212 protein-coding genes, 8 tRNA genes, 3 rRNA genes and 1 pseudogene (2 of these 224 cut by a window edge) are annotated in these 225940 nt (G+C 60.8%); 139 read left to right on the top strand and 85 right to left on the bottom strand.

Going from position 1 to position 225940, the window contains the following annotated elements; all coding sequences use genetic code 11:
- The 6 genes from LOY54_RS25255 to LOY54_RS25230 form a co-directional block, all read right to left on the bottom strand.
- Positions 1-1057, bottom strand: partial view of a PepSY domain-containing protein gene (locus tag LOY54_RS25255; RefSeq protein ID WP_045199179.1) — the 5' portion only. It extends 77 nt beyond the left edge of the window; the window shows 1057 of its 1134 coding nt (coding positions 1-1057); the start codon lies at positions 1055-1057; its stop codon lies beyond the left edge, outside the window.
- Between the two features lie 8 nt (positions 1058-1065).
- A complete protein-coding gene (locus tag LOY54_RS25250) occupies positions 1066-3510 on the bottom strand; it encodes a TonB-dependent siderophore receptor (RefSeq protein WP_258608359.1) in 2445 nt (814 codons plus the stop codon).
- A 93-nt stretch (positions 3511-3603) separates the two neighbouring features.
- Positions 3604-4584 carry a FecR family protein gene (locus LOY54_RS25245; RefSeq protein ID WP_258608358.1) on the bottom strand — a complete coding sequence of 327 codons (981 nt, stop codon included), beginning with the start codon at positions 4582-4584 and terminating at the stop codon, positions 3604-3606.
- The gene (locus LOY54_RS25240) at positions 4581-5099 is read right to left on the bottom strand and encodes an RNA polymerase sigma factor (RefSeq protein WP_093378835.1); all 519 of its coding nucleotides are present in this window, start codon (positions 5097-5099) and stop codon (positions 4581-4583) included. Before LOY54_RS25240 ends, LOY54_RS25245 begins: the two co-directional genes overlap by 4 nt.
- A gap of 95 nt (positions 5100-5194) precedes the next feature.
- A complete protein-coding gene (locus tag LOY54_RS25235) occupies positions 5195-5905 on the bottom strand; it encodes a PolC-type DNA polymerase III (RefSeq protein ID WP_258608356.1) in 711 nt (236 codons plus the stop codon).
- Positions 5902-7839 (bottom strand): DUF294 nucleotidyltransferase-like domain-containing protein, encoded by a 1938-nt coding sequence (locus tag LOY54_RS25230; RefSeq protein ID WP_258610749.1) that lies wholly within the window; start codon positions 7837-7839, stop codon positions 5902-5904. The genes LOY54_RS25235 and LOY54_RS25230 overlap by 4 nt, the downstream gene beginning before the upstream one ends.
- A 235-nt stretch (positions 7840-8074) precedes the next feature.
- Between LOY54_RS25230 and LOY54_RS25225 the strand changes: the two genes are divergently transcribed.
- Positions 8075-8518 carry a response regulator gene (locus tag LOY54_RS25225; RefSeq protein ID WP_258608355.1) on the top strand — a complete coding sequence of 148 codons (444 nt, stop codon included), beginning with the start codon at positions 8075-8077 and terminating at the stop codon, positions 8516-8518.
- Positions 8519-8586: 68 nt separating this feature from the next.
- Here the strand turns inward: LOY54_RS25225 and LOY54_RS25220 are convergent.
- A pseudogene (locus LOY54_RS25220) lies at positions 8587-10763 on the bottom strand (malate synthase G).
- Positions 10764-11197: 434 nt separating this feature from the next.
- On the opposite strand from LOY54_RS25220, the gene LOY54_RS25215 reads away from it, so the two are divergent.
- Positions 11198-11716 carry a glycine cleavage system protein R gene (locus tag LOY54_RS25215; RefSeq protein ID WP_045199194.1) on the top strand — a complete coding sequence of 173 codons (519 nt, stop codon included), beginning with the start codon at positions 11198-11200 and terminating at the stop codon, positions 11714-11716.
- A 98-nt stretch (positions 11717-11814) separates the two neighbouring features.
- On the opposite strand, the gene rarD is transcribed toward LOY54_RS25215, so the two are convergent.
- The 5 genes from rarD to LOY54_RS25190 all read right to left on the bottom strand — a co-directional run bounded on the left by rarD (position 11815) and on the right by LOY54_RS25190 (position 17436).
- Positions 11815-12702, bottom strand: a complete 888-nt coding sequence (rarD, locus tag LOY54_RS25210) for an EamA family transporter RarD (RefSeq protein WP_045199195.1) — start codon at positions 12700-12702, stop codon at positions 11815-11817.
- 65 nt (positions 12703-12767) lie between these two features.
- Complete coding sequence (locus tag LOY54_RS25205; RefSeq protein ID WP_258608353.1) at positions 12768-13742, bottom strand: serine/threonine protein kinase; 975 nt, start codon at positions 13740-13742, stop codon at positions 12768-12770.
- Between the two features lie 161 nt (positions 13743-13903).
- The gene (locus tag LOY54_RS25200) at positions 13904-15811 is read right to left on the bottom strand and encodes a PhoX family phosphatase (RefSeq protein ID WP_258608351.1); all 1908 of its coding nucleotides are present in this window, start codon (positions 15809-15811) and stop codon (positions 13904-13906) included.
- A 63-nt stretch (positions 15812-15874) separates the two neighbouring features.
- A complete protein-coding gene (locus tag LOY54_RS25195; RefSeq protein WP_258608349.1) occupies positions 15875-16639 on the bottom strand; it encodes a TOBE domain-containing protein in 765 nt (254 codons plus the stop codon).
- Positions 16640-16698: 59 nt separating this feature from the next.
- A complete protein-coding gene (locus tag LOY54_RS25190) occupies positions 16699-17436 on the bottom strand; it encodes a ComF family protein (RefSeq protein WP_093378871.1) in 738 nt (245 codons plus the stop codon).
- Positions 17437-17525: 89 nt separating this feature from the next.
- Between LOY54_RS25190 and bioB the strand changes: the two genes are divergently transcribed.
- The 9 genes from bioB to LOY54_RS25145 all read left to right on the top strand — a co-directional run bounded on the left by bioB (position 17526) and on the right by LOY54_RS25145 (position 27890).
- Positions 17526-18584, top strand: a complete 1059-nt coding sequence (gene bioB, locus LOY54_RS25185) for a biotin synthase BioB (RefSeq protein ID WP_045199206.1) — start codon at positions 17526-17528, stop codon at positions 18582-18584.
- 7 nt (positions 18585-18591) lie between these two features.
- Positions 18592-19764 carry an 8-amino-7-oxononanoate synthase gene (bioF, locus tag LOY54_RS25180; protein WP_093378874.1) on the top strand — a complete coding sequence of 391 codons (1173 nt, stop codon included), beginning with the start codon at positions 18592-18594 and terminating at the stop codon, positions 19762-19764.
- Positions 19757-20488, top strand: a complete 732-nt coding sequence (locus tag LOY54_RS25175; protein WP_258608347.1) for an alpha/beta fold hydrolase — start codon at positions 19757-19759, stop codon at positions 20486-20488. Before bioF ends, LOY54_RS25175 begins: the two co-directional genes overlap by 8 nt.
- Complete coding sequence (gene bioC, locus LOY54_RS25170; RefSeq protein WP_258608345.1) at positions 20481-21305, top strand: malonyl-ACP O-methyltransferase BioC; 825 nt, start codon at positions 20481-20483, stop codon at positions 21303-21305. The genes LOY54_RS25175 and bioC overlap by 8 nt, the downstream gene beginning before the upstream one ends.
- 1 nt (position 21306) lies before the next feature.
- Positions 21307-21987, top strand: a complete 681-nt coding sequence (gene bioD, locus LOY54_RS25165) for a dethiobiotin synthase (RefSeq protein WP_258608342.1) — start codon at positions 21307-21309, stop codon at positions 21985-21987.
- A gap of 107 nt (positions 21988-22094) precedes the next feature.
- Entirely contained in the window at positions 22095-22391 is a 297-nt protein-coding gene (locus tag LOY54_RS25160; protein WP_045199215.1) for a hypothetical protein, read from the top strand.
- A gap of 268 nt (positions 22392-22659) precedes the next feature.
- Entirely contained in the window at positions 22660-24465 is a 1806-nt protein-coding gene (locus tag LOY54_RS25155) for a phenylacyl-CoA dehydrogenase (protein ID WP_010221411.1), read from the top strand.
- 241 nt (positions 24466-24706) lie between these two features.
- Complete coding sequence (locus LOY54_RS25150; RefSeq protein ID WP_045199217.1) at positions 24707-25990, top strand: diguanylate cyclase; 1284 nt, start codon at positions 24707-24709, stop codon at positions 25988-25990.
- Positions 25991-26111: 121 nt separating this feature from the next.
- Positions 26112-27890 carry an acyl-CoA dehydrogenase C-terminal domain-containing protein gene (locus LOY54_RS25145; RefSeq protein WP_045199219.1) on the top strand — a complete coding sequence of 593 codons (1779 nt, stop codon included), beginning with the start codon at positions 26112-26114 and terminating at the stop codon, positions 27888-27890.
- 229 nt (positions 27891-28119) lie between these two features.
- On the opposite strand, the gene LOY54_RS25140 is transcribed toward LOY54_RS25145, so the two are convergent.
- Positions 28120-29043: a LysR family transcriptional regulator gene (locus tag LOY54_RS25140; RefSeq protein WP_045199221.1), complete on the bottom strand. Its 924-nt coding sequence runs from the start codon at positions 29041-29043 to the stop codon at positions 28120-28122.
- Positions 29044-29145: 102 nt separating this feature from the next.
- On the opposite strand from LOY54_RS25140, the gene LOY54_RS25135 reads away from it, so the two are divergent.
- The 3 genes from LOY54_RS25135 to LOY54_RS25125 all read left to right on the top strand — a co-directional run bounded on the left by LOY54_RS25135 (position 29146) and on the right by LOY54_RS25125 (position 31435).
- Complete coding sequence (locus LOY54_RS25135) at positions 29146-29844, top strand: MOSC domain-containing protein (protein WP_093378892.1); 699 nt, start codon at positions 29146-29148, stop codon at positions 29842-29844.
- Positions 29841-31112, top strand: coding sequence for an aspartate aminotransferase family protein (locus tag LOY54_RS25130; protein ID WP_258608339.1), 1272 nt, complete (start codon positions 29841-29843; stop codon positions 31110-31112). The genes LOY54_RS25135 and LOY54_RS25130 overlap by 4 nt, the downstream gene beginning before the upstream one ends.
- A 164-nt stretch (positions 31113-31276) precedes the next feature.
- A complete protein-coding gene (locus tag LOY54_RS25125) occupies positions 31277-31435 on the top strand; it encodes a YqaE/Pmp3 family membrane protein (protein WP_003177654.1) in 159 nt (52 codons plus the stop codon).
- A 36-nt stretch (positions 31436-31471) separates the two neighbouring features.
- On the opposite strand, the gene LOY54_RS25120 is transcribed toward LOY54_RS25125, so the two are convergent.
- From LOY54_RS25120 to panB, 13 genes are all read right to left on the bottom strand, one after another.
- The gene (locus tag LOY54_RS25120) at positions 31472-33310 is read right to left on the bottom strand and encodes a S9 family peptidase (RefSeq protein WP_258608337.1); all 1839 of its coding nucleotides are present in this window, start codon (positions 33308-33310) and stop codon (positions 31472-31474) included.
- Positions 33276-34436 carry a pyrroloquinoline quinone biosynthesis protein PqqE gene (gene pqqE, locus LOY54_RS25115; protein ID WP_258595143.1) on the bottom strand — a complete coding sequence of 387 codons (1161 nt, stop codon included), beginning with the start codon at positions 34434-34436 and terminating at the stop codon, positions 33276-33278. The genes LOY54_RS25120 and pqqE overlap by 35 nt, the downstream gene beginning before the upstream one ends.
- On the bottom strand, positions 34408-34683 hold the full coding sequence (gene pqqD, locus LOY54_RS25110; RefSeq protein ID WP_045199234.1) for a pyrroloquinoline quinone biosynthesis peptide chaperone PqqD: 276 nt from the start codon (positions 34681-34683) through the stop codon (positions 34408-34410). Before pqqD ends, pqqE begins: the two co-directional genes overlap by 29 nt.
- Positions 34680-35435, bottom strand: coding sequence for a pyrroloquinoline-quinone synthase PqqC (gene pqqC, locus LOY54_RS25105; RefSeq protein ID WP_038998413.1), 756 nt, complete (start codon positions 35433-35435; stop codon positions 34680-34682). Before pqqC ends, pqqD begins: the two co-directional genes overlap by 4 nt.
- An 8-nt stretch (positions 35436-35443) precedes the next feature.
- The gene (gene pqqB / locus LOY54_RS25100) at positions 35444-36355 is read right to left on the bottom strand and encodes a pyrroloquinoline quinone biosynthesis protein PqqB (RefSeq protein ID WP_045199237.1); all 912 of its coding nucleotides are present in this window, start codon (positions 36353-36355) and stop codon (positions 35444-35446) included.
- Between the two features lie 67 nt (positions 36356-36422).
- Positions 36423-36494 carry a pyrroloquinoline quinone precursor peptide PqqA gene (pqqA, locus tag LOY54_RS25095; RefSeq protein ID WP_008365141.1) on the bottom strand — a complete coding sequence of 24 codons (72 nt, stop codon included), beginning with the start codon at positions 36492-36494 and terminating at the stop codon, positions 36423-36425.
- A 167-nt stretch (positions 36495-36661) separates the two neighbouring features.
- Complete coding sequence (gene pqqF / locus LOY54_RS25090; RefSeq protein WP_258608335.1) at positions 36662-38998, bottom strand: pyrroloquinoline quinone biosynthesis protein PqqF; 2337 nt, start codon at positions 38996-38998, stop codon at positions 36662-36664.
- Between the two features lie 38 nt (positions 38999-39036).
- A complete protein-coding gene (locus LOY54_RS25085; protein WP_093378922.1) occupies positions 39037-39834 on the bottom strand; it encodes a carbon-nitrogen hydrolase family protein in 798 nt (265 codons plus the stop codon).
- Between the two features lie 13 nt (positions 39835-39847).
- On the bottom strand, positions 39848-41530 hold the full coding sequence (locus LOY54_RS25080; RefSeq protein ID WP_258608333.1) for an NAD(P)/FAD-dependent oxidoreductase: 1683 nt from the start codon (positions 41528-41530) through the stop codon (positions 39848-39850).
- Positions 41531-41690: 160 nt separating this feature from the next.
- Entirely contained in the window at positions 41691-42005 is a 315-nt protein-coding gene (locus LOY54_RS25075) for a DNA-binding transcriptional regulator (RefSeq protein ID WP_258608324.1), read from the bottom strand.
- 1 nt (position 42006) lies between these two features.
- The gene (locus LOY54_RS25070) at positions 42007-42345 is read right to left on the bottom strand and encodes a toxin (protein WP_258608322.1); all 339 of its coding nucleotides are present in this window, start codon (positions 42343-42345) and stop codon (positions 42007-42009) included.
- 117 nt (positions 42346-42462) lie between these two features.
- Complete coding sequence (locus LOY54_RS25065) at positions 42463-42924, bottom strand: Lrp/AsnC family transcriptional regulator (protein WP_038998420.1); 462 nt, start codon at positions 42922-42924, stop codon at positions 42463-42465.
- A 92-nt stretch (positions 42925-43016) separates the two neighbouring features.
- Positions 43017-43835 carry a 3-methyl-2-oxobutanoate hydroxymethyltransferase gene (gene panB / locus LOY54_RS25060; RefSeq protein ID WP_258608320.1) on the bottom strand — a complete coding sequence of 273 codons (819 nt, stop codon included), beginning with the start codon at positions 43833-43835 and terminating at the stop codon, positions 43017-43019.
- Positions 43836-43928: 93 nt separating this feature from the next.
- On the opposite strand from panB, the gene LOY54_RS25055 reads away from it, so the two are divergent.
- Entirely contained in the window at positions 43929-44717 is a 789-nt protein-coding gene (locus tag LOY54_RS25055) for a helix-turn-helix domain-containing protein (protein WP_258608318.1), read from the top strand.
- Between the two features lie 41 nt (positions 44718-44758).
- Here the strand turns inward: LOY54_RS25055 and LOY54_RS25050 are convergent.
- From LOY54_RS25050 to rpsU, 5 genes are all read right to left on the bottom strand, one after another.
- A tRNA-Ile gene (locus tag LOY54_RS25050) sits at positions 44759-44835 on the bottom strand.
- A gap of 13 nt (positions 44836-44848) precedes the next feature.
- Complete coding sequence (locus LOY54_RS25045; RefSeq protein WP_258608316.1) at positions 44849-48592, bottom strand: EAL domain-containing protein; 3744 nt, start codon at positions 48590-48592, stop codon at positions 44849-44851.
- Between the two features lie 128 nt (positions 48593-48720).
- On the bottom strand, positions 48721-50571 hold the full coding sequence (rpoD, locus tag LOY54_RS25040; protein WP_045199259.1) for an RNA polymerase sigma factor RpoD: 1851 nt from the start codon (positions 50569-50571) through the stop codon (positions 48721-48723).
- 67 nt (positions 50572-50638) lie between these two features.
- Positions 50639-52609 carry a DNA primase gene (gene dnaG / locus LOY54_RS25035; protein WP_258608314.1) on the bottom strand — a complete coding sequence of 657 codons (1971 nt, stop codon included), beginning with the start codon at positions 52607-52609 and terminating at the stop codon, positions 50639-50641.
- Between the two features lie 304 nt (positions 52610-52913).
- Positions 52914-53129, bottom strand: coding sequence for a 30S ribosomal protein S21 (rpsU, locus tag LOY54_RS25030; protein ID WP_002551877.1), 216 nt, complete (start codon positions 53127-53129; stop codon positions 52914-52916).
- Between the two features lie 201 nt (positions 53130-53330).
- Here rpsU and tsaD point away from each other — a divergent pair, with 201 nt between their 5' ends.
- Positions 53331-54356 (top strand): tRNA (adenosine(37)-N6)-threonylcarbamoyltransferase complex transferase subunit TsaD, encoded by a 1026-nt coding sequence (gene tsaD, locus LOY54_RS25025; protein ID WP_038998431.1) that lies wholly within the window; start codon positions 53331-53333, stop codon positions 54354-54356.
- A 26-nt stretch (positions 54357-54382) separates the two neighbouring features.
- Here tsaD and plsY read toward each other — a convergent pair whose 3' ends face one another.
- Positions 54383-54952 carry a glycerol-3-phosphate 1-O-acyltransferase PlsY gene (gene plsY / locus LOY54_RS25020; RefSeq protein WP_045199269.1) on the bottom strand — a complete coding sequence of 190 codons (570 nt, stop codon included), beginning with the start codon at positions 54950-54952 and terminating at the stop codon, positions 54383-54385.
- Between the two features lie 74 nt (positions 54953-55026).
- Here plsY and folB point away from each other — a divergent pair, with 74 nt between their 5' ends.
- Together folB and folK are read left to right on the top strand one after the other, a co-directional pair.
- Positions 55027-55380 (top strand): dihydroneopterin aldolase, encoded by a 354-nt coding sequence (gene folB / locus LOY54_RS25015; protein ID WP_258608312.1) that lies wholly within the window; start codon positions 55027-55029, stop codon positions 55378-55380.
- Positions 55371-55880 (top strand): 2-amino-4-hydroxy-6-hydroxymethyldihydropteridine diphosphokinase, encoded by a 510-nt coding sequence (gene folK / locus LOY54_RS25010; protein WP_213603086.1) that lies wholly within the window; start codon positions 55371-55373, stop codon positions 55878-55880. The genes folB and folK overlap by 10 nt, the downstream gene beginning before the upstream one ends.
- 63 nt (positions 55881-55943) lie before the next feature.
- Here the strand turns inward: folK and LOY54_RS25005 are convergent, their stop codons facing one another.
- The 11 genes from LOY54_RS25005 to LOY54_RS24955 all read right to left on the bottom strand — a co-directional run bounded on the left by LOY54_RS25005 (position 55944) and on the right by LOY54_RS24955 (position 70001).
- A complete protein-coding gene (locus LOY54_RS25005) occupies positions 55944-57173 on the bottom strand; it encodes a multifunctional CCA addition/repair protein (RefSeq protein WP_258608309.1) in 1230 nt (409 codons plus the stop codon).
- 55 nt (positions 57174-57228) lie between these two features.
- Positions 57229-58791, bottom strand: a complete 1563-nt coding sequence (locus LOY54_RS25000; protein ID WP_045199277.1) for a SpoVR family protein — start codon at positions 58789-58791, stop codon at positions 57229-57231.
- Positions 58788-60059, bottom strand: a complete 1272-nt coding sequence (locus tag LOY54_RS24995; RefSeq protein ID WP_045199279.1) for a YeaH/YhbH family protein — start codon at positions 60057-60059, stop codon at positions 58788-58790. The genes LOY54_RS25000 and LOY54_RS24995 overlap by 4 nt, the downstream gene beginning before the upstream one ends.
- Before the next feature lie 134 nt (positions 60060-60193).
- Positions 60194-62116, bottom strand: coding sequence for a PrkA family serine protein kinase (locus LOY54_RS24990; RefSeq protein WP_010221441.1), 1923 nt, complete (start codon positions 62114-62116; stop codon positions 60194-60196).
- A gap of 281 nt (positions 62117-62397) precedes the next feature.
- Entirely contained in the window at positions 62398-62727 is a 330-nt protein-coding gene (glpE, locus tag LOY54_RS24985; protein ID WP_045199281.1) for a thiosulfate sulfurtransferase GlpE, read from the bottom strand.
- 14 nt (positions 62728-62741) lie between these two features.
- Positions 62742-63617, bottom strand: a complete 876-nt coding sequence (locus tag LOY54_RS24980) for a symmetrical bis(5'-nucleosyl)-tetraphosphatase (RefSeq protein ID WP_123565368.1) — start codon at positions 63615-63617, stop codon at positions 62742-62744.
- Positions 63617-63997, bottom strand: a complete 381-nt coding sequence (apaG, locus tag LOY54_RS24975; protein WP_045199285.1) for a Co2+/Mg2+ efflux protein ApaG — start codon at positions 63995-63997, stop codon at positions 63617-63619. The genes LOY54_RS24980 and apaG overlap by 1 nt, the downstream gene beginning before the upstream one ends.
- Positions 63998-64101: 104 nt before the next feature.
- Positions 64102-64908: a 16S rRNA (adenine(1518)-N(6)/adenine(1519)-N(6))-dimethyltransferase RsmA gene (rsmA, locus tag LOY54_RS24970; protein ID WP_258608308.1), complete on the bottom strand. Its 807-nt coding sequence runs from the start codon at positions 64906-64908 to the stop codon at positions 64102-64104.
- Entirely contained in the window at positions 64905-65894 is a 990-nt protein-coding gene (pdxA, locus tag LOY54_RS24965) for a 4-hydroxythreonine-4-phosphate dehydrogenase PdxA (RefSeq protein WP_045199289.1), read from the bottom strand. The genes rsmA and pdxA overlap by 4 nt, the downstream gene beginning before the upstream one ends.
- Positions 65891-67210 carry a peptidylprolyl isomerase gene (locus tag LOY54_RS24960; RefSeq protein WP_045199291.1) on the bottom strand — a complete coding sequence of 440 codons (1320 nt, stop codon included), beginning with the start codon at positions 67208-67210 and terminating at the stop codon, positions 65891-65893. Before LOY54_RS24960 ends, pdxA begins: the two co-directional genes overlap by 4 nt.
- On the bottom strand, positions 67191-70001 hold the full coding sequence (locus tag LOY54_RS24955) for an LPS-assembly protein LptD (protein ID WP_093378953.1): 2811 nt from the start codon (positions 69999-70001) through the stop codon (positions 67191-67193). Before LOY54_RS24955 ends, LOY54_RS24960 begins: the two co-directional genes overlap by 20 nt.
- A gap of 130 nt (positions 70002-70131) precedes the next feature.
- Here LOY54_RS24955 and LOY54_RS24950 point away from each other — a divergent pair, with 130 nt between their 5' ends.
- The 3 genes from LOY54_RS24950 to LOY54_RS24940 are packed head-to-tail and all read left to right on the top strand — an operon-like array spanning position 70132 to position 72591.
- A complete protein-coding gene (locus LOY54_RS24950) occupies positions 70132-71157 on the top strand; it encodes an aminoglycoside phosphotransferase family protein (protein WP_258608298.1) in 1026 nt (341 codons plus the stop codon).
- Complete coding sequence (gene murU, locus LOY54_RS24945; protein WP_258608296.1) at positions 71154-71825, top strand: N-acetylmuramate alpha-1-phosphate uridylyltransferase MurU; 672 nt, start codon at positions 71154-71156, stop codon at positions 71823-71825. The genes LOY54_RS24950 and murU overlap by 4 nt, the downstream gene beginning before the upstream one ends.
- Before the next feature lies 1 nt (position 71826).
- Entirely contained in the window at positions 71827-72591 is a 765-nt protein-coding gene (locus tag LOY54_RS24940) for a DnaJ domain-containing protein (protein WP_045199299.1), read from the top strand.
- Here LOY54_RS24940 and LOY54_RS24935 read toward each other — a convergent pair.
- Positions 72588-73592: an alpha/beta hydrolase family protein gene (locus LOY54_RS24935; protein ID WP_258608295.1), complete on the bottom strand. Its 1005-nt coding sequence runs from the start codon at positions 73590-73592 to the stop codon at positions 72588-72590. The two genes, LOY54_RS24940 and LOY54_RS24935, sit on opposite strands and share 4 nt — an antisense overlap.
- Before the next feature lie 94 nt (positions 73593-73686).
- Between LOY54_RS24935 and LOY54_RS24930 the strand changes: the two genes are divergently transcribed.
- The 9 genes from LOY54_RS24930 (at position 73687) to trpE (ending at position 84495) form a co-directional block, all read left to right on the top strand.
- Positions 73687-76077 (top strand): PAS domain S-box protein, encoded by a 2391-nt coding sequence (locus LOY54_RS24930; protein ID WP_258608294.1) that lies wholly within the window; start codon positions 73687-73689, stop codon positions 76075-76077.
- A gap of 9 nt (positions 76078-76086) precedes the next feature.
- Positions 76087-76716 (top strand): response regulator transcription factor, encoded by a 630-nt coding sequence (locus tag LOY54_RS24925; RefSeq protein ID WP_093378971.1) that lies wholly within the window; start codon positions 76087-76089, stop codon positions 76714-76716.
- Positions 76717-76974: 258 nt separating this feature from the next.
- A complete protein-coding gene (locus tag LOY54_RS24920; RefSeq protein WP_038998451.1) occupies positions 76975-78099 on the top strand; it encodes an ABC transporter ATP-binding protein in 1125 nt (374 codons plus the stop codon).
- A 40-nt stretch (positions 78100-78139) separates the two neighbouring features.
- The gene (locus tag LOY54_RS24915) at positions 78140-79171 is read left to right on the top strand and encodes an ABC transporter substrate-binding protein (RefSeq protein WP_123565379.1); all 1032 of its coding nucleotides are present in this window, start codon (positions 78140-78142) and stop codon (positions 79169-79171) included.
- Between the two features lie 64 nt (positions 79172-79235).
- Positions 79236-80483, top strand: coding sequence for an ABC transporter permease (locus tag LOY54_RS24910; protein ID WP_045199309.1), 1248 nt, complete (start codon positions 79236-79238; stop codon positions 80481-80483).
- A gap of 11 nt (positions 80484-80494) precedes the next feature.
- Positions 80495-81322 (top strand): ABC transporter permease, encoded by an 828-nt coding sequence (locus LOY54_RS24905; protein WP_045199311.1) that lies wholly within the window; start codon positions 80495-80497, stop codon positions 81320-81322.
- A 132-nt stretch (positions 81323-81454) separates the two neighbouring features.
- Entirely contained in the window at positions 81455-82129 is a 675-nt protein-coding gene (rpe, locus tag LOY54_RS24900; protein WP_045199313.1) for a ribulose-phosphate 3-epimerase, read from the top strand.
- Entirely contained in the window at positions 82126-82944 is an 819-nt protein-coding gene (locus tag LOY54_RS24895) for a phosphoglycolate phosphatase (RefSeq protein ID WP_258608293.1), read from the top strand. The genes rpe and LOY54_RS24895 overlap by 4 nt, the downstream gene beginning before the upstream one ends.
- A gap of 69 nt (positions 82945-83013) precedes the next feature.
- The gene (gene trpE, locus LOY54_RS24890; protein ID WP_093378977.1) at positions 83014-84495 is read left to right on the top strand and encodes an anthranilate synthase component I; all 1482 of its coding nucleotides are present in this window, start codon (positions 83014-83016) and stop codon (positions 84493-84495) included.
- 44 nt (positions 84496-84539) lie between these two features.
- On the opposite strand, the gene estP is transcribed toward trpE, so the two are convergent.
- Positions 84540-86459 carry an esterase EstP gene (gene estP, locus LOY54_RS24885; RefSeq protein WP_408980608.1) on the bottom strand — a complete coding sequence of 640 codons (1920 nt, stop codon included), beginning with the start codon at positions 86457-86459 and terminating at the stop codon, positions 84540-84542.
- Between the two features lie 407 nt (positions 86460-86866).
- Between estP and LOY54_RS24880 the strand changes: the two genes are divergently transcribed.
- From LOY54_RS24880 to LOY54_RS24865, 4 genes are read left to right on the top strand one after another with little or no spacing between them, the layout of a single operon-like run.
- The gene (locus LOY54_RS24880; protein ID WP_045199321.1) at positions 86867-87460 is read left to right on the top strand and encodes an aminodeoxychorismate/anthranilate synthase component II; all 594 of its coding nucleotides are present in this window, start codon (positions 86867-86869) and stop codon (positions 87458-87460) included.
- A 9-nt stretch (positions 87461-87469) separates the two neighbouring features.
- Positions 87470-88519: an anthranilate phosphoribosyltransferase gene (gene trpD, locus LOY54_RS24875; protein ID WP_045199323.1), complete on the top strand. Its 1050-nt coding sequence runs from the start codon at positions 87470-87472 to the stop codon at positions 88517-88519.
- Entirely contained in the window at positions 88516-89352 is an 837-nt protein-coding gene (trpC, locus tag LOY54_RS24870) for an indole-3-glycerol phosphate synthase TrpC (protein WP_258608291.1), read from the top strand. The genes trpD and trpC overlap by 4 nt, the downstream gene beginning before the upstream one ends.
- Positions 89353-89405: 53 nt before the next feature.
- Positions 89406-90110, top strand: a complete 705-nt coding sequence (locus LOY54_RS24865; protein WP_258608290.1) for a lipoyl protein ligase domain-containing protein — start codon at positions 89406-89408, stop codon at positions 90108-90110.
- Here LOY54_RS24865 and crp read toward each other — a convergent pair.
- Positions 90107-90751, bottom strand: coding sequence for a cAMP-activated global transcriptional regulator CRP (gene crp, locus LOY54_RS24860; protein ID WP_045199329.1), 645 nt, complete (start codon positions 90749-90751; stop codon positions 90107-90109). The two genes, LOY54_RS24865 and crp, sit on opposite strands and share 4 nt — an antisense overlap.
- 192 nt (positions 90752-90943) lie before the next feature.
- Here crp and LOY54_RS24855 point away from each other — a divergent pair, with 192 nt between their 5' ends.
- Positions 90944-91366, top strand: coding sequence for an OsmC family protein (locus tag LOY54_RS24855; RefSeq protein ID WP_010221469.1), 423 nt, complete (start codon positions 90944-90946; stop codon positions 91364-91366).
- A 31-nt stretch (positions 91367-91397) separates the two neighbouring features.
- Here LOY54_RS24855 and LOY54_RS24850 read toward each other — a convergent pair whose 3' ends face one another.
- The 8 genes from LOY54_RS24850 to hemJ all read right to left on the bottom strand — a co-directional run bounded on the left by LOY54_RS24850 (position 91398) and on the right by hemJ (position 96748).
- Positions 91398-91817 carry a hypothetical protein gene (locus LOY54_RS24850; RefSeq protein WP_052676536.1) on the bottom strand — a complete coding sequence of 140 codons (420 nt, stop codon included), beginning with the start codon at positions 91815-91817 and terminating at the stop codon, positions 91398-91400.
- On the bottom strand, positions 91817-92857 hold the full coding sequence (locus tag LOY54_RS24845) for a hypothetical protein (RefSeq protein WP_045199331.1): 1041 nt from the start codon (positions 92855-92857) through the stop codon (positions 91817-91819). Before LOY54_RS24845 ends, LOY54_RS24850 begins: the two co-directional genes overlap by 1 nt.
- An 8-nt stretch (positions 92858-92865) precedes the next feature.
- Positions 92866-93513: a 2-polyprenyl-3-methyl-6-methoxy-1,4-benzoquinone monooxygenase gene (coq7, locus tag LOY54_RS24840; protein WP_045199333.1), complete on the bottom strand. Its 648-nt coding sequence runs from the start codon at positions 93511-93513 to the stop codon at positions 92866-92868.
- Positions 93514-93578: 65 nt separating this feature from the next.
- Entirely contained in the window at positions 93579-93917 is a 339-nt protein-coding gene (locus LOY54_RS24835; protein ID WP_045199336.1) for a histidine triad nucleotide-binding protein, read from the bottom strand.
- 71 nt (positions 93918-93988) lie between these two features.
- Complete coding sequence (locus LOY54_RS24830) at positions 93989-94762, bottom strand: SDR family oxidoreductase (RefSeq protein WP_258608289.1); 774 nt, start codon at positions 94760-94762, stop codon at positions 93989-93991.
- Between the two features lie 80 nt (positions 94763-94842).
- Positions 94843-95301, bottom strand: coding sequence for a DUF805 domain-containing protein (locus LOY54_RS24825; protein ID WP_258608288.1), 459 nt, complete (start codon positions 95299-95301; stop codon positions 94843-94845).
- Positions 95302-95332: 31 nt separating this feature from the next.
- Complete coding sequence (locus LOY54_RS24820; RefSeq protein ID WP_258608287.1) at positions 95333-96289, bottom strand: nitronate monooxygenase family protein; 957 nt, start codon at positions 96287-96289, stop codon at positions 95333-95335.
- A gap of 33 nt (positions 96290-96322) precedes the next feature.
- Positions 96323-96748 (bottom strand): protoporphyrinogen oxidase HemJ, encoded by a 426-nt coding sequence (hemJ, locus tag LOY54_RS24815; RefSeq protein ID WP_258608285.1) that lies wholly within the window; start codon positions 96746-96748, stop codon positions 96323-96325.
- A gap of 142 nt (positions 96749-96890) precedes the next feature.
- Here hemJ and argC point away from each other — a divergent pair, with 142 nt between their 5' ends.
- Together argC and erpA are read left to right on the top strand one after the other, a co-directional pair.
- Positions 96891-97925 carry an N-acetyl-gamma-glutamyl-phosphate reductase gene (argC, locus tag LOY54_RS24810; protein ID WP_213603112.1) on the top strand — a complete coding sequence of 345 codons (1035 nt, stop codon included), beginning with the start codon at positions 96891-96893 and terminating at the stop codon, positions 97923-97925.
- Between the two features lie 158 nt (positions 97926-98083).
- Complete coding sequence (erpA, locus tag LOY54_RS24805) at positions 98084-98434, top strand: iron-sulfur cluster insertion protein ErpA (RefSeq protein ID WP_010221479.1); 351 nt, start codon at positions 98084-98086, stop codon at positions 98432-98434.
- A gap of 57 nt (positions 98435-98491) precedes the next feature.
- On the opposite strand, the gene LOY54_RS24800 is transcribed toward erpA, so the two are convergent.
- Complete coding sequence (locus tag LOY54_RS24800) at positions 98492-99583, bottom strand: anhydro-N-acetylmuramic acid kinase (protein ID WP_258608283.1); 1092 nt, start codon at positions 99581-99583, stop codon at positions 98492-98494.
- Positions 99584-99586: 3 nt separating this feature from the next.
- The gene (locus LOY54_RS24795) at positions 99587-101008 is read right to left on the bottom strand and encodes a peptidoglycan DD-metalloendopeptidase family protein (protein WP_258608274.1); all 1422 of its coding nucleotides are present in this window, start codon (positions 101006-101008) and stop codon (positions 99587-99589) included.
- 210 nt (positions 101009-101218) lie between these two features.
- Between LOY54_RS24795 and tyrS the strand changes: the two genes are divergently transcribed.
- The 56 genes from tyrS (at position 101219) to bfr (ending at position 144878) form a co-directional block, all read left to right on the top strand.
- Positions 101219-102418 (top strand): tyrosine--tRNA ligase, encoded by a 1200-nt coding sequence (tyrS, locus tag LOY54_RS24790; RefSeq protein WP_045199348.1) that lies wholly within the window; start codon positions 101219-101221, stop codon positions 102416-102418.
- A gap of 615 nt (positions 102419-103033) precedes the next feature.
- Positions 103034-104570 (top strand): 16S ribosomal RNA (locus LOY54_RS24785).
- Between the two features lie 66 nt (positions 104571-104636).
- Positions 104637-104713 (top strand) — tRNA-Ile (locus tag LOY54_RS24780).
- A 29-nt stretch (positions 104714-104742) separates the two neighbouring features.
- Positions 104743-104818, top strand: a tRNA-Ala gene (locus tag LOY54_RS24775).
- A 214-nt stretch (positions 104819-105032) separates the two neighbouring features.
- Positions 105033-107923, top strand: a 23S ribosomal RNA gene (locus LOY54_RS24770).
- Between the two features lie 134 nt (positions 107924-108057).
- Positions 108058-108173: ribosomal RNA gene (gene rrf, locus LOY54_RS24765) — 5S ribosomal RNA — on the top strand.
- The 16S, 23S and 5S rRNA genes sit together here with 2 tRNA genes alongside, the layout of an rRNA operon.
- A gap of 164 nt (positions 108174-108337) precedes the next feature.
- On the top strand, positions 108338-109297 hold the full coding sequence (gene birA, locus LOY54_RS24760) for a bifunctional biotin--[acetyl-CoA-carboxylase] ligase/biotin operon repressor BirA (RefSeq protein WP_258595105.1): 960 nt from the start codon (positions 108338-108340) through the stop codon (positions 109295-109297).
- On the top strand, positions 109287-110033 hold the full coding sequence (locus LOY54_RS24755; protein WP_258608272.1) for a pantothenate kinase: 747 nt from the start codon (positions 109287-109289) through the stop codon (positions 110031-110033). Before birA ends, LOY54_RS24755 begins: the two co-directional genes overlap by 11 nt.
- A gap of 7 nt (positions 110034-110040) precedes the next feature.
- Positions 110041-110469 (top strand): hypothetical protein, encoded by a 429-nt coding sequence (locus tag LOY54_RS24750; protein ID WP_045202405.1) that lies wholly within the window; start codon positions 110041-110043, stop codon positions 110467-110469.
- A 152-nt stretch (positions 110470-110621) separates the two neighbouring features.
- A tRNA-Tyr gene (locus LOY54_RS24745) sits at positions 110622-110705 on the top strand.
- A gap of 24 nt (positions 110706-110729) precedes the next feature.
- Positions 110730-110803, top strand: a tRNA-Gly gene (locus tag LOY54_RS24740).
- A 26-nt stretch (positions 110804-110829) separates the two neighbouring features.
- A tRNA-Thr gene (locus tag LOY54_RS24735) sits at positions 110830-110905 on the top strand.
- A gap of 85 nt (positions 110906-110990) precedes the next feature.
- Positions 110991-112184, top strand: coding sequence for an elongation factor Tu (gene tuf / locus LOY54_RS24730; RefSeq protein WP_010220303.1), 1194 nt, complete (start codon positions 110991-110993; stop codon positions 112182-112184).
- Positions 112185-112237: 53 nt separating this feature from the next.
- Positions 112238-112313 (top strand) — tRNA-Trp (locus tag LOY54_RS24725).
- Between the two features lie 45 nt (positions 112314-112358).
- Positions 112359-112727: a preprotein translocase subunit SecE gene (gene secE / locus LOY54_RS24720; RefSeq protein ID WP_045202238.1), complete on the top strand. Its 369-nt coding sequence runs from the start codon at positions 112359-112361 to the stop codon at positions 112725-112727.
- 9 nt (positions 112728-112736) lie between these two features.
- Entirely contained in the window at positions 112737-113270 is a 534-nt protein-coding gene (gene nusG / locus LOY54_RS24715) for a transcription termination/antitermination protein NusG (protein ID WP_010220294.1), read from the top strand.
- 119 nt (positions 113271-113389) lie between these two features.
- The gene (gene rplK, locus LOY54_RS24710) at positions 113390-113821 is read left to right on the top strand and encodes a 50S ribosomal protein L11 (protein WP_010220295.1); all 432 of its coding nucleotides are present in this window, start codon (positions 113390-113392) and stop codon (positions 113819-113821) included.
- Entirely contained in the window at positions 113821-114516 is a 696-nt protein-coding gene (rplA, locus tag LOY54_RS24705; protein ID WP_045202241.1) for a 50S ribosomal protein L1, read from the top strand. The genes rplK and rplA overlap by 1 nt, the downstream gene beginning before the upstream one ends.
- A gap of 199 nt (positions 114517-114715) precedes the next feature.
- Positions 114716-115216, top strand: coding sequence for a 50S ribosomal protein L10 (gene rplJ / locus LOY54_RS24700; RefSeq protein ID WP_045190247.1), 501 nt, complete (start codon positions 114716-114718; stop codon positions 115214-115216).
- Positions 115217-115294: 78 nt separating this feature from the next.
- On the top strand, positions 115295-115660 hold the full coding sequence (gene rplL, locus LOY54_RS24695; RefSeq protein WP_043861936.1) for a 50S ribosomal protein L7/L12: 366 nt from the start codon (positions 115295-115297) through the stop codon (positions 115658-115660).
- Positions 115661-115879: 219 nt separating this feature from the next.
- Positions 115880-119953, top strand: a complete 4074-nt coding sequence (gene rpoB, locus LOY54_RS24690) for a DNA-directed RNA polymerase subunit beta (protein WP_045202245.1) — start codon at positions 115880-115882, stop codon at positions 119951-119953.
- A gap of 64 nt (positions 119954-120017) precedes the next feature.
- Positions 120018-124217 carry a DNA-directed RNA polymerase subunit beta' gene (gene rpoC / locus LOY54_RS24685; RefSeq protein WP_045202248.1) on the top strand — a complete coding sequence of 1400 codons (4200 nt, stop codon included), beginning with the start codon at positions 120018-120020 and terminating at the stop codon, positions 124215-124217.
- A gap of 210 nt (positions 124218-124427) precedes the next feature.
- The gene (gene rpsL, locus LOY54_RS24680; RefSeq protein WP_003186084.1) at positions 124428-124799 is read left to right on the top strand and encodes a 30S ribosomal protein S12; all 372 of its coding nucleotides are present in this window, start codon (positions 124428-124430) and stop codon (positions 124797-124799) included.
- 120 nt (positions 124800-124919) lie between these two features.
- Positions 124920-125390 (top strand): 30S ribosomal protein S7, encoded by a 471-nt coding sequence (gene rpsG, locus LOY54_RS24675; RefSeq protein WP_008089143.1) that lies wholly within the window; start codon positions 124920-124922, stop codon positions 125388-125390.
- 30 nt (positions 125391-125420) lie between these two features.
- On the top strand, positions 125421-127568 hold the full coding sequence (gene fusA / locus LOY54_RS24670; protein ID WP_045202252.1) for an elongation factor G: 2148 nt from the start codon (positions 125421-125423) through the stop codon (positions 127566-127568).
- 30 nt (positions 127569-127598) lie between these two features.
- Positions 127599-128792 (top strand): elongation factor Tu, encoded by a 1194-nt coding sequence (gene tuf, locus LOY54_RS24665; protein ID WP_010220303.1) that lies wholly within the window; start codon positions 127599-127601, stop codon positions 128790-128792.
- A gap of 142 nt (positions 128793-128934) precedes the next feature.
- Positions 128935-129246: a 30S ribosomal protein S10 gene (gene rpsJ / locus LOY54_RS24660; RefSeq protein ID WP_003186070.1), complete on the top strand. Its 312-nt coding sequence runs from the start codon at positions 128935-128937 to the stop codon at positions 129244-129246.
- Positions 129247-129326: 80 nt separating this feature from the next.
- Positions 129327-129962 carry a 50S ribosomal protein L3 gene (rplC, locus tag LOY54_RS24655; RefSeq protein ID WP_010220304.1) on the top strand — a complete coding sequence of 212 codons (636 nt, stop codon included), beginning with the start codon at positions 129327-129329 and terminating at the stop codon, positions 129960-129962.
- 12 nt (positions 129963-129974) lie between these two features.
- Entirely contained in the window at positions 129975-130577 is a 603-nt protein-coding gene (gene rplD, locus LOY54_RS24650) for a 50S ribosomal protein L4 (RefSeq protein WP_010220305.1), read from the top strand.
- Positions 130574-130873, top strand: a complete 300-nt coding sequence (rplW, locus tag LOY54_RS24645) for a 50S ribosomal protein L23 (RefSeq protein WP_010220306.1) — start codon at positions 130574-130576, stop codon at positions 130871-130873. The genes rplD and rplW overlap by 4 nt, the downstream gene beginning before the upstream one ends.
- A gap of 14 nt (positions 130874-130887) precedes the next feature.
- Positions 130888-131712 carry a 50S ribosomal protein L2 gene (gene rplB, locus LOY54_RS24640; RefSeq protein ID WP_038606161.1) on the top strand — a complete coding sequence of 275 codons (825 nt, stop codon included), beginning with the start codon at positions 130888-130890 and terminating at the stop codon, positions 131710-131712.
- Positions 131713-131728: 16 nt separating this feature from the next.
- Positions 131729-132004 (top strand): 30S ribosomal protein S19, encoded by a 276-nt coding sequence (rpsS, locus tag LOY54_RS24635; protein ID WP_002555486.1) that lies wholly within the window; start codon positions 131729-131731, stop codon positions 132002-132004.
- Positions 132005-132015: 11 nt separating this feature from the next.
- Positions 132016-132348, top strand: a complete 333-nt coding sequence (gene rplV / locus LOY54_RS24630; RefSeq protein ID WP_003103908.1) for a 50S ribosomal protein L22 — start codon at positions 132016-132018, stop codon at positions 132346-132348.
- A gap of 13 nt (positions 132349-132361) precedes the next feature.
- Positions 132362-133048, top strand: coding sequence for a 30S ribosomal protein S3 (gene rpsC, locus LOY54_RS24625; RefSeq protein WP_010220308.1), 687 nt, complete (start codon positions 132362-132364; stop codon positions 133046-133048).
- A 12-nt stretch (positions 133049-133060) separates the two neighbouring features.
- Positions 133061-133474 carry a 50S ribosomal protein L16 gene (rplP, locus tag LOY54_RS24620; protein WP_003255479.1) on the top strand — a complete coding sequence of 138 codons (414 nt, stop codon included), beginning with the start codon at positions 133061-133063 and terminating at the stop codon, positions 133472-133474.
- The gene (rpmC, locus tag LOY54_RS24615) at positions 133474-133665 is read left to right on the top strand and encodes a 50S ribosomal protein L29 (protein ID WP_002555481.1); all 192 of its coding nucleotides are present in this window, start codon (positions 133474-133476) and stop codon (positions 133663-133665) included. The genes rplP and rpmC overlap by 1 nt, the downstream gene beginning before the upstream one ends.
- Before the next feature lie 2 nt (positions 133666-133667).
- Positions 133668-133934, top strand: coding sequence for a 30S ribosomal protein S17 (gene rpsQ / locus LOY54_RS24610; RefSeq protein ID WP_008374160.1), 267 nt, complete (start codon positions 133668-133670; stop codon positions 133932-133934).
- 23 nt (positions 133935-133957) lie between these two features.
- Positions 133958-134326 (top strand): 50S ribosomal protein L14, encoded by a 369-nt coding sequence (rplN, locus tag LOY54_RS24605; RefSeq protein ID WP_002555479.1) that lies wholly within the window; start codon positions 133958-133960, stop codon positions 134324-134326.
- 11 nt (positions 134327-134337) lie between these two features.
- Positions 134338-134652, top strand: a complete 315-nt coding sequence (rplX, locus tag LOY54_RS24600; protein WP_009397501.1) for a 50S ribosomal protein L24 — start codon at positions 134338-134340, stop codon at positions 134650-134652.
- A gap of 20 nt (positions 134653-134672) precedes the next feature.
- Entirely contained in the window at positions 134673-135212 is a 540-nt protein-coding gene (gene rplE / locus LOY54_RS24595) for a 50S ribosomal protein L5 (RefSeq protein WP_010220311.1), read from the top strand.
- A gap of 13 nt (positions 135213-135225) precedes the next feature.
- Positions 135226-135531, top strand: coding sequence for a 30S ribosomal protein S14 (rpsN, locus tag LOY54_RS24590; RefSeq protein WP_010220312.1), 306 nt, complete (start codon positions 135226-135228; stop codon positions 135529-135531).
- Positions 135532-135740: 209 nt separating this feature from the next.
- The gene (rpsH, locus tag LOY54_RS24585; RefSeq protein ID WP_010220313.1) at positions 135741-136133 is read left to right on the top strand and encodes a 30S ribosomal protein S8; all 393 of its coding nucleotides are present in this window, start codon (positions 135741-135743) and stop codon (positions 136131-136133) included.
- Between the two features lie 12 nt (positions 136134-136145).
- The gene (rplF, locus tag LOY54_RS24580; RefSeq protein WP_010220314.1) at positions 136146-136679 is read left to right on the top strand and encodes a 50S ribosomal protein L6; all 534 of its coding nucleotides are present in this window, start codon (positions 136146-136148) and stop codon (positions 136677-136679) included.
- A gap of 10 nt (positions 136680-136689) precedes the next feature.
- The gene (gene rplR, locus LOY54_RS24575; RefSeq protein ID WP_009397496.1) at positions 136690-137040 is read left to right on the top strand and encodes a 50S ribosomal protein L18; all 351 of its coding nucleotides are present in this window, start codon (positions 136690-136692) and stop codon (positions 137038-137040) included.
- Positions 137041-137043: 3 nt separating this feature from the next.
- Positions 137044-137544: a 30S ribosomal protein S5 gene (rpsE, locus tag LOY54_RS24570; protein WP_010220316.1), complete on the top strand. Its 501-nt coding sequence runs from the start codon at positions 137044-137046 to the stop codon at positions 137542-137544.
- 2 nt (positions 137545-137546) lie between these two features.
- Positions 137547-137723 carry a 50S ribosomal protein L30 gene (rpmD, locus tag LOY54_RS24565; RefSeq protein WP_010220317.1) on the top strand — a complete coding sequence of 59 codons (177 nt, stop codon included), beginning with the start codon at positions 137547-137549 and terminating at the stop codon, positions 137721-137723.
- Between the two features lie 3 nt (positions 137724-137726).
- The gene (gene rplO / locus LOY54_RS24560) at positions 137727-138161 is read left to right on the top strand and encodes a 50S ribosomal protein L15 (protein WP_010220318.1); all 435 of its coding nucleotides are present in this window, start codon (positions 137727-137729) and stop codon (positions 138159-138161) included.
- The gene (secY, locus tag LOY54_RS24555) at positions 138162-139493 is read left to right on the top strand and encodes a preprotein translocase subunit SecY (protein ID WP_010220319.1); all 1332 of its coding nucleotides are present in this window, start codon (positions 138162-138164) and stop codon (positions 139491-139493) included. It begins immediately after the preceding gene.
- A 28-nt stretch (positions 139494-139521) separates the two neighbouring features.
- A complete protein-coding gene (rpmJ, locus tag LOY54_RS24550; protein WP_002555468.1) occupies positions 139522-139638 on the top strand; it encodes a 50S ribosomal protein L36 in 117 nt (38 codons plus the stop codon).
- A 131-nt stretch (positions 139639-139769) separates the two neighbouring features.
- Positions 139770-140126: a 30S ribosomal protein S13 gene (rpsM, locus tag LOY54_RS24545; RefSeq protein WP_010220320.1), complete on the top strand. Its 357-nt coding sequence runs from the start codon at positions 139770-139772 to the stop codon at positions 140124-140126.
- A 30-nt stretch (positions 140127-140156) separates the two neighbouring features.
- Entirely contained in the window at positions 140157-140546 is a 390-nt protein-coding gene (gene rpsK / locus LOY54_RS24540) for a 30S ribosomal protein S11 (protein ID WP_002555466.1), read from the top strand.
- A 15-nt stretch (positions 140547-140561) separates the two neighbouring features.
- Entirely contained in the window at positions 140562-141182 is a 621-nt protein-coding gene (gene rpsD / locus LOY54_RS24535) for a 30S ribosomal protein S4 (protein ID WP_010220321.1), read from the top strand.
- Between the two features lie 22 nt (positions 141183-141204).
- A complete protein-coding gene (locus tag LOY54_RS24530) occupies positions 141205-142206 on the top strand; it encodes a DNA-directed RNA polymerase subunit alpha (RefSeq protein WP_003186012.1) in 1002 nt (333 codons plus the stop codon).
- A gap of 43 nt (positions 142207-142249) precedes the next feature.
- Entirely contained in the window at positions 142250-142636 is a 387-nt protein-coding gene (rplQ, locus tag LOY54_RS24525) for a 50S ribosomal protein L17 (protein WP_002555463.1), read from the top strand.
- A gap of 173 nt (positions 142637-142809) precedes the next feature.
- Positions 142810-144258, top strand: coding sequence for a catalase (locus tag LOY54_RS24520; protein ID WP_045200029.1), 1449 nt, complete (start codon positions 142810-142812; stop codon positions 144256-144258).
- Positions 144259-144413: 155 nt separating this feature from the next.
- Positions 144414-144878, top strand: coding sequence for a bacterioferritin (gene bfr / locus LOY54_RS24515; protein WP_045200027.1), 465 nt, complete (start codon positions 144414-144416; stop codon positions 144876-144878).
- Between the two features lie 60 nt (positions 144879-144938).
- On the opposite strand, the gene uvrA is transcribed toward bfr, so the two are convergent.
- Positions 144939-147773 carry an excinuclease ABC subunit UvrA gene (uvrA, locus tag LOY54_RS24510; protein ID WP_045200024.1) on the bottom strand — a complete coding sequence of 945 codons (2835 nt, stop codon included), beginning with the start codon at positions 147771-147773 and terminating at the stop codon, positions 144939-144941.
- A 129-nt stretch (positions 147774-147902) separates the two neighbouring features.
- Here uvrA and LOY54_RS24505 point away from each other — a divergent pair, with 129 nt between their 5' ends.
- The 9 genes from LOY54_RS24505 to LOY54_RS24465 all read left to right on the top strand — a co-directional run bounded on the left by LOY54_RS24505 (position 147903) and on the right by LOY54_RS24465 (position 159119).
- Complete coding sequence (locus LOY54_RS24505) at positions 147903-149297, top strand: MFS transporter (protein ID WP_258608270.1); 1395 nt, start codon at positions 147903-147905, stop codon at positions 149295-149297.
- A gap of 9 nt (positions 149298-149306) precedes the next feature.
- Entirely contained in the window at positions 149307-149819 is a 513-nt protein-coding gene (locus LOY54_RS24500) for a single-stranded DNA-binding protein (RefSeq protein ID WP_258608268.1), read from the top strand.
- A 207-nt stretch (positions 149820-150026) separates the two neighbouring features.
- The gene (gene fdnG / locus LOY54_RS24495; RefSeq protein WP_258608267.1) at positions 150027-153092 is read left to right on the top strand and encodes a formate dehydrogenase-N subunit alpha; all 3066 of its coding nucleotides are present in this window, start codon (positions 150027-150029) and stop codon (positions 153090-153092) included.
- Entirely contained in the window at positions 153092-154042 is a 951-nt protein-coding gene (gene fdxH, locus LOY54_RS24490) for a formate dehydrogenase subunit beta (protein ID WP_045200013.1), read from the top strand. Before fdnG ends, fdxH begins: the two co-directional genes overlap by 1 nt.
- Positions 154039-154692, top strand: a complete 654-nt coding sequence (locus LOY54_RS24485) for a formate dehydrogenase subunit gamma (RefSeq protein ID WP_045200010.1) — start codon at positions 154039-154041, stop codon at positions 154690-154692. Before fdxH ends, LOY54_RS24485 begins: the two co-directional genes overlap by 4 nt.
- 4 nt (positions 154693-154696) lie before the next feature.
- Complete coding sequence (gene fdhE, locus LOY54_RS24480; protein ID WP_258608265.1) at positions 154697-155620, top strand: formate dehydrogenase accessory protein FdhE; 924 nt, start codon at positions 154697-154699, stop codon at positions 155618-155620.
- Between the two features lie 62 nt (positions 155621-155682).
- A complete protein-coding gene (gene selA / locus LOY54_RS24475) occupies positions 155683-157098 on the top strand; it encodes an L-seryl-tRNA(Sec) selenium transferase (RefSeq protein WP_258608264.1) in 1416 nt (471 codons plus the stop codon).
- Positions 157095-159014 (top strand): selenocysteine-specific translation elongation factor, encoded by a 1920-nt coding sequence (selB, locus tag LOY54_RS24470; RefSeq protein WP_258608262.1) that lies wholly within the window; start codon positions 157095-157097, stop codon positions 159012-159014. Before selA ends, selB begins: the two co-directional genes overlap by 4 nt.
- Before the next feature lie 9 nt (positions 159015-159023).
- A tRNA-Sec gene (locus tag LOY54_RS24465) sits at positions 159024-159119 on the top strand.
- A gap of 3 nt (positions 159120-159122) precedes the next feature.
- Here LOY54_RS24465 and LOY54_RS24460 read toward each other — a convergent pair.
- Together LOY54_RS24460 and LOY54_RS24455 are read right to left on the bottom strand one after the other, a co-directional pair.
- Positions 159123-160115: an asparaginase gene (locus LOY54_RS24460; protein WP_093379017.1), complete on the bottom strand. Its 993-nt coding sequence runs from the start codon at positions 160113-160115 to the stop codon at positions 159123-159125.
- Between the two features lies 1 nt (position 160116).
- The gene (locus LOY54_RS24455) at positions 160117-161559 is read right to left on the bottom strand and encodes a sodium:alanine symporter family protein (protein WP_045200000.1); all 1443 of its coding nucleotides are present in this window, start codon (positions 161557-161559) and stop codon (positions 160117-160119) included.
- Between the two features lie 175 nt (positions 161560-161734).
- On the opposite strand from LOY54_RS24455, the gene LOY54_RS24450 reads away from it, so the two are divergent.
- Positions 161735-162553: a helix-turn-helix transcriptional regulator gene (locus LOY54_RS24450; RefSeq protein WP_045199998.1), complete on the top strand. Its 819-nt coding sequence runs from the start codon at positions 161735-161737 to the stop codon at positions 162551-162553.
- A 5-nt stretch (positions 162554-162558) separates the two neighbouring features.
- Here LOY54_RS24450 and LOY54_RS24445 read toward each other — a convergent pair whose 3' ends face one another.
- The 3 genes from LOY54_RS24445 to LOY54_RS24435 are packed head-to-tail and all read right to left on the bottom strand — an operon-like array spanning position 162559 to position 165262.
- Positions 162559-163398, bottom strand: coding sequence for an alpha/beta hydrolase (locus LOY54_RS24445; protein WP_258608260.1), 840 nt, complete (start codon positions 163396-163398; stop codon positions 162559-162561).
- A gap of 9 nt (positions 163399-163407) precedes the next feature.
- Positions 163408-164202 (bottom strand): TSUP family transporter, encoded by a 795-nt coding sequence (locus LOY54_RS24440; protein ID WP_045199995.1) that lies wholly within the window; start codon positions 164200-164202, stop codon positions 163408-163410.
- A 16-nt stretch (positions 164203-164218) separates the two neighbouring features.
- On the bottom strand, positions 164219-165262 hold the full coding sequence (locus LOY54_RS24435) for a TauD/TfdA family dioxygenase (RefSeq protein ID WP_195885136.1): 1044 nt from the start codon (positions 165260-165262) through the stop codon (positions 164219-164221).
- 295 nt (positions 165263-165557) lie between these two features.
- On the opposite strand from LOY54_RS24435, the gene LOY54_RS24430 reads away from it, so the two are divergent.
- Together LOY54_RS24430 and LOY54_RS24425 are read left to right on the top strand one after the other, a co-directional pair.
- Positions 165558-166442, top strand: coding sequence for a sugar nucleotide-binding protein (locus LOY54_RS24430; protein WP_045199991.1), 885 nt, complete (start codon positions 165558-165560; stop codon positions 166440-166442).
- A complete protein-coding gene (locus LOY54_RS24425) occupies positions 166435-167364 on the top strand; it encodes an NAD-dependent epimerase/dehydratase family protein (protein WP_045199989.1) in 930 nt (309 codons plus the stop codon). Before LOY54_RS24430 ends, LOY54_RS24425 begins: the two co-directional genes overlap by 8 nt.
- A 77-nt stretch (positions 167365-167441) precedes the next feature.
- On the opposite strand, the gene LOY54_RS24420 is transcribed toward LOY54_RS24425, so the two are convergent.
- The 5 genes from LOY54_RS24420 to LOY54_RS24400 all read right to left on the bottom strand — a co-directional run bounded on the left by LOY54_RS24420 (position 167442) and on the right by LOY54_RS24400 (position 171369).
- Positions 167442-168125: an OmpW family protein gene (locus LOY54_RS24420; protein ID WP_038998518.1), complete on the bottom strand. Its 684-nt coding sequence runs from the start codon at positions 168123-168125 to the stop codon at positions 167442-167444.
- A 110-nt stretch (positions 168126-168235) separates the two neighbouring features.
- Positions 168236-168751, bottom strand: coding sequence for a DUF3299 domain-containing protein (locus LOY54_RS24415; protein WP_258608259.1), 516 nt, complete (start codon positions 168749-168751; stop codon positions 168236-168238).
- An 8-nt stretch (positions 168752-168759) separates the two neighbouring features.
- Positions 168760-170025, bottom strand: coding sequence for an ABC transporter permease (locus tag LOY54_RS24410; protein WP_258608258.1), 1266 nt, complete (start codon positions 170023-170025; stop codon positions 168760-168762).
- Entirely contained in the window at positions 170025-170744 is a 720-nt protein-coding gene (locus LOY54_RS24405) for an ABC transporter ATP-binding protein (RefSeq protein ID WP_045199985.1), read from the bottom strand. Before LOY54_RS24405 ends, LOY54_RS24410 begins: the two co-directional genes overlap by 1 nt.
- Positions 170745-170790: 46 nt before the next feature.
- The gene (locus LOY54_RS24400) at positions 170791-171369 is read right to left on the bottom strand and encodes a DUF2796 domain-containing protein (RefSeq protein ID WP_045199983.1); all 579 of its coding nucleotides are present in this window, start codon (positions 171367-171369) and stop codon (positions 170791-170793) included.
- A gap of 132 nt (positions 171370-171501) precedes the next feature.
- On the opposite strand from LOY54_RS24400, the gene LOY54_RS24395 reads away from it, so the two are divergent.
- Positions 171502-171846, top strand: a complete 345-nt coding sequence (locus LOY54_RS24395) for a hypothetical protein (protein ID WP_045199981.1) — start codon at positions 171502-171504, stop codon at positions 171844-171846.
- A gap of 66 nt (positions 171847-171912) precedes the next feature.
- Here LOY54_RS24395 and trxA read toward each other — a convergent pair whose 3' ends face one another.
- Genes trxA through LOY54_RS24380 form a run of 3 tightly spaced genes read right to left on the bottom strand, consistent with a single transcriptional unit; the run spans position 171913 to position 173922 of the window.
- A complete protein-coding gene (trxA, locus tag LOY54_RS24390) occupies positions 171913-172785 on the bottom strand; it encodes a thioredoxin (protein ID WP_258608257.1) in 873 nt (290 codons plus the stop codon).
- A gap of 31 nt (positions 172786-172816) precedes the next feature.
- The gene (locus tag LOY54_RS24385; protein WP_093379039.1) at positions 172817-173476 is read right to left on the bottom strand and encodes a methyltransferase; all 660 of its coding nucleotides are present in this window, start codon (positions 173474-173476) and stop codon (positions 172817-172819) included.
- Positions 173476-173922, bottom strand: a complete 447-nt coding sequence (locus tag LOY54_RS24380; protein WP_093379042.1) for a YbaY family lipoprotein — start codon at positions 173920-173922, stop codon at positions 173476-173478. Before LOY54_RS24380 ends, LOY54_RS24385 begins: the two co-directional genes overlap by 1 nt.
- A gap of 107 nt (positions 173923-174029) precedes the next feature.
- Here LOY54_RS24380 and nrdR point away from each other — a divergent pair, with 107 nt between their 5' ends.
- The 12 genes from nrdR (at position 174030) to LOY54_RS24320 (ending at position 182718) form a co-directional block, all read left to right on the top strand.
- Positions 174030-174494, top strand: a complete 465-nt coding sequence (nrdR, locus tag LOY54_RS24375) for a transcriptional regulator NrdR (protein WP_010222838.1) — start codon at positions 174030-174032, stop codon at positions 174492-174494.
- A gap of 2 nt (positions 174495-174496) precedes the next feature.
- Positions 174497-175627 (top strand): bifunctional diaminohydroxyphosphoribosylaminopyrimidine deaminase/5-amino-6-(5-phosphoribosylamino)uracil reductase RibD, encoded by a 1131-nt coding sequence (ribD, locus tag LOY54_RS24370; RefSeq protein ID WP_258608254.1) that lies wholly within the window; start codon positions 174497-174499, stop codon positions 175625-175627.
- A gap of 45 nt (positions 175628-175672) precedes the next feature.
- Complete coding sequence (locus LOY54_RS24365; protein ID WP_010222840.1) at positions 175673-176338, top strand: riboflavin synthase; 666 nt, start codon at positions 175673-175675, stop codon at positions 176336-176338.
- 18 nt (positions 176339-176356) lie between these two features.
- Positions 176357-177451, top strand: a complete 1095-nt coding sequence (gene ribBA, locus LOY54_RS24360) for a bifunctional 3,4-dihydroxy-2-butanone-4-phosphate synthase/GTP cyclohydrolase II (RefSeq protein WP_038998529.1) — start codon at positions 176357-176359, stop codon at positions 177449-177451.
- A gap of 89 nt (positions 177452-177540) precedes the next feature.
- Positions 177541-178017, top strand: coding sequence for a 6,7-dimethyl-8-ribityllumazine synthase (ribE, locus tag LOY54_RS24355; protein ID WP_010222842.1), 477 nt, complete (start codon positions 177541-177543; stop codon positions 178015-178017).
- On the top strand, positions 178014-178514 hold the full coding sequence (gene nusB / locus LOY54_RS24350) for a transcription antitermination factor NusB (protein WP_258608253.1): 501 nt from the start codon (positions 178014-178016) through the stop codon (positions 178512-178514). Before ribE ends, nusB begins: the two co-directional genes overlap by 4 nt.
- Before the next feature lie 18 nt (positions 178515-178532).
- Positions 178533-179498, top strand: a complete 966-nt coding sequence (thiL, locus tag LOY54_RS24345) for a thiamine-phosphate kinase (RefSeq protein ID WP_258608252.1) — start codon at positions 178533-178535, stop codon at positions 179496-179498.
- On the top strand, positions 179495-179998 hold the full coding sequence (locus tag LOY54_RS24340) for a phosphatidylglycerophosphatase A (protein ID WP_045199966.1): 504 nt from the start codon (positions 179495-179497) through the stop codon (positions 179996-179998). Before thiL ends, LOY54_RS24340 begins: the two co-directional genes overlap by 4 nt.
- A gap of 11 nt (positions 179999-180009) precedes the next feature.
- On the top strand, positions 180010-180762 hold the full coding sequence (locus tag LOY54_RS24335; RefSeq protein ID WP_258608245.1) for an ABC transporter substrate-binding protein: 753 nt from the start codon (positions 180010-180012) through the stop codon (positions 180760-180762).
- Between the two features lie 113 nt (positions 180763-180875).
- Positions 180876-181493, top strand: coding sequence for a GTP cyclohydrolase II (gene ribA / locus LOY54_RS24330; RefSeq protein ID WP_010222848.1), 618 nt, complete (start codon positions 180876-180878; stop codon positions 181491-181493).
- Positions 181490-181909, top strand: coding sequence for a hypothetical protein (locus LOY54_RS24325; RefSeq protein WP_045199962.1), 420 nt, complete (start codon positions 181490-181492; stop codon positions 181907-181909). Before ribA ends, LOY54_RS24325 begins: the two co-directional genes overlap by 4 nt.
- Positions 181909-182718, top strand: a complete 810-nt coding sequence (locus LOY54_RS24320) for a cobalamin-binding protein (protein WP_258608238.1) — start codon at positions 181909-181911, stop codon at positions 182716-182718. The genes LOY54_RS24325 and LOY54_RS24320 overlap by 1 nt, the downstream gene beginning before the upstream one ends.
- Here LOY54_RS24320 and LOY54_RS24315 read toward each other — a convergent pair.
- The 4 genes from LOY54_RS24315 to LOY54_RS24300 all read right to left on the bottom strand — a co-directional run bounded on the left by LOY54_RS24315 (position 182696) and on the right by LOY54_RS24300 (position 187788).
- Complete coding sequence (locus LOY54_RS24315) at positions 182696-184546, bottom strand: TonB-dependent receptor domain-containing protein (RefSeq protein ID WP_258608236.1); 1851 nt, start codon at positions 184544-184546, stop codon at positions 182696-182698. The two genes, LOY54_RS24320 and LOY54_RS24315, sit on opposite strands and share 23 nt — an antisense overlap.
- A gap of 77 nt (positions 184547-184623) precedes the next feature.
- Positions 184624-186522 (bottom strand): 1-deoxy-D-xylulose-5-phosphate synthase, encoded by a 1899-nt coding sequence (dxs, locus tag LOY54_RS24310; RefSeq protein ID WP_045199956.1) that lies wholly within the window; start codon positions 186520-186522, stop codon positions 184624-184626.
- 139 nt (positions 186523-186661) lie between these two features.
- Positions 186662-187549 carry a (2E,6E)-farnesyl diphosphate synthase gene (gene ispA / locus LOY54_RS24305; protein ID WP_045199955.1) on the bottom strand — a complete coding sequence of 296 codons (888 nt, stop codon included), beginning with the start codon at positions 187547-187549 and terminating at the stop codon, positions 186662-186664.
- Positions 187546-187788, bottom strand: coding sequence for an exodeoxyribonuclease VII small subunit (locus tag LOY54_RS24300; protein WP_045199952.1), 243 nt, complete (start codon positions 187786-187788; stop codon positions 187546-187548). The genes ispA and LOY54_RS24300 overlap by 4 nt, the downstream gene beginning before the upstream one ends.
- A 243-nt stretch (positions 187789-188031) precedes the next feature.
- Between LOY54_RS24300 and LOY54_RS24295 the strand changes: the two genes are divergently transcribed.
- Genes LOY54_RS24295 through LOY54_RS24285 form a run of 3 tightly spaced genes read left to right on the top strand, consistent with a single transcriptional unit; the run spans position 188032 to position 191760 of the window.
- Positions 188032-189435, top strand: coding sequence for an MBOAT family protein (locus LOY54_RS24295; protein WP_258608233.1), 1404 nt, complete (start codon positions 188032-188034; stop codon positions 189433-189435).
- On the top strand, positions 189422-190555 hold the full coding sequence (locus tag LOY54_RS24290; RefSeq protein ID WP_258608231.1) for a DUF459 domain-containing protein: 1134 nt from the start codon (positions 189422-189424) through the stop codon (positions 190553-190555). Before LOY54_RS24295 ends, LOY54_RS24290 begins: the two co-directional genes overlap by 14 nt.
- Positions 190555-191760 carry an SGNH/GDSL hydrolase family protein gene (locus LOY54_RS24285; RefSeq protein ID WP_258608229.1) on the top strand — a complete coding sequence of 402 codons (1206 nt, stop codon included), beginning with the start codon at positions 190555-190557 and terminating at the stop codon, positions 191758-191760. Before LOY54_RS24290 ends, LOY54_RS24285 begins: the two co-directional genes overlap by 1 nt.
- 244 nt (positions 191761-192004) lie before the next feature.
- On the opposite strand, the gene LOY54_RS24280 is transcribed toward LOY54_RS24285, so the two are convergent.
- The 3 genes from LOY54_RS24280 to LOY54_RS24270 all read right to left on the bottom strand — a co-directional run bounded on the left by LOY54_RS24280 (position 192005) and on the right by LOY54_RS24270 (position 195018).
- Complete coding sequence (locus LOY54_RS24280) at positions 192005-193093, bottom strand: alpha/beta hydrolase (RefSeq protein WP_045199943.1); 1089 nt, start codon at positions 193091-193093, stop codon at positions 192005-192007.
- Between the two features lie 70 nt (positions 193094-193163).
- Positions 193164-194756, bottom strand: a complete 1593-nt coding sequence (gene rtcR / locus LOY54_RS24275) for an RNA repair transcriptional activator RtcR (protein ID WP_213603153.1) — start codon at positions 194754-194756, stop codon at positions 193164-193166.
- A gap of 73 nt (positions 194757-194829) precedes the next feature.
- The gene (locus tag LOY54_RS24270; RefSeq protein WP_258608227.1) at positions 194830-195018 is read right to left on the bottom strand and encodes a hypothetical protein; all 189 of its coding nucleotides are present in this window, start codon (positions 195016-195018) and stop codon (positions 194830-194832) included.
- A 334-nt stretch (positions 195019-195352) separates the two neighbouring features.
- Between LOY54_RS24270 and LOY54_RS24265 the strand changes: the two genes are divergently transcribed.
- From LOY54_RS24265 to LOY54_RS24245, 5 genes are read left to right on the top strand one after another with little or no spacing between them, the layout of a single operon-like run.
- Entirely contained in the window at positions 195353-196498 is a 1146-nt protein-coding gene (locus tag LOY54_RS24265; protein WP_258608225.1) for a slipin family protein, read from the top strand.
- Between the two features lie 54 nt (positions 196499-196552).
- Entirely contained in the window at positions 196553-197758 is a 1206-nt protein-coding gene (locus LOY54_RS24260) for an RtcB family protein (RefSeq protein ID WP_093379082.1), read from the top strand.
- Between the two features lie 13 nt (positions 197759-197771).
- On the top strand, positions 197772-198569 hold the full coding sequence (locus tag LOY54_RS24255; protein WP_258608223.1) for a nucleotidyltransferase domain-containing protein: 798 nt from the start codon (positions 197772-197774) through the stop codon (positions 198567-198569).
- A gap of 50 nt (positions 198570-198619) precedes the next feature.
- The gene (locus tag LOY54_RS24250) at positions 198620-199651 is read left to right on the top strand and encodes a hypothetical protein (protein WP_093379088.1); all 1032 of its coding nucleotides are present in this window, start codon (positions 198620-198622) and stop codon (positions 199649-199651) included.
- 57 nt (positions 199652-199708) lie between these two features.
- Positions 199709-200017 (top strand): hypothetical protein, encoded by a 309-nt coding sequence (locus LOY54_RS24245; protein ID WP_258608221.1) that lies wholly within the window; start codon positions 199709-199711, stop codon positions 200015-200017.
- On the opposite strand, the gene LOY54_RS24240 is transcribed toward LOY54_RS24245, so the two are convergent.
- Positions 199976-200878 (bottom strand): DMT family transporter, encoded by a 903-nt coding sequence (locus tag LOY54_RS24240; RefSeq protein ID WP_195885123.1) that lies wholly within the window; start codon positions 200876-200878, stop codon positions 199976-199978. The two genes, LOY54_RS24245 and LOY54_RS24240, sit on opposite strands and share 42 nt — an antisense overlap.
- A 98-nt stretch (positions 200879-200976) precedes the next feature.
- Here LOY54_RS24240 and LOY54_RS24235 point away from each other — a divergent pair, with 98 nt between their 5' ends.
- Positions 200977-201864, top strand: a complete 888-nt coding sequence (locus LOY54_RS24235; RefSeq protein ID WP_258608219.1) for a LysR family transcriptional regulator — start codon at positions 200977-200979, stop codon at positions 201862-201864.
- Here the strand turns inward: LOY54_RS24235 and LOY54_RS24230 are convergent.
- Positions 201845-202459, bottom strand: a complete 615-nt coding sequence (locus LOY54_RS24230) for a glutathione S-transferase family protein (protein WP_093379102.1) — start codon at positions 202457-202459, stop codon at positions 201845-201847. The two genes, LOY54_RS24235 and LOY54_RS24230, sit on opposite strands and share 20 nt — an antisense overlap.
- A 650-nt stretch (positions 202460-203109) precedes the next feature.
- Between LOY54_RS24230 and hsdR the strand changes: the two genes are divergently transcribed.
- The 10 genes from hsdR to LOY54_RS24180 all read left to right on the top strand — a co-directional run bounded on the left by hsdR (position 203110) and on the right by LOY54_RS24180 (position 218667).
- The gene (gene hsdR / locus LOY54_RS24225; RefSeq protein ID WP_258608216.1) at positions 203110-205536 is read left to right on the top strand and encodes an EcoAI/FtnUII family type I restriction enzme subunit R; all 2427 of its coding nucleotides are present in this window, start codon (positions 203110-203112) and stop codon (positions 205534-205536) included.
- Between the two features lie 35 nt (positions 205537-205571).
- Positions 205572-207350, top strand: coding sequence for a type I restriction-modification system subunit M (locus LOY54_RS24220; RefSeq protein ID WP_258610748.1), 1779 nt, complete (start codon positions 205572-205574; stop codon positions 207348-207350).
- A complete protein-coding gene (locus tag LOY54_RS24215) occupies positions 207350-209356 on the top strand; it encodes a restriction endonuclease subunit S (protein ID WP_258608214.1) in 2007 nt (668 codons plus the stop codon). Before LOY54_RS24220 ends, LOY54_RS24215 begins: the two co-directional genes overlap by 1 nt.
- A 1-nt stretch (position 209357) precedes the next feature.
- On the top strand, positions 209358-211109 hold the full coding sequence (locus LOY54_RS24210; protein WP_258608212.1) for an AAA family ATPase: 1752 nt from the start codon (positions 209358-209360) through the stop codon (positions 211107-211109).
- The gene (locus LOY54_RS24205; protein WP_258608210.1) at positions 211106-211984 is read left to right on the top strand and encodes a hypothetical protein; all 879 of its coding nucleotides are present in this window, start codon (positions 211106-211108) and stop codon (positions 211982-211984) included. Before LOY54_RS24210 ends, LOY54_RS24205 begins: the two co-directional genes overlap by 4 nt.
- A 299-nt stretch (positions 211985-212283) precedes the next feature.
- On the top strand, positions 212284-212604 hold the full coding sequence (gene tnpA, locus LOY54_RS24200; protein ID WP_258608021.1) for an IS66-like element accessory protein TnpA: 321 nt from the start codon (positions 212284-212286) through the stop codon (positions 212602-212604).
- A complete protein-coding gene (gene tnpB / locus LOY54_RS24195; protein WP_232893846.1) occupies positions 212601-212936 on the top strand; it encodes an IS66 family insertion sequence element accessory protein TnpB in 336 nt (111 codons plus the stop codon). Before tnpA ends, tnpB begins: the two co-directional genes overlap by 4 nt.
- Positions 212937-212999: 63 nt before the next feature.
- The gene (tnpC, locus tag LOY54_RS24190; RefSeq protein ID WP_258608024.1) at positions 213000-214535 is read left to right on the top strand and encodes an IS66 family transposase; all 1536 of its coding nucleotides are present in this window, start codon (positions 213000-213002) and stop codon (positions 214533-214535) included.
- A gap of 33 nt (positions 214536-214568) precedes the next feature.
- Positions 214569-216134, top strand: a complete 1566-nt coding sequence (locus tag LOY54_RS24185) for a hypothetical protein (protein ID WP_258608208.1) — start codon at positions 214569-214571, stop codon at positions 216132-216134.
- Positions 216127-218667, top strand: coding sequence for a hypothetical protein (locus LOY54_RS24180; protein ID WP_258608207.1), 2541 nt, complete (start codon positions 216127-216129; stop codon positions 218665-218667). Before LOY54_RS24185 ends, LOY54_RS24180 begins: the two co-directional genes overlap by 8 nt.
- A 172-nt stretch (positions 218668-218839) precedes the next feature.
- Here LOY54_RS24180 and LOY54_RS24175 read toward each other — a convergent pair whose 3' ends face one another.
- The 3 genes from LOY54_RS24175 to LOY54_RS24165 form a co-directional block, all read right to left on the bottom strand.
- Positions 218840-219325 (bottom strand): JAB domain-containing protein, encoded by a 486-nt coding sequence (locus LOY54_RS24175; RefSeq protein WP_258608205.1) that lies wholly within the window; start codon positions 219323-219325, stop codon positions 218840-218842.
- A gap of 134 nt (positions 219326-219459) precedes the next feature.
- Positions 219460-220428, bottom strand: a complete 969-nt coding sequence (locus tag LOY54_RS24170; RefSeq protein ID WP_258608203.1) for a DUF932 domain-containing protein — start codon at positions 220426-220428, stop codon at positions 219460-219462.
- A 141-nt stretch (positions 220429-220569) separates the two neighbouring features.
- Positions 220570-220905 (bottom strand): complement resistance protein TraT, encoded by a 336-nt coding sequence (locus tag LOY54_RS24165; protein WP_258608202.1) that lies wholly within the window; start codon positions 220903-220905, stop codon positions 220570-220572.
- Positions 220906-221541: 636 nt separating this feature from the next.
- Here LOY54_RS24165 and LOY54_RS24160 point away from each other — a divergent pair.
- Positions 221542-221772, top strand: coding sequence for an AlpA family transcriptional regulator (locus tag LOY54_RS24160; RefSeq protein ID WP_258608200.1), 231 nt, complete (start codon positions 221542-221544; stop codon positions 221770-221772).
- Positions 221773-222095: 323 nt separating this feature from the next.
- On the top strand, positions 222096-223193 hold the full coding sequence (locus LOY54_RS24155) for an inovirus Gp2 family protein (RefSeq protein ID WP_258608198.1): 1098 nt from the start codon (positions 222096-222098) through the stop codon (positions 223191-223193).
- A gap of 2 nt (positions 223194-223195) precedes the next feature.
- Here the strand turns inward: LOY54_RS24155 and LOY54_RS24150 are convergent, their stop codons facing one another.
- The 3 genes from LOY54_RS24150 to LOY54_RS24140 form a co-directional block, all read right to left on the bottom strand.
- On the bottom strand, positions 223196-224011 hold the full coding sequence (locus tag LOY54_RS24150; protein WP_258608196.1) for a hypothetical protein: 816 nt from the start codon (positions 224009-224011) through the stop codon (positions 223196-223198).
- A 110-nt stretch (positions 224012-224121) separates the two neighbouring features.
- A complete protein-coding gene (locus LOY54_RS24145; RefSeq protein WP_258608194.1) occupies positions 224122-225351 on the bottom strand; it encodes a phage integrase central domain-containing protein in 1230 nt (409 codons plus the stop codon).
- Positions 225352-225740: 389 nt separating this feature from the next.
- A protein-coding gene (locus tag LOY54_RS24140; protein ID WP_093379139.1) for an XRE family transcriptional regulator crosses the window boundary here: on the bottom strand, positions 225741-225940 show its final stretch. 511 nt of this gene lie beyond the right edge of the window; only the last 200 of its 711 coding nucleotides appear in the window; its start codon lies off the right edge, out of view; it ends in the stop codon at positions 225741-225743.

The raw sequence follows: 225940 nt of genomic DNA, 5'->3' as shown, positions 1-225940 counted from the left end.
TACCCAGGACGATGATGGTCAGCACATCCAGCACTGCCCAGAGGATCTGCATTGGCCGGCCGCCGTAGTCACCAAAGTGCAGCGGCTGCGACAGGCCCATGGCGTCCATGTACCAGGGGCGGTCGCCGATGGCGGTGACTTGCAGGTTGCTGGCGTCGATCAGCACCGGCGTCAGCAGGTGCGCGGTCAGGTGGGTGCTGCCTTTCATGAACACCGCATAGTGGTGCTCGCTGGAGAAACGCGTACCGGGGAAGGCGATGAAGTCCGGCTGCATGCCCGGTGCGGCGTCGGCGGCGATATCCAGCACACGACTGACCGGTGCCAGTTCGGTGAGCGGTGGTGCATCGCGGTAGGGCGCAACCATTGCCGTCAGGCTGTCGTTGCGCCAGGCGGCGATGACCAGGTCCGACAGCGCGCTGATCACCCCGGTGACGCCCACCACCAGCGCCCAGGTCAGGGTGACGATGCCGATCAGGTTGTGCAGGTCGAGCCAGCGCAGACGCGTGGATTTGTCGTTGCGCACCGTAGCGAACTTCAGCCGGCGCATGAACGGCGCATAGAGCACCACGCCAGAGATGATCGCCACCACGAACAACAGCCCCATGAACGCCAGCAGCAGTTTGCCGGGCAGGCCGGCAAACATGTCCACGTGCAGGCGCAGCATGGTCATCATGAAACCGCCGTTGGCCGAAGGCATTTCCACCGCTTCGCCGCTGCGTGCATCGAGCATGAAGGTGTGCGACGAGTTCGGCTCGGTACCTGCGGTAGCGGCCATGATCGCGACCACGCCGTTGCGGTCGTCTTCATCCCAGCCGAAGTATTGCATCACTTCACCGGGGCGATGGGCCTGGGCCTTGAGCACCAGTTCCTGCAAGTCGAGCCTGGGCGTGTCGGCCGGCATCTCCTTGAGCTCGGGGGCATCGCCCAGCAGGTGGTCGATCTCGTGATGAAAGATCAGCGGCAAGCCAGTAACTGCCAGCATCAGCAGGAACAGGGTGCAGATCAGGCTGGTCCAGGTATGCACGAAGGACCAGCGGCGGATGGTTCGGCTGTTCATCCGCGGCCTTAGAACTTGTAGTTGACGCTGGCAACCACGTTGCGCTCGTCACCGTAGTAGCACCAGTAACCGTCGCAGTTGGCCAGGTAGTCCTTGTTGAACAGGTTCTTGGCCTCGACGGCGACGGTCATGCCTTTGAGCGTGCTGACCTTGCGGCCCAGGTCGTAGTGCACCGAGGCGTCGTAGACGGTGTAGGAGCCGACATAGCCCAGATCGGTGTTGGTGGTGTTGCCGTAGTTGTCACCCACATAGCGCACGCCACCGCCGACGCCGAAGCCGTCGAGCAGGCCGTTGTGCCAGGTGTAGTCGGCCCACAGGGTCGCCTGGTTGCGCGGGATCAGGGCCATGCGGTTGCCTTGCTCGTTGGCCGCACCCTTGAGGATCTCGGTATCGGTGTAGCTGTAGGAACCGATCACCTTGAGGTTCTCTGTCACCTGGGTGGTGGCTTCCAGTTCCAGGCCGCGGACCTGCAACTGGCCAACCTGCTGGGTAATGTTGCCTTCGGTGACTTTCACGTTGTCCTGGCGCAAGTCATACACGGCAGCGGTGTAGAGGTTCTTGCTGCCCACCGGCTGGTACTTGATGCCGACTTCGTACTGGCGGCCTTCGGTGGGTTTGAACGAGTCAGTGGAGGCGACGGCGGCGCCGGTGGTCGGCTGGAACGACTCGGTGTAGGAGATGTACGGGGTTACGCCATTGTCGAACACGTAGCTCAGGCCGATGTTGCCGGTGAAGGCCTTGTCGCGCTCGGTGCTGGTGGCATCGTTCTGGTTGTGGAAGGTGGTGCCGGTGTGCACCCAGTCTTCACGCCCGCCCAGGGTCAGGCGCCAGTTGTCGAGGGCGATCTGGTCCTGAATGTAGAAGCCGGTCTGGCGGGTTTTCTGGCCGTAGTCGTACATGGTGAAGTACGACACCTTGGAGAAGTCCTGGCCGTACGGCGGGTTGATCACGTTGCCTGGCGGCACGCTGAAGGCCAGGCCGTAGTCCCAGCGGTAATTGGTGTTCGAGCGCTGGTGATCGAGGCCGATCAGCAGGGTGTGGCTCAGGGCGCCGGTCTGGAAGTCGGCCTGGAAATTGTTGTCGACGGCGAACTGGCTGATGTCCTCGTCGACGATGCCGGTTTCCCGTGGAACGCTGCCGTCAGCTTCGACGCTGCCGCCTGGGGTGGAGGTATCGTTGTTCATGGTCGCGACGTTGATGCCCTGGAACGACAGGTCGCTCTTGGTATAGCGCAGGTTCTGACGGAACTGCCAGACATCGTTCAGACGGCGCTCGAAGGCATAGCCCAGGGCGTAGTAGGTGCGATCGTAGAACTCCCAGTCCGGGTCACCGAGGTTCTTGTGGTGGGAGATGTCGCCAGCCGGCGAGCCCAGCTTGGTGCCCTGCAGCGGCAGGAACTGGCCGCTGATACCGGTGTCGTCACGGGTGAACTGGGTGATGAAGGTCAGGCTGGTGTCTTCATCCATGTTCCAGGTCAGGCTGGGCGCGAGGTTGTAGCGCTTGTCTGGAACGTGGTCGGTCGGTGCGCCGCTGTCGCGTACCACGCCGCTGACGCGATACAGGAACTGGCCGTCGTCATCGATCTTGCCGGTGCTGTCGAAGTTGATCTGGCGGTGGTTGTTGCTGCCAACCTGGGCTTCGACCTGGTGGGCGCTTTCAGCCTGGGGGCGACGGCTGACCATGTCGAGCATGCCGCCGGGCGGGGTCTGGCCATACACCGACGAGGCCGGGCCGCGCAGCACGGCAATGCGCTCAAGGTTCCACGGCTCGACCTTCGGGTTGGCGAACGAGCCTTTGGGCAAAGGCAGGCCGTCGAGGAACTGGGTCGGGTCGAAACCGCGTACCCGCAGCCAGTCGGCGCGGGTGTCGGAGCCATAGCCGCTGCTTTGTACGCCAGCGGTGTAGCGCAGCGCGTCGTTGAGGTTGAGAACCTGGCGGTCGTCCAGTTGTTCACGGGTGATCACGCTCATCGAGCGGGGTGCTTCAACGATCGGGGTGTCGGTTTTGGTTCCAGCGGCGGTGCGCGTGGCGGTAAAACCGGTGGCCGGGCCCCAGGCGCTTTCATAGTCGCTGCGTGCATTGACGCTGGTTTCCGGCAGGGCCAGGGTGCCCTCGGGTGCCGCAACCAGGCTATAGGTGCCGGCGCTGCTCTGTTGCAGTTGCAGGCCGGTGCCGCGCAGGGCCGCTTGCAGGGCGCCGACGCCATCGTACTGGCCGTTGACCGGCGCCGAGGTGCGGCCGCTGGCCAGCCTCGGGTCCAGGGCCAGAGCGATGCCAGCCTGGCTGGCGATCTGGTTGAGCGTGGTCGACAGCGGCGCGGCAGGCAGGTTGTAGCTGCGCAGGGTGGCCGATTGCTCGGCAGCGATCAGCGGGCTGCTCGCCAGAGGTGCTGTCAGGGCAATGGCCACGGCCAGCAGACCGGGACGCAGGAAGTTCTCAAAAGCGCGGGACATACAGCGGCTCCTCGACGGAAGTAAGTGCTAACTAGCTTCCTTGCCGAGTGAGTTGGAAAAAGTGTCAGGGGTTAGTGAAAATAATTTTGATTTTTATTTCACGCTGCTCGCCGGCGTATCGCTTTTAGCCACCACCGTCACCCACCACGGCGTGCGCTGCTCGATCTGCACCGGCAAGGTCGGTAGCAACGAGGTCAGTGCCAGGTCGATATCATTGAGCGGGAAGCTGCCGGTAATGCGCAGGTCGGCCACATCCGTAGCAACCCCCAGGTGCCCGCTGCGGTAACGCCCCAGCTCCTCGACCAGATCGGCCAGGCGCACGTTGTCGACCACCAGCATGCCGCGGGTCCAGGCATCGGCTCCGGCGGCCAGGCCGTCGGCGCGGCCCAGGCGGTCGTGGTTCATCAGCACCTGCTGGCCTTCCTTGAAAATCTGCTCGTCGCCGCTGTCTTGCGGGCGCGCCGCTACTGCCGACTGCAGCACGCTCAGGCGTGTGCCCTGATCTTCGAGCTTGACCAGGAAGCGCGTTCCCAGGGCACGCAGGCGACCGTCTTCGGTGGTGACTACAAACGGACGATCGTCCTTGTGGCCGGTCTCGATGGAGATTTCGCCTTCGTGCAGGACGATCAGGCGCTGTTTCTCGTCGAAGCGGATATCCACCGCCGAATGGGTGTTGAGGCTGATCAGGGTGCCGTCGGTGAGGCGCAAGGTACGCTGCTCGCCGGTGCCGGTGCGCTGGTCGGCCAACCAATAGCCCAGCGATTGATGGGCACTGACCCAGCTCAGCAGGCCGACCACCAGCACCAGGCTGGCCAGGCCGCTGCCCAGCTTGCGCACCCGCTGGCGCAGGCCGGTGCGTGATTGCAGCAGGGCCTGGCGCGCAGGGCCGGCAGCGGCGCTGAAGCGCTGGTCGAGCATGCCCAGTTGCAGCCAGGCACGGGCGTGCTCTTCGCTGGCGGCGTGCCAGCGGGCGAACTCGGCGCGCTCATCGGCGCTGCCGCTGCCCGAGTCCAGGCACAGCTGCCAGGCGATCGCGGCATCCAGTACCCGCGCCGAAACCGGCTTGCTGTTCATGTCGGCTCACCGTACAGCGCCACGTAGCACTGGCGCATGCCCTGGGCCAGGTACTGGCGCACCCGCGACACGGAAACCCCCAGACGCTCGGCGATCTCGCCATGGCCCAGGCCGTCCAGGCGGTTGTACAGGAACGCCGCCCGGGCTTTGCTCGACAGCTTGCCGAGCAGGCGGTCGATGGCCTTGAGGTCTTCGAGGATCAGGTGCTGTTCTTCCGCAGAGGGCTGTTCGGCTTCGGGGATGAGCATCAGTTCGGCCAGGTACGCCTGTTCCAGTGCCGCGCGGCGAAAGTGGTCGAACAGCAGGCCCTTGGCAATGGCCAGGAGGAACGCCCGGGGTTCGCGTGGCGCCGGCAATTGCTCGCGCCCGAGCAGGCGCACGAAGGTGTCCTGGCTCAGGTCTTCGGCGCGCTCGGCGCAGGCGATGTTGCGCCGCAGCCAGGCGAGCAGCCAACTGCGATGGTCGCGGTAAAGCGTACCGACCAGCTCAGTGTGTGGGCTTTGCACAGACGACAAGGCGTTCCCCGAAAAGATGCGTTAACTAACGAGAATTATTCGCGATTGTCGCAGAAGCTCCCCATCAGACGCAATTCACGCTCATCGGATGATGCTTAAAAGCCATGACTTTGTTGCCGCCGCCTGCGCAGGCGGTGCAACTGCTGGTCGAGCAAGGCCGGGCTGTCCAGTTGCTGGCGCCGGGCCTGGCTGAACAGAATCAGCGCCAGCTCGGCGGTGACCATGGCATCGGCGCTGGCGTTGTGCCGTTCGGCGGCCTCAAGGCCAAAGTAGGCGGTCCAGTCATCCAGCCCGGCTTCACGCAGGGTGATCTGCGGGTTGAGCAGCGGCGCCAGCTCGGCGACATCGAAGAACGGATGCTGCAGGCGATAACCCAGGTGGTCCTTCAGCGCTCGGCTAAGCATGCGTTGATCGAACGGTGCATGAAACGCCAGCAGCGGGCTGTCGCCGATAAAATCCATCAGCTCCAGCAGCGCCTGGGCTGGATCACTGCCAGCGGCGATGGCACTGGGGCCCAGGCCGTGGATCAGCACACTGGAGGTGAGCTTGTGGTCGCGCTGGTGCAGGGTGCGTTCGAACTGCTGGCTGAAGTCGATGGCGCCGTCTTCGATCACCACCGCGCCAATCGACAGCACCTGGTCGCGGTTGAGGTTCAGGCCGCTGGTTTCCAGGTCGAGCACCACCCAGCGCTGCTGGCGCAGGCTGTGTTCGGCCAGCGGCGCGGGGGCTGTCAGTTGCTCCATACGCTGGCGCAGGTGCTCGTCGAGCCGCGGTTGGTTGGGGCGCAGCCAGGCAAACAGGCTCATAGCTGGTACCGCAGGGCCAGGCTGCTTTGCAGGCGCTGGGCCTGGCGCAGGGACTCGCGCAGGATGCGCCGGTCCAGATGGTTGAGGCTGTCGGGGTCGACCCGGTTGGAGTAGGGCAGGTTCTGCCGGCTCTGCAATTGATGTTGCTGCATGCGGGTTTGCTGAATGAAGTGGTAGGCCTCTTCATAGGCGGCGCCGTCGAGCGGGTCGATCACTTGCCTGGCCACCAGTTGGCGCAGGCGCTCCAGGGTGTTGTTGGCGCCGATGCCGTTGGCCAGGGCCAGCAACCGTGCGCCATCGACGAACGGCGTCAGGCCCTGGACCTTGAGGTCGAGAGTGGCGGCCTTGTCGTTACCCTGGCGGGTCAGCACGAACTCCCGGAAACGTCCCACCGGCGGGCGCTGGCGCAGGGCATTATCGGCCATCATGCGCTGGAACAGGCGGTTGTCGGCTACCTGCTCGAGGATGCTCTGGCGCAGTTGCTCACAGGCCTGTTCGTCGCCCCAGACCACCCGCAGGTCGAAGTAAATGCTCGACGCCAGCAGGTTTTGGGGCGTGGCTTCGCGAATGAAAGCGGCAAAGCGCCGTGCCCATTCGGCGCGGGACAGGCACAGCTCGGGGTTGCCGGCCATGATGTTGCCCTTGCACAGGCTGAAGCCGCATTGCGCCAGGCCCTGATTGATGTGCTGGGCCAGCGGTAACAGGCGCCCGCGTAGTTCGGCGGCATGGGCGGCATCGCGGGCTTCGAAGAGGATGCCGTTGTCCTGATCGGTGTGCAGGGTCTGTTCGCGGCGGCCTTCGCTGCCGAAGCACAGCCAGCTGAAGGGCACGCCCGGGTCGCCCTTGTCTTCGATGGCCAGCTCGATCACCCGGCACACGGTGTGGTCGTTGAGCAGGGTGATGATCTGGGTGATCTGCGTCGAAGACGCGCCATGGGCGAGCATGCGTTCAACCAGCTGGCTGATTTCGCCGCGTAGCGATACCAGGTTTTCGACCCGGCTGGCGTGGCGGATGGTGCGCGCCAGGTGCACCAGGTCGACCCGTTGCAGGGAGAACAGGTCCCGCTCGGACACCACGCCGCACAAGCGCCGCTCTTCGACCAGGCAGACGTGGGCAATATGCCGCTCGGTCATGGCGATGGCGGCGTCGAAGGCGCTGGCTTGCGGGTTCAGGTAGAACGGCGCGGCGGTCATGTGCCGGCTGATTGGCTGAGCGAAGTCGGCGCTGGCATCGGCCACCACCTGGCGCAGGTCGCGCAGGGTGAAGATACCGATGGGAAAGCGCTGCTCGTCGACGATGACAATGCTGCCGACCTGTTGCTCGTGCATCAGCCGCACCGCTTCACGCAACGGCGTGGCCGGGTCGCAGACTACTGGGTGACGCATGGCCAGCTCGCCCAGGCGGGTGTTCAGTGAATACTGGTTGCCGAGGGTTTCCACCGCGCGGCGCTGGACCTGCTGGTTGACCTGGTCGAGCAGGCTGCTGACCCCGCGTAGGGCGAAGTCGCGGAAGGCTTCGGACAGGGTGAACAGGCGGATGAACGCGGCCTTGTTCAATTGCAGGCAAAAGGTATCTTCGCCGGCCAGGTGTTCGGTACGGGTCGCCCGTTCGCCGAGCAGGGCGGCGAGCGGGAAGCACTCGCCGCTGGTGATCTCGAAGGTGGTTTCGGTGCCCGGGCGGGTTACGTGCTGACGCTCACCGACCACCCGGCCCTGCTTGACGATGTAGAAGTGCTCGACCGGGCCGTCGCTGGGCTTGATGATGCTGTCATTGGCCGCATAGAAGCGCAGTTGGCACTGTTCGACGAGAAACGCCAGGTGGGCGTTCTCCATCTGATTGAAGGGTGGAAAGCGTTGCAGAAACTGCATGGTCCCCTGGATGTTCTGCATGACTGCAGTCTTTCCTGCCTGGGCGAAGGCGTCCTTTTTGCTCATGAGCATTACCGCGTCTTTGTGTCGAGCTGTGACCATCGACCTTGTTGTTTTCGTTGTTCATGGTCGGCCGCGGGCTGCTCAGTGCCCATTGGACGTAAGTCTATAAACTGCGTCAGGCTGTTGAGGCGTTGCGTCATGTGTCAATTTGCCGACGAAAGGCAGTTTGCAAGTAATCTCAATGCGGTCTGAACTTGATTCACAGGACATTTTGCAGGTCATTGATGATGAGACAGCCATGTCCGACCACGAAGACATACTGAGCGAAGCCGAGCGCAAAGCCCTGGCATCGGTGATTGCGCCTGAGGCTGCGCCGCCCAAGGTTTTGATCGTCGACGACAACCGTGTGGCCCGCGATGCCCTGGCCAGGTACCTGAGTTCAAAACGCATCAAATGCCTGACCGCCAACAGCGGCAAGCAGGCGCTGGAGTGCCTGGCCAAGGAGCGCGGTATCGGTCTGGTGATCACCGACCTGCGCATGGGCTCGTTCGGTGGGCTTGAGCTGATACGTCAGATTCGCGAATCGGAGCGCGCGGCGATGCCGATCATCATCGTCTCAGGGGCTGCGGATGTGAAAGACGCCATCGAGGCGATGCACTTGAGCGTCGTCGACTTTCTGCTCAAGCCGATCGATCTGGACAAGTTGGTGCGGTTGGTGCGCAGGGAACTGGGGATAGGCTGAAGCCATCGCGGGTCAAGTCGGATCGGCGCACCGCCGCTCCGACTTGACCCGCGATGAAGACTACGCGATTACAGGCCGTTCCGGGCCTTGAACTCGCGACGACGACGATGCAGCACCGGCTCGGTGTAACCATTCGGTTGCTTGCTGCCTTCGACGACCAGCTCAACCGCCGCCTGGAAGGCGATGTTGTTGTCGAAGTCCGGAGCCAGCGGGCGGTACAGCGGGTCGTTGGCGTTCTGCTTGTCGACCACCGGCGCCATGCGCTTGAGGCTCTCCAGAACCTGCGCTTCGCTGACCACGCCATGGCGCAGCCAGTTGGCCAGCAACTGTGCGGAAATCCGCAGGGTGGCGCGGTCTTCCATCAGGCCGACATCGTTGATGTCCGGCACCTTCGAACAACCGACACCCTGGTCGATCCAGCGCACCACGTAACCGAGGATGCCCTGAGCGTTGTTGTCCAGTTCGTTGCGCTTTTCTTCGTCCGACCAGTTGGTATCGGTCGCCAGCGGGATGGTCAGGATGTCATCGACCGAAGCCGGTGTACGCTTGGCCAGTTCCGCCTGACGGGCGAACACATCAACCTTGTGGTAGTGCAGGGCGTGCAGGGCCGCAGCAGTCGGCGACGGTACCCAGGCGGTGTTGGCACCGGCCAGCGGGTGGGCGATCTTCTGCTCGAGCATGTCGGCCATCAGGTCCGGCATGGCCCACATGCCTTTACCGATCTGGGCGCGGCCTTGCAGGCCGGTGGCCAGGCCGATATCGACGTTGGAGTTTTCGTAGGCGCCGATCCACTTCTGGGTCTTCATGGCGCCTTTGCGCACCACGGCGCCGGCTTCCATGGAGGTGTGGATTTCGTCACCGGTACGGTCGAGGAAGCCGGTGTTGATGAACACCACGCGCTCGCTGGCCGCCTGGATACAGGCCTTGAGGTTGACCGTGGTGCGGCGCTCCTCGTCCATGATCCCGACTTTCAGGGTGTTGCGCTTGAGGCCCAGGGCATCTTCGATGCGGCCGAACAGCTCGTTGGTGAACGCAGCTTCTTCCGGGCCATGCATCTTCGGTTTGACGATGTACATGGAGCCGGTGCGGCTGTTCTTGCGGCTGGTGTTGCCATTGAGGTTGTGCATCGAGGCGAGGCTGGTGACCAGGCCATCGAGGATGCCTTCCGGCACTTCGTTGCCGTCCTTGTCGAGGATGGCGTCGATGGTCATCAGGTGCCCGACGTTACGCACGAACAGCAGCGAACGGCCGTGCAGGCTGACCGAACCACCGTTAGGCGCGGTGTATTCGCGGTCCGGGTTCATGGTCCGGGTGAAGGTCTGGCCAGCTTTGCTGACGCTTTCGGCCAGGTCGCCTTTCATCAGGCCCAGCCAGTTGCGGTAGATCACCACTTTATCGTCGGCATCGACGGCGGCAACCGAGTCTTCGCAGTCCATGATGGTGGTCAGGGCGGCTTCCATCAGCACGTCCTTGACCCCGGCGGCGTCGGTCTGGCCGACCGGGGTGCTGGCGTCGATCTGGATTTCGAAGTGCAGGCCGTTGTGCTTGAGCAGGATCGCAGTCGGCGCCGAAGCGTCGCCCTGATAGCCGATCAGCTGGGCATCGTCGCGCAGGCCGCTGTTGCTGCCACCCTTGAGGGCGACCACCAGCTTGCCGCCTTCAATGCGGTAGGCAGTGGAGTCGACATGGGAGCCGGCAGCCAGTGGCGCCGATTCGTCGAGGAAGGCGCGGGCGAAGGCAATCACCTTGTCGCCGCGAACCTTGTTGTAGCCTTTGCCTTTTTCTGCGCCGCCGGCTTCGCTGATGGCATCAGTGCCATACAGCGCGTCGTACAGCGAACCCCAACGGGCGTTGGAGGCGTTCAGGGCAAAGCGGGCATTCATGACCGGCACGACCAGCTGAGGGCCGGCCATGCGGGCGATTTCGTCGTCGACGTTCTGGGTCGAGGCCTGGAAGTCTGCAGCTTCTGGCAGCAGGTAACCGATGTCCTGAAGGAAGGCCTTGTAAGCCACGGCATCATGAGCCTGGCCTTTGCGCGCCTGGTGCCAGGCGTCAATCTGCGCCTGCAGTGCGTCACGTTTGGCCAGCAGTGCTTTGTTCTTTGGAGCGAGGTCGTTGATGATCTTTTCCGCACCCACCCAGAATTGTTCGGCGTTGACGCCGGTTCCGGAATGGCTTCGTTGTTCACGAAGTCGAACAGGACTTTGGCGACCTGAAGGCCACCGACTTGAACGTGTTCAGTCATTGCTTGCCTCACTCTGCTCAGCTATTCAGCTCTTCTATTTAAGCCTTGCGCGCTTCTCTAAACACGGCACCAGAACATGCCCTTGTGGGCGGCTGGGTGCGGCCTGCCAGACAGGCTGGCAGGCGTTGGCGTATTTTCACAGGCGCCTTGGCAGACATCGATCCAACGTTTTGTAGTCCACGCTGCGGCATACTACATGATGCGCTGCGGTTGTGAAAATCAGACTAAATACGTCGTTCTGCGACCAATTGGTCGCATAGGGTCACGCTGGGAGTGCGTATGTTCTCAAAAAGCGGCAGATTGTTCCAGATAAATCTTGAAACAGTACACGATTAGTCAAACGCTGCTCCTGCGGCAGGTTGCCGCGCCTTGCCTATACTTTCTGCGCGCCCTTTGATTTCGGGGGCTGAACGTCAAAAGCAGAGGGTTAGCGCGTGGATCATCTCGTATTGACAGTGATCGCCCCCGATAAGGCCGGGCAGGTCGAGCGGATCGCTCAATGCATTGCCGAGCATAACGGTAACTGGTTGGAGAGCCGCATGTCGCGTATGGCCGGGCAATTTGCCGGCATTCTCAAGGTAGCGGTGCCGGCCGAGTCCTACGATGAACTGGTCGAGGCGCTGAAGGCCCTGATCAAGCACGACATTCGTGTGCTGATTGCCGAGAGCGGCATTGAGCCGTCCTGCACCTGGAAGCCAATCGCAATGGAGCTGGTGGGCAATGACCGCCCGGGTATCGTCCGAGACATTACCCGGCTGCTGGCCGAGCAGGGCGTCAACGTCGAGCGCCTGACCACCGAGGTGCGACCGGCGCCGATGAGCAGCGAACCGCTGTTCCATGCCGATGCCTTGCTGGCGGTGCCGCTGACGCTGTCGCTGGAGGTGTTGCAGGGCAAGCTGGAGGCATTGGCCGACGACCTGATGGTCGAATTGAACCTGCGCCCCGAGGATTAGTTATCCCGGTTTATCGGGGATGCGCCTGTGGATAAGCTTGGGAGATGTCGCTGCAGGCCACGATTGGCGTGGCCTGCAGGTGGTTGTGTGTTTTTTGATCAGCTGCGCCGGCGCAGGCTCAGCCAGGCGTCGACGCTGTACAGCGCCAGGCCCGCCCAGATGAACATGAAGGCCACCAAGGTGCTGCTCGACAGGTGCTCGCCGAACAGCCACACCGCCTGCAGCAGGACCAGGGTTGGCGCCAGGTACTGCAAGAAGCCCAGGGTGGTGTAGGGCAGGTGCCGGGCGGCGGCGTTGAAGCACACCAGCGGCACCAGGGTGACCGGACCTGCGGCTATCAGCCACAAGGCTTCGCTACTGGTATAGAAACTGGCCTGGGCGCTGTGAGCCATGGGGTTGAGCAGCATCCAGCCGATGGCCAGCGGCACCAGCATCCAGGTTTCCACCACCAGCCCGGGCAGGGCGGCGACCGGCGCCTGTTTGCGGATCAAGCCATAGAAACCAAAGCTCAGCGCCAGTACCAGGGATACCCAAGGCAGGCTACCGACCTGCCAAACTTGTTGCGCTACCCCAAGCGCGGCCAGCCCTACTGCGACCCACTGCAAACGGCGCAGGCGTTCACCGAGTAAAAGCATGCCCAGCAGCACGTTGACCAGCGGGTTGATGTAGTAGCCCAGGCTGGCTTCAAGCATGCGGCCATTGTTTACCGACCACACGTAAGTCAGCCAGTTGCCGGCGATCAGCGAGCCGCTCAGGGCCAGGATTGCCAGGCGCTTGGGGTTTTCGCGCAGTTCGCGCAACCAGCCCGGATGTTTCCAGACCAGCAGCAGCAACGAGCCGAACAGCGCCGACCAGAGCACCCGGTGGACGATGATTTCTACCGCGGGGACGCTTTGCAGCGCTTTGAAGTAGAGCGGGAACAAACCCCAGATGATGTAGGCGCTCAGGCCCAGGATGTACCCGCGGCGCGGGTTGGCGGCGTGCATGCAGATTCCTTGCTTAGGCAGCTATCTAAAAGCAGGGGGCTATTGTAGACAGACTCGCACGCGCTTCAGAACAATTTCAGCGGTTCTTCATCCAGCGCCGCCATTTGCTCGCGTAGGGCGAGGATCTGGTCGCCCCAGTAGCGCTCCTGGCCGAACCAGGGGAAGCTGCGCGGGAACGCCGGGTCGTCCCAGCGCCGGGCCAGCCAGGCACTGTAATGCAACAGGCGCAGGGCGCGCAGAGGCTCGATCAGCGCCAGCTCGCGCGGGTCGAAATCGTGGAACTCGTTGTAGCCATCCATCAGCTCGGCGAGTTGGCCAAGACGCTCGTGGCGTTCGCCGGCAAGCATCATCCACAGGTCCTGCACGGCCGGGCCGGTGCGGCAGTCGTCGAGATCGACGATGTGGAACACTTCGTCGCGGCACATCATGTTGCCCGGGTGGCAGTCGCCGTGCAGGCGGATGACCTGGTGCGGGGTGCTGGCGTAGATCGCTTCGACCCGCTTGAGCAGGTCGCGGGCTACCGATTCGAAAGCCGGCAGCAGGCTTTTAGGGATGAAGTTGCCTTCGAGCAGGGTGTTCAGCGAGGCGTGGCCGAAGTTATCCACCGCCAGCGCTTCGCGGTGCTCGAACGGGCGGGTAGCGCCAACCCCGTGCAGGCGGCCGAGCAATTGCCCGAGGCGATACAGCTGATCAAGATTGCCTGGCTCCGGCGCGCGACCACCGCGGCGCGGGAACAGGGTGAAGCGAAAGCCGCTGTGCTCGAACAGGGTCTCGCCGTTGTGCACCAGTGGCGCCACCACCGGCACTTCGCATTCGGCGAGTTCCGCGGTAAAGCTGTGTTCTTCGAGGATCGCCGCGTCGCTCCAGCGGTCCGGGCGGTAGAACTTGGCGATCAGTGGATCAGCCCCTTCGATGCCCACCTGGTAGACCCGGTTCTCGTAGCTGTTGAGTGCCAGCACCCGGGCGTCGCTGAGAAAGCCAATGCTTTCCACGGCGTCCAGGACCAGGTCGGGGGTGAGTGTTTCAAAGGGGTGGGACATGCTCGCTCCTGCTATGCGGCAGGTGGCCGCAAGGTTCCTGCATGGTATCGCACATCGCCGGCTCGTGTGGGAGCGGGCTTGCCCCGCGATGCAGACACCAACTGATGTGCCGTCTGCACTGGCGTCATCGCGGGTCAAGTCGAGTCGTCGCACCGCCGCTCCTACAGATGGGCGCCAACGATCCCACCATCCTCCCTGCTGATTGCCATCACCGACGAGCGCGGCTTGCCATTGGGCAGGTGCTCGGGGAAGGTCGAACCGCCGGTTTCGCCCGGATGCTGGATACCGACGAACAGCGTGCGCTGGTCCGGGGCAAAGGCGATGCCGGTCACTTCGCAGGCCACCGGGCCGACCATGAAGCGGCGGATCTCGCCACTGGCAGGATCTGCACAGAGCATCTGGTTGTTGCCCATGCCGGCAAAGTCACCGCTGTTGCTGTAGTCGCCGTCAGTCAGTATCCACAAGCGGCCATCGGCATCGAAGCCCAGGCCATCGGGGCTATTGAACATGTTCTGCGGGGTGATGTTGGCGGAACCTGCCTTGGCATCACCGGCATGCACGGATGGATTGCCGGCCACCACGAACAGGTCCCAGTCGAAGCTCATGGCGCCATGGTCATCGGCGCTTTCGCGCCAGCGCAGGATCTGCCCGTAGACATTCTTCTCGCGCGGGTTGGGGCCGCCGACCGGCTGGCCGTCTTCACCGCGTTTGACGTTATTGGTCAGGGTGCAATAGACCTGGCCGTCCTTGGGGCTGACCACGATCCACTCCGGGCGGTCCATGCGCGTGGCCTGCAGGTGGCTGGCGGCCAGGCGTGCATGGATCAACACCTGGGCCTGGCTGGCAAAACCGTTGGCGGCGTTGAGGCCGTGCTTGCCGTGGGTCAGCTCCAGCCATTGGCCTTTGCCGCGCGGATGGTCAGGGGTACGGTCGCCATCGTCGAAGCGCGCCACATACAAGGTGCCGTGGTCCAGCAGGTTGCGGTTGGCGCTGGCGTTCTTGTGGTCGATGCGCTCGCGGCTGATGAACTTGTAGATGAACTCGCCTCGCTCGTCGTCGCCCATGTACACCACGGCGCGGCCGTCGGCGGTCTCGGCGAGGGCGGCATTTTCGTGCTTGAAGCGGCCCAGGGCGGTGCGCTTGAGCGGTGTTGATTGCGGATCGAACGGGTCGATCTCGACCACCCAGCCATGGCGGTTGAGTTCGTTGGGGTTTTTCGCCAGGTCAAAGCGCGGGTCGTGCGGGTGCCAGTCGACGTCCTTGCCGCTGACCGAAGCGCCATAACGCTTCTGCGCGGTATCGAAGGCCTGGGCCGGATCGCTGCTGCCGAAACAGTCGGTGAAGTTCTCTTCGCAGGTCAGGTAGGTGCCCCACGGGGTTTTGCCGTTGGCGCAGTTCTGGAAGGTACCCAGCACCTTGCGCCCGCTGTTGTCGGCCGCGGTTCTGAGCAGGGCATCGCCGGCGGCGGGGCCGCTGAGGCTGATGGGCGTGTTGCCATGGATGCGTCGGTTGTAGGGCGAATCCTGGATGAATTGCCACTGGCCGTCGGCGCGCCGCACTTCGATTACCGACACCCCTTCAGCGGCCTGGGCCTTGTGCACCTCTTCGGCAGAGGCCGGTTTGCCGCCGTGACTGAACAGGTAGCGGTAGTTGGTGTACTCGTTGTTGATCGCCATCAGCGCGCGGTTGTCGTCGCCGGGGAAGGGGAACAGGCTCATGCCGTCGTTGTGGTCACCGAACTGCAGTTCCTGGGCCTGGGCACTGCCATTGCCGGAAGGGTCAAAGGCTGGCGCGTTGGCGTGCAGCGGCTGGCCCCAGCTGATCAGCACCCGGGCCTTGTAGCCTGGCGGCAGGCTGATGCTGTCGGCGCTGGCGGCGGGAATGCTGGCAAAGCCCAGCAGGCTGCTGTTGCCGGCGCTGACGCTGGCGGCCAGAACGCTGCGGCTGAGCAGATTGCCACCGAGAAACAACGCTGCGCCGCACAGGGCGCCGGCACCGATAAAGCGCCGGCGGCTGAGACGGGTGAGCTGTTCGAGGTCGGTTGGCTGGTGTTCTTCTAATAGGTGCATGACAGGCTTCCTGCGGGTTTGGCAGTCACCTTAGTCAGGGCGCATGACGGTTTTGTGGCAGTTTTACAGCGGCGTTCCGAGAAGTACGTAGGAAGGCTGGAACTGCACTTGCAGGTCGCTACCTACAACGACCCGGTGATCCTTGAGCCAGTGAGCTTCGGCAAAGGCACACAGGGTTTGCCCGCTGGCCAGGGCCAGGCGCACTTCGGTGGGGCCCTCGGCGTCGTCAAGCAAGGCATCGACCTTGACCGGCAAGCAGTTGTAGCCCTGCGCAGGTTCTTCATCGAGGCCGAGCAACTCCAGCCAGCCGGCCTTGATCAGGGCGACGACGGCGGTACCGGGGCTCAGTTCCAGGCGAGCGGTGCTGTCGTGGGTGATCTCGGCGTCGATGCGCAGATCACCCGCCAGGGTCAGGCTGATGCGGTCATAGCGGCCCTGGGTCTCGATCGAACTGATACGCCCGTGCAGTTGGTTGCGCGCGCTGGTGCGCAGCATCAGGCGGCCGAGCAGGTCGAGATCGCTGGCGTCTTCGGCGGCTTCGAGGATCTGCGCCTGCAGCGCCTGCAAGCGCTGGTACAGGCGCAGCACCCGTTGGCCTTCGGTGGACAGTTTGGCCCCACCGCCGCCACGGCCGCCGACACTGCGCTCGACCAGCGGGCTGGCCGCCAGGTTGTTGAGCTCGTCGATGGCATCCCAGGCGGCCTTGTAACTCATGCCGGCGCTTTTCGCCGCACGGGTGATCGAGCCTTGTTCGGCAATGTGTTGCAGCAAGGCAATACGCTGCGGACGGCGGACGATGTGCTGGGTGAGCAGGGCAGGCAGAGACATAAGCGGTAACGGGCACCTGAAAGGAAACAGCCCGAAAGTGCCCGCACCCCGCGTGCAAGTCAAGCGCTGCCGGGCTTGGCGGTGCGTGCCAGGCAGTAGACATCGACCCGCCGGGCGCCCGCCTTGAGCAGCAGGCTGGCCAAGGCCTGGGCAGTAGCGCCAGTGGTCAGCACGTCATCCACCAGCGCCACATGACGCCCGGCAATCAGCTTGCTGTCGTGGATGGCGAAGGCCTGGCGCAGGTTGCGTTTGCGCGCCTGCGCCTTGAGACCTTGCTGGGCCGGGGTATCGAGGGTGCGGATAAGCACCTGTTCGCTGCAGCTTATGCCCAGTTGCTGCGCCAGCCAGTGACCGAGCATGCCCGCCTGGTTGTAGCCACGTTGGCGCAAACGCCGCTTTGCCAACGGCACCGGCAGCAACAAGGCCGGGCGCGGCAGCCCTTCTTCAAAGCGATGGATCAACCAGCGCCCGAGCAGTTGCGCCAGCAGGCGGCCCAGCGGCCACTGGCTGTTGTGCTTGAAGCGGGTGACCAGCGCATCGACCGGAAAGCCGTAGTGCCAGGGCGCCTCGACCCGATAGAAAGCCGGCGGGCGCCGGCTGCACTGGCCGCAAACCAGACCGTGCATGGGCAGCGGCAGGGCACAGACCTGGCAATGCTCATCGAGCCAGGGCAGTTCGCTTTCGCAGGCGACACACAAAGGGTAGGGCTGCTCGGCCGCTTCATTGCAGAGCAGACAGGTGTGGTTATTAAATAGCCAGTTGTAAACCTTGTTTTTGACTTGTGGTTGACAGTGCATCAGCCTTCCTTAACTATGCGAGCTATCCGTGATGCGCTGGCGGGGTTTCCTGTGCCGGCGCTTGTACAAGCCTAAACAAGGAACCGCCGATGAGCGCCAGCACAACTGCAACAACACGTCACGACTGGTCCCTGGCCGAGGTCAAAGCCCTGTTCCAGCAGCCGTTCAATGACTTGCTGTTCCAGGCGCAAACCGTGCACCGCGCGCATTTCGACGCCAACCGCGTGCAGGTCTCGACCCTGTTGTCGATCAAGACCGGCGCCTGCCCGGAAGATTGCAAATATTGTCCGCAGTCCGGCCACTACAACACCGGGCTGGAAAAACAGAAGCTGATGGAAGTGCAGAAGGTTCTCGAAGAGGCTGCCCGCGCCAAAGCCATTGGTTCGACCCGCTTCTGCATGGGCGCGGCCTGGAAGCATCCGTCGGCCAAGGACATGCCCTACGTGCTGCAGATGGTCAAAGGGGTCAAGGCCATGGGCCTGGAAACCTGCATGACCCTCGGCAAGCTCGACCTTGAGCAAACCCAAGCGCTGGCCGAGGCCGGGCTGGACTACTACAACCACAACCTCGACACCTCGCCGGAGTTTTACGCCAGCATCATCACCACCCGCACCTACAGCGATCGCCTGCAGACCCTGGCCTATGTGCGCGACGCCGGGATGAAAATCTGCTCGGGTGGCATCCTCGGCATGGGCGAGTCGCTGGACGACCGCGCCGGGTTGCTGATCCAGCTGGCCAACCTGCCGGAGCACCCGGAGTCGGTCCCGATCAACATGTTGGTAAAGGTCGCCGGCACTCCGCTGGAAAACGCCGAAGACGTCGACCCGTTCGATTTCATCCGCATGCTCGCCGTGGCCCGCATCCTCATGCCCAAATCCCACGTGCGGCTGTCCGCCGGCCGCGAAGCGATGAACGAGCAGATGCAGGCCCTGGCCTTCTTTGCCGGTGCCAACTCGATCTTCTACGGCGAGAAACTGCTGACCACCGCCAACCCGCAAGCCGACAAGGACATGCAACTGTTCGCGCGCCTGGGCATCCAGCCCGAAGCCGGTGAAGAACACGCCGACGAAGTCCATCAAGCGGCCATCGAGCAGGCCTTGGTCGAGCACAAGAGCAGCGAGCTGTTCTACAACGCTGCCTCGGCCTGAGGCGCGCATGGCTTTTGATCTTCGCGCGCGGCTCGAGCAACGCCGCGCGGCTGACCTGTACCGTCAGCGCCCGCTGCTGCAAAGCCCGCAGGGCCCTGAAGTGGTGGTCGACGGCCAGCCGTTGCTGGCGTTCTGCAGCAACGACTACCTGGGCCTGGCCAATCACCCGGAAGTAATCGCCGCCTGGCGCGCCGGTGCCGAGCGCTGGGGTGTCGGCGGCGGCGCTTCGCACTTGGTGATCGGCCATAGCAGCCCGCATCACGCGGTCGAAGAAGCCCTGGCCGAACTTACCGGGCGGCCGCGGGCACTGCTGTTTACCACCGGCTACATGGCCAACCTCGGTGCTCTGACCGCGTTGGTCGGGCAGGGCGATACGGTGCTGCAAGACCGCCTCAATCACGCCTCGCTGCTCGATGCCGGGCTGCTCAGCGGCGCGCGCTTCAACCGCTACCTGCACAACGATGCCCAGAGCCTGGCCAGCCGCCTGGACAAGGCCGTCGGCAACACCCTGGTGGTGACTGACGGGGTGTTCAGCATGGACGGCGACCTGGCCGATCTACCCGCCCTGGCTGCAGCGGCCAATGCCCGCGACGCCTGGCTGATGGTCGACGACGCCCATGGTCTGGGTACCTTGGGACGCAACGGCGGCGGCATCGTCGAGCATTTCGGCCTGACACTGGCGCAGGTGCCGGTGCTGATCGGTACGCTGGGCAAGGCTTGCGGTACCGCAGGTGCTTTCGTGGCGGGCAGCGAAGAGCTGATCGAATGCCTTATCCAGTTCGCCCGGCCCTACATCTATACCACCAGCCAGCCACCGGCGCTGGCCTGCGCCACCCTGCGCAGCCTGGAACTGCTGCGCAGCGAACACTGGCGACGTGAGCACCTGGCGGCGTTGATCCAGCAGTTTCGCCGCGGCGCCGAGCAGATTGGCCTGCAGTTGATGGACAGCTTCACGCCAATCCAGCCGATCCTGATCGGCGACAGCGCGCGCGCTTTGCGCCTGTCGCAGCTGCTGCGCGAGCGCGGCTTGCTGGTGACCGCGATCCGCCCACCCACGGTGCCTACCGGCAGTGCGCGGCTGCGCGTGACCCTGAGTGCGGCGCACAGCGCGGCGCAGGTGCAGCTATTGTTGAATGCATTGGCTGACTGTTATCCGCTGCTGGAGCCTGCTGATGCGTAACCATCTGATCCTGTTGCCGGGCTGGGGCCTGGGCAGCTCCGCCTTGCAACCGCTAGTGGCGACCCTACGAGCCATCGACCCCGGTTTGCGGGTCGAGATCCAGGCCTTGCCCAGCCTGGTGTCGAGCAACCCCGAAGACTGGCTCGACAAGCTCGACCGGCAACTGCCACGCCATGCCTGGCTGGGTGGCTGGTCGCTGGGCGGCATGCTCGCCGCAGAGCTCGCTGCTCGCCGAGGCGATGACTGCCATGGCTTGATCACCCTGGGCAGCAACCTCAGTTTTGTTTCGCGCCCAGGCTGGCCGCACGGTATGGCGGTGGATACCTTCCAGACCTTCCTCGAGGGCTGCCGTTATCACACCCAGGTCACCCTCAAGCGCTTTGTTTCGCTGTGCAGCCAGGGCGCGCAAGAGCCGCGCAGCCTGGCCCGGTTGCTCAGCGCCTGCATGCCCGCGCCGGCCCCCGAGGAACTGGTGGCGGGGTTGCAGGTGCTCGGCCAGCTCGATACCCGGAAGGCTGTGCAAGCTTATGGCGGTCCGCAGTTGCACCTGTTTGCCGGGCGTGACGAGCTGGTGCCGGCGGAGGTCGCCGGCGAGTTGCTGGAGATTCTGCCCGACGTGGAAGTCGGGCTGCTGGAAGACAGTGCTCATGGTTTTGTGATGGAAACACCTCATGAGTTGGCGGCAGCAATCAAGGCCTTTGTACATGAGAGTGGCGATGACTGATCTTTCCCTGCCGGGCCTGCCCGGCGCCTTGCCCGATAAACGTCAGGTTGCTGCGTCGTTCTCCCGCGCCGCCGCCAGCTACGACAGCGTCGCCGAACTGCAGCGCGCGGTAGGTACTGCGCTGCTTGAGCAGTTGCCGGGTGCACTTGAACCGCAACGCTGGCTGGACCTGGGCAGTGGCACCGGCTACTTCAGTCGCGCCCTGAACAGCCGTTTTCCCCAAGCCGCCGGTATCGCCGTGGACATCGCCGAAGGCATGCTCGAGCACGCCCGCGAGCAGGGCGGGGCGCATCATTATGTAGCTGGCGATGCCGAGCGCTTGCCGCTGCGCGACGCCAGTATCGAGTTGATTTTCACCAGCCTGGCGGTGCAATGGTGCGGCGATTTTCGTGCCGTGCTCAGCGAAGCCCGGCGGGTACTGCAGCCCGGCGGTGTACTGGCGTTCGCCAGCCTCTGCGTCGGCACCCTGCATGAACTGCGTGAAAGCTGGCAGGCGGTCGACGGCCTGGTGCACGTCAATCGCTTCCGGCGCCTGGAGGACTATCAACGCCTGTGCGGCGAAAGTGCCTTGCAGGTGCTGAGCCTGGAGGCTCGCCCGCACGTACTGCACTACCCCGATGTGCGCAGCCTGACTCACGAACTCAAGGCTCTCGGCGCCCACAACCTCAACCCCGGGCGCCCGGCAGGGCTGACCGGTCGGGCGCGTATGCAAGGGCTATTGCAGGCCTATGAGCGCTTCCGCCAGCCGCAAGGACTACCGGCGACCTACCAGGTGGTCTACGGTGTACTGCAAAAGCCGCCGGTAGAAGGGGATTGAGATGAACCCGGCCTATTTCATTGCAGGGACCGACACCGACGTCGGCAAGACCGCCATCGCCGCCGGCCTGCTGCACGCCGCGCACCTGGCTGGCCTGAGCACCCTCGGTGCCAAGCCGGTGGCGTCCGGTTGCGAGGCCAGCAGCAAGGGCCTGCGCAACGCCGATGCCATGGCGCTGATCGCCGAAAGTTCGCTCAAGCTGCCCTACGAGCAGGTCAACCCGTTCGCCTTCGCGCCGGCCATTGCCCCGCACCTGGCGGCGCGTGAGGCCGGTATCGCCCTGAGCGTGCAGGCCTTGTTGACGCCGATGCGCGAGGTGCTGGCCCAAGGCGCTGATTTCACCCTGATCGAAGGTGCTGGCGGCTGGCGCGTGCCGCTGTCCGACCAGGCCAATCTGTCGGACCTGGCCGTGGCCCTGAAGCTGCCGGTGATCCTTGTGGTCGGCGTACGTCTGGGCTGCATCAACCACGCCTTGCTGACGGCTGAAGCCATTGCCCGCGACGGCCTGCAACTGGCTGGCTGGGTGGCCAACATTGTCGACCCGCGCACCTCGCGCCTGGAGGAAAACCTCGCCAGCCTCGCCGAACGTTTACCGGCGCCGTGCCTCGGGCGGGTGCCGAAGCTCAAGCAGGTCAGCGCTGAAGCGGTGGCCGCGCACTTGCAACTGGACCTGTTGGACTGATGCTCGTCTATCGTAAGGCACAGTGCCATTAGTGTTTTCAACGGGCCTTTTGTTGGCAAGTCTGCTTCAATAGAGGCTGTTCGCCTTCAGCGTCATGGAGTTTCGACATGGAAATCTCGGGCAACTCAGTCTACTACGCAGGGCTCGGCGCCATTCAGGCCGGGCAGAATCGCGTCGATCAGGCCGCCAGCCAGATCGCCAACACCACCGTCGAGCGTGCCGCCACCAGCCAGTCCAGCGACTATCAGGCCGAGCGCCTGCGTGCGGTCGATCGCAGCCAGCAGATGGACCTGGCCACCAGTAGCGTCGAGATGGCGCTGGGCAAGCACCAGGTCGAACTTGGTGTCAAAGTGGCCAAAGCATCGGACGAAATGCTCGGCACCCTGATCGATACCTACGCCTGACCCCTGCGGCTCGCCCTCTGCGCGCCTTCAACTAGTCTTTATGTATCAGCGCCTTGGCCTTGCAGGCCGGCGCTCGGCTGCGCGTTTGCGGGGTATTTTGCCAGGGCAATCGCGCAGTGTGGCATGGCCGAACTGCCCTCTGCTTGATGCTTGACAAGTTTTCGGCGTAAACGTATGTTTCAAACAACTGTTTGACCGAAAGCCGCCTAGAGCTGGTCGGTATATCGCGGTCTCCCTATCCAGGATTCATCAGCAGAGGTTCATCGCTATGCCTGATTACAAAGCCCCCTTGCGTGATATTCGCTTCGTTCGTGACGAGCTGCTCGGCTACGAAGCGCATTATCAGAGCCTGCCGGCTTGCCAGGACGCCACCCCGGACATGGTTGACGCCATCCTCGAGGAAGGCGCCAAGTTTTGTGAACAGGTACTGGCCCCGCTGAACCGTGTCGGTGACCTTGAAGGCTGCACCTGGAGCGAGTCGGGCGTAAAAACCCCATCCGGCTTCAAGGAAGCCTACAAGCAGTTCGTCGAAGGTGGCTGGCCGAGCCTGGCCCATGACGTCGAGCACGGCGGTCAGGGCCTGCCTGAGTCGCTGGGCCTGGCGGTCAGCGAAATGGTTGGCGAGTCGAACTGGTCGTGGGGCATGTACCCTGGCCTGTCCCACGGCGCGATGAACACCATCTCCGAGCACGGCACCGCCGAGCAGCAGGAGACCTACCTGACCAAGCTGGTATCCGGCGAATGGACCGGCACCATGTGCCTGACCGAGCCACACTGCGGTACCGACCTGGGCATGCTGCGCACCAAGGCCGAACCTCAGGCTGATGGTTCCTACAAAGTTACCGGCACCAAGATCTTCATCTCGGCCGGTGAGCACGACATGGCCGACAACATCGTCCACATCGTCCTGGCCCGCCTGCCCGATGCACCGGCTGGCACCAAAGGCATTTCGCTGTTCATCGTGCCGAAGTTCCTGCCGACCGCCGAAGGCACTGTCGGTGAGCGCAATGCCGTTTCCTGTGGCTCGATCGAACACAAGATGGGCATCCACGGCAACGCCACCTGCGTGATGAACTTCGACGCCGCTACCGGCTACCTGATCGGCCCGGCCAACAAAGGCCTGAACTGCATGTTCACCTTCATGAACACTGCTCGCCTGGGTACAGCGCTGCAAGGCCTGGCCCACGCTGAAGTGGCGTTCCAGGGCGGCCTGAAATACGCTCGCGACCGCCTGCAAATGCGCTCGCTGACTGGCCCGAAAGCGCCGGACAAAGCCGCTGACCCGATCATCGTCCACCCGGACGTACGTCGCATGCTGCTGACCATGAAGGCGTTCGCCGAAGGCAACCGCGCCATGGTCTACTTCACCGCCAAGCAGGTGGACATCGTCAAGTACAGCCAGGACGAAGAAGAGAAGAAGAAAGCCGACGCACTGCTGGCCTTCATGACGCCGATCGCCAAGGCGTTCATGACTGAAGTCGGCTTCGAAGCAGCCAACCACGGCGTACAGATCTACGGCGGCCACGGCTTCATCGCCGAGTGGGGCATGGAGCAGAACGTTCGCGACAGCCGCATCTCGATGCTGTACGAAGGCACCACCGGCATCCAGGCGCTGGACCTGCTCGGCCGTAAAGTACTGATGACCCAGGGCGAAGCGCTCAAGGGCTTCACCAAGATCGTGCACAAGTTCTGCCAGGGCAACGAAGGCAACGAAGCGATCAGCGAGTTCGTCGCACCGCTGGCCCAGCTGAACAAAGAGTGGGGCGAGTTGACCATGAAGGTCGGTATGGCTGCAATGAAAGACCGCGAAGAAGTCGGCGCCGCTTCGGTGGACTACCTGATGTACTCCGGTTACGCCTGCCTTGCCTACTTCTGGGCCGACATGGCGCGCCTGGCTGCCGAGAAGCTGGCTGCCGGCACCACTGAAGAAGCCTTCTACACCGCCAAGCTGCAGACCGCGCGTTTCTACTTCCAGCGCATCCTGCCGCGTACCCGCACCCATGTCGCAACCATGCTGTCGGGCGCCAACAACCTGATGGACATGAACGAAGAGCACTTCGGTCTCTCGTACTGATTCAAAGGCTGTAAGGAAAAACGCCTGCCCTCACCGGCAGGCGTTTTTTTTTTGCTTTTGCTTCCTGTGGGAGCGGGCTTGCCCCGCGATAGCTTTCTGTCAGCCACATCGCATCGCGGGGCAAGCCCGCTCCCACCCACCCCATCCAGCCATCCCGATCAAGCGCATTCATCTATTCATGTGCGCTGCCGATACATTAAGGCACAATGCCATTATTGATCTGCCGGGTCGGAGATTACCCTTGTTTCGTTTATCCGCTGTACGCCTGAGCCACTTCCTGCCATCAGTCTGTTTGCTGGTGTCGGGGCTCGCGGCCGCTTATGTGAGAGACCTCAGCGTCTTTTTCACCTCACTGTTCAATGTCCTGCCTACTCTGGTCTTGTTGCTCGGCGGCGCCTATTGCGCCGTGTACCGTCGTCAGCGCGAACTGTTTCTGATGCTCACGGTGTACATCGCCTACTTTCTCCTCGACACCCAGACCGACTTCTACCGCGACAACGGTCGCGTGCGCGAAGACGCAGCGGTGGTGTTCCACCTGGTTTGCCTGCTGTTGCCGCTGATGTTTGCCCTGTATGGCGCCTGGCAGGAGCGTACCCACCTGTTCCAGGACATGGTCGCGCGCTTCGCCGTACTGCTGGCCGTGGGCAGCGTCGCCCTGGGCCTGGAGCAGAGTTTCCCGCAGGCACTGCTGAGCTGGTTGGCGGAGATCCGCTGGCCATCGCTGCACGGCCAGTGGATGAGCCTGATCCAGCTGGCCTACCCGGTGTTCTTCTGCGCCTTCATCCTGCTGGTGGTGCAGTACCTGCGCCAGCCACGGCCGTTGCATGCCGCGCAGTTGATCGGCCTGATCGGTATCTTCTGGATGCTGCCCAAGACTTTCATCCTGCCGTTCACCCTGAACATCATGTGCAGCCAGGTGATGCTGATGATTGCCGCAGCGGTGTCCCACGAGGCTTATCAGATGGCCTTCCGCGATGAGCTGACCGGCTTGCCCGGCCGCCGCGCGCTCAACGAACGCATGCAGCGCCTGGGGCGCAACTATGTGCTGGCGATGACCGACGTCGACCACTTCAAGAAATTCAACGACACCCATGGCCACGACGTCGGTGACCAGGTTTTGCGCCTGGTGGCCAGCAAGCTGTCCAAAGTTACCGGCGGTGGTCGGGCCTATCGCTATGGCGGTGAGGAATTCGCCGTGGTGTTCGCCGGCAAGAGCATCGAGGAGTGCATGCCGCACCTTGAGGCCGTGCGCGAGGTGATCGCCAACTACAACATCCAGTTGCGCAATCAGGACAGCCGCCCCCAGGACGACCAGCAAGGGCGCCAGCGCCGCGGTGCGTCGGCGGCCTCAAGCGTTTCGGTGACCATCAGTATCGGCGTCAGCGAGCGTCTGGCCGATCATCGCTCACCCGACGAAGTGCTCAAGTCCGCCGACCAGGCCTTGTACAGCGCCAAAGGTGCCGGGCGTAACTGTGTCGTCGCCTACGGTGTACAGGCCAAGCGTGGTGCCGTACGCATGGCGTGACCGAAATAGACTATACAGTCGCCAGATGACCCTATGTGTCACAAAAGTTGTTCGGTTACACTGCTTGCATAACAGTGATGCGGCCTGCGGGCCGTCCCCGACTCTAGTGTGAGAGGTAGCCATGGCTGACTATAAAGCGCCCCTGCGCGATATGCGCTTCGTCCTCAATGAAGTCTTCGAGGTGTCCAGGCTTTGGGCGCAGTTGCCGGGCCTGGCCGAAGTGGTCGACGAAGAAACCGCGCTGGCGGTGCTCGAAGAAGCCGGCAAGGTCACCAGCAAGAGCATCGCGCCGCTGAGCCGCAGCGCCGATGAAGAAGGCTGCCACTGGGACAACGGTGCGGTGAGCACCCCGGCCGGTTTCATCGAGGCCTACCAGACCTACGCCGAAGGCGGCTGGGTGGGCGTCGGTGGCGACCCGGCCTACGGCGGCATGGGCATGCCCAAGGTGATCTCGGCCCAGGTCGAGGAGATGGTCAACTCGTCCAGCCTGGCGTTCGGCCTGTACCCGATGCTGACTGCCGGTGCCTGCCTGTCGATCAACGCCCACGCCAGTGAAGAGCTCAAGGAAAAGTACCTGCCGAACATGTACGCCGGTATCTGGGCCGGCTCCATGTGCCTGACCGAGCCGCACGCCGGCACCGACCTGGGCATCATCCGCACCAAGGCCGAGCCTCAGGCGGACGGCAGCTACAAGGTCAGCGGCACGAAGATCTTCATCACCGGTGGCGAGCACGACCTCACCGAGAACATCATCCACCTGGTGCTGGCCAAGTTGCCGGACGCCCCTGCCGGGCCGAAGGGCATTTCCCTGTTCCTGGTACCGAAGGTCCTGGTCAATGCCGATGGCAGCCTGGGCGCGCGCAACCCGGCCACTTGCGGCTCGATCGAGCACAAGATGGGCATCCAGGCCTCGGCCACCTGTGTGATGAACTTCGATGAAGCGGTCGGTTACCTGGTCGGCGAGCCGAACAAGGGCCTGGCGGCGATGTTCACCATGATGAACTACGAGCGCCTGGGCGTTGGTATCCAGGGCCTGGCCTCGGCCGAGCGCTCCTACCAGAACGCCATCGAATATGCCCGCGACCGCCTGCAGAGCCGCTCGCCAACCGGCCCGCAAGCCAAGGACAAGGTCGCCGACCCGATCATCGTCCACCCTGATGTGCGGCGCATGCTGCTGACCATGAAGGCCCTCAACGAAGGGGGGCGTGCGTTCTCCACCTATGTGGCGATGCAGCTCGATACCGCCAAGTTCAGCGAAGACGCCCAGACCCGCAAGCGCGGTGAAGACCTGGTGGCCTTGCTGACGCCGGTGGCCAAGGCATTTCTCACCGACCTCGGCCTGGAGTCGGCGGTGCATGGCCAGCAAGTGTTCGGTGGCCACGGTTACATTCGTGAATGGGGCCAGGAGCAACTGGTGCGCGATGTGCGCATCACCCAGATCTACGAAGGCACCAACGGCATCCAGGCCCTCGACCTGATGGGGCGCAAGGTGGTTGGTAGCGGCGGCGCGCTGTACAAGTTGTTCGCCGACGAGATCCGCCACTTCACCGCCAGTGCTGGCAGCGAGCTGGGCGAGTTCGTCAAACCGCTGAATGCCGCCCTCGACAACCTCGACGACCTGACCGCCTGGGTGCTCGACCGGGCCAAGAGCAACCCGAATGAAATCGGCGCGGCGTCTGTTGAATACCTGCAGGCGTTTGGCTATACCGCTTATGCCTACATGTGGGCGTTGATGGCCCGTACCGCCCTGGCCAAGCAAGGCGAGGACGATTTCTACGCCAGCAAGCTGGGCACCGCACGCTTCTATTTCGCCCGTCTGCTGCCGCGGATTCACTCGCTGAGCGCTTCGGTCAAAGCCGGTAGCGAGTCGCTGTACCTGCTGGATGCGGCGCAGTTTTAAGCGTAATAGTTGTTTGTAAGCATTCTCTTACATGACGTGGTGACTTTTCGCCTCTATCGGAAGATTGGATCCACAGTTAATCTTCTCACATGGACGTAGCGCAGGAAGCGCAAAGTACAGAACACGGACACGAAGGATTCCTGCCAGGATGGCGGGGCGAAAAGGATGTCAGGGAAACAGTCTGCAAAGCCCCGCTTCGGCGGGGTTTTCTTTTGCCTGCGATTTGACCTCAGCCCAGTACATCCAGCGGCGACACGCCGATCTGGCGCGGGTCGGCTTCTTCTTCCAGCAGGTTGCGCAGCAACTCCACCGAGGCTTGCTGGCGCTGCGCATCGCGAAACACCAGGCCGATCTTCAGCGGCACCCGTGGTTCGCTCAATGGCTTCCACAGCAAGTCCTGGTCATCTTCGACCACTTCCTTGGCGCGCCCGGGCAGTACCGTTGCCAGCGAGGTGTGCGCGAGGCTGTCGAGAATCCCGCCCATGTTGTTCATTTCCGCCTGCACTTGCGGGCGCCGGCCGAGGTTGGCCAGTTGCGACTGCCAGATCTGCCGCACCTGAAATTCTTCGCCGAGCAGCAGCATCGGCAATTCGGCGGCCTGCTTGAGCGATACCTTCTTGAATTCGCGCAAGGGGTGGGTGTTGGGGATGACCAGTTGCAGCTCGTCTTCGTACAGTAACAGCCCATGCAGGCCGGGCTGGCGCGGCGGCAGGTAGCTGATGCCGATGTCCAGGCTGCCATTGAGCAGGCGCCGCTCGATCTCCAGCCCCGACAGCTCATAGATCTGCACCACCAGATGCGGCTGCGCCTTGCGCACCCGGTCTAGCAGTTGCGGCACCAGGCTTGGCCGCACGGTTTGCAGCACGCCGATGGCCAAGGTGCGCAACGACTGGCCCTTGAAATTGCGCAGGGCCTCACGGGCCCGCTGCAGGCCATCGAGCAAGGGCAGGGCGTGGTTGTACAAGGTGTGCGCGGCGAGGGTCGGCAGCAGGCGCTTGTTGCCGCGCTCGAACAGGCTGACATCGAGGTTCTGTTCAAGCTGGCGGATCTGCTGTGACAGCGCCGGTTGCGACAGCGACAGGCGCTCGGCGGCCCGGCCGACGTGGCCCTCTTCATACACCGCGACGAAATAACGCAGTTGGCGAAAATCCATAAGTAATACTTATCAAAAATGCTCGAAAAACCAAATGGCCGTTAGCCGCCAAGAAGCCTAGTCTATCCCGTATTCACAAGGTTTACAGGGCCAGAAGGCGCGATGAATACCGTGTATGTGGATGGCGTTTACATAGGCAAGGCAAAAAACCTCGGGCATGGCTTGTTGACTGATATCGATAAGCAGGAGGTTGCAAGACGCTTGTGGTTATGGCCGCAAGGGTTGGGTAACGACGAACACGGCGACCCACGCTTCCATACCGGCCCCGAACGGGCCTTGCACCACTACCCGGCCGAGCATTACGCCTGGTGGCGGCAACGTTATCCACAGATCGACTGGCGCGCCCCGGGTTTTGGCGAAAACCTCTCGACCCACGGCCTGGATGAACATCAGGTCTGCCTGGGCGACATGTTCCGCTGGGGCGGGGCGCTGCTGCAGATCAGCCAGCCGCGTTCACCGTGCTATCGCCTGAGCCATCGCTGGGGTTTGCCGAACCTGCCGCAACAGGCCCAGGACAGTGGCCGCTGTGGCTGGTTCTACCGGGTGCTCAGGCCTGGTTTCGTCAGCGCCGACGAGCCTTTTGAACTGATTCAACGCAGTTATCCGGGCCTGACCGTGGCCTGGGCGCTACGCACTTTTTACCGTGAACCTCTGGAGCATGCAGGTTTGAAAAAGCTGGTGGATTGTCCGGCCCTCTCGTCTCGCTGGCGCGATATCGCCATCAAGCGCATGCGCACCGGTCAGGTCGAAGACTGGAGCGCGCGTTTGCTTGGTCTGCCGCTCGAGGGGCTGCGCGCATGAACCTGTTCAACCTGCGCCGCCCGGCTCCGGCCGTGGCCGAGCGCAAGATCACTGCGCAACCGGTAGAAGATCTGTCGCGGGAATGCCTGATGCCGGCGGTAGCGCGAGCGCCCCAGGTGTTCGTTCGCGGCCAGGGTTCGTGGTTATGGGACAGTGAAGGCCACGCTTACCTGGACTTCACCCAGGGCTGTGCAGTCAACAGCCTCGGCCACAGCCCCAACGTGCTGGTCAAAGCCTTGGGCAGCCAGGCCCAGGCGCTGATCAATCCGGGTGCCGGTTTTCATAACCGCGGCCTGTTGAATCTGGTCAACCAACTGTGCGAAAGCACCGGCAGCGATCAGGCCTATCTGCTCAACAGCGGCGCCGAAGCCTGTGAAGGGGCGATCAAGCTGGCGCGCAAATGGGGCCAGCTGCATCGCAACGGCGCCTTCCACATCATCACCGCCAGCCAGAGCTGCCATGGCCGCAGCCTGGGCGCGCTGTCGGCTTCCGACCCGTCGCCGTGCAATCGCTGCGAGCCGGGGTTGCCGGGCTTCAGCAAGGTGCCGTTCAACGACCTTGAAGCGCTGCACGCGGCGGTCGACTCGCGCACCGTGGCGATCATGCTCGAACCGATCCAGGGCGAAGCCGGGGTGATTCCGGCGACCCAGGCGTACCTGCAGGGCGTCGAGCGGCTGTGCCGCGAGCTGGGCATCCTGCTGATTCTCGATGAAGTGCAGACCGGCGTCGGCCGCTGCGGGGCGATGCTCGCCGAACAGCTGTACGGCGTGCGTGCCGATATTCTCACCCTCGGCAAGGGCCTGGGTGGCGGCGTGCCCTTGGCGGCCCTGCTGGCCCGTGGCAGCGCCTGCTGCGCCGCGCCCGGCGAGCTGGAAGGCAGTCACCATGGCAATGCACTGATGACTGCGGCAGGCCTGGCGGTATTGCAGACCGTGCTGGAGGCGGGCTTCTTCGAGCATGTGCAAGATTCCGGGCGGCACCTGCGCGATGGCCTGAGCCGGTTGGCCGGCCGCTATGGCCAGGTCGAGGTGCGTGGCCAGGGGCTGCTCTGGGCGCTGCAACTGAGCGAAGACAATGCGGGCGAGCTGGTCCAGGCTGCCTTGCACGAAGGCCTGCTGCTCAATGCCCCGCAAGCCGACGTGTTGCGCTTTTCGCCGGCACTGACGGTGAGCAAGGGCAACATCGACGAAATGCTGTTGCGCCTGGCCCGGGCCTTTGCCCGCGTGCATGCCGCGCAGCAGAACCAGCGACGCGAGGCCACGGCCTGATCAATACATCGCGTTAACGAATTTTCCGAACCGTCTCGCGTTCCTGCGCATCGCCCCGGGCCTGTTGTTTTTGGCTTGGGGCGTTTTTTTGTCTGCTGCCAACGAGTGGAACCCTGGTGCCGCGCTAGAGTCAGTTCTAGTACATCTTTGAAGGGAGCTGCCCAATGGATTTTATTCGCATCATCATCGCCATTCTCCTGCCGCCGCTGGGTGTGTTCCTGCAGGTCGGCTTCGGCGGCGCCTTCTGGCTGAACATCCTGCTGACGTTGCTGGGGTACATTCCGGGCATCGTGCATGCGGTGTATATCATCGCTAAGCGGTGAGGCCAATCGCGGGTCAAGTCGGGTCGCGATAGCGATCTAACTGCCCTCCAGCACCCGCCGATAGAACTTCCATTCCTCTTCCAGCGCATGCGCCAGGTTGCTCGCGGTACGAAAACCGTGACGCTCCGATGGGTAGAAATGCCCTTCGGCGCGAATGCCGTTGGCTTTCAATGCATCCAGCATCGAACGGGTCTGTTCCGGCACCACCACGGCATCCAGCTCACCCTGGAAGAAGATCACCGGCACCTTGATGTTGGCGGCGTGCAGCAACGGCGTGCGCTGCTGGTAACGTTCGGCGTCGACTACCGGGTCGCCGATCAGCCAGTCCAGGTAATCGCCTTCGAATTTGTGCGTGGCGCGGGCCAGCGCCTGGGGGTCGCTGACGCCGTAGAGGCTGGCACCGGCGCGGAATACATCATGGAACGCCAGGGCACAGAGGGTGGTGTAGCCGCCAGCGCTGCCGCCACGGATGAACGCGCGTTGCGGGTCGATCAGCTTGCGTTCGGCCAGGTGCCTGACCACGGCGCAGGCATCTTCGACGTCAATCTCGCCCCAGCGCAGGTGCAGGGCCTGGCGATAGTCGCGGCCATAACTGCTGCTGCCTCGGTAATTGAGGTCGGCCACGGCAAAGCCACGCTGGGCCCAGTACTGGATGCGCGCGTCGAGCACCGGGTAGCAGGCCGAGGTCGGCCCGCCATGGATGAACACCAGCAGTGGCGGCTGCGCCTCACCGTTCATGGCCGGGTAGAAGAAACCATGAGCGAAACCATCGCCACTGGGGTAGCGCAGGGCCTGCGGGCGGCTGATGCGTTCGGCCGGCAGCGGCAAGGCACCGCCTGCCAACACCTGCACCTGATGACTCTGGCGGTTGATGGCGATAACCGCAGGTGGGCTGATGGCCGACGCGGCAATGGCATAGATGTGCTGCTCGTCGAGGTCTAGGCAGCGGAAGCGGTTGTAGTTCGCGCTGTAGTCTTCTACCGAACCGTCGGCATGACAGATGCCTAAACGACTGAAGCCGTTTTCGAACCAGCTGGCCAGGTAGTGTTGCTGATCCAGCGCCAGCCAGGTGCTGGCGCCCAGTTGCCAGGGCGCGCCGGCGTGGTCGGCAGCGGCGGCCGGCAATGCGCTCCAGCCTGCGACGGTTTCGCCCCAGGGTTGCCAATAACCGTTGCGGTCGGACAGGCAATACAAGCGGCCGCCGGCATCAAAATGTGGTTGCTGCAGGGACTGTTGCGGGCCTTGTTCACCAGCGATACAGCGCGGTGTGCTCCAGCGGCCATTGGCCTGGCGCTGGCAACACAGCAACCGGGTTGCGGTCCATGGTTGCTCGGGGCGGCTCCATTCTATCCAGGCCAGGCGCGAGCCATCGGCGCTGAGGGTGGGCGCGGCGTAGAAGTCGGCGCCTTCGGCCAGTACTTCACGGCTGCCCTTGGCGATGGCCACCAGGCGATGCTCCACCGCCCCCGGGCCATGGCTTTCTTCCACTGCCAGTACCTGGCCATTGGCCCAGCGCAGGTCGCCGTAACGTTTCAGACCCTCGGTCAGTGGTTGCGGCAACCCGCCGTCAAGGTCCTGGCAATAGAGCTGCTGGTCGGCCTCGTTGACGAACACCAGGCCATCGTCGCTCAGGCAGAAGCTGCCGCCACCGTATTCATACACCCGGCTGCGCACGCTGAAGCCATTGGGTGTCAGGCAGCGGGCCTGGCCATCGCGCCAGTGCCAGATCCGGCAGGCGCCGTCGCTGGGGCGAAACTCGTTCCAGAACAGGCCTTGGGCGGCAACCCGCAGCTCGGCAAAGTCGGTACCGGCGGCGACCGCCTGTTCGGCGCTGAAGCGCTCAGCCGCGGACAATGACACGGGAGTTTCGCTCATTACGGAAGGTCAGCTCGTCGATGGTCTGATGGGCATGCTCGGCGTCTTCACGCGCCTTGAGGATGATGCCGTGCTCGGCCGACTTGGCGCAAACCGGGTCGGCATTGCTGGCGTCGCCGGTGAGCATGAAGGCCTGGCAGCGGCAGCCGCCGAAGTCTTTCTCCTTTTCGTCGCAGGAGCGGCACGGCTCGGGCATCCAGTCATAACCGCGAAAGCGATTGAACCCGAACGAGTCGTACCAGATGTGCTGCATGCTGTGGTCGCGCACATTGGGAAACTGCACCGGTAACTGCCGGGCGCCATGGCAGGGCAGGGCAGTGCCGTCCGGGGTGACGGTGAGGAACACGCTGCCCCAGCCGTTCATGCAGGCCTTGGGGCGCTCTTCGTAATAGTCCGGGGTGACGAAGATCAGCTTGCACGGGTTGCCGGCGGCTTGCAGTTTGGCCCGGTACTCGTTGGTGATGCGCTCGGCGCGTTCGAGCTGGGCGCGGGTCGGCAGCAGGCCGACGCGGTTCAGGTGCGCCCAGCCATAGAACTGACAAGTGGCCAGTTCAACGAAGTCGGCTTCCAGGGCCACGCACAGCTCGATGATGCGGTCGATCTTGTCGATATTGTGCCGATGGGTGACGAAGTTCAGCACCATCGGGTAGCCATGGGCTTTTACCGCGCGGGCCATTTCCAGCTTTTGCGCGAAGGCCTTCTTCGAGCCGGCCAGCAGGTTGTTCACTTGCTCGTCGCTGGCCTGGAAGCTGATCTGGATATGGTCCAGCCCGGCCTCTTTGAAGGCGGCGATCTTCTGCTCGGTGAGGCCGATGCCGGAGGTGATCAGGTTGGTGTAGTAACCCAGGCGCCGGCCCTCGCCGATCAGTTCGGCCAGGTCCTGGCGCACCAGCGGCTCACCGCCGGAAAAGCCCAGTTGCGCGGCGCCCATCTCCCGCGCTTCGGCCATCACCTTGAACCACTGCGCGGTGCTCAGCTCCTGGCCCTGGGCGGCGAAGTCCAGGGGGTTGGAGCAGTACGGGCACTGCAGCGGGCAACGGTAGGTCAGCTCGGCGAGCAGCCACAGCGGCAGGCCGACGTCAGGTTTTGCCGGCAATTCAGGCAAGGCTGATCCAGTGTTCGGCACGGGCCACCTCCATGAACTGCTCGATGTCGTCACCAAGTTCAGGTACGCCAGGGAACTGCTTGTCCAGCTCGGCGATGATCGCAGCGACATCGCGCTGGCCGTCGATCAGCCCGCCGATCAGCGCAGCGCTGTCGTTGAGCTTGATCATCCCTTCCGGATACAACAGCACATGGCCCTTTTGCGCCGGCTCGTACTGGAAGCGATAGCCCGGGCGCCAGGCCGGAACTTGCGCGCGATTAAAACTCATAGGGCGATTCCTTTGTGCCAGACCCTTTCGCTGGTGACACTGTGATAGGGCGGGCGGTTCAGTTCGTAAGCCATGCTCATGGCATCGAGCATGCTCCAGAGGATGTCCAGCTTGAACTGCAGGATCTCCAGCATGCGCTGCTGGCCTTCAACTGTAGTGTAGTGCTGCAGGGTAATTGCCAGCCCATGCTCGACGTCACGCCGGGCCTGGCCCAGGCGAGTGCGGAAGTACTCGTAGCCGGCCGGGTCGATCCATGGGTAGTGCTGCGGCCAGCTGTCGAGCCGCGACTGATGGATCTGCGGGGCGAACAGCTCGGTCAGCGAACTGCTGGCCGCCTCTTGCCAACTGGCGCGGCGGGCGAAGTTGACGTAGGCATCCACGGCAAAACGCACGCCAGGCAGCACCAGCTCCTGGGAACGCAGCTGGTCCGGGTCGAGACCAACCGCCTGGCCCAGGCGCAGCCAGGCTTCGATGCCGCCGTCTTCGCCAGGGGCGCCGTCATGGTCGAGCAGGCGCTGAATCCACTCGCGGCGGATTTCGCGGTCCGGGCAGTTGGCCAGGATCGCGGCGTCCTTCATCGGGATGTTGACCTGGTAATAGAAACGGTTGGCCACCCAGCCCTGGATCTGCTCGCGGCTCGCGCGGCCTTCATACATCGCCACATGGTAGGGGTGATGAATGTGGTAATAGGCGCCCTTGGCGCGCAGGGCCTGTTCGAATTCGGCGGGGGACAGCGGTTTGGCGTCGCTCATGTCGGCTCCTAGAGGGTGATGCTCATGCCGTCGAAGGCCACTTCGACGCCGCGGCGTACGCATTCGGCGCGTTCGGCCGAATCCTCATCGAGAATCGGGTTGGTGTTGTTGATGTGGATAAGCACCTTGCGCTGGCGCGGGAAGCCTTCCAGCACCTCGAGCATGCCGCCCGGGCCGTTTTGCGCCAGGTGGCCCATCTCGCGGCCGGTGCGGGTGCCGACACCGCGGCGCTGCATTTCATCATCCTCCCAGAGGGTGCCGTCGACCAGCAGGCAGTCGGCGTCGCTCATCATCTGCAACAATTTGCCGTCGACTTGGCCCAGGCCCGGGGCGTAGAACAGCTTGCCGCCGGTGCGCAGGTCTTCGACCATCAGCCCGAGGTTGTCACCCGGGTGTGGGTCGAAGCGGTGCGGTGAGTAGGGCGGTGCGGCGCTACGCAGCGGGAAGGGGGTGAAGCGCAGGTTCGGGCAGGCATCGATGACGAAGCTGCCTTCGAGCTCGATGCGCTGCCATTGCAAGCCGCCGTTCCAGTGGCTGAGCATGGTGAACAGCGGGAAACCAGTGCTCAGGTCCTGATGGACCATGTCGGTGCACCAGACCTGGTGCGGGCAGCCTTCGCGCAGGCTGAGCAGGCCGGTGGTGTGGTCGATCTGGCTGTCGAGCAGGACGATGGCATTGATGCCGGTGTCGCGCAGGGCGCGGGCCGGCTGCATCGGGGCAAAGCTTTGCAGCTGTGCGCGGATGTCCGGCGAGGCGTTGCACAGCACCCAGTGGATGCCGTCGTCAGACAGGGCAATCGATGACTGGGTGCGCGCCGTGGCGCGCAGGCTGCCGTCGCGAAAGCCTTTGCAGTTGGCGCAGTTGCAGTTCCACTGGGGAAAACCGCCACCGGCGGCGGAACCTAGAATCTGGATGTACATGGCCACTCCTGCCGCGTCCTGAAATAAAAACGCCCCGGCGGGCCGAGGCGTTGTACCGCAAGCAGGTTCAGCGGCTTGCGAAATACATGGTCACTTCAAAGCCGATACGCAGGTCAGTGTAAGCAGGTTTGGTCCACATGGGATTACTCCTTCCGGATAGGTCTGGGGGTTGTCAGCTACTTATTTAGTCCACCCTCCAGGTGAGGGGTTCCATAGCCAAGATTGCGCTATCTTACTAAAAAAATACGAACCGAATGGTTAAATCTAAGATAAACGCCGTTACCGGGACGGTAAGAATCGCCTGCATCAGTGCCAGTTTTCGCTGGGCACCGGGCCGTTGGCCAGGCACAGCCAGCCGTGTTCGGCCTGGCTTACCTGGCGGGCCAGGTGCTGCAGTTGGGGCGTTTCGACCGCCAGGATCGCCGCTTGCAGATCGCTCAACTGCGGCTGGCGATGGCCGGCCAGATGCGCCTGCCAGGCCCATTCGGCCACCTCGTTGTTGGTCATCGCCGCTTCGTCGAACTGGGCGGCGAGGGCCTGTTTATCTGCAGGGTTGCAGCTCAGTGTGGCGGGCAGGTTATCGAGCAATGCCTGGATGTGCCCGATGATCTCGGTATGGCTGGCCGATGGCGACTGCACGCCAAGCAGCAGGCCGTTGCAGCCCTCGATCTGTCGGAAGGCGCTGAATACCGCGTAGCCCAGGTTCAGTTCGACCCGCAGGCGCTGATAGAAAGGCCCTTGTAGCTGCTGGGCAAACAGCCGGCCTGCGGCTTGGTCCTCGATCGGGCAGAACAGCAGCAAGGCCTGTTCACTGGCCGCTGGCGGTAGCGTTTGCCAGCGCCGCACAGGTTCGATTGTGGTCGGCAGATGCTTGCCTGCGCATCCTGGCATTGCGCTTAGGGCCTGGTTCAGCAGCGATTGCTGGCTGGCACTGAAGCCGGTCGAAAGTCCAGTCCAGGTTGAATGCTCCCACAACGCATCCAGATCGCTCTGGCTGATTATGCAGGCCGGCAAGGGCTCGTCGACGCGGCGGCCTAGTAGTTGCTCCGGCAACTGCCTGAGCAGCGCGCGGATCGGCATGGTATCGGGCTGCTCGGCAGCGCCAGGTGTCCAGCTCTGGCTGGTCGGCTGCCGCAGGATGGCCAATGCCTGTTCAATCACTGCGCCCACCACGGTGCCATTGCCGGCGCAGCGCAACTGCCAGTATTTGTCGCAGGCGCTCAATTGCACTTGCACCCCAGCCTGCGCAGCCTGTTCACTCAGGGCCTGCAGCGCCCGATCAAGTACCTGCCACAGGCGCCCACGCAAGGCTGAGGTGAGCTGCCAGCGCAGGTAGACCACACCATGCTCGTGCGACGGCGGTAGCAGGGGAGAGATAGTCAGGCCTTCGGGAACGGTGCTGACCGAGAGGGTCTGCGCCTTCACGCTCAGCAACGGATTTGCAGCGGGCAACTGCCAGGCGTGGGTAGGCGTTTTAACCTGGCCGGCGAGCATTGTTTCGAGCAACTGTTCAAGCGCAGCCAAGCCTTGCGCGTCCAGCGCTTCGAAGCGTTGCCCGGTGCTGTCCCGGCGTGCCAGCTCCAGCGCGCTGGCGGCAAGTTCGCGACAACGCTGCAAGCGGGCGTATTCCTGATTGATGCTGCTCAGGTCCGCCGTGCGGAAGAACGCCAGCCAGTCAGTCAACAGCGCCTGGACCTGCGTGGTATCAGCCGTGTCGTTGAGCTTGAAGCCCGCATGCAGCAGCGTCTGGTCGGCAAAGCTGTACAGCGAGGAAAACGCGAAGTGCGCCAGCCAGCCCCGCGCGCGCAAGGTCGCCGGCAAGCCGCCGGGCCGGATGTCGCTCAGCCAGGTAGCGAGAAAATCGACTGCCTGCTCAAAACCTGAGGGGAGTTGCTCGCACGGGTACAGCACATCCAGTTGCCGTTCGTTGTGCATCAACAGCGCAGCCCGGCTATAGAAGCTCGGTGGTAGCGATTGCTGCACTTTTGCCCCGCGACTGAACACCTGGCCGAAGCGATTTGCCAACGCCTGCAGTTCGTCGAGGCTTTGTGGCCCGCTCAGGCTCAAGGTGATTTGCCCGGCCTGGTAGAAGCGCTGGTGAAAGCCGCGCAACGCCGCCTGGAACGCCGGATTTTGAACCTGCAGGCTGTAGCGGTTGCCAGCCTGGAACGCGCTCAGCGGATGTTCGCTGCCCGCAGCCTGAAGCAAGGCAAACTGGTGCTGCGCTTGTGGATTGCGCGACCAGGCAATGAACTCGGCATGGATCACTTCCCGTTCGCGCACTTGCCGCTCAAGGTCGAACTGCGGCTGTGCGAGCATCTGGCACAGTCGCTCAAGCCCCCCGGCAAAAGCCGCGGGCGGTACTTCGAAAAAGAACTCGGTGCTGCGTTCACGGGTGCTGGCGTTGACCTGCCCGCCGTGGTGCTGCACATAGCGCATCAGGCCGTCGTCCAGGGCGAAGCGTTGATTGCCGAGGAAGAACAGATGCTCGAGAAAGTGTGCCAGCCCCGGCCACGCCGGTGGCGCGTCATGGCTGCCGGCCGCTACCCGCACAGCCGCCGCGCAGCGTTTTAGCTGCGGTGCATGGCGCAGGGTGACCTGCAGGCCATTGGCGAGGGTCAGGTTGTGCAGGGCGCTGGGCATGACGACTCCGGGTACAGGCGAACCGTCATGCTAGCGGATTATTGCCGCGGCGTGCTGTAGAGCTCGGGGCGCAGGTCGTGCAGGTAAGGGTTGTTGGCCCGCCCTTGCTGCACTCGCTGCAGGTCGAGGTCGGCGCTCAGCAGCGCGCTGTCACGACCGGCCATGGCCAGGATGCTGCCATCCGGGCCAACGATGCTGCTCTGCCCGCAGTAGTGGATTTCGCCTTCGCTGCCGCAGTAGTTGGCGTACGCCAGGTAGCACTGGTTCTCGTAGGCGCGGGCGCGCACGGTGACCTGGGCAATGAAGTCGAAGGGCACCATGTTCGCCGTCGGCACCAGGATCAGTTCGGCACCGGCCAGGGCCAGGCGCCGGGCGTTTTCCGGGAACTCGATGTCGTAGCAGATCAAAAAGCCCAGGCGCCAGCCGTTGAGCTCGACCACCGGAAAGTGATCGGGCCCCGGGCTGAACATCGCCCGGTCGAGGCCACCGAACAGGTGGGTCTTGCGGTAGTTGCACAGGCTGCTGCCGTGGGCGTCGATCAACTGCACGCTGTTGAAGATCTGCCCGTCCTCGGCCAGCTCCGGGTAGCCGTAGGCAATGGCGATGCGGTTGCTCTGGGCGATCTCCACCACGGCCATGGCCGAGGGGCCGTCTTCGGCTTCGGCCAGGCGCGCGACGGCTTCGCTGCCGATGTTGTAGCCGCTCAGGAACATCTCCGGGCATACCAGCAGTTCGGCGCCGCGGGCAGCGGCCAGTTGCGCCTGCTGGTGCAGGCGCTCGAGGTTGCCGGACAGGTCCAGCGGTTGCGGTTCGCCTTGGAACAGGGCGATGCGCATGGCGATTCTCCCGTCAGTCGGCCAGGGCGATCGGGCCGATTTCATTGAACACGTCGCCCGGGCCTGGGTTGTCCGGGTGGGTCTGGCCACCGAAGTGATTGATGATACCCCACACCGCATTGAGCGACGTTTGCACCGCGCCTTCGACCCAGGCCGGGGTCCACGACACATCGTCACCGGCAATGAAGATGCCGCGCTGCTCGGCCGGCATGTCCTGCTGCATGAAGTGCGCGTACATGCGCTGGTTGTAGCGGTAATGGCCGGGCAGGGCGCCCTTGAAGGCGCCAAGGAAGTGCGGGTCGGCTTCCCACGACACGGTGATCGGGTCGCCGATGATGTGCCCGGCGATATCGACTTTCGGGTAGATCTTCTTCAGCGCATCGAGGGCCAGCTTGACGCGCTTTTCCACTGGGTGCGGGAGCATTTTCAGCGCATCGCTCATCCACGAGTACGACAGGCAGATCACCCCCGGCTTGTCGTCGCCGTTGTCGAACAGGTAGGTGCCGCGGGTCAGGCGGTCGGTCAGGGTCATGCTCATCAGGTCGCGGCCGGTATCTGGATCCTTGTCCTTCCAGAACGGCCGGTCGACCATGACGAAGGTCTTCGACGACTGCATGTAGCGGGTACGGTCCAGGGCCATCCACATCTTCTGCGAGAACAGCGATTCTTCGCACTCGATCTGGGTGGTCAGCAGCCAGCTCTGGCAGGTGGTCAGCACCGCGGCGTAGTGGCGGGTGTCGCCCCAGGTGTCGGTTACCGCCAGGCGCCCGTCGCTGTCGCGGGCAATGCTTTTCACCCCGGCACGTGGCGCGCCGCGGTGTAGCGAGCTGAGGCTGGTGCCGGCCGGCCAGTGCGCGCAACGCTCCGGCACATGGCGCCAGATGCCCAGCGGCACTTGCTCGACGCCGCCAACTACCAGGTGCTGGTGATCGTCGCAGTTGGTCATCACCACGCGGAAGATTTCCAGCATCGAATTGGGGAAGTCCGAGTCCCAGCCACCGGTGCCGAAACCGACCTGGCCGAACACCTCGCGGTGCAGGAAGCTGAGCTTGGCGAAGGCTTTTGAGGTGGCGACGAAGTCGTAGAAGGTGCGGTCGTCCCACAGCGGTACCAGGGTGTTCCACAGCTCTTTTAGGCGTGGTACATCGCGGTCGCGTATGGCTTGCTGGATGTCGCCGAAGCGGGCGCCGTCTTCCAGGGCATCGGCCCAGGCGTCGGCAACCTCCTGGAACAACTTGGGCAAATCGGAGAGTTTTTCCGCGTAGTGGGTCTGGCCTTCGAGGTCGATTACCGTGCTGCCCGACGCTGGGGTCAGCGGGTTGGGAAAGGGCTTGGTTTCAAGGCCGAGCTTGTCGACATAGTGGTAGAACGCCGTCGACGACACCGGAAAGCGCATGCCACCCAGCTCGGCGATGATCCCGTCGCTGCCTTCGAAGGCTTGCGAGCGCAGGCGCCCACCCATTTTCGAAGCTTCGTAGACCACAGGCTTGAGGCCCAGCTTCATCAGCTCGAAGGCCGCCACCAGCCCGGCGATACCGGCACCGACAATCGCCACTTCCTCTCCATGGCGCGCCGCCGGGATGCTACCCAAGCCGGCCGGGTGCTCGATCCAGTCGTCAAAGGCAAAAGGAAAATCCGGGCCGAAAATGGTGATGGGTTTCTTGCCGTCGGCGGGGTGACGATTGTTCTTGTTCATAAGTGACCTTGCCAGGCGCTGCGCGGGGTGCGGAGCTTGAGTATAGAAAAAACACTGGCGGTCATTTTAGGGGGTGGGGGTTACGTAATTAAGATGCAGAGTGTCGTCGTTATGATTTGATGTAAGTCATTTTGACGATACTGATTGGCTAAATGACGAATCAGGCCAGCGCAGCCAGGTGCTCCACGGTTTCAGGGAATTTTTCTACCAGGCGAATCAGCGTCATTGCCTGGGCATTGGGGCGAGCCCGACCCTGTTCCCAGTTTTCCAGGGTACGGGCATTGGTGCGCAGGTACATGGCAAACACCGCGCGAGACATGTTCAAGCGTTCGCGAATAGCCACAAGCTCTTCGGCCGAGACGTCCATCAACTCGGCGAGCTGTACTTTATGCGAGCGCAGGGTCAGCTTGCCCTGGCGCTCCTGGGCAAGGGCATCGAAGCCTTCGTTCAGTTCGGAAAAAACATCGCGTTTCATTTTATCTCCTCGCTTCGATTTGCAGATCGAGCATCTGTTTGAGCGAATGGCGTTGCGCAGGGCTCAGGTCGTCCAGTTGATCCTTGCCGTACAAGGTGAACAGCCAGAACTGTTGGCCGTTGCTCCACCAGTAATAGATGACTCGGATTCCACCGCGCTTGCCCTTGTGCCGCTGATCATCAGCAAAGCGAACTTTGCGCAAGCCCCCGGTCCCCTGGATGACTGAGCCAGCCTGGGGATTGAGCAACAACACGAACTGCAAGGCCCTCATCGCCTCGTCATCCAGGTAGTCACTGCGATAGCGCGCAAAGGCCGGTAGTTCAACGAAAAGTGCTTCCATGATTTGTACGTTACCTGCGTATAGTTTGTGGCTATCAAGCCTTGCCGTCAAGCGACGGGCCTGTAACCAGCCTATACGTGCAGCCGCGATGCATCCGGGGGATGATTGCCTGGTGTGTCAAACCGGTTGCCCGCGATCCACCTTGCTGCTGAGGATGATCGAGGTGGTGGTTTTTTCCACGCCTTCAACGCTGCCGATCTGGTCGAGCAACTGGTCCAGTTGCTCGGGCGAGTCGCTGCGCAGCCAGGCGACGTAGTCGAATTCGCCGCTGACCGCGCACAACTGCTGCACCTGGCCCATGGCGCTCAGGCGCCGCACCACGTCCTTGCCCGAACGCGGTTGTACCTTGATCCCGACATAGGCCTGCAGGCCACCATCGATCAGGCGCTGACCCAGGCGCACGCCGTAGCCGCTGATGACCTTGGTCTTTTCCAGGCGGGCCAGGCGCGAGGTTACCGTGGTGCGCGCGATACCCAGTTGCCGGGCGAGCGTGGCGACGCTTTCACGGGCGTTGATCTGCAGCAGCGAAATCAGTTGGCGATCGATTTCGTCGAGGGCGACGGGGCGGCTGTCGGACATGGGTACTCTCTGGCAAGAGCCGCTTTGCGCGGCTCATGGAATAAGCGCGATAGCCTATCCATTGCCCTCACCCTTGGGCAAGGCGTCTGTGCTCAGCACGCCTTGAAGCAGTGCTCGGCCTGGGGGAAGCTGCCGTCGCGTACTTCCCGGGCATAGGCGGCCAATGCCTGGGCAATCTGCGGCTGAAGGTCGGCAAAGCGTTTGACGAAGCGCGGTTGGTATTCACCGAACAAACCCAGCAGGTCCTCGGTGACCAGCACCTGGCCATCGCAGGCAGGCGAAGCGCCGATGCCGATGGTGGGGATTGTCAGCTCTTCGCTCACGCGGCGTGCCAGGGGTTCGGCGATGCCTTCGAGCACTACCGAAAAGGCACCGGCGGCCTGCATGGCCAGGGCATCCTGGCGCACTTTGGCGGCGCCCTGGTCGTCGCGGCCCTGGGCCTTGAAACCTCCCAGGCAGTTGACCTGTTGCGGCATCAGGCCGACATGGGCCATGACCGGAATCCCACGGCGGGTGAGAAATTCCACGGTCTCGGCCAGCTCTTCACCGCCCTCAAGCTTGACGCCCTGGGCACCTGTCTCGCGCAGCAGCCGGGCGGCGCTGAGGAAGGCCTGTTCGGGTGAGGCCTGATAGCTGCCAAAGGGCAGGTCGATGACCACGCAAGCGCGCTGGGAGCCGCGCATCACTGCCTGGCCATGGGCAATCATCATCTCCAGGCTGACTCCCAAAGTGCTGGGCAGGCCATATAGCACCATGCCCACCGAGTCGCCGACGATAATCACGTCGGCTTCGGCATCTACCCAACGCGCCATCGGCATGCTGTAGGCGGTCAGCACCACCAGGTTGCCAGCGCCCTTGCGTTGCTGGATGGCGGGCACGCTCAAACGGTTTTCACGCACATGGCTGCTCATCGGTCTCTCCTTGGGTTGTTCAACGAAGCCGGGCGCAGGCTACCATCGGCCTTCGTCGGCTCACTTGAGCAAAGGAGACAGGCATTGCCGCCAATGAGACAAAGCAGTGAAGTACCGCCGTTGCCGGACTTCCAGCAACTGCCGGGGCCGGTTTACCGGCGCATGTTTGCCATTCCGGCCGGCCATCGCGTGCAATTGCACAGACACCCCTGGGTACAGTTCACCTACGCCAGCGCCGGGATCATGCAAGTGGTCACCGAGCAGCACAGCTACCTGCTGCCGCCGCAATGTGCGTTGTGGATACCGGCGGGGGTCGAGCACACCGCCTACAGCGACCAGGCCATCGAGTTTCGCGGGCTGTACCTGGATGACTCGCTGCTCAATGGCTACCAGCGTCCTTGCGGTGTGGTGCAAGTCACGCCGCTGGTACGCGAGCTGATCGCCAAGGCCAACAGCTTTGCACCGCAATACCCTGCCCAAGGCGCCCAGGCGCGGCTGTTGCAGGTGCTGGTCGATGAGTTGCGCGAGCTGCCCGAAGCGCCGTTCGGCCTGCCGCTGCCCAGTGATCCGCGCCTGCGCCGAATCAGCGAAGCCTTGCAGGCCAACCCGGCCGACAACCGCAGCATTGAAGACTGGGCGCAGCAGGTGGGGGCTTCGCGGCGCACCCTGGTGCGGTTGTTCCAGGCCCAGACGCAGTTGTCGTTCAGGGAATGGCGCCAACGCTTGCGCCTGTTGGCGGCCTTGCCGTTGCTGGCGCAAGGCATGAGCGTCACGGCGCTGGCCAATGAGCTGGGCTACGACTCGGTGTCGGCGTTCATCGCCTTGTTCCAGCGCCACTACGGCAAGACCCCAGGCCTGTGGGCGGCAGAATTGCGCAGCTGACAGCGGGCACAAAAAAACCGCGCCATGCGCGGTTTTTTGTTTGGTGGGCCCAGCAGGACTCGAACCTGCGACCAAGGGATTATGAGTCCCCTGCTCTAACCAACTGAGCTATAGGCCCCAGTGGACGCGGATTATAACGAGGGTTTCCGGGCTGTGCTATCCGAAAGATCTGAAAGTGCTATGCGAAGGAAGCTCGCGGCAAATTCTTCGGCCGGCAGCGGCAGGCTGACGATGTAGCCCTGGATCTGCTCGCAGCCTTCGGCAGCGAGGAACTGCTGCTGAGCCTGGCTTTCCACCCCTTCGGCGATGATGGTCAGTTGCATGCTGCGGCCCAGGGCGATGATGGCGCGGGCAATAGCCGCATCATGAGGGTCGTCGGGCAGGCCGCGGATGAACGACTGGTCGATCTTGAGGATATCCAGCGGCAGGCGCTTGAGGTAGCTCAGCGACGAGTAGCCGGTGCCGAAGTCGTCGATCGCCAGTTGCACGCCCAGGTGCTTGAGTTGATGGAGGATGGCCAGGGCTTCTTCGGCCTGGCTCATGATGAAGTTCTCGGTGATTTCCAACTGCAGGTCACCGGCCTTGAGCTGGTGGGTCTTGAGCAGTTGTTCGATGCGTTTGACCAGGCTTGGCTGGCGCAACTGAGCGCCGGCGAGGTTGACCGACAGCGGGCCGAACGCCAGGTAGTTATGCTTCCAGACCTGCATTTGCCGGCAGGCTTGTTCCAGTACCCAGTCGCCCAGTTGCAGGATCATGCCGTTCTCTTCGGCCAGTGCAATGAAGTGCTCCGGCGGGACGTCGCCGAACGTCGGGTTGGTCCAGCGGATCAGCGCTTCGGCGCCGACCAGGCTCTGGGTCTTGAGGCTGAACTTGGGCTGGTAGCACAGGCTCAGTTCATTGCGCTCGATGGCCCGGCGCAGTTCGTGCTCCAGGGCGATGCGCTCGCTGGCCTGGGCGGTGAGGTCGCGGGTGTAGGACTCGACCCGATTGCGCCCCTTGGCCTTGGAGCGGTACATGGCGGCGTCGGCGTTGCGGATCAGCGAGGCGACGTCGGTGCCGTCCTGTGGATAAAGGCTGGTGCCGATGCTGGCGCTGGTGAAGAACTCATGTTCGCCAGCCTGGAACGGTGCGCCGAAGCAGGCCAGCAGTTTGTGCGCGATGTGCTCGGCATCACTGGGCTGGTGCAGGCCGGGCAGGAGGATGATGAACTCGTCGCCGCCCAGGCGTGCGACGGTATCGATGTCGCGCACCTGTTCCTTGAGCCGCTGGGCGATGCCTTTAAGCAACAGGTCGCCGACCGGATGGCCGAGGCTGTCGTTGATGTGCTTGAAGCGATCGAGATCGAGAAACAGCACCGCGCCTTGGCGCTTGGAGGCCTGGGAACAGTTGAGCGCGGCCTGCAGGCGGCTTTCGAACAGGGTGCGATTGGGCAGGCCGGTCAGCGGGTCGTGATGGGCCTGGTAATCGAGCTTGGCCTGGGCGTGCTTGAGGCTGGAGATATCGGCGAACACCGCGACAAAGTGAGTGATGGCGCGCTCGCTGTTGCGCACCGCGCTGATGGTCAGCCAACTGGGGTAAACCTCGCCGTTCTTGCGCCGGTTGTGGATTTCGCCCTGCCAATGGCCCTCGGCCGTCAGTTGGTGCCACATGGCCACATAGAAGGCGCTATCGTGCTGGCCGGAGGCGAGCAGCCGTGGGGTCTGACCCAGCGCTTCAAACTCGCTGTAGCCGGTGATTTCGCTGAAGGCGCGGTTGACCGCACTGATGCGCTGGTCGATGTCGGTGATCAACACGCCTTCGGCGGTGTTCTCGAATACGGTGGCGGCCAGTTGCAGTTTTTCCTGCATCAGATGGCGCTCGGTGATGTCGCGGGCGATGGTCAGCATGCAATCGACCCCGGCAATCGGCAGCGGCCTGGCTGACAGTTCGCACAGGCGGATCTGGCCGTCGCTGCGGCGGATATGGCAGCTGAAATCACGCACGAAGCCGTCGCGCTGGAGCATGTCCAGCAGCCGCCGGCGCTCGTTGAGGTCGACCCAGATACCCAGATCCAGCGAGGTGTGGTCCAGCGACATGTGGGTGTCGTAGCCGGTCAGGCGGCAGAAGCCTTCGTTTACTTCGATCAGCAACCCGTCACTCTGGCGCGACAGCAACAGGCCGTCGGGGGAGGCGTGGAAGGCCTTGGCGAACTTCTCTTCGGAGGTCTGCAGCTGCTCCTGGGTTTCTTTCAGCTGGCTGATGTCGCGTACTGCCACTACCAGCGCCGGCGTGCTGTCGAGCTGGAAGGTCTCGGCGGAAGTCAGGCCGGTGAACAGCTGGCCGTTGCTGCGCCGGAAGAGCATTTCCAGGTTGCGGATGCTGCCTGCCTGCAAGCGCTTGAGCAGGTCCGGGCCAACGCCGTCGATGCCCCAGATGTTCAGCTCGGTGGCGGTGCGGCCCAGCACTTGCGCCGGGCTCAGGCCGATCTGTTCTTCAAAGGCCTCGTTGACTTCCAGCAGGCAGCCGTCGCTCATCCGGGCGATCACCAGGATATCCGGGCACTGCTGAAACACCGAGGCGAACTTCTGCTCCGACAGGCGCAGGGCTTCTTCGGCGTTCTTGGTTTCGCTGATGTCGATCATCAGCCCACGCATCACTGGTTTGTGCCCGTGTTCGATGAGGCTGACGATATCGCGCACCCACAGGCTGCGGCCGTCGGCGCGGATTACGCGGTAATCAAGGCTGTGATCGCGGCCGGCGGCGGTTTCGCTGTCGCAATAGGCCTGGGCCCAGAGGGCGTCGTCGGGGTGGATGATGCTGCGCCAGAAGCCCGGGCGCAGCCACTGGTTCAACGGGTAGCCGAGCAGGTCTTCGGCATGGGGCGAGACGTAGCTGTAGGTGAAGTCGTTGGCGTCGGCTTCCCAGGCAATGGCCGAAAGGCTTTCGACCAGGCCGCGGTAGTGGTATTCGCTGCTGCGCAGTTCCTGCTCAAGGGCGATGCGCCGGGAAATCTCCGAGCTCAGGCGGCGGTTGACGCGGATCACCGCAGCAAGGATGGCGATCATCAGCAGCAGGGCGGGCAGGCCGTAGATCAGCAGGTCGTACCACAGCGTGCGGTGGTCAAGCACTTTGCCGACCCAGCGCTCCTGGATATTGCTGATTTCGCCGGGGCTCATGTCGGCCATGACCTTGTCGAGAATGCCGACGAGGATCTTCTGTTCCCGTGGCACTGCCATGGCCAGCTGATAGCGGTAGGGCGTTTCGCCGCTGACGTACAGGCCTTCGAGCTTGAGCTGGCGCAGGCTCCAGATGCTCGAGGCAAGGTCGCCCACCACGGCATCCACTTCATCGGTGGCCAGGGCCTGCAGCGCCGAGCTGACATTGGGCAGGGCCACCAGGTTGAGGTCCGGGTGGTGGGTGCGCAACAGCTCGTGGGGCGCGTAGTTTTCCACCACGGCGATCTTCAGGCCGTAGAGGTCCTTGATGGTCCGTGGTTGCGGCCCGCCATCATGGGCGAGGATGACGATCGGAAAATCCAGGTACGGGCGGGTGAAGGCCAGAAAGCTCTGGCGCTCTGGGGTCGACATGATACCGGGCAGCAGATCGAGCTTGTTCTGCCGGGCCTGCTCGAGCACGGCAGTCCAGCTGATCGGCTCGATCGGCTTGAACTGCACGTCCAGGCGGTCCTGGATAAGGGCAATGTAGTCGGCGGCCAATCCCTGGTAGCGACCGTCCTGGTCCCGGTATTCAAAAGGTGGCCAGGATGCATCGACGCCCAGGCGCAGCTGCGGGTGTGCGCTGAGCCAGGCTTGTTCTTCCTCAGTCAGGGTCAAGGCGCCGGCAGTTGCACTCCAGACGAGCAGGAGAGCCAACAGAAGGGCCGGCATTCGGGGCATAACGGCCTCGTCACACAGGTGGATTGATTCGAGTGTAGACGGGCATTTCAGCAGCGGGGTAGTGGGCAAAGGCTGAAAAGCGCCGTTCGCCGGAAAAGAAAAACCCCGGCCTGGGCCGGGGTTTGTCATCACTCGTCGAGGAAAGAGCGCAGATGCTCGCTTCGCGTCGGATGGCGCAGCTTGCGCAGCGCCTTGGCTTCAATCTGACGGATCCGCTCGCGGGTCACGTCGAATTGTTTGCCGACCTCTTCGAGGGTGTGATCGGTGTTCATGTCGATACCGAAACGCATGCGCAGCACCTTGGCTTCGCGTGCGGTCAGACCGGAGAGCACGTCACGGGTCGCTTCCTTGAGGCTTTCGACCGTGGCCACATCGATTGGCGACTGCATGGTCGAGTCTTCGATGAAGTCACCCAGGTGCGAATCTTCGTCGTCACCGATCGGGGTTTCCATGGAGATCGGCTCTTTGGCGATCTTCAATACCTTGCGGATCTTGTCCTCAGGCATTTCCATGCGCTCACCCAGCTCTTCCGGGGTCGGTTCGCGACCCATTTCCTGCAACATCTGCCGGGAAATACGGTTGAGCTTGTTGATCGTCTCGATCATGTGCACCGGAATACGGATGGTGCGGGCCTGGTCGGCGATCGAACGGGTGATCGCCTGGCGAATCCACCAGGTGGCATAGGTCGAGAACTTGTAACCACGACGGTATTCGAACTTGTCCACCGCCTTCATCAGGCCGATGTTGCCTTCCTGGATCAGGTCGAGGAACTGCAGGCCGCGGTTGGTGTACTTCTTGGCGATCGAGATAACCAGACGCAGGTTGGCCTCGACCATTTCTTTCTTGGCGCGACGAGCCTTGGCTTCACCGATCGACATGCGACGGTTGATGTCCTTGATCTCGGCGATGGTCAGGCCGGTTTCGCTTTCGAGGTCGATCAGCTTCTGCTGGCAGGCCACGATGGCGTCGCTTTTCTCACCCAGGGCAGCCGCCCATTTGGTGCTGCGCTTGGCCAGGTCGCTGGCCCAGGTCTGGTCGATTTCGTTGCTCGGGAACAGGCGCAGGAAGTCGGCACGTGGCATGCGCGCGTCACGGACGCACAGTTGCATGATGGCGCGTTCTTGCTGACGCAGGCGGTCCAGGGCGCTACGAACGCGCTCAACCAGGGCTTCGAACTGCTTCGGTACCAGCTTGATCGGCATGAACAGCTCGGCCAGATCAAGCATCGCCTTGAGGCTGTCCTTGTGGCTGCGGCCGTTCTTCTTCAGTACCTTGAGGGTAGCGTTGAGCTGATCCTGGACGGCACCGAAGCGCTGTTGCGCGACGACCGGATCCGGACCGCTTTCGACTTCTTCCTCTTCGTCGCTGCTTTCCTCTTTCTCTTCCTCGTCGTCGTCAGCATCGGCCTTGGCCGGGGCTTTCGGGTCGATCGGCGGCGGCACCTCGGCCGGCGGCGCGATGCCGTCGTCCGGGTCGATGTAACCGCTGAGAACGTCGGACAGGCGGCCACCTTCGGTGGTGACGCGATCGTACTCGGAGAGGATGTGCTCGACAGTACCCGGGAAGTGGGCGATAGCACCCATGACTTCACGAATACCTTCTTCGATCCGCTTGGCGATTTCGATTTCGCCTTCGCGGGTCAGAAGCTCGACGGTACCCATTTCACGCATGTACATGCGCACCGGGTCAGTCGTGCGACCAATATCGGTTTCCACAGCCGCCAACGCTGCGGCGGCTTCTTCAGCTGCGGCTTCGTCGGTGTCGGCTTCGGCCAACAAAAGGGCATCCGCATCCGGAGCACTCTCGAATACGTTGATCCCCATGTCGTTGATCATGCGGATGATGTCTTCCACCTGCTCCGGATCTGAAATATCCTCTGGCAGGTGGTCGTTGACCTCCGCGTAAGTCAGGTAGCCCTGCTCACGACCGCGGGTGATCAACTCTTTGATGCGAGACTGCTGTTGCGCTTTTCCGGACATAACACCCTATCCACTGAAGGTCTTGGCGGGCAAAAAACAAGCCGAGGATTATACCCGAGCTAGGACCTCACGCGCCAGTTGAGGTCGGGGTTTGTGCGGGAACATTACGGCTTAACAGGTCACGCAGCTGATTTTTTTCCTCTGCGCTCAAGTCACTTTGACGTGCTTTCCTGAGCAGATGTTCCAGGCTGCGCTCGCGTTGGCGAGCGGACAAGCTAGTTATGGTGTCGAAAAACTGTTGTTCAAGGTTATCGGCATCGATCAGCCATTCCTTTTCTGCCAATGCCCTTAGCAGGCGGCCCTGTTCGGTGCCATGCCAGCGGGCGATCAGCTGTAGTGAGCGTAGCTCAGGATTCTTTTGCAACGCCTCGAGCAGGGCTACCAGCAGCTGGGCATAGACGTGTTCTTCGGCCGCCAGCTGGCTGGCATCTTCGACCTTTTTCGCCAGTTGCGGGTGATGCAGCAAGGTGCGCAGGGCGCTCAAGGTCGGCGGTTCTACCGAGGTCGGCACCCGTGGTGGCGCATCCTGGCGCTGGTCATTGCGCTCCCAGGGCTTGCCCTTCTTGTCCCAGGGTTTGCCGTCCCACTTTTTCTTGCCGCCCTTGTTCGGTGTCCACTGCTGTTGTGGCGCGGCGTACTCGGGCTGGTGAAAATCAGCGTAATCCGGTGTGTAGTCGGGAATCGCGTCGTAATCGATGCCCGGGTCGTAACTGGGTGGAGCTTCAACCGGTGCAGTGTGCGCCAGTTGTTCGACCTGCTGGTTGTCCAGGCCGGTGATTTCCTTGAGGCGGTTGCGCATCAAGGCGCGAAGATTCGCCCCGGGCACTTTTTCGATCAACGGTGCAGCGAGGGTGGCCATGTGTGCCTTGCCCTCGAGCGAGCGCGGGTCAGCTTCCTCGGTCAACTGCTGGAAAAAATAATCGGCCAGCGGCTGCGCATGCTGATTGATGCGCGCGCGGAAGGCATCAGTGCCTTCGGCGCGTACCAGGGTGTCGGGGTCTTCGCCTTCGGGCAAAAACAGAAAGCGCGCTTTGCGCCCGTCCTGCAGGCTCGAAAGCGTTGCTTCCAGGGCGCGCCAGGCAGCATTGCGGCCGGCCTGGTCGCCGTCAAAACAGAACAGCACGCTCGGCACCACGCGAAACAGACGCTTGAGGTGCTCTTCGCTGGTGGCCGTGCCCAGGGTTGCCACCGCGTTGCGCAAGCCTTGCTGCGCGAGGGCGATGACGTCCATGTAGCCTTCGACCACGATGATCTCGTCGAGGTTGCGGTTGAACTTGCGCGCCTCGTACAGCCCGTACAGCTCCTGGCCCTTGTGGAACACCGGGGTTTCCGGGGAGTTGAGGTACTTGGGCTTGTCGTCGCCCAGAACCCGGCCGCCGAAGGCGATGACCCGGCCACGGCTGTCGCGGATCGGAAACATCACCCGGTCACGGAAGCGGTCGTAGCGCTTGCCGGACTCGGCGTTCTCGATCAGCAGGCCGGCATCAATCATGGCCTTTTGCTGCAAGGTATCGCTGCTCAAGTGTTTGAACAGGTTGTCCCAGCCAGGCGGGGCAAAGCCCAGGCCGAAGTCGCGGGCGATCTCGCCGGACAGGCCGCGGCCCTTGAGGTAGTCGACCGCGGATTTGCGCGTCGGATGGCTGCGCAGCGCCTGGCGATAAAATTCGGCGGCGGCTTCAAGCAGCGGGTACAGCGGTGAATCGACTGGTTGCCGGGGTTTGTGACCACGCCCGCTTTCTTCGCGGGGGATCTCCATGCCGGCGGCCTTGGCCAGTTCCTCGACGGCCTGGGGGAAATCCAGGTTGTCGTGGTCCATGATGAAGCCAAGGGCGTTGCCGCCTGCGCCGCATCCGAAGCAGTAATAGAACTGTTTGTCGGGGCTGACGCTGAAGGACGGGGTCTTTTCTTTGTGGAACGGGCAGCAGGCCGTGAGGTTCTTGCCAGCTTTTTTCAGCTGCACGCGCGAACTCACCACATCGACGATGTCGGTACGGTTGAGCAGGTCGTCGATAAAACTCTGGGGAATCAGCCCGGCCATGGCACTCTCATCATCAGGCGATAAGCAAGTGTAATCGCTAATGCGGCGGGAACGGCTGCGCGTTCGAGCGATGTCGAATGGCGTAACACAAAATACGGAAAGACGTGCTCGTCTGCAGCCGGTGAAGGCTCGTCAGGAAGGACGTGCACAGCTGGCGTTGCGGCCAGTTCTGACGATTCAGGCAGGTTGTCCATGCTGCAGGGCAACAGGACGCCTTGGGCCCGAAGGCCAAAGGATCAAGCAACAACTGCCGGCAGCCCGGCTGTGGGCCGGGCGAGGCAGAAGCTTGCGACGGACGTCTGTATTAGTACAGACGAACGGCGCGGCGCTGTTCGCGCTGAACTTTCTTGGCGTGACGTTTAACAGCGGCTGCTGCTTTGCGCTTACGCTCAGAAGTCGGCTTCTCGTAAAATTCGCGGCTACGAACTTCAGCCAGAACACCGGCTTTTTCGCAGGAGCGCTTGAAACGACGCAGAGCTACGTCGAAGGGTTCATTCTCTTTAACTTTGACGGCTGGCATCCAGAGCTACCTTCATTCATTACCGGGGTCAACGAACTCGTGGCAAAAATGTGCGCTGGAGAACGTCGGTTTTTAAGGGTTGCGGATGTTAACCCTTAGCCGACCGGAATGCAAAGCCTCTGATCGAAAACCGCTGGTCGGCGTCGGGAGCGGGGACTATCATGCGCGCCTTCGAATTCAGCCTCAACAAGGCACGGACCCATGCTAGTACTGGGATTGGAAACATCCTGCGACGAAACCGGCGTCGCATTATACGACAGTGAACGCGGCCTTTTGGCCGATGCATTGTTCAGTCAGATCGACCTGCACCGCGTCTATGGCGGGGTAGTGCCGGAGCTGGCCTCGCGTGATCACGTCAAGCGCATGCTGCCGTTGATCCGCCAGGTGCTGGCCGAAGCCGACTGTGTCGCCACCGAGATCGACGCCATCGCCTATACCGCAGGCCCCGGCCTGGTCGGCGCACTCCTGGTGGGCGCTTCCTGCGCCCAGGCCCTGGCCTTTGCCTGGGGGATTCCGGCGCTTGGCGTGCATCACATGGAAGGTCACCTGCTGGCGCCGATGCTCGAAGAGCAGCCACCCGAGTTCCCGTTCGTCGCCTTGCTGGTGTCGGGCGGGCATACCCAGTTGGTGCGCGTCGACGGTATCGGTCAGTACGAGTTGCTAGGCGAGACCCTCGATGACGCCGCCGGCGAAGCCTTCGACAAGACCGCCAAGCTGATCGGCCTGCCGTACCCGGGTGGCCCGGAGATCGCTCGCCTGGCAACCCAGGGCGTGCCCGGGCGCTTTGTCTTCCCGCGGCCGATGACCGACCGCCCGGGGCTGGATTTCAGCTTCAGCGGCCTGAAAACCTTTGCCCTCAATACCTGGCAGCAGTGCCAGAGTGCTGGGGACGACGGTGAGCAAACCCGTTGCGACGTGTCGCTGGCCTTCCAGCAGGCGGTGGTGGAGACTTTGACCATCAAGTGCAAGCGAGCCCTCAAGCAGACCGGCCTCAAGCGCCTGGTGATTGCTGGCGGCGTCAGTGCCAACAAGGCCTTGCGCGCTTCGCTGGAAGACATGCTGGCTGGCATCAAGGGTAATGTGTACTACGCCCGGCCGCAGTTTTGCACCGATAACGGCGCCATGATTGCCTACGCCGGCTGCCAGCGTCTGGCCGCCGGGCAGCAGGAAAGCCTGGCGATCAGCGTGCAGGCGCGCTGGCCAATGGAGCAACTCGCGCCGCTGTGAAGCTGAGCGTTGCTCATGCAGTGGATTCAGAAATGCCGTTCGCGTCCGGCGAAAAGGTCGCGTAGATTGCCGCGGTGACGCCAGACAATCAGCACGGTCAGCACGCTGATTGGCAGCAACGCTTCCGGCTCGCGCCAGGCCAGTAGTGGCAGGGTCAGTGGCGTTGCCACCAGCGCCGCCAGCGAGCTGGTACGGGTCAGGTAGAAGGTCAGCAGCCAGGCGCTGATGGCCAGCAAGGCGGCTGGCGGGTAAAGCCCCAGCAGCATGCCGGCGGCGGTGGCGACACCTTTGCCGCCGCGAAAGCGGAAGTACACCGGAAACAGATGGCCAATCACCGCGCACACGCCGATCCAGGCCTGTTGCTGCAGGTCGAGGCCAGCAAGATTGGCGACCAGCACGGGCAGCAGGCCCTTGCACAGGTCGCCAAGCAGGGTCAGGACCGCCAGTTTGCGGCCGGCCAGGCGCAGCATGTTGGTTGCACCGGCATTGCCTGAACCGCTCATGCGCGGGTCCGGGCTGCCATTGAGGCGGCTGAGGACGATGGCAAAGGACAGAGAGCCAAGCAGGTAGGCGCACAGCGCCAGTAACCAAAACATGCTAACCATTCCGGGCGAGGACGCCCTGATTCTAACGGCGCAACGCGCCCTTGTCGTGCTGTGGAGAGAAGTGCTTGGACAGAGTGTTCATCGAGGGGCTGGAAGTCGATACCGTGATCGGCGCCTATGACTGGGAGCGCGGAATCCGCCAGTGCCTGCGCCTGGACCTGAGCTTTGCCTGGGATAACCGCCCGGCCGCAGCCGGAGACGACCTGACCAAAGCCCTGGACTACGCCAGCGTGTCGGCGCGCATCCAGGCGTTTGCCGAGCAGTCCGAGTTCCAGTTGGTGGAAACCTTCGCCGAGCGCCTGGCGGCGGTGCTGATGAGCGAGTTCCAGATTCCCTGGTTGCGCCTGAAACTGACCAAGCCTGGCGCGGTAGCGGCCGCCACTGGGGTCGGCGTGGAGATCGAGCGCGGATGTCTCTGAACAGGGTTTACCTCGGGCTGGGCAGCAATATCGAGCGCGAGCGGCACTTGACCGCCGGGCTCGATGCCCTGGCCGAAATGCTCACCGACATGCATTGTTCGGCGGTGTTCGAAAGCCAGGCGGTGGGCATCAAGAGCGGACCGTTCTTCAACCTGGTGGTCAGCGGTTTGACCGAGCTGCCGCTGATGGAACTGGATCGCCGGCTCAAGTTCATCGAGGCCGACAATGGCCGCTACGCCCCCGAGCGCAAAGGTCTGCCGCTGGATATCGACGTGCTGATGTACAACGACCTGCATGGCAGCTTCGACGGGCTGGTATTGCCGCGGGCAGAGATTCTCAAGAACGCATTCGTGTTGTGGCCGCTGGCGTTGATTGCGCCAGCGCTTAAGCACCCGGGTGCCGGCAAAACCATGAGCCAGCTGTGGGCCGAGGCGCAAATCGAGCAAGTGCTGGCGCCGGTGCCGTTCGAGTGGCGTGGGCAGCAGTTGACCGGTCTTTAGCTTCGATCGCGGGGCAAGCCCGCTCCCACAGGATTGTAGGAGCGGGCTTGCCCCGCGATAGGTTCAGCGCCCGAGACCTTCCTTGTACGCCTTCAACGCCTTCAGCCGCTCGCCCTTGAGCGCCTCGCCCAGCGCCTGCCCGGTCAGCCCTCGTTGCACCAGCGGTTGCACCTGCACTGCACGCGCCGCCGCCGCTGCGCCGCGCAGGTAATCAGCCTGTGGATAATCACGTTGCTCCAGGCCCTTGCGGCCCCGGGCGTCCATCTCGCAGGCGACGATAAACTCCTCGAAACGCTGCGGCCGGCGGTACACATCGAAGCTTTGCAGCAGCTCCAGCAAGGTCGAGGCGCGCAGTTCCAGGGCCCGGTGGCAGTGGGTGTGATATTCCCCGACCAGCAAGGCCAGTTCCTGGCATTCACGGGGTGCCTTGAAGCGCTGGTTCACCGCCTTGATCAACTTCAGCCCGCGTTGCTCGTGAGCGATGTGCCGTGGCCATTCTTCCTCTGGGGTAAGGCCCTTGCCCAGGTCGTGCAGCAAACAGGCCCAGCGCACGCTCAGGGGCTGCTGGTGCAGGGCGGCTTGTTCGAGCACCGAGAGGGTATGGATGCCGCTGTCGATCTCCGGGTGATGGGCCGCAGGCTGCGGCACCCCGAACAGCGCATCGAGCTCGGGCATCAGTTGCTTGAGGGCGCCGCAATCGCGCAATACCTGGATGAATACCTGGGGTTGGTCCTCCATCAGCGCCCGGGCGATCTCCTTCCAGCTGCGCTCGGCGGTCAGGGCTTGCAGTTCGCCTGAATCTCCCAGTTCGCGCATCAGCTCGATGGTTTCCGGGGCCACGCTAAAGCCCATGCCGGCATAGCGCGCGGCAAAGCGGGCGACGCGCAGCACGCGCAAGGGATCTTCGGCGAATGCCGGGGAAACATGGCGCAAAATGCGGGCTTCTAAGTCTTTCTGGCCGTTATACGGATCGCAGATATTACCCTGGTCGTCCTCGGCCATGGCATTGATGGTCAGGTCGCGGCGGATCAGGTCTTGCTCGAGGGTAACTTCGGGGCTGGCGTGGAAGGTGAATCCGCCATAGCCGCGCCCGCTCTTGCGTTCGGTGCGCGCCAAGGCGTATTCCTCGCCGCTTTTGGGGTGCAGGAACACCGGGAAATCGGCCCCGACCGGGCGATAGCCCAGGGCTTGCATTTGTTCCGCCGTGGCGCCGACCACGACCCAGTCGATATCACTGACCGGCCTGCCGAGCAGGCGGTCGCGTACGGCGCCGCCGACTTTGTAGATCTGCATGTAGAACCTCCGTTGATGCCACAGGATAACCTGTCTGGCAGCAACGGAGGGCGTGCTAGAGGTGCACTACCGCCAGGTCCAGGCGACCATAGTCAGCTTCGCCGTGCTCGCCTTTGGGCGGCACATGGTGGGTTTTCATCACCTGCTCGCCCTGCAGGGTCTCCAGGTGGATGTCAAAGCCCCAGAGGCGGTGCAGGTGCTTGAGAACCTCCTCGGTTGAGTCGCCCAGGGGTTTGCGGTCGTGTTGCTGGTGGCGCAGGGTCAGCGAGCGGTCGCCGCGACGGTCAATGCTCCAGATCTGCACGTTGGGTTCACGGTTGCCGAGGTTGTACTGGGCGGCCAGGGTCTCGCGGATGATCCGGTAGCCACTTTCGTCGTGGATGGCCGGTACCAGCAGGTCTTCGCGCTGATCGTCATCAAGGATGCTGAACAGCTTGAGGTCGCGGATTACCGTCGGCGACAGGTACTGGAGAATGAAGCTTTCGTCCTTGAAGCTGCTCATGGCGAACTTGATGGTCGACAGCCAGTCACTGCCGGCGATGTCGGGGAACCAGCGGCGGTCCTCTTCGGTAGGGTGTTCGCACATGCGGCGGATGTCGCGGTACATGGCAAAGCCCAGGGCATAAGGGTTGATGCCGCTGTAGTAGGGGCTGTCGAAGCCTGGCTGGAACACCACGCTGGTGTGCGACTGCAGGAACTCCATCATGAAGCCTTCGGTCACCAGGCCTTCGTCATACAGATCGTTCATCAGGGTGTAGTGCCAGAAGGTTGCCCAGCCTTCGTTCATCACCTGGGTCTGGCGCTGCGGGTAGAAGTACTGGGCGATCTTGCGCACGATACGCACGATTTCACGCTGCCAGGGTTCGAGCAGCGGCGCGTGTTTCTCGATGAAGTAGAGGATGTTCTCCTGGGGTTCGGCCGGGAAGCGCGCGTTGTCGCGGTCGCTGTTCTTGTCGGCGCCCTTGGGAATGGTGCGCCACAGGTCGTTGATCTGTTTTTGCAGGTGCTCTTCGCGTTCCTTCTGGCGGCGCCGCTCTTCTTCGGCGGAGATCGGGTAGGGCCGCTTGTAGCGGTCGACACCGTAGTTCATCAGCGCGTGGCAGGAGTCGAGCAGGTCTTCGACGGCATCGATGCCATGGCGTTCTTCGCACTGGGTGATGTACTGCTTGGCAAACACCAGGTAGTCGATGATCGAGCTGGCGTCGGTCCAGGTGCGGAACAGGTAGTTGCCCTTGAAGAAGCTGTTGTGCCCGTAGCAGGCGTGGGCAACCACCAGGGCCTGCATGCAGATGGTGTTTTCTTCCATCAGGTAGGCGATGCAGGGGTCGGAGTTGATCACGATCTCGTAGGCCAGGCCCATTTGACCGCGGCTATAGGACTTTTCAGTGCTGAGAAAGTGTTTGCCGTAGGACCAGTGGTGATAGCCCAGCGGCATGCCGACGGAGGCGTAGGCGTCCATCATTTGCTCGGCGGTGATCACCTCGATCTGGTTGGGGTAGGTGTCCAGGGCGTAGCGCTCGGCCAGGCGGCTGATTTCCCGGTCATAGGCCTGGATCAGTTCGAATGTCCATTCGGACCCGGTAGAAATAGGGTGGCGCTTCTGCTCTCTAGCGGTCATGTCACTAACCTGCGCTGGAAGAGTTCACGGAAGACCGGATAGATATCGCCGGCCGACACCAGCTGCTGCTGGGCGAACGTATCGGCAAAGGCTTCGCCGATACGCTCATACTCGTACCACAATGCCTGATGTTCGCGAGGGGTGATCTCAACGTAAGTGTAGTACTGGACGAACGGCATGATCTGCTTGGTAAGAATCTCGCGGCAGATCGGCGAGTCGTCGTTCCAGTTGTCGCCGTCTGAAGCCTGGGCGGCGTAGATGTTCCATTCATTGGCCGGATAGCGTTCTGCCATGATTTCCTGCATCAGCTTCAGGGCGCTGGAAACGATGGTGCCGCCGGTTTCCCGAGAGTAGAAAAACTCCTCTTCGTCGACTTCGCGGGCGCTGGTGTGATGGCGGATGAACACAACTTCGATCTTGTCGTAGTTGCGCTTGAGGAACAGGTACAAAAGGATGAAGAAGCGTTTGGCGATGTCCTTGGTGGCCTGGGTCATGGAGCCGGAAACGTCCATCAGGCAGAACATCACCGCCTTGGAGCTGGGGTTGGGTTGCTTGACCAGCAGGTTGTACTTGAGGTCGAAGGTGTCGAGGAACGGCACGCGGTGGATGCGCGCGCTCAATCGCTCGATTTCCGCTTCGATTTCCTGAATATCGCCGAAATTGTCCGGTTCTTCGCGCTTCAGGCGCGCCAGTTCTTCCTGCGCCTCACGCAGTTTTGCCCGGCTGCTGCCGGACAGGGCGATACGCCGGGCATGGGCTGAACGCAGGGTGCGGATGATGTTGATGCGTGACGGGTTGCCTTCGTTGCTGATACCGGCGCGCACGGTCTTGAAGGTGTCGGTGCCGGTCAGGTGACGTTTGACCAGGTTGGGCAGTTCGAGGTCTTCGAACATGAACTCGAGGAATTCTTCCTGGGTAATCTGGAAGACGAACTCGTCCATGCCTTCGCCAGAGTTGCCGGCCTTGCCGCGGCCGCCGCCCCCGCCGCCCCCTTGCGGACGGGCGATATGCTCGCCCGCGGTGAATTCCTTGTTGCCAGGGTGCACCACGGTCTGCTTGCCGCCGCGGCCATGGTGCAGCACCGGCTCGTCGATGTCGCGACCGGGAATGCTGATCTGCTCGCCATGCTCCATATCGGTGATGGAGCGGCGGCTCACGGCCTCCTCGACGGCCTTCTTGATATGGTCACGGTAACGCCGCAAAAAGCGCTGGCGGTTGACCGTGCTCTTGTTCTTGCCGTTCAGGCGTCGGTCGATCACATAGCTCATAGGCCCCTCCGGGAGTAGGCGGTAGCTGCAAGCTGTAAGCTTCAAGCTTCAAGTGGGATCACCGCTGCCCCCGCAAGCCGACACGTATTTGACCTACGTGCGCGACTTGCAGCTGACAGCTTGCAGCTTGGCGCTTATTGCGATTTTCTGACCCGCAGGTACCATTCCGAGAGCAGCCGAACTTGCTTGTCTGTGTAACCGCGTTCCACCATTCGGGTGACGAAGTCGTTGTGCTTTTGTTGATCCTCTTTGCTGGCCTTGGCGTTGAAGCTGATGACCGGCAGCAGGTCCTCGGTGTTGGAGAACATTTTCTTCTCGATCACCACCCGCAGTTTTTCGTAGCTGAGCCAGGTCGGGTTCTTGCCGTTGTTGTTGGCCCGGGCGCGCAACACGAAGTTGACGATTTCGTTGCGGAAATCCTTCGGATTGCTGATGCCGGCCGGCTTCTCGATCTTCTCCAGCTCTTCGTTGAGGGCGATGCGGTTGAGGATTTCGCCGGTTTCCGGGTCGCGATACTCCTGGTCCTGAATCCAGAAGTCGGCATACAGCACGTAACGGTCGAAGATGTTTTGCCCGTACTCGCTGTAGGACTCCAGGTAAGCGGTCTGGATTTCCTTGCCGATGAACTCGATGTAGCGCGGTGCCAGGTACTCTTTGAGGTAGCGCAGGTAGCGTTCGCGCACTTCGGCCGGGAACTGTTCCTGTTCGATTTGCTGCTCCAGCACATACAGCAGGTGCACCGGGTTGGCGGCAATTTCGTGAGGGTCGAAGTTGAACACCTTGGAGAGGATCTTGAAGGCGAAGCGGGTCGACAGGCCGTTCATGCCTTCGTCCACTCCAGCGGCGTCGCGGTACTCCTGGATCGACTTGGCCTTGGGATCGGTGTCCTTGAGGTTTTCGCCGTCGTACACCCGCATTTTCGAGTAGATGTTCGAGTTTTCCGGCTCTTTGAGCCGTGACAGCACGGTGAACTGGGCGAGCATCTTCAGGGTGTCTGGCGCGCAATGGGCCTTGGCCAGCGAGCTGTTGAACAGCAGCTTGTCGTAGATCTTGATCTCGTCGCTGACCCTCAGGCAGTACGGCACTTTGACGATGTAGATACGGTCGATGAAGGCTTCGTTGTTCTTGTTGTTGCGGAAACTGTGCCATTCCGATTCGTTGGAGTGAGCCAGCAGGATCCCGGAGTAGGGGATCGCCCCAAGGCCTTCGGTACTGTTGTAGTTACCTTCCTGGGTTGCCGTGAGCAGCGGGTGCAGAACCTTGATTGGCGCCTTGAACATCTCGACGAATTCCATCAGGCCCTGGTTGGCCCGGCACAGCGCGCCCGAGTAGCTGTAGGCGTCGGCGTCGTTCTGCGGGTATTCCTCGAGTTTGCGGATGTCGACCTTGCCGACCAGGGCGGAAATGTCCTGGTTGTTTTCATCACCCGGTTCGGTTTTGGCCACGGCAATCTGGTTGAGGATCGACGGGTAGAGTTTGACCACTTTGAACTGGCTGATGTCGCCCCCGAACTCGGCCAGTCGCTTGGTCGCCCAGGGCGACATGATGGTGTTCAGGTAGCGTCGTGGAATGCCGAAGTCTTCTTCGAGAATGGCGCCGTCTTCAGCGGCGTTGAACAGCCCCAGGGGCGATTCGAATACCGGCGAGCCCTTGATGGCATAGAAGGGCACCTTCTCCATCAATTGTTTGAGCTTTTCGGCCAGGGACGATTTACCACCGCCCACCGGGCCCAGCAGGTAAAGGATCTGTTTCTTCTCTTCCAGGCCTTGGGCGGCATGGCGGAAATACGACACGATCTGGTCGATGCACTCTTCCATGCCATGGAAGTCTTCAAAGGCCGGATAACGGCGGATCACCTTGTTGGAGAAAATGCGCGACAGCCTTGAGTTGTTCGAGGTGTCGACCAGTTCCGGCTCGCCGATAGCCATCAACAGGCGTTCGGCCGCCGACGCATAAGCGCTGCGATCGCTTTTGCAGAGCTCAAGGTACTCTTGCAGCGAAAGTTCTTCCTGACGGGTGGACTCGAAACGTTGTTGGAAGTGGCTAAAAATACTCATGACGTCACCTCGCTCGATACGTGGAGCCGACGCCGGATCAGTCAGCTGATGCTGGCATGCAATCGACACCGCCGATTGCTGTATACCCCCCAGAACACCTAGAACTCGCTACCGATGACCCGCACGCCGGTGTACCGGCTCTCCCCTTTTTGGATGGCCTGCGCTTAAGGATAGTTCGTTATCGGGGAGGTCAAGGGCGGTTGTACATGAAGTTCGCCATGACCGTTCGTCTGGCCAGGCGCGAGCCCGCACAGGACGCGGGCTGCGAGAGATGAAAAAAATTATTCGGCAGTGCCTTGGGCGGTTTCTGCAGGGTAGGTGCCACGCCACAGCTCGAAGCCGCCGTCGAGGCTGTAGACGTCGGAAAAGCCCTGGCTGATCAGGTAGGCGGCAGCGCTCTGGCTGGAGTTACCGTGATAGCAGACCACTACGGTGGGGGCATCGAGATCGGCAGTGCGGATGAAGTCCGCTACCGAGTGATTGTCCAGGTGGCTTGCGCCGGTAATGTGGCCGGCGGCAAAGGCTTGCGGGTCGCGAATATCGACCACGACCGCACCTTGCTCGCGCAGCGCCTGGGCCTGCTCGGGAGGGATGCGTTTGAATTCGCTCATGGGTACGGTTTCCTTCAGGACTGGTCGTTCATTCTAGCCGGTTGTGCGGACGCAGGCTGCGTGCGCGGGGTGCCTTGCTCGGTGCATTCACAGCGCTGCAATGCGCCGGTATCGACGTTGTACAGGGTCATCGCGCCACCCCAGACGCAGCCGGTGTCCAGGGCGATCACCCCGGGCTCCTTGCAGCGCCCTTCAAGGGCGGCCCAATGGCCGAAGATGATCTTCACATGCCGTGAGCGGCGGCCCTTGTGGGCGAACCAGGGCTTGTAGCCGGGCGGGGCGGTGTCGGCGCCTTCCTTGCCCTTGAGGTCGAGCTTGCCTTCGCTGGTGCAAAAGCGCATGCGGGTGAAGTAGTTGGTGATCACCCGCAAACGGGTGACGCCGCTCAGGTCCTTGCTCCACTTGTTCGGCTCGTTGCCGTACATGCCATCGAGGTAGGGCTTGAAGCGATTGTCGTCGCGCAGCGCTTCCTCAACTTCGCCTGCCAGCTCCAGGGCCTTGCCCAGGGTCCACTGCGGCGGGATGCCGGCGTGCACCAGCACTACGCCGCGCTGCTCGTCGTAATGCAGCAGCTTTTGCCGGCGCAGCCAGTCGAGCAGTTCGCCAGCATCGGGCGCATCGAGAATTTCGCGCAGGGTGTCGCTTTTTTTCAGTCGCTCGATGTTGTGCCAGGCGGCCAGCAGGTGCAGGTCATGGTTGCCCAGTACGCACACCAGCGATTCGCGGATGGAATAAAGGAAGCGCAAGGTTTCCAGCGATTCCGGGCCGCGGTTGACCAGATCGCCGACCAGCCACAGGCGGTCGACCTTTGGATCGAAGCTCACCCGTTCGAGCAGGCACTTGAGCGGCTGCAGGCAGCCTTGCAGGTCTCCGACTGCGTATACCGCCATCAGTGCAGGGCTCCGGGGACGGCGAGGCGGAATGGGGCAATGACGGCGTCGAAACGCTTACCGTCCTCGGCAAACATCTGATAGCTGCCCTGCATGGTGCCGACTTTGGTGCTGATCACCGCGCCGCTGCTGTAGGTGTGGCTTTGCCCGGGTTCAATGGCCGGTTGCTGGCCGATCACACCGGCGCCCTTGACCTCTTCGACATGGCCATCACCGTTGGTGATCAGCCAGTGTCGTGACATCAGCTTGGCGGTCACAGAGCCATTGTTCTTCACCGTAATGGTATAGGCGAAGGCGAAACGGTCGTTTTCGGGGTCGGATTGTTCTTTGAGAAAGCGGGTCACGACGCTGACGTCGATCTGGTAACGGGGATCAGACATGCAAGGGGCCTTGGCAACAGACGCGGATACGGCGATGGCGTCAGTCTAGGCTATCGGCGGGGTAGCCGGCCAGTCATGCGGACATGACTGGCCTATGGCGCAGGTTACGCGGCGCCCTGTTGCTCGGCCAGCTTGTCGGCCAGGCGCACGAAGGCGGCGAGGTCGAGTTGCTCGGGGCGCAGGCTGCCATCGACGCCGGCAGCCTCAATGGCGTCGCTGCTGAGCAGGGCCTTGAGGGTGTTGCGCAGGGTTTTGCGGCGCTGGTTGAAGGCTTCGCGAACGATGCGTTCGAGCAGGCGATGGTCCTTGGCCGGGAACGGCAGGGTTTCGTGTGGCACCAGGCGCACGATCGCTGAATCGACCTTGGGCGGCGGGTTGAACGCGCCGGGACCGACGTTGAACAGGTGTTCGACCCGGCAGTGGTACTGCACCATGATCGACAGACGGCCCCAGTCACCACCGCCAGGGCCTGCGGCCAGGCGCTCGACCACTTCCTTCTGCAGCATGAAATGCATGTCGCGGATCAGCTCGGCGTTGGCCAGCAGGTGGAAGATCAGTGGCGTGGAGATGTTATACGGCAGGTTGCCGACCACGCGCAGGCTGTGGGGGGCAGCGCCGAGGGTGGTGAAGTCGAACTTCAGTGCATCGCCCTGGTGCAGGCGAAAGTTGTCGCGGTTAGCGAACTGCTGGTTGAGGATCGGTACCAGGTCTTTGTCCAGCTCGACCACGTCCAGCTGCGCGCCGCTGGCGAGCAGGCCGGAGGTCAGGGCGCCCTGGCCCGGGCCGATTTCCAGCATGCGCTCGCCGGCGTTGGCGTGGATCGAGCGCAGGATGCGGTCGATGACCCCGGCGTCGTGCAGGAAGTTCTGGCCAAAGCGCTTGCGCGCCTTGTGTTGGTATTGCTCGGTCATTTTCGGGTCTCGGCCATCTGGTAGGCGGTTTCCAGGGCGACCTGCAGGCTGCCGGTGTCGATCTTGCCGCTGCCGGCCAGGTCCAGGGCGGTGCCGTGGTCGACCGAGGTGCGGATGATCGGCAGGCCCAGGGTCACGTTGACCGCAGCGCCGAAGCCTTTGTACTTGAGCACGGGCAGGCCCTGGTCGTGGTACATCGCCAGCACTGCATCGCAGTGCTCCAGATATTTGGGGGTAAACAGGGTGTCGGCGGGCAACGGGCCGCGAAGGTCCATGCCTTCGCTGCGCAGGCGCGCCAATGTCGGTTCGATGGTGTCTATTTCTTCGTGGCCCAGGTGGCCACCCTCGCCGGCATGCGGGTTGAGGCCGCAGACCAGGATGCGCGGGTTGGCTATGCCGAACTTGTGTTGCAGGTCAGCATGCAGGATCCGCGTGACGCGCTCCAGGCGCTCGCTGGTGATGGCGTCGGCAACCTCGCGCAGCGGCAGGTGCGTGGTCACCAGGGCCACGCGCAGGCCGCGGGTCGCCAGCATCATCACCACTTGCGCGGTGTTGGTCAGGTCGGCGAGAAACTCGGTGTGCCCGGAAAAGGCGATACCGCTTTCGTTGATCACGCCCTTGTGCACCGGTGCGGTGATCATCCCGGCGAAATGCCCGTCCAGGCAGCCTTGCCCGGCGCGGGTGAGGGTTTGCAGGACGAATGCGGCGTTGGCTTTGTCCAGCTGGCCGGCAACCACCGGGTTTTGCAGCGGCGTGTCCCAGACATACAGGCTGCCTGCCGGAGCGGGCTGGTCGGGGAGGGCGTCGAGGCTCACCGGCAGCAGCGTGACGGCCACGCCCAGCTGCGTGGCCCGCTCGGCGAGCAGGTCACGGCTGGTAATGGCAATCAGGGGGTGCGGCTGGGCTTGCGTGGCGAGCAGCAGGCACAGGTCAGGACCTATGCCGGCCGGCTCGCCGGGTGTGAGGGCGAAGCGCTGCGGTTTCACTGCGCGGCCTGATCGGCGCCAGGAAGCTTGATTTCGACGTAGGCTTCGTCACGGATCTGACGCAGCCAGGTCTGCAGTTCTTCATCGTACTTGCGGTTGCGCAGTACGTTCATCGCTTGTTGCTCGCGGGCCTGTTCGGTGCTGTCGGTGGCGCGGCGGCCCAGCACTTCGAGCACGTGCCAGCCATACTGGGTCTTGAATGGCTTGGTCACCTGGCCCTGTTGGGCGTTGGCCATTTCTTCGCGGAACTCTGGCACCAGGGCGCTTGGATCGATCCAGTTGAGATCGCCGCCATTGAGTGCCGAGCCAGGGTCTTCGGAGAAGCTCTTGGCCAGCGTGGCGAAATCTTCGCCGTTCTGGATGCGGTCATACAGCCGTTGCGCCAGTTCCTTGGTCGCCGCTTCGCTGCGAATCTCGCTTGGCTTGATCAGGATGTGGCGGACATGCACTTCGTCGCGCATGGTGGCACCACCGCCGCCGCGTTTTTCCTGCATCTTGATGATGAGGAAACCGGTAGGAATACGCAGTGGCTGAGTCACGTCACCAACGCTCAGGCTGCTGAGCAGCTTGGCGAGCTCCGGCGGCAGCTGACCGGCTTTACGCCAGCCCATTTCGCCGCCTTCCAGGGCGTTTTCGCTGGCGGAGCTGGCGATTGCCATCTGGCCGAAGTCGGCACCGCTTTTCAGGCGCGAGTAGACCTCACCAGCCTTTTGCGCGGCCGCCTGGATCTGCGCCGAGTTGGCGCTTTCCGGGGTTGGGATCAGGATATTGGCCAGGCGCCATTCTTCCGACAGTTGCATCTGGCCTTGCTCCGAGGCGAGGAAGTTTTTCACTTCCTGCTCCGAGACCTGGATGCGCTCGGCAACCCGGCGCTGACGCACGCGGCTGATGATCATCTCGCGTCGAACCTGCTCGCGGGCATCTTCGTACGACAGGCCGTCGTGGGCCAAAGCGGCGCGGAACTGCTCCAGGTTCATGCCATTGCGCTGGGCAATGGTGCCGATGGCCTGGTTCAGTTCTTCGTCGGTGATGCGGATGCCCGAGCGATCGCCGATCTGCAGTTGCAGGTTCTCGACGATCAGGCGCTCGAGCACCTGTTGGTCCAGGACACCGGCGGGCGGCACCTGGCCGCCACGCTTGGCGATGGTCTGCTGGACTTCGCGTACGCGGCTGTCCAGCTGGCTTTTCATCACCACGTCGTTGTCGACGATGGCCACAACGCTGTCCAGGGGTTGCACGGCGGCGTGCGCCGTGCCGGTCAGCAATACCGCGCCCAGCAACAGCGGGCGCAGACAATCAGTAAGCTTGGTCTTCACGAGTACGATAACCTTGAATGCCCTGGTCGAGGAAAGACTCGACCTTGTTGCCCACTACGCCGCCGAGGCCTTTCAGCACAATCTGCAGGAAGACGCCGTGGTCGCCTTTTTCGTTTTGCGGAATTGCCTGGCTGTAATCGTCGTAATCGATCCAGTAACGGTTGATCAGACGCAGCTTCCAGCAGCAGTTGTCATATTCGAAACCACCGAAGGCTTCCAGCGTGCGGTTGCGGTTGTAGTCATGCTGCCAGCGCGCGATCGCGGTCCACTGCGGAACGATCGGCCACATGACCGAGAAGTCATGCTGCTGGATCTTGTAGTAGTCCTTGATGTAGTTCGCGTCACCCGGCTGGCCATAGTCGCCACCACCTACCTGCCAGCGACCAGTGGCGCTGTTGTAGATGACCATGTCGTTGCGGTAGCGGTAACCGAGGTTGACCACCTTGTTGACGTTGTCTTCAGGCTGGTAATGGAACATCGCGCTGCCCGAACGGGTGCTGCGGCTGTCCGGATCCCAGTTGAAATCGGAATTGAAGCGCCAGTCGCGGTTGAAGCGGTATTCGTATTCCAGTGCGTACGGGGAAACGTCCGACTGGGCGTCCTGACGGTCCTTGTAGGCAATGCCAGGCAACTGAACCTTGCGGTCCTTGAAGTACAGGGCCTGGCCAACGCTCAGGCGCTGACGTTCAAAGCCGTTCTCTTCGATCCAGCGGTTGGTCACGCCCAGCGACAGCTTGTTCTCGTCGCCGATACGGTCGTTGCCACTGAAACGGTTGTCGCGAAACAGCGAGGCGTAGTTGAAGGTGTACTCGCTGGTATCGAAGACCGGGATGTCCATCTGGTTCTTGTACGGGACGTACAGGTAGTACAGACGTGGTTCCAGGGTCTGGGTGTAGTTCTTGCCGAACCACTGGGTGCTGCGGTCGAAGTACAGCCCGCTGTCGACGCTGACGATCGGAACATCGCGATCCTGCGAAGAGTTGAACCGGCCGAATTCGCGCGGCTGGCCTGGTGCCTGGGCCTTGCCCTGACTGTCGAGGTCGAGGTCATAGTGGGTGTAGGCGTACTTCAGCGATGGCCGCACATAACCATAGCTTGCTTCCATCGGCAGGCTGATGGTCGGCGCCAGGTGCAGGCGAGTGCCGTTGGCCCGGGCCAGACCTGTGATGTTCTGGTCGATGCGGCCACCGTCAGCGCGAACGCTGGTATCGAGCTTGCCGTCCTTGTCGAAGACAGTGCCGTTCTTCAGATCACGCTCGAAGCGTACAGCCTCGGATTCGTAGGTGAAGTTCATCCCGCCCGGGTGGTAAGGCAGCATGCCGTTGAAAGTGACCTGCGGCAGGCGGTCATACGGGGTGATCTGCGAAATGGTCGCCAGCTCGAAAGCCTGCACGTTCAGCCGCGCGGTGTAGGTATCGCCGCGATAGGTCAACGCACCTTGCTGATTGACGAAGTCCCGGCTTTCGACACCGATCTGATCCGATTCCAGGTCCTGGAAGTAGAACGGGTCGCTGAAGTCGGTGTAGTCGACTTCAGTCATCAGGCGCTCGTCGAGGCCGCCCTTGTGCTGCCAGTTGACCATCCAGCGCTGATCTTTGTAGTCCGTCTGCAGCTTGCGGTCATCATCCTTGTCATTCAGGTAAGCACCACCGAACTGTCCTTCGCTGGACTTGGTCAGGTAGCGGAACTCGCCTTCCATCAACATGCCGCGCTTGGCCATGTAGCGTGGATACAAGGTGGCGTCGTAGTTTGGCGCCAGGTTGAAATAGTACGGCGTGACCAGCATGAAGCCGGTATCGCTGCTGGTGCTGAACGACGGCGGCAGGAAACCGGACTGGCGGCGGTCATCGATCGGGAAGTAGATGTACGGTGTGTAGAACACCGGGAAATCCTTGACCCGCAGGGTGACGTTGGTCGCGGTACCGAAGCCGGTGGCCGGGTTCAGGGTAATGTTGTTGCCCTTGAGCTGCCAGGCGTTGCTGTTCGGCTCACAGGTGGTGTAGGTACCATCCTTGAGGCGGATGATGGCGTTTTCAGCACGCTTGGCGTACAGGGCGCTGCCGCGGATGCGCGATTTGTGCATCACGTATTCGGCGTTATCGACCTTGGCTTCACCGGTGTCGAGCTGGATGTCGGCGTGATCGCCGACCACCAGCGAACCGTTGTCGCGAATCTTCACATTGCCGCTCAGCTCACCACGGTTCTCGGCCTGGTACAGGTTGGCCTCGTCGGCCTCGACCTGCATGCTGCCCTGGCGCATGACCACGTCACCGGCGAGGGTGGCGATCTGCTGCTCCTGCTGGTAGCGCGAAACCTTGGCACCGATGAAAGTCGGCGACTCGTCTTTGGGCGTGGTGTCGGTCATGCCCGGACGGGTCGGCTCGATGTAGGCACCGGCGCAGTATGGCCCGGTTTCGGCGAGCTGGGCTGGGGTGAGCTGGTCACGAGGGACCCAATCCAGGTGGCTGGCATCGGGGCTACGGGATTTCAGCACGCGGCCTTTGGCTTCGGTGACCAGCACCGGACCTTGAGCCTGCTCCTGGGCGACCTCGCCGGAGCCGGCTGGCGTTTCACCGGACGAGCTGGCGGCCGCTCCGGCGTGCACCGGGCGCGGCGGCAGTGCGGCGGCAGGGGTTTTGGGCTTGCAGTCCCAGCCTCCGGCAGCAGACACTTGGCAGTCGAACTGCTCTGCGGCAACCACGTATGGGGTGGCCAGAGGTTGCATCGCCAGCAAACCGCCGGTGACCAGCAACGGGAATTTTTTACGAAACGCGGGGGATTTCAATGCCATCTTATTAGTCCGGGCTTCCTGCGTGCCATCTGCCCGCGTGTGGGGCCGCACGCCTCTCGATGGTCTGAAAAAGATGCTGGATAATAAAGCATGACCCGCTTGACGGCTAGGGCCGTCGGAGACCCTTGTAATGCCCGATCACGATGTACGCTTGCAACACCTGAATGTCTGGCTCGCCGAGCAGCTGGCAAATCTGTTCCATAAACAGGGCTGGGGCACGGTTCCCGCGGGTAGCCTGACCGCCGCCAGCAGCGATGCGAGCTTTCGCCGCTACTTCCGCTGGCAGGCCGAAGGCCACAGCTTTATTGTCATGGATGCGCCACCGCCGCAGGAAAACTGCCGGCCATTCGTTGATATTGCCCACTTGCTGGCCACGGCCGAGGTCAATGTTCCGGTCATTCATGCCCAGGACCTTGAACGTGGTTTCCTGTTGCTCAGCGACCTGGGCACCCAGACCTACCTCGATGTGATCAACGCCGAGAACGCCGATGGCCTGTTCAACGACGCCATTGATGCGCTGCTAGCCTTCCAGCAGTTGCCGATGAACGCGCCGCTGCCAAGCTACGACGTGGCCCTGTTGCGCCGCGAGCTTGAGCTGTTCCCCGAGTGGTACGTCGGCCGTGAACTGGGCCTGGGCTTTACCGATGCGCAACTGGCCGCCTGGCAGCGTATCAGCAGCCTGTTGATCGACAGCGCCCTGGCCCAGCCAAAGGTGCTGGTGCACCGCGACTATATGCCACGCAACCTGATGGACAGCAAGCCAAACCCCGGCGTGCTGGACTTCCAGGACGCGGTGTACGGGCCGGTCACCTATGACATCACCTGCCTGTTCAAGGATGCCTTCCTGAGCTGGCCGCAGGCACGCGTGCAGGGCTGGCTCAAGGATTACTGGCAGCGCGCCCAGGCCAAGGGCATCCCGGTGCAGGCCGATTTCGAGGACTTCCACCGCGCCAGCGACCTGATGGGCGTGCAGCGTCACCTCAAGGTCATCGGCATCTTCGCGCGCATCTGCCACCGCGACGGCAAGCCGCGTTACTTGGCCGATGTGCCGCGCTTCTTTGCCTATATAGATGAAGTGATCGCGCGCAGGCCGGAGCTGGCCGAACTCGATGAACTGATCGAGAGCCTGCAGGCCGCAGCCGGAGCGCGTCCATGAAAGCGATGATTCTTGCTGCAGGCAAAGGCGAGCGCATGCGCCCGCTGACCCTGCACACCCCCAAGCCGCTGGTGCCGGTGGCCGGTATGCCGCTGATCGAGTACCACCTGCGTGCGTTGGCAGCGGCCGGCCTCAAGGATGTGGTAATCAATCACGCCTGGCTCGGGCAGCAGATCGAAGATCACCTGGGCGATGGTTCGCGCTGGGGCCTGAACATCAGTTACTCACCCGAAGGCGAGCCGCTGGAGACCGGCGGCGGCATCTTCAAGGCCCTGCCGTTGCTGGGCGATGAGCCTTTTGTGCTGGTCAATGGCGATATCTGGACCGAGTACGACTTCGCCCGCCTGCCGAAGCATCTCGACGGCCTGGCCCACCTGGTGCTGGTGGATAACCCTGGTCATCATGGCAAGGGTGACTTCTGTCTGGATAAAGGCCAGGTCAGCGATGCCAACGCCGATGCCGACACCCTGACCTACAGCGGTATCGCCGTCCTCGCCCCACAGCTGTTCGCCGACTGCCAGGCCGGCGCCTTCAAGCTGGCGCCGCTGCTGCGCCAGGCGATGACGGCCGGGCAGGTCAGTGGTGAGCATTTCAGCGGGCACTGGGTGGATGTCGGTACCCTGGAGCGGCTGGCCGAAGTCGAGCAACTGCTCGCTGAGCGCCGCTGACATGTTGTGGCCGAGCACAGTGATAGGTGCCGGAGCAGGCTTCGCCATCGCCAGTATTCCCGGGGCGTTGCTGGGGGCGTTGCTGGGCCAGGCGATGGACCGCCGTTTGCAGTTGCACAGTTGGGCGCATCTGCGTGAACGCCTGGGTGGGCGGCCGGTGCTGCGTGACGACGAGGTACTGTTCGTCCTGCTTGGGCGCCTGGCCAAGAGCGACGGACGGGTGGTCGATGGCCATATCCAGCAGGCACGGGTGGAGATGCAGCGCCTGGAAATGAGCGAACCGGCCAGGCGCCGCGCCATTGCCGCGTTCAATCGTGGCAAGGCTGGCAAGGAGCGTCTGGGTGTTCATTTGCGCCGCCTCAAGCAACAGCCGCATGCCGCCGAAGGCATGTTGCGCGCATGCTGGCGCATGGTCTGGGCTGATGGCCAGGCTGGCCGGCATGAACGCGAGCTGCTGCTGGCGTGGGGCCAGGCCCTTGGCTGGTCGGCAGCCAAGGTCCAGGCCCTGGCGCTGGACTATGAGCCGCAAAAGGCTGTGCTGGCCGATGGCACGCTGGGTTATCCACAAGCCTTGCGCATGCTTGGGGTCAGCGCCGACAGCGAAGCCGGGCAAATTAAGCAAGCCTACCGGCGCCTGCTCAGCCGTCATCATCCGGACAAGCTGGTGGGCAATGGCGCAAGCCCCGCGCAGGTTCGCGAGGCCACCGAACGAACCCGCGAACTGCATCAGGCCTACGCCGTCATCCGTAAACGCCGTGGCTTCTAGTCGAGTTTTTCCGGGCTGAGCCAGCCGCGGATGCGGCGGAACAATTGCTCCTGTTCCGCCGCGCTGTTGCCTGGCATGGCGGTCAGGCTGACCTGCCGGTAGTTGGCGTCCTTCAAGCGTTTACTGGCTTGCAGGCGCTCCTCGGCGGCGCGCCTGGCCTGGGGCAGGGTGGCGTAGAAGAAGTCTGCGGTGGCTACCTTGAGGTTCGGCGCCAGGCTGTCCAGGCTCTGTTCTGCCTGGGCTGGCGTCTGCGCGGCGACCATTACTAGCTTCTGCACCTGGGCCGGTTGCCGTTCGCTCAGGTAACGCGCTGCCCAGTAGGCGCCGCTGCCGTTGCCGAGCAGGACAATGCTGCGGGCGTTCTGTTGCTGGGCATAGGCAACGGCCGCATCGAGGCGGGCGAAGATGCGTTCGGCATCGGCCTTGTCATCGTCGACCGGCGCTTTCGCTTGTTCGGTACTTTCGCTGTTCTCGCTTTCGGCTGCCGTGGCCTGCTCGATACTGGCGTTGGCATTGGCCGGGGTGTCCTTGGCCGGTGCGCTTTCGCCTGGCTCGGCCTTTTTTTCCACTGCCGGGGGTACTTCGACGCGCGCCTGCGGGGCGCTGGCAAGCAAATCCGGCTGGGCCAGGCTCAGGCTGTGCCAACCGGCATCGGGAAACTTGCGCCGCAGCGGGCCGACGGTTTTCGGCCAGTCGGCATTTTCGCCAGCACCGGCAAGAATGATCAGGGCGCCTTCGGGTTCGGCAGTGTTGGCCGGTTTCCACAGGGCCAGGAAGCTGTCGCTGCCAGCCTGCAGGGTTTGCTGTTCGGCTGCAGGAACCTGGCGTTCCAGGGCCTGGGCGTCTTCCTGGCTGCGTTCGGCCAGCGGTTGGCGTTCGACTGCGGCAGGTTTGCTGTCGGCAGCCGCTTCTGGCGTTTCGCCAGCGGCTGCTTGTGCGGTACAAGGTAGTATCAGTGACAGGCATAACGCCGGCAGCGTCGTGCGATAAAGTGCGAACATGGATCGATCCAGGCCAGATTAATACCGGCAGCCTAATAGTATTTGCTCAGGACGGCCATGCTCGGTGGCCGTCCTACCCTTGATGAGAGTGCAGATGAAGCTTTTGCGCTGCCTGTTGCTTATCGGCTGTTTTTGCCTGCCCTTGATCACAGGGGCAGCTTCGCCTGCCACGCCTGCGCAGGTTGTGCTGGAGCCGGCTCAGCAGCAATGGCTTGAGCAACACCGCAGCCTGCGCGTCGGGCTGGTGTTGCAGGCACCTTTTGCCCAGTTCGACCGGCGCCTGCAGCAGCTCTATGGGGTCAACGTCGAGCTGATGAACTGGCTTGGCCGTTCGCTGGGGCTGGACCTTACCTGGCGCAACTTTACCGATCAGGCTGCCCTTGAGCATGCGCTGCAGGCCGGCGAAGTCGATCTGGCCCCAGGTCTGACCCAGACACCTGCCAGCCTGCGCCTATGGTTGTTCAGCGATCCCTACATGCGCGTGCCGCAATTGATCGTCGGCCCGCGTACCGGCGCGGTGGCGGTGGACCTGGAGAAGCTTGCCAGTACCGATCGGGTTGCCGTGCGCATGCCTAGCACTGTCGCCGACTACCTGCGTGCCACCTACACCAACCTCAACCTGCAAGGCGTGCCTCAGGAGCGCCAGGCGTTGCAGCTGGTGCTCAGCGAACAGGCGCGGTTTGCCGTGGTAGATGAAGCGCAGTTGAGCCGTCTGTCTCGGGAAAGTGAATTCAGCGAGCTGGTGGTGGTCGGTGATATCGGCCTGCCGCAGTTGCTGCGGGTCGGCTCGCGCCGGGACTGGCCGGAGTTGGCCGAGATTCTTGAGCGCGGCCTGCAGGCCGTTCCGGCCAAGGACCTGGAGCAACTCCACCAGCGCTGGCTGGAGCCTAAATACCCGCGCCTGAGCGAATCCCCGGGCTTTTGGCAGAACCTGGGGCTGTTGCTGGCGGCGCTGCTGTTCAGTTGCGTGGCCATCGTCATTTGGCAGCGTCGGCAACTACAGCAGCTCGAGCACAGTTTATTGGCCACCCGCGACACCCTGGCCCAGCGCCAGGCCCGCGAAGAAGCCTTGCGCCTGAGCCAGTTCTCCATCGACCAGAGCACCGTGGGCATTCTCTGGGTCAACTGGGACAGCCATGTGCGCTATGCCAACCGGGCCGCCGAAAGCATGCTCGGTTACCCCTCGGGGGCGCTGATCGATCGGCCGCTGATTGATTTCGAGCCGAACCTGCACATGGACCGCTGGCTCGATCTGTGGAAGCGTGCCCGTGCCAGCGATGAAGCCCCGCAGCATTTTGAAACCCGGTGCCTGCGTGCCGATCGCAGCCTGCTGCCGGTGGATGTGTCGCTGAGCTTTCTGCGCTTTCGTGATGCCGAATACCTGGTGGTGTTTCTTGCCGATGTCACCGAACGCAGGCGCGCCCTGGCGGCGCTGCGCGAGAGCGAGGCACGGCTCAAGGGTATTGCCGGCAACGTACCCGGCCTGGTGTTTCGCCTTGAACGCAACCCGGCCGAAGGCGAGCTGGAGTTCCCCTACATCAGTGAAGGCAGTGAAGCCCTGGTGGGCTATGCGCCTGCGGCGTTGCAGCATCCGGACATGGGCCTGCGCAACCTGGTGCACCCTGACGACCGCGCCGATTACCACCGGGTCCAGGACCTGGCCCTGGCCACGGACAGCGACTGGTCCTGGCAAGGGCGGATCCTGACCCGCCAGGGCGAGCAGCGCTGGGCCGACATCAAGGCCAGTACCCGCACCCTGGCGGATGGCCGGGTGGTCTGGGACGGGGTGGTCTGGGACATCAGCCAGAGCAAGCGCGTCGAGCTCGAACTGGCCCGTTCACAGGAGCAACTGCGCGAACTGTCGGCGCACCTGGAAAGCGTTCGCGAGGAAGAAAAAGCCCGTATTGCCCGGGAAGTGCACGATGAGCTGGGACAGATGCTCACGGTGCTCAAGCTTGAAACATCCATGTGCGAACTGGCCTACGCCGAGCTGGACCCCGGCCTCAACGAGCGTCTGGGCAGCATGAAGCGCCTGATCGCTCAGCTGTTCCAGCTGGTGCGCGATGTGGCCACCGCCTTGCGCCCGCCGATCCTCGATGCCGGCATTGCATCGGCCATCGAGTGGCAGGCCCGGCGTTTCGAGGCGCGCACGCAGATCCCCTGCCTGGTGCAGGTACCGGAGAATCTGCCACCCTTGAGTGATGCCAAGGCCATTGGCCTGTTCCGCATCCTGCAAGAGGCGCTGACCAATGTCATGCGCCATGCCCAGGCGCATACTGTGCAGATCAGCCTGAGCCTCGATGGCCAGACCCTACGCCTGACGGTGATCGATGATGGCGTAGGGTTTGTCCTTGAGCAAAGTCGGCCAACGTCCTTTGGCCTGGTCGGTATGCGTGAGCGGGTGCTGATGCTCGGTGGCAGCATGGCCCTGGAAAGCGAGCCGGGCGAGGGCACCAGCCTGAGCGTGGCCATCCCCCTGGATTAGGAGCATTGCGTGATTCGAGTACTGGTTGCCGAAGACCACACCATTGTCCGTGAAGGCATCAAGCAGTTGATCGGCCTGGCCAAGGACATGCAGGTAGCGGGGGAGGCCGGCAATGGCGAACAGCTGCTGGAAACCTTGCGCCATACCGAGTGCGAGGTGGTGCTGCTGGATATTTCCATGCCCGGGGTCAATGGCCTGGAGGCGATCCCGCGGATTCGCGCCTTGAACAACCCACCGGCGATCCTGGTGCTGTCGATGCACGACGAAGCGCAGATGGCAGCGCGGGCGCTGAAAGTCGGCGCTGCCGGCTACGCCACCAAGGACAGCGATCCGGCATTGCTGCTCACCGCGATTCGTCGGGTCGCCGGTGGCGGGCGTTACATCGACCCGGACCTGGCTGACCGCATGGTCTTCGAGGTCGGCCTCACCGATGCCCGGCCGCTACATTCATTGCTGTCTGAGCGCGAGTTTTCGGTGTTCGAGCGCCTGGCCCAGGGCGCCAACGTCAACGACATTGCCCAGCAACTGGCGCTGAGCAACAAGACCATCAGCACCCACAAGGCGCGGCTGATGCAGAAGCTCAACGTCACCTCGCTGGCGGAGCTGGTGAAGTACGCGATGGAGCACAAGCTGTTGTGAGTGTTCCAGAAGCGACATCGGGTTGACTGCATCGCGGGGCAAGCCCGCTCCCACCGGGGCGCGACTGTGGGAGCGGGCTTGACCCGCGATAGCATTGAACCTGCCATGCACATATCCAAAAACGCCACTCTTGTAGGGCAATCCCTACCCCAACCCTTCCATCCTGCTGATATCAATCTCTCTCCACCGCCGATTTGCGCCGCTTGCCGCCTTCACTAGGCTTTGGATACAGCAGTCATCCAACAAAAAGGTGCGGGTATGAGTGAGGTGAATTCGAGCGCTGCAACTGGCGAAGTGCTGGTCAGCTTCCGTGGTGTGCAGAAGAGCTACGACGGCGAATCGCTGATCGTCAAAGACCTCAACCTGGATATCCGCAAGGGTGAGTTTCTCACCTTGCTCGGCCCGTCCGGTTCCGGCAAAACCACCAGCCTGATGATGCTCGCCGGCTTCGAAACGCCGACTGCAGGCGAGATCCAGCTGGCTGGCCGTTCGATCAACAACGTGCCGCCGCACAAGCGCGACATCGGCATGGTGTTCCAGAACTACGCGCTGTTTCCGCACATGACCGTGGCCGAGAACCTGGCCTTCCCTTTGAGCGTGCGCAACCTGAGCAAGACCGACATCAGCGAACGGGTCAAGCGCGTGCTCAACATGGTCCAGCTCGACGCTTTCGCCCAGCGTTACCCCGGCCAGCTTTCCGGTGGCCAGCAGCAACGGGTGGCTTTGGCCCGGGCGCTGGTGTTCGAGCCGCAGCTGGTACTGATGGATGAACCGCTGGGCGCTCTGGACAAGCAACTGCGCGAACACATGCAGATGGAGATCAAGCACCTGCACCAGCGCCTGGGCGTCACTGTGGTCTATGTGACCCACGATCAGGGCGAAGCGCTGACCATGTCCGACCGCGTCGCGGTATTCCACCAGGGCGAGATCCAGCAGATCGCCGACCCGCGCACCCTGTATGAAGAGCCAAAGAACACCTTCGTCGCCAACTTCATCGGCGAAAACAACCGCATCAATGGCCGCTTGCTCAGCCACGATGGCGAGCGTTGCCAGGTGCTGCTGCCGCGCGGCGAGAAGGTCGAGGCGCTGGCGGTCAATGTCGGCCAGGCCGGCGAGCCGGTAACCCTGTCGATCCGCCCCGAGCGCGTGCGCCTCAACGGCCACAGCGAAAGCTGCGTCAACCGTTTCTCCGGGCGCGTGGCCGAATTCATCTACCTGGGCGACCACGTGCGGGTGCGCCTGGAAGTCTGCGGCAAGGCCGATTTCTTCGTGAAGCAGCCGATTGCCGAACTCGACCCGGCCCTGGCCGTGGGCGATGTGGTACCGCTTGGCTGGCAGGTGGAGCACGCCCGCGCGCTCGATCCTCTGCTGGAAGCCAATTGAAGGTTTGCTTCACCAACCCTGTTCTGTGGAGAGAATAATAATGCTCAAGCACTTGAAGTTGACCGCCCTGACCCTGGGCCTGTTTGCGGCAAGCCAGGCCATGGCGGCCGACCTGACCGTGATTTCCTTCGGCGGCGCCAACAAGGCGGCCCAGGTCAAGGCGTTCTACGATCCATGGGAGAAGGCGGGCAAGGGCAAGATCGTCGCTGGCGAGTACAACGGTGAAATGGCCAAGGTCAAAGCCATGGTCGACACCAAGAGCGTGTCGTGGAACCTGGTGGAGGTCGAATCGCCGGAGCTGGCCCGTGGTTGCGACGAGGGTATGTTCGAAGAACTTGATCCTGCGCTGTTCGGTAACGAGTCCGACTATGTTCCCGGCGCTATCCAGCCGTGCGGTGTCGGCTTCTTCGTCTGGTCCACGGTCATGGCCTACAACGCCGATAAGCTGAAGACTGCGCCGACCAGTTGGGCGGATTTCTGGGACACCAAGCAGTTCCCAGGCAAGCGCGGCCTGCGCAAAGGCGCCAAGTACACCCTCGAGTTCGCCCTGATGGCCGACGGTGTTGCGCCCAAGGACGTTTACAAGGTACTCGCCACCAAGGAAGGCCAGGACCGCGCCTTCAAGAAACTCGACGAACTCAAGCCGAGCATCCAGTGGTGGGAAGCCGGTGCCCAGCCGCCGCAGTACCTGGCCTCGGGTGACGTAGTCATGAGCTCGGCCTACAACGGCCGGATTGCCGCGGTGCAAAAAGAGAGCAACCTGAAAGTCGTATGGAACGGCGGCATCTACGACTTTGACGCCTGGGCCATCCCCAAAGGCGCCAAAGATGTTGAAGAGGCAAAGAAATTCATCGCCTATTCGGTCCAGCCTGAACAGCAGAAGACCTACTCCGAGAACATCGCCTACGGCCCGGCCAATTCCAAGGCCGTAGCCCTGCTGTCCGACGAGATCAAGAAAGATATGCCGACCACCCCGGAAAACATCGCCAACCAGGTGCAGATCGATGTGGCGTTCTGGGCAGATAACAGCGAGCAACTGGAGCAACGCTTCAACGCCTGGGCTGCCAAGTAAGGGCTGCTGATGGGGCGCCGGCTTGCCGCCGGCGCTCCTTGTTCTCAAGATTTCGGAGTTCGCTATGGCCATCGCAGTGCCCCTGAATGAAGGCGCCGGTTCCAACCTCAAGCAGCGTCTCAAGCGTGCCGAGCGGGTCAACCGCTGGAAGGCGCAAGCGCTGATCGCACCGCTGGCGCTGTTTCTGCTGCTGGTGTTCCTCGTGCCGATTGCCGCGCTGTTGTACAAGAGCGTGGGCAACCCGGAAGTGGTCGGCGGCTTGCCGCTCACTGTGACGGCTGTGGCCGAGTGGGACGGCAAGGGCCTGCCAGGGGAGGCGGTATATAAGGCGCTAAGCGAAGACCTCGCGCAAGCACGCAAGAACCAGACCCTGGGCGATACCTCCAAGCGTCTGAACATGGAGCTGGCCGGCTATCGCAGCCTGCTGGCCAAGACCGCGCGAGCGTTGCCGTTCAAGACCGAGCCGGCTTCCTATAAAGAAGCCCTGCAGGAACTGGACGAGCGCTGGGGCGATCCGGCCTACTGGCAGGCGATCCGCCGTAACACCAGTAGCGTCACCCCGTTCTACCTGCTGGCGGCCCTGGACCATCGTATCGATGACCTCGGCGAGCTGGCCAAGGCCACCCCGGACCAGGCCATTTACCTGGACATCTTCACCCGTACCCTGTGGATGGGCTTCGTCATCACCGCCATCTGCCTGGTGCTGGCCTATCCGCTGGCCTACCTGCTGGCCAACCTGCCGACCCGGCAGAGCAACCTGCTGATGATTCTGGTGCTGCTGCCGTTCTGGACCTCGATCCTGGTGCGGGTCGCGGCCTGGATCGTGCTGCTGCAATCGGGCGGGCTGATCAACAGCGCGCTGATGGCCATGGGCATCATCGACAAACCGCTGGAACTGGTGTTCAACCGCACCGGGGTGTACATCTCCATGGTGCACATTCTGCTGCCGTTCATGATCCTGCCGATCTACAGCGTGATGAAGGGCATCTCCCCGACCTACATGCGTGCGGCGATATCCCTGGGCTGTCATCCGTTCGCCAGCTTCTGGCGGGTGTACTTCCCGCAAACCTACGCCGGCGTAGGCGCGGGCTGCCTGTTGGTGTTCATCCTCGCCATCGGCTACTACATCACCCCGGCGCTGCTCGGCAGCCCCAACGACCAGATGGTCAGCTACTTCGTGGCCTTCTACACCAACACCAGCATCAACTGGGGCATGGCGACCGCGCTGGGCGGCCTGCTGTTGCTGGCCACCGTGCTGCTTTACCTGATCTATAGCTGGCTGGTCGGCGCCAGCCGCCTGCGCCTGAGCTGAGGAGCGTTGTCATGCTGAGCCCCTACATGTCGCCCGTCGAGCGGGTCTGGTTCTACAGCTTGCGCATCCTTTGCGGGCTGATCCTGTTGTTCCTGGTGTTGCCGGTGCTGGTGATCATTCCGCTGTCGTTCAACTCCGGCAGCTTCCTGGTCTACCCGCTGCAGGGCTTTTCGCTGCAGTGGTACCACGACTTCTTCGCCTCCGCCGAGTGGATGCGCGCGCTGAAGAACAGCATCATCGTCGCCCCGGCGGCCACGGTGCTGGCGATGATCTTCGGCACCCTGGCTTCGATCGGCCTGACTCGCGGTGATTTCCCCGGCAAGTCGCTGATCATGGCCCTGGTGATTTCGCCCATGGTGGTGCCGGTGGTGATCATCGGTGTGGCCAGCTACCTGTTCTTTGCCCCGCTGGGCATGGGCAACAGCTTTATCTCGCTGATCCTGGTACATGCGGTGTTGGGCGTGCCGTTCGTCATCATCACCGTTTCGGCGACCCTGCAGGGCTTCAACCATAACCTGGTGCGCGCCGCCGCCAGCCTGGGCGCCTCGCCGCTGACCACCTTCCGGCGGGTGACCCTGCCGCTGATTGCGCCGGGGGTGATCTCCGGGGCGCTGTTCGCTTTTGCCACGTCTTTTGACGAGGTGGTGGTCACCCTGTTCCTCGCCGGCCCCGAGCAGGCGACCCTGCCACGGCAGATGTTCAGCGGCATTCGCGAGAACCTCAGCCCGACCATCGCCGCCGCTGCAACCTTGCTGATTGCCTTCTCGGTGGTGCTGTTGCTGACCCTGGAGTGGTTGCGTGGGCGCAGCGAGAAGCTGCGTACCCAGCAGCCGGGTTGAGATCGTTCGCGGGGCGAGTCGAGTCGACTGGCCCCGTGATGAGCACCCGTCGACCGCCTTGATACCGGTCAGCCCCTGAGCGTTTGCCTGAGGTACAATGCGCGCCACTGTGATTCTGCCTACAGGTGCGCCATGCAGCCCTACGCTATTGCCCCCTCGATTCTTTCTGCCGACTTCGCCCGCCTCGGCGAGGAAGTCGACAACGTCCTGGCCGCGGGTGCCGACATCGTTCACTTCGATGTAATGGACAACCATTACGTGCCCAACCTGACCATCGGCCCGATGGTCTGCACCGCCCTGCGCAAGTACGGCATCACCGCACCGATCGACGTGCATTTGATGGTCAGCCCGGTCGACCGCATTATCGGTGACTTCATCGAAGCCGGCGCCAGCTACATTACCTTCCATCCGGAAGCCACCCTGCACATCGATCGTTCGCTACAGTTGATTCGCGACGGCGGTTGCAAGGCCGGCCTGGTATTCAACCCGGCGACTCCGCTCGACACCCTCAAGTACGTGATGGACAAGGTCGACATGATCCTGTTGATGAGCGTCAACCCAGGCTTTGGTGGCCAGAAATTCATCCCCGGCACCCTCGACAAGCTGCGCGAAGCCCGCGCGCTGATCGACGCCAGCGGCCGTGATATCCGCCTGGAAATCGACGGTGGCGTCAACGTCGGCAACATCCGTGAAATCGCTGCTGCTGGCGCCGACACCTTCGTCGCCGGTTCGGCGATCTTCAACACCCCGGACTACCGTGAGGTGATTGCCAAGATGCACGCCGAACTGGCCCTGGCCCGCCCATGAGTGGCTTCGAGCAGCTGTTCCCCGGCGCCCTGCCCAAACTGGTGATGTTTGATCTGGACGGTACCCTGATCGATTCGGTACCGGACCTGGCAGCGGCGGTGGATAACATGCTGCTCGCAATGGGCCGCCCGCCCGCTGGCCTTGAGGCGGTACGCCACTGGGTCGGCAATGGTGCGCCGGTGCTGGTGCGCCGCGCGCTGGCCAGTGGCATCGAGCATGGCGCAGTGGATGACGACGAAGCCGAACGGGGCCTGGAGCTGTTCATGCAGGCCTACGCCGAAAGCCATGAGCTGACGGTGGTCTACCCCGGCGTGCGCGACACCCTCAAGTGGTTGCACAAGCAGGGCGTGGAAATGGCCCTGATCACCAACAAGCCCGAGCGCTTCGTTGCACCCTTGCTTGACCAGATGAAAATCGGCCGTTATTTCCGCTGGATCATCGGCGGCGACACCCTGCCGCAGAAAAAGCCCGATCCGGCTGCCTTGCTGTTCGTGATGAAAATGGCCAGCGTCGAGCCCGAGCAGGCGCTGTTCGTTGGCGACTCGCGCAGCGACGTGCTGGCGGCCAAGGCTGCCGGGGTCAAATGCGTTGGCCTGACCTATGGCTACAACCATGGCCGGCCGATCAGCGAAGAGGCGCCGTGCCTGGTCATCGACGACCTGCGCGCGCTGTTGCCTGGTTGCTTAGATCCGGCCACTGGGATAACGTTGGCGGACGTTCAATCCCCCTCAGATCGAGATTCCATCGTGGCGGTTATCGGCAAACTCTGGATGAAAGTCATCAAGGCCCTGGCCCGCTGGCGTTGGCGCGCCTGACTGCTATCCGCCGGCCCACGCCGGCCTGCTTGCCTGTCTGACCCATCTGCTGCTTGCCACGAGGCTATCATGACCCGCGAAGAATTCCTGCGCCTGGCCGCTGCCGGCTACAACCGCATTCCCTTGGCCTGCGAGACCCTGGCCGACTTCGACACGCCGCTGTCGATCTACCTGAAACTGGCTGACCACGCCAACTCCTACCTGCTCGAATCGGTGCAGGGCGGCGAGAAGTGGGGGCGTTACTCGATCATCGGCCTGCCGTGCCGCACCGTGTTGCGTGTGCACGATCATCAGGTGCGGATCACCCATGATGGTGAATTGATCGAGCAGCATGAAGTGGAAGATCCGCTGGCCTTCGTCGAAGCTTTCAAGGAGCGCTACCAGGTGCCGACCATCGCCGGCCTGCCGCGCTTCAACGGCGGCCTGGTCGGCTACTTCGGTTATGACTGCGTGCGTTATGTCGAGCGGCGCCTGGGCAAGTGCCCGAACCCTGATCCGCTGGGCGTGCCGGACATCTTGCTGATGGTCTCCGATGCCGTGGTGGTGTTCGACAACCTGGCCGGCAAGATGCACGCCATTGTCCTCGCCGATCCGGCTGAACAAGACGCTTACGAAAACGGCCTGGCCCGGCTCGAAGGCCTGCTTGAGCAACTGCGCCAGCCTATCGCCCCGCGTCGCGGCCTCGACCTGGGTGGGCCGCTGCCGGCAGAACCTGAGTTCCGCTCAAGCTTTACCCAGAGCGACTACGAACGTGCGGTCGATACCATCAAGGAATACATCCTCGCTGGCGACTGCATGCAGGTGGTGCCGTCGCAGCGTATGTCCATCGACTTCAAGGCCGCGCCGATCGACCTGTACCGGGCGTTGCGCTGCTTCAACCCGACGCCATACATGTACTTCTTCAACTTCGGCGACTTCCACGTAGTGGGCAGCTCTCCGGAAGTGCTGGTACGGGTCGAAGACAACCTGGTCACCGTGCGCCCGATCGCCGGTACCCGCCCACGCGGCGCCACCGAAGAGGCTGATCGCGCGCTGGAAGAAGACTTGCTGTCTGACGACAAGGAAATCGCCGAGCACCTGATGCTCATCGATCTGGGCCGCAACGACGCCGGCCGGGTGTCGGAAACCGGCTCGGTCAAAGTCACCGAGAAGATGGTGATCGAGCGTTATTCCAACGTCATGCACATTGTGTCCAACGTCACCGGCGAGCTGAAGCAGGGCTTGAGCGCCATGGATGCCCTGCGTGCCATCCTGCCGGCGGGCACCTTGTCCGGCGCGCCGAAAATCCGCGCCATGGAAATCATCGACGAGCTGGAGCCGGTCAAACGCGGCGTCTACGGTGGTGCGGTGGGGTATTTTGCCTGGAACGGCAACATGGATACCGCAATTGCCATCCGTACCGCGGTGATCAAGGACGGCGAGCTGCACGTGCAGGCCGGTGGCGGCATTGTTGCCGACTCGGTGCCAGCGCTTGAGTGGGAAGAAACCATCAACAAGCGCCGGGCGATGTTCCGTGCGGTGGCGCTGGCCGAGCAGACGCCACGCAACTGAGCCTGATCCACGGCGCCTGTTGGTAGCAGGCGCTGTTCCCTTCCCTAGAACTCCAGACTCAATGCCAGGTTGATCCCCTGCTGGGTCAGCTCGTCGCTCTTGCGCCAGTTGTAGCTGCCGCGCAGGGCCAGGCCCGGTGCCAAGCTCTGGCTCAGACCCAGGGTTGCCCGGTTCAGATTGCTCTGCGGGGTGTAGCCGGTCAGGGTGAAGTCGTTGCCCGGCAGGCTGTTGAGGTGGAGGGTCAGGTCCTGCTGGTCGTCTTCGAACTCGTGCTCGTGAGCGACTTCGGCGAACAGCAAGGTGCTGGGCCCGGCCTGGTACTTGCCCTGCAAGCCCAGGCCCAGGCGCCGCGATTCGCGGTCCTGATCGTCAAAGCTCAGGGCAGTGGCGCGGCTGCCTTTCTCCGAATAGCCATCGACCTTCACCCGCGCATAGTCGGCGCTGACAAACGGCGACAGGCTCCACCGGCTGCCGGGCGCTGCCAGGTCATAACCCAGGCGTGCGGCGAAGGCCCACAGTTCGCCATCGGTATCACCTTTCTCGCTGCGATCATTTACCCCCAGGGCGAAGGTGCGCTTCAAGTCGCTGTAGTCCAGGTGCCCGCCGGTCAGGGCGGCATCGGCCCACCACTGGTTCTGCTGGAACTGCACGAAAGCGGTTGCCAGGTAGCTGTCGAGCTTGTAGTCGGAGTCTTGCTCGCCGGCTTCGAGCTTCTGCTGGTAAACGCCTGTGGCCACGCCAATACGCCAGGCCTCGTCCAGACGATAGCTGCCGCCCAGGGTCAGGTTATAGCCATGGCCGTCGGCGCTGGCCGAGCTGCGCTGGCTGTCGATATCCAGGTTCTGCCCCCCGGCTGCTACGATGGCCTGCCATTGGCCAACCGGCTGCCAGCGGCCTTGCCATTGGTTGCGCAGTTCATCCTGATGCGCGCGCAGGCTGGCGTGGGCCATTTCTGGTAACAGCGTCAGCTCCCAAGGGGCGGAAAGAATCGAAAACGCGTAGTCGGCGATCAGCTCCTGCCCAGCACTGGTGGGGTGGACCGAATCGTTGAACAGCAGCTTGCTCGGGTCGGGCGTGGCACCGTTGATGCCGTAGGTTGCGTTCTGCACACAGCCATTGCCGCTGAAACAGGTACCGACCAGGTTCTGCCCGCTGGCCAGGCCGAACTGCGTCGGAGCAGCCAGGGCTTCCTGGAGCAGCAACGGCACATTGAGCGGAATAACTTGTGCATCAATCTGGCTCAGCTGGCCGACCAGTTGCTGGTTGAAGATACTGCTCAACTGCGAAGCCGGGCCCTGCATCGGCGTGCCATTGATGGCCGGAGTCAGGCCCAGGTCGGGCAGCAGCCAGACCATGATGTACTGCGCGCCACCCTGTTGCAGGGTTTGGGCGCTGGCGGCCAGGCGATTGGCGGCAGCTGCGGCGGTTGCCGGGCTGGTGATCTGGCCCTGGAGGAAGTCGTTGCCGCCACCGGTCAGGTAGTAAAGCGCGTTGGGGTCGGCGCGCAGACCACCGGCCAGATAGCCCGGGCGTTCGCGCAGCACGGTGCCGGCGCCGGGGTTGCCCGGTGGAATGATCACGTCGGAAGTACCGGTGATCGAGTCGAGAATCTGGTCGGTACGGTAACCACCCACTGCCCAGTTGTTGCCGTCCGGGCGACCCAGCGCGGCATTGACTGGCGAGGTCGAAGCGCCCAGGTCGGCCGCAGCAACACCCAGCTGGGCACCGAGCAGCATGGGCGAAACCGCGCCGAAGGCTTCGCCGTTGGCATATGTTGGCCCGACCCGGTTGGTAAAGCGCTGGGTGGAGCCCGCCGGGCCATTGCTGTCGGGGAACTGCCCGGCATCGGCAAGGCTGTCGCCGAAGACGATCAGAGTTGAGTAAGGGGAGGGGGCGGCATGGACGCTGGAGCAGGCCAGGGCCAGCAGCGAGAATGCACAAGGCAACAGGGAGCGCGCGTTCAACATCGCAAAGATCCTTTTTCGTTGTTGTTATCGGATGACGCCTTACGACGTTAGCAAAACATTCCGCGCGTCTTCCATCGCTAAAGCGTTTCGGCATGCCACCGTCATATTGCGTGGACCGCGCCGGTAGGCTACTGTGCGGGAACGTATGAACGAGACCTACCCCGTGTTGATCGTCAGCAAACTCTTGATGCGCGTTATCAAGGCCCACGCCCGTTGGCGTTGGCGCGCCTGACTTTATCTCTTGCCGGTTAGCCGGCCCTGTACCGCTTTGCCTTTCTGAATGCTTTACCTGCTGTAACCGGCGCTTGCTGGTGTGCACCGGGAAGCTCGCACCTGTAGCACCGAGCACAGGCACATCGAAAGGCATGTATTCAAAGTCAGTAGATGCAAGAGGTTGAACCCAGATGTTACTGATGATCGACAACTACGACTCCTTTACCTACAACGTCGTGCAATACCTCGGCGAGCTGGGTGCAGAGGTCAAGGTCATTCGCAATGACGAACTGACCATCGCCCAGATCGAAGCCCTTAACCCCGAGCGCATTGTCGTTTCCCCTGGCCCCTGCACCCCGACCGAAGCCGGTGTGTCGCTGGAGGCCATCAAGCATTTTGCCGGCAAGCTGCCGATCCTCGGCGTATGCCTGGGCCACCAGTCCATCGGCCAGGCCTTCGGCGGTGAAGTCGTGCGCGCCCGCCAGGTGATGCATGGCAAGACCAGCCCGGTGCTGCACAAGGACCAGGGTGTGTTTGCCGGCCTCAACAACCCGCTGACCGTCACCCGTTACCACTCGCTGGTGGTCAAGCGCGAAACCCTGCCCGATTGCCTGGAACTGACCGCCTGGACCGCCCTTGAAGACGGCTCGGTGGACGAGATCATGGGCCTGCGCCATAAAGAGCTGAACATCGAAGGGGTGCAGTTCCACCCCGAATCGATCCTCACCGAGCAGGGCCACGAGCTGTTCGCCAATTTCCTCAAGCAGACCGGCGGCCGCCGTTAAGGATCGAACATGGATATCAAGAGCGCGCTGAGCCGCATCGTCGGCCATCTGGACCTGAGCACCGAAGAAATGCGCGATGTCATGCGCGAAATCATGACCGGCCAATGCACCGAGGCGCAGATCGGCGCCTTCATGATGGGCATGCGCATGAAGAGCGAGAGCATCGATGAAATTGTCGGTGCCGTGTCGGTGATGCGCGAGCTGGCCGACAAAGTCGAGCTCAACACCCTCGACCAGGTGGTCGACGTGGTCGGCACTGGCGGTGATGGCGCCAACATCTTCAACGTATCCACCGCTTCGGCCTTTGTCGTCGCCGCCGCCGGTTGCACCGTGGCCAAGCACGGTAACCGTGCGGTCTCGGGCAAGAGTGGCAGCGCCGACCTGCTGGAAGCCGCTGGCATCTACCTGAACCTGACGCCGGTGCAGGTCGCACGCTGCATCGACAGCGTCGGCATTGGCTTCATGTTTGCCCAGACCCACCACAAGGCGATGAAATACGCCGCTGGCCCGCGTCGTGACCTGGGCTTGCGTACCCTGTTCAACATGCTCGGCCCGCTTACGAATCCGGCCGGGGTCAAGCACCAGGTCGTCGGCGTGTTCACCCAGGCACTGTGCCGCCCACTGGCTGAAGTGCTGCAACGCCTGGGCAGCAAGCATGTGCTGGTGGTGCATTCGAAAGATGGCCTGGACGAATTCAGCCTGGCGGCGCCAACCTTCGTTGCTGAACTCAAGAACGACCAGATCAGCGAGTACTGGGTCGAGCCCGAAGACCTCGGCATGAAAAGCCAGAGCCTGCATGGCCTGGCCGTGGAGAGCCCGGCCAAGTCGCTGGAGCTGATCCGCGATGCCCTGGGCCGGCGCAAGACCGAGAACGGCCAGAAGGCTGCGGAAATGATTGTGCTCAACGCCGGCGCCGCACTGTACGCCGCCGACCACGCCATGAGCCTCAAGCAGGGCGTGGAGCTGGCTCACGACGCATTGCACACTGGCCTTGCCCGGGAAAAACTCGAAGAGCTCGGTGCCTTTACCGCGGTATTCAAGCAGGAGAATGAAGGATGAGTGTGCCGACGGTTCTGGAAAACATTCTGGCGCGCAAGGTCGAAGAAGTCGCCGAGCGCAGCGCGCGTGTCAGCCTTGCCGAGCTTGAACGCCTGGCGGCCGCTGCCGATGCGCCACGCGGTTTTGCCAAGGCCCTTATCGAACAGGCCAAGCGCAAGCAGCCTGCAGTCATTGCCGAAATCAAGAAAGCCTCGCCAAGCAAGGGCGTGATCCGCGAAAACTTCATTCCGGCCGACATTGCCGTCAGCTACGAGAAGGGCGGCGCGACCTGCCTGTCGGTGCTGACCGACGTCGATTACTTCGAGGGCGGCGACATCTACCTGCAACAGGCGCGCGCCGCGTGCAAGCTGCCGGTGATTCGCAAGGACTTCATGATTGATCCTTATCAGATCGTCGAAGCCCGGGCCTTGGGCGCCGACTGTGTGCTGCTGATCGTTGCCGCGCTGGATGATGTGAAGATGGCCGAATTGGCCGCGACGGCAAAAGGCGTGGGCCTCGATGTGCTGGTCGAAGTGCACGACGGCGACGAGCTGGAGCGGGCGCTGAAGACCCTCGATACGCCGCTGGTGGGCGTCAACAACCGCAACCTGCACACCTTTGAAGTGAGCCTGGAAACCACCCTCGACTTGCTGCCGCGCATCCCCCGTGATCGCCTGGCCATTACCGAAAGCGGCATCCTCAACCGCGCCGACGTCGAGCTGATGGAAATCAACGAGGTCTACTCCTTCCTGGTCGGCGAAGCGTTCATGCGCGCCGAACACCCGGGGCTGGAGCTGCAGCGCCTGTTCTTCCCGGAGCGTGTGGTGCAGAACCCGGTGCAAGGCCTGGACTGATTCAACTCTGAAGCCGGCGATGCCGGCTTTTTTGTTTCTACAAGGTTAATGCGATGACTGATCAAGTGCTTGATGTCACTGTCGAGGCCGGGCTGCACGCCGAACAGGAGTTGCTGGCGGCGGTATGCAAGGGCGAAAAGGATCATGGCCTGTTGTTCTGGCGACCGACCGATCATGCCCTGGTCATGCCCCGGCGCATGAGCCGCCTCGAAGGCTTCGAGGCGGCCTGCGCCGAGCTTGCGATTGCCGGTTGGCCGGTGCTGCTGCGCGAAACCGGTGGTGAGCCAGTGCCGCAGTCGCCGGCGGTGCTCAACATCGCCCTAGTTTACGTCGCGCCGAAAAGCGAAGGTGATCACGGCCGTATCGAAAACGCCTACGAGCGTCTGTGCCTGCCGCTGTGTGATGTGCTGCGCGAATGGGGCGGGATGGCGTCGGTGGGGGAAATCGAAGGGGCGTTCTGTGATGGCCGCTACAACGTCAACCTTAACGGTCGCAAACTGGTCGGCACTGCCCAGCGCTGGCGCCAGGGCCTGGGTGGCAAGCGCCCGGTGGTGTTGGTTCATGGTGCGTTGCTGCTGGATAACCAGCGCGAGTCGATGGTGGCGGCGGTCAACCGCTTCAACGAATGCTGCGAGCTGGAGCAGCGCTGCCTGGCCGACAGCCACATCGCTTTGCACGAGGTGGTACCCGAGGCGCCGCTGCTCGAGCGCCTTGGCCAGGCCTATGCCGAAGTGATCAAGGGCATCGCCCGCGATTAACGGGTACCGAAGACCACCATGGTCTTGCCCTTGACGTGTACCAGGCTGCGCTCTTCGAGATCCTTGAGGACGCGGCCAACCATCTCCCGCGAACAACCGACGATGCGGCCGATTTCCTGGCGGGTGATCTTGATCTGCATGCCGTCGGGGTGGGTCATGGCGTCTGGCTGCTTGCACAATTCCAGCAGGCAGCGGGCTACCCGGCCGGTGACGTCGAAGAAGGCCAGGTCGCCGACCTTGCGCGTGGTGTTGCGCAGGCGCTGGGCCATCTGGCTGCCCAGGGCATAGAGAATGTCCGGGTCGTGACGCGCCAGTTCACGGAATTTTTCGTAGCTGATTTCTGCAACTTCACATTCGCTTTTGGCCCGCACCCAGGCGCTGCGCTGGTGTTCCTGGCCGGCTGGTTCAAACAGCCCCAGCTCGCCGAAAAAGTCGCCACTGTTGAGGTAGGCGATGATCATTTCGTGGCCGTTGTCATCCTCGATAAGGATGGTCACCGAGCCCTTGACGATAAAGGACAGGGTTTCGGCCTTGTCACCGGCGCAGATGATGTTGCTCTTGGCCGCATAGCGGCGGCGCTGGCAATGGACCAGCAGCTTGTCGATGTTCTTGATCTTGGCTGGAAGGGCTGATGCAACCATGGCTGGATCCCGGTCAGGAGGCGACGCTTCAATTTCTTTTATAGATAGTCTGGCGATAAGCGCCAGTGATTTGGCGTCAGCTTATCAGACACTTGTCCTTCTATCGGCAGATTTACTCATGCGCTTGAGCTTTTCCGCCGGGCTCGCAGGGTCTAAGCTGGCAGCCTTTTTTCAATCAAGGGAGTCCAGGTAATGAAGGCGCGTATCCAGTGGGCAGGTGAAGCCATGTTTCTGGGCGAATCGGGCAGTGGCCATGTGGTCGTGATGGATGGCCCGCCCGAGGCCGGTGGCCGCAACCTGGGTGTACGGCCCATGGAAATGCTGCTGTTGGGCCTGGGTGGCTGCAGCAACTTCGATGTGGTCAGCATCCTGAAGAAATCCCGCCAGGCAGTAGAGAGCTGCGAAGCTTTCCTTGAAGCCGAGCGCGCCAGCGAAGACCCGAAGGTATTCACCAAAATCCACCTGAATTTCGTGGTCAAGGGCCGTGGCCTGAAAGAAGCCCAGGTCAAGCGTGCGGTCGAGCTGTCGGCAGAGAAGTATTGCTCGGCCTCGATCATGCTCGGCCGGGCCGGTGTCGAGATCACCCACAGCTACGAGATTGTCGAGCTCGGTTGATTACCAGCAAGCCCGCTCCTGTGGGGGCGGGCTAACGGCGCAGGCGCTCCAGCCCGATCAGCCAGGCCAGCCCCGGAACCAGCGCCACCACCAACCAGTGCAGGTTGAAGACGAGCAGACCGACGATTTCTGCGCTACTCCAGGTATTGCCAAAGGCGTCGGCAAATATCAGGCACTGCAGCCAGGCCGTCAGCGCGGCCGATAGCACAAAGGCCAAGGCAAGCAGGCGCTGCCTGTGAATGAAGCAGCCGGCCAGCAGCAACAGCAGTTGCCCGGGCAGTGAGAACACCCACAGGTCGACGGCACTGTTGCCATCAGGTTGGGAGATGTCAGGCAGTTTCAGGCTAAAGGGTTCCCCGCTCATGCCGGCAGTCAGCAGGCACACGAACAGATAAGCCACCAGCACCAGCCCCAGGCTTTGCAGCAAGCGAAGGCAAAATAACCGAATCATCAGTGGCGCAACCCCGGCAGCAGCTTCAGCAAGCCTTGCGGCAATCGCGCCTGCAAACGGCTGCTCAAAGCCTCGCGGTGCTTCTGATAGAAAAGCCCCAAGCCAATCACGCCCAACCCGATCAGGGTCAGCACCACCGGGAACAGCAGCGACTCGGCAAACACCTCGTAAGACAGGTAACCCAGGTACATCGCCACGCCCATGCCACCAAAGACCATGAACAGCGGACGGCGCAGCAACAGTGCTATGCCCATCAGGCCAAGGTTGATCAGACCATAAAGCGCTTTGTCCCATTCACTGTCGGTATCCAGCAGCGGCAAGCCGAGCCAGAAGGCCAGCAATCCGGCCAGATAGCCCCAGAAGGCATAGTCCTGGCGGGTGCGACCGTCGATCACCAGGAACACCAGCAATGTCGCCAGGCCAAACCACAGTGACACCGTACGCCGCTGATTCCAGTCGAAGGCCTCGCCATAGAACCATTCGCTCAGGTCCATGGACATGAACCACAAGGCCACGGCAATCGGCATGACGATGAACGGAAACGGGATCAGGCGCAGCATCAACAAGCCGGCCAGTATCGTCGCCGCCTCCATCAGCAGCCAACCGTCCTGCACGTAGGTGTAGTAGTTGTGGTAGTTGCCCTGGGCGTTGTCCAGTAGCCAGAAACCGCTGAGTCGCTGCGCCGCAAACACTGCCAGCGGTACGATGCTCACCGCCACCGCAGCAAGTACGCCAGCAGGGATGACCTGGCCGCGGCGTTGCATTAGCAAGGCGCCCAGGGTCAGTACGCCGATATAAATCAGTGAGACCAGCAGCAGGGCGCTGTCACCGACGCGCATCCAGGCTTCACTGAGCAGCCAGCCCATGGCGGCCATGATCAGCAGGGCGCCGAAGTAAAACGCCACGTGGGCCAGCTGGAAACTGGCCTGGGTTTGCGGCTGGCGCTTGAGAAATTCAAGCAGGGCCTGATCCTGGCCCGGGTTCAGAACGCCGGCGCTGACTGCGCGGGCCAGGTCCTTGGCGTCGAAGCGTTCCGTCATCGGTGGTCCTAGATACGATAAGTGCTTTTGGTCATGACCTTGGCCATCAGGCTCATGCCGAACTTGACCGGTGCCGGGAAGCGGAAGCCGCCAGCATCCAGGGCCGATTCGGCATGTTGCTCTTCGTCGATGCGCATCTGCTCAAGAATCGCCCGGGATTTTTCATCCTCGGCCGGGATTTGCTCCAGGTGTTCGTCCAGGTGCTTGCACACCTGATGCTCGGTGGCGGCGACAAAACCCAGGCTGACCTTGTCGCTGACCAGGCCAGCGAGGGCGCCGATGCCGAAGGACATACCGTAGAACAGCGGGTTGAGCACGCTGGGGTGGCTGCCGAGCTGGCGAATGCGCTGCTCGCACCAGGCCAGGTGGTCGATTTCTTCCTCGGCGGCGTGCTCCATGGCCTTGCGAACCTGGGGCAGCTTGGCGGTCAGGGCCTGGCCCTGGTACAGCGCCTGGGCACAGACTTCACCGGTATGGTTGATACGCATGAGCCCGGCCACATGGCGGGTCTGGGTTTCGTCGAGGGTGACATCCGGCTGGATGATCGCCGGCGACGGCCGGGAAGGCTGGCCGCTGAAGGGCAGCAAGGTGCGCATGGCGGTGTCGGCCTGCAGCAACAAGCGGTCGAGCGGGGAATAGTGACGTTCGGTAGCCATCGGGCACCTCCGCAAGAATGTGCCCGACAGTTTACCCCAATCGCGATGCCGGGGCTTGCCCTGGATCAGCCCGGTGGCCAGTGCATCTGACGCTGGCCAAGCACGTGCATATGAATGTGGTAGACGGTCTGCCCACCCAGCTCATTGCAGTTCATGACCACGCGAAAGCCGTCTTCGCAGCCCAGTTCCTTGGCCAGCCGCTGGGCAGTGAACAGGATGTGCCCGGCCAGGCCCTTGTCTTCTTCGGTCAGATCGTTGAGGGTGCGGATCGGTTTTTTCGGGATGACCAGAAAATGTACCGGTGCCTGCGGGGCGATATCGTGGAAGGCCAGAACCTGGTCGTCCTCGTAGATGATCTTGGCCGGGATTTCCCGGTTGATGATCTTGGTAAACAGAGTATCCACTACGGCTGCTCCATGAGGGTAATCGGACTTGAGTGTACGCAGGCCAGACGCTTGCGCCCAGCCCTGTACAACTAGCGCGGGCAATAGGCCTGGTTGATGGCGCCGGCCAGCTTGCGTGCCAGCCAGCGCGATAGCCAGCGCGGGCTGAAGGCCAGCCAGCGGTTGCGCCGGCCGGGGATGATCAATGCGCGGTTCTTGTCCAGGGCGCGTACGGTATACAGCGCGACTTCTTCCGGGCTCAGGCTGCGTTGGCCGTTTTCCAGCCGCGGGATACGCCGCAACGGCGAACGCACCGGGCCTGGGCACAGCACCGAAACCTTGATGCCGGTGCGTTTGAGCTCTTCGCGCAGGCCTTCGGAAAAGTGCAGCACATAGGCTTTGCTTGCTGCGTAGCTGCTCATCCACGGGCCGGGCGCGAAGGCGGCAAGCGAAGCGACGTTGAGTATCTGCCCGCCGCCCTGAACCGCCATGGCATTGCCAAGGGCGTGGCAGAGGCGGGTCAGGGCGAGGATGTTCACCTCGATCAGGTCCTGCTCATCGCTCCATTCCTGGGCCAGAAAGTGCCCGTAGGAGCGAATGCCGGCGCAGTTGACCAGCAAGTCGATGTGCCGCTCGCTTTCTTCCAGCTCCAGCAGGAACCCCGACAACCGCAACGGCTCGCCCAAGTCGCAGGCACGAAACAGCACTTCGATGCCAAACCGCTGGGTCAGCTCGATGGCGATGCTTTCCAGCGGGTCGCGCTGTCGGGCCACCAGGATCAAATTGCGTCCCCGACGTGCCAGCGCCTCGGCCAGTGCCAGGCCCAAGCCGCTGGAGGCACCGGTGATCATGGCGTAACGGGTCATGCAGTTCTCCAGTCGGGAAGGGTGGCCAAAGTGCGCAGTTTACAGGTGCCGGGCCCGGAGTGCTGCTACCCGTGGCGTGTCTAGATGCCGGGGCGGGTGACAGTGACGTATGCAAGCCCGGCAACCAGGACCAGCCACAGCCAGGCCAGGATCACCACTGCGTTGTTGTTGGGCACTGGCGGCGCACCGAAGCGGTTGCTGCCACGCGTGCCGGGCATCAGTACCAGCACCAGGATGAAGAAGTTGCCGACCCATGGCAGGATCGACAGCCAGCAGAACCAGCCGCTCCAGTTCAGGTCGTGCAGGCGCTGGACGATGAACAGCATGCTCAGGATCCGTGCCGACAACAGGCCGATCATCATCAGACCGCCGAGGTCCAGCGACATTGAACTGGACAGCAAGGCCACCAGGCAAATGCCGCCGATGGTCGCAGCGAACAAGACCAGGCTCCAGGCCAGCAGGCGCACGCGGCCAATTCGCCCTTCCAGGCTCATGACCTTGGGTTTGCTCGAGTTGGCGAGAGTCAGGGTGTCATACATGCGGGCTTCCTTTGCCGTGATAAAGCGTGAGTCATCCCGGCCAGCGATGGCCAAGGGCTGTGGCCGAGGCGTGCGCCTGGCGGTATTCGGTATCCAGGCGGGTAATCAGTTGCTCGACCGAGCAGAGCTGGTCGATGGCACCGACACCTTGTCCGGCAGACCAGACGGTCTTCCAGGCCTTGGCCTCGTCGTCGATGGGTTTGAGCTTGGTCTCGGTGTGGCTGCGCAGGGCGGCCATGTCGAAACCGGCGTTTTCCAGGCTCTGGCGCATGAAGCTGGCAGGCACCCCGGAAACCGCAGCGGTGTGGATGATATCGGCTGCCTTGGCTTCAAGCATCATTTCTTTGTAAGGCCCCGGCGCCTGGCTCTCGTGGGTGGCGATAAAGCGCGTACCCAGGTAGGCGAGGTCAGCGCCCAGCAACTGCGCGGCGAGGATTTCCTGGCCACGGTTTATGCAACCGGCCAGCAGCAAGGTCTTGTGGAAGAACTGGCGAATCTCGGCGACCAGGGCGAACGGGCTCCAGGTGCCAGCGTGGCCGCCGGCGCCCGCGGCTACGGCAATCAGACCGTCGACACCGGCCTCGGCGGCTTTCTCGGCATGCCGGCGGGTGGTCACGTCATGGAACACCAGGCCGCCATAGCTGTGCACGGCATCGACCAGTTCCTTCACCGCCCCTAGGCTGGTGATGACGATCGGCACCTTGTGCTCGACGCACAGCGCCAGGTCCGCCTGCAGACGCGGGTTGCTCTGGTGCACGATCAGGTTGACGGCATAGGGTGCAGGTTTGTCGAGGGCCGCCAGGCCCGTTTCTATTTCTTCCAGCCAGGCCTTGAAGCCGGCGCTGTCGCGCTGGTTCAGGGCCGGGAAACTGCCGACCACCCCGTTGGCACAACAGGCCAGTACCAGTTGCGGATTGGAGATCAGAAACATCGGCGCCGCTACCACCGGCAGGCGCAAGCGTTGTTCGAGCAGGGCAGGCAATGACATGGCAGGTTTCCCGAGGCTGAGTATGGGTTTAGGTTAGAACGGTTTGACCACCACCAGAATTACCACGGCCAGCAGGACCAGCACCGGCACTTCATTGAACCAGCGGTAGAACACGTGGCTGCGGGTGTTTTCGCCGCGGGCGAAGCGCTTGAGCTGTGCGCCGCACATATGGTGGTAACCGATCAGCAGCACCACCAGGGTGAGCTTGGCGTGCATCCAGCCCTGGCTCATGAAGCCCGGGGTCAGGCTCAGCAGCCAGATGCCGAAGACCAGGCTGGCGACCATCGCCGGCAGCATGATGCCGCGGTAGAGCTTGCGCTCCATGATCACGAAGCGTTCCTGGCTGATGCTGTCCTGGCTTTGTGCGTGATAGACGAACAGGCGCGGCAGGTAGAACAGGCCGGCAAACCAGCAGACCACGCTGACGATATGCAGCGCTTTGATCCAGAGAAAAAGCATGGGGTTGAGTTCCTTCAGGGTTCACGGTGGTCAGATAGTAGAGGCAAGGGGCCCGGCGAGCCATCGCAACAGTTGTGGGCGTGTTTCAGCGCCCCTATTATCGTGGGCTTTCCTGATGGTTCGTTGATAAGGGGCACGCGTTATGGTCAAGGTCGGTATCGTTGGCGGCACGGGTTACACCGGGGTCGAGCTGCTGCGTCTGTTGGCACAGCATCCACAGGCCGAGGTGGCAGTGATCACCTCGCGTTCCGAAGCTGGTCTGGCGGTTGCCGATATGTACCCGAACCTGCGAGGCCACTACGACGGCCTGGCCTTCAGCGTGCCGGACGTGAAGACCCTGGCCGCCTGCGACGTAGTGTTCTTTGCCACCCCGCACGGTGTCGCCCACGCCCTGGCCGGCGAGCTGCTGGCCGCGGGCACCAAGGTCATCGACCTTTCCGCCGACTTCCGCCTGCAGGACGCCGATGAGTGGGCCAAGTGGTACGGCCAGCCGCACGGCGCGCCCGAGCTGCTCAAGGACGCGGTCTACGGCCTGCCTGAAGTCAATCGCGAGCAAATTCGCCAGGCACGCCTGATCGCCGTACCGGGTTGCTACCCAACCGCTACCCAGCTGGGCTTCCTGCCGCTGCTCGAAGCCGGTATCGCCGACGCCTCGCGGCTGATCGCCGACTGCAAATCCGGGGTCAGCGGCGCCGGCCGTGGCGCGGCGGTGGGCTCGCTGTTCTGTGAGGCGGGCGAAAGCATGAAGGCTTATGCGGTCAAGGGGCACCGTCACCTGCCGGAAATCACCCAGGGCCTGCGCCGGGCGGCGGGTGGTGATGTCGGACTGACCTTCGTGCCGCACCTGACCCCGATGATCCGCGGTATCCATTCGACCCTGTATGCAACCGTCGCCGATACCTCGGTCGATCTGCAGGCGCTGTTTGAAAAACGCTACGCCGATGAACCGTTCGTCGACGTAATGCCGGCCGGCAGCCATCCGGAAACCCGCAGCGTGCGCGGTGCCAACGTCTGCCGAATTGCCGTGCACCGTCCACAAGGCGGCGACCTGGTGGTGGTGTTGTCGGTGATCGACAACCTGGTCAAGGGCGCGTCGGGGCAGGCGGTACAGAACCTCAACATCCTCTTTGGCCTGGACGAGCGCATGGGGCTTTCCCACGCCGGTCTGCTTCCGTAAACGCCAGCTTTCAAGCTGCAAGTAAAAGGTGCACGCGATCCGCTTATAGCTTGCGGCGCACCTCTTGCAGCTTTTGTATTGTTGACCGCTTTTCTCGGAGAAGCGGATAATGCGCGTCATCACGCATTATGGCGGCATAGCGCCGGGAGATAGTCAGCATGAGCGTCGAATCCTTCACCCCTGTGGCATTGCAGTTCACTGAGGGTGCAGCGCACAAGGTGAAGACCCTGGTCGATGAAGAAGGCAATGATCGCCTGAAGTTGCGAGTTTTCGTGACCGGCGGCGGTTGCTCGGGTTTTCAGTACGGTTTCACTTTCGATGAAGACGTTGCCGAAGACGACACCATCGTCGAGCGCGAAGGCGTGGCTCTGGTTGTCGATCCGATGAGTTTCCAGTATCTGGCAGGAGCCGAGGTGGATTACCAGGAAGGCTTGGAAGGCTCGCGTTTCGTTATCAAGAACCCGAACGCCACCACGACCTGTGGTTGCGGCTCTTCGTTCTCGATCTGATCGCCAGGGCAGTACCGCAAACGCCGCGCTGATGCGCGGCGTTTTGCTGTCTGCGAGTTATGCCGGGTAGATCGCGCCCAGTACCCGCAGGCCACGGGCAGCGGTGACGCTGGGGCGGTTGGCGGGGATGCGCTGCAGGCAGCAGTGGGCCAGCCAGGCAAAGGCCATGGCCTCAACCCAGTCAGGGTCGATCCCGCAAGCGGCAGTGCTGCTGACCCGGGCATTGGGCAGCAGGGCTGCCAGGCGCTGCATCAGCACGCTATTGTGGGCGCCGCCGCCGCAGACCAGCAGTGCCTGGGTATCATTCTGTGCCGCTTGCAGCGAGCTGACGATGCTACGGGCGGTCAGTTCCAGCAGGGTGGCCTGCACGTCTTCATCCCGAAGGCTTGGCTGAGGGGCCAGGTGCTGATTGAGCCAAAGCAGGTTGAACACTTCGCGGCCGGTACTTTTCGGGCCGCTGCCTGCGAAGAACGGATCGCTCAGCAGCGAGGCGAGCAGGCCTGGGATAACCTGGCCGGTGCCCGCCCAGGCACCATTGGCGTCATAGCTGTGCCCTTGTTTCTGCTGAATCCAGGCATCGAGCAGCACGTTACCCGGCCCGCAGTCGAAGCCGCTGACTGGTTTGTCCTGTTCGATCAGGCTCAGATTGCTGAAGCCACCGACATTGAGCACCGCCAGGCGTTGGCCCTGATGGGCGAACAGGGCTTCGTGAAAGGCCGGTACCAGGGGAGCGCCCTGGCCGCCGGCGGCAACGTCACGGCGACGGAAGTCGCTGACCACGCTGATGCCGGTAAGCTCAGCCAGCAGCGCCGGGTTGCCGATCTGTACGGTAAAGCCGCGCGCCGGTTCGTGGCGGATGGTCTGGCCGTGACTGCCGATGGCGCGAATGGCCTCGGGCGTGAGGTTGCGCGCGGCCAGCAGGTGCTGGATACCTTCGGCGGCAAGCTGCACCCAGCGGTTTTCGGCCAGGGCGGCGCGGGCAATCTCGTCCGGCCCGCTGGCGCACAGGGCCAGCAGGTCCTGGCGCAGGTCGGCGGGCATGGGGATGTAATGGGTGGCGAGCAGCGTGAGTTGCTGCTCCTGTTCGATCAAGGCGATGTCCAGGCCATCGAGGCTGGTCCCGGACATCACACCCAGATAGAGCGGCATTGCTTAACGCTTGCTCGAAGCAAGCAGAGTGGCCTTTTCCTGGTCCATGCGCGCGACCAGTGGCTGGCTTTGCTGCAGGAAACGCTGGCGCTCGGCCTTGGCGATCGGATCAGCCATTGGCAACTTCTGCCCGAGCGGGTCGACGTGGACGCCGTTGACCTGGAACTCGTAGTGCAGGTGCGGGCCGGTAGACAGGCCGGTGGTGCCAATGTAGCCGATGATTTGCCCTTGCTTGACGGTGCCGCCGGTCTTCACGCCCTTGGCGAAGCCCTGCATGTGCCCGTACAGGGTCTGGTAGCGGTTACCGTGCTGGATGATCACGGTGTTGCCGTAGCCGCCGCGGCGGCCTGCCAGCAGCACTTTACCGTCACCGGCCGCCTTGATCGGTGTGCCGCGTGGTGCTGCGTAGTCGACACCTTTGTGCGCGCGGATCTTGTTCAGGATCGGGTGCTTGCGGCCAGCCGAGAAGCGCGAGCTGATGCGGGCGAAATCAACCGGAGTGCGGATGAACGCCTTGCGCATGCTGTTGCCGTCGGCGGTGTAGTAGTTGGTGTTGCCCTGCTTGTTGGTGTAGCGCACTGCGGTGAAACTCTTGCCGCGGTTGGTGAAGCGGGCAGAGAGGATATTGCCGGTACCGACGACCTTGCCGTTCATGACCTTCTGTTCATAGATCACGTCGAACTCGTCGCCCTGGCGGATATCCTGGGCGAAGTCGATGTCATACCCGAAGATGCGCGCCATATCCATGGTCAGGTTGTGATTCAGGCCGGCACGCTGGGCCGAGGCCGACAGCGAACTCTTGATCACGCCATGTACATAGGCCGAGCGCACCACGGGCTTGCTGATTTCACGGTTGAACGCGTAACCGTTTGCGCTCTTGGTCAGGCGAATGGTTTCCAGATCACTGAGCTTGCTGTGCAGGCTGGCCAGCTGACCGTCCTTGTCCAGTTCGATCTGCAGTACCTGGCCATGCTTGAGCTGGCTGAACTGCTTGGCCTGCTTGTTACTGGCCAGCACTTCATGCACAGCGGTGGCCGGCAGGCCGACCTTGGCGAACAGGGTCGACAGGGTATCGCCACGGCTCACGGTGACTTCGCGGTGGCTTGGGTCCTTGGCTGGCGCGGCTTCGGCAGCGGCGGGCGCAGACTCGGTCTTGGCGGTTTCCTCGGTTGCTGCGGCGCTGTTGTCGATCTGCGCAAACGGCGAGGGGGCGGCGTCGGTGTTCTGGGTAAGTGGGGCGTCCTGTTCCTGCTTGAGTTGCTCTGCCGGGCTTTCCAGCTCCAGGTTCAGGGTGGTTTTCTTGGCTTCGACCTCGCTGGATGGGAACACCAGCAAGGCCAGGCTGAGTAAGGCGGCGATGCCGCTGGCGGCCAACAGGTGGCTCTTCGGATAAAGCGGGGGCGCTTTAGGCGGTTCGTTGGTCATAGATGAATTGACTTTGAAATAGATGAAGTGGAAAAGATGAATGACATGATGAAGATGAAATAACTGTATAAAATATAACCAAATCCCCTTCAGCGCAAGCGCGCAGACGTCATCAGTCGGCTTCGAGGTCACACTCGGGGCAAAAACTTGTATTTGATGGCTGATCTTGTATGGTTGGGTCCCTTTGAATCTGAGCCTTACGGGTCTGTTATGAAGTCGGTTGAAGAGCAGCTAGCGCTGATCAAGCGTGGAGCGGAAGAGGTACTGGTCGAGTCCGAGTTGGTCGAGAAGCTCAAGCGCGGGCAGCCGCTGCGGATCAAGGCGGGTTTTGACCCGACTGCGCCTGACCTGCACCTGGGGCATACCGTCCTGATCAACAAGCTGCGCCAGTTCCAGGACCTGGGTCACCAGGTGATCTTCCTGATTGGCGACTTCACCGGCATGATCGGTGACCCGAGCGGCAAGAGCGCTACCCGTCCGCCGCTGACCCGCGAGCAGGTACTGGATAACGCCGAGACCTATAAACAGCAGGTGTTCAAGATTCTCGACCCGGCCAAGACCGAAGTCGCGTTCAACTCCACCTGGATGGACAAGCTCACCCCGGCCGACTTCATTCGCCTGGCGTCGCAGTACACCGTGGCGCGCATGCTCGAGCGCGACGACTTCGACAAGCGCTACACCACCAACCAGCCGATCGCGATCCATGAGTTCCTCTATCCGCTGGTGCAGGGTTATGACTCGGTGGCACTCAAGTGCGACGTCGAGCTCGGCGGTACCGACCAGAAGTTCAACCTGCTGATGGGGCGCGAGCTGCAACGTGCTTACGGTCAGGAAGCACAGAACATCGTGACCATGCCGCTGCTCGAAGGGCTCGACGGCGTGAAGAAGATGTCCAAGTCCCTGGGCAATTATGTCGGCATCCAGGAAGCCCCTGGGGTGATGTACAGCAAGCTCGTGTCGATTCCTGACACCTTGATGTGGCGTTACTTCGAGCTGCTGAGCTTCCGTTCCATGGAAGAGATCGAGCAGTTGCGTGCCGATGTCGCCAATGGCGCAAACCCGCGTGACATTAAGATCAAGCTGGCGGAAGAGATCGTTGCCCGCTTCCATGGCGAGGAGGCTGCCGCCAATGCTCACCGCGCGGCAGGTAACCGTATGAAAGAGGGCGAGTTGCCGGAGGATCTGCCTGAGGTTGAGGTCTCTGCGGCTGAAGGCTTGCCGATCGCTGCCGTGTTGAACCGCGCGGGTCTGGTGAAGAACTCGGCGATGGCGCGGGATCTGCTCAATGGCGGCGCGGTGAAGGTCGACGGTGCGGTGGTTGATCGTGATTTCATGTTTGCACTTGGCGCGACCCATGTATGCCAGGCGGGCAAGAAGGCATTTGCCCGGGTTACCCTCAAGGCTGAGTAGGCGGTAGCGGCAAGCTATAAGCTGCAAGCTACAAGTTGAGCGCAGTGCCTCTGCTTTTACTTGCAGCTTGAAGCTTGCTACTTATAGCCAAACCGCCCCTTCTGAAACAAAGTTGAAATAAGTCCTTGACGCCCCTGCAGATCTCTCTATAATTCGCCCCACTTCCGGCGCAGTCGGAACTGAAAACTCCTTGAGTTTCAATGGGTTAGCGGTTCCAGGGTCATCAGGAAGGGCTTCGGTCGAAAGATCGACAGCGGTGAAAAAGGCAGTTGACAGCGGTTTGAAACGCTGTAGAATTCGCCTCCCGCTGACGAGAGATCGCAGCGAGTCAAGTGGTTGAAGTTGAAAGAGAAATTCTGAAAAACTTCAAAATAAACGCTTGACAGGCTCTGAGGAAAGCGTAGAATGCGCGCCTCGGTTGAGACGAAAAGCTCTTAACCAACCGCTCTTTAACAACTGAATCAAGCAATTCGTGTGGGTGCTTGTGAGCTCAGACTGATAGTCAAAAAGATTATCAGCATCACAAGTGGCTACACGAAAATCGAAAGATTTGAAGGTAGGTCATTTGAGATTGCTGAGCCAAGTTTAGGGTTTTCTCAAAACCCAAGCAGTATTGAACTGAAGAGTTTGATCATGGCTCAGATTGAACGCTGGCGGCAGGCCTAACACATGCAAGTCGAGCGGATGAGAAGAGCTTGCTCTTCGATTCAGCGGCGGACGGGTGAGTAATACCTAGGAATCTGCCTGGTAGTGGGGGACAACGTTTCGAAAGGAACGCTAATACCGCATACGTCCTACGGGAGAAAGCAGGGGACCTTCGGGCCTTGCGCTATCAGATGAGCCTAGGTCGGATTAGCTAGTTGGTGAGGTAATGGCTCACCAAGGCGACGATCCGTAACTGGTCTGAGAGGATGATCAGTCACACTGGAACTGAGACACGGTCCAGACTCCTACGGGAGGCAGCAGTGGGGAATATTGGACAATGGGCGAAAGCCTGATCCAGCCATGCCGCGTGTGTGAAGAAGGTCTTCGGATTGTAAAGCACTTTAAGTTGGGAGGAAGGGTACTTACCTAATACGTGAGTATTTTGACGTTACCGACAGAATAAGCACCGGCTAACTCTGTGCCAGCAGCCGCGGTAATACAGAGGGTGCAAGCGTTAATCGGAATTACTGGGCGTAAAGCGCGCGTAGGTGGTTTGTTAAGTTGGATGTGAAATCCCCGGGCTCAACCTGGGAACTGCATCCAAAACTGGCAAGCTAGAGTAGGGCAGAGGGTGGTGGAATTTCCTGTGTAGCGGTGAAATGCGTAGATATAGGAAGGAACACCAGTGGCGAAGGCGACCACCTGGGCTCATACTGACACTGAGGTGCGAAAGCGTGGGGAGCAAACAGGATTAGATACCCTGGTAGTCCACGCCGTAAACGATGTCAACTAGCCGTTGGAATCCTTGAGATTTTAGTGGCGCAGCTAACGCATTAAGTTGACCGCCTGGGGAGTACGGCCGCAAGGTTAAAACTCAAATGAATTGACGGGGGCCCGCACAAGCGGTGGAGCATGTGGTTTAATTCGAAGCAACGCGAAGAACCTTACCAGGCCTTGACATGCAGAGAACTTTCCAGAGATGGATTGGTGCCTTCGGGAACTCTGACACAGGTGCTGCATGGCTGTCGTCAGCTCGTGTCGTGAGATGTTGGGTTAAGTCCCGTAACGAGCGCAACCCTTGTCCTTAGTTACCAGCACGTTATGGTGGGCACTCTAAGGAGACTGCCGGTGACAAACCGGAGGAAGGTGGGGATGACGTCAAGTCATCATGGCCCTTACGGCCTGGGCTACACACGTGCTACAATGGTCGGTACAGAGGGTTGCCAAGCCGCGAGGTGGAGCTAATCTCACAAAACCGATCGTAGTCCGGATCGCAGTCTGCAACTCGACTGCGTGAAGTCGGAATCGCTAGTAATCGCGAATCAGAATGTCGCGGTGAATACGTTCCCGGGCCTTGTACACACCGCCCGTCACACCATGGGAGTGGGTTGCACCAGAAGTAGCTAGTCTAACCTTCGGGAGGACGGTTACCACGGTGTGATTCATGACTGGGGTGAAGTCGTAACAAGGTAGCCGTAGGGGAACCTGCGGCTGGATCACCTCCTTAATCGACAGACATCAGCTGTCTTATGAGCTCCCACACGAATTGCTTGATTCATTGAAGAAGACGATTGGGTCTGTAGCTCAGTTGGTTAGAGCGCACCCCTGATAAGGGTGAGGTCGGCAGTTCGAATCTGCCCAGACCCACCAATTACATGTGGTGCAGCCTGTAGCAATACGGGGCCATAGCTCAGCTGGGAGAGCGCCTGCCTTGCACGCAGGAGGTCAGCGGTTCGATCCCGCTTGGCTCCACCACCTTACGTCAAAGCTTAGAAATGAATATTCGGATCGAATATTGATTTCTGAACTTTTTCAGAATCGTTCTTTAAAAATTTGGGTATGTGATAGAAAGATAGACTGGACAGCACTTTCACTGGTGTGTGTTCAGGCTAAGGTAAAATTTGTGAGTCATTACAAGTTTTCGGCGAATGTTGTCTTCACAGTATAACCAGATTGCTTGGGGTTATATGGTCAAGTGAAGAAGCGCATACGGTGGATGCCTTGGCAGTCAGAGGCGATGAAAGACGTGGTAGCCTGCGATAAGCTTCGGGGAGTCGGCAAACAGACTTTGATCCGGAGATCTCTGAATGGGGGAACCCACTCAGCATAAGCTGAGTATCTTGTACTGAATACATAGGTGCAAGAGGCGAACCAGGGGAACTGAAACATCTAAGTACCCTGAGGAAAAGAAATCAACCGAGATTCCCTTAGTAGTGGCGAGCGAACGGGGACTAGCCCTTAAGTGGCTTTGAGATTAGCGGAACGCTCTGGAAAGTGCGGCCATAGTGGGTGATAGCCCTGTACGCGAAAATCTCTTAGTCATGAAATCGAGTAGGACGGAGCACGAGAAACTTTGTCTGAATATGGGGGGACCATCCTCCAAGGCTAAATACTACTGACTGACCGATAGTGAACCAGTACCGTGAGGGAAAGGCGAAAAGAACCCCGGAGAGGGGAGTGAAATAGATCCTGAAACCGTATGCGTACAAGCAGTGGGAGCCTACTTTGTTAGGTGACTGCGTACCTTTTGTATAATGGGTCAGCGACTTATATTCAGTGGCGAGCTTAACCGAATAGGGGAGGCGTAGCGAAAGCGAGTCTTAATAGGGCGTTTAGTCGCTGGGTATAGACCCGAAACCGGGCGATCTATCCATGGGCAGGTTGAAGGTTAGGTAACACTGACTGGAGGACCGAACCGACTACCGTTGAAAAGTTAGCGGATGACCTGTGGATCGGAGTGAAAGGCTAATCAAGCTCGGAGATAGCTGGTTCTCCTCGAAAGCTATTTAGGTAGCGCCTCATGTATCACTGTAGGGGGTAGAGCACTGTTTCGGCTAGGGGGTCATCCCGACTTACCAAACCGATGCAAACTCCGAATACCTACAAGTGCCGAGCATGGGAGACACACGGCGGGTGCTAACGTCCGTCGTGAAAAGGGAAACAACCCAGACCGTCAGCTAAGGTCCCAAAGTTATGGTTAAGTGGGAAACGATGTGGGAAGGCTTAGACAGCTAGGAGGTTGGCTTAGAAGCAGCCACCCTTTAAAGAAAGCGTAATAGCTCACTAGTCGAGTCGGCCTGCGCGGAAGATGTAACGGGGCTCAAACCATACACCGAAGCTACGGGTATCACTTAGGTGATGCGGTAGAGGAGCGTTCTGTAAGCCTGTGAAGGTGAGTTGAGAAGCTTGCTGGAGGTATCAGAAGTGCGAATGCTGACATGAGTAACGACAATGGGAGTGAAAAACTCCCACGCCGAAAGACCAAGGTTTCCTGCGCAACGTTAATCGACGCAGGGTTAGTCGGTCCCTAAGGCGAGGCTGAAAAGCGTAGTCGATGGAAAACAGGTTAATATTCCTGTACTTCTGGTTATTGCGATGGAGGGACGGAGAAGGCTAGGCCAGCTTGGCGTTGGTTGTCCAAGTTTAAGGTGGTAGGCTGAGATCTTAGGTAAATCCGGGATCTTAAGGCCGAGAGCTGATGACGAGTTGCCATTAGGCGACGAAGTGGTTGATGCCATGCTTCCAAGAAAAGCTTCTAAGCTTCAGATAACCAGGAACCGTACCCCAAACCGACACAGGTGGTTGGGTAGAGAATACCAAGGCGCTTGAGAGAACTCGGGTGAAGGAACTAGGCAAAATGGCACCGTAACTTCGGGAGAAGGTGCGCCGGTGAGGGTGAAGGACTTGCTCCGTAAGCCCATGCCGGTCGAAGATACCAGGCCGCTGCGACTGTTTATTAAAAACACAGCACTCTGCAAACACGAAAGTGGACGTATAGGGTGTGACGCCTGCCCGGTGCCGGAAGGTTAATTGATGGGGTTAGCTAACGCGAAGCTCTTGATCGAAGCCCCGGTAAACGGCGGCCGTAACTATAACGGTCCTAAGGTAGCGAAATTCCTTGTCGGGTAAGTTCCGACCTGCACGAATGGCGTAACGATGGCGGCGCTGTCTCCACCCGAGACTCAGTGAAATTGAAATCGCTGTGAAGATGCAGTGTATCCGCGGCTAGACGGAAAGACCCCGTGAACCTTTACTATAGCTTTGCACTGGACTTTGAATTTGCTTGTGTAGGATAGGTGGGAGGCTTTGAAGCGTGGACGCCAGTTCGCGTGGAGCCATCCTTGAAATACCACCCTGGCAACTTTGAGGTTCTAACTCAGGTCCGTTATCCGGATCGAGGACAGTGTATGGTGGGTAGTTTGACTGGGGCGGTCTCCTCCTAAAGAGTAACGGAGGAGTACGAAGGTGCGCTCAGACCGGTCGGAAATCGGTCGTAGAGTATAAAGGCAAAAGCGCGCTTGACTGCGAGACAGACACGTCGAGCAGGTACGAAAGTAGGTCTTAGTGATCCGGTGGTTCTGTATGGAAGGGCCATCGCTCAACGGATAAAAGGTACTCCGGGGATAACAGGCTGATACCGCCCAAGAGTTCATATCGACGGCGGTGTTTGGCACCTCGATGTCGGCTCATCACATCCTGGGGCTGAAGCCGGTCCCAAGGGTATGGCTGTTCGCCATTTAAAGTGGTACGCGAGCTGGGTTTAGAACGTCGTGAGACAGTTCGGTCCCTATCTGCCGTGGACGTTTGAGATTTGAGAGGGGCTGCTCCTAGTACGAGAGGACCGGAGTGGACGAACCTCTGGTGTTCCGGTTGTCACGCCAGTGGCATTGCCGGGTAGCTATGTTCGGAAGAGATAACCGCTGAAAGCATCTAAGCGGGAAACTTGCCTCAAGATGAGATCTCACTGGAGCCTTGAGCTCCCTGAAGGGCCGTCGAAGACTACGACGTTGATAGGTTGGGTGTGTAAGCGCTGTGAGGCGTTGAGCTAACCAATACTAATTGCCCGTGAGGCTTGACCATATAACACCCAAGCAATTTGAGCGAAAGCCAGATTGCGGTGTTGTGAAGACTGCACAGCCGAAGATTTGTAACTCACAAACATCACATACCCGATTCGCTGGAGTGTCTAACAAGACCTTCTGGCAACAGAATTTCTTGACGACCATAGAGCATTGGAACCACCTGATCCCATCCCGAACTCAGCAGTGAAACGATGCATCGCCGATGGTAGTGTGGGGTTTCCCCATGTGAGAGTAGGTCATCGTCAAGATTAAATTCCGAAACCCCTATCTGCATCTGCAGGTAGGGGTTTTGTCTTTCTGGCTGTTTCCTCTGTGGGCGATGACCACAGAGGGCCATTCCTACAGCTCAGTTTTCTATGCAATCCCCACCTGCATGGCTATCATGCCCTCCTCATTGTGAGTCGAGATTGGCATGCTGAAGTTGTTGAAGCTCCTCAAGGATGGCCGGTTCCATTCCGGGCAAGACCTGGGCGCAGCCTTGGGCGTCAGTCGCGCCGCTGTCTGGAAGCAATTACAGCTTCTTGAGGCTGAGCTGAACCTGCCCATTCATAAAGTCCGTGGCCGCGGCTACCAGTTGGCCACGCCGTTGTCGTTGCTGGAAGAATCGGCCATAGCCGAGCTTTCCCAGGGCGAACAATGGCCAGTATTGATATTCGAATCCATCGACTCGACCAATGCCCAGGCCCTGCGCTCAATCAGCGAAGGCCAGGCTGCGCCGTTCCTGGTGCTGGCTGAGCGTCAGGCGGCGGGGCGCGGCCGACGCGGTCGTCAGTGGGTCAGCCCATTCGCGGAAAACCTCTATTACAGCCTGGTGCTGCGTATTGAAGGCGGCATGCGCCAGCTGGAAGGTCTGAGCCTAGTGGTTGGCCTGGCGGTAATGCGTACACTGCAGGCCTTTGGTGTTGCCGGCGCGGGACTGAAATGGCCGAATGATGTTCTGGTAAACAATCAGAAGATCGCCGGTATCCTCCTGGAGTTGGTCGGAGATCCTGCGGACGTCTGTCACGTCGTGCTGGGGATTGGTATCAACGTCAACATGCAGGTCAACGAGCAGATCGATCAGTTGTGGACGTCAGTGCGTCGTGAGACAGGGGTGGCAGTCGATCGTAATAAACTGGTGGCTGCGCTCAGTCAGAACCTGCAGCAGGATCTGCAGCGCCATCGGCAATCCGGATTCGCCGCGTTCCAGGCCGAGTGGGAACAATCCCATCTGTGGCAGGGGGCTGCGGTGTCCTTGATTGCCGGAGTCAACCGGATTGACGGAATTGTTCTAGGCATTGACCGGCAAGGGGCGCTGCGCCTCGAGGTCGATGGTGTTGAAAAGAGCTTTAGCGGTGGTGAGCTCAGTTTGAGGTTGCGTGATGATTCTTGAGCTCGATTGTGGCAACAGCTTTATCAAGTGGCGAGTCATCAGCGCTACTGAGGGCGCCGTTGTTGCCGGCGGCATTGTGGACTCCGATCAGGCCCTGGTGGCTGCCGTCGCGGCGCTCCCTGCAGCGCCCCGGCGCTGCCGCCTGGTCAGTGTCAGAAGTGAGGAGGAGACCGCTGGCCTTTCGGCGCTGCTCGCCCAGCATTTTGGCTTGAGCGTCGTGGTGGCTCAGCCTGCCAGGGAGGTCGCTGGCGTACGCAATGGCTATGAAGATTACCAGCGCCTCGGCCTGGATCGCTGGCTTGCGGTGCTGGGCGGCTTTCACTTGGCCCGTGGCGCGTGTCTGGTGATGGATTTCGGTACGGCGGCCAAGGCTGACTTCGTTTCGGCCGACGGCGAGCACCTGGGTGGCTTCATCTGCCCGGGCATGCCGTTGATGCGTAGCCAGCTGCGTACCCACACCCGACGCATCCGCTATGACGATGCCTCCGCTGAGCGCGCACTGTCGAGCCTTGCCCCTGGGCGTTCTACCGTCGAGGCGGTAGAGCGTGGCTGCGTGCACATGCTTCAGGGCTTTGTCCGCTCGCAGCTTGAGCATGCCCATGAGTTGTGGGGTGATGATTTCACTGTGTTGCTGACCGGGGGCGATGCGCTCCTGGTGCAAAAGGCCGCTCCACAGGCCCGGGTGGTTCCGGACCTGGTATTTGTTGGCCTGGCCATGGCTTGTCCCCTGGATTGAGGTGCCTATGCGTTGGTTGTTTCTGTTGTTGGTGGTGCTCAACGTCTTTTATTACGTCTGGCACCAGCAGGAAGCGCCGTTGAAGGCCAAGGAAGTGGCGCCGTTGTCGCTGTACAAGGGAAATCAGCAGGATATTCGTCTGCTGAGCGAGTCGAGCAAGGGTAAAACTGCGCCCGAGCGTGGCCAGGAGTGCCTCTATGTAGGTGGCTTGGTGGGCCAGGATCAGCTAAAAGCGCTGCGTCAGCGCTTGCTGACCCTGGATATCGCTGCTGCTCCAGTGACCGGCCGCCTGGGGGACAGCACGGGTTTGTGGTTGCAGATTGCGCCCCAGAGCCAGCGTTTGCTGGACCAAACCGTGCTCGGGACACTTTCCCATGATTTCAAAGACTTAAAACATAAAATAATGTTGTGCGAGGGTATTGCAACTGGCGAATAGCTTGATAGAATGGCGCCCGCTTCACAGGGAACACCACTGAGGTGGTAGAGCTGGAAGCGGTGTCAAAGCAGCTAAGTTTCAGATTTGATTGAAAAAATTTGAAAAAACGCTTGACACTTGATCGGTATCTGAATAGAATGCCGGCCAATTCTGGAGGGATTCCCGAGCGGTCAAAGGGGACGGACTGTAAATCCGTTGCGAGAGCTTCGAAGGTTCGAATCCTTCTCCCTCCACCAGTTTTAGCGAGAGCCGCAAGCTCCGCGGGTATAGTTTAGTGGTAGAACCTCAGCCTTCCAAGCTGATGATGCGGGTTCGATTCCCGCTACCCGCTCCAGGTTTGCTGTTGTTGCACAGTGTTACGCTCTTGTAGCTCAGTTGGTAGAGCACACCCTTGGTAAGGGTGAGGTCAGCGGTTCAAATCCGCTCAAGAGCTCCATATAACAAGGCAGATATGAAAATATCTGCCTTTGTTTTAATGGTCATATTGACTTGCTTGTTTCTTATTGCTGAGGATTGTCTCGATGGCTAAGGAAAAGTTCGATCGTAGTCTGCCGCACGTAAACGTCGGCACCATTGGTCACGTTGACCATGGCAAGACCACGCTGACTGCGGCACTGACCCGCGTCTGCTCCGAAGTTTTCGGTTCGGCCGTCGTTGAATTCGACAAGATCGACAGCGCTCCAGAAGAGAAAGCTCGCGGTATCACCATTAACACCGCACACGTCGAGTACAACTCGAACATTCGTCACTACGCTCACGTCGACTGCCCAGGTCACGCTGACTACGTGAAGAACATGATCACCGGTGCTGCCCAGATGGACGGCGCGATCCTGGTTTGCTCGGCCGCCGATGGTCCGATGCCACAAACCCGTGAGCACATCCTGCTGTCCCGTCAGGTTGGCGTTCCGTACATCGTGGTCTTCCTGAACAAGGCTGACCTGGTAGACGACGCTGAGCTGCTGGAACTGGTCGAGATGGAAGTTCGCGACCTGTTGTCCACCTATGACTTCCCAGGCGACGACACCCCGATCATCATCGGTTCGGCTCGTATGGCGCTGGAAGGCAAAGACGACAACGAAATGGGCACCACCGCTGTCAAGAAGCTGGTTGAGACTCTGGACAGCTACATCCCAGAGCCTGAGCGCGCTATCGACAAGCCGTTCCTGATGCCAATCGAAGACGTATTCTCGATCTCGGGTCGTGGTACCGTTGTTACCGGTCGTATCGAGCGTGGTATCGTCCGCGTTCAGGACGCCCTGGAAATCGTTGGTCTGCGTGACACCACCACCACCACCTGCACCGGTGTTGAGATGTTCCGCAAGCTGCTGGACGAAGGTCGTGCTGGCGAGAACTGCGGCGTGCTGCTGCGCGGCACCAAGCGTGACGACGTTGAGCGTGGCCAGGTTCTGGTCAAGCCAGGTTCGGTCAAGCCGCACACCAAGTTCACCGCAGAAGTTTACGTTCTGAGCAAAGAAGAAGGCGGCCGTCACACTCCGTTCTTCAAAGGCTACCGTCCACAGTTCTACTTCCGTACTACTGACGTGACTGGTAACTGCGAGCTGCCAGAAGGCGTTGAAATGGTAATGCCAGGTGACAACATTCAGATGACTGTTACCCTGATCAAAACCATCGCGATGGAAGACGGTCTGCGTTTCGCTATCCGTGAAGGCGGTCGTACCGTCGGCGCTGGCGTAGTAGCGAAGATTATCGAATAAGTAGTTGATTTCTCTCGATCAGGCCGGCATAATGGTCGGCCTGATAAGCTTTTAGGTCAGTAGCTCAATTGGCAGAGCGACGGTCTCCAAAACCGTAGGTTGGGGGTTCGATTCCCTCCTGACCTGCCAGATTCACCTCGTGTGTCTGGCTTTCTTTTAACAGGATCTTCCTAGATGACTCCCAAGGCTGAAGCCCAAGACTCTCGTTTTGATCTGCTCAAGTGGCTGGCTGTTGTCGCTTTGGTAGTCGTTGGTGTTGTGGGTAACCAGTATTACTCTGCTTCGCCGATTCTGTACCGCGTACTTGCACTGCTTGCCCTTGCTGCTGTAGCTGGCTTTGTTGCCCTGCAGACCGCCAAAGGCAAGTCGTTCTTTGCGCTGGCAAAGGAAGCTCGCACCGAGATTCGTAAAGTCGTATGGCCAACCCGCCAAGAAACCACGCAGACCACGCTCATCGTAGTGGCGGTTGTCCTGGTGATGGCGTTGCTGCTGTGGGGTCTCGACTCCCTGCTGGGTTGGTTGATTTCCTTGATTGTTGGCTAAGGGTGTCCCGTGGCTAAGCGTTGGTACGTTGTGCATGCTTACTCGGGTTACGAGAAGCATGTCATGCGCTCGCTGATCGAGCGCGTAAAGCTGGCTGGCATGGAAGATGGCTTCGGCGAAATTCTGGTCCCCACTGAAGAAGTGGTTGAGATGCGCAATGGCCAGAAGCGCAAAAGCGAGCGTAAGTTCTTCCCAGGTTATGTGCTGGTCCAAATGGACATGAACGAAGGGACTTGGCACTTGGTCAAGGACACGCCTCGCGTCATGGGCTTCATCGGTGGTACTGCAGACAAGCCTGCACCGATCACCGACAAGGAAGCCGAGGCCATTCTGCGTCGCGTTGCCGATGGCAGCGACAAGCCGAAGCCGAAGACTCTGTTCGAGCCGGGCGAAGTGGTCCGTGTTATCGATGGTCCGTTTGCTGATTTCAACGGTACCGTTGAAGAAGTTAACTACGAGAAGAGCCGGATCCAAGTGGCCGTGCTTATTTTCGGTCGCTCTACCCCGGTAGAGCTCGAGTTCAGCCAGGTCGAGAAGGTCTAGCCGAACAAAGCATCCCATACCCCGCAGCCCTATGTGCTGCGGGGTTTTGTCGTCACTGGGATAAAACGCAAGTCATCCGGGGAGCCATCTGGCGTTCGTACCCGATATTGGAGTAGCTCATGGCTAAGAAGATTCAGGCTTACATCAAGCTGCAAGTAAAGGCCGGCCAGGCCAACCCAAGCCCACCCGTTGGTCCAGCACTGGGTCAACACGGTGTGAACATCATGGAATTCTGCAAGGCCTTCAACGCCCGTACCCAGGGTCAAGAAGCCGGCCTGCCGACTCCTGTGATCATCACTGTTTACAGTGACCGCAGCTTCACCTTCGAAACCAAAAGCACCCCTGCTTCGGTTCTGCTGAAGAAAGCAGCTGGCCTGACCAGCGGTTCTGCACGTCCGAACACCGTTAAAGTCGGTACTGTGACCCGTGCTCAGCTGGAAGAGATCGCAAAAACCAAAAATGCTGATCTGACCGCTGCTGACATGGATGCGGCCGTGCGTACCATCGCCGGTTCCGCTCGCAGCATGGGCCTCAACGTGGAGGGTGTGTAATGGCTAAGCTGACCAAGCGCCAAAAGGCCATTGCTTCGAAAATCGAAGCAGGCAAAGTCTACAACTTCGAAGAAGCAGCAGTGCTGCTGGCCGAACTGTCCACCGTGAAGTTCAGCGAATCCTTCGACGTTGCTGTCAACCTCGGTGTTGACCCACGTAAATCCGACCAGGTCGTACGTAGCGCTACCGTGCTGCCACACGGCACTGGCAAGACCGTACGTGTAGCTGTCTTCACCCAGGGTCCTGCTGCCGAGGCCGCTCTGGCTGCCGGCGCTGACCGCGTTGGTATGGACGATCTGGCTGCCGAAATGAAAGGCGGCGACCTGAACTATGACGTCGTTATTGCTTCCCCGGACGCAATGCGTGTTGTAGGTCAGCTGGGTCAGGTTCTGGGTCCTCGCGGCCTGATGCCTAACCCGAAAGTCGGTACCGTAACTCCAGACGTAGCCACCGCGGTTAAAAACGCCAAGGCTGGTCAGGTTCGTTATCGCACCGACAAAAACGGCATCATCCACACCTCCGTTGGCAAAATCGGCTTTGAAGCTGGCAAGCTGAAGGAAAACGTTGAAGCCCTGATCGCTGATCTGAAGCGTATCAAGCCAGCTTCCTCGAAAGGTATCTACGTCAAGCGCGTTACCCTGAGCACCACCATGGGCCCAGGTCTGGTCATCGACCAGAGCTCGCTGAACGCGTAAGACAAACCCGGTGCGAGCGATCGCACCAGGTTGAAAAAATTGGGGTCCCTGCCTGGCGGGGGCTATCCAAGACCGTAGGCGACGCAAGTCTTAAACCACAAGCCTACGCAGATGGTGCCCCTGGTTCCTTACCGAATCAGACACCAAAACGACATCCGGCCCCGGCTGGATGAAACGGTAACAAGCAGGAGTTTTACCCGTGGCAATTAAACTCGAAGACAAGAAGGCCATCGTCGCTGAAGTCAACGAGGCTGCCAAAGTCGCTCTGTCTGCTGTCGTGGCTGATGCCCGTGGCGTGACTGTAGGCGCAATGACCGGACTCCGTAAAGAGGCTCGTGAAGCTGGCGTTTACGTACGTGTTGTACGTAACACCCTGCTCAAGCGCGCTGTTGCTGACACTGAATTCAGTGTCCTCAACGACGCCTTCACCGGCCCTACCCTGATCGCGTTCTCCAACGAACACCCGGGCGCTGCTGCCCGTCTGTTCGCAGAATTCGCCAAGGGTCAGAGCAAGTTCGAGATCAAGGCAGCTGCGTTCGACGGCAAGTTCCTTGCCGCAAACCAGATCGACGTGTTGGCTTCGCTGCCGACCCGCGACGAAGCTATTGCAAAGCTGATGAGCGTGATCCAAGGCGCTACCAGCAAGCTGGCTCGTACTCTGGCAGCCGTTCGCGACCAGAAAGAAGCTGCTGCAGCCTAAGGCGCAGAAAGCACTTTCGAAATCATACGTTTAATTTGATGGCTGCGTAGGCTGTCACCCCAATACAGGATTTAAGTCATGTCTCTGACTAACGAGCAAATCATCGAAGCAATCGGCCAGAAAACCGTTCTGGAAGTTGTTGAGCTGATCAAAGCAATGGAAGAAACCTTCGGCGTTACCGCTGCTGTTGCCGCTGCTGGCCCAGCTGCTGCCGCTGCCGTTGTTGAAGAACAAACCGAGTTCAACGTTGTTCTGGTTGCCGCTGGCGACAAGAAAGTAAACGTGATCAAGGCTGTTCGCGAACTGACCGGCCTGGGCCTGAAAGAAGCCAAGGAAAAGGTTGATACCGCTCCTCAGGTTGTTGCTGAAGGCGTTTCGAAAGAAGCCGCTGACAAAGCTAAAGCTGACCTGGAAGCAGCAGGCGCTACCGTCGAACTGAAATAATTTCGACTGTGCGTCTCCAGCCCGAGCGACAAGCGAAAGGCTGATGGCTGGTGGCTCTTGCCACCGGCCTTTTTCCGTTATTGGCAGCTGACCAGGTCGGCGCTGATAACGAGCTGCAACCACCAATGATGGTGGCGCAAACCAAGGGGTTTGCACGATTTTCTGGCTGCTCCCGTCGGGAGAAGCCAAACAAGCAGGTGACCAAGCTGGGGAACGCTGATGGCTTACTCATACACTGAGAAAAAACGTATCCGCAAGGACTTTAGCAAGTTGCCGGACGTCATGGATGTGCCTTACCTCCTGGCCATCCAGCTGGATTCGTATCGTGAATTCTTGCAAGCGGGAGCGACCAAAGATCAGTTCCGCGACGTGGGCCTGCATGCGGCCTTCAAATCGGTTTTCCCGATCATCAGCTACTCCGGCAATGCTGCCCTGGAGTACGTTGGCTATCGTCTGGGCGAACCGGCTTTTGATGTCAAAGAATGCGTACTGCGGGGCGTGACCTACGCGGTGCCGCTGCGGGTAAAAGTCCGCCTGATCATTTTCGACAAAGAATCGTCGAACAAAGCGATCAAGGACATCAAAGAGCAAGAAGTCTACATGGGTGAAATCCCCCTGATGACTGAAAACGGTACCTTCGTAATCAACGGTACCGAGCGTGTTATCGTTTCCCAGCTGCACCGTTCGCCGGGCGTGTTCTTCGATCACGACCGCGGCAAGACGCACAGCTCTGGCAAACTGCTGTACTCGGCGCGGATCATTCCTTACCGCGGCTCGTGGCTGGACTTCGAATTCGATCCGAAAGACTGTGTATTCGTCCGTATCGACCGTCGTCGCAAACTGCCTGCGTCGGTTCTGCTGCGCGCGCTGGGCTACAGCACTGAAGAAGTGCTGGACGCTTTCTACACCACCAACGTTTTCCACGTGTCGGGCGAGAAGCTCAGCCTGGAGCTGGTGCCTCAGCGCCTGCGTGGTGAAGTTGCGGTCATGGACATCCATGACGAAACCGGCAAGGTCATTGTCGAGCAAGGTCGTCGTATCACTGCTCGCCACATCAACCAGCTGGAAAAAGCTGGCGTCAAGCAGCTGGACGTGCCGCTGGAGTACGTCCTGGGCCGCACTACCGCCAAGGCGATCGTGCACCCGGCTACCGGCGAGATCCTGGCTGAGTGCAACACCGAGCTGAGCACCGACGTCCTGGTGAAAATCGCCAAGGCCCAGGTTGTTCGCATCGAGACCCTGTACACCAACGACATCGACTGCGGTCCGTTCATCTCGGATACCCTGAAGATCGACTCCACCAGCAACCAACTGGAAGCGCTGGTCGAGATCTATCGCATGATGCGTCCTGGCGAGCCGCCAACCAAGGATGCCGCCGAGACCCTGTTCAACAACCTGTTCTTCAGCGCCGAGCGTTACGACCTGTCGGCCGTAGGCCGCATGAAGTTCAACCGTCGTATCGGTCGCACCGAGATCGAAGGTTCGGGCGTACTGAGCAAGGAAGATATCGTCGAGGTCCTCAAGACCCTGGTCGACATCCGTAACGGCAAAGGCATCGTCGACGACATCGACCACCTCGGTAACCGTCGCGTCCGCTGTGTCGGCGAGATGGCCGAGAACCAGTTCCGCGTTGGCCTGGTGCGTGTAGAGCGCGCGGTCAAAGAGCGTCTGTCGATGGCAGAAAGCGAAGGCCTGATGCCTCAGGACCTGATCAACGCCAAGCCGGTAGCGGCGGCGGTGAAAGAGTTCTTCGGCTCCAGCCAGCTCTCGCAGTTCATGGACCAGAACAACCCGCTGTCCGAGATCACCCACAAGCGTCGTGTCTCGGCACTCGGCCCTGGTGGTCTGACCCGTGAGCGCGCAGGCTTCGAAGTCCGTGACGTACACCCGACCCACTACGGCCGTGTGTGCCCGATCGAGACCCCTGAAGGTCCGAACATCGGTCTGATCAACTCCCTGGCGGCATACGCTCGCACCAACCAGTACGGCTTCCTGGAAAGCCCGTACCGCGTGGTGAAAGAGGGCGTGGTTACCGACGACATCGTGTTCCTGTCGGCGATCGAAGAAGCTGATCACGTCATCGCCCAGGCTTCGGCCACGATGAACGAGAAGAAGCACCTGATCGATGAGCTGGTAGCTGTTCGTCACCTGAACGAATTCACCGTCAAGGCGCCGGAAGACGTCACCCTGATGGACGTTTCGCCGAAGCAGGTAGTTTCGGTTGCAGCGTCGCTGATTCCGTTCCTCGAGCACGACGACGCCAACCGTGCGTTGATGGGTTCGAACATGCAGCGTCAGGCTGTACCAACCCTGCGCGCCGACAAGCCGCTGGTCGGTACCGGCATGGAGCGCAACGTTGCCCGTGACTCCGGCGTTTGCGTCGTGGCCCGTCGTGGCGGCGTGATCGACTCTGTCGATGCCAGCCGTATCGTTGTTCGCGTTGCCGATGACGAAGTTGAAACCGGTGAAGCCGGTGTCGACATCTACAACCTGACCAAATACACCCGTTCGAACCAGAACACCTGCATCAACCAGCGTCCGCTGGTTAACAAGGGTGACGCGGTTCAGCGTGGCGACATCATGGCCGACGGCCCGTCCACCGACATGGGTGAACTGGCGCTGGGTCAGAACATGCGCATCGCGTTCATGGCGTGGAACGGCTTCAACTTCGAAGACTCCATCTGCCTGTCCGAGCGTGTTGTTCAGGAAGACCGCTTCACCACGATCCACATCCAGGAACTGACCTGTGTGGCCCGTGACACCAAGCTTGGCCCAGAGGAAATCACCGCGGACATCCCGAACGTCGGTGAAGCTGCGCTGAACAAGCTGGACGAAGCCGGTATCGTTTATGTTGGTGCTGAAGTTGGCGCTGGCGACATCCTGGTCGGCAAGGTCACGCCAAAAGGCGAAACCCAGCTGACTCCGGAAGAAAAACTGCTGCGCGCAATCTTCGGTGAGAAAGCCAGCGACGTTAAAGACACCTCCCTGCGCGTGCCTACCGGCACCAAAGGTACTGTCATCGACGTACAGGTCTTCACCCGTGATGGCGTCGAGCGCGACAGCCGCGCGCTGTCCATCGAGAAGATGCAGCTGGACGAGATCCGCAAGGACCTCAACGAAGAGTTCCGCATCGTCGAAGGCGCAACCTTCGAGCGTCTGCGTTCGGCCCTGAACGGCCAGGTTGTCGACGGTGGTGCAGGCCTGAAGAAAGGCACTGTGATCACCAACGAAGTCCTGGACGGTCTGGAGCACGGCCAGTGGTTCAAACTGCGCATGGCCGAAGACGCGCTGAACGAGCAGCTCGAGAAGGCTCAGGCCTACATCGTTGATCGTCGCCGTCTGCTGGACGACAAGTTCGAAGACAAGAAGCGCAAGCTGCAGCAGGGCGATGACCTGGCACCGGGCGTACTGAAGATCGTCAAGGTCTACCTGGCAATCCGTCGCCGCATCCAGCCGGGCGACAAGATGGCCGGCCGTCACGGTAACAAAGGTGTGGTCTCGGTGATCATGCCGGTCGAAGACATGCCGCACGACGCCAACGGTACTCCGGTCGACGTGGTCCTCAACCCGTTGGGCGTACCATCGCGTATGAACGTCGGTCAGATCCTCGAAACCCACCTGGGCCTGGCGGCCAAAGGTCTGGGCGAGAAGATCAACCGCATGCTCGAAGAGCAGCGCAAGGTCATCGAGCTGCGCAAGTTCCTCACCGAGATCTACAACGAGATCGGTGGTCGTCAGGAACAACTGGAGACCTTCTCCGACCAGGAAATCCTGGACCTGGCGAAGAACCTCAAAGGCGGTGTGCCAATGGCCACTCCAGTCTTCGACGGTGCCAAGGAAAGCGAGATCAAGGCCATGCTGAAACTGGCAGACATGCCAGAAAGCGGTCAGATGCAGCTGTTCGACGGTCGTACCGGCAACAAGTTCGAGCGTCATGTGACCGTTGGTTACATGTACATGCTCAAGCTGAACCACTTGGTGGACGACAAGATGCACGCGCGTTCCACTGGTTCTTACAGCCTGGTTACCCAGCAGCCGCTGGGTGGTAAGGCGCAGTTCGGTGGTCAGCGTTTCGGGGAGATGGAAGTGTGGGCGCTGGAAGCATACGGCGCGGCATACACCCTGCAAGAAATGCTCACAGTGAAGTCGGACGACGTGAACGGTCGGACCAAGATGTACAAAAACATCGTGGACGGCGATCACCGTATGGAGCCGGGCATGCCCGAGTCCTTCAACGTGTTGATCAAAGAGATTCGTTCGCTCGGTATCGATATCGATCTGGAAACCGAATAACACGTGACGCGAATCGGGAGCGTGGCTGAAAAGCCCGCTCCCTGCTCCGCCAGGAGGAAAGGCCTTGAAAGACCTACTGAATTTGCTGAAAAACCAGGGTCAAGTCGAAGAGTTCGACGCCATCCGTATCGGATTGGCCTCGCCTGAGATGATCCGTTCGTGGTCGTTCGGTGAAGTTAAAAAGCCGGAAACCATCAACTACCGTACGTTCAAACCTGAGCGTGACGGCCTGTTCTGCGCCAAGATCTTTGGCCCAGTCAAGGACTACGAGTGCCTGTGCGGTAAGTACAAGCGCCTGAAACACCGCGGCGTGATCTGCGAGAAGTGCGGCGTTGAAGTCGCCCTGGCCAAGGTTCGTCGTGAGCGCATGGCGCACATCGAACTGGCTTCGCCGGTTGCCCACATCTGGTTCCTGAAGTCGCTGCCGTCCCGTATCGGCCTGCTGATGGACATGACCCTGCGTGATATCGAGCGCGTTCTCTACTTCGAGAGCTATGTCGTTATCGACCCGGGCATGACCACCCTGGAAAAAGGCCAGCTGCTCAACGACGAGCAGTACTTCGAAGCGCTGGAAGAGTTCGGTGACGACTTCGACGCCCGCATGGGTGCCGAGGCTGTCCGCGAGCTGCTGCACGCTATCGACCTGGAGCACGAGATCGGTCGCCTGCGCGAAGAGATTCCGCAGACCAACTCGGAAACCAAGATCAAGAAGCTGTCCAAGCGTCTGAAACTGATGGAAGCCTTCCAGGGCTCGGGCAACCTGCCTGAGTGGATGGTCCTGACCGTTCTGCCGGTTCTGCCGCCAGACCTGCGTCCACTGGTTCCGCTGGATGGCGGTCGCTTCGCGACTTCCGACCTGAACGACCTGTATCGTCGGGTGATCAACCGTAACAACCGTCTGAAGCGCCTGCTCGACCTGTCCGCGCCGGACATCATCGTGCGCAACGAAAAGCGCATGCTGCAGGAAGCGGTCGACGCCTTGCTGGATAACGGCCGTCGCGGTCGTGCCATCACCGGCTCGAACAAGCGTCCTCTGAAATCCCTGGCCGACATGATCAAGGGTAAGCAAGGTCGTTTCCGTCAGAACTTGCTCGGTAAGCGCGTTGACTACTCCGGCCGTTCGGTAATTACCGTAGGTCCGACCCTGCGTCTGCACCAGTGCGGTCTGCCGAAGAAAATGGCTCTCGAGCTGTTTAAGCCGTTCATTTTCGGCAAGCTGGAAATGCGTGGTCTGGCGACCACCATCAAGGCCGCCAAGAAGATGGTCGAGCGCGAGCTGCCAGAGGTCTGGGACGTTCTCGCCGAAGTGATTCGCGAACACCCCGTACTGCTCAACCGTGCGCCGACCCTTCACCGTCTGGGTATCCAGGCCTTTGAACCGGTACTGATCGAAGGTAAGGCTATCCAGCTGCACCCGCTGGTCTGTGCTGCGTACAACGCCGACTTCGACGGTGACCAAATGGCCGTTCACGTGCCGCTGACGCTGGAAGCCCAGCTCGAAGCGCGCGCGCTGATGATGTCGACCAACAACATTCTGTCGCCAGCCAACGGTGAGCCAATCATCGTTCCGTCGCAGGACGTTGTACTGGGTCTGTACTACATGACCCGTGAAGCCATCAACGCCAAGGGCGAAGGTCGCGTGTTCGCCGACCTGCAGGAAGTCGACCGCGTATTCCGCGCCGGCGAAGCTGCCCTGCACGCCAAGATCAAGGTTCGTATCAACGAAACCGTAAACGATCGTGATGGCGGCAGCGTCAAGAACACCCGTATCGTCGACACTACTGTCGGCCGTGCGCTGCTGTTCCAGGTTGTACCGCCAGGTCTGTCGTACGACGTGGTCAACCAGCCAATGAAGAAAAAGGCGATCTCCAAGCTGATCAACCAGTGCTACCGCGTGGTTGGTCTGAAAGAGACCGTGATCTTCGCTGACCAGCTGATGTACACCGGTTTTGCCTACTCGACCATCTCCGGCGTTTCCATCGGTGTTAACGACTTCGTTATCCCGGATGAAAAAGCCCGCATCATCGGTACCGCTACCGACGAAGTGAAAGAGATCGAGAGCCAGTACGCCTCCGGCCTGGTAACCCAGGGCGAGAAGTACAACAAAGTCATCGACTTGTGGTCCAAGGCGAACGACGAAGTTTCCAAAGCGATGATGGCCAACCTCTCGAAAGAGAAAGTCATCGACCGCAACGGCGACGAAGTCGAGCAAGAGTCCTTCAACTCGATGTACATGATGGCTGACTCCGGTGCCCGGGGTTCGGCAGCTCAGATTCGTCAGCTGGCCGGTATGCGTGGTCTGATGGCCAAGCCGGACGGCTCGATCATCGAGACGCCGATCACCGCGAACTTCCGTGAAGGTCTGAGCGTACTCCAGTACTTCATCTCGACTCACGGTGCTCGTAAGGGTCTGGCGGATACCGCGCTGAAAACCGCGAACTCCGGTTACCTGACTCGTCGTCTGGTAGACGTTGCCCAGGATCTGGTGGTTACCGAGATCGACTGCGGCACCGAGCAAGGCCTGCTGATGACGCCGCACATTGAAGGCGGCGACGTTGTAGAGCCACTGGGTGAGCGTGTACTGGGTCGTGTTATCGCCCGTGACGTGTTCAAGCCAGGCACCGACGACGTTATCGTTCCGGCCGGTACCCTGGTCGACGAGAAGTGGGTCGAATTCATCGAGCTGAACAGCATCGACGAAGTGATCGTGCGTTCGCCGATCAGCTGCGAAACCCGCTACGGTATCTGCGCCAAGTGCTACGGTCGCGACCTGGCTCGCGGTCACCAGGTGAACATCGGTGAAGCGGTCGGCGTTATCGCTGCCCAGTCGATCGGTGAGCCGGGTACCCAGCTGACCATGCGTACGTTCCACATCGGTGGTGCTGCAAGCCGGACCTCGGCTGCCGACAGCGTCCAGGTGAAGAACGGCGGTATGGTTCGCCTGCACAACCTGAAACAGGTTGAGCGTGCCGACGGTAACCTGGTTGCCGTATCGCGTTCCGGTGAGTTGGCGATTGCCGACGAATTCGGTCGTGAGCGTGAGCGTTACAAGCTGCCTTACGGTGCGGTCATTTCCGTGAAGGAAGGCGACAAGGTCGACGCTGGCGCAATCGTCGCCAAGTGGGACCCGCACACCCACCCGATCGTTACCGAAATGAAAGGTACCGTGACCTTCGTGGGCATGGAAGAAGGCATCACCATCAAGCGTCAGACTGACGAATTGACTGGTTTGACCAACATTGAGGTTCTGGACGTCAAAGACCGTCCGGCTGCAGGTAAGGAAATCCGCCCTGCAATCAAGATGGTCGACGCCAATGGCAAGGATCTGCTGCTGCCAGGTACCGACGTACCGGCTCAGTACTTCCTGCCGGCGAACGCCCTGGTTGGTGTGGCTGACGGTGCCCAGATCGGCGTCGGTGACGTTATCGCGCGTATCCCGCAAGAAACGTCGAAGACCCGTGACATCACCGGTGGTCTGCCACGGGTTGCCGACTTGTTCGAAGCCCGTCGTCCGAAAGAAGCCTCGATTCTGGCTGAAGTCAGCGGCACCATCGCCTTCGGTAAAGAGACCAAGGGCAAGCGCCGTCTGGTCATCACCCCGAACGATGGCAGCGATCCGTACGAAGAGCTGATTCCGAAGTGGCGTCACCTGAACGTCTTCGAAGGCGAACAGGTTAACCGCGGCGAAGTTATCTCCGACGGTCCAAGCGATCCGCACGACATCCTGCGTCTGCTGGGTGTAAGCGCGCTGGCCAAGTACATCGTCAACGAGATTCAGGACGTTTACCGTCTGCAAGGCGTGAAGATCAACGACAAGCACATCGAGACCATCCTGCGTCAGATGCTGCGTAAAGTTGAGATCACCGAGTCCGGCGATTCCAGCTTCATCAAGGGCGACCAGATGGAACTGACCCAGGTACTGGTAGAGAACGAGCGTCTCGGCGCAGATGACAAGTTCATCTCCAAGTTCTCGCGCGTACTGCTGGGTATCACCAAGGCCTCGCTGTCCACCGAATCGTTCATCTCGGCGGCTTCCTTCCAGGAAACCACCCGCGTACTGACCGAAGCGGCGGTAACCGGCAAGCGCGATTACCTGCGCGGCCTGAAAGAAAACGTGGTCGTGGGTCGTCTGATCCCGGCCGGTACCGGTCTGGCCTACCACAGCGAGCGCAAGCGTCGCCGTGATGCCGACAAACCGCTGCGCGTAAGTGCCAGTGAGGTGGAAGCCGCACTGACCGAAGCGCTGAATTCCAGCGGTAACTGAAAGTAGGATAGGGCCCCGGCAAACCTGTTTTGGCCATCGGCGACATAATTTGTTGCCGATGACTGGAAGGGGAGGGCCGGGGCCTTGTCTTGACTGGGGGCAAGATCCTCTTTAGACTCTTGTACCCCTAAATTTGGTGGGACTCCGTCCTGCCAATTTTTGCTTTTCTTGCAAGACAATAGCGTCGCAAGACAACAGTGGAGCTAGTAGATGGCAACTATCAACCAGCTGGTACGTCAGCCGCGTAAGCGTATCGTCGAGAAATCCGACGTTCCTGCGCTGCAGAACTGCCCGCAACGTCGTGGCGTGTGCACCCGTGTGTACACCACCACGCCGAAAAAACCTAACTCGGCACTGCGTAAAGTTTGCCGTGTGCGTCTGACCAACGGTTTCGAGGTTTCCTCGTACATCGGCGGTGAAGGCCACAACCTGCAAGAGCACAGCGTCGTACTGATCCGTGGCGGTCGTGTAAAAGACTTGCCAGGTGTTCGTTACCACACCGTTCGCGGCTCCCTGGATACCTCCGGCGTCAAAGGTCGTAACCAAGGTCGTTCGAAGTACGGTACCAAGCGTCCGAAGTAATCGGCCGTTTGTCGCAGTTTGCAGTTATCAATTTTATTGAGTCGATAAGAGTAAGGTCGGGCACGCACCCTTAAGGGGCACTGTCCCGGGCTAACCTGAAGACCGTTTGAGGGCTTATCAATGCCAAGACGTCGTGTAGCAGCCAAGCGTGAGATTCTGGACGATCCAAAATACGGAAGCCAGATCCTCGCCAAGTTCATGAACCACGTAATGGAAAGCGGCAAAAAAGCCGTTGCCGAGCGTATCGTTTACGGTGCACTGGACAAGGTTAAAGAACGCAAGAACAGCGATCCCCTGGAAATCTTCGAGAAAGCTCTCGACGCCATCGCTCCGCTGGTCGAAGTTAAGTCGCGCCGTGTTGGCGGTGCCACTTACCAGGTTCCTGTTGAAGTTCGTCCATCCCGTCGTAACGCCCTGGCAATGCGCTGGTTGGTAGACTACGCCCGCAAGCGTGGCGAGAAGTCCATGGCTCTGCGCCTGGCTGGCGAGCTGCTGGATGCTGCTGAAGGCAAAGGTGCTGCAGTCAAGAAGCGTGAAGACGTACACCGTATGGCCGAAGCCAACAAAGCGTTCTCGCACTACCGCTTCTAATTCTGGCATCACTATTTTTGCGAGGGCTCTATGGCTCGTACTACACCAATCAACCGCTACCGTAACATCGGTATTTGCGCGCACGTTGACGCGGGCAAAACTACCACTACCGAGCGGATCCTGTTCTACACAGGCCTGAGCCACAAGATGGGCGAGGTGCATGACGGCGCCGCGACCACCGACTGGATGGTGCAGGAGCAGGAGCGGGGTATTACCATTACCTCCGCTGCTGTTACCACCTTCTGGCAGGGTTCCCGTGGCCAGTATGACAACTACCGCGTAAACGTCATCGATACCCCCGGCCACGTTGACTTCACCATTGAAGTAGAACGTTCGCTGCGCGTACTCGACGGCGCGGTCGTTGTGTTCTGCGGCACTTCCGGCGTTGAGCCACAGTCCGAAACCGTATGGCGTCAAGCCAACAAGTACGGCGTTCCACGTGTTGTTTACGTGAACAAGATGGACCGTGCCGGTGCCAACTTCCTGCGCGTCGTAGGTCAGATCAAGAACCGTCTGGGTCACACCCCGGTTCCTGTTCAGCTGGCCATCGGTTCGGAAGATAACTTCCAGGGTCAGGTCGACCTGATCAAGATGAAGGCTATCTACTGGAACGACGACGACAAAGGCACCACTTATCGCGAGGAAGAAATTCCTGCCGATATGCTGGAGCTGGCTGAAGAGTGGCGCGCCAATATGGTCGAAGCCGCTGCCGAAGCCAACGAAGAGCTGATGAACAAGTACCTTGAAGAAGGTGAGCTGACCGTCGAAGAAATCAAAGCCGGTCTGCGCGCGCGCACCCTGGCCAGCGAGATCGTTCCGGCTGTCTGCGGTTCGTCGTTCAAGAACAAGGGCGTTCCCCTGGTTCTCGACGCCGTTATCGACTTCCTGCCTGCTCCGACCGAAATCCCGGCGATCAAGGGTATCCACCCTGATCTGATCGAGAAGCCGAAAGAAGAGCTGGTTGACGCCGACTACGACGAGCGTCATGCCGACGACAACGAGCCGTTCTCGGCTCTGGCGTTCAAGATTGCCACCGACCCGTTCGTGGGTACTCTGACCTTCGTCCGCGTTTACTCGGGTATGCTGCAGTCCGGCGACTCCGTGATCAACTCGGTCAAGGGCAAGAAAGAGCGCGTTGGTCGTATGGTGCAGATGCACGCCAACCAGCGTGAAGAAATCAAAGAAGTACTGGCAGGCGACATCGCTGCTCTGATCGGCATGAAGGACGTCACCACCGGTGACACCCTGTGCAACGCCGACAAGCCGATCATCCTCGAGCGTATGGACTTCCCGGAGCCTGTGATCTCGGTAGCTGTTGAGCCGAAGACCAAGCAAGACCAGGAAAAGATGGGTATCGCACTGGGCAAGCTGGCTCAGGAAGACCCGTCGTTCCGCGTCAAAACCGACGAAGAAACCGGCCAGACCATCATCTCCGGTATGGGTGAGCTTCACCTGGACATCCTCGTTGACCGCATGAAGCGCGAGTTCAACGTCGAAGCCAACATTGGTAAGCCACAGGTTTCGTACCGCGAGCAGATCACCAAGGACAACGTCGAGATCGAAGGTAAGTTCGTTCGTCAGTCCGGTGGTCGCGGTCAGTTCGGTCACTGCTGGATTCGCTTCTCGCAGCCAACAGTGGACGCACAAGGCAACATCACCGAAGGCCTGGAATTCACCAACGAGGTTGTAGGTGGTGTGGTTCCTAAGGAATACATCCCGGCGATCCAGAAGGGTATCGAAGAGCAGATGAAGAACGGCATCGTTGCCGGCTATCCGCTGATCGGCCTGAAGGCTACCGTGTTTGATGGTTCCTACCACGACGTCGACTCCAACGAGATGGCGTTCAAGGTGGCGGCCTCCATGGCGACCAAGCAACTCGCAGCCAAAGGCGGCGGTAAAGTGCTTGAGCCGATCATGAAGGTAGAAGTTGTGACCCCTGAGGACTACATGGGTGACGTGATGGGTGACCTGAACCGTCGTCGTGGTCTGATCCAGGGTATGGAAGATTCGGTGTCCGGCAAGGTTGTCCGTGCTGAAGTTCCGCTCGGAGAAATGTTCGGTTATGCGACCGACGTTCGTTCCATGTCTCAGGGTCGCGCGAGCTACTCCATGGAATTCTCCAAATACGCCGAAGCTCCGTCGAATATCGTCGAAGCACTCGTTAAAAAACAAGGCTAATCCAGCCCTTTAGGCAAGAGGTTCACTGTCGTGGCTAAAGAAAAATTTGATCGTTCCCTTCCGCACGTCAACGTTGGCACCATCGGTCACGTTGACCACGGTAAAACCACTCTGACCGCAGCTCTGACTCGCGTCTGCTCCGAAGTTTTCGGTTCGGCCGTCGTCGAATTCGACAAGATCGACAGCGCTCCAGAAGAGAAAGCTCGCGGTATCACCATCAACACCGCACACGTCGAGTACAACTCGAACATTCGTCACTACGCTCACGTCGACTGCCCAGGTCACGCTGACTACGTGAAGAACATGATCACCGGTGCTGCCCAGATGGACGGCGCGATCCTGGTTTGCTCGGCCGCCGATGGTCCGATGCCACAAACCCGTGAGCACATCCTGCTGTCCCGTCAGGTTGGCGTTCCGTACATCGTGGTCTTCCTGAACAAGGCTGACCTGGTAGACGACGCTGAGCTGCTGGAACTGGTCGAGATGGAAGTTCGCGACCTGCTGTCCACCTATGACTTCCCAGGCGACGACACCCCGATCATCATCGGTTCGGCTCGTATGGCGCTGGAAGGCAAAGACGACAACGAAATGGGCACCACCGCTGTCAAGAAGCTGGTTGAGACTCTGGACAGCTACATCCCAGAGCCTGAGCGCGCTATCGACAAGCCGTTCCTGATGCCAATCGAAGACGTATTCTCGATCTCGGGTCGTGGTACCGTTGTTACCGGTCGTATCGAGCGTGGTATCGTCCGCGTTCAAGACGCCCTGGAAATCGTTGGTCTGCGTGACACCACCACCACCACCTGCACCGGTGTTGAGATGTTCCGCAAGCTGCTGGACGAAGGTCGTGCTGGCGAGAACTGCGGCGTGCTGCTGCGCGGCACCAAGCGTGACGACGTTGAGCGTGGCCAGGTTTTGGTCAAGCCAGGTTCGGTCAAGCCGCACACCAAGTTCACCGCAGAAGTTTACGTTCTGAGCAAAGAAGAAGGCGGCCGTCACACTCCGTTCTTCAAAGGCTACCGTCCACAGTTCTACTTCCGTACTACTGACGTGACTGGTAACTGCGAGCTGCCAGAAGGCGTTGAAATGGTAATGCCAGGTGACAACATTCAGATGACTGTTACCCTGATCAAAACCATCGCGATGGAAGACGGTCTGCGTTTCGCTATCCGTGAAGGCGGTCGTACCGTCGGCGCCGGCGTCGTAGCCAAAATCATCGAGTAATCGTTGATCGCTTAAAAAGGCCCCCGCTCAGCGGGGGCTTTTTTATTGGGTTGACACTCAGTGGGGCCCTCTATAGAATCACGCCTCCTTTTAACGGGCGTAGTGCGCCCGGTGGGAATAGCAGCCTGGAGTCTGAAATCCAATGCAAAATCAGCAAATCCGTATCAGGTTGAAGGCTTTTGACCATCGCCTGATCGACCAATCCACCCAGGAAATCGTGGAAACCGCGAAACGTACTGGTGCTCAAGTGCGTGGTCCAATTCCACTGCCTACCCGTAAAGAGCGGTTCACCGTTCTGGTCTCCCCGCACGTCAACAAAGACGCGCGTGACCAGTACGAGATCCGTACTCATAAGCGCGTACTGGACATCGTCCAGCCAACGGATAAAACCGTTGATGCTCTTATGAAGCTTGATCTTGCGGCCGGTGTGGAAGTGCAGATCAGCCTCGGCTAAGACACGGTCTTAGTCGTGTAACGCTCTGAAATGGGCGGCCATAGCGGGTGAAAGCCCCGTACACTCATGAGGTTTACAACATGACTATTGGTGTAGTCGGTCGTAAATGCGGTATGACCCGTATTTTCACCGAAGAAGGTGTCTCCATTCCGGTCACGGTCATTGAGATCGAGCCGAATCGCGTCACCCAGTTCAAAACTGAAGAAACCGATGGCTATCGTGCAGTGCAAGTCACTGTCGGTGAGCGTCGCGCTTCGCGCGTGACTGCTGCTCAAGCAGGTCACTTCGCCAAGGCGAACGTTGCCGCGGGTCGCGGTGTCTGGGAATTCCGCCTTGAAGAAGGTGAGTTCCAGGCCGGTGATTCGATCAACGCTGAAATCTTCGCTGCAGGTCAGCTGGTAGACGTTACCGGCCAGTCCAAGGGTAAAGGCTTTGCCGGTACCATCAAGCGCTGGAATTTCCGCGGTCAAGATAACACCCACGGTAACTCCGTCTCCCACCGCGTCCCGGGCTCTATCGGCCAGTGCCAGACTCCTGGTCGTGTATTCAAGGGCAAAAAAATGTCCGGTCACATGGGCGCCGAGCGCGTGACCGTTCAGTCCCTCGAAGTAGTGCGCGTCGACGCTGAACGCAATCTGTTGCTGGTCAAGGGTGCCGTTCCAGGCGCAACTGGCAGCGATCTGGTTGTGCGTCCGGCTGCCAAGGCTCGCGGTTAAGGGGAAGCTGACATGCAACTAAATGTAAATGACGCTCAAGCGATCGAAGTTTCCGAACTGACTTTCGGCGGCGAATTCAACGAGACGCTGGTACACCAAGCAGTCGTGGCCTACATGGCCGGCGGCCGTCAGGGCACCAAGCAGCAGAAAACCCGTTCCGACGTTGCTGGTGGCGGTAAGCGCCCATGGCGTCAGAAAGGCACTGGCCGTGCTCGTGCCGGTACTATCCGTAGCCCAATCTGGCGTGGCGGCGGTACCACTTTCGCAGCTCGTCCTCAGGATCACTCGCAGAAGCTCAACAAGAAGATGTACCGCGCAGCAATGCGTTCCATCCTCGCTGAGCTGGTGCGTACCGACCGTCTGGTCGTGGTTCAGGACTTCGCTGTTGAAGCACCGAAAACCAAAGACCTGCTGAACAAGCTGAACGGCATGGGTCTGAGCGACGTTCTGATCGTTTCGGACGCTGTTGATCAGAACCTGTACCTGGCTGCTCGTAACCTGCCGCACGTCGACGTACGTGACGTACAGGGTTCCGATCCGGTCAGTCTGATCGCATACGACAAAGTGTTGATCACTGTGTCGGCCGTGAAGAAATTCGAGGAGCTGCTGGGATGAACCAGGAACGCGTATTTAAAGTCCTCCTTGGCCCGCATGTTTCCGAGAAGGCTACCGTTCTGGCTGAGAAAAAAGGCCAGTTCGTATTCAAGGTTGCTACTGACGCAACCAAGCTGGAAATCAAGAAAGCTGTCGAAGGCCTGTTCGGCGTAAAAGTCGAAAACGTGTCGACTGTAAACGTTCTGGGTAAAACCAAGCGTACCGCACGTGGTCTGGGCAAGCGCAATGACTGGAAGAAAGCGATCGTTTCGCTTCAGCCAGGCCAAGATCTCGATTTCAGCAGCAGTGCTGAGTAAGGAAGGGGTGCATCATGGCAATCGTTAAATGCAAACCGACTTCCCCTGGCCGCCGTTTCGTGGTCAAGGTGGTCAACAAGGAGCTGCATAAAGGCGCTCCTCACGCACCGCTGCTCGAGAAGAAATCGAAGTCTGGTGGTCGTAACAACAATGGCCGTATCACTACTCGTCACGTAGGTGGTGGTCATAAGCAGCATTACCGTATGGTCGATTTCCGTCGCAACGACAAAGATGGCATCGTCGCCACTGTCGAGCGTATCGAATACGATCCAAACCGTACTGCTCACATCGCACTGCTGTGCTACGCAGACGGCGAGCGCCGCTACATCATCGCCCCTAAAGGCGTTGCTGCTGGCGACCAGCTGATCGCAGGCGCTCTGGCTCCAATCAAGCCAGGCAACTCCCTGCAACTGCGCAACATCCCAGTGGGTAGCACCATTCACGGCATCGAACTGAAGCCGGGCAAAGGTGCACAGATCGCTCGTTCCGCTGGTGCTTCGGCTCAGCTGATCGCTCGCGAAGGTGTCTATGTGACCCTGCGTCTGCGCTCTGGTGAAATGCGTAAAGTCCTGGCTGAATGCCGTGCGACCCTGGGTGAAGTCTCGAACTCCGAGCACAGCCTGCGTTCGCTGGGTAAAGCTGGTGCCAAACGCTGGCGTGGCGTTCGCCCAACCGTTCGTGGTGTTGCCATGAACCCGGTTGACCACCCACATGGTGGTGGTGAAGGTCGTACCTCCGGTGGTCGTCATCCGGTATCGCCATGGGGCTTCCCGACTAAGGGCGCGAAGACTCGTGGTAATAAGCGTACCGACAACATGATCGTCCGTCGTCGCAAGTAAATAGAGGGATACGACAGTGCCACGTTCTCTGAAAAAAGGTCCTTTTATCGATCTTCACCTACTGAAGAAGATCGAAGTGGCGGCGGAAAAGAACGATCGCAAACCAGTTAAGACCTGGTCGCGCCGTTCCATGATCCTGCCACAAATGGTCGGTCTGACCATCGCGGTACACAACGGTCGCCAACACGTCCCAGTTCTCGTGAACGAAGACATGGTCGGCCATAAACTGGGCGAGTTTGCCGGTACCCGCACTTATCGTGGGCACGTGGCTGACAAGAAAGCCAAGCGTTAAGGGGTAAGGAAATGGAAGTAGCCGCTAAGTTGTCGGGCGCTCGAATCTCCGCCCAGAAAGCCCGCTTGGTCGCCGACCAGATCCGCGGGAAGAAGGTGGGCGAAGCGCTCAACCTGTTGGCTTTCAGCAGCAAAAAAGCCGCTGAAATCATGAAGAAAGTCCTCGAGTCGGCCGTAGCCAACGCCGAGCATAACGAAGGCGCAGACGTTGATGACCTGAAGGTCTCCACCGTTTTCGTCAACGAAGGGCGTTCGCTGAAGCGCATCATGCCGCGTGCCAAAGGCCGCGCTGATCGCATCGTCAAGCGGTCTTGCCATATCACTGTCAAGGTTGCGGACAAGTAACGGAGTCGATCAGATGGGTCAGAAAGTACATCCCACTGGCATTCGCCTGGGAATCGTCAAGGAGCACACCTCCGTCTGGTACGCAGACGGTCGGACTTATGCGGACTATTTGCTCGCAGATCTGAATGTGCGTGAGTACCTCCAAGACAAACTAAAAAGCGCGTCCGTTAGCCGTATCGATATCCATCGTCCGGCCCAAACTGCACGCATCACCATCCACACCGCTCGTCCAGGTATCGTTATCGGGAAGAAAGGTGAAGATGTTGAGAAACTGCGTCAGGACCTGACCAAGCAAATGGGTGTGCCTGTGCACATCAACATCGAAGAGATCCGCAAGCCGGAACTCGACGGTATGCTGGTAGCTCAGAGCGTAGCTCAGCAGCTGGAGCGTCGTGTGATGTTCCGTCGCGCCATGAAGCGCGCCGTACAGAACGCCATGCGCATTGGTGCCAAAGGCATCAAGATCCAAGTGAGCGGTCGTCTCGGCGGTGCTGAAATCGCACGTACTGAATGGTATCGCGAAGGTCGTGTGCCGCTGCACACCCTGCGTGCCGATATCGACTATGCCACCTACGAAGCTCACACCACTTACGGTGTGATCGGTGTGAAGGTTTGGATTTTCAAAGGCGAAGTAATTGGTGGTCGCCAAGAAGAACTGAAACCACAAGCACCAGCGCCTCGTAAAAAAGCTGCTAAGTAAGGGGTACGCCAAATGTTGCAACCAAAGCGTACAAAATTCCGCAAGCAGATGACTGGCCACAACCGTGGTCTGGCACTGCGCGGTAGCAAAGTCAGCTTCGGCGAGTTTGCTCTGAAAGCTGTTGCTCGCGGTCGTCTCACCGCCCGCCAGATTGAGTCGGCACGTCGTGCTCTGACCCGTCACGTAAAACGTGGCGGTAAAATCTGGATCCGTGTGTTCCCGGACAAGCCGATCTCCAAGAAGCCTCTCGAAGTGCGGATGGGTAAAGGTAAAGGTTCCGTGGAGTACTGGGTTGCCCAGATCCAGCCAGGCAAAGTCCTGTACGAGATCGAGGGTGTTTCTGAAGAGCTGGCGCGTGAGGCTTTCGCCCTGGCGGCTGCAAAGCTGCCTCTCGCCACCTCCTTTGTTAAGCGGACGGTGATGTGATGAAAGCGAATGAACTTCGTGAAAAATCAGCACAGCAGCTGAACGAGCAACTGCTCGGCTTGCTGCGCGACCAGTTCAATCTGCGTATGCAGAAAGCAACTGGCCAGTTGGGGCAGTCGCACCTGCTCTCGCAAGTTAAGCGTGACATCGCTCGCGTGAAAACTGTGCTCAACCAGCAGGCAGGTAAGTGATCATGGCTGAAGCTGAAAAAACCGTCCGTACGCTGACTGGCCGTGTCGTCAGCGACAAGATGGACAAAACCATCACCGTACTGATCGAGCGTCGCGTAAAGCACCCGATCTACGGTAAATACGTTAAGCGTTCGACTAAGCTGCACGCGCACGACGAAACCAACCAGTGCCATATCGGCGACAAGGTCTCCATCCGTGAGACCCGTCCGCTGGCCAAGACCAAGTCCTGGGCACTGGTTGAAGTTCTCGAACGCGCTGTTGAAGTCTAAGGGCTAAGGGTCGGAGAAATTTTATGATTCAGACTCAATCCATGCTCGATGTGGCCGATAACAGCGGCGCTCGTCGCGTCATGTGCATCAAGGTTCTCGGCGGTTCGCACCGTCGTTACGCCGGCATCGGTGACATCATCAAGGTAACCGTCAAGGAAGCAATTCCTCGCGGTAAAGTGAAGAAAGGCCAAGTGATGACTGCTGTTGTAGTCCGCACTCGCCACGGTGTCCGTCGTGCTGACGGCTCCATCATCCGCTTTGATGGCAATGCTGCTGTTCTGTTGAACAACAAGCAAGAGCCGATCGGCACCCGTATCTTTGGGCCAGTGACCCGTGAACTTCGTACTGAGAAGTTCATGAAGATCGTCTCGCTCGCCCCAGAAGTGCTGTAAGGAGATCCGACATGCAAAAGATTCGTCGTGACGACGAGATCATCGTGATCGCCGGCAAAGACAAAGGTAAGCGCGGTAAGGTGCTCAAGGTTCTCGCTGACGACCGTCTGGTCGTTGGTGGGATCAACCTGGTGAAGCGTCATACCAAGCCTAACCCGATGTCGGGCGTACAGGGCGGTATCGTCGAGAAAGAAGCGCCACTGCACGCTTCCAACGTCGCCATTTTCAACGGCGAAACCAACAAGGCTGACCGCGTTGGTTTCAAAGTAGAAGACGGCAAAAAAATTCGTGTCTTCAAGTCGACCCAAAAAGCGGTTGATGCTTGAACACTGCTAGGTAGAAGACCATGGCACGACTGAAAGAGATTTACCGGAACGAGATTGCTCCCAAGCTTAAGGAAGAACTTAAGCTGGCGAACGTGATGGAAGTTCCGCGCGTTACCAAGATCACCCTGAACATGGGTCTGGGCGAAGCTGTCGGCGACAAAAAAGTCATCGAACACGCTGTTGCTGACCTGGAGAAGATCACCGGTCAGAAAGCCGTTGTGACTTTCGCTCGGAAATCCATCGCGGGCTTCAAAGTCCGTGAGGGCTGGCCGATCGGCGTTAAAGTTACCCTGCGCCGTGATCGTATGTACGAATTCCTGGACCGCCTGCTGGCGATCTCCCTGCCTCGGGTTCGCGACTTCCGCGGCCTGAATGCCAAGTCCTTCGACGGTCGTGGCAACTACAGCATGGGCGTGAAAGAGCAGATCATCTTCCCGGAAATCGACTACGACAAGATCGATGCTCTGCGCGGTCTGGACATTACCCTGACCACCACTGCCAAGAACGATGACGAAGGCCGCGCTCTGATGCGTGCTTTCAAATTCCCGTTCCGCAACTGATTGGAGTAGGAAAATGGCCAAGAAGAGCATGAAAAACCGTGAGCTGAAGCGTCAGCTCACTGTTGCCAAGTACGCCAAGAAGCGTGCCGAGCTGAAAGCGACCATCGTCAACCTGGAAGCAACTCCAGAAGAGCGTTTTGCCGCTGTCGTAGCTCTGCAGAAGCAACCACGTGACGCCAGCGCCTCGCGCCTGCGTAACCGTTGCCGCATCACCGGTCGTCCACACGGCGTTTACCGCAAGTTCGGCCTCGGCCGTAACAAGCTGCGTGAAGCAGCAATGCGCGGTGACGTTCCAGGTCTGGTTAAAGCCAGCTGGTAAGACGTACCGGCAGCGTCCAGGTGGCGGGGGAGCAATCTTCCGACCACCGGTGACCTTGCAACGAAACAAGCCCCTTCTGGGGCTTGTTTCGTTTCTGGGAACTGTCTAGAATGACCGGCTCTCCTGAGCCCGGGTTTTCACGCCCGGCGATTTCAGGGGACTGTAGTAGCCGAGAGGCTAATTTTTCTTGTATCAGGAGCGTCTAGCCCATGAGTATGCAGGACCCGTTAGCGGACATGCTAACTCGCATCCGTAATGCCCAGATGGCTGAAAAGTCCGTCGTAAGCATGCCTTCGTCGACTCTGAAGGTTGCGGTAGCCAAAGTTCTGAAAGATGAAGGTTACATCGCTGGCTACCAAGTCAGCAGCGAAGTAAAACCATCGCTTTCCATCGAGCTGAAATACTTCGAAGGCCGTCCGGTCATCGAGGAAGTCAAGCGCGTAAGTCGTCCAGGCCTGCGTCAGTACAAGTCCGTCGAAGAACTGCCGAAAGTACGTGGCGGTCTGGGCGTGTCTATCGTCTCCACCAACAAAGGTGTGATGACTGATCGTGCTGCGCGCGCTGCCGGTGTCGGCGGCGAAGTTCTCTGCACAGTGTTCTAAGGGGGGATAAGCATGTCTCGCGTCGCTAAGAACCCCGTTAAGCTGCCAGCCGGTGTCGAAGTCAAATTCGTCGGCCAACAGCTTTCGGTGAAGGGTGCCAAGGGCACTCTCGAACTGAACGTTCACTCGTCGGTTGAAATCGTTGAAGAAGCTGGTGAGCTGCGTTTCGCTGCTCGCAATGGCGATCAACAAACTCGCGCTATGGCCGGTACTACCCGCGCCCTGGTGAACAACATGGTCCAGGGCGTAAGCCAAGGCTTCGAGCGTAAGCTCCAGCTGGTCGGTGTTGGTTACAAAGCACAAGCCAAAGGCACCGTGCTGAACCTGGCACTCGGCTTCTCGCATCCAGTGGATTACGAACTGCCGGCCGGTATCACCGCAGAGACCCCAAGCCAGACCGATATCCTGATCAAGGGTATCGACAAGCAGCTGGTAGGTCAGGTGGCCGCTGAAATCCGCGACTTCCGTCCACCAGAGCCGTACAAAGGCAAGGGTGTGCGTTACGCGGACGAAGTCGTCCGTCGTAAAGAAGCCAAGAAGAAGTAGGGCCTAGCAAATGACCGACAAAAAAGTTACTCGACTGCGTCGCGCTCGCAAAGCACGCCTGAAAATGCACGAACTCGAAGTCGTGCGTCTCTGCGTGTTCCGCTCCTCGCAGCACATCTACGCCCAGGTCATTTCGGCCGACGGCAGCAAGGTTCTGGCCAGTGCCTCGACCTTGGACAAAGAACTGCGTGATGGTGCCACCGGCAACATCGACGCGGCCACTAAGGTTGGCAAGCTGGTAGCTGAGCGCGCGAAAGCCGCCGGTGTATCTCAAGTTGCCTTTGACCGTTCCGGCTTCAAGTACCATGGCCGCGTCAAAGCGCTGGCTGATGCTGCTCGTGAAGGCGGGCTGGAGTTCTAAGTTATGGCAAATAACGATCAAAAGCGCGACGAAGGCTACATCGAGAAGCTGGTTCAAGTTAACCGCGTTGCTAAAACCGTCAAAGGCGGCCGTATCTTCACTTTCACCGCGTTGACCGTGGTGGGTGATGGTAAAGGTCGTGTTGGCTTCGGCCGTGGCAAATCGCGCGAAGTACCTGCTGCGATCCAGAAAGCCATGGAAGCTGCCCGTCGCAACATGATTCAGGTAGACCTGAACGGCACTACTCTGCAGTACGCCACCAAGTCCGCCCATGGCGCGTCGAAGGTGTACATGCAGCCTGCCTCGGAAGGTACCGGTATCATCGCCGGTGGCGCAATGCGTGCCGTCCTGGAAGTTGCTGGCGTTCAGAACGTCCTGGCCAAGTGCTACGGCTCGACCAACCCAGTGAACGTGGTTCATGCCACTTTCAAGGGTCTGAAGGCTATGCAATCTCCTGAGTCCATTGCTGCCAAGCGCGGCAAGAGCGTTGAGGAGATCCGCTGATCATGGCTACCGTTAAAGTAACGCTGATCAAAAGCACCGCCGGCCGTCTCCCTAACCACAAACTGTGTGTTAAGGGTCTGGGTCTGCGCCGCATCGGTCACACTGTAGAAGTCCTGGATACTCCCGAGAATCGCGGGATGATCAACAAGGCTTACTACATGCTGCGCGTCGAGGGTTAATCGATGAAACTCAATGATCTGAGTCCAGCGCCGGGTTCCCGTCGCGAGAAGCATCGTCCGGGCCGTGGTATCGGTAGCGGTTTGGGTAAGACTGGTGGCCGCGGCCACAAAGGTCAGACCTCCCGTTCCGGTGGCACCATTGCTCCAGGCTTTGAAGGCGGTCAACAGCCGCTGCACCGTCGTCTGCCGAAATTCGGCTTCGTTTCCCTGAAAGCCATGGACCGCGCAGAAGTGCGTCTGTCCGAGCTGGCCAAAGTGGAAGGCGACGTTGTCACCGTGCAATCCCTGAAGGATGCCAACGTGATTAACCAAAACGTACAGCGTGTGAAAATCATGCTGTCCGGCGAAGTTACTCGCGCGGTCACCATCAAGGGTATCGCAGCCACCAAAGGTGCGCGTGCGGCTATCGAAGCAGCTGGCGGCAAGTTCGAGGAATAAATGGCTAAGCAAGGTGCTCTCTCTTCGCTCGGCAAAGGCGGGATGTCTGAACTCTGGGCTCGTCTGCGTTTTCTGTTCCTGGCGATCATCGTCTACCGGATAGGCGCACACATCCCAGTTCCAGGTATCAACCCGGACCGGCTGGCGGAACTGTTTCGACAGAATGAGGGGACCATTCTTAGCTTGTTCAACATGTTTTCCGGCGGCGCGCTGGAACGGATGAGCATCTTTGCACTGGGGATCATGCCGTACATTTCGGCATCGATCATCATGCAGCTGATGACCGCCGTCAGCCCGCAGCTGGAGCAGTTGAAGAAGGAAGGTGAAGCTGGCCGTCGCAAGATCAGCCAGTACACCCGCTACGGCACCGTTATCCTGGCGCTGGTCCAGGCCATTGGCATGTCCATTGGCCTGGCCGGTCAGGGCGTGGCGTTTTCTGCTGACTTTGGCTTCCATTTCGTTGCGGTGTCCACGTTCGTGGCCGGCGCGATGTTCATGATGTGGCTGGGCGAGCAGATCACCGAGCGCGGTGTAGGCAACGGTATCTCGATGTTGATTTTCGCAGGTATCGTCGCCGGTCTTCCGAGAGCAATCGGGCAGTCTTTCGAGTCTGCACGCACAGGCGATATCAACATTTTCGCCCTGGTCGCTATCGGTTTGCTGGCAGTAGCGATTATCGGTTTCGTGGTGTTCATTGAGCGTGGTCAGCGTCGTATCGCCGTTCACTACGCCAAGCGTCAGCAGGGCCGCAAGGTCTTCGCTGCGCAGACCAGCCACCTGCCGTTGAAAGTGAACATGGCGGGTGTAATCCCTGCCATTTTCGCGAGCAGCATCTTGCTGTTCCCGGCTTCGCTGGGTGCCTGGTTCGGTCAGTCCGAAGGTATGGGCTGGTTGCAGGACATCTCGCAGTCGATCGCTCCTGGTCAGCCGTTGAATATTCTGCTGTTTAGTGCAGGGATTATTTTCTTCTGCTTCTTCTATACGGCGTTGATGTTCAATCCGAAAGACGTAGCGGAAAACCTGAAGAAGTCCGGTGCCTTTATTCCGGGCATCCGTCCAGGTGAGCAGTCGGCGCGCTACATTGATGGCGTTCTGACCCGCTTGACCATGTTCGGTGCTCTTTATATGACGGCCGTGTGTCTGCTTCCCCAGTTCCTGGTGGTCGCGGCAAACGTTCCGTTCTACCTTGGCGGGACCTCGTTGCTGATTGTGGTAGTGGTTGTGATGGACTTCATGTCCCAAGTACAATCGCACCTCGTTTCGCACCAGTACGAATCCCTGATGAAGAAAGCCAACCTGAAAGGCTACGGTGGCAGCGGTCTGCTGCGCTGATTGACCCTTAAGGTTCGAGGAGTTGGTGATGAAAGTTCGTGCATCGGTGAAAAAGCTGTGCCGTAACTGCAAAATTATTCGCCGCGAAGGTGTCGTTCGAGTAATTTGCAGTGCGGAACCACGTCACAAGCAGCGCCAAGGCTGATTGTGATCTGCGCTACAAACCCAGCAGCTAGTGCGCTGCTGGGTTGATTATTTGTTTCTACAGCGATATTATCTCGCGCCCTATTTCTTGGCTTCCGGGGCGTAGGTAGCTGTCAATTGGAGTCCCACTGAATGGCCCGTATTGCAGGCGTCAACATTCCAGATAACAAGCACACTGTTATCTCGCTGACCTACATCTATGGTGTTGGTCGCACTACTGCACAGAAAATCTGTGCAGAGACTGGGGTCAACCCAGCCGCAAAGATCAAGGATCTGAGCGACGAGCAGGTTGAATCGCTGCGTACTGAAGTCGCGAAGTACATCACCGAAGGTGATCTGCGTCGTGACATCAACATGAAAATCAAGCGGTTGATGGACCTGGGTTGCTACCGCGGCCTGCGTCATCGTCGGGGTCTGCCAGTACGCGGTCAGCGTACCAAGACCAACGCGCGTACCCGTAAGGGCCCGCGTAAGCCGATCCGCAAGTAATCGCACCAGCGAATCGACAGGAATTTAGAAATGGCAAAACCTGCTGCTCGTCCTCGTAAAAAAGTCAAAAAGACAGTGGTTGATGGCATCGCCCACATCCATGCCTCTTTTAACAACACCATCGTGACCATCACCGATCGTCAAGGTAACGCTCTGTCCTGGGCTACCTCCGGCGGTTCGGGTTTCCGCGGTTCCCGCAAGTCCACCCCGTTCGCTGCTCAGGTAGCTGCTGAACGTGCTGGTCAAGCTGCGCTGGAATATGGTCTGAAGAACCTCGACGTCAACGTCAAGGGTCCAGGTCCAGGTCGTGAGTCCGCTGTTCGTGCTCTGAACGGCTGTGGCTATAAGATCGCCAGCATCACCGACGTGACGCCAATCCCGCATAACGGGTGCCGTCCGCCGAAGAAGCGCCGCGTGTAATCAGGAGACAGATAAATGGCACGTTACATTGGTCCAAAATGCAAACTGTCTCGTCGTGAAGGCACCGATCTGTTCCTGAAGAGCGGCGTTCGCGCTCTGGAATCGAAGTGCAACATCGAAGCAGCCCCAGGTATCCACGGTCAGCGCCGCGGTCGTCAGTCCGACTACGGCACCCAGCTGCGTGAGAAACAAAAAGTCCGTCGTATCTACGGCGTACTTGAGCGTCAATTCAGCGGTTACTACAAGCAAGCGGCCTCCAAGAAGGGCGCTACTGGTGAGAACCTGCTGCAACTGCTCGAGTGCCGTCTGGATAACGTCGTTTATCGTATGGGCTTTGGCGCTACTCGTGCCGAATCCCGTCAGCTGGTTTCGCACAAAGCGATCAGCGTAAACGGCAAGACTGTAAACGTTCCGTCCTACCAAGTTCGTCCGGGTGACGTGGTCGCGGTTCGCGAGAAGTCGCTGAACCAGCTGCGCATTGTTCAAGCCCTTGAACTGTGCGCCCAGCGTGGCCGCGTTGAGTGGGTAGATGTGGATGCTGCCAAGAAGTCGGGCGTTTTCAAGAACGTTCCTGCTCGCAGCGACCTGTCCGCCGACATCAACGAAAGCCTGATTGTCGAGCTCTACTCCAAGTAAGGGCTAGAAAATAGGTGCATCCATGCAGATTTCGGTAAATGAGTTCCTGACGCCCCGCCACATCGATGTGCAGGTCGTCAGTCCAACCCGCGCTAAAATCACGCTCGAGCCTCTCGAGCGTGGCTTTGGCCATACCCTGGGCAACGCGCTGCGCCGCATCCTGTTGTCCTCCATGCCTGGCTGTGCAGTAGTCGAGGCCGAGATTGACGGTGTACTCCACGAGTACTCGGCAATCGAAGGTGTACAGGAAGATGTCATTGAAATCCTGTTGAACCTGAAAGGCCTGGCTATCAAACTGCACGGTCGTGACGAAGTTACGCTGACCTTGTCGAAGAAGGGTTCGGGGGTGGTTACCGCTGCCGATATTCAGCTGGATCATGATGTCGAGATCGTTAACCCCGATCACGTAATCGCTAACCTGGCGTCGAATGGCGCCTTGAACATGAAGCTCACTGTAGCTCGTGGTCGTGGTTATGAGCCGGCCGATTCGCGTCAGAGCGATGAAGACGAAAGCCGCAGCATTGGTCGCTTGCAGCTCGACTCTTCGTTCAGCCCGGTTCGCCGTATCGCATACGTGGTGGAAAACGCCCGTGTCGAGCAGCGTACCAACCTGGACAAGCTGGTAATTGATCTGGAAACCAACGGTACCCTGGATCCTGAAGAGGCCATCCGTCGTGCCGCAACCATCCTGCAACAGCAGCTGGCTGCGTTCGTCGACCTCAAAGGTGACAGTGAACCAGTGGTAGTCGAACAGGAAGACGAGATCGATCCGATCCTGCTTCGTCCGGTTGACGATCTGGAATTGACCGTGCGTTCGGCCAACTGCCTTAAGGCGGAGAACATTTACTACATCGGCGACCTGATTCAGCGCACCGAAGTAGAACTGTTGAAGACTCCGAACCTGGGCAAGAAATCCTTGACCGAAATCAAGGACGTTCTGGCCTCCCGTGGTCTGTCCCTCGGCATGCGCCTCGACAACTGGCCGCCTGCAAGTCTTAAGAAGGACGACAAGGCGACTGCCTGATCGTCGTAATCACCGAACGTAGTGTTTGGTAAGGAATGAACCCATGCGTCATCGTAAAAGTGGACGTCACCTGAGCCGTACTAGCTCTCACCGTAAGGCCATGTTCCAGAACATGGCGGTGTCGCTGTTCGAGCACGAGCTGATCAAAACTACTCTGCCAAAAGCCAAGGAACTGCGCCGCGTTGCCGAGCCGCTGATCACCCTGGCCAAGGAAGACAGCGTTGCTAACCGTCGTCTGGCTTTCGACCGTACCCGTTCGAAAGAAATCGTCGGCAAGCTGTTCAACGATCTGGGCAAGCGCTATGCCACCCGTCAGGGCGGCTACCTGCGTATCCTCAAGTGCGGCTTCCGCGCTGGCGATAACGCACCTATGGCGTACGTCGAGCTGGTTGATCGTCCTGTTGGTGGCTCGGTTGAAGCTGCTGAGTAAGGCGAACAGTCTGTAACAAGAAACCGGGCCTAGTGCCCGGTTTTTTGTGTCTATATGTATTGTAATAATCTATTGATCTGAGTCAGGCAATGAATTTGTTGTTGTCATAGTTGTGGTCGATACTCCTCCCAAGCCGATTAGCCGGCCGTTCAAGACCGATAGGGAGAGAGAGCATGAGCCAGAACAAAATACTGACCACCGCCAGCGGCGCCCCGGTAGCCGACAACCAGAATTCGCGTTCGGCAGGCCCACGCGGCCCGCTGTTGCTGGATGACTTCCATCTCATCGAGAAGCTCGCGCATTTCAACCGCGAGAACATCCCTGAACGCCGCGTACACGCCAAAGGCTCGGGTGCCTATGGCACCTTCACCGTTACCCGTGATATCACCCAGTACAGCTGCGCCAAGCTGTTCAGCAACGTCGGCAAACAGACCGAAACCTTCCTGCGTTTCTCCACCGTCGGTGGCGAGCGGGGGTCGGCCGATACCGAGCGCGACCCGCGTGGTTTTGCCCTGAAGTTCTACACCGAGGAAGGCAACTGGGACATCGTTGGCAACAACACCCCGGTGTTCTTCATCCGTGACCCGCTGAAATTCCCCGACTTCATCCACACCCAGAAACGCCTGCCGCAAAGCAACCTGAAGAGCGCGCAGATGATGTGGGACTTCTGGTCGCACTCGCCTGAAGCGCTGCACCAGGTCACTATCCTGTTCTCCGACCGCGGCATTCCGGACGGCTACCGGCACATGCATGGTTTTGGCAGCCATACTTACAGCCTGATCAACGCTCAGGGGCAGCGCACCTGGGTCAAATGGCACTTCAAGACCAAACAGGGCATCAAGAACCTGGCACCTGCCGAGGCTGCTCGCCTTGCCGGTACCGATCCGGATTACGCCCAACGCGACCTGTTCGAAGCGATCGAGCGCGGTGACTTCCCGAAATGGGCCGTGTGCATCCAGGTCATGAGCGAAGAAGAAGCGGCCAGCCGCGACGAGAACCCGTTTGATGTGACCAAGACCTGGTCGCAGAAGGACTACCCGCTCATCGAGATCGGCGAACTGGAACTCAACCGCAACCCGCTGAACTACTTTGCCGAAGTCGAGCAAGCCGCGTTTGGCCCGAGCAACATGGTGCCCGGTGTCGGCCTGTCGCCAGACCGCATGCTGCAGGGGCGCGTGTTCGCTTACGCAGACGCCCATCGCTACCGCGTCGGTACCAACCACCAGCAACTGCCGGTAAACGCCCCACGCAGCCCGGTAAACAGCTACCAGCGTGATGGCTCTATGGCGTTTGGCAGCAACGGTGGTGCGGCGCCGAACTATGAGCCGAACAGCTACGCCAATGCGCCCAAGCAAGCGCCGCAGTACGCTGAGCCGCCACTGGCGCTCAACGGTGTCGCCGATCGTTACGATCACCGCGAAGACACCGACTACTACAGCCATGCCGGTGCGCTGTTCCGCCTGATGAACCCGGAGCAGAAGGCGCTGCTGATCAGCAACATCGCCGGCGCCATGGGCGGCGTTTCTGAAGAGGTGGTCCAGCGTCAGTTGCAGCACTTCTTCAAGGCCGATCCGGCCTATGGCGAAGGGATTGCCAAGGCTTTGGGCATAAATCTCGCCTAAGTCGAAGTGATAAGAAGAACCGCCCTCATTTGGGCGGTTTTTCAATGAATATCACTACCGTTTACCCGCTTTTTTGCACTTTTTTGCCCAATTCTCAGTGACCTTCCGGTCATCCTGGTTCAAACTATGACTTTCACACAGGGAGAGGCAGGGCGATGCAAGGTCACCCGGACGTAATCGATTATCTCAACACGTTGCTGACGGGCGAACTGGCGGCACGTGACCAATATTTCATCCACTCGCGGATGTACGAGGACTGGGGCTTGAGCAAGCTCTACGAGCGTATCAACCACGAAATGGAAGAAGAGGCGCAACACGCCGATGCCCTGATGCGTCGTATCCTCATGCTCGAAGGCACCCCGCGCATGCGTCCTGATGACCTGGACGTCGGCACCACCGTGCCGGACATGATCGCCGCCGACCTGCGCCTGGAGTACAAGGTACGCGCGGCACTGTGCAAAGGCATCGAGCTGTGCGAACTGCACAAGGACTACATCAGCCGCGACATCCTGCGCCTGCAACTGGCCGATACCGAAGAAGATCACACCTACTGGCTGGAAAAACAGCAGGGCCTGATCAAGTCGATCGGTCTGGAGAACTACCTGCAATCGCAGATGTAATTTTCCGGAACAAAAAAAGCCCCGCCAGTGCGGGGCTTTTTCATGTGCGAGCGGCCAGAATCAGGCGCGGTCACGTTCCAGCAGCGGCTTGAGGTAGTAGCCGGTATACGACTGCTTCATCTCGGCCACCTGTTCCGGGGTGCCAAAGCCGATGATCTGTCCGCCCTTGGAACCGCCCTCAGGGCCAAGGTCGACGATCCAGTCGGCGGTCTTGATCACGTCCAGGTTGTGCTCGATCACCACTACGGTGTTGCCGTGATCGCGCAGGCGGTGCAGCACATCGAGCAACTGCTGGATATCGGCAAAGTGCAGGCCGGTAGTCGGTTCGTCGAGGATGTACAGGGTCTTGCCGGTGTCACGCTTGGACAGCTCCCGTGACAGCTTGACCCGCTGCGCTTCGCCACCGGAGAGGGTGGTCGCCGACTGGCCGAGCTTGATGTAGGACAGACCGACATCCATCAGTGTCTGCAGCTTGCGCGCCAGCGCCGGTACCGCGTCGAAGAACTCGCGGGCTTCCTCGATGGTCATTTCCAGGACCTCGTGGATGTTCTTGCCCTTGTACTTGATCTCCAGGGTTTCGCGGTTGTAGCGCTTGCTCTTGCACACATCGCACGGCACGTAGATGTCCGGCAAAAAGTGCATCTCGACCTTGATCAGGCCGTCGCCCTGGCACGCTTCGCAGCGCCCGCCCTTGACGTTGAACGAGAAACGACCCGGGCCGTAGCCGCGCGAGCGCGACTCCGGCACGCCGGAGAACAGCTCGCGAATTGGCGTGAACAGTCCGGTGTAGGTCGCCGGGTTCGAGCGGGGGGTACGGCCGATCGGGCTCTGGTCGATGTCGACCACCTTGTCCAGGTGCTGCAGGCCATCGCAGCTGTCGTGCGGCGCCGCTTCCAGGGTGCTGGCACCGTTGAGGGCGGTGGCGCTGAGCGGGAACAAGGTGTTGTTGATCAGGGTCGATTTGCCGGAGCCGGACACGCCAGTCACGCACGTCAGCAGGCCGATCGGGATTTCCAGGTCGACGTTCTGCAGGTTGTTGCCGCGCGCGCCCTTGAGCTTGATCGAGAGCTTCTTGTTACGCGGCGTACGCTTGGCCGGTACGGCAATCTTCACTCGGCCAGACAAGTACTTGCCGGTCAGCGAGTCGGGATGGGCCATGACCTCGGCCGGGGTGCCTTCGGCGACGATCTGGCCGCCATGCACGCCGGCGCCCGGGCCAATGTCGACGACGTAGTCGGCCAGGCGAATGGCGTCCTCGTCATGCTCGACCACGATCACCGTGTTGCCGATGTCGCGCAGGTGATTGAGGGTGCCGAGCAAGCGGTCGTTGTCGCGCTGGTGCAGGCCGATGGACGGCTCGTCGAGGATGTACATGACCCCGACCAGGCCGGCGCCGATCTGGCTGGCCAGCCGGATACGCTGGGCTTCACCGCCGGAGAGGGTATCGGCGCTGCGATCGAGGGTCAGGTAGTCGAGACCGACGTTGACCAGAAACTGCAGGCGCTCGCAGATTTCCTTGAGAATCTTGTCGGCAATTTCGCCCCGGCGACCGGTCAGCTTGAGGCCACCGAAGTAACCGCTGGCATCGCCGATCGGCAGGCAGGTGACTGCTGGCAGGGTCTTCTCGCCGACCCACACGTGCCGCGCTTCACGGCGCAGGCGCGTGCCACGGCAATCCGGGCAGGGCTGGGTGCTGAGGAACTTGGCCAGCTCTTCGCGCACGGTCGCCGACTCGGTCTCGCGGTAGCGGCGTTCCAGGTTCGGCACGATGCCTTCGAACGGGTGCGAGCGCTTGACGATGTCGCCGCGGTCGTTGAGGTATTTGAAATCAACGTTCTGCTTGCCGCTGCCGTGGAGGATGACTTTCTGCTGCTCGGCCGGTAGTTCGCCGAAGGGGATCTCGAGGCTGAAGTCATAATGTGCGGCCAGCGAGCCGAGCATCTGGAAGTAATAGACGTTGCGCCGGTCCCAGCCGCGAATCGCACCTTCAGCTAGGGTCAGCTCGCTATTGACCAGGCGCTTGATGTCGAAGAACTGCTTGACCCCCAGGCCGTCGCAAGTCGGGCAGGCGCCGGCCGGGTTGTTGAAGGAGAACAGCTTGGGCTCCAGCTCGCTGATCGCATGGCCGCAGATCGGGCAGGCGAAGCGGGCGGAGAAGATCATTTCTTCGAACGGTTGGTCGTCCATCGAAGCGACCAGGGCGATGCCGTCGGCCAGTTTCAGCGCGGTTTCGAACGACTCGGCCAGGCGCTGCTGCAGGTCATCACGCACCTTGAAGCGGTCGACGACTACTTCGATGGTGTGCTTTTTCTGCTTGTCGAGCTTGGGCAGTTCATCGAGCTCGAACAGCTTGCCGTTGACCCGCGCGCGGACGAAGCCCTGGGCGCGCAGCTCTTCGAATACCGCCAGGTGTTCACCCTTGCGCTCGCGAATCACCGGCGCCAGCAGCATCAGCTTGCTGCCTTCGGGCTGGGCCAGGACCAGGTCGACCATCTGGCTGACGGTCTGCGCTTCCAGCGGGATGTCGTGGTCCGGGCAGCGCGGGGTGCCGACGCGGGCGTAGAGCAGGCGCAGGTAGTCGTAGATTTCGGTGATGGTGCCGACGGTCGAACGCGGGTTGTGCGAGGTCGACTTTTGCTCGATGGAGATCGCTGGCGACAGCCCTTCGATGGTATCGACGTCGGGCTTTTCCATCATCGACAGGAACTGCCGGGCGTACGCCGACAGGGATTCGACATAACGGCGCTGGCCTTCGGCGTACAGGGTATCGAAGGCCAGGGACGACTTGCCGGAACCGGACAGGCCGGTGATGACGATCAACTTGTCCCGGGGCAGGGTCAGGTCGATGTTCTTCAGGTTGTGGGTACGTGCCCCACGAATCAGGATCTTGTCCACTGCGGCCTCGCTCGGCGGGCATAAACGGTTGAGTATACGGCTCCATGCCATTACGCGGCAAAGCGTCGCGTATATGCCGTTATGCGATGGGACTGGTAGAATCGCCGCCGGTTCACACGAGGTTTATCCATGCACGATCCCCACAGCGAACGCATGAGTGGCAGCGAGACCCGCGCCGCAGGCGGCCTGGCCCTGGTGTTCGCCTTCCGTATGCTGGGCATGTTCATGGTCCTGCCGGTACTGGCGACCTATGGCATGGACCTGGCCGGTGCCACCCCGGCACTGATCGGCCTGGCCATTGGTGCCTACGGCCTGACCCAGGCTTTCCTGCAGATCCCGTTCGGGGTGATTTCCGATCGCATCGGCCGTCGCCCGGTGATTTACCTGGGCCTGGTGATCTTTGCCCTGGGCAGCGTGCTGGCGGCCCAGGCCGACTCGATCTGGGGGGTGATTGCCGGACGCATCCTGCAAGGCGCCGGGGCGATTTCTGCCGCGGTCATGGCCTTGCTCTCGGACCTGACCCGCGAACAGCACCGCACCAAGGCCATGGCCATGATCGGCATGAGCATCGGCCTGTCGTTTGCCGTGGCCATGGTCGTCGGCCCGCTGGTCACCCGTGCCTTTGGCCTCTTGGGGTTGTTCCTGGCCACCGCGGCCATGGCCGTAGTCGGTATTGCGATCATTGCCTTTGTCGTGCCGCCGTCCCACGGCGCGTTGCAGCATCGTGAGTCCGGGGTCGCCAAGCAGGCGCTGATGCCGACCCTGCGTCACCCGGACCTGCTGCGCCTGGACGTGGGCATCTTCGTCTTGCATGCCATTCTGATGGCCAGTTTCATCGCTTTGCCGCTGGCTTTCGTCGAGCGCGGCGGCCTGCCGAAAGAAGAGCACTGGTGGGTGTACCTGACCGCCTTGCTGATTTCATTCTTTGCAATGATCCCGTTCATCATCTACGGCGAAAAAAAGCGCAAGATGAAACGTGTCCTGCTGGGCGCGGTCAGTGTGTTGATGCTCACCGAGCTATTCTTCTGGCTGTCAGCAGACAACTTGCACGAACTGGTGATCGGCACCGTGATATTCTTCACCGCCTTCAACCTGCTGGAGGCATCCTTGCCTTCACTGGTAAGCAAGGTGTCGCCCGCCGGCGGCAAGGGCACGGCCATGGGGGTATATTCCACCAGCCAGTTCCTTGGTGCCGCGTTGGGAGGAATTCTCGGTGGCTGGTTGTTCCAGCACGGTGGCCTGAGCACGGTGTTCCTTGGCTGCGCAGCGTTGTGTGCCCTGTGGTGGCTCGTGGCGCTGAGCATGCGTGAACCGCCGTACGTGACCAGCCTGCGCATGCCGTTATCGGCCGAGGCGGTACGGGAAGCGGGGCTGACCGAGCGGCTGATGGCCGTCCCGGGTGTGACCGACGCAGTGGTGGTGGCCGATGAAGCCGCCATCTATATCAAACTTGATACACAAATTTTGGATCGCACGACCCTGGAACGCCTGGTAAACCCGGCTTCCTCCGCGTGCGAAGCCTAGGAGAACGTTATGGCCCGTGGGGTTAACAAAGTCATTCTGGTCGGTACCTGCGGCCAGGATCCCGAAGTCCGCTACCTGCCCAACGGTAACGCCGTGACCAACCTGAGCCTGGCCACCAGCGAGCAGTGGACCGACAAGCAGACCGGCCAGAAGGTCGAGCGCACCGAATGGCACCGCGTATCGATGTTCGGCAAAGTTGCCGAAATCGCCGGTGAATACCTGCGCAAAGGCTCGCAAGTCTACATCGAAGGCAAGCTGCAGACCCGCGAGTGGGAAAAGGACGGCATCAAGCGTTACACCACCGAAATCGTTGTCGACATGCAGGGCACCATGCAGCTGCTCGGCGGCCGCCCGCAGAACCAGGACGGCGCCCCGCAAGGCGGCAACAATTTCAACCAGGCGCCACGCCAACAGGCTCCGCGTCCACAGCAGTCCGCGCCGCAACAGCGCCCGGCGCCTCAGCAGGCCGCACCGCAGCCGGCTCCGGACTTCGACAGCTTCGATGACGATATTCCGTTCTGATTCGCCACGCTGACCGCAATACCCTCAAAACGCCCGGTGCATCGCACCGGGCGTTTTGCTTTTCGCCGACCGACAATCCGTTTTCATCCCGCTCCCGGGAATCTTGACTAGAGTGACAGTTGGCGGCCATCAATCTGCCGCCACCGTGATCGTTTCAAGAGACGCCGGCAACGTCCCGCGCGTCCACCACCTGATCAGGAGTGCACGATGGATCTCAACCGTCGGCAGTTCTTCAAGGTCGCAGCAGTTGGCCTTGGAGGCTCGAGCCTGGCAGCGTTGGGCATGGCCCCGACACCTGCCTTCGCCGAGCAGGTGCGCCACTTCAAGCTGGCGCACACTAAGGAAACGCGCAACACCTGCCCCTATTGCTCGGTCGGCTGTGGCCTGATCCTGTACAGCCAGGGGGACGGCGGCAAGAACGTTGCGCAGAACATCATCCATATCGAAGGCGACGCCGACCATCCGGTGAACCGCGGTACGCTGTGCCCGAAAGGCGCCGGCCTGCTCGACTTTATCCACAGCCCCAGCCGCCTGCAGTACCCGCAAGTGCGCAAGCCCGGCAGCAGCGAGTGGACGCGGGTGTCCTGGGATGAGGCGCTGGACCGTATCGCCGATCTGGTCAAGACCGACCGCGACGCCAACTTCATCGAGAAGAACGCCCAGGGGCAGACGGTCAACCGTTGGCTGACCACGGGTTTTCTGGCGGCATCGGCGGCGTCCAGCGAAGCCGGTTACCTGACCCACAAGGTCATTCGCAGCCTGGGCATGCTGGGGTTCGATAACCAAGCGCGTGTCTGACATGGCCCGACGGTGGCAAGTCTTGCCCCGACGTACGGCCGTGGTGCCATGACCAACCACTGGACCGATATCGCCAACGCGAATCTGATCCTGGTGATGGGCGGCAACGCAGCAGAAGCGCACCCATGCGGCTTCAAATGGGTGACCGAAGCCAAGGCCCATAACAAGGCCCGGCTGATCGTGGTCGACCCGCGGTTTACCCGTACCGCGTCAGTGGCCGATTACTACGCGCCGATTCGCACCGGTAGCGATATCGCCTTCATGGGCGGCCTGATCAATTACCTGCTGAGTAACGACAAGATCCAGCACGAGTACGTGCGCAACTACACCGACGTGTCGTTTATCGTCAAAGCCGGCTTTGGCTTCGAGGATGGCCTGTTCAGTGGCTATGACGCGGCCAAGCGCAGCTACACCGACAAGTCCGGCTGGGGTTACGAGCTGGGCGAGGACGGCTTTGCCAAGGTCGACCCGACCCTGCAGGACCCGCGCTGCGTCTACCAGCTGATGAAGCTGCACTACAGCCGCTACACCGCGGAACTGGCGAGCATGACCTGCGGCATGCCGCAAGACCGCATGCTGAAGATCTGGGAAGAGATCGCCACCTGCTCGCAACCGGGCAAGACGATGACGATCCTCTATGCCCTGGGCTGGACCCAGCACTCGATCGGTGCGCAGATCATTCGCAGTGCGGCGATGGTGCAACTGCTGCTGGGTAACGTCGGCATGCCCGGTGGCGGCGTCAATGCCCTGCGCGGGCATTCCAACATCCAGGGCCTGACCGACCTCGGCCTGCTGTCGAACTCCTTGCCGGGCTACCTGACCCTGCCGGGCGATGCCGAGCAGGACTACGACGCCTACATCGCCAAGCGGGCGCTCAAACCGTTGCGGCCGGGGCAGCTGTCGTACTGGCAGAACTACGGCAAGTTCCACGTCAGCCTGATGAAGGCCTGGTATGGCGCCAATGCCAGCGCCGAGAACCATTGGGGCTACGACTGGCTGCCGAAGCTGGATATTCCCGGTTACGACGTGCTGAAGATGTTCGACCTGATGGGCCAGGGCAAGGTCAACGGCTACATGTGCCAGGGCTTCAACCCGATTGCCGCGTTGCCGGACAAAAACCGCGTGACTGCGGCCCTGAGCAAGCTCAAGTGGCTGGTGGTGATGGACCCGCTGGCCACCGAGACCTCGGAGTTCTGGCGCAACGTCGGGCCCTATAACGACGTGCAGAGCGAGGCTATCCAGACCGAAGTCATCCGCCTGCCCACCACCTGCTTTGCCGAAGAGGACGGCTCGCTGGTCAACAGCAGCCGCTGGTTGCAATGGCACTGGAAGGGCGCCGACGGCCCGGGGGAAACCCGCACCGACGTGCGCATCATGAGTGAGCTGTTCCTGCGCCTGCGCAAACGCTACCAGACCGAAGGCGGCGCCTTTGCCGAGCCGCTGTTGAACCTCAGCTGGCCCTACAAGGTAGCCGATGAACCGTCGCCCGAAGAACTGGCCAGGGAGCTCAACGGCAACGCCGTCAGCGACCTCACTGATGTCACTGGCGCTACCCTCAAGGCCGGCCAGCAGTTGTCCGGTTTTGCCCAGCTCAAGGATGACGGCAGTACTGCTTCTGGCTGCTGGATCTTCTGCGGCAGCTGGACCGAGCAGGGTAACCAGATGGCCCGGCGCGACGACAGCGACCCATTCGGCATGAAGCAGAACCTCGGCTGGGCCTGGGCCTGGCCGGCCAACCGGCGGATCCTCTACAACCGCGCCTCGGCCGACCCGCAAGGCAAGCCGTGGGACCCGAACAAGCGCCTGGTGTGGTGGAACGGCAAAGCCTGGGGCGGCACCGATACCCCGGACTACAAGGCAGACGTGCCGCCAGAGGCCGGCATGAACCCGTTCATCATGAACCCTGAAGGGGTGGCGCGCTTCTTTGCCGTCGACAAGATGAACGAAGGCCCGTTCCCCGAGCATTACGAGCCTTTCGAGACGCCGATCGGCATCAACCCGCTGCACCCGAACAACAAGCAGGCGACCAGCAACCCGGCCGGGCGCATCTTCGATTCGGTGTGGGACACCCTTGGCCAGGCCAAGGATTTCCCTTACGCGGCGACCAGTTACCGGCTGACCGAGCATTTCCACTTCTGGAGCAAGCACTGCAAGCTCAACGCCATTGCCCAGCCCGAGCAGTTTGTCGAGATCGGCGAAGTGCTGGCGCAAGAGAAGGGCATCGTCGCCGGCGACCGCGTGCGGGTCACCTGCAAACGCGGGCATATCGAAGCGGTAGCGGTGGTCACCAAGCGCATCCGGCCGTTGCAGGTCAACAACCAGACCGTGCACCAGATCGGCATCCCGCTGCACTGGGGCTTCACCGGCAGTACCCGCCACGGCTACCTGACCAACACCCTGGTGCCGTTCCTCGGTGATGGTAATACGCAGACGCCGGAATCCAAGTCGTTCCTGGTCAACGTGGAGAAAATCTGATGGCTAGCCAAGACATCATCGCCCGTTCGGCCACCACCACGCCGCCCTCGTCGATCCGCCAGCTGGAGGAGGTGGCCAAGCTGATCGACACCACCAAGTGCATCGGTTGCAAGGCCTGCCAGGTGGCCTGTTCGGAGTGGAACGAGCTGCGAGACGAGGTCGGTCACAACCATGGCACCTACGACAACCCCCAGGACCTGAGCGCCGAAACCTGGACGCTGATGCGCTTTACCGAGCACGAAACCGGCGACGGCAACCTGGAGTGGCTGATCCGCAAGGACGGTTGCATGCACTGCGCCGATCCCGGTTGCCTGAAGGCCTGTCCGAGCCCGGGGGCAATCATCAAGCATGCCAACGGCATCGTCGATTTCAACCAGGACCACTGCATTGGCTGCGGCTACTGCATCACCGGCTGCCCGTTCAACATCCCGCGAATCTCGCAGAAGGACCACAAGGCCTACAAGTGCACCCTGTGTTCCGACCGGGTGTCGGTGGGGCTGGAGCCGGCCTGTGTGAAAACCTGTCCGACCGGCGCCATTGTCTTCGGCAGCAAGCAGGACATGAAGGAGCACGCCGCCGAGCGCATCGTCGACCTCAAGTCGCGGGGTTTCGACAACGCCGGCCTGTACGATCCCGATGGTGTCGGCGGTACCCACGTGATGTACGTGCTGCACCATGCCGATACCCCGCGTTTGTACGCGGGCCTGCCGGACCAGCCGATCATCAGCCCGCTGGTAGGCCTGTGGAAAGGCGTGACCAAGCCGCTGGCGCTGCTGGCCATGGGCGCGGCGGTGCTCGCCGGGTTCTTCCACTATGTGCGCGTCGGCCCGCAGCGGGTCGAAGAGGACGAGCACCCGAGCCCTGCGGATACCAGTGTGCAGGTGGTCGACCCGGCGGTGCATGTCTATGACCCGAACCGGCCGGGCGGGCAAGGGGAGGAACGACCATGAACGACAAACCTATCCTGCGCTACAACGCCAACGAACGGACCAATCACTGGCTGGTGGCGATCCTGTTCATCATGGCCGGGTTGTCGGGGCTGGCACTGTTTCACCCGGCACTGTTCTGGCTCAGCCATCTGTTCGGCGGCGGGCCGTGGACACGGATTTTGCATCCGTTCATGGGCGTGTTGATGTTCGTGTTTTTTGTTGGCCTGGTGCTGCGTTTCTGGCGGGCGAACTACTTCATCGCCAACGACCGCCTGTGGCTCAAACGCATCGACCGGGTGATGCGCAACGAAGAGGAGGGCGTACCGCCAATCGGCAAGTACAACCCCGGGCAGAAGCTGCTGTTCTGGACCTTGCTGCTGTGCATGCTGGTGCTGTTGATCAGCGGCGTGGTGATCTGGCGGGCCTACTTCAGCAGTTATTTCGGCATCGGTTCGATTCGTCTGGCGACCCTGGCGCACGCCCTGGCGGCGTTCGTGCTGGTGCTGAGCATCATCGTCCATATTTACGCCGGGATCTGGATCAAGGGTTCGGTCAGCGCCATGCTGCATGGCTGGGTCAGCCGCGCCTGGGCGAAAAAACACCATGAGCTGTGGTATCGGGAAGTGACCGGCGACAAACAGCCGCCACCGCCGATCAATAAAAAAGGATGAGCGCTTGAGTACTCTTCTGGAACCCGGGCAGATCGAAGCGGCGGCCAGCACGCCGCCGTTTCTCTACCTGCCGCCGAAGAACCTGTTCGCCCTGCGCGCGCAGCGCCTGGAGCAACTGGCCGACGGCAACCCGCTGGCGGATTACCTGCGTCTGCTGGCCGGCCTCTGCCATGTGCAACAGAGCCTGCTCGACCAGCCGCCTGCCGCAGCTCCCAGCGACAGCGAACGCCAGCGCCTGTGTGTCGAGCATGGCTTGCCGCCGCTGGCTGCCGACAGCCTGGTGCGCGACGGGCACTGGCTGGCTTATCTACAGGCGTTGTTGCAGCGCTATCCGGCTTCGAGTGGCGCCGTGGCCGATGCCGTGTCTGTGCTGCAATGCGCCGCCGATGAACAGCGCAAGCTGTGGGCCATCGCCTTGCTCACAGGTTCGTACAGCCTGGTGCCGGCGGCGCTGGTGCCGTTCCTGGGCGCGGCGTTGCAGGCGGCCTGGAGCCATTGGCTGCTGAGCCTGCAGGGGGTCGAACTGAAAGCGGCGGACAGCCTCTGCCAATGCCCGGCCTGTGGCTCGCCGGCCATGGCCGGGGTCATCCGCCATCGCGGCAAGTACAACGGCCTACGTTACCTGGTGTGTTCGCTGTGTGCCTGCGAATGGCATGTGGTGCGGGTCAAATGCGTGTATTGCGAACAGAGCAAGGGCCTCAAGTACTTCAGCTTCGAGGATGACCGCTACGCCAGCGCCAAGGCGCCGCTGCAGGCCGAATGCTGTCCGGGCTGCAACACCTACCTAAAGCATATCTACCTGGAAAACGACGCCGATGCCGAAGCGCTGTCGGCCGACCTTGCCTGCCTGGCGCTGGACCTGCGCCTGGATCAGGAAGGCTTCCAGCGCCTGGCGCCGAACCTTTTGCTGGCACCGGGAGGGGAGTGAGATCGGGTCTACACTGAGGTTTTGCCCATGGCCAGCGCCCACTGAAGTTGAGAACCGTCTGCATGCCGTCCAACCTCGCCAAGCTCCCGATCCGCCTGCCCTCCATCGACACTCTGTTGCGTCACCCCGCCAGCCAGCCGCTGACCGAGCGCTATGGCCGCGACGCGCTGCTGGCGACCTTGCGTCAGTTGCTCGACGACCTGCGCGAGGACGCCCGGCTCGGCCAACTGGACGCCGCTGAACTGGCCGCGCCGGTGCTGCTCGGCCGCGCCGGCGAGCGCCTGGTGGTTCGCCACCGCAGCCAGGTGCGGCGGGTCTTCAATCTCACCGGCACGGTGCTGCACACCAACCTGGGCCGGGCCTTGCTGCCCGAGGAAGCCATCGACGCCGTGCAACTGGCGGCCCGCTATCCGCTCAACCTCGAGTTCGACCTGGCCAGCGGCAAGCGCGGCGATCGCGATGACCTGATTGAAGGCTTGATCCGCGAGCTCACCGGCGCCGAAGCCGTCACCGTGGTCAACAACAACGCCGCTGCCGTGCTGCTGGCGCTCAATAGCCTCGGTGCGCGCAAAGAGGGGATCATCTCGCGCGGTGAGTTGATCGAGATCGGTGGCGCTTTTCGCATTCCCGACATCATGGCCCGCGCTGGGGTCAAGCTGCATGAGGTGGGCACCACCAATCGCACCCATGCCCGCGATTACGAGGCGGCCATCGGCCCGCGCAGCGGCCTGTTGATGCGCGTGCATTGCAGCAATTACAGCATTCAGGGCTTCACCACCCAGGTGCCGACCGCAGAACTGGCGCGCTTGGCTCATCACCATGAACTGCCCCTGCTCGAAGACCTCGGCAGCGGCAGCCTGCTCGACTTGAGCCGCTGGGGCCTGCCGGCCGAGCCGACTGTGCGCCAGGCCCTGGCCGATGGCGCCGATCTTGTCACCTTCAGCGGCGACAAGCTGTTGGGCGGGCCCCAGGCTGGCATCATTGTCGGGCGCAAGGATTTGATCGCGCGGATCAAAAAGAACCCGCTCAAGCGCGCCTTGCGGGTCGACAAGCTCACCCTCGCAGCGCTTGAGGCGGTGCTGGGCTTGTACCGTAATCCTGATCAACTGGCCGAGCGCCTGCCCAGCCTGCGCCTGCTGACCCGGCCGCAGGCCGAGATTCTCCAGCAGGCCGAGCGCTTGCAGCCAGCGTTGGCGCAACAGCTGGGCGAACAGTGGACGGTCAGCGCAGAGCCCGCACTGGGCATGATCGGCAGCGGCAGCCAGCCGGTGGCGCGCCTGCCCAGTGCGGCCTTGTGCGTGCGCCCGCAGGTGTCCAAGCGCCTGCGCGGTCGCGCCTTGCATGGCCTGGAACGCGCGCTGCGGGCCTTGCCGATTCCAGTGCTCGGGCGCATCGATGACGATGCCCTGTGGCTGGACCTGCGCCAGCTCGATGACGAAACCGCGTGGCTGGCGCAACTGGCGCAGGTGCAGGCGTGATTATCGGTACCGCCGGGCATATCGACCACGGCAAGACCGCTTTGCTCGAGGCCCTGACCGGCCAGGCGGGCGACCAGCGCCGGGAAGAGCGCGAGCGCGGCATGACCATCGACCTCGGTTATCGTTATGCCGCCCTCAGCCCTGGCGCAGCTCTAACCGGCTTTATCGACGTGCCCGGTCACGAGCGGTTTATCCACAACATGCTCGCTGGCGCCCAGGGCATCGACCTGGTGCTGCTGGTCGTGGCCGCCGATGACGGGGTGATGCCGCAGACCCGCGAGCACCTGGCGATTGTCGAGCTGCTGGGCATTCCCCAGGCCTTGGTGGTGATCAGCAAATGCGACCGGGTCGAGCCGCAGCGGCTGCAGGAAGTGCAAGCCCAGGTCAGCGTGCTGCTGGCTGTCGGGCCGTATGCGGGGGCATTGCAGTTTGCAGTTTCCAGCGTCACTGGCGAGGGCATCGAGGCGCTGCGCCAGGCCTTGCTGGCGGCTCAGGCTGAGGTTAGCCAGCGCAGCAGCCAGGGCGGTTTTCGCCTGGCCATTGACCGCGCTTTTGCGGTTGCCGGTGCCGGCATCGTGGTCACCGGCACGGCGCTGGACGGGCGTGTGCAACTGGGTGACAGCTTGCTGCTCGGCAAAGCCGGCAAGCCGGTGCGGGTGCGTGGCCTGCATGCGCAGAACCAGGCCGCCGCCGAGGCCCGAGCCGGGCAGCGGGTGGCCTTGAACATCAGTGCCGAGCGCCTGGCCCTTGAGCAGATTCACCGCGGTGACTGGCTGCTTGCCGAGTGGCTGCATGCGCCGACCCAGCGCGTGGACATCGAGCTGCAACTGCTGGCCAGCGAACTGCGCGCCTTCGAGCACTTCAGCCCGGTGCATGTGCACCTGGGCACCCAGGATGTCACCGCCCGGGTAGCGTTGTTGCAGGGCGAGCATGTGCTACCGGGCAAGCGCATGTTCGCCCAACTGCTCACCAATGCACCGGTACAGGCGGTGCACGGTGATCGCCTGGTGCTGCGTGACCAGCGTGCGCAACGTACCCTCGGTGGCGGCCGGGTGCTCGATCCCTTTGCACCTGCGCGCCAGCGCCGCAGCGAGGCGCGCATTGCCCAGTTGCAGGCCCTGGCTGGCGCCGACAGCCTTGAGCAGGCCTTGCCGGCGCTGCTGGCCAGTGATGACCTGGGCCTCGACCCGCAACGCCTGGAGCGCCAGTTCAATCGCCTGCGCAGCCGCTGGCAACTGCCGGCCAATGTCCAGGTAATCGCCACTCGCCAAGGCCCGCTGCTGTTCACCGATGAGCATTGGCAAACTCTGCAAACGGCTTTGCTGGAGGGGCTGGCGCGGTTTCATGAACAGGAGCCGGACCAGCTCGGCCCGGATCGTGATCGCTTGCGCCGCTTTGTTGCCCTGACCCTGGAGCGCCCGGCCTTCATCAGCCTGGTGGATGAACTGCTCGCCAGCGGCAGGTTGGTCAGCAGCGGGCCCTGGCTGCACCTGCCCGAGCACCAGATACGCTTGAGCGATGCTGACTCGCAGCTGTGGAGCCAGGTGCAGCCATTGCTGGTCGAGGGGCTGTTCGACCCGCCCTGGGTACGCGACCTGGCCAGGTCACTACAAGTCGATGAAGCCGAGGTGCGCCTGTTGCTGCGCAAGCTTGGGCGTTTGGGCCAGGTGCACCAGGTGGTGCGCGATCTGTTCTATCCTGAGGCCACGATCCGGCAAATGGCGGCTATGCTCTTGCAGCTGGCCAGCGACGATCCGGTGGTGCAGGTGGCGGCGTTTCGCGATGTGCTGGGGATCGGGCGCAAACGCAGCGTGCAGATACTCGAGTATTTTGACCGCATCGGCCTGACCCGGCGTGTCGGTGACCGACGCCAGGTTCGCGCCGACAATGCCCTGGCCCAGGCGCCGGGGCAGTAACCCGTTCAAGGAAGGCAATCGCGCCCGGTGGCGCGGCCGGGCTTCAAACCCGGTTGGGGACGGCAGCCGTTCCCGGGCAGGTTCGACTCCCGCTGCCTTCCGCCATTTCTACTGGGCGCGCTCGCCGCACAGGTCCTGGGCGAACCAGTGTTCCGCCGCTTGCACATCGAGCCCGGCACCGAGCAAGGCGAACATCTTGCCCAGCGCCGCTTCGCGGGTCATGCCGCCGGCGCTGACCAGGCCGGTATCGCGCAGGCGGCTGCCGGCCGCATAGGTGTCGAAGTGCACCGCGCCTTCCGGACACTGGCTGATGGCCGCAATCAACACCCCGCCTTGGCGGGCGTCGTGCAGCGCATCGAGCAGGTCCTGATCGTCCGATGGCCCGGTGCCGCTGCCGTAGCACTCCAGCAGCAAGCCCTGCACGCCGCTAGAGAGCAGGCCGCGCAGATGGCCGACCTGCAGCCCGGGGAACACCGGCAGCACCATCAGGTTTACCGGTTGGCGTGGCTGGCGGTAATCCAGGCAGGCCGGGAGCGACTCGGCGCGTTGTCCATCGCGCTCACGCGGCAGCGCGGCGAAGGCATCGAAGGCTTCGCTGCGCAGCTTCGACGTGCGCGCGCCGTGCAGCAGCTGGCCGTGGAAATACAGCTGCACGCCATTGTCGATACCGGATGCCATCACCCGCAGGGCGCCGCAAAGGTTGTCCCAGGCGTCGCTGTCGGCGGTGCCGGCCGGCAACATCGAGCCGGTCAGCAGTACCGGTACTGGCAGGCCGAGCAGCAAAAACGACAGCGCCGCTGCGGTGTAGGCCAGGGTGTCGGTGCCGTGCAGCAGCAGGATGCCGTCGTGGCCATCGCGCTCCACCGCTTCGACAATCGCCTCGCGCATCGCCAGCCAGTTGCTTTGCTGCATGTTGGCGCTGTCGATCAATGGCCGTAGTTCGCGCAGCCGCCAACTCAGTAGCGGTGCATCGGCCATTTGCTCCAGGTGCTCGCGCATACGCGCTTCAAAGCCACCGGCAGGCGCCAGGCCCTGCGGGGTTTGCAGCATGCCGATGGTGCCGCCGGTGTACAGCACCAGAAGGTTGTTGACGGCGCGCATGTCAGCTCTGCGTCTGTGCGTTGGCGACGTTGACGTCGGTCCGGGTCTCGACCTGCGGATTCACTGGCCAGGCGGCCGGGTCCAGGTCCAGGTCGGAAAACTTCGACGCATCGAACACTGGCTGGGCGATACCGGCGCGGCGCTGTTCGTCGTAGTCGCGCATCACCCGCAGGCCGACCTTGAACAGCAACGCCAGGGCCACCAGGTTGACGAACGCCAGGCAGGTCATGGTGATGTCGGCGAAAGCGAACACGGTCGACAGGTTTTGCACCGAACCCCAAAGAATCAGCAGCAGTACCAGGCCGCGGTAGCCCAACAGCACCAGGCGGTTGCGGGTGAAGAACTGCAGGCTGGTTTCGCCCAGGTAGTAGTTGTAGAGGATGCAGGTGAAGACGAACAGCGACAGCGCGACGCTGACAAAAATCCGTCCCCAGTCACCGACTACCGCAGCCAAGGAGTTCTGGGTCAGGGCAATGCCGTCACCTTCAAAGCCTGGGGTGTAGAAGCCCGACAGCAGGATCAGCAGTGCGGTGCAGGTGCAGATCACGAAGGTGTCGAGGAACACGCTGAACGCCTGGACCACACCTTGGGCGGCCGGGTGTTTCACCGCGGCTACGGCGGCGACGTTCGGCGCACTGCCAAGGCCGGCTTCGTTGGCGAACACGCCACGTTTGACGCCCATGACGATAGCGCTGCCGAGCAGGCCGGCAAAGGCCGGATCAAGGCCGAAAGCGCTCTTGACGATGGTTTCGAGCATGGCCGGCACGTGTTCGATCTGGGTGAAAATCACGTACAGGGTCACGCCGATGTAGGCCAGGGTCTTGACCGGGACCAGCAGGTCGGACACCGAGGCGATACGCTTGATACCGCCGATGAACACCAGGCCGAGCAGGGCGGCGAGGGCGATACCGGTGTATTTCGGCTCGAAGCCGAAGGCGTTCTGCAGCGAGTGGGTCACGGTGTAGGACTGCAGGCCATTGAAGGTAAAGCCGTAGGTCACCAGCAGCAGAATCGCGAACACCATCGCCATCCAGCGCAGCTTCAGGCCGTGCTGGATGTAGTAGGCCGGGCCGCCACGGTACAGGCCGTCGCCGTCGCTACGTTTGTAGACCTGGGCCAGGGTGCACTCGAAGAAGCTGCTGGACATGCCCACCAGCGCGGTCACCCACATCCAGAACACCGCGCCCGGGCCGCCGAGGGTCACGGCGATGCCGACACCGGCGATGTTACCGGCACCGACGCGGCCGGCCAGGCTCAGCATCAGCGCCTGGAACGAGCTCAGTTGGCCTGCCTGGCCGCGCAGGGATTCCTTGAAGACGCTGAACATGTGGCCGAAATGGCGGAACTGGACGAAACGGGAGCGCAGGGTGAAGTAGCTGCCGAGTCCGACGATAAGCACGATGAGGAGTTTCCCCGAGAGGAAATCGTTGAGCGCTTCGAGCATGAAATGACCTCGATTCTTATTCTTCGCATGAAAGACGACAGGTCGGCGTCGATGCGCCGTATCCGTGGGGCGCATGGTTGGTCATGACAAGACTGGTTACAATTTCGCGGGTTGCTCTCAGTTGATGCGACTTGATGCTAAACTGGCGTCTATCGCATCACCTGGAACGGCTCACATGAGCGAACATCTCGGCGCCAATCTCAAGCTCGCCTGCAGCCACTACCGCTCTATCTCGGAAGTTTGCCGGCAGCTGTCGATCAACCGCGCGCAGTTCAACAAGTACCTGAGCGGGCAAAGCCAGCCGACGGCGTACAACCTCAAGCGCATCGGCGATTTCTTCGGTGTCGAGGATTACGAACTGGGTTTGCCGCCGGAGCAGTTCGCGCGCCTGATTGGTGCGCGCAGTACCGCCAACCAGGCGCTCAGCCACAACGATCCGCTGGCCGAGCTGCTGCGGCCGTTGCGCGAACACGCCGGCAACCTGTCGCGCTATTGCGGTTACTACTTCGAATACTCCAACTGCATGTCGGTACCCGGCTCCATCCTGCTGTCGCTGGTGCACCTGCGCGAAGAGCGCGGCAGTTTTCTGTTCGAGCGCCAGGAGCGTCAGGAGCGCTCCAGCAGTACCGATGTGCAGGCCGAAGACTGGGTGCGCTGCCGTTACCTGGGCGCGGCGTTCCAGTTGCAGGACCGCCTGTTTCTGCTCGATTACGAGTCGCTGACGGTCAACGAGATGAGCCAGACCATCCTCATTCCCAGCTTCAAGAGCCGCATCACCCGCCTCAACGGTCTCAAGACCGGGGTTTCCAGTGGTGACCGGCGTACCCCGGCCTGCACCCGGGTGGTGTGGGAGTTCCTCGGCACCGAGATCAACCGCATCAGCGCTTACCGCCAGGTCAAGCTGTACCGCCCGGACGATCCACGGATTGACGATGACGTGCGCGAACGCCTGAGCGCCGGGCCGATCCGCAACGGCCTGTTCGAGATTGAATAACCCGCTTAGCCGAGAATGAACTCGGCCACCACCTGCGCCACCTGATCGGCCACCGCCGGCTTGTCGCGCAGGTGTGCGGCAATGCCGTGATCGCAGTCGGTCAGCAGCAGGCATTCCAGGTGCGGTGCCGGCACGGCGCGCAGCAGGGCCTGGGTGACTTCTTCAGGGATCGGGCTATAGCGCTGGGCGCCGGCCAGCCACAAGGTGCCGGCCGAGGTGCCTTCGGCTTGCCCGTAGGCTTTGGAGTTGAGCCCGTCGAATTCGCCGATCACCAGCAGTACCCGGCCCGCAAACGTGCGCAGAAACTCGTAGCTGTCGCAGTCAAGAAAGCCGTAGGGCTGGCGGATCGCTGCGCTGAAGGCCGGGCCGAACGGCGCCTGGTGGGCGGCGTCCGGGTAAACCGCCGGGCAGATCAGCACCAGTTTGTCGATGGCCGGCGTTTGCGCTGCCAGTTTCAGCGCGATGGCGCCGCCCAGGCTGTGGCCGAGCAGGGTCTGGCAGCGCTCGGCGATATGCCGGTGAAAGCGCTGCGCTTCTTCCAGGTTGGTGGTCAGCGACGGCTGCGGCGCGCCGGGCTCGGCGGCCAGGCTGTGGCCGGAGAGGTTGCCGGTCAGTGAGCCGATCCCCTGCTGCTGCAGGCGATACAGCAGCGGGTTGAGGCGGGTGAAGTCCGAGCGCGCGCCACCGATCACGAACATCGGCGCAGCGCGCTCCTGGTCAGGTATAAGCAGCCGCGCCTGTTGCTGGAAACCGTCGAAGGTTTCGCTGATGAAGCGCTCGGTAGCCGGCGCGGGTTCGTCGTACTGCCAGGTGGAGCGTTGAGTCGAAATTGCTTCCAGGTGCATGGACACCGCCTATAGAAACTGATGTTGCAGCCATTCGCCAAGGGGGTTGCCGGCGCTGAGCAGCAGCTTGAGGGCCATGATGCAGCACACGCAGACCAGCAGCGGCTTGATCAGTTTAGGACCGAAATGCACCGCGCAGCGAGCCCCCAGTTGCGCGCCGACGAAGGCCGCGCAAGCCATCGCCAGGGCCAGCGGCCAGACGATCGCGCCGCTCAGGGAAAACACCGACAGCGCCCCGAGGTTGCAGGCGGCGTTGAGCAGTTTGCTGTTGCACACTGCGCGCAGCATCGGCTGGCCGAGCAGAACCACGCACGCCACCATGTAGAACGAGCCAACGCCGGGGCCGAACACCCCGTCGTAGAAGCCGATCACTGGCGCCACCGCCAGGCAGAACAGGCTGATCGAGATCCTCGCCTTGCGCTGCTGCTCGTCCGGCTTGGGGCTGAAGGCAAAGTAGGCGGCCACCAGGATCAGCAGCACCGGTACGCAGGCCTGGAGGAAACTCTTGGGCACCAGGCTCACCGACAGCGCCCCGAGGGCGCCACCGGCAAAAGCCATGGCCGCCATGGGCAGGCCGCGCTTCCAGTCGATCATGCCCTTGCGGGCAAAGGCGAAGGTGGCCGAGACCGTCGCCGAGGCGGCCTGGAACTTGTTGGTGGCGATCGCTGCCAGCGGGTCGATGCCGGCAACGAACAGCACCGGCAGGGTGATCAGCCCGCCGCCGCCGGCGATGGCGTCGAAAAAGCCGGCCATCAGCGCTACCGACGCCAGGGTCAGCAACAGGGTGATATCAATTTCCATCATCGGGGGGTTCCCTTGTTCAGCCACGCACCAGCAGCGGGTCATCGTTGAGGACTACCGGGCGCGCAAAGCGCGAGTAGCCGAACAGGCGCACCAGCAGGCGCCGGTTGTCCTGGAGAATGTCGCGCCCATGCAGGGCGCGGCAGTTATTGATCAGCAAGGCGCTATCGGGTTGGAGCACGAACGGCAAGGGCTGGGCGTCCCGGACCAGCGCCTGGAAGGCGTCGAAGGCACGGGCTGCGGCGTCGCTGGCGTGATCGTTCAACGAGAAACGATACGAGTTGTAGCGCAGGCTGAAACCGCCGTCGGGATCGAACTGCAGCATCGACGTGGCCTGGCCGGCCTCGCCTTGACCGGCGACAAAGCACTCGCTGCGGGTGAAGTCGAAGGAGGCCGAGGTCAACGCCAGCGCATGCAGGCTGCCCAGTTGCTCGATGATGGCGCGCAGCGGGATGATCCGGGTCGGTTCGCCCGCCGGGTTCCAGCGCGCGGAAAGGATCAGCGCTGACGGCGCAGGTGAGCGGCCCTCGCTGGCGGCAACCGAACAGTTGTAGGGCGCTTCGGTATGCGGGCCCAGGTGCAACCCGGCGTGAGAGCTGAGTTCGACTTCGGTGTGCTGGTGCTCGTCGGGGCGGGGCACGCTGCCGCCGCCTTTGAAGTTGCCGACCAGCCGCATGATCTGGCCTTCGTTGTCGATATCGAAGGCAAAGGCCCGGTAGTTCACCAGCTCCAGCAGCAACTGGTTGCGCGAGGCCAGGTACAGGCAGCGCTCGCTCTGAGCCAGGGTGGCCAGCTCAGGCAGATGCTCGGGCAGCGGATCGCTGCCGGGGCAGGCCATCTGCGAGCACATCAGGGCCGACAACTGGCCATCGGCAAAGCGTTGCAACACGGCCTTCTGGCTGGCGTCGAGGGTAGGGTGCAGGCGTTGTGCCCACTGGCGCGCCTGGTTGGCGACTCCGCGGGCCTGAGGGCCGCCGAGTTCGGCGAGGTGCTGGCTGGCAGCTGCCAGCGTACGGGCCTGGTCCTGGTCGAAACTCAGGTACGCGACTTCCGAATCCTGCATGGGAAACATTCCTTTGTTATTGGTTTTATCTGGCAATCCGTGCCGACCAGGGTGCAGAAAGTGCTGCTGCGCCCCGGCGAACGAATAAGCTAACTATTCTCCTGGTTAATCCATTCAGGCGAGTCAGCTCATTCCGGGCGCAGTATAGGCAGTTTCCGGATTTGTGTAAGCACAGGAAAAACCTTGCCCTCAGCGCCGCGCCGGGCAGGACGGGCGCCCCTGTGTTGGACTTCCCCTGCCGGAAACCGCAAAATGAAGGCTTTCTTCCAATAATCTGATCGGACCTGCTGACTCTATGCGAATGCGCCTGATGCTGTTGGGTGGTGGAAGTGCCCTCGGGCAAGCGCTGATTCGACTCGGGGCCGAGGAAGATATCGGCTTTCTGGCACCGCGCCCGCCGGACAGCGGCTGGGATCCGGCGAGCCTGACCCAGTTGCTCGACGACACCCGCCCTGATGCGCTGATCAACCTGGCTTACTACTTCGACTGGTTCCAGGCCGAAGCGGTCAGCGAGCAGCGCCTGGCCCAGCAGGAGCGCGCCGTCGAGCGCCTGGCCGAGCTGTGTCAGCACCACAACATCATTCTTGTCCAGCCGTCCAGCTACCGGGTCTTCGATGGCTCGCGGGCGACCGCCTACAGCGAAAAGGACGAGCCAGTGCCGCTGGGCCTGCGTGGCCAGGCCCTGTGGCGCATCGAGCAGAGCGTGCGCGCCACCTGCCCGCAGCATGTGTTGCTGCGCTTTGGCTGGGTGCTCGACGAGAGTATCGATGGCGTCCTCGGCCGCTTCCTGACCCGCGCCGAGCAACCGCAGGAACTGCTGCTGGCCGATGACCGGCGCGGCAACCCGACGCCGGTGGACGACGCTGCGCGGGTAATCCTCTCGGTGCTCAAGCAGCTCGATTGCGCCGCGCCCCTGTGGGGCACCTATCACTACGCCGGGAACGAGGCGACCACGCCGCTGGCGCTGGGGCAGGCTATCCTCACTGAAGCGGCCCAGTTGCATAAGCTGGCGGTACAGGCCCCGACCGCGCAGGCCCACGCCGCGCGCCCGGACGCCAGCGAAGAACCGCAGCATGCGGTGCTGGCCTGCAAGAAAATCCTCCACACCTTCGGCATCAAGCCCCGCGCCTGGCGCGCCGGTTTGCCGCCCTTACTGGATCGCTTCTATCGTCATGGCTGATGCCCCTATTCTGATCACCGGTGGCGCCGGCTTCATCGGTTCCCACCTCAGCGATGCGTTGCTGGAAAAAGGCTATAGCGTGCGTATCCTCGACGACCTGTCGACGGGCAAGCGCAGCAACCTGCAGATCGACAACCCCCGGCTGCAACTGGTCGAAGGTGATGTCGCCGACGCCGAACTGGTCAAGCGCGCCGCGGCCGGTTGCCAGGCGGTGGTGCACCTGGCCGCGGTCGCCTCGGTACAGGCCTCGGTGGACGACCCGGTGAAAACCCACCAGAGCAACTTCATCGGCACCCTCAACGTGTGCGAGGCCATGCGCCTGAACGGCATCAAACGCGTGCTGTTTGCCTCCAGCGCGGCGGTGTACGGCAACAATGGCGAAGGCCAGTCGATTGTCGAAGACACGCCCAAGGCGCCGTTGACGCCTTACGCGGTGGATAAACTGGCCAGCGAGCAGTACCTGGACTTCTACCGCCGCCAGCATGGTCTGGAGCCGGTGGTGTTCCGCTTTTTCAATATCTTCGGCCCGCGCCAGGATCCTTCCTCGCCGTATTCCGGGGTTATCAGCATCTTCTGCGAGCGCGCCCTGAACGGCACGCCGATCACCCTGTTTGGCGACGGTGAGCAGACCCGCGATTTTCTCTATGTTGGCGACCTGGTCACGGTAATGGTCCAGGCGCTGGAGTTGGCACAGGTCGAGGAGGGCGCGGTGAACATCGGCCTGAACCAGGCCACTTCGCTGAACCAGTTGCTGGCGGCATTGAAGTCGGTGGTTGGCGATTTGCCGGCGATCAGCCATGGGCCGGCGCGCTCGGGCGATATCCGCCATTCGCGGGCGAACAACCAGCGCTTGCTGGCGCGTTTTGATTTCCCTGAGCCGACGCCGCTGGTGGTGGGGCTGGCGCGACTTTTAGGACGCTGAAAAGCAGCGCGGGGCAAGCCCGCTCCTACATCACGTTGTAGGAGCGGGCTTGCCCCGCGATGTGCGTTTGAAGACGCTTAGAACTTGTAACCCACGCCAACCATGTAGACCCATGGATCGACATCGACGTCGACCTTGGTCTTGCCAACGCCCAGGGCGCTGGGGCCGTCGATGGTGGCCTTGGTGTCGATGTCGACGTACCAGACCGCGGCGTTGATCAGGAAGTTGTCGTTGATCATGTAGTCCATGCCCAACTGACCGGCCAGGCCGACCGAATCCTTCAACTTCATGTTGCTGAAGCCTTGAGCCTTGCGGTTGCTGCTCAGGTCTTCGTCAAAGAACATGGTGTAGTTCAGACCGATACCGGCGTAAGGCTGGAACTTCGACGAAGCTTCCATCGGGTAGTACTGCAGCGACAGGGTCGGTGGCAGTTGCTTGATGTCGCCCAGTTTGCCATCCAGGCCAGCGCCCAGGCCCTTGACGCCCACGGTGTGCTGGAACGGAGTGGCGGCCAGCAGCTCGAGGCCGATGTGGTCGGTCAGCATGTAGGCAAACGCCAGGCCCAGCTGGGTGTCGCTGTCCAGAGTGGCCTTGGTGCCGGACATCTTGGTGCCGTCGAGCTTGATGTCGCCGCTGTTCTCGTTGGGAGCGGTAGTGATCGCACCGGCACGCAGGATGAAGTCGCCAGCCTGGTGGGCGTGGGCAACAGGGGCTGCAAGCGCCAGAGCAACGAGCGAGGCGCCAAGCAAGGACTTGTTCATGGAAGCTCCCAAAGGACGTTTAGAATTTAATGAGTCCAATGGTAAGGAGCTGACGGACGGCGACTTTTGACGCAGCTCAATGAAATCGTCAAAGGCTGACAAGCGGACATTCATTCTAGCTCGTATGCGTAGATTTTCTCGGCTTCCATCTGATATCCGGCATCGGCCAGCTCGCTGCTGGAGGCTTTGACCTGCATCTGGCCTTCAATCCAGTACGGTTGGTAGAGGTCTTCGACCTTGACGCCGATCTCGCTGAAGATGTGAACGATCTGGTTCGACGGCGGTGGCGGTACATGAATGCAGGCGCCGTAGTAAGGCACCAGCAGGAACTCGGTGGTGCGGCTTTCTTCGCTGACCTCCAGCGGCACGATATACCCCGGCAGTTTGACCTGCTGGCCATCCAGGGCCTTGACCACCGGGGCATTGGGTGCGGTTTGCCGCGCAGCGGGTGCAGCTTCCGCGGCCAGGGCGTCGCTCAATTGCGAAAGGTCGTGCAACGGCGCCAGTTGCGGCTGGATCACCGGCACCCCGGCCGGGATCAGTTGCTGCCACTCCAGGGGGCGCGGTTCAGCGGCCCACAGCGGTGAGGCAATCAACAGCAGCAACAGCAGCAAGACGCGGTTCATCGAGTTACTCACAGGTGAATGGACAGGCCGTCGGCCAGCGACTGGCGATAGGCGCGCCAGGCCGGCACGCTGCCCATCAGCAAGGCGGCGCCAAGGATGATACCCAGCAGGATCCATTCATGGGCGCTGGGCCAGGCCAGCGGCAGCAACAGGCCGTAATTGGCCTGCACGTAACCCTGGGCCAGGGCGATGCCGGCGTACAACAAAGCCACCCCGGCGATGATGCCGGCCACCGCCAGGGCCAGTGCTTCGAGCACCAGCAGCCCGGCAATGTGCCAGGGACGCGCGCCGACCGAGCGCAGGATGGCCATTTCCCGGCGCCGTTCGTTGAGGCTGGTGAGGATCGCCGTGAGCATGCCAATCAGGCCGGTCAGCACCACGAACAGCGAGACCACGAACAGCGCCTGCTCGGCCGTGCCCATCAGGCTCCAGAGCTCTTGCAGGGCCACGCCCGGGAGGATCGCCAGCAGCGGCTCGCTGCGGTACTCGTTGATCTCCCGTTGCAGGCTGAAGGTGGCCACTTTGTTGTTCAGGCCGAGCATGAAGGCGGTGATGGCGGCGGGCTTGAGGTCCATGTTGCGCGCCTGATCGGCGCTGATACGCCCGGCGCCGCGGGCCGGCATGCCGTTGTGCCAGTCAATGTGGATGGCTTCCATACCGCCCAGGCTGATGTGCAGGGTGCGGTCGACCGGGGTGCCGGTGCGTTGCAGCACGCCGACCACGGTGAACGGTTTGTCATCGTGTTTGACCAGGCTGATGGCCGCCACGCCATGGGCCAGCACCAGCTTGTCGCCCAGCTTGTAGTGCAGGGCATCGGCCACCTCGGCACCGAGCACCACCTCGAACGGGTCGCTGGCGAAGGCGCGGCCCTCGGCCAGTTGCAGGTTTTGCTTGCGGCCGTACTGGTAGTGCTCGAAATAGCGCGCGTCGGTGCCCATCACCCGGTAGCCGCGATGGGAATCGCCCAGGGAGATGGGAATGGCCCATTTCACCCGTTTGTCGCTGGCGTAGTGTTCGAAGCTCTCCCAGCGGATGTTGTTGGTGGCGTTGCCGATGCGAAACACCGAGTACAGCAGCAGGTTCACCGAGCCCGAGCGGGCGCCGACAATCAGGTCGGTGCCGCTGATGGTGCTGGCAAAGCTGGCGCGGGCTTCGGTGCGCACCCGCTCGACCGCCAGCAGCAGGCACACCGACAGGGCGATGGCGAAGGCGGTCAAAAATGCAGTAAAGCGGCGGTTGGCCAGGCTGGCCAGGGCAAGGCGGAGCAGGTACATCAGGCCTCCAGGTCGTTGGCCGGGCGGGCCGCGCGGTTGAGTTCGGCAAGGGACAGCTGGCGGTCGAACAACGGTGCCAGGCTCTGGTCGTGGCTGACGAACAGCAGGCTCGAGCCGGCCGCACGGCATTCGGCGAACAACAGGCGGATGAAGGCTTCGCGGGTGTCGGCGTCGAGGGCTGATGTTGGCTCGTCGGCGATTACCAGCTCCGGCTGGCCGATCAAGGCCCGGGCGGCGGCAACGCGCTGTTGCTGGCCGATCGACAGGCTGCCCGCGCGGCGGGCAAGCAACGCCGGGTCTTTCAGGCCCAGGTGGGCGAGCAGGCTGGCGGCGGCCTGGTCGATGCTGCCATGGCGCTCGGCGGCGCGTTGTGCGCGGCTGCGCGAGAAGCGGCAGGGCAGTTCGACGTTCTCCCGTACCGAGAGAAACGGCAGCAGGTTGAACTGCTGGAAGATGTAGCCGGTGTGATCGACGCGAAAACGGTCGCGGGCGGCCAGCTTCAGTTCGCTCAAGTCCTGGCCGAGCAGGCGGATGCTGCCGCGATCGGGCTTTTGCACACCGCCCAAAAGGCCCAGCAGGGTGGTCTTGCCGCTGCCGCTGGGGCCTTTGAGAAACAACGATTCGCCGGCTTCCAGGCGCAGGGTGGGAATCTCCAGCAGGGGGGCTTGGCCCGGCCAGGCGAAGCCCAGGTCGGTCAGTTCAATCAGTGCCTGGCTCATAAATGAACGCCCGGGTTACCCCGGGCGTTTCGCTGCAAAAGGGCTATCAGAAGTTGATCGTGGCCTTGGCCGGGGTCGCTTCGACACCTTGCTGGCCGTTGGGCCCGATCAGTTGCAGGGTAATTTTCTGGGTGGCGGGGAAGGCCTTGAACAACGGAGTCAGGTCGAGGCTCTTGAGCTCAGCGGGCTTGTCGCAGGTCAGCCGGTAATGGGCATGGACCTCACTGTGCTCATGGCCTTCGTGCTCGTCGCCGTCATCATCGACTGCCGGCTTGTCGCCGAACAGCGGGCTTTCCAGCTCCTGGTCACTTTCGCTGCAGTTGGCCGCCTTGGCCAGGCCGAACAGCGCCAATGGTTTTTCCAATTGTGAACGCACGGCAGCAACCTTGGCTTTGTCGGCGGCGCTGGTGGCCGGGTGTTCGAAGCCGACCAGGTTCATCGCCGGGCTGTCCAGTTCCAGTTCCAGGGACTTGTCGTCGAGCACCACATTCAAGCGCGCGACGCCGTGTTCATGGGCGCCGAGGCTGCCATGGGCGTGGTCATGATCGTGGTCGTGGCCTTCATGGGCGTGGGCGACGGCCAGGGGCAACAAGGCAAACGGCAAGGCGAGCAACAGACGACGCATGGGCTGACTCCGCGGAGGCACTGGAATGATTTGGTAATGTTATAACAACTTGTTCGGCGTGCGCCAGTGTGCTTGGCGATGAAGCGTTGGCGTGGGAGCATGGGCCCATTGACTGCGCACAAGGACACCCCCATGCGAATTCGCGGACACATCGGCGACTGGCCGGTAGACCTGACCCTGGAACTGGACCCGGCGGAATGGGCGCAACTGGGCGGCCAGCTGGCCGCTGTGACGCCAGCGCCTGCAGCAGCGGCGAGTGCGGTTGCGGCGGTGCGACCGGATGATGCGCTCTGGCAGGCGGCGCGCGAGGTACTGCGCAAGGCCGGGCAGCTCAACGGGCCGGAGTTGCTTGAACACTTGGAAGGGCTGGCGGGCAATACCGCGGCGGGCAAGCGACTGCTGGTGCGCCTGCGCCACAGTGCCGAGGTGAAGGTGCAAAGCGGGGCGGATGCGCCGGTTTATCACTGGGTGGGGTAATGAGGGTATCGCGGGCCAAGCCCGCTCCTACAGGATCAGTAGGAGCGGGCTTGCCCCGCGATCAATTCAATACAAGGCAGCAAACAACTTGCGACGGTAGTTGCCAACCAGCGGGTGGTCGTTGCCCAGCAGGTCAAACACCTGCAGCAAGGTCTTGTGTGCCACCCCGCCGTCATAGCCGCGATTGCGCTTGAACAGCTTGAGCAAGCCTTCCAGCGCCGCTTCGTACTGCTGACGCGACAACTGCTGGATACACAGCTGGTACGCGGCCTCGTCATCTTCAGCATTCTGCGCCAGGCGCGCTTTAAGGTCGGCGACTTCCGGCAGGCTGGCGGCCAGGCCGAGAAAGGTCAGCTGCGCCTTGGCACCGGCCAGGGCAGCCTTGTGCTCGTCGCTCTTGACCGCGTCGAGCACGGTCTGGGCTTCACCCAGTTCGCCGCGCTCAGCCAGGCAGCGGGCGTAGAGGATCAGCGCGCCGGCATTGCTGTTGTCTTCGCTGAGCAGCGCCTTGAGGGTGCTTTCGGCTTCGCTGAAACGGCCTTCGGCAAACAGCGCCTGGGCTTGCTCCAGCGGGTCGGCGGCAGCCGGTGGCGGCAGTTGTACATGGGGTTCGAGCAGGGCGCGAATCGCCGACTCGGGTTGGGCACCGGCAAAGCCGTCGACCGGCTGGCCATCCTTGAACAGCACTACGGTGGGCAGGCTGCGGATGCCGAAGCGGGCGACGATGTCCTGCTCGATATCGCAGTTGACCTTGGCCAGCAGCAGTTCGCCCTGGTAGCTCTCGGTGATCTGCGCCAGCAGCGGCATCAGTGCCTTGCACGGCGCGCACCACTCGGCCCAGAAGTCGACCAGTACCGGTTTATGGAAAGAGTTCTGGATCACCAACTGATCGAAGTCGGCGCCAGTGGCATCGAAAATGTACGGGGTAGCAGGGTTCATCGCGACTCTCGAAAATCCGTGAATGGCATCACTATAAAGGCTGGCGGCTGGCGTGGTACAGGCTGACCCGGCGGAATTCGTGGGGCTCGGCCAGGTCCGGCAGGGTCAGGGCATCGAGCACGCCCAGCGACCGGTACAGCGGGTGGCTGAAATCCCGTACCCGCGAATCGGCGACCAGGGCCTGCTGGCCACGGCTGAGAAACTCGTCCAGCAACGGTAGGTTGGCGCGGTCGTAGAGCACGTCGGCGACCAGGATCAGGTCGAAACGGTCGGCCTCCTGGAAAAAATCGCTGGAATAACTCAGTTCCACCTCATTGAGCTCGGCATTCGCCCGGCAGGCCTGCAGCGCCAGCGGGTCAAGGTCGCAAGCCACCACTTCCAGCGCGCCGGCCTTGGCTGCCGCGATACCGGCAATCCCGGAGCCTGCGCCAAAGTCCAGCACGCGCTTGCCTTCGACCCAATGCCGATGCTCATCCAGGTAGCGGGCCATGGCCAGGCCGCTGGCCCAGCAGAAACTCCAGTACGGCGGCTCGTGAAGGATGCGCCGGGTTTCTTCGGAGCTGAAGGCGCGGTCCATGTTCTGCGCATCGATCAGCCACAACTTGAGCGCGCACTCGGGCAGGTCGCTGACCACCAGTTGCGCATCCCCAAGCAACTCGCTCAAGGCCTGTTGCAGTGGAGCGGGCGCCATCATGGCGCCTTTTCGAAGCGCAGCGGGCCGGTGGCCTGGGTTTGCGCCTGGGCGATGCGCAGGGGCGGCAGGTGCAGGATCAGCTGGCCGGACTTGCTCGCGCGACCGCGCAGCTCGACCCGCGCCCCGGCGGGAAAGGCCTCGGGGTTGAAGCGCAGGCGAAACGGCAGGTCCAGGCCATTGCCGCTGAACGTGCTGCTGGCCAGCAAGCCTTGCGGGCGGCCGCGCTCATCGATCACCAGCAGGGCCAGTTCGACTTCGGCGCCGGCCGGAATGTTCTGCAAGGTGCCGCTCAATTCGCGTTGATAGGCCGGCAGTGGCCCGAGCTCCTTGGCCGGTTTGCTGGCTACCGGGGCTTTGGGCGCCGGCACAGGCTGGGGTTTATCGCTGCTGCACGCGCTCAGCACGGCAGCAAAACTGAGCACGACAAGCGCTCTTGATGGCATAGGGAATTCCTTCGCGGCGTATTTCCTCACTGGATGGTAACCCCTTTGGCTTGTCTTGCCAGTGGGATGCGCTACCATGGCCCTCCCTTTTTTTGTTGCCTGCCACCATGCACTGTCCCTTCTGCGGTGCCAACGACACCAAGGTCATCGACTCGCGACTGGTTGCCGAGGGCGAGCAAGTGCGCCGTCGGCGCGAATGCGTAGCCTGCGGTGAGCGCTTCACCACCTTCGAAACCGCCGAACTGGTTCTGCCCCGGCTGATCAAGCAGGACGGCAGCCGCCAGCCTTTCGACGAAGAAAAACTGCGTGCCGGTATGCAGCGCGCCCTGGAAAAACGCCCGGTCAGCGTCGAGCGCCTGGAAGCGGCGCTGGCGCATATCAAGCACAAGCTGCGGGCTACCGGTGAGCGCGAGATCAAGTCGCTGGTGGTCGGCGAGCTGGTGATGGCCGAGCTGCAAAAGCTCGATGAAGTCGCCTATATCCGCTTCGCCTCGGTGTACCGGCGTTTCCAGGACCTCAACGAGTTCCGTGAAGAAATCGACCGCCTGGCCCGTGTGCCGGCTAAAGAGTGAGCATGTCTAGCGAACGCGCGGTGCTTGATGCGCACTACATGGCCCGGGCCGTCGAGCTGGCCCGCAAAGGCTTGTACTCCACCCACCCGAACCCGCGCGTGGGCTGCGTGATCGTCCGTGACGGCCAGGTGGTCGGCGAAGGCTGGCACGTGCGCGCCGGCGAGCCGCATGCCGAGGTGCATGCCTTGCGCCAGGCCGGCGAGCTGGCCCGCGGCGCTTGCGCCTACGTCACCCTTGAGCCGTGCAGCCACCATGGGCGCACGCCGCCGTGTGCCGAGGCGCTGGTCAAGGCCGGTGTGGCGCGGGTGGTCGCGGCCATGCAGGACCCCAATCCGCAAGTCGCCGGCAACGGCCTCAAGCGTCTGGCCGATGCGGGTGTCGAGGTTGCCAGCGGTGTGCTGGAGGCCGAGGCCCGCGCCCTGAACCCGGGCTTTCTCAAGCGTATGGAACACGGCCTGCCGTTCGTCCGGGCCAAGCTGGCGATGAGCCTGGACGGCCGCACGGCCATGGCTAGCGGCGAGAGCCAGTGGATTACCGGCCCGGCGGCGCGCTCGGCAGTGCAGCGTTTGCGCGCACGCTCCAGCGTGGTGCTGACCAGCGCCGAAAGCGTATTGGCCGACAACGCGCGGATGACCGTGCGCGCCGAAGAACTGGGCCTGGACCCGGCAACCACCGCGCTGGCCCTGGTGCGTCCGCCCTTGCGGGTGTTGATCGATGGTCGCTTGCGTGTGCCGCTCGATGCGCCGTTCTTTACCGCCGGCCCGGCCCTGGTGGTCACCGCCGCTGAAGCCGACGCACGTTATGCCCAGGCCGGTCATGAGCTGTTGAGCCTGCCCGGCAGTGCTGGCCGCGTCGACCTGCCGGCGCTGATGCTTGAGCTGGCCGCGCGTGGCGTCAACGAAGTGCTGGTCGAAGCCGGTGCCGGCCTGGTCGGCGCCTTTGCCCGGCAGGGACTGATCGACGAGTACCAGATTTTTGTCGCCGGACGCATCCTTGGCTCCAGTGCCCGGCCGTTGCTCGACTGGCCCCTGGATAAAATGAGCCAGGCGCCCCATTTGCAGATCACCGAAATGCGCGCAGTAGGCGATGACTGGCGAGTCACTGCAGTACCCAAGCCTGCGCCCGGCGTATAATTTGCGGCTAGCGCCATGCGCAGCCCTGTTCTCGAGGAGGACTTCATGTTCACCGGCATCATCGAATCGATTGGCAGCATCCGTTCCCTGACCCCAAAAGGCGGTGACGTGCGGGTGTATGTCGAAACCGGCAAGCTCGACCTGGGCGACGTCAAGCTGGGCGACAGCATCGCCGTCAACGGCGTGTGCCTGACCGCGGTCGAGCTGCCTGGCGATGGCTTCTGGGCCGACGTCAGCCGCGAAACCCTCGACTGCACCGCCTTCAACGAGCTCAAAAGCGGCAGCCGGGTCAACCTCGAAAAAGCCCTGACGCCGACCACCCGCCTGGGCGGTCACCTGGTCAGCGGCCATGTCGACGGCGTCGGCGAAGTGGTCTCGCGCAGCGATAACGCCCGCGCCATCCAGTTCCGCATCCGTGCACCCAAGGAGCTGGCCAAGTACATTGCCCACAAGGGCTCGATCACCGTCGACGGCACCAGCCTGACGGTGAACGTCGTCGATGGCGCCGAGTTCGAGCTGACCATCGTCCCGCACACCCTGGCCGAAACCATCATGGCCGACTACCGTCCAGGTCGTCGGGTGAACCTTGAGGTCGACCTGCTGGCACGTTACCTGGAGCGTCTGCTGCTGGGTGACAAGGCCGCCGAGCCAAGCAAAGGCAGCGGCATCACCGAAAGTTTCCTGGCCGCCAACGGCTACCTGAAATCCTGATTTGAAAGGGGGTGCCGAGTGGCGCTCAACAGCATCGAAGAACTGGTCGAAGACATCCGCCAAGGCAAAATGGTCATCCTCATGGATGACGAAGACCGCGAGAACGAAGGCGACCTGATCATGGCCGCCGAGTGCTGCAAGGCCGAGCACATCAACTTCATGGCCAAGCACGCCCGCGGCCTGATCTGCATGCCGATGTCGCGCGAGCGCTGCGAAACGCTCAAGCTGCCGCTGATGGCGCCACGCAATGGCTCGGGTTTCGGCACCAAGTTCACCGTGTCGATCGAAGCCGCCACCGGCGTCACCACCGGCATTTCCGCCGCCGACCGCGCGCGCACCGTGCAGGCTGCCGCTGCCCGTGATGCCAAGGCCGAAGACATTGTCAGCCCCGGTCACATTTTCCCGCTGATGGCCCAGCCTGGCGGGACCCTGGCCCGTGCCGGCCACACCGAAGCTGCCTGCGACCTGGCGCGCATGGCCGGTTTCGAGCCGAGCGGGGTGATTTGCGAGGTGATGAACGACGACGGCACCATGTCGCGTCGCGCCGAACTCGAGACTTTTGCCGCCGAACACAACATCAAGATCGGCACCATTGCCGACCTGATCCACTACCGGATGATCCACGAACGTACCGTTCAGCGGGTTTCCGAGCAGCCGCTGGACAGTGAGCTGGGCCATTTCAACCTGGTCACCTACCGTGATTCGGTCGAAGGCGATGTGCACATGGCGCTGACCCTGGGCAACATTTGCGCCGAAGAACCGACCCTGGTGCGGGTGCACAACATGGACCCGCTGCGCGACCTGCTGATGGTCAAGCAACCGGGCCGCTGGAGCCTGCGCGCGGCCATGAGCGCCGTTGCAGACGCCGGCAGCGGCGTGGTGCTGCTGCTCGGCCACCCGCTCGATGGCGACGTGCTGCTGGCGCACATTCGCGAAAGCGCCGACGCTGGCGCCCAGGCGAAAACCCCGACCACCTACAGCACCGTCGGTGCCGGTTCGCAGATCCTGCGCGACCTGGGCGTGCGCAAAATGCGCCTGATGAGTTCGCCAATGAAGTTCAATGCGATATCCGGATTCGATCTGGAAGTTGTAGAATACGTGCCCTCCGAATAAAGCAGGCGGTTTTTCGCGCTGCCATTCGTGTCCCAAACACCCACAGGCCGCCCGTTTGCGGCCTGGCTCTTTAAGATGAGAACTCCGCAATGACCCTGAAGACCATCGAAGGTACCTTCATTGCCCCCAAAGGTCGCTATGCTTTGGTGGTTGGCCGCTTCAACAGCTTCGTCGTCGAAAGCCTGGTGAGCGGTGCCGTTGATGCCCTGGTTCGCCACGGTGTGAACGAAAGCGACATCACCATCATCCGTGCCCCGGGTGCCTTCGAAATCCCGCTGGTGGCACAGAAAGTCGCCCAGCAAAGCGAATATGCCGCGATCATCGCCCTGGGCGCCGTGATCCGTGGCGGTACCCCGCACTTCGAATACGTTGCGGGCGAATGCACCAAGGGCCTGGCCCAGGTGTCCATGGAGTTCGGTGTGCCGGTCTCCTTCGGTGTCCTGACCGTCGATTCGATCGAACAGGCCATTGAGCGTTCCGGCACCAAGGCCGGCAACAAGGGCGCCGAAGCTGCCCTGTCCGCTCTGGAAATGGTCAGCCTGCTGGCGCAGTTGGAGGCCAAGTGATTAGCGACGAAAGCGATCGTTTCAACCCGCGCGATCCAAAACCTGCGGATGCTGGCAAGCCATCGAAAAGCGCCAAGCGTCGCGAAGCCCGTCAGCTCGCGACCCAGGCCCTGTACCAATGGCATATGGCCAAGCAGTCGCTGAACGAGATCGAAGCGCAGTTCCGGGTCGATAACGATTTCACCGATGTCGACGGTGCCTACTTCCGCGAAATCCTTCATGGGGTTCCGGCGAAGAAAGTCGAAATCGACGAAGCACTCAAGCCGTGCCTGGACCTGGCCCTCGAAGAGCTCGATCCGGTTGAACTGGCGGTGCTGCGCCTGTCCACCTGGGAGTTCATGATGCGCGTTGATGTTCCGTACCGCGTTGTGATCAACGAAGGTATCGAACTGGCCAAGGTGTTCGGTTCGACCGACGGCCACAAGTTCGTCAACGGCGTGCTCGACAAGCTGGCACCACGCCTGCGTGAAGCCGAAGTCAAGGCGTTCAAGCGCTGATTCCGGCGCTCTGTGCCAATGGGTGAGTTCGAGCTGATCCGTCATTACTTCGCCGCCGCGTCCTGTGCGCAAGGCGGCGAAGGTGTGGCCCTGGGCATTGGCGATGATTGCGCCTTGCTCAGCGTGCCAGCCGGCGAACAGCTGGCGATCTCCACCGATACGCTGGTGGCCGGGGTGCATTTCCCGGCTGTCTGCGACCCTTTTCTGCTCGGTCAGCGTTCGCTGGCCGTCGCTGCCAGTGACCTGGCTGCCATGGGCGCCACGCCCATCGGCTTTACCCTTGCCCTGACCCTGCCCGAGGTTCGCGCCGACTGGCTGCAGGCTTATGCCCGCGGTTTGAACCAGATGGCCGAAAGCTGCCAGCTGAGCCTGATCGGCGGCGACACCACCCGTGGCCCGCTGAGCCTGACCATGACCGTGTTCGGCCGCGTACCCGGCGGCCAGGCCCTGACCCGCAGCGGTGCCCGCGCCGGCGACCTGCTGTGCGTCGGCGGCGAACTGGGCAATGCCGCCGGCGCCTTGCCGCTGGTGCTCGGCGAGCGCGTGGCCGAGGCGGCCCAGGCCGAACCGCTGCTGGCCCATTACTGGTCGCCGCAACCGCAACTGGCGCTGGGCCAGGTGCTGCGCGGCAAGGCAACCTCGGCGCTGGATATCTCCGACGGCCTGCTCGCCGATTGCGGACATATCGCCAAGGCGTCGCAGGTGGCATTGCAGGTCGAGCTGGAGCGGCTACCGTTGTCGGCGGCGCTGCTGGCCTTTTTCGGTCGCGCAGGCGCGCAACAGGCGGCATTGGCCGGCGGCGACGATTACGTCCTGGCCTTCACCTTGCCCGAAGCCGAGCGTGCACCGTTGCTGGCGGCCGGCTGGCCGATCCATGTGGTCGGGCGGGTGAGTGCCGGCAGCGGCGTGCGCCTGCTTGATGGCAGTGGCCAGGACATCACCCCGCACACCCGGGGCTATCAACATTTTAAGGAGACACCGTGACCGATCACCCCAAACAGGTGCCTGCGGAGTTCGTTCCGCCGTCGGTCTGGCGCAATCCCTGGCATTTCCTGGCATTCGGCTTTGGCTCCGGAACCCTGCCCAAGGCGCCGGGAACCTGGGGCTCGCTGGTGGCTCTACCGTTTATCCCGTTGTGGCAGATGCTGCCCGATTGGGGCTACTGGCTGATGCTCGGGTTGACCATGCTGTTCGGCTTCTGGCTGTGCGGCAAAGTTGCCGACGACCTTAAGGTCCACGACCATGAGGGCATCGTCTGGGACGAAATGGTCGGCATGTGGATAACCCTGTGGCTGGTGCCGGAGGGCTGGATGTGGCTGCTGGCGGGCTTTTTGATGTTCCGTTTCTTCGACATCCTCAAGCCCTGGCCGATCCGCTGGATTGATCGTCATGTGCATGGCGGGGTCGGGATCATGCTCGACGATGTTCTGGCCGGGGTGTTTGCCTGGCTGGGCATGCAGGTTCTGGTATGGAGTTTCACCTAAGGAGCGGGGCGATGACGGGATGGCGGCTGTTGCTGGTGTTGCTGGTCCTGGCGGCAGGTGTGGTCAAGGCGGCAGACGCGCCGTCGGCGACACCTGGCCAGGTTCGTCTGGTCAGTGAAGAGTGGCTCGACTACACCAACGCCGACGGCAGCGGCCTGGCCTGGGACGTGCTGCGCAAGGTGTTCGAGCCGGCCGGCGTCAAGGTTCGCACCCAGAGTGCGCCGTACAGCCGGGCGGTAGGCCTGGTCAAACGCGGTGAGGCCGATGCCTGGGTCGGTTCCTATCACGAAGAGAACGCCGACAACCTCTATCCGCGCTGGCATTTCGATATGGACCATATCTATGCCCTGGGCCTGGCCACCAGCCCTGTGCCGACCCAGCAGACCCTCGGCCAGTATCGCCTGGCCTGGGTGCGCGGCTATGACTACAAAAGCTATCTGCCCAATGTCGGTCACTTTCGCGAAATCCAGCGCCGCGAGGGGATCTTGCCGATGCTTGAACATGATCGCGTCGACTACTACATCGATGCCCTGACCGAAGTCGACTATGTGCTCGGCCAGGCCTCCGATCCCAAGCTGTTTCGCCGCAGCCACCTGGCGGAGCTGCCGCTGTACCTGGCCTTTGGCCGCTCCGCCGAGGGCAAGGCGTTGCGCGCGCTGTTCGACCAGCGCATGGACAAGCTGGTGGCCAGTGGCGAGTTGCGGGCGATCTTCGAGCACTGGAAGCAGCCCTATCCGTTCGACGGCGAGGGCAAGCGGCCGTAGCTGATATCGAACTTGTCGATCTGTTTGCCCAATAATTCAGCCTAAGCAGCAGCGCCACGCTGCTGATACAATCGGCCCACGTCAATTTTCAAGTTACTGATCAGGAGCACAACGTGCCCGTCGTTTTTGTTGCCGCTTCCAAGCTGCCTACCCCGTTTGCGACCTTCACCATGCATGGTTTTCTCGATGAAGCCACCGGCCGCGAGCACGTCGTGCTCAGCCTGGGTGATGTGGCCGATGGGCAGCCGGTGCTGGGGCGCCTGCATTCCGAATGCCTGACCGGCGACGCCTTGTTCAGCCAGCGCTGCGACTGCGGTTCGCAACTCGAAGCGGCCCTGCAGGCGATCGCCCGCGAAGGCCGCGGCGTGCTGCTGTACCTGCGTCAGGAAGGCCGTGGCATTGGCCTGTTGAACAAGATCCGCGCCTACGAACTGCAAGATGGCGGCGCCGACACCGTTGAAGCCAACGAGCGCCTGGGCTTTGCCGCCGACCAGCGTGACTACGGCATGTGCCAGCCGATGCTCGAGCATCTGGGTGTCAAGTCGCTGCGGCTGATGACCAACAACCCGCGCAAGGTCAAGGCACTGACCGGCATGGGCATTCCGGTTGCCGAGCGGGTGCCGCTGCACACCGGCCACAACCCGCATAACAAACACTACCTGGCGACCAAAGCCGGCAAGCTCGGCCACATGATGGGCAACGAGCACCAGGGCGAGGCCGGTCGGGCGTGACCCGCGCCCAGGTTCGCCGTCGTCTGGAGCTGGCCTGGTGGCAGTACCTGGCGGTGGCGCTGGCGCCGTTGCTGGTGTTTGCCTGGGCCTTCGGTGGCGTGCAGGCGTTGATTCCGATCCTGGCCATGCCGATGTTCATCGCCGGCGTGGCCTCGATGTTTCTCAGCCTGCCGCGCTTTGGCGCCTACAAGCACGGGCTGATCGCCACCCAGAAAGCCCTGAACAGCGACGATGAGCCTGCGGCCTGGATCGAGCTGGCACGTATCCGCCGCCTGGGCATGTTGTTCGCCTGCCTGCCGGCCTGGGTCGCCGCGTTGTCGGTATTCGTTGGCCTTGAGGCGGTGCCGCAGATCCTCCTGGCAATCTCCAGCGTGGTCCTGCTCTACCTCTATCGCATTCCTCGCCAGCTCGGCTGATGCGTCGCTACCTGTGGCTGTTGCTGCTGGCCTTCGGCATGCCGCTGGCCGCGGCGCCGCGGGTGGTCAGCCTGGCGCCCTCGATCACTGAAATCATCCTCGACCTGCAAGCCGGCGACCTGCTGGTGGGCATGGCCGAGTGGCACGAACGGCCGGCGCAGTTAAGCGCCGTACCGTTAGTGGGCCGTTATGGCCAACTGGACATGGAGCGCCTGCTCAGCGTGCGCCCGGACCTGGTGCTGTACTGGCCGGGCAGCGTGCCGGCGGCCCAACGCGACCAGCTCGAACGCCTGGGTATCCCGCTATACAGCGTCGATGTGCACGAGCTGGATGACCTGGTGTCGCAGGTGGACGAAATTGGCCTGCGGATCGGGCGCAAGGCGCAGGGCGGGCAGTTATCCACAGCCTTGCGCCAGCGCCTTGCCGCGTTGCGCCAGCAGTACCATCGCGAGCAGGCGCTGACGGTGTTCTACCAGGTCTGGGACAAGCCGCTGTATACGGTTGGTGGTTACCAGATCATCTCCGATGCGCTGAGTGTCTGCGGCGCGCGCAATGTGTTTGCCGACCTCCCCCAGCCGGCGCCGCAGGTTAACCTGGAGACCGTGCTGGCGCGCAACCCGCAGGTGATCCTTGCCCCTGATCAGCTCCAGCTCGAGGCCTGGAAGGCCTGGCCGCACGTCGCTGCCGTGCGTGATGGCCTGTTGCTGCAGGTGCCGGACAAAGGCCTGGAGCGCCCCAGCGGGCAGATGATCGAAGCGACGGCCAAGCTGTGCGAACTGCTGCAGGCTAAAGCGCCGGCGTCCAGGTGACGCCCAATAGCCAGGTGCGGCCTTCTTCGCGGTAATCGGCATAGCCTGTGCCGTAGCTGTACTGCGCACGGCTGTAGGTTTTATCCAGCAGGTTATCGGCTTTGAGCTCCAGGCGAACCTCGCGGCTCAGGTTCCAGCTGCTGCGCAAACCGAGCAGACCGTAGCCACTGAGTGAGCGCTTGTTGTCGGCGTCGGCGTAACTGCTGCTGACTGCCTGCCAGCTGGCACCCAGGCCGAGGCGATCGAACTGGCGATCCAGGTCCAGGCTCAGGGTGCGGCGGGCGCGACGTTCGAGGGTGTGCCCGGAATCGCGGTCACGCGGGTCGATCAGTGCCAGGCCCAGGCTGCTCTGCCAGCCAAACCACTGCTGATGCAGACTGGCTTCGAAACCATTGATGCGTGCCGAGCCGACATTGTGTGGAATGAAGTTGGGGCCCAGGGAGATCGCATTGCGCAGGTCGGTGCGGTACAGCGAGGCCTCCAGCCGGGTGCTGTCGGTCAGTTGGCTGCGCCATTGCAGCTCGTAGCTCTTCGAGCGCTCGGGCTTGAGGTCGGGGTTGCTGAAGTCCGGGTAATAAAGGTCGTTGAACGTCGGTGCGCGAAAGCCTTCGCTGTAAGACAGAAGCAGGTCGTTGTCGACGTTGAGCGGCACGCCGAGACTGGCGCTCCAGCTGTTCTGGCTGCCGAATTGCTGGTTCTGGTCGCGGCGCACGCCGATTTCGGTGTTGAAGCTGTCGCCTTTGTAGCGATGCTGGACAAAGGCGGCGCGGTTCCAGCGGCTGTCTTCGTCAAAGGACGTGCTGCCATGTAGGCGATCCTGATACCAGTCGCCACCGAGCAACAGGTTGTTGCGCTCGTCGAGGCTAAGGTCATTCTGCCAGTTGATCGAGTCGCGGTAAGTGTTGAACTCGCTACCGCCCGGCTGCAGCGAGTCGCGCTTGGTATCGCGGTTCTCGCTGTGGCCCAGCTCCAGGCGTGAATGCCACATCTCACTGAGCTGTGCGTCGGCATAGGTGCCGAGGCTACTGACGGTGAAATCGGTGTAGGGCTGGCTGTGGTCGCCAAACAGGTTGTCGTATTCGCTGCGTCCGCGGCTGTCGAGCAGGTTCAGGCCCAGTTCCAGAGCGTCGCTGGCAACATGGCTGAGGTTCAGGCTCAGGCTCTTGTTTCTGTAGGCATCATGATCGCCGTTGGCCGGGAATGACTCGCGGGTAGCGTTGATGCCGTCGGTTTCGTCCAGACCTGCGGCGAGGTTGAAACGAGTGCGCTCGTCACCTGCGGACAGGCCGACATCGCGCTGCCAGGTCTTGTTGCTGCCACCGGCCAAGTGCAGGCGCGGTTGCAGGCCGGGCTTGCTGGCGCGGCGGGTGAAGATCTGGATCACCCCGCCAATCGCATCGCTGCCATAGATCGCCGAGCGCGAACCGCGCAACACTTCGACCCGCTCGATCTGATCAATGTTGAGAAATTGCAGGCCGCTGTCGCCGGACGAGGTGTTGGCAATACGTACGCCATCGACCAGCACCAAGCTCTGGGCCGACTTGGTGCCGCGAATGAAAATGCCGGGCAAGCTGCCACGCCCGCCTGTGCGCGAAATTTGAACCCCCGGCACCCGGGTCAGCAGATCAGTAACACTGGAAGGCTGCAGGCGGTCGATGTCGTCACGGGTGAATACCGTGTTGGCGGCGCTGGTTTGCGTGCGGTCTTCGACCTGGCGGTTGGCGCTGATCAGCGTGTTGGGCAGTTTCAGGGCGCTTTCGCGGTCGATCGGGTCGGCCAGCAGGGTGGTTGGCAATAGCAGGAGGGGGGCAAGGCGCAGGGATTTCATGGGCAATTCCATTGCTATCGCGGGTCAAGCCCGCTCCTACAAAACCTGTAGGAGCGGGCTTGACCCGCGATGCGGTCTCAAAGACCGAGCAGTTGCATCCGCTGACGCACCGAAGCCTCGATGCCGGCGGCATCCAGGCCGCACTCGGCGAGCATCTGCGCAGGCTTGGCATGCTCGACATACACATCCGGCAGGCCCAGGTGCAGCACTGGCTTGAGCACCGCTTCGCGGGCGAGGAACTCGCTCACTGCCGCACCGGCGCCGCCCATGATGGCGTTTTCTTCGATGGTCACCAGCAGTTCGTGGCTACCGGCAATCTCGCGCACCAGGGCTTCATCCAGCGGTTTGACGAAACGCATGTCGACCACGGTGGCATCGATCTGCTCGGCAACCTTGAGGGCTTCGCTCAGCTGCACGCCGAATACCAGCAAGGCGACCTTGCTGCCCTGGCGGCGGACGATGCCCTTGCCGATTTCCAGTGGCTCAAGGTTGTTCTCGATGGTTGCGTTCGGGCCGCTGCCACGTGGGTAACGCACGGCGGCCGGGCCGTTGTACAGGTGGCCGGTGCTGAGCATCTTGCGCAGTTCGTTCTCGTCGCTCGGGGTCATCACCAGCATGCCGGGGATGCAGCGCAGGAACGACAGGTCGAAGCTGCCCGCGTGGGTCGGGCCGTCTTCGCCGACCAGGCCGGCGCGGTCGATGGCGAACAGCACGTCGAGGTTCTGCACCGCGACATCATGGATCAGCTGGTCGTAGGCGCGCTGAAGGAAGGTCGAATAGATCGCCACCACCGGCTTGGCGCCTTCGCAGGCCATGCCCGCGGCCAGGGTGACCGCGTGCTGCTCGGCGATGGCGACATCGAAGTAGCGATCCGGATAGCGCTCGCTGAAGGCCACCAGGTCGGAGCCTTCCTTCATGGCCGGGGTGATGCCGACCAGGCGCTGGTCGGCAGCCGCCATGTCACACAGCCATTGGCCGAACACCGCGGAGTACTTCGGCCCGGCGGCCTGTTTCGGCGCGGCGGCAGGTTTGTCCACAGGCTCGAGCTTGGTGATCGCGTGGTAGCCGATCGGGTCGACTTCGGCCGGAGCGAAACCCTTGCCCTTTTTGGTGACCACGTGCAGGAACTGCGGGCCCTTGAGGTCCCGCATGTTGCGCAGGGTGGTGACCAGGGTTGGCAGGTCGTGGCCATCGATCGGGCCGATGTAGTTCCAACCCAGCTCTTCGAACAGGGTGCCGGGTACCAGCATGCCCTTGGCGTATTCTTCGGTGCGGCGGGCGATTTCCCAGGCGCCGGGCAGGCGCGAGAGGACCTTCTTGCTGCCTTCGCGCATGCTCGAGTAGGTGCGGCTGGAAAGAATCTTGGCCAGGTAGTTGGACAGGCCACCGACATTGCGCGAAATCGACATGTCGTTGTCGTTGAGGATCACCAGCATGTCGGCATCGACTTCCTGGGCGTGGTTCAACGCCTCGAAGGCCATGCCGGCGGTCAGCGCGCCGTCACCGATCACGGCAATCGACTTGCGCGGATCGTTCTGCAGACGGGCGGCGATGGCCATGCCCAGGGCCGCACTGATCGAGGTGCTGGAGTGACCGACGCCAAAGGTGTCGTACTCGCTCTCGGCGCGGCGCGGGAAGGCGGCCAGGCCGTCCTTCTGGCGCAGGGTGTGCATGCGCTGGCGGCGACCGGTGAGGATCTTGTGCGGATAGGCCTGATGACCGACGTCCCACACCAGACGGTCGTCCGGGGTGTCGAAGACGTAGTGCAGGGCGATCGTCAGCTCGATGACGCCCAGGCCGGCACCGAAATGCCCGCCGGTCTGACCAACGGTATAGAGCAATTCCTGGCGCAACTCGTCGGCCAGGTTCTCCAGGTCGGCTTCAGCCAGGCGGCGCAGGCCGGCAGGCGTATCGGCACGGTCAAGCAGCGGCGTGACCGGGCGTTCGCGGGGGATCTCTTGAAACGTCGTGGGCATCAGGCGAATCGTTATAGATATGAAGTGGCGGCAGTTTACCTTATTGCGGTGTTGGCTGCCCATTTGAGCTAATCGGGGGCAAGCCCGCTCCTACAGTGATCGCTGTGGGAGCGGGCTTGCCCCGCGATACCCGCGCTGCTTAGTTACGGCGCTCGACGATGTACCGCGCAAGTTCGCGCAGCGGCTCGGCTGCCGCGTCAAACGGACGCAGGGCATGCAGGGCCTGGTCGCGCAGTTCCAGGGCGTAGGCCTTGGCTGCCTCGAGGCCGAGCAGGGCCGGGTAGGTCGGCTTGTCGCGGGCGATGTCGGCGCCCTGGCGCTTGCCCAGGGTGGCGGTGTCGCTCTCGACGTCGAGGATATCGTCCTGAACCTGGAAGGCCAGGCCGATGGCCTGTGCATAGGTTTGCAGGGCCTTGAGCTGGGTCTGGTCGGCGCGGGCGCTGGCCAGGGCGCCGAGCCTGACGCTGGCTTCGATCAGCGCGCCGGTCTTGTGCCGGTGCATGAACTCCAGCGCCGTCTGGTCGAGCTTGAGGCCCACCGAGCCCAGGTCGATGGCCTGGCCGCCGACCATGCCGGCAGGCCCTGCGGCCAGCGCCAGGGTCTGGACCATGGCCAGGCGGATGCTGTCTTGCTGCGGGCTCAATTGCGGGTCGAGCAGGGCGCTGAAGGCCAGGCTCTGCAAACCGTCGCCAGCGAGGATCGCGCAGGCTTCATCGAAAGCCTTGTGAGTGGTCGGCTGGCCGCGGCGCAGGTCGTCATCGTCCATCGCCGGCAGGTCGTCGTGCACCAGCGAGTAGGCGTGAATCAATTCGACCGCGCAGGCCGCGCCGTTGGCCTGCTCCGGTGCAGCACCGAGGGCCTGGCAGGCGGCATAGGCGAGCAGCGGGCGTACCCGTTTGCCGCCATTCATGACGCTGTAGCGCATGGCCTCATAGAGGCGGCTGAGCTCAACCGAGGGGGCGATGAACAGGTGTTCGAGGGCGGCGTCGACCCGCGCCTGGCAACTGGCCTGGTAGGCGGCGATCATTCCGGCTGTTCCGCATCGAAAGGCTCGGCCGCCAGTTCGCCATCGCGCTCAAGCAGCACCTGGACCTTCTGTTCGGCCTGGGCCAGCGCGCTCTGGCAGTCGCGGGTCAGGCTGATGCCTTGCTCGAAGGCAGTCAGCGAGTCTTCCAGCGACAGCTCGCCGTTCTCCAGGCGCTCGACCAGGACCTGCAGGTCGGCGAGGGATTGCTCGAAATCAATGGAGGCTTTTTTTCGGGCCATGGCGGCTGTCTCGGTGGCAGTATAAACGGCGCGACACTAGCAGAGCGGGGCGGGGGGAGCAAATCGATAGGGTCGATCTTTCGTCGCATTCTGTTGCACAAAGGCCGACGGTGAAGTCTTGATTTTTCTACAGGGCTCGCATTGTTAGGGCTTGTGGCTCTCTGCCATAATCGCGCCCGCTTTGCCCCGCGGCTCTGCGGCGGTAACGCCTCCTATTTCTGTTGTCACGTAATGGACTACGTTGTGAGCTTCCTTTCGATCGAGTTCGGCCTCTGCTTCACACTGTTTTTCATCGTTTACTGGAGCCTGTGCTGGAGCGTTCGCTTGCAGAACGTCCTGCTGCTGGCCGCCAGTTACGGCCTGGTGGCCAGTTTCAGCTTCAACTCCCTGTACATCCTGCTGGGCTACAGCGCCCTGGTGTATCTGCTCGGCCTGGTCGGTGAGCGTTATCCCGGGCGGCGCTTCAGCTATTTGTTGGTGTTGCTGCTGGTGCTGGGCTGTTTCTACCTGTTCAAGTACCAGGAGTTCTTTGTCGGCGGCGTGCAGGGCGCCTTGGCCAGTGCCGGGCTGGACGTGTCGCTGCCGGTGCTGGAAGTGCTGGTGCCGATCGGCCTGTCGTTCTACGCCTTTCACTCGGTCAGCTACCTGGTGTCGATCAACCGCCGCGAGATGCCCTCGGCTTCGCCGTTCGACCTGGCCCTGTACCTGGCGTTCTTCCCCAGCCTGATCGCCGGCCCGGTCAACCGCGCCAGCCACATGCTGCCGCAGATTCGCACGAGTACTATCCGTGAAGTGCTGGAGCCGCAACGGGCGCTGGGGTTGATTGCCCTGGCGGTGGTCAAGCTGTTCTTCTGCAGTGCCTGGCTGGCCAGTGAGTGGGTTGACCCGGTGTTCGAGACGCCGGGCAGCTATTCGCCCGAGCAGATACTGCTGAGCGTGTATGGCTACAGCTTTCTGATTTATTTCAACTTCAGCGGTTACACCAACCTGGTCACCGGCATTGCCTTGCTGCTGGGCTTTCGCCTGCCCGACAACTTCAATGCGCCTTATGCCGCGCACAACCTCAAGGAGTTCTGGGGCCGCTGGCACATCAGCCTGTCGCTGTTCATTCGCGACTATGTCTACATTCCGCTGGGCGGCAATCGCCAGGGGGTGTGGCGCGGCAACCTGAACATGCTGCTGGCGATGCTGATTTCCGGCCTGTGGCACGGGGCGAGCATCAACTTCATCATCTGGGGGGCGCTGCATGGCATTGGCCTGGCGCTGTACAAGGCTTCGACCTACATCCTGGCGCAGCCGATGCGCTGGCCGGGCGCCGGCCTGGCGGCGCGCCTGCTGACCTTCCACTACGTGGCCTTCGCCTGGATCTTCTTCCGTAGCGCCAGCCTTGATGAAGCCATGGACATGCTCGCCGGTATCGGCGGCTTGAGCCTGGATGGATTGTTCTCCAGTACCGGCCTGCTGTTGCTGGCGAGCGTGTTGTATGTCGCCGTCTACCCGCAGTTGCTGGTGCTGCTGCGCCAGTTCTTTGCTACCACCACGCGCTTGCCCTGGCAGCTGTATCCAATACCGCTGGGGTTGTTCATTTCCTTGGTCATTTTTGCTTCGCAATCGGGCGTGCCGGGGTTCATCTATGCAAGCTTCTAATGCCGGTCGTTTGCTGTCGTCGCAACTGGGCGCGGCCAAGGCTTTTTACGCCGTTGTCATCACCACGCTGTTGCTGTTCTGGCTGAACCAGGATTCGATCAGCCTGTATTGCCAGCAGAAGTATCACCAGAGCTGCGAGCTGCCGGTACTTGGCCAGAGCCCGGCCTGGCGCATGGGCGGTAGCCTCACTCATGCCCTGGGTGATGCTCGCGACAGCTTTATCGACAGCCTGGAAAAACGTAGCGAGCAGGTGCTGGTGGCCAAGGTTGAGACCAACGACACCGTGGAGCTGCCAGCGCCGATTCCTGTGGTCCCGGTGCACCTGGACAAGCCGCCGGTTGCGGCTCACCCGGTGCCAGTCAAGGTTGCGACAACGGCTGCGCCTGTGCCGGCAACAGTGGCTACGCCAGTGCCGCAACCCGCAGCGCAAGTTGCCCAGGCACCTTTGCAAGCCGGCACCGTGGTGTCCCTGGCGGCGGGTGATGAAGTCTTCCTGGTCGGCGACTCACTGATGCAGGGCGTCGCTCCGCACCTGGCCAACAGCCTGCGCAAGCGTTACCAGATCAAGAGCGTCAACCTCAGCAAGCAGAGCACCGGCCTTGCCTATCCCGGTTTCTTCAACTGGCCGCAGACCGTGGCCAAGACCCTGGAAAGCGAGCCGAACATCCGCCTGATGGTGATCTTCCTCGGCCCCAACGACCCCTGGGACATGCCCCAGGGCAAGGGCAAGCCGTTTTTGCGCTTCAAGTCGCCGGAGTGGGAAGTCACCTATCGCCAGCGTATCGACTCGATCCTCGACCAGGCCCGTGAGCACAATGTGCAGGTGATCTGGGTCGGGCCGCCGAACATGCAAAAGCCCAAGCTGTCTACGGCCATGGCTTACCTGAGCGGGCTGTACGAGCAACAGACCGGCCTGTATCAGCAACATTACCTCTCGGCCAACCCGGTCCTGGGTTACAACGACGACAGTTTCTCCTATACCTTGCAGAACGCTCAGGGCAAACGGATCAAGACCCGGGTCGATGACGGCATCCATTTCACTACCACCGGACAGAAGCTGATCTCGGAACGGATTCTCTCGTTGATCGCCTTTCCCGGCCTCACTGTAACGGGACACTGATGCCTCGACTGCACAACATTCTGGGGTTGGCCCTGCTGATCTGCGCGTTGCCGGGCTGTAGCCCGGTGGCGGCGGTCAACACCTCGGCCAAGCCTGCCAATACGGCGGCCAAGGCCCCGGCCAACCGCGTCGACGGCAACCTGGCGGTACTGGCGGGCAAGTTCAAAAACGCCAACCGCGCACCGGTCAACATCATCCAGTTCGGCGATTCGCACACCGCTGCCGACCTGTTCAGTGGCGAGATGCGCCGCCTGCTGCAGGCGCGTTATGGCGATGGCGGTATCGGCCTGATTGCCGCTACGCCGGTGCCGGGCACCCGCTACGACCAGGTGATCCTGAAAACCGCCAAGCGCCAGTGGGAGCTGGTGTCGGCGCGCAACCAGCAGAGCACGCAATTCCCGCTTGGCGGTTACCTGTCGGTGCCGATGGCGGCCACCCCCAGCGTGCGCATCGAAGCCCGCGAGCCTACGGCGCAACGCTATCGGGTGCAGGCGCTGTACCAGGCGCGGGAAAACAGCACCCTGGTGCTGCGCGATGGCCGTGGACGCAACCAGCGCCTGCTGGCGGCCACCGGCGGGCAGTGGCGCTTCGGCCCGCAAGTCAGCAACCTGGCTCTGCCGCTGGACCTCAGTGTCAGCAACCGCCCGGGCACGCTGCTGGGTGGCTGGTATATCCAGGGCCAGAAGAATGCCGGGGTGATCTACTCGGCGCTGGGCATCAATGGCGCGCGCCTGGAAGTGCAGGACAAATGGCAGGCTGGCTGGCAGGACAACCTCAAGACCCTGCGCCCGGACCTGGTGATTCTCGCCTACGGCACCAACGAAGCCTTCGATGACACCCTCGATCTTGGCCTGTACCAGACGCAACTGCGCAACACCCTCAAGCGCCTGCGCCAGGATCTGCCGCGCGCGGTGATATTGCTGGTCGGCCCGCCGGACTCGATCAAGCAGCGCAAGGCTCGTAGCTGCAGTGCGCGCCAGCCGCAGCAACTGGCCCAGGTGATCCGCATCCAGCGCCAGGCGGCCAAGCAGGCCAATGCGCTGTTCTGGGACTGGCAGGCGTACATGGGCGGGCAGTGCTCGATTGTCGGCTGGCAGGCGTCGGGCCTGGCCCGTGGTGATCTGGTGCACCTGACGGCTGATGGCTACAAGAAAAGCGCGGCCGGCCTGCACGAGTTTTTGCGCAACCAGCTGGGCTTGAAGTAGAGCAGAAAAAAGTAGAGGCGGGGACGACTCAGGGTTGGCTTGCGGCGCCCCATGAAGTCGTCTTCCCGCCCCTTAACAGAGGCAAACCCGGGGGCGTGCAACCGCCCCCGCTCAGCACGATGCGACTGCCTTGAATCAGTCGCGGTTCATTCCTCTGCATTCACCTTAGTAGCTGTCTGCAGGGCTGTAAATTTTCTCGAACAGATTATTTCTCAGGTGCTTTCCGGGGCTGCCTGGCGCGCACTCAAAGGCCCAGGGCGTAGTCCAGGTAGCCTGGGTAGGCCTTGCGCCAGTCGTCCTGGAAGGTGTGGCCTTCAGGGTGTTCGTGGCTCTGCACCTTGTTGTTGCTGGCGAAGGCTTTTTCGGTGGTGGCGGTCAGTTGCAGGTTGCTTTCATGCTCCTGGGCGCCGTGGACCACGACCAGGCGCTTGTCCTTGGCCTTCTGCACGGTGAACGGGATCTTGAAGCCGCCCGGCGACAGCAGTACCGCGCCGCTGTAGTTCTGCGGGTACTGGGCGATCAGGTGGGCGGCGTGTTCGGCACCCTGGGAGAAGCCGATCAGGGCGACTTTCGAGCGGTCGATGCGGGTGTCTTTTTCCAGCTTCTTCAGCGCTGCGGCCACCGCTTGTTCGGTCGGCTCGACCGACTGCTGCTGCCACATGAACTGATGCTCGTCGCGCTTGAGGGTACCGTTCAGGGCCACCAGCACGGCCTTGTCGCCGACCAGGTCGGCGCGCATGTTGGTGCCCTTGACGCCTTCGGTGCCAAAGCCTGCCAGCCACACCACCACCGGCCAGCCGCCAGCCGGGGCCTTGCCTTCAGGGATGCTGAAGGCGGCGAGGCCGGCGTCCTTGGCCTGGGTCGGGTAGTTCTTCTCGGCCGCTTGCAGCAGCTTCTGGTAGGCCGGGTCGTTTTTCATCGGCTCCAGTTCGTCGTCTTCCTTGAGAATAACCGCTTGCCAGAAGCCGCGCTCGCGGGCCTCGTCGAGGTATTGCGCGGCCAGTTCCGGGCTGTCCATGGACGACAGCGCGGCAGCGGCCTGGTACGCGGCGAAGGCGTTCTTCGGGTCGAGGCGGGCGGCGGTCAGGTAGAAGGCCAGGGCGCCGGCATAGTTGTCGTGCTCGCTCTTCTCTTTGTCACCGGCATCCATGAACTCGGCCGGGGTGGCGTCGTTGAGGTACAGGTTGGCCATGGCGGCCATGCCTTGCCAGCGGCCTTTGTGCAGGGCCTGGTCGGTGGCCTCGTCGGCGAAAGCAGTGGTTGCGGTGAGGCTGAGGCCGGCCAGCAGGCCGAAGGAGCAGAGGTGCAGGCGGGTCGCTGTCAGCAATGACATAGCCGAGAGTCCTTTTTCGGTAGTGCTCGGCCAGGTGCGGCCGAAGAGGGCGCGGATTCTAGCACCCTGTTCAGCCCTTGAGTTGATTCCAGTCCAGGCCAAAGCGTGCCAGGTATTTGCGCAAACGGTCGGCGTCATTGGGCTTTTCTTTTTCCAGGCGCGAGACATCGAACAACTGGCGCCCGGCCTCGGACAGTGTGCGGGCGTTGCCGCACACCTTGAGTACCGCCTGCAGTTGCAGACGGTCGAACTGGTCAAGGGCCTGGTCGCCGAGCAAGGCGTCGAGTGGGTCGGCACCTTGCTCCAGGCCCCAGGCGTGTTGCAGGCGCTCGATTTCTTCCAGTACCAGCGGCTCGTCGATACGGCCGCTGTCGGCGAGGGTGGCCATGCGCGTGATCGACGCCGACAGCTCGCGAAAGTTACCGGCCCAGCGCGCTTGCGGCGAGTTGGCAAAGGCCAGGTAGCGGCGCTTGGCTTCGAGGTTGAAGCGCACTTGGCGGTTCTGTTCGCGGGCATGGCGCTGCAGTTCGAAATCGATGTTCGGCTCGATGTCTTCGCGGCGCCCTGCCAGGCCTGGCAGGGCGAAGGTCCAGAGGTTGATGCGCGCGTAAAGGTCTTCGCGAAACAGCCCTTCGGCGACCCGGCTGCGCAGGTCGCGGTGGGTGCCCGCGATCAGCTGGAAGTCGCTCTCTACCTCACGGTCCGAGCCCAGCGGGAAGAAGCGTTTTTCTTCGATGGCCTTGAGCAGCATGGCTTGCTCATCCGCGCCCAGCTCGCCGATTTCATCAAGGAACAACATGCCGCCATCGGCGGCGCGCAGTAGGCCTTCGCGGGCGTTCTGGGCGCCGGTGAAGGCGCCTTTGCTATGGCCAAACAGTGTCGACATGGCGCCGTCGCCGCGCAGGGTGGCGCAGTTCACTTCAACGAAGCGTCCCTCCAGCTGATGGCGGCCGCGCTTGAGCTCATAGATGCGCCGGGCCAGGAACGACTTGCCAGCGCCGGTCGGGCCGACCAGCAGCATCGGTGCCCGTGAGCGCAGCGCCACCCGCTCGATCTGCTCGATGGAGCGGTTGAAGGCGGCGTTGCGGGTAGCGATGCCGGCCTTGAGAAAATTCAGGCTGTCGGCCTGCTCGCGCTGAAAGCGCGATGCGATGTGGTCATAGCGCGACAGGTCGAGGTCAATCAGCGTGCTGGTGCCGGCCGGGTCGGCGATGTCTTCCTTGCCGCGCGCTGGCGAGGTCTGGATCAGCCGCGCCGGCAGGTAGCGCGCCTCGGTCAGCAGGAACCAGCAGATCTGCGCCACGTGGGTACCGGTGGTGATATGCACCAGGTAGTCCTCGTGCTCGGTATCGAAGGGGTAGGCGCTGGCAAAGTCGTGCAGCGCGCCATAGACCTCCTCGAAGTCCCAAGGGTTACGCAAAACCATCGGCTGCAAACGCACCTCGGTGTGCGGCGAGATGCTCTGGATATCTTCGCGAATGCGCTCGGCCAGGCCCAGGTCGCGAGCGCTGGTGCCGTGGATCAGCTCCAGGCGGTCGATGGGGGTTTGTGCCTGCTGGCACAGGCTGATGGTCGGCCGCCAGCGCTGCCAGCGCGCCGCGCCTTTGCCGTTGCGATCCAGGGTGGTGCCGAGAAAGCCGATGGCGACGCTGCGCTTGCTCATTGCTGTTTAGCTCAATAGATAAATGTGTATCCCATAATATATAAAAATCTTGTCTGGTGTAGGCTGAGAAAACTCATGATTTTTTGTTGGTAAAAATAAAAGCCTTATAAATCAGTAAGTTAAAAATTAATTTCGGACCTGATTCAAAACCTGGCACGCCCCTCGCAATATCTTCCCCGACCGCATCGCCAAGCTGGCCAACGGGACGGGGTTTATGTCCCCGCCGGTGCACGAGCCCACCCCTGGTGTAGGTGTCGTGCATGCCGCCGCCGCAACGTGCAGTCGATAGCGTGGCTCCTCACGGAGACGCTGGTCTCGAGGCCTGACTCGAACCTTACATACCCTCCAAGGTATTCAAATGTTGTACCCGCCGGTGGGGCGTAGCCAGGCAAGGCTGCAAGGTGCGCACGGAGCGCACACGCCCACCGCCGATTTGCCCGGCTTGTTGGCCGGGCCCGGAGCAAGGCAGTTGCCGCACCGCAGGATGCGGCCAGTGGACAGGAAGTCCCGGCAACTGCCTCCTCCGGGCCACGCCCGCAACGCTCGGCGCTTTGGCAACACCGGCACCAAGGACTTAATTGCACAGGATGATCAAGATGAAACTGTTGAAACGCTTTATCGTGAAAAAGAACGAACGCGGCCTGCTGTTCTGCGAAGGCGACTTTGTGTCGATCCTCGAACCTGGCGTGCACAAGCGTTTCGACCTGCACAACCGGCTGACGGTAGAAACCTTCAGCCTCAATACTTCGCTGTTCGAACATCGCCTGGCGGGCTACCTGCGTCAGAGCGAGCCGGCCTTGGTCGAGCAGTATTTCGAGCGCATGGACCTGGCGGAAAACGAAGCCGGCCTGCGTTTTGAGGACGGTGCCCTGGTCGAATTGCTGGCTCCGGGCAGCCGCCAGCTGTACTGGAAGGGCCAGAGCGCGCAGACCCTGCAGCGCATCGACCTGAGCCAGACCTATCGCCTGGATACCGCCCTGGTAGCCCAGCTCAACCAGCCTAAACTGCGCGGTCGCAGCCTGGCCGGGCTGGATGCGGTATTGCTGGCGGCGGTGCCGGCGTTCCATGTCGGTGTGTTGAAGGTCGATGGCGTGGTGGAAGAGTTGCTGGGTGCCGGGCAGTACGGTTTCTGGCGCTTCAACCGCCAGGTGAGTGTCGAGTTGGTCGACATGCGGATCCAGGCCATGGAAATCAGCGGGCAGGAAATTCTCACCCGCGACAAGGTCAGCCTGCGCCTGAATCTTGCGGCCAACTGGCGCTACAGCGATGTGCTCGGTGCGTTCGCGCAGTTGAGCAAACCGCTGGAGCATCTGTACCGCGAGGTGCAGTTCGGCCTGCGGGCGGCGGTGGGTACCCGCACCCTCGATGAGCTGTTGGAAAACAAGCAGTTGATCGACGATTCGGTCAGCCAGTACCTGCAGGAGAAACTCGCCGGCAGCGGCATCGAAGTCAGCGGCCTGGGGGTGCGCGACATCATCCTCCCAGGCGAGATGAAAACCCTGCTGGCGCAGGTGGTGGAGGCAGAGAAAGCGGCGCAAGCCAACGTCATCCGCCGCCGTGAAGAGACCTCGGCGACCCGATCGCTGCTCAACACCGCCAAAGTCATGGAAGACAACCCGACGGCCCTGCGCCTGAAGGAGCTGGAGACCCTGGAGCGGGTGGCCGAGCGCATCGACCGGATTTCGGTGTTCGGCGGCCTGGATCAGGTGTTGAATGGACTGGTCAGCATCAAGGCCGGATGAGCGTTGCCGGGCTCAAGCAGCCCGGCAGCAACAGATTAAAATGGAAGTACCGACATGAACATACTCGAAGTGGCCGGCGGCAAGCCGATCAAGCTCTGGACCGACGGCGTCCCGGTGGACGAGGGCGCCCGTGAGCAACTGCTGAACACCGCGAAGATGCCGTTCATCTTCAAGCACCTGGCGGTGATGCCCGATGTGCACCTGGGCAAGGGCTCGACCATCGGCAGCGTGATCCCGACCCTGGGCGCGATCATCCCGGCGGCGGTTGGCGTCGACATCGGCTGCGGCATGATTGCCGCGCGCACCTCGCTGACCGCCAGCGACCTGCCGGACAACCTGCACGGCCTGCGCTCGGCGATCGAAAAGGCTGTGCCCCACGGCAAGACCTTCGGCCGCCGCGACCAGGGCGCCTGGGACAGCGTGCCGGCCATGGCCGACCGTGCCTGGCACGACCTGGCGGCGCGCTTCAAGGCGATCACCGACAAGTACCCGAAGCTTGAGAAAACCAACAACCGCCAGCACCTGGGCACCCTCGGCGGCGGCAATCATTTCATCGAGGTTTGCCTGGATGAAGCCAACCGCGTCTGGTTCATGTTGCACAGCGGTTCACGCGGGGTCGGCAATGCCATCGGCAACCTGTTCATTGAACTGGCCCAGGCCGACATGCGCCAGCACATCGCCAACCTGCCGGACCGCAACCTGGCCTATTTCGAAGAAGGCAGCCGGCACTTTGCCGACTACGTCGAGGCGGTGGAGTGGGCTCAGGATTTCGCCCGGCAGAACCGTGCGCTGATGATGCACGCGGTGATCGCCGCTACACGCAAGGTGCTCGGCAAACCCTTTGAGGCCAACCTCGAAGCGGTCAACTGCCACCACAACTATGTGCAGCGCGAGCATCACTTTGGCCACGACGTGCTGGTCACCCGCAAGGGCGCAGTGTCGGCGCAAAAGGGCGAGCTGGGGATTATTCCCGGCTCCATGGGCGCCAAGAGTTTCATCGTTCGTGGCCTGGGCAACGAAGAGGCGTTCTGCTCCTGCAGCCATGGCGCCGGGCGGGTGATGAGCCGTACCCGGGCCAAGCAGGCGTTCACCGTTGAGGATCAGCGCCGCGCCACTGCCCATGTCGAATGCCGCAAGGACAAGGACGTGATCGACGAGATCCCCATGGCCTACAAGGACATCGACGCGGTGATGCAAGCCCAGCGCGAACTGGTGGAAGTAGTGCACACCCTGCGTCAGGTGGTGTGCGTAAAGGGATAGGAAGGGATACACCATGAACAAGGAAGACCGTCACCCACTGCCGTGCGCCATGCGCGAGTGGGTGCTTGAAGAATTGCGCCGGGTCGAGCTTGAACACGATGTGCGCGTGCTCTACGCCTGCGAATCCGGCAGCCGTGCCTGGGGCTTTGCCTCCACCGACAGCGATTTCGACGTGCGCTTCATCTACGTCCCGCGCCAGGACTGGTACCTGCGTGTCGACGAGCCGCGCGACGTGATCGAACGGCCGCTGACCGACGAGCTGGACATCAGCGGTTGGGAGTTGCGCAAGACCCTGAAGCTGCTGCGCAACTCCAACCCGACCCTGCTCGAATGGCTCGGCTCGCCGCTGGTGTATCGCGCCGAGCCCGGTGCGGTCGAGTCGCTGCGGGCGCTGGCGCTGAACTTCTACAGCGCCCGGGCGGCGCGGCATCACTACTTGTCGATGGCGAAAAAGAACCACCGCGACTTTCTCCAGGGCGAGCAGGTGCGCTTCAAGAAGTACCTTTACGTGCTGCGTTCGCTGTTGGCGGTGCGCTGGATCGACCTGGGCCTGGGCATGCCGCCGACGGCCTTTGCCGACCTCTTGGCAGGCACCTTGAACGAGCCACAGATGCTTGCCGAGATCGATGAATTGCTGCGCATCAAGCGCCAGGCGGTCGAGGCCGATTACGGGCCGCGACGGGTGGTGCTGCAGCAGTTCATCGACACTGAGCTGCTGCGTGCAGAAACTTCACCAGCCTTGCCGCGGCTGCGCGGTGATACGCAACAGCTGGATGACTATTTGCGCGATACTGTGCGGCGTTATTCATAGGAGGCGCGCCTTGGCGTGCCTTCCTTGTCGAAAGGACTCGGACCGTTTTCATGCCTGACAGTAAGTACCAACGCCTGCCCCATGCCGGAGACTTCGAGCAAGTCTCTGGCACCGAGATTGTCTACCTGTCGCCCAAACCCTTGCCCACGGGCGTCGAGGCCTACAGCTACCAGCTCCTGCACCGTGATGCCAACGAGGTCTACCTGGACTTCGGCATCGGCCGGGGCAACTTCGAGTTCATGGCCCGCTGCGGCATTGCCGCGGTCATGGGCGTGATCACCAGCTTTGTGATGACGGCGCTGCTCGCGGGCTGGGCACGGCGCAAGTACGAGCCGTTCTGGTCGGGTGTTCTCGACTTTCTCGCCTCGCCGCCGATCTGGGGCTTTATCGGCGCGTTGGCGCTGATGTACGTGTTCATTTTCTGCAAGACTGTGCGCGAGCTCAGAGTCCAGCCGCCGATCCGTTTCAACCGCCAGCGACGCGAAGTGGCGATGGTGCCGAAGAAAGGTGCAGCCCCCCATTATGTGCCGTGGGAAGAGGTTATCGCCTGTGTCTCGGCCGGCAAACTGGTCACCGAATACGCGGTGCTGCCCGAGTTCAAACTGATGATCGGCCTGCGTGACGCCGCCAGCGGTAACGTCCTCTGGCTGACTGTGGCCTGCGGCAGCCTGCGCGCTGCAGTGGCCGAGTGGGAGGCGATTCGCGCCTACATGGAAGAGGGCCCGGCAGCCTTGCCGGCGCCACCGTCAGAAGAATTCGAAGAGGGCACGGTGGCGTTTTTCCACATGGCCCGCCTCGGCTATCGGGAAAATTTCCCGTGGCTGCAGTACGTGTTCGGCTTTCTGTTCGTCCAGGCGTTCGGTGGCTGGACCTTGCCCTGCCATATCTCCAACTGGGTCAACAATCGTCCCAGGGCCCTGTTCCCCAAAGCGGTGCAGGAGTGGTCCCGGCCCTTGCCGGCGGATCAGCATGCGCTTCCTAGTGAGGCGCTGCTCAAAGAAAGTGCCGAGGTGCGCGAGGTTTTTTACCGGGGCAAAACCCTGCTGGATTACTTCAAGGTGAAATTTGCCGAGGCGGCCTGACTGCGCGCCTTATGCAACGGAGTTGAGCATGAACAAGGACGTGATTCAGAGCGCGGCATGCTGAAGCTGCGCGTGAAAGAACGCTGGCAACGCTTGCAGATAAGCGGCAGCGATCAGGTGGTGATGCTGCTGCTTTCAGTGATGGTCGGCTTGTGCATCGCGGCGGCGTACTGGACGGCCCACCCCAAGTCCGGGTGTATCCGCCTTGGGCGCGGTAATAGCGGGCCGATCAGTTGCGATCCGCAGGTCATTGCCGGTGAAGCGATGAACATCGTGCTGTTCAGCCTGCTGTTCGCGGTACCACTGCTCTACATACTTGGCCGGCTATTGGTGCAACTGTTCAGGCCGTTGAATTCGCCGCCGTGATGGAATGTTCAAGGCCAGCACACTGATCAACACGACCACCGCTGCGACTATCACCATCAGCGAAGGCTGCTCGCCGAGCAGCGAGGCCGCGATCAGCATGGCGCAGGGCGGGATCAGGTACAGCGCCATGGTTGCCCGGCTGACCTGCGTGTGGCTCAGTACAAAGGCCCAGCCCAGGTAGGCCAGGGCGCTGGGAAATACGCCCAGCATCAACACCGCCAGGTCTGCCTGCAGTGGCGCGGCCTTCACGGCGCCGGCCAGGCCCGGCAGATACACCAGCAGCAAGGCGGTGCCGGCCCAGATGGTGTAGCAGACCATGGTCAGGCCGTCGTACCGATGGCCATGAAGTTTCTGCAGGGTGAAGTAGATACTCCACGACAGCGCGGCCAACAGCACCAGCAGGCCGTGGGCGTTCAGTGCGCCTGGCCCGTGATCCCCGGCAACCACCATCGCCGCGCCAAGCATGCCCAGCACCAGGCAGCCCCAGTGCCAGGCGCTGGCCTTCTGACGCAGAACAAAACAGCCGATCAACAGGCTGAACAACGGTGTGGATTGCGCCAGCACACTGGATGCCCCGGCACTGATCCCGCGCTGGCCGAAGTTGATCGCCACATGGTGGGCAAACACTGCGAAAAAACCGAGCAGCATCAACAGCGGCAAGTCCTTGAGCCGGGGCAGGCTGATCCCTCGCCACAGTGCGACAAAGGCCATGAATACCGACGCCACGATAAACCGCGCCAAGGCCAGATGGCCCGGTTCGTAGCCTTGCAGGGCGATATGGATGCCGGTGGGTGAGTAGGCCCAGCACAGCACCACGAACAGGGTCGCCAGGACGATTTTCAGGGATTGGGCGCGTGGCATCGCAAGAGGCTCCGGGGGGCTGGGAGCTTCAGTATCAGAAAGGCCTATGCTCACCACAATCGACTTATACTGAGCGTATCGTTCACTTTGGGTGATGTATGGAGCTGATGCAGATTCGCATGTTCAAGACGGTCTACGACACCGGCAGCATCGCCCGTGCGGCCGAGGTGTTGCACTACGTGCCGTCGAACATCACTGCGCGGATCAAGGCGCTTGAACAAGAGCTGGGCGTGGCGCTGTTCTTTCGCCATGGTCGCGGTTTGAAGATCAGCCCGGCAGGCGAAACCTTCCTTGAATACGCCACCCAGATGCTCGCCCTGGCCGAAGCCTCGAAGGCCGCCCTGAGCCCGCAAGCCATGCCCAGCGGGCGCCTGCGTATCGGCGCCATCGAGTCCTCGGCCAGTGGCCGGCTTCCGCGGTTACTGGCCGAATACCATGCGCGCTTCCCGCAGGTATCACTGGAATTGAGCACGGGCACCTGGTCGCAACTGCTCGATGACGTGCTCAACCATCGCCTCGACGGGGCGATTGTCGCAGTGGAGGTCGAGCGGCCGTTGCTCAAGCGCACGCCCATGTACCAGGAAGACCTGGTGCTGATCGCGCCTGAATCGCTGGGGCCGATTCGCAGCGCTGAAGACCTGCAGGGCAAGGCCATCTTCATGTGGCCGGAAGGTTGCCCATACCGCGCGGCTCTGGAGCACTGGTTGCTCGAACAGGGGCAAAAACTGCCGATTGTCGGCATTGCCAGCTATGGCGCCATCGTCAGTTGCGTCAGTGCTGGCGCCGGAGTGTCGCTGGTGCCCAGGGGCATCTTCGAGCAATACCGCAAGGGCGCCGGCTGGAGCGGCCATGAGTTCGCCGAACTCAAGGCCATCAGCAACGCCTTCTACTGGCATGCCCAGGCAGCAAGGCATCCGGCCCGGGATGCCTTCGTGCAGATGCTGCGCGAGGGGTTGGCGCCGGACGCTATTCGATCGGGTACTTGAGCATCGCCGGATGCCCTTCGATCTTCTGCGCCAGACGCTGCACATGCGCATAGTCGCTGGCCGCAACCACCTCGGCGCATACGTACTGGGTGAACGACCAGGCCACCGCCGTGGTGATTTCTGCCTGGCTCAAGGGCAGGGTGGGGCACTTGCTCGGCTGTTCGGCGAGCAAGCCGTCGAGCCGCGCATACGCCGCCTGCAACTGCCCGGTCACCCGCTCCAGCCAGGGCGTGTGCAGCTTCTCTTGGGGGCGCAGGTTGTGCTCGTAGTAGATCTGCACCGACTTCTCACTGGCCGCCAGCGCCAGGCCGATCACCTGCAAATCGCTGGCGCGGGCCAGCGGGTCTTGTGGCAATAACTTTTTGGCGGGTACGGCCAGGGCTTCGAAGTAATCCAGAATCAGCGTCGAATCCATCAGCAGCGTGCCGTCGTCCAGCACCAGGCTCGGTGCCTTGACCACCGGATTGATCGCGGCGAATTCGGCAAAATTGCGAAACACCGACAGCGCCTGGTGTTCGAAGCTGATGCCGTACAGCTCCAGCGATACCGCGACGCGGCGCACGTAGGGGGAATCGAGCATGCCGATGAGTTTCATGACCACTCCAGTGAGAATAGGTTACGACCGAGTAAAAGTAGTCGAGTTTTTCCCGGTGTGGTTCGAAGTGTGGGCTTGGCAGCTCAGGTGCGCGCAGGGGAATGTTTCAGGCATTAAAAAGCCGGCTTGTGGGCGGCGTTTTATGGTTATAATGTATTGATTTTAAAGAGATTGTTAGAGAGTTTTTCATTCATCCCCCCATTTGTCCCCCCATGCTAACTCCGCGTGATAGGTCGTATCTGGATGGCTCCCGTCCACCGTCGTTGGCCGGCAACCTAAAACGAAGCATCGAATATTCAAGACGGCGATTCGGGCGAGTGGACCGTGTCAGGGGGGTCAACAGATAATAGCTCTGGCACTTGGTAGGTATGCGACTGCGTTTCGCCCACCGAATCATACGTGAGGCGGCCATTGAGTACATAGAGCTTGAAGAGGCTCATGACGCTTCTAGCAGGAAGCTTCCTGTGGGGTTGTTCGAATCACTCCGTCCTGACCCCTAAGCTTAAAATAATCCAGCCACTTAGCGATGGCTGGTTTTTTTATGCCCGTCGTTTTCTAGCTTTTCTGATTTTGAAGCTTTGTGATTGCCAATTGAGATTGGCTGCACGATAGTTTCGACTAAATGGATTAAGCTCTTTGGGGTGGGCTTCATGGATAAGACGCAATTTTCTGAGCGTGACATCTGCACGAAGTTCATCACTCCGGCCATCCATCAGGCAGGGTGGCAGATGTACCAGTTTCGTGAAGAGGTGAGCCTCACCGATGGTCGCGTGATGGTGCGCGGCAAGTTGGCAGCACGCGTTAAGAATCCCGAAGCAAAAGGCGGCCCCAAGCGTGCCGATTTCGTGCTCTATGCCCGGCCTAATGTCCCGATTGCTGTGGTCGAAGCCAAGCAGGCCAGATTTTCGGTCGGACAGGGTATGCAGCAGGCTTTGGCCTATGCAGAGATGCTGGATGCACCTTTTGCCATCAGCAGCAATGGCGATGGCTTTCTGATCCACGACCGTACTGGCCTCACCCTGCCCGTCGAGCGCGAGCTGCAGCTCAGCGAATTCCCTTCGCTAGATGATTTGTGGCCGCTTTACCAGGAGTGGAAAGGACTGGCTACACGTGAGGCCGTCAAACTCATCGAGCAGCCGTACTACACCGATGGCAGCGGCCGCGAACCGCGCTATTACCAGCGAGTGGCCATAAATCGTGCCGTTGAAGCGATTGCCAAAGGCCAGCAACGCGTGCTGTTGGTCATGGCCACCGGCACTGGCAAAACCTACACTGCATTCCAGATTATCTGGCGCATGTGGAAAGCCAAGGAAAAAAAACGCATCCTGTTTTTGGCCGACCGCAACATACTTGTCGACCAGACGATGCAACAAGATTTCGCCCCCTTCGGCGAGGTCATGCACAAGGTTACCAATCGCGAGATAAAGAAAAACTACGAGATCTACCTTGCTCTTTATCAGGCGGTCACCGGCAAGGAAGAGTGGAAACAGATTTATAAGCAGTTCCCTGCGGATTTCTTCGACCTGATCGTTATTGATGAATGCCACCGAGGCAGCGCTGCTGAGGATTCGGCCTGGCGCGATGTGCTCGAATATTTCAGCAGCGCCACACATCTGGGCCTGACCGCAACACCCAAAGAAACCAAAGAAGTCAGCAATGTCACTTACTTTGGTGACCCGGTCTATACCTACTCGCTCAAGCAAGGAATCGAAGATGGCTTCCTCGCACCTTACAAGGTGATCCGTATTGCCACCGATCTCGATGCGGTTGGTTATACACCCGAAAAAGGCAAGGTCGACAAGCTTGGGCAGGCAGTTGAGCAACGCCAGTACAACACCAAGGATTTCGACCGCAATCTAGTGCTAGAAAAACGCACCAAACTCGTGGCTAACAAGGTTTGGGAGTATCTCAAGGCCACTGACCGGATGGCCAAGACCATCGTGTTCTGCGATGACCAGGACCATGCCGAACGCATGAGACAAGAGCTGGTGAAGCTCATCCCGTCCGCCGCCAACAATAGACGCTACGTGATGCGTATCACCGGTGATGACAACGAAGGCAAGGCCCAGCTCTCGTATTTCATTGACAACGACGAGCCTTATCCGGTCATCGCCACCACCTCTAAGCTGCTGACCACCGGTGTCGATGCCAAGACCTGCAAGCTTATTGTGCTGGACCAAAGTATCAACTCGATGACCGAGTTCAAACAGATCATTGGTCGCGGTACTCGTCTGCGTGAGGACTACCAGAAGCTGTACTTCACCATCATGGATTTCAAAGGGGCCACACGTCTGTTCGCCGACCCAGATTTTGATGGCGAGCCTGTGGTAATTTACGAGCCCACGCCCGACGATCCCGTGGTGCCTCCCGAAGACACCAATCCGCCCGGCACTGGCGAGCCGGAAACACCACCCGATGGATTTGGTCCAACGGGTGATGACAATGGCGGTAAAGGCGACGGCGGTGGCGGCGAAGGCCGCACCAAATATGTGATTGACGATGTCAACGTGCGTGTGGCGGTGGAGCGCTCACAATACCTGGATGCGGACGGAAAGCTCATCTCTGAGGATTACCGCGTTCTGCTCAGGGGCGACATCAAGAAAGCGCTACAAGCCGAATTCGGTACCATGACCGACTTTCTGCGCCGCTGGAACAATGCCGAGCGCAAACAGGCCGTACTGGACGAACTGGCGGAGCACGGCGTGCCGCTCGAAATACTGCAGCAGGCTGTAGTCAACGGCTTTGAGCTGGATATTTTCGATCTGGTCGCCCACGTTGCTTTCGACCAGAAGCCACTCACCCGCCGGGAGCGTGCCAACAACGTCAAGAAGCGCGATGTGTTCGGCAAATATGGCGAGCAAGCCCGCGCGGTGCTCGAAGCTTTACTGGACAAATTCGCCGACCACGGCGTGCAAGACATTGAAGACGCCAAAGTGCTGGAGTTGCCGCCGTTTGATCAGTTCGGCAGCAAAACCCAAATCCGGCGAGGCATTTTCGGTAGCGTTGAGCAATACACCAAAGCTGTGCACGAGCTCGAGCAAGCGCTCTACGACATACCTGAACAAAAGCAGGCTTGAGCATCGCTCAGGCCGAACGATTTGAGAAGAATTCAATGAATCTAAGCAGTACCATCAAGTCCATCCAGGACATCATGCGCAAGGACGACGGCGTTGACGGCGATGCCCAGCGTCTCGGACAGCTCACCTGGATGCTCTTCCTCAAAGTGTTCGACCAGCGCGAGGAAGAGTGGGAAGACGACATCGCCGGCTATCAGTCGCCCATACCGGAACGCTTCCGCTGGCGCAACTGGGCGGCTTACAAGGCCGATGGTGAAGGTAAGAAGAAGCCGCAGATCGCTGGTAGCGAGGTGATCAGCTTCGTCAACAACGAACTGTTTCCCTCGCTTAAGGACCAGATTGACGCAGATCGCAGCCCCCAGCACAAAGTCATTCGTGAAGTTTTCCGCGACGCCAACAACTACATGAAATCCGGCCCGCAGATGCTGGCCGTGATCGAAAAGCTGGAAGACGCCATCAATTTCCACGACTTCAAAACCCGCTCCAGCCTGGGCGATGTCTACGAGCAAATGCTCAACGACCTGCGCGGCGCAGGCAATGCGGGCGAGTTCTACACCCCTCGCGCTATCACCGCCTTCATGGCAGACCGCGTAAACCCGCGTCTAGACAAGCGCGAAGCGGTGATGGACCCGGCCTGCGGCACCGGCGGCTTCTTAACTGCGGCGATTGACCATTTTCGTAACCAGCTCACCATCAAATCCAGTGCTGAAGACAAGCGCGCCATTGAAGAACTGATCCACGGTATCGAAAAAAAGCAATTGCCCCACCTACTGTGCACCACCAACATGCTTCTGCACGGCATCGACGTACCCAGCCAGATCGAACACAAAAATACACTGGGCATCGGCTGGAACGAATGGAACGCCAACAACAAGGTTGATTGCATCATCACCAACCCACCTTTTGGAGGCTACGAAGATGATGGCGTGGGCAGTGACTACCCAGCTGACCTGCGCACCCGTGAAACCGCCGACATGTTCATGGCGCTTATTATCAAAAAGCTACTTAAAGAACACGGCCGCGCCGCCGTGGTGTTACCTGATGGCTTTTTGTTTGGTGATGGCATCAAAGGCGCGTTGAAAAAGTTGATGCTGCGCGACTGCAAACTACACACGATCATCCGTTTACCCAAAGGCGTATTTGCCCCTTACACCACCATCAAAACCAACCTGCTGTTCTTTACCAAGGGCGCCACGGTGGACGATGGCACCGAACATTTCCACACTGACACCATTTGGTTTTACGAGCATCCCTACCCGGCGGGCTACAAGAGCTATTCCAAAACCAAGCCTATTCGGCTGGAAGAGTTCAAGCCCGAGCTGGAATGGTGGGGCACCGAGACGAACGACTTTGCCGACCGCGTGGAAAACGAATGTGCTTGGAAGGTGGACTTTAAAACCAAGCGTGAGCAAGCCGAGGCTGCAGCACAACCTCACTGGCAACGCGCCGAAGACCTGAATAATCAAGCCGCTGCACTGGAGGGCGAAGCGACCGACTTACGCAGGAGCATGGTCGGAACTACTGACACAGCCCACCGTGAAAAGATTGACGCTCACATTGCCGAGCTACGTGCCAAAGCCGAACCGCTGCGCCTGCAATCGAGGGATGCACAGGGAGCAGGCGACCGCATCTACTGGCCAATCTTCAATCTCGACATCAAGAACCCAAATGCACCGGAAGAAGAAACCCACGACCCGGATTTGCTGCTGGAGAAACTCAAAAAACTGCTTGGCGAAATTGAAGAAACCGAAAACCAGCTCAAGAGCGAGCTGGCTGCCGCACTTACGCATCACTTTTTGAGTGAGGACGTCTGATGGATGCGCAGCAGTTTTTGGCGGAGTTTGGGCATATTGCGAATGCGCCGGGAGGGGTTGGCAAGCTGCGTGAACTGGTCATCCAACTGGCCATTTCAGGCCGGCTTGTAGAGCGTGTCGAAGCAGAAGCTGCTGCTTCGCAAGCCATCGAAGCGGCTGCTGAGTTACGTCGTGTTTATGAAAAAGAGCTCAATTTGCGAGCAACCAGGATGCACCCACCATTGCATTCGAAACCATTTTCGGTGCCCGATCATTGGCAATGGACTCGCCTTGAACAGATCTGTCTCTATATTCAACGAGGTAAAGGCCCAAAATATGTATTGAATAGCTCGACCCACGTTGTTTCACAAAAATGTGTGCAATGGTCTGGATTTGATTTGTCACCCGCACGTTTTGTGGCGGATGAGTCATTGGCTTCATACGGCAAAGAACGATTTCTTTGCATGGGCGACTTGTTGTGGAATTCCACGGGAACTGGGACCGCCGGTCGAGTGGCAATTTACCAGTCGGACGAAAACGTCACAGCCGTAGCAGATTCGCACGTTACTGTAGTTCGGCTTGCCAATTGCTCTCCACGCTACTTGTGGTGTGTGATCGCTTCGCCTTGGGTGCAGTCACGTATCAATCCGTCACATCCTGATTCGCTTGTTTCAGGCACCACGCAGCAGGTGGAATTAAACACCAGCACAGCACGCGCGCTACCCATTCCTCTTCCCCCAATCGAGGAGCAATCCCGCATCGTCGCCAAAGTCGATGAGCTGATGGCTTTGTGTGACACGCTGGAAGCGCAACAGCAAGTCCGCAGCAAACTGCAAAGTAATCTGCGTCAATCCACCCTTCAAGCCGTCGCTAGCGCCGTCAGTCCGCACGAACTGAGAACCAATTGGACGCGTCTGGCCGATAACTTCGGGCGACTGTTTCATGGGCCAGGGGACATGGATGAGTTCGTTACAGAACTCAAAAACATGGCTGTCCGTGGTTTGCTTTCGTTGCCATCTACATTCCCCTCGCCTGTGGATGAGGTCGTGGCGGATTGCGATAGCTTGCGTGACCAATACATCACATCAGGTCTTATGCGGCGTCAGAAACTCATCTCGGTTGCAGACTCGGATGTTGTATATCCAAAGCATTGGGCAATAGCGCCATTTGACAAAGTGGCTGTCGTTATAGGTGGGGTGACCAAAGGCCGCGATTTACGTGGGCGAGATGTCATCACTTGCCCGTATCTGGCGGTGGCCAACGTCCAGCGTGGATTTTTTAAGCTCGCTGCGCTGAAGACAATTCAGATTGGAAAAGAAGAGCTTGATAAGTATCTCGTGGAAGAGGGGGATTTACTGATTACCGAAGGTGGTGATTGGGACAAGGTTGGCCGTACTGCTATTTGGCAAGGTGGTGTGGAAAACTGCCTCCACCAAAACCATGTGTTTAAGGCACGCGTGCCGTCAACGTCATTGCTCAGTAAATGGGTTGAGCTCGTATTCAATTCCAGTGTTGGTCGCGACTATTTCGCCGGAGCTTCCAAGCAAACTACTAATCTGGCGTCGATCAATATGACGCAGCTTCGAAGCTTCCCAATGCCCATTCCTCCGCTTGATGAACAGCGAGCAGTTTTGGCCAAGCTTGATGTGCTGACGGAGCAAGCATTTGTGTGGCGAGAGCAGTTGGGGAGAAAGCAGCGTCTGGCTTCATTGCTCGCAGGCGCAACTGTGGCAGCCTTCACCGGTATCGCCATCGAAGAACAAGAGGAACCCATGAAAGCTCCGAAAACCGAGTTGATCGCTCCGCTGCGTTTGGGCGCGATACCCGACATCAAAGCTCAAGCTCCGCTCGCGACCGTTCTGGCCCGCCACAACGGCGAAATGAGTGCCAAGGATTTGTGGCAGCGCTTCGGTGGTGAGATTGATGCCTTTTACGCTCAGTTGAAATCCGAGGTGGCTCACGGCTGGATTCTGGAACCTGCGCCCGCCGAAATGCGCGAAATGCAAGCTGATGCGGGGAGCGCCTGATATGCAATTGCAGCGCATCCGTATCCCGGCTTTTCGCAATTTGCGCGATCTCGATGTCGTCTTCGACTCGCACTTGCAGCCTGCTGTGGGTGTGCCTGCGGATACGCTACCAAAACCCATCCGCAGCCACGCACTGATAGGTCAAAACGGCACCGGTAAGTCCAACTTGATTGAGGCGCTGATCACCATCTTCCGCGATGTTGATCTGGATCGCGAAGCGGCCTTTGATTACACACTGGAATACAGCATCCGTGGTCATGTTGTGCGCATCCAAGCTGATATCGCAAAGCAGAAGCGTTCCTTTGTATGGGTGGATGATGAAGCCGAAACACAGGGCTACCTGCTGAAAAACCGCAAGCTGCTGCCGGCACACATCTTTGCTTACTATTCGGGCCGCAATGAGCGTATCGAAGCCTTATTTCAGGAGCATCAGCGCCGTTTTAACCAGCGTCAGGAAATCACCACGGACGAGGTGCTGTCGGAACAGCTATTGGATAACTTTACCGGCTCCGAAGCGGATATCCGCGCGGTGGAAGAAGCCAAGCGCCGCCGTGAGTCACGGTTGAAACAGGCAGGTGATGACCGTCTGCGCCGCTTGTTCTACTGCCGTGGTGGCCACAGCCAGTTGGTTTTGCTGGCGTGTTTGCTGTCCGACGATCCGGTGTTTCAGAAGGTGCTCAAAAACCTGCACATCGAATCACTGGAGTCTGCGCTGTTCGTTTTGAAAGAACCGCACCGCTTGCGCGAAAAACGCCGTGGCGGCAAGTTCGACGAACAAGAACTGAACGAAGGTGACCCGCGCTTCTGGTATGCACGTGGCAATGTTGTGAGTGAGTTTCTCGATAAGCTCTGGCAAGTGGCATGGGCCCCGATTGAGCAAGAGGCCATCAAACAGATCGACTTCCGGGGTCGAACGGAGAATCAAAAGCAGCTTTATTTGTTTGTGCCGAGTCAGGAAAAGCTCAGAGAGCTAGGCGAATTGGTCGGCAGCACGGACAGCTTTTTCCGCTACGCCGAGGGTGCCTACATCGGCGACTTGATCGACGAAGTGCGCATTACTGTCAAGAAGCGCGACGAACACGGCGGCAAGGTAAGCTTCACCCAGCTCTCCGAAGGTGAGCTGCAAATGCTCACCGTGCTGGGCTTAATGCGCATCACGCGGGAAGACCACTGCCTATTCCTGCTCGATGAGCCGGACACACACCTGAACCCAATCTGGAAGTTGCGCTACTTCGACGATATTGAGGGCGTGCTGACTTCAGATGACGGCGTGCTCATGCAGGGTGAATCGCAAATACTCATTACCACCCACGATCCGATGATGGTGGGTAGCCTCAAACGTGAGCAGGTGCACATCCTGCGCCGCGATGCTAATCGCACGGTGGTGGATATCCCTGATGAACACCCACAGGGCATGGGCGTGACTGGGCTGCTCAAAAGCGAGTTATTTGGATTGTCCTCCACGCTGGACATCGAAACGGAGCGTCGCCTGTTCCGCCGTAATGAGCTGTTTGTGAGGTCGCCACGCACATCGGCGGAAGAGGCTGAGTTGAGCCGTTTGTCCGCCGAACTGGCCGACTTGGGCTTTTCCACTGCTGATTTCCGTGATCCGGATTATGCGTTGTTCGTTCGCAAGATGGCGCAACACCGTCGTTTCCGGAAACCGGTGTTGACACCGGAAGAGCAGGCAGAGCAAGACGCGATAGCTGACTCGATCATTGAAGAGATTTTGCGCGAGGAGGCGTCCCAGTGATTTGGATCGACCTCAAGGGCAAATTGCCTACTGCAAGTATCCCGAATTGGGACCCAACCGCTACAAATCAGCAGTGGGTGCCCTGGACACAGGAAAAGTGGGATGCATGGTTAGCTAAGTCAAAACAGTTGGTTGCTGAGTTGGCTGCGCTGGATTCGGCAGGTGAACGTTTAGAGCGAAATGCTCTTATAGACGCGAATAGTGGGCACTGGGGGGCACTGAAGGACTGGCTGTTGGCTTTGTCGGCTGGTAAGTGTTGGTTTTCGGAAGTTCGTGAATTGTATTCGCATTATGATGTTGAGCATTTTCGCCCTAAAAAGGAAGCCAAGGCGTTAGATACCACATTGCGCGATGGCTATTGGTGGCTGGCCTTCGATTACATGAATTTTCGTGCTTGCGGCAATGTAGGTAACCGCAAGAAAGGTGGCTGGTTTCCGCTTAGGGATGGATCGCTGTGTTCATCCTTCGCTGATCCATGTGAGGAGTCGGAAACCCGTTACCTCCTCGATCCTATCGACGACGACGATGTGGATTTGATCGCCTTCGATGAAGAGGGAAAAGTCATTCCTATGCCTGGTACATCCGAGTGGGATCAAAAGCGTGTTCAAGAAACAGTTAGTCGTCTGAAGCTGAATGATCACGTGCCCTTGGCTGAGGAGCGTAGAAAAGTTTGGCAGAAAGTGGATGGGCTGATTGAAGACTTCAGGACAGCTAAAGCACGCTGTGGTGGCAATAATCCAGCTGCCAAAGCAAAGCTATCAGAAGTGCGCGCTAGGATTCGAGAAATGACCAGCCGCACTGCTGAATTATCGGCCGTCGCTCGCTGGTGCGTGCTTTTTCGAAACGAACCGCTACTTACTAAACTAGTGAGTTAGGCATGCACCGGCTCTAGTTGGATGTTGATACTAAATAGGATCTTACTGAGAGGCCGCAACGCAGGTGAGTAGCTGCTGTTGCTACTCAAGTGCATTCAAGGATTGGACCTCGATGAAACTCACCACAAGCTGGTTGAAACCGCCCTACGCGAGTTCCGGGATCGATCACCTAGGCACTCAAGCTCCCTGTGTGATGATCGTAAGCGTCCGGCGAACTCACCTTCCGAACTCCAGCTTTAAGGGCGATGGTGTCCGCGTATTTTTAAGCGGACGCGATCACCCTTATCGCCAGGATTTCCATGCGCCAACGAAGCTCTTATCCGAAACCGTTCAAAGCCCAGGTCGTTCAGGAATGCCTGCAACCTGGCGCATCCATTTCCAGTGTCGCCATCAGCCATGGCATCAATGCCAACGTTATCCGCAAATGGATGCCGCTCTATCGAGATCAGCCCGCAGCGGCTTCACTACCGGCATTCGTCCCGCTTAAAGCCGCACCTAAACGGCCAGCCGAAGCGCCAGTGATCATCGAGTTGCCCATGGCCGGGCAAGTGATCACGGTGAAATGGCCAACCTCAGACCCTGAAGGCTGCGCGCAGTTTATTCGGGCTGTCACTCGATGATCCGTATCGATGCCATCTGGCTGGCCACCGAGCCGATGGACATGCGCGCCGGTACCGAAACCGCATTAGCCCGAGTGATCGCGGTGTTCGGTGCGGCGAAGCCGCACTGCGCTTACCTGTTCGCCAATCGCCGGGCTAACCGGATGAAAGTGCTGGTGCACGATGGCGTCGGCGTCTGGCTTGCAGCGCGTCGACTGAACCAAGGCAAGTTCCACTGGCCCGGCATTCGCCATGGCTGCGAGGTCGAACTCGACAGCGAGCAACTCCAGGCGTTGGTACTGGGTTTGCCGTGGCAGCGAGTCGGCACGGGTGGCGTGATCAGCATGCTGTAATCGCCGGCCATTTGACCGGTCTGCTTGTCGTCGTTTCGGGCCTGCTCTGGCACAATCGGCGGCATGACTTTCTCGCCCAACCTCGACCAGATGACCCCGGAACAGCTCCGTGCCTTGGCGGCACAGGCGCTGCAGTTGCAGTCCCAAGTCGAGGCGATGAGCAGGAAGATCCAGAACGATGAAATCCTCATCGAACAGTTCAAGTTCGAAATCGCCCTGCTCAAGCGCCACAAGTTTGCTAAGCGCAGCGAGCAAATCAGCCCGGCGCAAGGCAGCTTGCTGGATGACCTGCTCGACACAGACCTTGAAGCTATCGAAGCAGAGCTGAAACAGCTCCTCCCAGCTTCGCCACAGGTCGAGCCACGGCAATCCCCGAAACGTGCGCCATTGCCGCCGCAGTTTCCACGCACGGTGATCCGCCACGAACCGGAAAACACTCAGTGCACCTGTGGCTGCCAACTTCAACGCATCGGCGAAGACGTTAGCGAGAAGCTGGATTACACGCCGGGCGTGTTCACTGTCGAGCAACATGTGCGTGGCAAATGGGCCTGCCGTCAGTGCGAGACACTGATGCAGGCGCCGGTGCCGGCGCAGGTTATCGACAAAGGTCTCCCGACCGCAGGGTTGTTGGCCCACGTGATGGTGGCGAAGTTTGCCGACCACTTGCCGCTGTACCGGCAGGAGAAAATCTTTGGCCGCGCGGGGCTGGCAATCGCTCGCTCGACCCTGGCCCAGTGGGTCGGACAAACCGGTGTGCGGCTCCAGCCGCTGGTCGATGCACTGCGTGAAGCCGTTCTGAACCAGGGCGTGATTCACGCTGATGAAACACCGGTGCAAATGCTTGCGCCGGGCGAGAAGAAAACCCACCGAGCCTATGTCTGGGCCTACAGCACGACGCCGTTTTCGGCGCTCAAGGCGGTGGTCTACGACTTCAGCCCAAGCCGTGCTGGCGAACACGCGCGTAACTTCCTGGGCGACTGGAACGGCAAGCTGGTTTGCGATGACTTCGCTGGCTATAAAGCTGGTTTTGAGCAAGGCATCACTGAGATCGGCTGCATGGCCCACGCCCGTCGCAAGTTTTTCGATCTGCATGTGGCGAACAAAAGTCAGCTAGCCGAACAGGCGTTGCACTCGATCAGCGGCCTGTACGAGGTCGAACGCCAGGCGCGGGACATGAGTGATGAAGATCGCTGGCGAATACGTCAGGAAATGGCGGTACCGATCAGTAAAAAACTGCATGACTGGATGTTGGCCCAGCGCGACCTGGTGCCCAACGGATCAGCCACGGCCAAAGCCTTCGATTACAGCCTGAAACGCTGGGTAGCGCTGACGCGCTACCTGGACGATGGAGCTGTGCCCATCGACAACAACCAAGTTGAAAACCAGATACGGCCGTGGGCACTCGGGCGCTCGAACTGGCTGTTTGCCGGATCGCTGCGCAGCGGTAAACGGGCGGCTGCGATCATGAGCTTGATCCAGTCAGCGCGTATGAATGGGCATGATCCATATGCCTATCTCAAAGATGTACTGACGCGGTTGCCGACGCAACGGGCCAGTGAGATCGGGCGACTGTTACCGCATCAGTGGGTGTCTGCCTAACTTACGCAAGGTGAGTTGGGCGGACGCTTACTGATGATCTATGGCCAACTGCTGCCGGGCATTACCAACGTTACCGATCGCGCGCGCTACTACTCTTTCTATCCTTGGCTGGTGTGGTCCTATGATCAGCGCTACGCGAAGGATGATTATGCCAACTTCGTCGAGCTATTCCGGCGAGCGGATTGTCTGTTTACCCTGATCGCCGAGCGGCATTCACAGACAAGCGTTCAAGAAAATAAGCTGCATGGCGTCGCGATGGTAGGCCGCAGCAAGCTCGTTCCCGCATTGGCCAGTTTGAAAGCCGGTGAATCTCTTCGGTTATCCCAGTACGCAACGACCGAGGACTCCCCGGACCGTTACTTCATGAACAGGCTAGGTGGTCTGTCGCAGTATTACGCAGGCACCTTGGCCGATCTGATGATCATGGAGTCGTCCACGCAGTCCTGGGTCAGATATAGCAAGGAGTATGGAGCACTGCTGGCGAAGAATTTCGATGCGGGTATTCCTGGCGAGCATTTCTGGCAGATGGTCGAGGGCGACGAAGTAACGCTGGCGGCCTTGGATGAGCTCAGTGGATTCTGTGGCTGCAATATTCCTTCAAGCCCCGCAGAGTGCCAACAGCTCATCGATATCTTTTTCGATAGTAGCAGTGCATACGCGGAGGAGGGCGAGCAGCGCCGCCGGAGCCTGGCGCTGATCCAGCAGTTGGCTGATTCCCTTCCTGCTGACTGGGATCTTTCTGAGACAACGTTTCGCGCGTGCGTATATACGGGCGCACTGCCTGGGTGTATGCCGTGGGTTATTCCTGAAGCCTTGCGAAACACCTATGCGCATTGGGTCGTATACGTGCGTAACGACCTGTTATCAGTGGCCTTCCAGACCATCCTTGCTATTTGCTTAAAGGAGCTGCAGCCACAGTTCTCCGGTCAGCGACAGATGTTCAGCTCGATTGAAGCGTTCGCCGAGTGGTTTGCTAGCTCGGAAAAGGTTGCTGGAGTGTTGAGCAATCTGGGGCTAGGCAGCTTCGATGCACTTGTAACTCACTCAAGAGATCAGGGTCCGGACCTTGGTGACTGGGGCAACATTGCGCATGAGTTCCAACTTGGTAGGCAGCTGATTGACGGGTGGAAGCCCGAAGCTGAGATCAAGCCCTTACTGGCTCAGAGCCTTAGGTTACTGGCAATGCTTGTCGTCCGCGATGATCTGAGTAAGTTGCCTTATTCGGGGCTAGCGATTACTCCAGAGTCGCTTAGGGACTACCCGATCAATCTGATGAGCTTCCGCAATCGCTGTGCCGACTGGCAGTCGATGTCCCTCCAGCAGGTGGTTAACGAATTGGTCCTATGGAGCTTGGATACACATCTGCGTGTGGCACTGCGCAAACTTCGGCAGTCAAGTCGATCGACTTTCCAATTACGTCCCTCGGAGCGTGGCTTAGAAGTGGTGTGCGATCAGATCCCGCCACCTTCCCAGACGACCCCGCGCTTTAGACCGGCAGTGCAGATCCTGCGTGACCTGGGATTGTTTACGTGCGATGACCAACCAAAGACCCGACTGACCGATTTGGGCCGAGAGCTGATGGAGGTGGCCAGTGCCTGAAGCCGTCTCTCTTCTCGAGGTGATCAAGCGAGGGGGGTACGAGGCTTCGTTGATCACCACATTCAACGCGACGCTGCCCTTTTACGAGGAGGTCTTGCTCCGAAAGTTGGTTGGTGCTGGATGCCGACATAATGTGGTTCTGATGGATCGCCAGCAATGCGCCGTCGCTTGGGGAAGCCAGGCTACCCGACCTCGTTTGGCTGGGCATGCTTACACGCTTTTACCCATTGGGGTGAATGGGGCCTTTCACCCAAAGATCTGCCTGTTGCTGGGGGCGAAGAAAGCTTCGATCCTGATCGGCAGCCACAACCTCACTCTGTCCGGACTGGGCTTCAACCGCGAGATTACCAACTGGGTTGAGGTTGGCGGCGTTAAGGATGGAGAGGGCGCAGCCATTCTCAGATCGGTCTGGCAGATGCTCCGGGAATGGATCAATCTGGAGCACGGCAAAGTGCCTGCGCCGTTACTGGAATCAGCTCTGGCTATCGACCGCTTCATCGCTCCGTTGATCGCCAGGGTTGGTCCTATGACCACGCCGGCCGTTTTAGGACAGTGGGCAGGAGCGCCATCACTTATTGATCAAGTTGCCGCGCATATCACCGCGCCGGTCAGAAGGATCGCAGTGCTGGGCGCCTTCTTCGACCGCGAGCTACTTCTGATTCGGGAGCTGAAGGCTCGCTGGCCTGAGACCCAAGTGGTAATTGGCATCGACCCCGAGACGGTCCAGCATCCCGGAATCAGTGATCTCAAAGCGGCACGGCACGTTGATGCACGTTCGCTGTGGAGCAAGGAGGCGGGCTATCTGCACGCGAAGGTTTTCTACTTCGAGTCCGATCAGGCTGCCGCAGATGTATTTGTCAGTGGCAGTGCGAATCCAAGCCGCCCTGCCTGGATGGGCCGCTCCGGGAGTGGCAACGTCGAAGCGGTTCTGCTGCAGGTCGGTAATGCCGCCCGCAAGGCCGCTGAGGCAACTTCGATGCGCGATCTTTTCGAGCTACCTGATCTTGATCATGAGACGTTAGTCGATATCCGGCAGCGCAATGCGGTCGGCGAGATCACGTATCCCGAGGGCGGTTTGCCAATCCTCATGGGTTTTTCCATCGCGCAACAGGGTCTGGTACGTATCACTTGCCGGGGAAACCCTCTGGTTGTCACCAGGGCGGTACTGCTCGGTCCTAGCCAGGAGGAGCTGGAGCGGGTCGATGTGATCGACTGCAGCGACGATGAAGTCGCGTTCAGAACGACAGTCGAGCCAACAGACATTCGCTCCTGTCTGCTGGAGGAGGATGGCTACCCTGTCGCTCGCGCCATGATTCTGCATCCTTCCATCATCGAGTCGAACGCGCAATCCTCCAGGCATTATCAGATTCGTTCGGCTCTTAGCGAGTTGGGGTCCAGTGATGCTGATATCTCCAAGCTCATCGCGAGCGTCGAACGAGTCATTTTTGCTGAGCAGACGGACCACGAGATCGAGGAGGCCATCCGTGAGCATCACGGAAGGTTGGACAGGCCGGTAGCTGGTGCAGCTCCGGAGTCGCTAGTAATCAATGTAAATGAGATGACTAGAAGTAAGCACAAACAGCGTCTGCTGAAATCCGGTGATTTGGCCTATTTGATCGATGTGCTGATGCGGCGCTTGAGCGAGGGTCTTGAGGTGCAAGGTATTGAGGTTGATCGCGCTGGGAGGACCGAAGAAGAGCAGGTAGGGCAGGAAGACGAAACGCCAGATGACTACGTTGACAACCCTGCTGAAAAGACCAGGCTTTCAGATGCTGAAATCGTACAGATTGTCGCCAGAAAAGCACGGTCGTTGTGCAGGAAAATGGTCCAGCAACTTGAACTGGCAAGTCATGAGGAGTCGCGACAGGTAGTTGCTCCTATCCAGTTGATTGCGGTATTGGCTTTGATTCGAGAGTTGCGCCACCTGGACAAGCAGAAACGCTGGCTGGCCACGGGTCAGCCTCTTGTCGAAGAGTCCGACCGCCGCTATCTGCTCGATGAGAGCGTCAGGTATCTGCTTGGATCGCAATCGCGTCTGCTCGACATGATAGATAAGGCCGCTGGCGACTCCGCTGATGAAACGATGCAGTTGCGCACTCTGCTTGTCTGGCTCGCGTGGGACCTGGGGGATGAGCTGACGGGCGAGGTCAGCCGCATCTGGGATGCGGACGAAAAACGCTGCAAGCTGCAAGCGAATGCATTGTTTCTGGCGCTTTTGCCTGCTATTGCGGCTGATCGGCAAGCCAGTACAGAGCTACGTGACAGCATCCAGCGGACAGTCAAAAGCACTCCCGTTGCTTCCATGCAGGCCGAGAAATGGCTGGGGCTGCATATGGTCTATGGCTCCTCATGGACGGTGGGTGAAGTAGAGTCTGAGCAGATGGAGGTTGGCGGTTACTGCCGTGTTCCTGGCTTGTTCGACGAACCACGGATAATTCTTGAGCTTAGTCAGGATGTGGTGGGCTTCTGGGATTTCGACAAGGTGCGGAAATTTGAGCGTGGGCGCGTGATTGCTCTGGTGCCTGCTCTCTAAGCTTGAGCTTGACGTCCTGGATCGAATGTCAGCGCAGTCGGGATAAAAAAGAAAATAGCACTCAGGCAGACAGGAGGCGCTTCAGCCTCCTGTCTGCCTTATGTTGTTTAACCATTTCTGGGGAGGCGCTTGAGCACCCGGTGAGAGAACAGGCAAGCAATGCTTACCGCGATTAAGATTGGCGGATATCGCAGCCATCATAGCCCACTACGACATGATCCAATATTTGGGTACCAATCATGTTGAGTGCATTCTTGAGGCCGGTGATCAGTGCGCTATCGATTTGACTGGGCTGTGAGTCGATGGAGGCATAGTTATGCACCAGGATCACGGCGGCAGCGTTGTGCTCCAAGGCTATCTTGACCACCTCCCTAGGGGATACGCAGGCAACTTCTAATGCGCCCTTGAAAAGCTCCTTGAATCCAATAACCCGATGCTCTGTATCGAGTAGTAATAAAGCAAAGACATCGTAATCATGGAACTGCAGCAGCGTCTGTAGGTGACTGAATACGAGTCTGCGCTCAGTCAGCGCGCGTCCCTTAGACAGACGAAACATCGCGAGTTGTTGAGCCATCTGCAAGACGTCGGCCTCGGTGAGCGGTGATTCCATGGCATAGGTGCCGGGCGTTTCACCGGCTTTGAGCTTGGGATATTTCATGCTGGTATTCCTATCACGAACGCGTGAAAGCACTGGAGGATGGGTGGCGGGGTTACTGAAAATGGGTTTTGGGATTAAATGATTCCGAACGCCCCTGTAGGCGAGAGCGCTCGGCAGTGATTTGGCTCGATGGTTCATGCAACGAGTTGTAAGGCTGCATCGAGTGCCTTCTGTTTGATAATTGCGCCTTGACCAAACCATGCCGAATCCATTCGATACTCAGGGCTCCTGGCGCGCCTTTCATGATCCACGTATTCAGTCACGGCGTTCAGCAAGCCCCATGCTGTTCCGCGAGCGGACGCCATATCAGATCCTCGGCCTTTACCTTCGTAAAGGCTTTGTACCTTCTCCATAGCTCGTTTGTTGGGCAGTACATTGGGAATGGGGTCATGCGCGCTGGTGTCGCACAGCACATCCAGGAAGAAGCTCATGGCCTCAGTCCACTGAACCTTACGTTCCGCGAGTGCGTGCATCCGATACATGAATTCGTCCCATTGCGAGACGGCGATGCCTAGTTGTTTCTTTACTGCCTGCGAATCAAAGCGCGTGTTGTGCGGGACTTTGATGGCTCGGATGGTTCCGTTCAGAGAGATAGTCAGCGTGTTATTGCAGACCACGCGAACAGTGGTGGGAGTCGCAGTGGTGGCTAGTGTGCCGTCACAGGAGGTGGCCAGCAGCAGATAGCCGTTCACTTGATCATTCCCCTTCAGCGCGGTCTCTTGGCCCGTCCTGGCAAGCGCCCAAAATTTGCGCCCACCTTTTAGCACTCCGGCAGTTTCCAGTTCATACCCTGAGACCTCGGTGAGGTCTCGGTAGAACTCCAGAACTTCACGCGGTTGCACCACTTGATAGCGATTAGATACCACCGATAACGGCGCTTTGGTGTCGGAGCGGTACAGCACCTTCTGTTCCGGAAAGGTGTGGATCGAGCCCAGGGCGCCGATAGTGTCTGATTTGAAATGCACTGGACTGTCCTGGATTTGCCAGTTCATGCCGGCTTCGCGTTGCCAGACTTCCAGCGGTTGTTTTTGCGTCAGGCGGTTACCCAGGCCATGCCAAGGGGTAGCGCCAACGTAGGCCATTTGTTCGATGAGATGAGCCATGGGAATGAATCCTTTTCATAGGCGCACGACGAGGCCGCTAAGCGTTCAGCAGGGGGCAGTCGGCGTGCGGGATGGGATTGGAGAGGGCTAGCGATGGATCAGATAGGGACCAGCAGTTGCGTCAAGCGGAAGATGAACAGTTCAAGCGGAATGACGGCTGCTAAATGACAGTCCGCAGTCAAGACAACCGTAATTGTCCAAAACCCGTTCATCGATGACTTCGCCGAGTTTGGCGCCTGCGATACAGCCGGTCGCCGCTCCGGCTATTCCGCCGAGAATGACACCGGCCATACCGCCAGCAACGACACCAGCGGGACCGGCCACGACGCCGATGACAGCGCCAACCTCGGCACCGCCCATAGCGGCTGCGACACCTTGGGCGGAGCCACCGACGGTGCCGATAAGGGTGCCGACTTTTCTGGCGAAATCCTTGGTGATGACAGCGCTGGAGCTACAGCGTGGGCATTGAGTGGTCATGTTTAGGGTTCCTGTAGAGAGAGTCGTGATGAAGACATTGCCCGGGCATAGAGCTCATCAAGCAGGTCGCCCAGGCGACCTGCTTGTATGGTGAGCTGTTCACTCTGGAGGGATGGTTGATACGCAGAGATACAGGGGTGTGATGTATGACTGAAAATTTGTTGACTGCGATTTTTGATGGATTTGCCCATTGCATTTTGTTGCGGTGTTTCAGATGGTGGGTTTGTGCTAATTGATCATTCGTCGAATGACTGCTGCGTTAATCAAGATCATGACTTGAATTATGCTTATGAATGATGCTTTGGGACTGTTTGGATCTTGCAGTATTGGCTTAGATCGAATTGGACAAGGTTAGGAACAGACATTTTCTGCTGGAATTGGACAAGAGAACTAAGTCGCTTGTCAGAGAACTAACTTTAGGACGAGCCAATGCGTGCGCACATGCACGTGCCCGTATACGCGCACGTGCGCGAGGTAGACAGTCGTGGTCAGCAGTCATTGGCGCAGCGTTGTGGCCCCGCTTGGTGTGTTGATGCGTTTCTGTAAAACTTCTACGAAAGCACAGGTAATTTTCTGCACGATGGAATCCCTTTAGAGTACTCCCGTCGCGTGCCAACGCAGTCTGGAGCTTACGAAATGGCAGAAAGCAGCACTACCCATCCCAGAGTTTTGCGCCTCAAGCAGGTGCTGGATCGTGTGGGATTGTCGCGTTCAACGATTTATGACCGGATGAACCCTGCGTCACCGCGCTACGACGACTCGTTCCCCAAGCCGATGAAAATTGGTAGTTCAGCGGTAGGCTGGTTGGAATCGAGCATTAACAAGTGGATTGAATCACTGGCCGATAATTCTTTTGGAGGAAAGTGAACTTAGAAGAAGCGGTCAGGAAAAGCCCATCTAAATGTAAGCCTTTTGCGTACTAACTTAAAGGCGTGGTTGAGTTTATTATTGCTCAATCTAGGTGGTGTATTGAGTTTTATTTGTGATGTCTCTGGTGTGAGGGATGCGCCTGAGTATTGGTTTATATGTTATTAGGTAGTATTAAATAATAACTACAATGTGTTGAAGGTCGGCATTAGAGTCTGGCAGGCTATATGTTTCTGATGGGGTGAGTGCTAGAGAAGAAGCTAAGGTATTCTAGAAGGTAAGTGTGACTAAGGGTTTGTATCATCTGTGGGAATGGTGGGGCTATGAATTTTAATGAGTGGGAGTTTATCGATGCGTATAAGGATAAGGTCGTTGAGGAGTTTTATGACCCAATAAAGGGTATGAAGTCTTTATCTGGTAACGTAGACGGTATGCTGTTTGGATCTGTTAGCAAGATCATGAGGGCTGTAAGTGCGCTGGAGAAAAAGTCAGGGGGTATCTTTAAGGTAGAGTCGATTGAACGTCGAGGTGAGATGGTGTTTAGTAAGACTGAAAGCATTATTATTTCAGCGGTTACAATTAACTACGTTGAGCTTGAAAGAGGGATGGTGCTGTTTAAGGTTAATCCTTATGTCAGCGCATTTTATGAGTGCTATAAAAACATCATGCCCTCAAGTCCACATGTGGTGGATCAATCGGAATTGCCTGAATGTTTTCGTAAGCTAAATCGGTTTGTTGGTGCGGTAAGAGAGCGGATCTCTAGCGGGGCATTCAAGCGTGAGATGTCCGCACATATGCGGGCGGTTAATAAAAACTACGCAGGCCTGTTAAGTTACATAGATTCTTTGTTTGCGCGTTATTCTAGATTGTTGGTGTTGAGAGTTGATTTTTCATACGGAAAGGGGAAGCTTGAGATTGAGGATTATAGCCGGCCGAATGATAGGTTGGATGCGCTTTGTGTCGTTACTGAGCAGATTGTTCAGCATCGGATAGAACTGATCGACTATCTGAAGAATAAGTGCCCTGAACTTGGTATGGTGGGGTATGTTTGGAAGCTTGAATATGGGAGAGAGAAAGGCCATCATTATCACATGATGTTTTTTTTGGATGGGGCAAAGGTGCGGCAGGATATTGTCATTGCCAAGCGGATAGGTGAGTACTGGAATAATGTGATAACCCAGGGAAAGGGCGTGTATTACAATTGTAATGGAAATAAAGACGGGTACAAGCACTGCGGTGTGGGGATGATCAGCTACAATGAGATGGAAAAGCTGAGTAGCCTGAAGGAGAAGGCAGCAATCTACCTTACGAAAGCGGATCGCTATATAAGTGCTTGCATGCCTGGGAATAAGAGAACTTTTGGTAAAGGGAACTCCCCAAAAATTGGCGAGCGATCAGTTGGTAGGCCGAGAGAGCATTAATATCAATCAGAGCCATTATGAGGTGGAGATTGGGCGATCCTAACGGCAGCGGAAACGATAGGGTCATTTTTTATCCAGCGTCTCAATGTTTTTTCGATGCTGGTCGGTGCAGGGCGTCTTATCTTATTTTCCGCTATGTATTTTTTTATTTCTGGTAATATTGCTTTGTATGCATCTAGCTCTTGAGTCCAGCCTTCTTGCGGAGCTAGTGTATTAAGAAGGTCGCAAGATTTTTGTTTGGTGGCCAAATAGTGCTCCTTACGAGCAAGGCCTCCTTCTGCGGCAACTTCTGAGCGCGTTTTTATTTTTTCATTAAAAAATCGTTGATCGCCTAAATAAAGTACGTATAAGCCGCTGCATAATATTTTTATTGCTGTATTGGCTCCTAAGGTTTGGTGGTTTGCAATTGCGAGAGGTATGCTTGAGTAAGCGTCTTTTATATGTTGGAAGGCAGCGATTTTTTCTTTTCCTAAAAATGCGGTTAGTTTATTTTTTAGCTTTTTCTTGTCGTTATTTGTGCGGGGGCGAGTCTCCAGAAACTCTATTAATATTTTATCAAGGTTGATATTGTTTTCTTGTGAAAGCGTTCTGCGAAGCATCATGTATCGTTTGCTTACTATATCGAGCACCTCCTTTGCGGCATCCTCAATGTCAAGGGAGATTAAGTGTTTGTATTCCGGGTAGTCCTCTATGTTCACTAGGAAGGGTTTTTCTTTAGAGGTGGATTGCTCGATGATAAGCTCTAATTTTGACTTTGGTGTTGCATTCCAGGCGAGCGGGGCGTTTAAACCGATTCTTATGTTTAATGGTTTATGCATAATGGAATCGCCAGTTTAATTCAAGGGGAGTATTGTTTTGTAGGGTTGGCGCATTCAGTTCTATTTCCTCGGGTCGCACAACGTAGCAGCTACTTCGCAGTAGCTGCTATTTAGGCTGGATTAGTGGCTTTTACGTTATCAACTCGCGGCTTGCAGATAAAGTCAGCCCAATCAGTCATGAGTGCTCGTCGCTTGTCGAGGAAATCGGAGCGAGAGTACGCTCCTTCAGTTTGGTCGCGTTCGTCATGTGCGAGTGCCATTTCACAAACTTCTCGTGGGTAGTGCGTGCATTCACCCGCCCAGTCACGAAATGAAGAGCGAAAGCCGTGTCTCGTGATGTGTTCGTATTCCATGGCATGCAGGAGCGTGCGTATGGCGTTTGCGTGCATCACCCCTGACTTGCCCTGGCCTGGGAATAGAAAAGGGCTTCCTTCAGTCCGTGAGATGCTCCGCACCAGATTGATGACTTTGTCGGCAAGCGGGATGACAAAGGCCACGCGCATTTTCATGCGTTCATCCGGTAAAGACCAAGTGCCAGCTTCCAAATCAAACTCATCCCAACGAGCGAACCTTACCATGTGGGCGCGTGCGCTGGTCATGATCAGCAGTTGAGTGGCCAAGGAGGCGGGTGTGGTGTCAGCGTTGAGTTTGGCCATTAGCGCGGGTACGTCCTGCCAGCGCAATGCTTCGAAGTGTTCGCGTTTTCGAGCCTTCTTCTTTTCCGAACGACTCAGTAAGTTGTTCAGGTGTCCGCGCCAACGAGCAGGATTTTCACCATCCCGAAGGTTATGGGCTTTGGCGGCATCCAGTATTTGCTCAATCTGGCCGCGAACTTCGTCGGCGGTTCTAGTTTTGCTAGCCCAAATTGGTTGCAGCACCTTGAGCACTTCTGGTGTACCGATTTCCCCGGCTGACAGCTTACCAATGTGGTCAAACGCATACAGTTCCAGCTTGCGTAGCCAACCTTTGCGCCACTTCTCTGACCAAGAGCCGCCATGTGCGTTGCAGTACTCTGTGGCTAGGGTTTCAAATTTCAGCTGTTTGGCTTCGCTGGCGCGTTGAGCTTCGCGTTGGGCAGCGCGCTCGATATCGCGAGCGGCTAGAGGATCGACACCATCGCTCAATTGGCTGCGTTTGGCACTGGCTTCAAGTCTGGCTTTCTTGAGGCTGACTTCAGGGAATGAGCCCAGGCCCATCTCCCTGCGGCGTCCTGCCAGTTGGAAGCGAAGTAGCCAGGACTTGCGACCGGTTGGCTTGACGATCAAACGGAGCCCATCACCATCTTCATAGGTGCCGGGCTCGGTCAGGTTTTCGACTTGTTTCGGATTCAGCTTGCCCATTGATTTTCCCCTGTCGTCCCTTCTGTCCCCCCACCTGTCCCCCCACTTCATCGTCGGATGAGGTCAAATGGCGTTGAACACCATCGGACAGGGACGAGCCTGAAATGCCCGTAATAGCTAAGCTATCGGCAGTATTCGCGGATGGGATAGGATTATTTTGGACAATTAAAAAGCCGGCTTGTGGCCGGCTTCCGGGGACGGGCTTGGCTAATTTTTGGTAAGCCGCAACCGCCTTAAAATCGTTGCTCCGGCGCTGGGGCCGGGAGGTGGCGGGCAAGCTGTGGAGTGCCGCGCCAGGGCCGCGGACGGGCTGGGCCGTCGGGCTAAATGTGCGGCGTAGCATACTGGGATTGGCCGGCGATGCCCAGCAAAAAATCACTGGCCGGTGCTCAGCCCGGGCGGCTGTCGCGCAGGTGGCCCCACCAGAATACCCAGCCCAGTACTTCCAGACGCTGGGTTTTCAGTTGTGCCGGGCTGTAGGTTTCGGTGGGGTATTCGTCGCTGTCCTGGCTGTGCAGGCGCAAGGCGCCGTTGGCGCGGCGGCTGAGGCTGTTGATGCGCAGGCGGCCGTTGTGCAGCAAGGCATAGA

The sequence above is a fragment of the Pseudomonas sp. B21-032 genome (assembly GCF_024748965.1).
In the GTDB taxonomy this organism is placed as follows: Bacteria; Pseudomonadota; Gammaproteobacteria; order Pseudomonadales; family Pseudomonadaceae; genus Aquipseudomonas.
This window is presented reverse-complemented; position numbering and strand designations above follow the sequence as displayed.

Bases quoted from the DNA above. Each gene is read 5' to 3' on its own strand.
- rplN (WP_002555479.1), top strand. From the start codon at position 133,958: ATGATTCAGACTCAATCCATGCTCGATGTGGCCGATAACAGCGGCGCT.
- tyrS (WP_045199348.1), top strand. From the start codon at position 101,219: ATGAAGTCGGTTGAAGAGCAGCTAGCGCTGATCAAGCGTGGAGCGGAA.
- rplX (WP_009397501.1), top strand. From the start codon at position 134,338: ATGCAAAAGATTCGTCGTGACGACGAGATCATCGTGATCGCCGGCAAA.
- argC (WP_213603112.1), top strand. From the start codon at position 96,891: ATGGTCAAGGTCGGTATCGTTGGCGGCACGGGTTACACCGGGGTCGAG.
- LOY54_RS25245 (WP_258608358.1), bottom strand. From the start codon at position 4,584: ATGAACAGCAAGCCGGTTTCGGCGCGGGTACTGGATGCCGCGATCGCC.
- tnpB (WP_232893846.1), top strand. From the start codon at position 212,601: ATGATCCGTATCGATGCCATCTGGCTGGCCACCGAGCCGATGGACATG.
- LOY54_RS24165 (WP_258608202.1), bottom strand. From the start codon at position 220,905: ATGACCACTCAATGCCCACGCTGTAGCTCCAGCGCTGTCATCACCAAG.
- LOY54_RS25205 (WP_258608353.1), bottom strand. From the start codon at position 13,742: ATGTCCCACCCCTTTGAAACACTCACCCCCGACCTGGTCCTGGACGCC.
- LOY54_RS24420 (WP_038998518.1), bottom strand. From the start codon at position 168,125: ATGAACAAGTCCTTGCTTGGCGCCTCGCTCGTTGCTCTGGCGCTTGCA.
- LOY54_RS24240 (WP_195885123.1), bottom strand. From the start codon at position 200,878: ATGCCACGCGCCCAATCCCTGAAAATCGTCCTGGCGACCCTGTTCGTG.
- trpC (WP_258608291.1), top strand. From the start codon at position 88,516: ATGAGTGTGCCGACGGTTCTGGAAAACATTCTGGCGCGCAAGGTCGAA.
- LOY54_RS24410 (WP_258608258.1), bottom strand. From the start codon at position 170,025: ATGTACCTGCTCCGCCTTGCCCTGGCCAGCCTGGCCAACCGCCGCTTT.
- glpE (WP_045199281.1), bottom strand. From the start codon at position 62,727: ATGAGCGAATTCAAACGCATCCCTCCCGAGCAGGCCCAGGCGCTGCGC.
- LOY54_RS24270 (WP_258608227.1), bottom strand. From the start codon at position 195,018: ATGCACGACACCTACACCAGGGGTGGGCTCGTGCACCGGCGGGGACAT.
- thiL (WP_258608252.1), top strand. From the start codon at position 178,533: ATGGGTGAGTTCGAGCTGATCCGTCATTACTTCGCCGCCGCGTCCTGT.
- LOY54_RS24385 (WP_093379039.1), bottom strand. From the start codon at position 173,476: ATGGCGCCCGCTCCACTGCAACAGGCCTTGAGCGAGTTGCTTGGGGAT.
- LOY54_RS24155 (WP_258608198.1), top strand. From the start codon at position 222,096: ATGAATTTTAATGAGTGGGAGTTTATCGATGCGTATAAGGATAAGGTC.
- rplO (WP_010220318.1), top strand. From the start codon at position 137,727: ATGAAACTCAATGATCTGAGTCCAGCGCCGGGTTCCCGTCGCGAGAAG.
- LOY54_RS24755 (WP_258608272.1), top strand. From the start codon at position 109,287: ATGATTCTTGAGCTCGATTGTGGCAACAGCTTTATCAAGTGGCGAGTC.
- LOY54_RS24185 (WP_258608208.1), top strand. From the start codon at position 214,569: ATGATCTATGGCCAACTGCTGCCGGGCATTACCAACGTTACCGATCGC.
- LOY54_RS25000 (WP_045199277.1), bottom strand. From the start codon at position 58,791: ATGACCGCTAGAGAGCAGAAGCGCCACCCTATTTCTACCGGGTCCGAA.
- LOY54_RS25155 (WP_010221411.1), top strand. From the start codon at position 22,660: ATGCCTGATTACAAAGCCCCCTTGCGTGATATTCGCTTCGTTCGTGAC.
- LOY54_RS24905 (WP_045199311.1), top strand. From the start codon at position 80,495: ATGCTGAGCCCCTACATGTCGCCCGTCGAGCGGGTCTGGTTCTACAGC.
- ribD (WP_258608254.1), top strand. From the start codon at position 174,497: ATGTCTAGCGAACGCGCGGTGCTTGATGCGCACTACATGGCCCGGGCC.
- rplC (WP_010220304.1), top strand. From the start codon at position 129,327: ATGACTATTGGTGTAGTCGGTCGTAAATGCGGTATGACCCGTATTTTC.
- tuf (WP_010220303.1), top strand. From the start codon at position 110,991: ATGGCTAAGGAAAAGTTCGATCGTAGTCTGCCGCACGTAAACGTCGGC.
- bioD (WP_258608342.1), top strand. From the start codon at position 21,307: ATGAACCCGGCCTATTTCATTGCAGGGACCGACACCGACGTCGGCAAG.
- hemJ (WP_258608285.1), bottom strand. From the start codon at position 96,748: ATGCTTTTTCTCTGGATCAAAGCGCTGCATATCGTCAGCGTGGTCTGC.
- LOY54_RS24750 (WP_045202405.1), top strand. From the start codon at position 110,041: ATGCGTTGGTTGTTTCTGTTGTTGGTGGTGCTCAACGTCTTTTATTAC.
- LOY54_RS24250 (WP_093379088.1), top strand. From the start codon at position 198,620: ATGCCTGACAGTAAGTACCAACGCCTGCCCCATGCCGGAGACTTCGAG.
- LOY54_RS24220 (WP_258610748.1), top strand. From the start codon at position 205,572: ATGAATCTAAGCAGTACCATCAAGTCCATCCAGGACATCATGCGCAAG.
- LOY54_RS25120 (WP_258608337.1), bottom strand. From the start codon at position 33,310: ATGAGCGAAACTCCCGTGTCATTGTCCGCGGCTGAGCGCTTCAGCGCC.
- LOY54_RS24950 (WP_258608298.1), top strand. From the start codon at position 70,132: ATGCCCGATCACGATGTACGCTTGCAACACCTGAATGTCTGGCTCGCC.
- rplF (WP_010220314.1), top strand. From the start codon at position 136,146: ATGTCTCGCGTCGCTAAGAACCCCGTTAAGCTGCCAGCCGGTGTCGAA.
- rpmD (WP_010220317.1), top strand. From the start codon at position 137,547: ATGGCTACCGTTAAAGTAACGCTGATCAAAAGCACCGCCGGCCGTCTC.
- LOY54_RS25145 (WP_045199219.1), top strand. From the start codon at position 26,112: ATGGCTGACTATAAAGCGCCCCTGCGCGATATGCGCTTCGTCCTCAAT.
- LOY54_RS24920 (WP_038998451.1), top strand. From the start codon at position 76,975: ATGAGTGAGGTGAATTCGAGCGCTGCAACTGGCGAAGTGCTGGTCAGC.
- LOY54_RS24170 (WP_258608203.1), bottom strand. From the start codon at position 220,428: ATGGCTCATCTCATCGAACAAATGGCCTACGTTGGCGCTACCCCTTGG.
- rpoD (WP_045199259.1), bottom strand. From the start codon at position 50,571: ATGTCCGGAAAAGCGCAACAGCAGTCTCGCATCAAAGAGTTGATCACC.
- crp (WP_045199329.1), bottom strand. From the start codon at position 90,751: ATGGTTGCATCAGCCCTTCCAGCCAAGATCAAGAACATCGACAAGCTG.
- LOY54_RS24175 (WP_258608205.1), bottom strand. From the start codon at position 219,325: ATGAAATATCCCAAGCTCAAAGCCGGTGAAACGCCCGGCACCTATGCC.
- LOY54_RS24245 (WP_258608221.1), top strand. From the start codon at position 199,709: ATGCTGAAGCTGCGCGTGAAAGAACGCTGGCAACGCTTGCAGATAAGC.
- rplB (WP_038606161.1), top strand. From the start codon at position 130,888: ATGGCAATCGTTAAATGCAAACCGACTTCCCCTGGCCGCCGTTTCGTG.
- rpsU (WP_002551877.1), bottom strand. From the start codon at position 53,129: ATGCCAGCCGTCAAAGTTAAAGAGAATGAACCCTTCGACGTAGCTCTG.
- LOY54_RS24995 (WP_045199279.1), bottom strand. From the start codon at position 60,059: ATGAGCTATGTGATCGACCGACGCCTGAACGGCAAGAACAAGAGCACG.
- LOY54_RS25075 (WP_258608324.1), bottom strand. From the start codon at position 42,005: ATGAAACGCGATGTTTTTTCCGAACTGAACGAAGGCTTCGATGCCCTT.
- secE (WP_045202238.1), top strand. From the start codon at position 112,359: ATGACTCCCAAGGCTGAAGCCCAAGACTCTCGTTTTGATCTGCTCAAG.
- rtcR (WP_213603153.1), bottom strand. From the start codon at position 194,756: ATGAGCAAGCGCAGCGTCGCCATCGGCTTTCTCGGCACCACCCTGGAT.
- LOY54_RS25235 (WP_258608356.1), bottom strand. From the start codon at position 5,905: ATGAGCCTGTTTGCCTGGCTGCGCCCCAACCAACCGCGGCTCGACGAG.
- LOY54_RS24315 (WP_258608236.1), bottom strand. From the start codon at position 184,546: ATGAAATCCCTGCGCCTTGCCCCCCTCCTGCTATTGCCAACCACCCTG.
- LOY54_RS24395 (WP_045199981.1), top strand. From the start codon at position 171,502: ATGCGAATTCGCGGACACATCGGCGACTGGCCGGTAGACCTGACCCTG.
- LOY54_RS24290 (WP_258608231.1), top strand. From the start codon at position 189,422: ATGCAAGCTTCTAATGCCGGTCGTTTGCTGTCGTCGCAACTGGGCGCG.
- LOY54_RS24910 (WP_045199309.1), top strand. From the start codon at position 79,236: ATGGCCATCGCAGTGCCCCTGAATGAAGGCGCCGGTTCCAACCTCAAG.
- rpmC (WP_002555481.1), top strand. From the start codon at position 133,474: ATGAAAGCGAATGAACTTCGTGAAAAATCAGCACAGCAGCTGAACGAG.
- fusA (WP_045202252.1), top strand. From the start codon at position 125,421: ATGGCTCGTACTACACCAATCAACCGCTACCGTAACATCGGTATTTGC.
- bioF (WP_093378874.1), top strand. From the start codon at position 18,592: ATGGCTTTTGATCTTCGCGCGCGGCTCGAGCAACGCCGCGCGGCTGAC.
- LOY54_RS24455 (WP_045200000.1), bottom strand. From the start codon at position 161,559: ATGCTCGAAGCGCTCAACGATTTCCTCTCGGGGAAACTCCTCATCGTG.
- LOY54_RS24365 (WP_010222840.1), top strand. From the start codon at position 175,673: ATGTTCACCGGCATCATCGAATCGATTGGCAGCATCCGTTCCCTGACC.
- rpsM (WP_010220320.1), top strand. From the start codon at position 139,770: ATGGCCCGTATTGCAGGCGTCAACATTCCAGATAACAAGCACACTGTT.
- LOY54_RS24265 (WP_258608225.1), top strand. From the start codon at position 195,353: ATGAAACTGTTGAAACGCTTTATCGTGAAAAAGAACGAACGCGGCCTG.
- LOY54_RS25130 (WP_258608339.1), top strand. From the start codon at position 29,841: ATGAACCTGTTCAACCTGCGCCGCCCGGCTCCGGCCGTGGCCGAGCGC.
- LOY54_RS24820 (WP_258608287.1), bottom strand. From the start codon at position 96,289: ATGTCATTGCCTGCCCTGCTCGAACAACGCTTGCGCCTGCCGGTGGTA.
- rpsK (WP_002555466.1), top strand. From the start codon at position 140,157: ATGGCAAAACCTGCTGCTCGTCCTCGTAAAAAAGTCAAAAAGACAGTG.
- ispA (WP_045199955.1), bottom strand. From the start codon at position 187,549: ATGATCGCCGCCTACCAGGCCAGTTGCCAGGCGCGGGTCGACGCCGCC.
- LOY54_RS25160 (WP_045199215.1), top strand. From the start codon at position 22,095: ATGGAAATCTCGGGCAACTCAGTCTACTACGCAGGGCTCGGCGCCATT.
- LOY54_RS24235 (WP_258608219.1), top strand. From the start codon at position 200,977: ATGGAGCTGATGCAGATTCGCATGTTCAAGACGGTCTACGACACCGGC.
- LOY54_RS24940 (WP_045199299.1), top strand. From the start codon at position 71,827: ATGTTGTGGCCGAGCACAGTGATAGGTGCCGGAGCAGGCTTCGCCATC.
- folK (WP_213603086.1), top strand. From the start codon at position 55,371: ATGTCTCTGAACAGGGTTTACCTCGGGCTGGGCAGCAATATCGAGCGC.
- LOY54_RS24825 (WP_258608288.1), bottom strand. From the start codon at position 95,301: ATGTATGACACCCTGACTCTCGCCAACTCGAGCAAACCCAAGGTCATG.
- trpE (WP_093378977.1), top strand. From the start codon at position 83,014: ATGACCCGCGAAGAATTCCTGCGCCTGGCCGCTGCCGGCTACAACCGC.
- rpsE (WP_010220316.1), top strand. From the start codon at position 137,044: ATGGCAAATAACGATCAAAAGCGCGACGAAGGCTACATCGAGAAGCTG.
- rpsQ (WP_008374160.1), top strand. From the start codon at position 133,668: ATGGCTGAAGCTGAAAAAACCGTCCGTACGCTGACTGGCCGTGTCGTC.
- LOY54_RS25190 (WP_093378871.1), bottom strand. From the start codon at position 17,436: ATGCACTGTCAACCACAAGTCAAAAACAAGGTTTACAACTGGCTATTT.
- hsdR (WP_258608216.1), top strand. From the start codon at position 203,110: ATGGATAAGACGCAATTTTCTGAGCGTGACATCTGCACGAAGTTCATC.
- LOY54_RS25135 (WP_093378892.1), top strand. From the start codon at position 29,146: ATGAATACCGTGTATGTGGATGGCGTTTACATAGGCAAGGCAAAAAAC.
- trpD (WP_045199323.1), top strand. From the start codon at position 87,470: ATGGATATCAAGAGCGCGCTGAGCCGCATCGTCGGCCATCTGGACCTG.
- LOY54_RS25055 (WP_258608318.1), top strand. From the start codon at position 43,929: ATGAGACAAAGCAGTGAAGTACCGCCGTTGCCGGACTTCCAGCAACTG.
- LOY54_RS25140 (WP_045199221.1), bottom strand. From the start codon at position 29,043: ATGGATTTTCGCCAACTGCGTTATTTCGTCGCGGTGTATGAAGAGGGC.
- LOY54_RS25125 (WP_003177654.1), top strand. From the start codon at position 31,277: ATGGATTTTATTCGCATCATCATCGCCATTCTCCTGCCGCCGCTGGGT.
- LOY54_RS24795 (WP_258608274.1), bottom strand. From the start codon at position 101,008: ATGACCAACGAACCGCCTAAAGCGCCCCCGCTTTATCCGAAGAGCCAC.
- pqqB (WP_045199237.1), bottom strand. From the start codon at position 36,355: ATGTACATCCAGATTCTAGGTTCCGCCGCCGGTGGCGGTTTTCCCCAG.
- LOY54_RS24865 (WP_258608290.1), top strand. From the start codon at position 89,406: ATGACTGATCAAGTGCTTGATGTCACTGTCGAGGCCGGGCTGCACGCC.
- LOY54_RS24300 (WP_045199952.1), bottom strand. From the start codon at position 187,788: ATGGCCCGAAAAAAAGCCTCCATTGATTTCGAGCAATCCCTCGCCGAC.
- rpsL (WP_003186084.1), top strand. From the start codon at position 124,428: ATGGCAACTATCAACCAGCTGGTACGTCAGCCGCGTAAGCGTATCGTC.
- rpsH (WP_010220313.1), top strand. From the start codon at position 135,741: ATGAGTATGCAGGACCCGTTAGCGGACATGCTAACTCGCATCCGTAAT.
- LOY54_RS24930 (WP_258608294.1), top strand. From the start codon at position 73,687: ATGAAGCTTTTGCGCTGCCTGTTGCTTATCGGCTGTTTTTGCCTGCCC.
- rpsC (WP_010220308.1), top strand. From the start codon at position 132,362: ATGGGTCAGAAAGTACATCCCACTGGCATTCGCCTGGGAATCGTCAAG.
- LOY54_RS24450 (WP_045199998.1), top strand. From the start codon at position 161,735: ATGAGCGAACATCTCGGCGCCAATCTCAAGCTCGCCTGCAGCCACTAC.
- LOY54_RS24160 (WP_258608200.1), top strand. From the start codon at position 221,542: ATGGCAGAAAGCAGCACTACCCATCCCAGAGTTTTGCGCCTCAAGCAG.
- murU (WP_258608296.1), top strand. From the start codon at position 71,154: ATGAAAGCGATGATTCTTGCTGCAGGCAAAGGCGAGCGCATGCGCCCG.
- rplL (WP_043861936.1), top strand. From the start codon at position 115,295: ATGTCTCTGACTAACGAGCAAATCATCGAAGCAATCGGCCAGAAAACC.
- panB (WP_258608320.1), bottom strand. From the start codon at position 43,835: ATGAGCAGCCATGTGCGTGAAAACCGTTTGAGCGTGCCCGCCATCCAG.
- LOY54_RS24955 (WP_093378953.1), bottom strand. From the start codon at position 70,001: ATGGCATTGAAATCCCCCGCGTTTCGTAAAAAATTCCCGTTGCTGGTC.
- bfr (WP_045200027.1), top strand. From the start codon at position 144,414: ATGCAAGGTCACCCGGACGTAATCGATTATCTCAACACGTTGCTGACG.
- rsmA (WP_258608308.1), bottom strand. From the start codon at position 64,908: ATGACCGAGCAATACCAACACAAGGCGCGCAAGCGCTTTGGCCAGAAC.
- LOY54_RS24915 (WP_123565379.1), top strand. From the start codon at position 78,140: ATGCTCAAGCACTTGAAGTTGACCGCCCTGACCCTGGGCCTGTTTGCG.
- LOY54_RS24980 (WP_123565368.1), bottom strand. From the start codon at position 63,617: ATGGCGGTATACGCAGTCGGAGACCTGCAAGGCTGCCTGCAGCCGCTC.
- LOY54_RS25045 (WP_258608316.1), bottom strand. From the start codon at position 48,592: ATGCCCCGAATGCCGGCCCTTCTGTTGGCTCTCCTGCTCGTCTGGAGT.
- LOY54_RS24935 (WP_258608295.1), bottom strand. From the start codon at position 73,592: ATGTTCGCACTTTATCGCACGACGCTGCCGGCGTTATGCCTGTCACTG.
- ribE (WP_010222842.1), top strand. From the start codon at position 177,541: ATGACCCTGAAGACCATCGAAGGTACCTTCATTGCCCCCAAAGGTCGC.
- LOY54_RS24335 (WP_258608245.1), top strand. From the start codon at position 180,010: ATGACGGGATGGCGGCTGTTGCTGGTGTTGCTGGTCCTGGCGGCAGGT.
- tnpC (WP_258608024.1), top strand. From the start codon at position 213,000: ATGACTTTCTCGCCCAACCTCGACCAGATGACCCCGGAACAGCTCCGT.
- LOY54_RS25195 (WP_258608349.1), bottom strand. From the start codon at position 16,639: ATGTCTCTGCCTGCCCTGCTCACCCAGCACATCGTCCGCCGTCCGCAG.
- rplP (WP_003255479.1), top strand. From the start codon at position 133,061: ATGTTGCAACCAAAGCGTACAAAATTCCGCAAGCAGATGACTGGCCAC.
- LOY54_RS24405 (WP_045199985.1), bottom strand. From the start codon at position 170,744: ATGAGCCAGGCACTGATTGAACTGACCGACCTGGGCTTCGCCTGGCCG.
- LOY54_RS24260 (WP_093379082.1), top strand. From the start codon at position 196,553: ATGAACATACTCGAAGTGGCCGGCGGCAAGCCGATCAAGCTCTGGACC.
- LOY54_RS24485 (WP_045200010.1), top strand. From the start codon at position 154,039: ATGAACGACAAACCTATCCTGCGCTACAACGCCAACGAACGGACCAAT.
- LOY54_RS24990 (WP_010221441.1), bottom strand. From the start codon at position 62,116: ATGAGTATTTTTAGCCACTTCCAACAACGTTTCGAGTCCACCCGTCAG.
- LOY54_RS24460 (WP_093379017.1), bottom strand. From the start codon at position 160,115: ATGCGCGCCGTCAACAACCTTCTGGTGCTGTACACCGGCGGCACCATC.
- rpoB (WP_045202245.1), top strand. From the start codon at position 115,880: ATGGCTTACTCATACACTGAGAAAAAACGTATCCGCAAGGACTTTAGC.
- erpA (WP_010221479.1), top strand. From the start codon at position 98,084: ATGAGCGTCGAATCCTTCACCCCTGTGGCATTGCAGTTCACTGAGGGT.
- pqqC (WP_038998413.1), bottom strand. From the start codon at position 35,435: ATGAGCGACGCCAAACCGCTGTCCCCCGCCGAATTCGAACAGGCCCTG.
- LOY54_RS24380 (WP_093379042.1), bottom strand. From the start codon at position 173,922: ATGCCATCAAGAGCGCTTGTCGTGCTCAGTTTTGCTGCCGTGCTGAGC.
- LOY54_RS24500 (WP_258608268.1), top strand. From the start codon at position 149,307: ATGGCCCGTGGGGTTAACAAAGTCATTCTGGTCGGTACCTGCGGCCAG.
- LOY54_RS24320 (WP_258608238.1), top strand. From the start codon at position 181,909: ATGCGTCGCTACCTGTGGCTGTTGCTGCTGGCCTTCGGCATGCCGCTG.
- LOY54_RS24145 (WP_258608194.1), bottom strand. From the start codon at position 225,351: ATGGGCAAGCTGAATCCGAAACAAGTCGAAAACCTGACCGAGCCCGGC.
- bioB (WP_045199206.1), top strand. From the start codon at position 17,526: ATGAGCGCCAGCACAACTGCAACAACACGTCACGACTGGTCCCTGGCC.
- LOY54_RS24800 (WP_258608283.1), bottom strand. From the start codon at position 99,583: ATGCCGCTCTATCTGGGTGTGATGTCCGGGACCAGCCTCGATGGCCTG.
- rarD (WP_045199195.1), bottom strand. From the start codon at position 12,702: ATGCACGCCGCCAACCCGCGCCGCGGGTACATCCTGGGCCTGAGCGCC.
- dnaG (WP_258608314.1), bottom strand. From the start codon at position 52,609: ATGGCCGGGCTGATTCCCCAGAGTTTTATCGACGACCTGCTCAACCGT.
- rplD (WP_010220305.1), top strand. From the start codon at position 129,975: ATGCAACTAAATGTAAATGACGCTCAAGCGATCGAAGTTTCCGAACTG.
- rplV (WP_003103908.1), top strand. From the start codon at position 132,016: ATGGAAGTAGCCGCTAAGTTGTCGGGCGCTCGAATCTCCGCCCAGAAA.
- rplQ (WP_002555463.1), top strand. From the start codon at position 142,250: ATGCGTCATCGTAAAAGTGGACGTCACCTGAGCCGTACTAGCTCTCAC.
- dxs (WP_045199956.1), bottom strand. From the start codon at position 186,522: ATGCCCACGACGTTTCAAGAGATCCCCCGCGAACGCCCGGTCACGCCG.
- secY (WP_010220319.1), top strand. From the start codon at position 138,162: ATGGCTAAGCAAGGTGCTCTCTCTTCGCTCGGCAAAGGCGGGATGTCT.
- birA (WP_258595105.1), top strand. From the start codon at position 108,338: ATGCTGAAGTTGTTGAAGCTCCTCAAGGATGGCCGGTTCCATTCCGGG.
- rplK (WP_010220295.1), top strand. From the start codon at position 113,390: ATGGCTAAGAAGATTCAGGCTTACATCAAGCTGCAAGTAAAGGCCGGC.
- LOY54_RS24880 (WP_045199321.1), top strand. From the start codon at position 86,867: ATGTTACTGATGATCGACAACTACGACTCCTTTACCTACAACGTCGTG.
- LOY54_RS25200 (WP_258608351.1), bottom strand. From the start codon at position 15,811: ATGCACCTATTAGAAGAACACCAGCCAACCGACCTCGAACAGCTCACC.
- nrdR (WP_010222838.1), top strand. From the start codon at position 174,030: ATGCACTGTCCCTTCTGCGGTGCCAACGACACCAAGGTCATCGACTCG.
- rplA (WP_045202241.1), top strand. From the start codon at position 113,821: ATGGCTAAGCTGACCAAGCGCCAAAAGGCCATTGCTTCGAAAATCGAA.
- bioC (WP_258608345.1), top strand. From the start codon at position 20,481: ATGACTGATCTTTCCCTGCCGGGCCTGCCCGGCGCCTTGCCCGATAAA.
- LOY54_RS24440 (WP_045199995.1), bottom strand. From the start codon at position 164,202: ATGATGGAAATTGATATCACCCTGTTGCTGACCCTGGCGTCGGTAGCG.
- LOY54_RS24845 (WP_045199331.1), bottom strand. From the start codon at position 92,857: ATGACGGAACGCTTCGACGCCAAGGACCTGGCCCGCGCAGTCAGCGCC.
- LOY54_RS24280 (WP_045199943.1), bottom strand. From the start codon at position 193,093: ATGTCATTGCTGACAGCGACCCGCCTGCACCTCTGCTCCTTCGGCCTG.
- rpsD (WP_010220321.1), top strand. From the start codon at position 140,562: ATGGCACGTTACATTGGTCCAAAATGCAAACTGTCTCGTCGTGAAGGC.
- LOY54_RS24415 (WP_258608259.1), bottom strand. From the start codon at position 168,751: ATGAACCGCGTCTTGCTGCTGTTGCTGCTGTTGATTGCCTCACCGCTG.
- LOY54_RS24895 (WP_258608293.1), top strand. From the start codon at position 82,126: ATGAGTGGCTTCGAGCAGCTGTTCCCCGGCGCCCTGCCCAAACTGGTG.
- LOY54_RS24215 (WP_258608214.1), top strand. From the start codon at position 207,350: ATGGATGCGCAGCAGTTTTTGGCGGAGTTTGGGCATATTGCGAATGCG.
- rplR (WP_009397496.1), top strand. From the start codon at position 136,690: ATGACCGACAAAAAAGTTACTCGACTGCGTCGCGCTCGCAAAGCACGC.
- tsaD (WP_038998431.1), top strand. From the start codon at position 53,331: ATGCTAGTACTGGGATTGGAAACATCCTGCGACGAAACCGGCGTCGCA.
- LOY54_RS25005 (WP_258608309.1), bottom strand. From the start codon at position 57,173: ATGCAGATCTACAAAGTCGGCGGCGCCGTACGCGACCGCCTGCTCGGC.
- rpmJ (WP_002555468.1), top strand. From the start codon at position 139,522: ATGAAAGTTCGTGCATCGGTGAAAAAGCTGTGCCGTAACTGCAAAATT.
- LOY54_RS25080 (WP_258608333.1), bottom strand. From the start codon at position 41,530: ATGAACAAGAACAATCGTCACCCCGCCGACGGCAAGAAACCCATCACC.
- coq7 (WP_045199333.1), bottom strand. From the start codon at position 93,513: ATGGCTACCGAACGTCACTATTCCCCGCTCGACCGCTTGTTGCTGCAG.
- LOY54_RS24230 (WP_093379102.1), bottom strand. From the start codon at position 202,459: ATGAAACTCATCGGCATGCTCGATTCCCCCTACGTGCGCCGCGTCGCG.
- LOY54_RS24435 (WP_195885136.1), bottom strand. From the start codon at position 165,262: ATGCAGGATTCGGAAGTCGCGTACCTGAGTTTCGACCAGGACCAGGCC.
- LOY54_RS24255 (WP_258608223.1), top strand. From the start codon at position 197,772: ATGAACAAGGAAGACCGTCACCCACTGCCGTGCGCCATGCGCGAGTGG.
- LOY54_RS25225 (WP_258608355.1), top strand. From the start codon at position 8,075: ATGTCCGACCACGAAGACATACTGAGCGAAGCCGAGCGCAAAGCCCTG.
- tnpA (WP_258608021.1), top strand. From the start codon at position 212,284: ATGCGCCAACGAAGCTCTTATCCGAAACCGTTCAAAGCCCAGGTCGTT.
- rpsN (WP_010220312.1), top strand. From the start codon at position 135,226: ATGGCCAAGAAGAGCATGAAAAACCGTGAGCTGAAGCGTCAGCTCACT.
- LOY54_RS24430 (WP_045199991.1), top strand. From the start codon at position 165,558: ATGCGAATGCGCCTGATGCTGTTGGGTGGTGGAAGTGCCCTCGGGCAA.
- LOY54_RS25065 (WP_038998420.1), bottom strand. From the start codon at position 42,924: ATGTCCGACAGCCGCCCCGTCGCCCTCGACGAAATCGATCGCCAACTG.
- LOY54_RS24150 (WP_258608196.1), bottom strand. From the start codon at position 224,011: ATGCATAAACCATTAAACATAAGAATCGGTTTAAACGCCCCGCTCGCC.
- LOY54_RS24520 (WP_045200029.1), top strand. From the start codon at position 142,810: ATGAGCCAGAACAAAATACTGACCACCGCCAGCGGCGCCCCGGTAGCC.
- fdxH (WP_045200013.1), top strand. From the start codon at position 153,092: ATGGCTAGCCAAGACATCATCGCCCGTTCGGCCACCACCACGCCGCCC.
- LOY54_RS24850 (WP_052676536.1), bottom strand. From the start codon at position 91,817: ATGATTCGGTTATTTTGCCTTCGCTTGCTGCAAAGCCTGGGGCTGGTG.
- plsY (WP_045199269.1), bottom strand. From the start codon at position 54,952: ATGTTTTGGTTACTGGCGCTGTGCGCCTACCTGCTTGGCTCTCTGTCC.
- pqqD (WP_045199234.1), bottom strand. From the start codon at position 34,683: ATGAGTTTTAATCGCGCGCAAGTTCCGGCCTGGCGCCCGGGCTATCGC.
- LOY54_RS25230 (WP_258610749.1), bottom strand. From the start codon at position 7,839: ATGAGCAAAAAGGACGCCTTCGCCCAGGCAGGAAAGACTGCAGTCATG.
- LOY54_RS25250 (WP_258608359.1), bottom strand. From the start codon at position 3,510: ATGTCCCGCGCTTTTGAGAACTTCCTGCGTCCCGGTCTGCTGGCCGTG.
- pqqF (WP_258608335.1), bottom strand. From the start codon at position 38,998: ATGCCCAGCGCCCTGCACAACCTGACCCTCGCCAATGGCCTGCAGGTC.
- LOY54_RS24285 (WP_258608229.1), top strand. From the start codon at position 190,555: ATGCCTCGACTGCACAACATTCTGGGGTTGGCCCTGCTGATCTGCGCG.
- LOY54_RS25070 (WP_258608322.1), bottom strand. From the start codon at position 42,345: ATGGAAGCACTTTTCGTTGAACTACCGGCCTTTGCGCGCTATCGCAGT.
- rplW (WP_010220306.1), top strand. From the start codon at position 130,574: ATGAACCAGGAACGCGTATTTAAAGTCCTCCTTGGCCCGCATGTTTCC.
- LOY54_RS25085 (WP_093378922.1), bottom strand. From the start codon at position 39,834: ATGCGCATCGCCCTGTTCCAAGGCGAACCGCAACCGCTGGACCTGTCC.
- selA (WP_258608264.1), top strand. From the start codon at position 155,683: ATGCCGTCCAACCTCGCCAAGCTCCCGATCCGCCTGCCCTCCATCGAC.
- LOY54_RS24830 (WP_258608289.1), bottom strand. From the start codon at position 94,762: ATGACCCGTTACGCCATGATCACCGGTGCCTCCAGCGGCTTGGGCCTG.
- rpe (WP_045199313.1), top strand. From the start codon at position 81,455: ATGCAGCCCTACGCTATTGCCCCCTCGATTCTTTCTGCCGACTTCGCC.
- LOY54_RS24530 (WP_003186012.1), top strand. From the start codon at position 141,205: ATGCAGATTTCGGTAAATGAGTTCCTGACGCCCCGCCACATCGATGTG.
- rplE (WP_010220311.1), top strand. From the start codon at position 134,673: ATGGCACGACTGAAAGAGATTTACCGGAACGAGATTGCTCCCAAGCTT.
- apaG (WP_045199285.1), bottom strand. From the start codon at position 63,997: ATGTCTGATCCCCGTTACCAGATCGACGTCAGCGTCGTGACCCGCTTT.
- LOY54_RS25175 (WP_258608347.1), top strand. From the start codon at position 19,757: ATGCGTAACCATCTGATCCTGTTGCCGGGCTGGGGCCTGGGCAGCTCC.
- LOY54_RS24425 (WP_045199989.1), top strand. From the start codon at position 166,435: ATGGCTGATGCCCCTATTCTGATCACCGGTGGCGCCGGCTTCATCGGT.
- rpsJ (WP_003186070.1), top strand. From the start codon at position 128,935: ATGCAAAATCAGCAAATCCGTATCAGGTTGAAGGCTTTTGACCATCGC.
- LOY54_RS24505 (WP_258608270.1), top strand. From the start codon at position 147,903: ATGCACGATCCCCACAGCGAACGCATGAGTGGCAGCGAGACCCGCGCC.
- trxA (WP_258608257.1), bottom strand. From the start codon at position 172,785: ATGAACCCTGCTACCCCGTACATTTTCGATGCCACTGGCGCCGACTTC.
- LOY54_RS24855 (WP_010221469.1), top strand. From the start codon at position 90,944: ATGAAGGCGCGTATCCAGTGGGCAGGTGAAGCCATGTTTCTGGGCGAA.
- LOY54_RS24210 (WP_258608212.1), top strand. From the start codon at position 209,358: ATGCAATTGCAGCGCATCCGTATCCCGGCTTTTCGCAATTTGCGCGAT.
- rpsG (WP_008089143.1), top strand. From the start codon at position 124,920: ATGCCAAGACGTCGTGTAGCAGCCAAGCGTGAGATTCTGGACGATCCA.
- LOY54_RS24400 (WP_045199983.1), bottom strand. From the start codon at position 171,369: ATGCGTCGTCTGTTGCTCGCCTTGCCGTTTGCCTTGTTGCCCCTGGCC.
- LOY54_RS24445 (WP_258608260.1), bottom strand. From the start codon at position 163,398: ATGCACCTGGAAGCAATTTCGACTCAACGCTCCACCTGGCAGTACGAC.